This is a genomic window from Neisseria sp. HMSC067G12, from assembly GCF_001812725.1.
Taxonomy (GTDB): Bacteria; Pseudomonadota; Gammaproteobacteria; order Burkholderiales; family Neisseriaceae; genus Neisseria; species Neisseria perflava.
The window spans coordinates 121,386-340,080 of record NZ_KV810201.1 but is presented as its reverse complement, the minus strand read 5'-3'; the positions used below and the strand labels follow the sequence as shown (position 1 = coordinate 340,080).

The following is a 218,695-nucleotide window of genomic DNA, read 5'->3' as shown; positions in this document are numbered from 1 at the left end:
AAGGCCGTCTGAAAAGTTTTCAGACGGCCTTTTTCATACATATTAAACAGCACAGGCAATCGATACAAACGCCAAACCGCATTCCACAATACGCAATCTCGGTGTAAACCCTACCGGCACAACCGCCAAACTAGCCCTGCCGTTTCGGGAAAAACTGCACCACATTCTCCCCTTGCGGCAACACCAATTTTTTCACGGCATGGCCGTACACGGTTTCAAGCGTGATGTTCAGACGGCCTTCGTTGGCAAAAATCTTATCCACACATTCCTTGGCCGCTTGCGGATTGCTGAACTTCAACGCATTCCACAATCCCAAGGTTTCCATGTCCTGCCAAAACGTCGCAGCTTTTTTATAGCCCAACTCAAGCTTGGCCGTGTCGGTTACCGGATCGTAAAAGCCGTTGTCGGCGAGCATATCGCCCAAGTCGTGCATATCAATCAGCGTGGGCGCTTCGCATTCGATGCCTTCATGGTTCAGACGGCCTGTCAGTTCGGTCAGGCTGTCGCGGCCAAAGTGCGTGAAAAACAATAATCCGTCGGTTTTCAAAGCAGCGGCCCAGTTTTTCAATACCGGCAAAATATCGTCGGCGCGGCTGAGGCTGAGGTTGGCCCACAACATATCAGCGGATGCTTCGGGCAACGGCGCGGTCAGGGCTTGGCAATGCTGCGGGATGGTTTTGCCGGTCAGCTTCTGCCAGAAACCGCCTTTGCGCGCGGCGGCGGCGGTTTTCAAAAAATCGGCATTCGGATCGTATTCTTCAAACACGGCATCGGGATAACGCGCGGCCAGCAGGCTGCGGCTGATGTCGGCATCGGCACCAATCAGCATGATGCGTTTGGGTGCATTGCGGACCAGCTGCAGGCGCTCGTCGGTGTCTTGGGCGAGATGGCGGTGAATCTGCCAGCGTTTGTCTTGTTCGGTCATGGTGGGTCGTGTCAGCGGGCTTTGCCCGACAATGTTTTTATGGTTTAAGTCTGTTTCAGACGGCCTTTTCGACAAAATTGCGGTAGGTTTCGGCAAATTCGTCGGCATGGCTTAAAAAGGGCGCGTGTGCGGCTTTGTCTATAAGGACCAGCTCGCTGTTGCTCAAATGGCGGTGTAAATATTCGCCCATGCGCGGCGGCGTGATGGCGTCTTTTTGTCCAAACACCAGCAATGACGGCGTTTGAATCAGCGGCAACAACGGACGCGCATCGGCATGGTTGACCGCTTCAAGCGCGGCCTGTAAGGCGGAAGGCGTGCCGCAGCGCGCCAAATCGGGCAGCACCCGGTTTAAGATTTCGCCGGAATGGGGCGTGTGCAGCAGTTGCAGTTGTAGAAACTGTTTAATATGTTTGGCATAATCCTGCTGGAATGCGCCGACCATCTTGCCCAAGGCAGGTTGTGCCAAGCCTTCGGGATAATCCGTGTCGGCAATCAATCGGGCAAAACTTGCCGTCAGGCAGAGCGATTGGATTTTGTCGGGATAAAGCGCAGTCAGATACAGGGCAACCAGTCCGCCCAGCGACCAGCCGAGAATGTGTGCCGGCGTATCGATTTGTCCGGCGAAGGCTTCGGCAACGGCGGCAATATCAAACGGCTCGGTAAAAGGCGCATCGCCGTGTCCGGGTAAATCAAGCGCGCGGACGTCCCAATCGGCAGGCAGGCGCGGTATTAAATCGTCGAATACATGGCGGTTCGCCGCCCAACCGTGTATCAGATAAACTTTTTTGGCGGAGTGTGGCATGAATGTTCTTTCTTGGTGGCGCAGTTTGAAACAGCTCAATGCGCGACGTTGCGTATTATGCCACGATTCCGTTTCAGACGGCCTTTGCAAAGGCTGCGCAAACGATTTGACGGAATATTTTATCGACGCGGCACAAAGCTGCCCTTTGTGTTTCCGCCATGTCGCGGGCGGGGCGGTGTGCGGCAGTTGCCAGAAAAAGCCGCCCGCATTTGATAGAATGTGGGCCTCGCTGTATTACGAACCGCCCGTCAGCAGCATGATACGCGAGCTGAAACACTTGGCCGACTTGGGCATGAGCCGTCCGTTGGCGGATTTGATGTGCCAAAACGCACCCGGCTGGCTGGCGACGGAACACTTCGATTTCGTCCTGCCCATGCCTTTGAGCAAAGAGCGGCGGCTCAAGCGCGGATTCAACCAAAGCGAGGCGTTGACGGATATTTTGGCAAAACGCTACGGCTGGACGCTGCTGCCGCGCCACGCAGTTTTCAGACGGCATGGCGAGCCGCAAAGTACGCTAAAAAGCGACGAACGTCGGCGAAATATCAAGAATGCATTTAAAATCAAAGCCGAATTGCCGAAGGCGTGTAATATTCTGTTAATTGACGATGTCTTCACCACCGGTTCGACTTTGGACGAATTGGCGAAAACGCTGAAAAAATCAGGCGCAGGTAAGATTTTTTGCTGGAGCTTGGCGCGGCCGCCAATGAAAAAATAGCTTAAAGTTTTTGACACCCATGGAACATTTCGGCATTATGCCACTCTATAAGTGATTGATTTATATGTTTACCATAGTTTTGTACCAACCCGAAATCCCGCCCAATACGGGCAATATCATCCGCCTGTGCGCCAATACCAGTGCCGATTTGCACTTGGTCAAGCCGCTTGGTTTTCCGCTGGATTCGTCCAAAATGAAACGCGCGGGTTTGGATTATCACGAGTTTGCCAAACTGACGGTACATGAGAATTTCGAAGACTGCCTCAAGGCACTCGAAGGCCGCCGCATTTTCGCGCTGACCACCAAAGGCTCTACCCGCCCCGACGAAGTTTCCTTCCGCGAAGGCGACGTGTTGCTGTTTGGTCCCGAAACGCGTGGCCTGCCTGCCGAAATTCTCGATAGCCTGCCTGCCGGACAAAAAATCCGCCTGCCGATGATGCCCGGCAGCAGGAGCATGAATCTTTCCAATACTGTCGCCGTGATTCTGTTTGAAGCATGGCGACAAAACGGTTTTGCCGGCGGCGTATAGCAGGCCGTCTGAAACCGCTGCGTTATCAACTCAAGAACGGAACCCGTTTTGACTTTTACCAAAAAAACCCTCCTTTCCTTAGCCGCCGCCACCATCGGCGTCCTTTCCATCAATGCCGCCGTTGCCGACAGCGTGGTCCGAGTCGAAAAACTGCATCCTTCTGCCAACCGCAGTTACAAAGTTGCCGGCAAACGCTACACGCCGCTGATCCAAGTTTCCTCTTTCAGCCAAACCGGCAAAGCCTCATGGTACGGCAACCAATTCCACGGCCGTAAAACTTCCAGCGGCGAGCGTTACAATATGAACGCCCTCTCCGCCGCCCACAAAACCCTCCCTATTCCCAGCTACGCACGCGTGACCAATATGCAAAACGGCAAAAGTGTCATCGTCCGCGTCAACGACCGCGGCCCTTTCCACGGCAACCGCGTCATCGATGTTTCCAAAGCCGCCGCCCAACAATTGGGTTTCATCAACCAAGGCACGGCCAACGTCAAAGTTGAGCAAATCATCCCCGACCAAACCGCCGCTCAAACCATTATTTCCCCAAACAACAAAGAATTTTTTGTTGATTTGAAATCCTTCGGTACCCAACGTGAAGCGCAGGCTTATCTGAACCAAGCCGCACAAAGCCTGCCGTCGGACAGCAAAGTCATGCTGGAAAAACGCAACTACGAATACGTTGTCAAAATGGGTCCGTTCAGCAGCCAAGAACGTGCCGCCGAAGCAGGCGAACGCGCCCGTCATCTGAATCTGGTATCCGCCATCTGATTTCGTCCGCGTTAGCGCTGAAGTTTGATACAATACAAGGCCGTCTGAAACCCGATTGCAAGGTTTCAGACGGCCTTTTTTAATCACAGGGGAACACCATGATCAGCAGGCTCACAGGTAAATTGATTGAGAAAAATCCGCCGCAGGTCGTTATCGACGTCAACGGCGTCGGTTATGAAGCCGACGTTTCCATGCAGACTTTCTACAACCTGCCCCCCGTTGGCGAAACCGTCCATCTCTACATCCAGCTTGTCGTCCGCGAAGACGCGCATTTGCTGTTTGGATTCGCCTCGGCCGAGGAGCGCGCCACCTTCCGCCAACTGGTCAAAGTCAGCGGCATCGGTGCCAAAACTGCATTGGGCATCTTGTCGGCCATGAATGCCGACGAGCTGGCGCAAGCCGTCGCCGAAGAAGACGTCAAACGCCTCTCCTCCGCCCCCGGCATCGGCAAAAAAACCGCCGAACGCATGGTGTTGGAACTGCGCGGCAAACTCGTGTCCCATACCGTTTCAGACGGCCTGTTTGCCCCTGATGCCGTTGCCGACGAAAGCCAAGACATCATCAACACCCTGCTTGCCCTCGGCTACAACGAACGCGAAGCCAAAGCCGCCACCAAAGGCATTCCCAAAGGCACGGAAGTCGGCGAAGGCGTGCGCCTGGCCTTAAAAAACCTGCTCAAATAAGGCCGTCTGAAACATGAAAACCGCCGTCCTGAGTGCCGCCTTGCTTCTAAGCGCGTGCGTTTATACCGAGACTCCGTACGGGCGCACCGCCGTCTTAGACCTGCCCGTCCACGCGCAAACCACCGTCAACAAAACCGTGACCATCAACGCCCCGCCCGGGACGACCGTCATCTATCAAGACAGCGAACCCGTCCGCAATTACCCGGCCTATCCCGTTTATCCCCGCCGGGTTTATCGTTATCGATAAACAATGCTGACCGTTTGAAACCATAGGTTCAGACGGCCTGTTGAGAGACCAACCATGAAATACATCCTTCCCCTGCTTTTACTCCTGAGCGCCTGCACACCGGACGCCAAGACCACGGATGCCGCATCCGCCCCCAAAACACACGGCTTCGCACACCGCCTGACCGAAGGCGAAAAACTGTTGACCCAAGCCCTCATCAAACAAGACCTCGCCGCCTACTTCAAACACGAAACCGGCGGCGCATTTGCCGAACAAGCCCCCTTATTCTCGGCCCAGCAACTTGCCGAACAGAAAAACATCCCCCAAAACGATGCCATCGGCGTTTACGGCAAAATCATCAAAACCCAAGGCCGCACCGCCTGGCTGCAAACCGACAAGCAAACCCTCAAACTCGATTTGGCCGAACCGCTGCAAGAAGCAGAAGGCGAAGTTACCCTCGTCTGCCAACACGAAAACACCGCCTTCCAAGACTGCCAAACAGAAGCAAACTTCGTCCGACGCTTTACCGAACAAATCTTCTCGGCGGTCGAGTCCGGACGCGTATCCGCCCAAACAGACGCACCGGCCGAAGAAATCATGGCCGGCCGCCTCATCCCGTTTTTAAGTGCCGCCAGCGACTTTACCGGCAACTTCAAAGCCTGCGCCACCACCATGACCGAATACTGCACCAGCCGCCTGGCACGCGAAATGCCCGAATCCGCAGTCCGCAAAAAAGCACAGGAATTGGGTTTGACCGAAATAGCATTTAAAAAGAAAAAATAAATATTTAGGCCGTCTGAACCTTATAGCGGCTGTGTTATAATCCGCACCTCATACAGGTCGGACAGACAGTCGCCGCGTATCGCGTAAGGCATACGGGGAGGAAAGTCCGGGCTCCACAGAGCAGAATGCCGGCTAACGGCCGGGCGCGGCAACGCGACGGAAAGTGGAACAGAAAGCAATACCGCCGATGATTGCCTTCGGGCAAAACAGGTAAGGGTGAAAAGGTGCGGTAAGAGCGCACCGTGCATTTGGTAACAAAGCGCAGCAGGCTAAACCCCATTCGGAGCAAGACCAAACAGAACGCGATGACGCTGCTCGCCGAGCGTTCGGGTAGGTTGCTTGAGCACACCAGCAATGATGTGCCTAGAGGAATGACTGTCCGCGACAGAACCCGGCTTACCGTCCGAGCTGTATGTCCCCATACCGCGGCAGGTTTTTAAAACCTGCCGCATTTTTATAGAAATAAAAAGGCCGTCTGAAACCTGAATCTTGGTTTCAGACGGCCTTTTTTAAACCGCTGTTTATGGACGGTATTCCGGTTTCATGCCGTTGGGCAGGAGCTGCCATACATAGCCGGTGGTTTTCATTTTACCGGCCACTTCGCCTGCTTCGTCGCCATAGCCCCAGAAATAATCCACACGGACTGCGCCTTTAATCGCGCTGCCGGTATCTTGCGCCATAATTAAGCGGTTGAGGGCTTTTTTGGTGATCGGATGGGCAGTGGCGACGAATAACGGTGCGCCAAGCGTGATGTAGTGGCGGTCGATGGCACCGGCGTATTCGCCCATCAACGGCGTACCCAATGCGCCCACCGGGCCGGAATCGCCGCTGCCGGTCAGCTCGCGGAAGAAGACGTAGCTTGGGTTTTGTCCCAAAACTTCGGCAAGGCGGCCGGGGTTTTGCTTCATATAGGCCTTGATGCCCTGCATGCTGGTCTGACCCAGCGGCAGATAGCCTTTGTCCGCCATATAGCGGCCGATGGAAACATACGGATGTTCGTTTTTATCGGCAAATCCGACACGGATGTATTTGCCGGACGGCGTTTTCAGACGGCCTGAACCTTGAATGTGCATAAAGAAAAGTTCGACCGGATCATCTGCGTAACCCAAAATCGGCGCTTTGCCGTTAAGCGCGCCGCCGTTGATTTGGCTGCGGGTGTAGTAAGGAACGAAACGGCTGCCTTCAAAACGGCCTTTCAGCGCGGTGCTGCGTGCTGTAATCGGGAATCTGGACAAGTCGGCCGTGTATGCGCCGCTGTTGTCGATGACGCCGCTGTTTGGGCCGGTTTGGCGGATGCGGACGGTGGCTTTGCTGCCCCTCAAGTTTGCAGCCAGCGGAACGGAAACAAAATCGTTCGGAATGCCGTAAATAGGGAAACGGGATTGGCTCGTGGATTTGTCGTCGCCGCGCAGGACCGGTTCGTAATAACCGGTAATGGTGCCGGCAGGATTGCCGCCGTTATCGACGCGCCATGCGGTGAAATAGCGCTCGAAAAAGTGCTTGGCTTGGAAATGGTGCACCGGTGTTTGCATGGCCTGGATACAAACGTCCTGCCAGCCTTGGCGGTTTTTAAGTTTTTCACAGCCTAAACGGAAAGATTGCAGGCTTTTGGTAAAGTGTTGGAGGTCCCAGTGCGGCAATTCGTTGTAGGAAACTACGGTGTAGTTTGCTCCTCCCCCGCTCACTGTCGTACCGACGGGATCGGGCGTACCGGTGGGGCGGTCAGGGCCTTTGATAACGCTGGTGTCGGTTTCGGGGAGGTTTTTAATGCTTTTGCTCGGACAGGCGGCAAGAATGGCCGCGGCAATGCTGACGAGCGTAATGCGGTACAAATGTTTTTTCATGAAATCAATAGCGTGTCGAAAGGCCGTCTGAAAGCGATTTTTCAGACGGCCTATGTTGGAAAGTGCTGATTTTACATAAACATAAAATACACTAAGTTATTTTATTGAACATATATCGTACTTTATCTATCCGACTATTTGGACGACGGGGCTGGCAAACAGGTTCACCGGTAGTAACATGGTACCCTTTTAACTCTGTTAAACAAACACTACGTCCATTTGTAAAGAAAGTTAAATCACTACGATATTCTTGAATACACCGAGCAGGGATTTCTCCACTAAGAATGACCTCATTATTTTTCAATTGAGTGTCTACGATGTTCGCACAATATTTAGGAGCATCGTTGTATGCTCGTGAAAGATATTCCTGTGGCGCATAAATTTTAAAACTAAGATATGGCTCTAACAATTCTGTTCCAGCTTTTTTTAAGACTTGTTCCAATACAATAGGAGCAAGCATCCGAAAATCTGCTGGGGTACTAACAGGGCTATAGTATAAGCCATACTTAAAACAGATTTTACAATCCGTCACATTCCAACCATATAATCCTTGTTCGCAACCATAGCGTATCCCTTCCATAACTGCATTTTGAAATGATTGATTTAAGTATCCAAGAGAAACCGAGCTCTCATACTGCATTCCACTTCCCAACGGAAGCGGTGATACAGATAAACCAATGGAAGCCCAGAAAGGATTTGGCGGCACTTCGATGTGAATGGTATATTCTGCATTTTTTAACGGTCTCTCCATATAAATGACTGTAGGCTCTTTTAGTTCTATCTCCACATGATACTTTTCTTGCAACAGTGCACTAATCACTTCCATTTGTACTTTCCCTAAGAAAGAAAGTATGATTTCATGTGTCGCAGAATCCACATAATATCGCAGAAGCGGGTCACTGTCGGAGATTTCTAAAAGTGCATCAAGTAACATTTCCCTTTGTTGAGGTTTGCTCGGTTCAACAGTCGTTTGCAGCAGAGGGAGGGGATTTTCAATTCTCTCTCTCTGTGGCAATAGCTTTGTATCTCCAAGAACACTATTTAACTTCAAAAACTCATTCTGCAAAATAACAATTTCCCCGGAATAAGCCTTATCGATTTTACATAATTCACCATTTATTGAAGTATACATTTCTGTAATTTTTATTTTTTCCTTTTCCGATATTCTAACCGAATCTCGCAAATGCAGTACGCCACTATAAAGACGTATATATGCAAGACGCTGTCTTTTTTCCGAATACTCAATTTTGAAAACTTTTCCGCAAAGTTCAGACTGACCTCGATGTGTTGATGAATAAAATTTATTCGTAATCACTTCTATAAGGTTATCAATCCCTATATTGTTTTTTGCACTTCCGTGATAAACAGGGAACAGGGAACAATTATGAAATCTTATGCTTTCCTCTTGTTCGAGTTCTAATGCTTCCAATAATTTCCCAGACGTATATTTCTCCAAAAGGTAATCATTTCCTTCTATTACCATATCCCATTGTTCAGATTCGGTAAAGTTCATTACACGCATATTAGGATGCAGTTCTACCTTCTGTTTGATTACAATTTCGGCAGAAAGTTTCTCTTTAATATCCTGATAAACCGTTGATAAATCAATTCCATTTTGGTCAATCTTATTGATAAAAAAGATTGTGGGAATCCCCATTTTCCTAAGTGCATGAAATAATATACGAGTTTGTGCTTGTACGCCATCTTTTGCAGAAATCAGTAGAATTGCCCCATCTAAAACTGATAATGAACGATATACTTCTGCTAAGAAATCCATATGTCCTGGCGTGTCTATGATGTTCACCTTCGTATTTTCCCACTGAAAAGAGGTTATTCCTGTCTGAATTGTAATTCCTCTCTGACGTTCTAAAAGCGTATTATCCGTCCTCGTTGTACCTTTGTCCACGCTTCCTAATTCTGTAATCGCTCCACTGTTATATAATAAGCTTTCTGTTAAGGTAGTTTTTCCTGCATCAACATGAGCTAAAACTCCAATATTAATAATTTTCATGTGATTTTCCTCCATTCAAAAACCCAAAAGGGCATAAAAATCCCAGTGATAAATACTTTTATCACTGGGATTTTTATGCATAACCATAGGTATACAAAGCATACAGATATTCTCTGGATACTTTAGAATCACATGATAAAGGTATTCTTAAACTGGGTACAAAAAACTAAGCCCTCCTAAAAAAGGACATCTAATTATTTGTTCCCGCTATCAAATTGACAGTTTATTTAAGAATACCTTGCCGCATATTTATTAACTCCTTTTAAATAGTCACTTAAATAATAGCACGTAAGAGCATATTTGTAAAGGAATCTCCAATTTTTTATCAAAAAAAGCGATTTATCGGCGCGGCGGCAATTTGACGACAACCGTATCGGCCAGCATATCGTAGAGCGTGCGGCGGTCGCGTTTGACGGAAAAGAGCATGATGAAGTTGATGAAGGCTATAAGCAGAGAAATCAGGTTTCCACCCGTGTCACTTATTGCCAACGATACAATAGTTACCACAACACCAACAGCAAGCGCCCAGACAACTTCGCGGATTAAAACCGTTCCTTCAAAGCCCGGATTGCTTCCGTCATTTTTTAACACCCGGATGCCCATAATTTTTTTACCTAAAGACTGACCGTCCCGGCTCATGTAATACAGTTGGAAGATACCGAAAACCAAATAGACAGCCAAAGAAATAAAAAATGTTATGGCAAAATATTCAGGGGTATTAAAAAGAGAAGATTCCGAAACTAATTTTTTGCTTTCATCTAAAGTAAAAACTACCATCACAATAAATGGCAACCATATCAAAAAAGTAAACAGATTATTCAACAAATATGCCGCAACCCTCGCCCCCGGCGAAGCAATATGGACATCTACTATTTCTGTTTGGGGCAAATCCGACAAATTGATTTTGCTCATTTAATCTTCCTCTGTACCATTAATGAAATGCAATTTCATTGCCATCTTAACCTATTTTCCTATCATTCTAAAAATTTTCGATAAAAACCTTTACATTTTCCGCAGACGGCGTTAAAACGTTTGTTTTCCCCTTTTTTATAGTGGGTTAACAAAAATCTGAACAAAGCGGCAGGCGATGCCGTTCCGATTTTTGTTAATGCACTATAAACTTATCCGGATTTTCTTTGTAAGGAGTAACACATGAAAGTAGGTTTTGTCGGCTGGCGCGGTATGGTCGGCTCTGTTTTGATGCAGCGTATGAAAGAAGAAAACGACTTCGCCCATATTCCCGAAGCGTTTTTCTTTACCACTTCCAACGTCGGCGGTGCTGCCCCTGATTTCGGTCAGGCGGCCAAAACATTGTTGGATGCCAACGATGTTGCCAAATTGGCAAAAATGGACATCATCGTTACCTGTCAGGGCGGCGATTACACCAAATCCGTGTTCCAACCCCTGCGCGACAGCGGCTGGAACGGATACTGGGTTGACGCGGCTTCTTCCCTGCGCATGAAAGACGACGCGATTATCGTCCTCGACCCGGTCAACCGCAACGTCATCGACAACGGCCTCAAAAACGGCGTGAAAAACTACATCGGCGGCAACTGCACCGTTTCCCTGATGCTGATGGCTTTGGGCGGCCTGTTCCAAAACGATTTGGTCGAATGGGCAACCAGCATGACCTACCAAGCCGCTTCCGGCGCGGGTGCGAAAAACATGCGCGAACTCATCAGCGGCATGGGCGCGATTCACGCCCAAGTGGCAGACGAGCTTGCCGACCCTTCCAGCGCGATCCTCGACATCGACCGCAAAGTGTCCGATTTCCTGCGCAGCGAAGACTATCCGAAAGCCAACTTCGGCGTACCGCTCGCCGGCAGCCTGATTCCTTGGATTGACGTGGATTTGGGTAATGGCCAGTCCAAAGAAGAATGGAAGGGCGGCGTGGAAACCAACAAAATCCTCGGCCGCAGCGACAATCCGACCGTAATCGACGGCTTGTGCGTGCGCATCGGTTCTATGCGCTGCCACAGCCAAGCCATTACCCTGAAGCTGAAAAAAGACCTGCCTGTTTCTGAAATCGAAGCGATTTTGGCAGGCGCGAACGACTGGGTGAAAGTCATCCCCAACGAAAAAGAAGCCAGCATCCACGAGCTGACGCCCGCCAAAGTAACCGGCACGCTGTCTGTTCCCGTCGGCCGTATCCGCAAACTGGAAATGGGCGGCGAATACATCAGCGCGTTCACTGTCGGCGACCAACTCTTGTGGGGCGCTGCCGAGCCGTTGCGCCGCGTATTGCGCATTATCTTGGGCAGCCTGTAATTTAGGTTGGCATGAAAAAAGCAACGGTTTGAGCCGTTGCTTTTTTGTCACAAAAAGGCCGTCTGAACCTTTCAGACGGCCTTGTTTCCTATTCTTTTTTACCGGCCAAACCGATTTCTTTGGTGGAATCGCCAACTTTGATTTGCGCCTTACCGGCAATTTCTTCAGCCTGCGGGCCGAAGAGTTTCAAATCGTAACGGCCGTTTTCGATACCGTTCAAACTGGTTTTACCGCTGATGGCGGCTTTTCCGTTGTTATTGGCAATGCCTGCGGCAAGCAGGTCGACATTATTGTGGGAAGCCATGCTGCTGATTTTGCCGTAACCTTGTTTTTTATCGAAATCGACAGTGTATTTCAGACGGCCGCTGCGGTCGTCGCCGTTAAACGCGATCCCCGAATACTGATAGCTGCCTTGTTTGGGTAAATTGCGATACGCTGTTTCATCGCCTTGGACTTCGCCGACGGTAAATATGTATGTATCGAGGTTTTGCAGCTTGCCTGCGTCATCGGCTTTTTGTTTGGCGTAACGCGCGGCAACAGTGGAATAATTTTGTTTATACACTTGGAAGTCGCCTGTTTCCAAAGTGATGACTTGGCCGTTTACCTTGATTTTTTGGGCGTAGTCGTAAGAGGATACTTTATCGGTTTTCAAAAAGCCGGTATCGAGTTTGTCACCTTTTTGCAGGGTTTGCGTTTTACCGTTGGCTGTCAGCTCCAACGTACCGTTTTCAGGGACGGATTCGTTCAATTCAACGGATAACACGCCTTTCGGATGCGGATTGAGCGGCTCGGTAACGGCATTTGACAAGCCGCTTGTTGCGCCGCCGCAGGCAGCCAACATCAAAGACAGGGAAGCCGTCAAAGCAGAAATACGGAGGGTTCTCATCATTTTTTCCTTTCCTTTTTTATTTGGTATGATATTTATCATATACCTAAAAAAATGAACAATAAATGATTTTTATCAAAATTAAGTATTTTGAATATTGATTTTATAAATATTGAAACATTTTTAAAATATCGGGTATTCAGTCTATTCAAAGTCCCTTCCGCTATAATCATTTTATTTTACAAACGGATTTCATCATGCCGAAAATCACCCTTATCGCCGCCTACGCCGCCCGCCGCTGTATCGGCATCAACAACACCATGCCTTGGCATTTGCCCGAAGATTTTGCCTTTTTCAAATCCTACACCACCGGCAAACCCGTCATTATGGGCCGCAAAACATGGGAATCGCTGCCGCGCAAGCCGCTGCCCGGCCGTCAAAATATCGTCATCACCCGCCAAGCTTATCAGGCCGAAGGCGCACAAACGGCGGCTTCTTTGGAAGATGCGCTGGCTTTGTGTCAGGGGGTTGAAGAAGTCATCATCATGGGCGGCGCGCAAATTTATGCACAAGCCCTGCCGATTGCCACCGATTTGCGCTTGACCGAAGTCGGTTTGGATGTGGACGGCGATGCGTTTTTTCCTGAGTTTTCCACAGAAACATGGCAAGAAGCCTCTCGGGAAAACCATGTTTCCGCCAAAGGCATCGAATACGCGTTTGTGCATTATGTGAAGGCATAATCCGACAACGCAAAGGCCGTCTGAAACCCTGTTTTTCAGGTTTCAGACGGCCTTTTTATTTCGTTTGTTTACGGCATGCCGTTTAAGCCGTTTTGTTTTTCAAAGGCAGTTTGATATGCGGTTTGGCAGGCTTGGGCGCTTCTTTCAGTCCAAGTTCGATTTGCTGCTCTTCGCTCAACAAATTGCTCCAGTCGCCTTTTTTATACCAGTCGCGACCATCCAACTCGATAGGGTGCTGAATACGCTCGCAACCGTTGCCGCATTGCAAATCGTCCTCTTTACAGTATTTGTCGCAACCCCAGCAGATACGCTCGGGATTTTTCGGGAAAATGGGAAATTTCTTGGCCATGGTGTGCTTCTTTTGTTTGTGTGCGGTATGGGCAGAATTATAAGTGATTTGAATGGGGCTGGCGGCGGGTTTATCCTGTTTTACGCTGATTTTTTAAGATGTGTTAACCTTTCAGACGGCCTATACTGTAAAAACTATCCCTATGCGGTATAACAAGAGGAGCCAATATGAACATATGCCGTCTGAAGCCTGAATTTGTCGAGCCTTTAGCCCTCACGCTGTTTGAGGAATGGCACGATTTTGCGCCATGGTCGTCTCTGGATAAAATCCGTGCGTATTACGCGCAGTGTCTTAATGGGGATGATTTGCCGCTGGCGTTTGCGGCTGTGGATAACGAAGGGCGGCTGATGGGTTCGGCGGCATTGAAGCGGTTTGATATGGCGTGTTTTCCCGAATACGAATATTGGCTGGGCGATGTATTCGTTTTGCCGCAGTTTCGCGGTTTGGGCGTAGGCAGGCAGCTGGTTTCGTTTTGCCTGGATAAAGCACGCGAATTGGATTTGCCGCATCTGTTTCTCTATACGCCGGATGTGCAAGCCGTGTATGAAAAGTTCGGCTGGAAAGAAATCACGCAGACTTGGCACAACGGGGAAACCGTATCCGTCATGAAATTGGATTTATAGCTTGAAATGAATAAAAGGCCGTCTGAATATTTGGTTTCAGACGGCCTTTGTTTTTTTAAATTATCCACAACTACCCTATCCGTTTAAACGGCGGCAGACAGGCCAATAATTGTTGGCCGTAGCGTTGCGTTTTGACTCGGTTGTCGAGGATGGTCACACGGCCGTAATCCTGTTCGGTACGGATAAGGCGGCCGACGGCTTGAATCAGTTTAATACTGGCTTCAGGCACCGTAATTTCGATAAAAGGATTGCCGCCGCGTTGTTCAATCCAACGGTTTTGGGTTTTCTCAATGGGATTGTCCGGCATCGCAAACGGGAGCTTGGCAATAATGACTTGCACGCAGGCCGTGCCGGGCAGGTCGAGGCCTTCGGCAAAACTATCGAGGCCGAAAATAATGCTGGCTTTGCCTTCGGCAATGGCTTGATGGTGCCTTTGCAACAGGACAGCCTTGGGCAACTCGCCTTGTACAAGCAGAAGCGGCAAGTATTCGTCAGGCAGGCGCAAGGCGACATCCTGCATTTGCTTGCGCGAGGAAAACAACACCAGCGTGCCGATGGCTTCAACCGGCGAAACCAGCTTCGGCAACCATTCGACAATAGCGGCCGTATGCGCATCAGGGTCTTTGGGGCTGGCTTGAACCGGCGGAATATACAGCTCGCCTTGCGTATCGAAATTAAACGGGCTTTCCAAAGCAAGTGTGGTGGTTTCGGGCAGCCATAATAGGCCGGTTTGGCGCAAAATCAGGTTGAAGCTGCCGAGCGATTGCAGGGTGGCCGAAGTCAACACTGCGCCTGCCGCGTGCCGCCACAGGCTGTTGGCAAGGTGGGATGCGCTGCTGATGGGGCTGGCGTTGAAAATGTAGTCGTTTTTGTCGTCGGCACGGCGGGTTATCCATTTCGCCAACGGCTCTTCGCCTTCAATGGGAACGGTGGAGAGCAAATCCCAAACCGCGCTGATTTGTTCGATACGGGCGATAAAAAGGCCGAACTCGCTGGTCAGACGGTCGAGGAGCGCGCCGTCCTGCTCTTTTTCGCGGCGCGCGGCGGAAAGCGCATCGTTCAGGCCGATAACGTGTTTGAGCAGGCTGCGCGCAGCAATGGCCGTATTGGAAACTGTGGTTTCCAGGCCTTCGGGGATTTTGCCGTCTTCCCACAGCCAAGTCGGTTCGTTGTGTTTCCGCCTGTCGTTTTCAGACGACCCCAGACTTAAAGACGGCTCTTCCGCCAAATGGAACTGCCATTCATGCAGGCTATCGAGCAAGGATGTGGCAGCTTCGTCAGCAAGGTTGGCAAGTTCGGCTTTATCGGTCAGCGCGGCAATTTTGCCGGTAAGCTGCGGCAGTTTTTCCAGCGTCCAAACGGCAATATTCCATGAATGTTCGGCGGCAAAGCGGCTGAGGGCTTTTTTGGACAGGTGGTGCGCTTCGTCTATGCAATAGAAACTGTTTTCAGGCGCAGGCAGAATCACGCCGCCGCCCATACTGATGTCGGCAAGCAGAAGATCGTGATTGGCAACGACGACATCGACGGTTTCCAAGACATCGCGTGCCAGGTAAAACGGGCATTCCGGACGGTTGGGACAGGCGGATTTCAGGCAGCCGTGGCGGTCGTTGGTCACTTTGAGCCAAATCGTGTCATCGATTTTTTCCGGCCAAGTGTCGCGGTCGCCATTAAAGCGGCGGGCGGAAAATTCATCGGCAATGTCGCGCAGCAGGTTCAATTCTTCAGGCTTGGGTTTGCTGTCCCACAACACTTCCGGCGCTTCAAAACCAAGCAGGTTTTGCTGGGCATTGTTTTGCGTCAGTTGATAGAGTTTGTAGGGGCAAAGATAACGGCCGCGTCCCTTGGCAAGCGCAAAGGTCAGCTCCAAACCGCTTTTTTCGACCAGAAACGGCAAATCGCGGTCAACCAACTGCTCCTGCAAAGCCACCGTCGCACTGCTGACGATCAACCATTTGCCGCGCGTTTGCGCCATGATGCCGCCGGCCAAAAGGTAGGCCAACGATTTACCCACACCGGTCGGCCCTTCGATCACGGCAATGCTCTCACCCTCGCGTTTGGGCGCTTCTTCGCCTTCTTCACGCGTCAACGTCCGCGAAAAAGCGTTGGCAATCGCCGCAATCATTTCCCGCTGCGAAGCGCGCGGACGGAAACCGGGCAGGTTTTTGCCAATGTTTTGGTAATGGTCGCGGATGGCGTTTTTTTCTAAATCGGTGAGCATTGAGGCCGTCTGAATGGGTTTGCAAGAATAGCGTATTTTAGCATTTTTACCTTAATGAAGCCTTCGTAAAGTCTTACTCTATTTTAGGGTTTGGCATTTTGATGGCAATGGACGAACCGAAAAACCATAATCGGTTTTAACCAAGCAAAAGGCCGTCTGAAACTTTAGCCGCACTGATGCAGAGGCACCCACAATTTTTGCTTTTCGGATTTGTTTTTCTCGTAGCGGTTCCACGCTTTTTCATGAAAATAAAAGACGACGGTATTGACGATGGGTTCGACCAAAGCCACCGCGCTGGAAACGCCGATACTGCCGGTCAGAATATAGGCGACACTAAATGCGACGCTGAAATGCAAAATAGCAAATGTAATGGTTTTAATCATGCTGTTTTCCTGATACATTGATGTTTTAATAGCTACATAATAATTATTATCAACTAACACGTATATTTTAAATCCTTTATCCTGATTTAGATTTTATAAATCGATATTTTATTTTTGATAGGAATTTTATGAATCCGCTCCAAATTGTCGTCCTCGACCGCGATACCCTCGTCAATCGCCCGTTTGAATTTGATTTTCCACACACATTAAGCAGCTACGGCACAACCGAAGCGCACGAAACGCTGGCGCGCATACGGGGTGCGGACATCATCATTACCAACAAAGTCGTGATTTCCGCCGAACACATCGCCGCCAACCCGCAGCTCAAACTGATTGCGCTAGCCGCGACGGGCGTCAACAATGTGGACGTTGAGGCCGCCAAACAAAATGGTACGGCAGTGTGCAATATCCGCGCTTACGGCAATGAATCCGTGGCGGAACACGCGTTTATGATGATGATTACCCTGATGCGCAACCTGCCTGCCTACCAGCGCGACGTTGCGGCAGGCTTGTGGGAAAACTCGCCGTTTTTCTGCTACCTCGGCGCACCGATGCGCGATTTGAACGGCAAAACGCTGGCGATTTTCGGTCGCGGCAATATCGGTAAAACACTGGCAACTTATGCTCAGGCTTTCAAAATGAATGTCGTGTTCGCCGAACATAAAAATGCCCAAAGCGTCCGCGACGGCTATGTTTCCTTTGACGAAGCCATCCGCTCCGCCGATGTCGTGTCGCTTAATTGTCCACTCACACCGCAAACGGCAAACATGATAGGCGAAGCCGAATTGCAACAAATGAAACCCGGCGCCATCCTCATCAACTGCGGGCGCGGCGGCTTGGTCGATGAAGCCGCTTTGGTTGCGGCGTTGAAATACGGCCAAATCGGCGGTGCAGGTTTTGACGTGTTGACACAAGAGCCGCCGCGCGACGGCAACCCTCTGCTGAAAGCCCGACTGCCCAACCTCATCGTCACGCCACACATTGCATGGGCAAGCCAAGAAGCCGCAAACCGCCTGTTTGACATCCTTTTGGATAACATCAACCGCTTCGTGGCCGGCAATCCGCAAAATCTGGTTTAATCTATGGAAAACCTGTTGATAAGGTTGTGAACAATTTTAAAGGCCGTCTGAAATATTCAGACGGCCTTTATTTATCTTTATTTATTTCATAAAGTTATCTATCAAGTAGATTAAATCATTTCATTCTTCATTGTGGATAACCCTATAAAAAGGCCGTCTGAAATACTCAGACGGCCTTTTGTTTGCCCGGGCAAATTAAATATCGTATGTGGTTGAAGCGGTATCGCCGCCCTTGCCTGTCCAGTTGGTATGGAAAAACTCGCCGCGCGGTTTGTCGGTACGCTCGTAAGTGTGCGCGCCGAAGTAGTCGCGTTGGGCTTGCAGCAGGTTGGCGGGCAGACGCTCGGAAGTGTAGCCGTCAAGGAAGGTAATTGCGGAAGCCATGCAAGGCATCGGAATACCGCACTCAATCGCTTTGGCCACCACTTTACGCCATGCAGGCAGACAAATTTCCAATACGCCTTTGAAATAAGGATCGGAACCCAAGAAGACCAAATCAGGATTGGCCTCGTATGCGTCGCGGATGTTGCCCAAGAACGCGCTGCGGATAATGCAGCCTTCGCGCCACAAGAGGGCAGTATTGCCGTAATTCAATGCCCAATCGTTGTTTTCGCTGGCTTCGCGGATCAGCATAAAGCCTTGTGCATAAGAAATGATTTTGGATGCCAACAGGGCTTGGCGTAGGGCTTCGACCCATGCGGCTTTGTCGCCTTCAATCGGGGTAATGGTTTTGCCAAACAGGCTGTTTGCTTGGGTGCGTTGGTCTTTAAACGCGGACACGCAACGTGCAAATACGGCTTCGGAAATCAGGGTCAACGGGATACCCAAATCGAGGGCATTGATGCCGGTCCATTTACCTGTACCTTTTTGACCTGCGGTATCGAGGATTTTTTCGACCAAAGGTTCGCCGTTTTCATCTCTGTAACCCAAAATCGCGGCGGTAATTTCGACCAGATAAGAATCCAGTTCGGTTTTGTTCCACTCGTTGAAGATTTGGTGCATTTCGTCATAAGACAGGCCCAAACCGTCTTTCATGAATTGGTACGCTTCGCAAATCAACTGCATGTCGCCGTATTCGATGCCGTTGTGCACCATTTTGACGAAGTGGCCCGCACCGTCACGGCCGACCCAGTCGCAGCAAGGTTCGCCTTGAGGCGTTTTGGCGGAGATGGCTTGGAAAATCGGTTTGACGGCAGGCCATGCGGCTTCATCGCCGCCGGGCATGATAGAAGGACCGTGACGCGCGCCTTCTTCACCGCCGGATACACCGGCACCGATAAAGCGGATACCTTTTGCCGCCAGCTCGTGGGTGCGGCGGGTGGAATCGGGATAGTTGGCGTTGCCGCCGTCAATAATAATGTCGCCTTGGTCCAAAAGCGGGACAAGTTGCTCGATAAAGTCGTCCACAACAGAACCAGCGCGTACCATCATCATGATTTTGCGTGGTTTTTCTAATTTATTAACCAGATCTTGCAGTGAATATGCACCGATAATATTGGTATTTTTGGCTGCGCCGTTTAAAAAATCATCTACTTTGCTAGTCGTCCGGTTGTATGCGACAACTTTAAAGCCGTTGTCGTTCATGTTGAGAATCAGGTTTTGCCCCATTACGGCAAGGCCGATTACGCCAATGTCGCCTTTCATTTTGTGAAACTCCGTTATTGATTAATTTTATCTAGCGTAACTCTAGCTGATTTACACGTTTTTAACAATCCTTAACTTTTTAATTTTTTGAAAAGATGCCTTTACGTTTCAGACGGCCTTTGCCTTTAGGAAAATAAACTATAATTTAGATTTTAAATAATAAATAGAAGATGATATTGAGTGCTGCTACAGATTGTTGATAACTTTGATTACAAAAAATTTTCAAATACTTAGCTAATATTTTTTGATGAGGATAAAGTAAGGTCGGCCTTGTTTGCAGATGTGGATAAAATTTTCCTGCCGCTCCATTCTGTGGGTAACTTTTTGCCTGTGCACAATCTTAGCTTGTTTTATACTTCTCCAATTGGAACTGATTGACTAGAGAAATAGTCAAATGGTTTTTTATTTCAAGCTATTTTCATATTTCCTTTTATTTAAGCTGGGAAAAGGCCGTCTGAAAATATGTCAATAAGGGTGTGCATATGAAGTTTTCCTTTAGTATTAAACTGTTATCCGTTTTGATTTTGGCCGCTTGTGCGCAACAGCCGGTTCAAAAGCCCCAAGTTTCCCTGCCCTCTGTATCTGTGGACAACCATGCGCCGGAGCAAGGAACAGGTCTGACGGAGCAGAAATTAATCCGCGCCAAACATTATATGGCGGCGTCTGCCAATCCGCTGGCAACTGAAGCCGGTTATGAAATTTTGAAGCGCGACGGCAGTGCGATAGATGCGATGATTGCCATGCAGACAACTTTGGGACTGGTTGAGCCGCAGTCTTCCGGATTGGGCGGCGGTGCGTTTTTGGTGTATTGGGACAATAAGGCGAAAAAGCTGACGACGTTTGATGCCCGTGAAACGGCGCCGAAAGCGGCAACGCCGGGGCTTTTCTTGGACGAAAACGGCAAACCGATGGGCTTTATGAAAGCAGTGGTCGGCGGCCGTTCGGTCGGTGTGCCGGGGATTCCAAAGCTGCTCGAAGATGTCCACAAGCGTTACGGCAAATTACCGTGGGCAAGTTTGTTTGAGAAACCGATTACTTTGGCGGAACAAGGTTTTGCTGTTTCTCCGCGTATGGCGAAATCCATCGAGCAAAATTTGGAACCCTTGCAACGTTATCCGCAAACCGCCGCTTACTTCCTGCCTGACGGCAAACCTTTGGCTGCGGGAACGGTGTTGAAAAACCCTGAATTTGCGCGTTCCGTACGTCTATTGGCGGAAAAAGGCAGTGCGCCGTTTTATCAGGGAATGCAGGCGCAGAATATTGTTCGTGCCGTTACCAGTGCTGTGGATAATCCTGGCAAAATCAGCATGGCGGATTTGAAAAACTATCAAGTTATCGAGCGTAAGCCGGTTTGTGCGCCGTATCGTGAATATGAAGTTTGCGGCATGGGCGCGCCAAGTTCCGGCGCAATCGCTTTGGGGCAGATTTTGGGCGTATTGCAGAATCAGGATATGAAAGCGTTGGGATCGGAAAATATCCACAGTTGGCGCTGGATAGGCGATGCGTCGCGGATTGCTTTTGCCGACCGTGATTATTATGTCGGCGATCCCAAGTTTGTAAACGTTCCGACCCGTGCCATGATTTCTCAAGCTTATTTGAAACCGCGTGCCGAAGAAATCCGCAAGGCTGACAAGGCATTGGAAACTATTCAGGCAGGCAAGTTTGGCAAAGCATACGCGCAGGGCATGGCGGTCGAGCTGCCGTCCACCAGCCATTTGGTGGTTGTGGATAAAGACGGTAACGTTGTATCGATGACGACTTCGATTGAAAACGCGTTCGGTTCGGGGCTGATGGCAAACGGTTATCTGCTCAACAACGAATTAACCGATTTTGCCTTCAATCCTGTCGGAGAGGATGGTAAAACGGTGGCAAATAGCGTTGCTGGTGGAAAACGTCCGCGTTCTTCGATGGCGCCGACCATTGTGATGAAAGACGGAAAACCTTATATGGCAGTCGGTTCGCCGGGTGGCAGCCGCATCATCGGTTTCGTTGCCAAAACGCTGGTGGCGCATATCGACTGGGGCATGGACATTCAGGCGGCAATCTCTCTGCCGAATATGCTTAATCGCGGCAGCCAGTATGAGATCGAGGATAAAACCGCTGCGGCGGATAAAGCAGCTGCGTTGGAAAAATTGGGCTATAAAGTTCAAATCCGCGATTTGAATTCCGGCGTGCAAGGCATTGTGATCGGCAAAGAAGGTTTACTCGGCGGCGCCGACCCGCGCCGTGAAGGCAAAGTCATGGGCGATTGATTTTGTCGGTTGACATGAAAAAGGCCGTCTGAACAGCTTCGTTTCAGACGGCCTTTTTAGTTTGGGAAAATATATGGATAAGATGTGTATAAGAATAACATTAAATTTTAATATTTCTATTTTTCAATAAGATAAAAGGGATGAATATGTGGATAATTACTTGTGGAAAACAACATGATTTAGGCCGTCTGAAAGGTTCAGACGGTCTTTTCATTGGACTGCTTTATCTATTTTCTATCAGGCTGCCGGCAGCTCGTGAAAAGCGCTGGGCAAGTCTTCGTCATTGGCAAACTCAACCCATTCGTAAGCGCTTTCATCTGCCAAAACGGCACGCAACAGTGCATTATTGATGGCATGACCTGATTTGTAACCTTCAAATGCGCCGATAATCGGATGGCCGACAATGTACAAATCGCCAATTGCATCCAGGATTTTGTGGCGGACAAATTCATTGGGATAGCGCAAACCTTCCGGATTCAAAACGTCCATGTCGTCAATCACGATGGCGTTGTTCAAATTGCCGCCCAGTCCGAGATTATGGGCGCGCATCATTTCCACTTCGTGCATAAAGCCGAAGGTACGGGCGCGGGCAATCTCATTGATATAGGATTTTCCTGCAAAATCAATCTCGAAAGTAGGTGCGCTGCGGTTGAATACGGGATGGTCAAATTCGATGGTTAAAGTAACTTTAAAACCGTCATAAGGCGTAAAGCGTACCCATTTTCCGGTTTCTTTGATTTCAACAGGTTTGAGGATTCTCAAAAAACGTTTTTGGGCTTTTTGATCCACCACGCCTGCATCTTGTAAAAGGTAAATAAACGGCAGGCTGGAGCCGTCCATAATCGGAATTTCAGGCGCGTTCAATTCAATCAAGGCATTGTCAATGCCGTAGGCAGACAATGCCGACATAATGTGTTCAATCGTGCCGATGCGTACGCCTTTATCGGTAACGATGGTTGAAGAGAGGCGGGTATCGTTGATCAAATAAGGATTCAATTTGATTACTTCGCCCATTTCCCCACTTAAATCAGTACGGCGGAACGAAATACCGCTGTTTTCTTCGGCAGGATGCAAAGTCAGAGCGACCCTTTCGCCCGAATGCAGGCCGACGCCGGTAACGCTTACTGATTTGGCTAAAGTCCGTTGCAACATAATTGCTTCCTTTTAAAAAGTCTGATGGGCAAATGATACGTTAAAAAGGAAAAAACAAGCCATCATTTTTAATAGTATTTGCCAATATGGATGTTTTGCGGGTGTGAATTTCAAAATTTTAATTATCCACAATAGCATGTGAAATTGAAGTGGGTAATTTGGGTTTTATCCACAGAAAAATAGAAGAACTAAGATTCTATCCTTTTTTATTCCGGCATTCAGTTGGGGTTGGCTTCAAAGATAAAAATGAATTATCAAATTATTTTTAAAGAAAGTTATCCTGTTATCCACAGATAGTTTGGTTCTTCATCAAAATCATCATTTTAAGAATTAAAATATTATAATTTGAAGAAAACACTGAATTATCAACACAAAAATGGCAAAATAAGGAGGAAATAGAACTAAGTTTATGATTTCCATAAACTTATGAAACTTTTAAGATTGGAAAATGGTTTTTATGAAATAAAATATCAAAATTCAGGACTGATTCGATTTACCTGATATTTTCCTACAAACAAGAATTTCATGTTTTCTTTATTTAAATCAAACAACTTAAAAGTAATTATCTTTAATCCTAGAAAGTAATTTTATTTCAGGATACAATGGCCTTACTGAAAAATTTTTCCCATTCCATCTAATTAGGAGTAGCAAAATGAGTATTAAAGTAGCGATTAATGGTTTTGGCCGTATCGGTCGTCTGGCATTACGTCAAATTGAAAAAGCCCAAGGTATCGAAGTCGTTGCTGTTAACGACTTGACTCCTGCCGATATGCTGCTGCACCTCTTTAAATACGACAGTACTCAAGGCCGCTTTGAAGGCTCTGCCGAATTGAAAGATGATGCGATTGTTGTGAACGGCAAAGAAATCAAAGTATTTGCCAATCCTAATCCTGAAGAATTGCCTTGGGGCGAGCTGGGTGTGGACGTTGTCCTTGAATGTACTGGTTTCTTTACCAATAAAACCAAAGCGGAAGCCCATATCCGTGCTGGTGCGCGCAAAGTTGTAATTTCGGCTCCTGGCGGCAATGATGTGAAAACTGTCGTATACGGCGTAAACCAAGATATTTTGGATGGCAGCGAAACCGTCATCTCCGCCGCTTCTTGTACGACTAACTGTCTGGCCCCTATGGCTGCGGTATTGCAAAAAGAATTCGGTATTGTTGAAGGCCTGATGACCACTATCCACGCTTATACCGGCGACCAAAACACCCTTGACGCGCCACACCGCAAAGGCGACTTCCGCCGCGCCCGTGCCGCTGCCTTGAATATCGTACCGAACAGCACCGGTGCCGCTAAAGCCATCGGCTTGGTTATCCCTGAATTGAACGGCAAACTTGATGGTTCTGCCCAACGCGTTCCTGTAGCCACCGGCTCTTTGACTGAACTGGTTTCTGTTCTCGAACGCCCTGTTACCAAAGAAGAAATCAATGCAGCCATGAAAGCTGCCGCCAACGATGCTTTAGGCTACACTGAAGATCAAATCGTATCTTCCGACGTTATCGGTATTGAATACGGCTCACTCTTCGATGCCACTCAAACCCGTGTGATGACAGTTGGCGACAAACAATTGGTGAAAACCGTTGCTTGGTACGACAATGAAATGTCTTACACTTGCCAATTGGTTCGTACCTTGGAATTTTTTGCCAGCAAAATCTAAAGGATAACAGGCTGAATCAATCAGTCTGTGGATAATTAAAAGGCCGTCTGAATATTTCAGACGGCCTTTTGTTTGTAGATAGATTCAATTTGCAATCAGATTGTGGATAGTTTAATCACAGTGGCACATTTGTTTTCTATCCTAAACTGTACTTCATAATCCGCAATATTCATTACATAAATCCGTTCAGGAATATCTTGATAGGCAGGACGAGGATCTTGGGCGATGCTTTGCTCAATGAGATGTTTTTCTTCTGTGGATAAATGTTCTGCAAGCGTACTTTCTGCCCAGACAACGTTCAATTCTTCAGGTTTGCCGCTGACAAAGCCTGATGATGCGTCAGGTTTGGATTCGATAAACGGGATGTAGGGTTTGATATCCACTACCGGAGTACCGTCTAATAGGTCTGCGCCGCTGCAATAGATGCGGACAGGTTTGCCTGTTTCGATGCGTTTGAGTTTCAGCAGGGATAAACCGAGATGATTGGGGCGGTGCGGGCTGCGCGTGGCAAATACGCCCATTTTTTGTTTGCCTCCAAGCCGTGGCGGACGCACCATTTGCGCCCAACCTTCATCCAATACGCCGTGGAAAATAAAACTTATCCACACATAGTCAAAATCTTCCAAGCCCCGAACGCTGTCTGCGGTAAATTCAGGAGTGAGTTCAATGCAAATTTCTGCTGCAGGAACCAAACCGGGTTGGCGGGCAATGCCGAATTTTTGTTTGTAGGGGGAATGAACGGTTGCAATAGGCGTAATAGAATAGGACATAATTTGTGGATAAATATTCTGTGCAAACTGTCATCATATCACAGATGTTTTCCCACATTTTGTAGTAGTAATTTGTTATAATACAAAGCATTTATTCCAAATGTCCGTATATGGGCAATAAATGAATAATTTAAATTATTTAAAATAAAATCAATAGGTTATATTAATACATGATTGTTTCTATCGATGTAGATGCACAAAAAACGTTTACGCCTTTGTGTCCGAAAGAATTGCCCGTTGCCGAAGGTCACCTGATTGCGGATGAACTCAATGCCCAAGCTGCATTGGCGGATTTACGCGTAATGACGAAAGATGCGCATCATGCCGCGGCAAAATGGCTTGTGGATAATCCTGTTGATATGTTGAAACCGACGGGTTTACCCGATGCGGATTTGACTTGGGTATCGCATGCGATGGTTGGAACATATGGCTATGATTTGTTGGATGGCCTGCCTTCAGCCAAAGAATACGATTATTGCGTTTGGAAAGGCGTCGATCCTGAGTTACATCCTTACGGCGCATGTTTTCACGATATTGAAGAAAAGCTCAGTACAGGTTTGATCGAATGGTTGCGCTGTCAAAATGCAGATACAGTCATTGTCGGCGGTTTGGCAACGGATTATTGTGTGAAAACGACAGTTTTACAGTTGCTTAAAGGCGGGGCTTGGAAAGTCATCGTCAATCAGGCTGCTTGTCGCGGCATTGCTCCGGAAACGGTTGAATCAGCATGGCAGGAAATGTATTCTGCCGGGGCTATTATTTTAGAAAACGCCAAAGAAATAAAAAAATACATTAATAATCAATAAATTATATTTAAAATTCTGTTGTTTCACGTGAAACATTTTCCAAAATATGAAGATTTTACTTGTCCGCTTGTCCAGTATGGGCGATTTAATTCATACGTTGCCCGCAGTTGAAGATTTGGCGCGACAATGTCCTGAGGTAGAGCTCCATTGGCTGTGTGAGGCAGGGTTTGCAGATATTGCCCGCTTACATCCTTTTGTCAAAAAGGTTCATGTAATGAAATGGCGGCAGTGGCGCAAACACCTTTTTCAGGCTGAAACATGGCGTGAAATAGGCCGTCTGAAAACGGATTTACAGGCTGAATCTTTTGATTTTGTTTTAGATAGTCAAGGACTGATTAAAAGCGCATGCTTTGCCAAAATGGCGAAATCCCCTATTTACGGTTTGGATAAACACAGCGCGCGTGAAAGTTTGGCTGCCTTTGCATACAGTAAAACATTTGCCGTACCGAAAGGTAAAAATGCGGTCTGGCGAAACCGTGAATTATTCGCCCAAGCATTTGGTTATACAATGCCTGAAACGCAGGTATTTGGTTTGTTGGTTCCTGAATCAGGCCGTCTGAAAAATTTGCAATCCCCCTATTACGTTGCTTTGCATGCAACCAGTCGCGACAGTAAATTATGGCCGGTAGAACACTGGTATGCATTATTGAAAAAGTTGAATGAAGAACAACAATGCAATGTGTATCTGCCATGGGGAAATGAAACCGAAAAAATGCGTGCCGAACAGATTGCAAGCGATTTACCGTTTGCTTCGGTTTGCGACAAAATGAATTTATTACAGGCTGCATTTTTATTGAAAAACGCAGAGGGTATTATTGGCGTAGATACCGGATTGTTGCATCTTGCCAATGCGTTGGAAAAGCCTGTTGTAGGAATTTATACAGATACAGATCCGGCCAAGACCGGCGTTCAAGTTTCGGCTTATGCAAAAAATTTAGGTGGTATTGCTCAAATTCCCAATGTTGACGAGGTTTATCAAACCTTGATGGATTGTATTGCAGCGTACGGTAAATAATTGCTGGAGGGGGTGGATTTATTTTCTGAGTAAATGCTTTAGAAATGATATAATTCCGCTCTATTTGCCAAGATTTATACAAATTTGGTTTTATCATGTTGGTGAAAGATCGAATTGGATTTTATATAAAGAATGTATCAAAAGCAGTATGCTTGATTTGATGGACATTCTTTTTAGGAGAATTGAATGAAAGCACTGGTCGCAGTAAAGCGCGTAGTGGACTACAACGTCAAAGTTCGTGTGAAAGCCGATGGTTCCGATGTGGATATCGGTAATGTTAAAATGTCGATGAACCCGTTTGATGAAATCGCAGTAGAAGAAGCTGTCCGTCTGAAAGAAGCCGGAAAAGTAAGCGAGATTGTTGCTGTTTCTCTTGGCGAGAAAAAATGTGAAGAGACGTTGCGTACTGCTTTGGCGATGGGTGCCGACCGTGCGGTTCACGTTGAGACTGATGCGAAGTTGGAGCCTTTGGCTGTTGCTAAATTGCTGAAAGCTGTTGCGGATAAAGAAAATCCGCAAATTTTACTGTTGGGCAAACAGGCAATTGACGATGACGCCAACCAAGTTGCCCAAATGCTGGCTGCGTTGTTGAATGCGGCTCAAGGTACTTTTGCATCAAAAGTGCAAATTGAAGGCGAAGAAGCATTGGTAACCCGTGAAATTGACGGCGGCGAAGAGACTGTTGCATTGAAGCTGCCTGCGGTCATCAGTGCAGATTTGCGTTTGAACGAACCACGTTTTGTCAAACTTCCTAATATCATGGCGGCAAAGAAAAAGCCTTTGGAAAAATTAAGTCCTGCCGATTTGGCTGTGGATATTTCTCCACGTTTGAATACCGTGAAATTTGCCGAACCTAAAGCACGTCAAGCCGGTGTAAAAGTGGCTGATGTTGCCGAATTGGTTGAAAAGCTGAAAAACGAAGCCAAAGTGATCTAAGGAGTATGAAATGAGCGTATTGATTATTGCGGAACATAATAACCAACATTTGAATCCTGCCACTTTGCATGCGGTAACGGCTGCTACTAAATTTGGTAATGTAGATTTATTGGTTGCCGGCAGTAATGCTGCTGCGGTGGTTGAAGAGGCAAAACAGGTTGCAGGCGTAGTGAAAGTTTTGGTAGCCGATGCGCCCTATTACGCTGAAGGTTTGGCAGAAGAATTAGCGCCTTTGGTTGTTAAACTGGCTGCGGATTACCGCTATGTGGCTGCGACTGCAACTGCGTTTGGTAAAAATCTGTTGCCCCGGGTTGCTGCCCTGTTGGATGTACCACAAGTTTCCGATTTAACCGAAGTTGTGGATAACTCGACATTTGTCCGTCCGATTTATGCCGGTAATGCATTTGAAACCGTTCAATCCAATTCTGAAAAACTGGTGCTGACTTTCCGTGCAACCGCATTTGATGCTGCCGGACAAGGCGGTAATGCAGAAGTGGTCAATGTTGAGGCAACGCCTGCTCAAAACCTGAGCCGTTTCGTAAACCGTCAACTTTCCCAGTCTGACCGCCCTGAATTGACTCAGGCAAAAGTGATTGTTTCCGGTGGCCGTGCATTGGGTAGTGCGGAAAAATTCAATGAAGTGTTGACTCCTTTAGCGGATGTTTTGGGTGCCGCGATTGGTGCTTCCCGTGCGGCAGTGGATGCCGAGTATGCGCCAAACGATGCTCAAGTCGGTCAAACCGGTAAAGTGGTTGCGCCGCAACTGTACTTTGCTATCGGTATTTCCGGTGCCATCCAACACGTTGCCGGTATGCAGGACAGTAAAGTGATTGTCGCCATTAATAAAGATGCTGACGCTCCGATTTTCAATGTAGCAGATTACGGCTTGGTTGGTGATTTGTTTGAAGTTGTGCCTCAACTGACTGAAGCACTGAAAAACTGATGTTTCACGTGAAACGTTCAGACGGCCTTTTACAACAAAGGCCGTCTGAAAATATTTTGGCATGATTACGACCTATAAAACCATTATCACACCGACACAGGCTGAATTTAAAGATAAAGGCAGCCGCTTCATCGCATACGCCTATCCGATCCGCACTTTGGCCGATGTGAAGAAATATCTCGACCCATTAAAGGAAGGGCATCACAAGGCACGACATTGGTGCTACGCCTATCGATTGGGTGTGGATGGAATGCAGTTTCGCGCAAACGATGATGGAGAACCGTCCGGAAGTGCAGGCCGCCCTATTCTGGGACAGATTGATTCTGTCGGCGTAACGGATGTGTTGGTTGTGGTTGTGCGCTATTTTGGCGGTACGCTATTGGGTGTTCCCGGTTTGATTCATGCTTATAAGGAATCAACAGCTCAGGCATTGGCGATAGCTGAAGTTGTTGAAAAGAATGTCGAAAAGACAGTTTGGTTGAAGTGTGAATATCCTGTTTTGAATGAGGCTATACGGATTGCCAAACAATATCAGGCCGATATTGTGGAACAGGATTTGCAGCTGAATTGTAAGTTAACAGTGAAAATAGCATTGGCTGATTATGAAGCCTGTATTGCTGCTTGGAAAAATACGCGCCAAATTGAAGTAGATATTGAGAAGCCGTTTGAATAAAAGGTCGTCTGAACATATTTGAGAAATCAAAAGTTTCAGACGGCCTTTGATGTTTTAGCCTTGGTATCTGTCTAGAGCATTTACGCTTGAGCGCAGGTGTTCCCAAGCCAGTTGATGAAATTCCCCCAGTGCGTTCCATAGGGCATCTTCGCTCATAATGCTGTATTCGCCCTGTGTGCGCAAATCAACATCTGCCCCTTCTTCAATGGCCTGATGGCATGCTTGGTATTCGTTGGTATAGAAGTCATCCATGTCTTGCATGAGGCTTGCGGCATGTTTCCAGCGGGCGATATCTGCTTCCAGTTGCGGCAGTAATTCGCACCATTCGCGGTATTTGCTTTGAATTTCGTCAATACGTTTTTGCATGATTTTCCTTTCGTTGTTTGAAATTAGAGTATGGTTGTCTTGGTGCGATATTATTCTTAATTTGAAACAGCTATGCAAGATGGAATAATATTCCATCGATTGAATTTTATTTACAACATTTATTCTTCAAGGAGACGGTATGAAATTGCTCGTTATTGGTAATGGTGGACGTGAACATGCACTGGCTTGGAAATTGGCGCAGTCGTCTAAAGTAGAAACTGTCTTTGTTGCACCTGGTAATGCCGGAACGGCAATTGAGCCTAAACTGCAGAATATAGCGTTGACGGCGCATCAAGATTTGATTGATTTTTGCCGTAATGAAAATATTGCCTTTACCGTAGTCGGCCCTGAAGCTCCTTTGGCTGCCGGTGTGGTGAATGACTTCCGTGCTGCCGGATTGAAGATTTTTGGCCCGACTCAATACGCAGCCCAGCTGGAGAGTTCAAAAGATTTTGCTAAAGCATTTATGGCAAAATATAAGATTCCAACCGCGCAATACCAAACCTTTGAAAATGCCGATGCGGCACATGATTACGTCAATCGAAAAGGTGCACCGATTGTTATTAAAGCGGATGGTTTGGCTGCCGGTAAAGGCGTGATTGTCGCCATGACTTTGGATGAGGCCCATGCCGCTATTGATGATATGTTGTTGGGCAACAAAATGGGCAATGCAGGCGCGCGTGTTGTGATTGAAGATTTCCTGCAAGGCGAGGAAGCGAGCTTTATCGTTATGGTGGACGGCAATCATGTTTTGCCGATGGCAACCAGTCAAGACCATAAACGCCTGCTGGATGACGACAAAGGCCCTAATACCGGCGGTATGGGCGCATATAGCCCTGCTCCGGCGGTAACGCCTGATGTTTACGAGCGCGCGATGAATGAAATTATTTTGCCGACTGTGGCCGGTATGAAAGCAGAAGGTCATGAATTTACCGGCTTTTTATACGCGGGCTTGATGATTGATAAAACAGGTGCGCCTTATACCATCGAATTCAACTGCCGTTTCGGCGACCCTGAAACCCAGCCGATTATGAGCCGTTTGGATAGCGATTTAGTGGACTTGGTTGAAGCGGCAATCGACGGCAAACTGGATAGTGTTACCGCCGAATGGAATCCGCAGCCTGCGGTAGGTGTAGTGTTAGCCGCACAAAATTATCCTGACTCTCCGAAAAAAGGCGATGTGATCTTCGGCTTGGATCAGGCTAATCAAATCGGTAAAGTTTTCCATGCCGGTACTGCAACGAATGAAAAAGGCGAAGTTGTAACCAACGGCGGCCGTGTGTTGTGTGTAGTCGGTTTGGGCGATGATGTTGCACAAGCTAAGAGTAAGGCTTATGAGGCATTGGAAACAATCCGTTTTGACGGTATGCAATACCGTAAAGACATTGCCGATAAAGCCATCAACCGTTAATAATGAATAGAAATAGGCCGTCTGAACACAGATTGTCCGACAATCTCAGTTTCAGACGGCCTTGGTATGATGATGATGTTTCCCAGAATTTTATCGGCTGCAGCCCAACGCAGGCTGCAGGCGCATCTTAAAAAAGGTGGTTTGGTCGCCTATCCCACCGAGTCTTGCTATGGCTTGGGCTGTGTCCCTACTTTGCCTAAAGCACTCAATCAACTGATCCATCTGAAAAAACGACCGCAACACAAAGGCATGATTGTCATTGGGCATAGCTTGGAACAGTTGCAACCTTTGCTGCAAAGGCCGTCTGAAAATATCCAAACCATGCTGCATGAAGCATGGCCTGCTCCGAAAACTTTTTTATTGCCGGCCGGCAAAAAAGTATTGCCCTCATTGCGGGGAAAAAGACGTAGTAAATTGGCTGTCAGAGTTCCTGCGCACGCAGGTGCAAGACGTTTGTGTCAGGTTTTGGAAATGCCTTTAGTCTCTACTTCATGCAATCGTGCAGGCAAACGAGCGTGCAAAACGGAAAGGGAAGTCAGAAGACAGTTTGGCAGGAAAGTCTGGGTTGTAGGCGGATTGATAGGTAAGCAGAAAACGCCCAGCCAGATTATTGACGGAGAAACAGGGGCAAGGCTGCGTTAAAGAAGAATTGTATTTTCAAAGGAAAGGTATTTATTTGGAGAAGCAAATTTTTTCCAAAAGATTGGAATACCTGTGTGAAAAGCATTTAGCGCAGATCCAGTTTGATGCATAGCAGTCTAGAGGATAAAGCAGTATTTTGTGAAAGAATGAAGCAAATTTTGAGCGTAAATGAATCGCTTTAATAAATTATTTTTGAATAAACAAATTTTGTGGATAAATTTGAAGATAAATTTCCATAAAAACATAAAAATGCCGTCTGAAACTTGATATTCAAAGCATTCAGACGGCCTTTTAAATATTTAAACTGTGGATAACTTTGTGAATAAGTGTGGATTAAAGCTTATGTCCGCACACAGTTTCGTATTGTTTTTCAGTAATCGTACCGCTCATGACGCTCATTGGGCGGATGCTGGTCGGAGTATAGCTTTGGTTGGAAATTACCCGGCCGTGTTCGTCCATCAGTTGCAGCGCTGCCAGGCGATAGGTTTTGTTTGAGCAATGAATTTCCCAGCTGCCGATGGCTGTTTTATAGGCCGGCGTGTTGACGAAACGTTCCTCTTTCAGTTTGGAAACGGTTTTTTTATCGCGGAAAGTAACCAGTGCGCCATTTCTTTTAATGCTGCTTCTATCAATAGCCACTTTGATATTGCCTTCAGAGATGGTGCCGATGTTGGTCCAGCTGCCGCCGCCGCTCGATGTGGTGGTTGTTTCACAGGCACTCAACATCAAAGCCGCAAATACGGTTGCAGCTAGGGAAAAACGTTTGATATTCATAAAACCTCATTATTTACAGAAAGTCAGCCGATATTATCCGTGAAGATGGCATATATCGTAAATCGATTTTGCAAAGTTGAACCTCTGAAAAGAATTTTATGAAAAATACGCTGAAAAGGCCGTCTGAAACCTGTCTTTCAGACGGCCTTGGAGTGTAAAATCATGTATAATTGCAAACAATTTGGTTTTCATCCCATAGGAAGATCCGACATGATTAACCCTATCGCTGCACTTTCCCCATTAGATGGCCGCTACGCCAAATCCGTTGAAGCATTGCGTCCGATTTTCTCCGAATACGGCCTGATGCGTGCGCGTGTCAAAGTTGAATTAAACTGGCTCAAAGTCCTTGCCGCCGAACCTAAGATTGTAGAAGTTCCTGCTTTCAGCGATTTTACGCTTGCCGAAATCGACAAAGTGATCGAAAACTTCTCGCTTGAAGATGCTGCCGCCGTCAAAGCTATTGAGGCGACCACCAATCATGATGTCAAAGCCATCGAATATTGGCTTAAAGAACGCTTCTCCGGCGTGCCTGAAGTGGCTGCTGCCAGCGAGTTCATCCACTTTGCCTGCACCAGCGAAGACATCAATAACCTGTCCCACGCTTTAATGCTGCAAGAAGCGCGTGAGACTGTTTTGCTGCCGAAACTGGCCGAAATCATCAAAAAACTGACCGGCATGGCGCATGAGTTGGCTGCCGTCCCTATGATGAGCCGCACGCATGGCCAGCCTGCGACACCAAGCACATTGGGTAAAGAAATCGCCAATGTCGTGTACCGCCTGCAACGCCAGTTCAAAAACCTGCAAGCGCAAGAGTTCCTCGGCAAAATCAACGGCGCAGTCGGCAACTACAATGCCCATATGGTCGCTTATCCCGATGTGGATTGGGAAACCCATTGCCGCAACTTCGTTGAAATCAGCCTCGGCCTGACCTTCAACCCCTACACCATTCAAATCGAGCCGCATGACTATATGGCGGAATTCTTCCAAGCCATCAGCCGTGTCAACACGATTCTGATCGACTTCAACCGCGATGTTTGGGGCTATATTTCTTTGGGTTACTTCAAACAAAAAGTTAAAGCAGGCGAAGTCGGTTCTTCCACCATGCCGCACAAAGTCAATCCGATTGACTTTGAAAACTCCGAAGGCAACCTCGGTATGGCCAATGCCGTATTGGGCTTTTTGTCTGAAAAACTGCCGATTTCCCGTTGGCAGCGCGACCTGACCGACAGCACCGTATTGCGCAATATGGGCGTAGGCGTGGGCTATACCATATTGGGCTTTGCCGCCCATCTGCGCGGTCTGAACAAGCTTGAGCCGAATCCTGCCGCCCTTGCTGCCGATTTGGACGCTACTTGGGAGCTGCTGGCCGAGCCGATTCAAACCGTAATGCGTCGTTACGGCGTAGCCAATCCTTACGAGAAGCTGAAAGACCTGACACGCGGTAAAGACGGCATTACGCCTGAAGTGTTGAAACTCTTTATCGAATCGTTGGAAATTCCGGCAGAAGCCAAAGCCAAATTGCTTGAGCTGACCCCTGCGTTGTATGTGGGTAAGGCCGAAGAGTTGGCAAAACGAATTTGATTTATAAAAAAGCCATTTGAATCTTCAAATGGCTTTTTTTGAATTAAATATATAGTATGAAAATAATGAAGAAAGTTTTAGATGTTTAAATATTTTCCAAGTAAGGAAAATTTGATTATATGGTTACCAATCGGCTTGTTAGTCAGTATATTACATTTTCATGGAAAAATTCCTTTTAAAAATATATTTGATACTTTTATGGGTTTGACTCCAATATATGTATTATTGGCATATCTTCATTTTCTTAGGTTTCTACAATTATGTAATTTTCCGTATCTTGTTTCTATTCAAATAGAGGCAAGAATTATTGATGTTTTAAATAGTATTGTCTCTTTTCTAATTGGATTTTCGATATGTACAAGTTTTTTTATACCCTTTTGGAAAGAAAGTTCTAAAGGATATCTCTTTCTTTTATGTTTTAATATTGCGGTTCTAGTGTTTACGATGCTTCCTATATGCTTGCATTTATGGAAAGAAATTAGAGATAAAAAAATTAAATATATTTTGATATCAGTAATGTATTTAATACTTTCTGTTGCATCATTTTATGACATGACCAAATAAATTATAAATTTAAGGCCGTCTGAAATCTTTTTCAGACGGCCTTTTTCGATTCAATCCGTTATTTCACTTTGTCTTTCAATGCACCGTAGCCGGCTGCGTCCATTTCTTCCAAAGGAATGAATTTCAAACTTGCGCCGTTGATGCAATAGCGCAGGCCGCCTTTGTCTTTCGGGCCGTCGGGGAAGACGTGTCCCAAGTGTGAGTCGGCGGCGTGGCTGCGCACTTCGGTGCGGCGCATGTTATAGCTGAAATCGTCGTGTTCGGTAACGGCGGAGGCATTAATTGGATGGGTAAAACTCGGCCAGCCGCAGCCGGAATCAAATTTGTCGGCAGAGCTGAACAGGGGTTCGCCGCTGACGATGTCCACATAAATGCCGGGTTTGAACAAGTGGTCGTATTCGTGGCTGAAGGCGTATTCGGTCTCGCTGTTTTGGGTAACCTGGTATTGCTCTTCGGTCAGAATGCGTTTGAGTTCAGCAGCGCTGGGTTTTTTATACGTTGCCGCGTCAAAGCCTTTGCCTTGAGGGACGGCTTTGGTTTTGCTCGGCAGCGGTTCGTCGGCTTTGCGGATGTCGATGTGGCAGTAGCCGTTGGGGTTTTTAATCAGGTAGTCCTGATGGTATTCCTCGGCGTCGTAGAAGTTTTTTAGCGGCTCGTTTTCGACGACGAGGGGAAGTTTGTATTTTTGCTGCTCGCGTTTGAGTGCGGCGGCGATGACGGCTTTTTCGGCGGGGTCGGTGTAGTACACGCCGCTGCGGTATTGCGTGCCGGTGTCGTTGCCTTGTTTGTTGAGGCTGGTTGGATCAACGACGCGGAAGAAATATTGCAGGATATCGTCTAGGCTGAGTTTGTCGGCATCATAGGTGACTTTAACGGTTTCGGCATGGCCTGTATCGCGGTAGGACACGTCTTCGTAGCTTGGGTTTTCCGTTTTGCCGTTAGCGTAGCCGGATACTGCGTCAACCACGCCGTCTATGCGTTGGAAATAGGCTTCCAAGCCCCAGAAGCAGCCGCCGGCGAGGTAGATGGTGCGCGTATTCATGATTGCTGAATCCTTTTTCTGTGTGTCGGGTTTGTAAAATGTGTTTTTCAGACGGCCTATATCGGCATTCGGGTCGCGGATTAAAGCCAATGCCTGCGCTTCGTTGATGCTGCCTTTGACGATGCGCTGCACGTCGCCGTCTTTGCCGATTAATGCCCAAGAAGGGTAAACACTGATATTCAGGCTTTGGGCGATGGTGCCGCCGTTGTCGGTAACGACGGGCAGCTTAGGATAGTTCAAACCGGAATACCATTTTTGAAAGTCGCCGTCTTTTTTCTCGTGTAGAAAACCGGGCGAGGCAACGGTAATCAGGTTGGCAGAACCGAATTTTATATCTTGCGCCCATTTTTCGGTTTGTCCCAATTCGGACAAACACAAAGGACACCAACTTGCCCAAAATTTAATCAGGGTGGGTTTGTCTTTTTTTAGGAAAACACTGGCAGGGCGGTTGTCAGGGGTTTTTAATGAGGACAATGCCTGCGGTACGGTTGCGGCTTCGGTATCCATCATTTTGGATGAGCAGGCGCCAAGCGCAAGCAGGCAGCCGAACTTGGTGCAAAGTGAAAATAATGTGCGGGGATTCATCTCTATGTTTCCTGTATGGATGGTTTATCTTATTAGACGTTGGAAATGCCAAAACCTGACAACCTTGATTTTCAGACGACCTTGCCACGTAAAATACGCTACAATACTCCCTATTTCAAGTTTCTAAAATTAAAAGGAAAATTTAATGTTCAGCTTCTTCCGTCGCAAGAAAAAACAGGAAACTCCGGCTCCCGAGGAGGCTCAAGTTCAGGAAACCGCAGCAAAAATAGAATCTGAAGTTGCTCAAGTAGTTGAAAATATTAAAGAAGATGCCGAATCTTTAGCAGAAAGCGTCAAAGGGCATGTTGAATCAGTTGTCGAATCGGCTGTTGAAACTATCAGCGAAACCGTCGAGCAGGTTCGGGAAACTTTGACCGAAACGCCGTCTGAAACAGTTGAAAAAGTAGAAGAACACGTTGAAGCGGCAAAAGAAGCGGCTGTTGAAACCGCCAGCGAGACTGTTGAACAGGTAAAAGAAACCGTTGCCGAGATGCCGTCTGAAGCGGTCGAGGCTGCTGAAGAAGTGGCAGAACAGGCTGAGGCAGTCAGAGAAGAAGCTGTTGAAACCGTCAGCGAGGTTGTTGAGCAGGTAAAGGAAACCGTTGCCGAGATGCCGTCTGAAGCGGCCGAGGTTGCTGAAGAAGTAGCGGAACAAGCTGAAGCAGTCAAAGAAGAAGCTGTTGAGGCAGTTAGCGAGACTGTCGAGCAAGTTCAAGAAGCCGTTGTGGAAATACCGGTTGAAGCCCCTGCTCCGGCAGAAGAACACAAGCTCAGTTGGGCTGCGCGTTTGAAACAAGGCTTGACCAAATCACGCGACAAAATGGCAAAATCGTTGGCCGGCGTGTTCGGCGGCGGACAGATCGACGAGGACTTGTACGAAGAGCTGGAAACCGTGCTGATTACCAGCGATATGGGCATGGAAGCCACCGAATACTTGATGAAAGACGTGCGCGACCGTGTCAGCCTCAAAGGCCTCAAAGACGGCAACGAATTGCGCGGTGCGCTGAAAGATGCGCTGTACGACTTGATTAAGCCTCTGGAGAAACCTTTGGTCTTGCCGGAAACCAGGGAGCCTTTCGTGATTATGCTTGCCGGTATCAACGGCGCGGGTAAAACCACGTCTATCGGCAAACTCGCCAAATACTTCCAAGCGCAGGGTAAATCTGTGTTGCTGGCGGCAGGCGATACTTTCCGTGCCGCTGCGCGTGAGCAGCTTCAAGCTTGGGGCGAGCGCAACAATGTAACCGTGATTTCGCAAACCACAGGCGATTCCGCAGCCGTTTGCTTCGATGCCGTCCAAGCCGCGAAAGCGCGCGGGATCGACATCGTGCTGGCTGATACTGCCGGCCGTTTGCCTACGCAGCTTCATTTGATGGAAGAAATCAAAAAAGTGAAACGCGTGTTGCAAAAAGCCATGCCGGATGCGCCACATGAAATCATCGTTGTTTTGGATGCCAACATCGGTCAAAACGCCGTCAACCAAGTGAAAGCCTTCGACGAAGCGCTGGGTCTGACCGGACTTATCGTCACCAAGCTAGACGGTACGGCCAAAGGCGGTATCCTTGCCGCCCTTGCCTCCGACCGCCCTGTTCCTGTCCGCTACATCGGCGTAGGCGAAGGCATCGACGATTTGCGTCCGTTTAATGCCAAAGCGTTCGTGGATGCCCTATTGGATTAAACAGACAGGTTGAGGTTTGTAAACGCAGTTTGCGGGGGATTTCTGAGCCGTATTTTGAAAGGCTTCGCATTCGGTTGGTACAAAAGCCAAACAGGCTGTTAAAAAGGCCGTCTGAAACCTAAAATCAGGTTTCAGACGGCCTTTATTTATTTACGGGTTTAGTTTTTCCGTGCGGTAACAAACTTTGCCAGTTGGCGCAGGCGCAGGGCTTTGTCGCCGAATGGCTCGATCAGGGCAACGGCTTCTGCAATCAGCGTTTCTGCGTAAGTGCGCGCGGCCTGCAGGCCCATCAGTTTGACGTAGGTCGGTTTGTCGTTGTCCGAGTCTTTGCCGGCGGTTTTGCCCAAGGTGGCGGTATCGGCTTCGCAGTCCAATACATCGTCGATCACTTGGAAAGCCAAACCTAATTTGGCGGCGTAGCGGTCTAAGGTTTGGATTTGAGCCGGTGTTAAGTCTGGGCAGGAAAGTGCGCCTAAGGCCACGGCCGCGCGGATGAGTGCGCCGGTTTTGAGGCTGTGCATCTGTTCCAATTCGGCCTGATTCATGGCTTTGCCGACATTGGCAAGGTCGATGGCTTGTCCGCCCGCCATGCCGAGGCTGCCGGATGCCTGGGCCAGCGTGGACAACATGGCAAGCTGACGTTCGGCAGGCAGGCCTGTCGGACGGCTCAGTACATCAAAGGCTTGGGTTTGCAACGCATCGCCGACCAAAAGGGCGGTTGCTTCATCGTATTGCACATGGCAGGTCGGTTTGCCGCGGCGCAGACTGTCGTTGTCCATCGCCGGCATATCGTCGTGAACCAACGAATAGACGTGTACCATTTCGATGGCCGCCATCGCCTGCTCGACGGCATTTTGGTTTGCTTCGCCCAATTCGGACGCGGCAAGCACCAAGAGTGGACGCAGCCGTTTGCCGCCGCCGAGGGTAACGTAACGCATGGCTTCGTGCAGCGTGTGCGGAACTTGGCTTTCAGACGGCAAGAAATGCGCCAGCAGCAATTCGGTTTGCGCTTGGGCTTTTTGTTGCCATGTTTTGAGTTCATTCGCCGGGTTCAAGGTTCAACTCCTTCAGTTCGCCGGCATCCAAGACTTGCAGTTTCTGCTCGACTTCCGCCAATTTGGTTTGGCAGTATCTGACCAATTCGTTGCCTTCCTGATAGGCAGCCAGGGCGTCTTCCAGCGGCATTTCGCTGCTTTGCATGGCCTGGGTCAGGGTTTCGAGGCGGGATAAGGCTTCTTCAAAGGATTGGGGGGCGTTTTTTTTCATGGTTTGAAATGATGGGCAGAAAGGGGGAATTGTAGCATTTTTAGATGATGAAGGCCGTCTGAACAGGGATGAAAACGAAATCAAAGATTTCTGTTTCTTTGTTCAGACGGCCTTTTTTCAAACGAAATAACGTTATCAACCCGGTAAAACGGCTTTTTGATAGTTGAGCGCGATAAACTGCTTCTCGGCATCCAATTCAGTGATTTTGAACAATGCCTGCGATTTGGGCAGCGCGTCAAACGGAATACCGGTCGCGCGCGTTACCAGCGGCAGGCCTTCAATGCGGACGAGGTCTTCTTTGAGGATGGTGGCCGTCAGCTCGCTCGTGCCTTGCTGCTGCAGATAGACGAGGCTCCAGTAGGCTTCCATTTGGCGTTGGAAGTCGGCGTAGGCTGTATAGGCGGCATCAAAGTCGCGCAGCGCGGCGAAAAGCTCGGCATCGCTGTTTTGATACAGTGGCTCGGCAGAGTCGTCGATCAGGCTGATCAGCTGCTTTTGGTTGATGTAGTCGGCGGCGCGGCGCAGAGGCGAGGTAAACCAGCCGTAATGCTGCACGCCCATGCCGATGTGCGGCTCGGATTTGGTGCTCATGCGCACTTTGCCTGCCGGTTGGACGCGGAAAAGGCCGGGCAGCTCGTTTTCATCCAGCATTTGTGCCCAAGTGCTGTTGGCAAGAATCATCATCTCGCTGACCAGCGTATCAATGGGCGAACCGCGTTCGCGGCGGACAACGGATACGTTGCCTTCCTCATCCAATTCGATGCTGTAATCGTATTGCGGCGCACGGTCGGGCTCGTATTTGCCGCGCGCTTTTTGTAAGGCGATGGCAAATTGATAGAACCAAATCAGGTCTTGATGGTGGGCAAACATCATTTCGCCTGCTTCGTCCAAGCCAGTTTCGGCGTTGAAATGCGGCTCGATGGTTTGAATGCGCAGGTTTTCGGCGATGTTGACCGCTTCGATTTTGCAGGTCGGCTCGCCGACGTTGAACTCGCTATCTACATCGAAATAAATGCTGATGGAAGGGCGGTATGCGCCTGCATCAAGGCTGAACGCGGCAATCCAGTTTTCGGGCAACATAGTGATTTTGCCGCCGGGGAAATAAACCGTGCTTAAGCGTTCCATGATGTTTTTTTCCATTTTGTCGCCTTGTTTAATGGCAAGCGACGGCGCAGCGATGTGGATACCGACGTGTTTCATGCCATTGCCCAAGTCGGTCAGGCTCAAGGCGTCATCGACTTCGGTGGTCGATTCGTCATCAATGGAAAAGGCGGTAACGTCAGCTTTAGGCAAGTCAGGCATTTCAGGAAGCGGAAGGTCGGGGAAGCCTGTTCCTTTTGGGAAATATTTGATTTCAAACCCGTCTTGCAGGTATTGGGGAATGGACGTAATACCGCCCGTTTTTTTCGCCAGTTCGTAGGCCGAGGTTTTCAATGCATCGGCGGCTTTGGTAAAGGCTTTGTAGGTCAGTGACTGCTTGTCGGGCGCGTGTAAGATGGTTTTCAAATCCGCCGCGATTTCAGACGGCATCTCGCCACGTTTCAAGGCTTCCGCCCAAGCGTCGATTTGTGCGTCTTGCTGTTTTTTGCGTTCGATGGCGGCAAGCGCTTGTTTTAAGGTTTCTTCGGGCGCGGCTTTGAACACGCCTTTGGCTTTTTTGTAGAAATACATCGGCGCGGCGTAGAGTGCAATCAAAGTCGCCGCCAGCTCGGTTTTGGTCGGCGCATGGCCATAATATTCTTCGGCGATGGCTTCGGCGGTAAATTCCTCTTCGCCGCATACTTCCCACAATAAATCGGTGTCGATGTCCGCCGCCTGTGCCTGCGCGTTCTCCAAAAATGCCGCCATATCGCCGTCAAACTCAGCAAAGACATTGTTTGCCTTCACTTTGGTGCGTTTGCCGTGTTGGGTATCGACTTGGTAGGTGGCGTCGTTTTTTTGGACGATGGAGGCAACTTTGAATTGGCCGGACTCTTCGTAAAAGATATTCATTTTTTTAGGATTTTATGATTTGTAGGAAACGCGTGATTTTAGCAGATTTGCACAAGAAAGGCCGTCTGAAAAACATACTTTCAGACGGCCTGTTCAAATGGCGGATACTTAATACTGATATGTTGCCAGTTTGCGTTTGATTTCAGGCAGGGCGGCGCGTGCGGCCTGTTCGCCCAGTTGGATGGCGCGTTGTTTTTGGTCGAAACCGCCAACCGAACCCAGCTCCAAAACCTGCGGTTTGATGACCACATTGGCTTGGCCCAATTCTTGGCGCAACGCAGTTTGACTCATTACGTTGAAGGTCTGGTCAAGATAGGAGAACATACCTTGGCTGACGTTTTTGGCCGGACGGGCGGAAATATCGACGGCAATGATGAAGTTTGCGCCCATTTTTTTCGCCGCGCTGACCGGTACGGGTTGCGACAGGCCGCCGTCTACATATTTGCGGTTGCCGATGACGACAGGCTGGAACACGTTCGGAATCGAAGCAGAAGCGCGGACGGCCTGTCCGGCATTGCCTACGTTAAATACCACCGGTTTGCCGCTTTCAAAATCGGTCGCGACGGCGGCAAATTTGATGGGGAACTGCTGCATCGGACGGTTGCCGACTTTGCGGTTGATGTAGTTTTGCAGTTTTTCGCCTTTGATGAAGCCGCTGGTGGACAAGGTCAAATCTACCAAATCGGTTTTACCCAAAATTTCTGCTTCCAATTCGAGGCGGTCGGGCGACATTCCCGAAGCGTACATACTGCCGACAATCGAGCCTGCGGATGTACCGGTAACGATTTTTACCGGAATATTGTTTTCTTTCAAAACCTTAATAATCCCGATATGGGCAAAGCCTTTGGACGCGCCGCCGCCCAAAGCCAGCGCAACCGTGGCTTTCGGTTTGGGTGCAGTATGCGAAACCGTATTTTGACCCTGCGTAGAAGGTTTGGATTGCGGTGCGTTGCCGCTCGGACAGGCAGCCAATACCAATACGGACGAAGCGGCTAAAAACGTTTTGAATGTGGAAAAAAGTTTGTTCATGTTCAGACAGCCTTTAATATGTCGAAAGGGTTATTCTACTCTGAAATTAAGTCGAAAGGCCGTCTGAAATCAGGTTTCAGACGGCCTTTTAAATCAAGCTTAAGCCAATTCGAGCTGTTTTTCCAAACTTTCGACCAGTTGGTCGTCCAAATTCAAAGCTTGGGACAAACGGCTCAGGAACACGATTTCCTTGCGCGACAAGTCCGCGCAGACCAATCGGGCCGCCAAATAAGTTTCGGTTGCCAAAGCCTCGTCGCTGCCGACCGAAGCGGCAATTTGCTCGATGGAGGCCGGTTGCGCATATTCTGCCTGCAACCATGCCGCCGTTTCCGCATCACTGCCGCTTTCACGCTCGATGGCCGCGCGTTCCGCATCGTCAATCAGGCCGTCTGAAGCCGCCGCCGCAATCATTGTTTGTAAAATCACACGGCTGTGGTTTTCACCAATCAGACCGGCAGGTTGGAACGCACTTTGCGGTAATTCGTCCTGCTGGCGGTTTTGTTTCCAGTTTTGATAGCCTTTATAAGCCAGAAAACCCAAAGCAGCGACCGAGCCGGCCTTTACCAGCTTCTTCGTGTTTTTCTTTTTCAACAGCATCGATGCCAAAGCACCCGTCAGCGCACCGCCGCCGAAAGAATTGAGCGGGCTGTCCGCCACCGCTTTGCCGCCTTTTTGAGCCGCACCCAAAACCTGATTGAGCAACTGACTGAAATCCATAAAAAAATCTCCTGAAAACAAATACATTGCAAATATAGGGCAGAAACACCAAAAAACCAAGCCAAAGAAAGTTAAAAGGTGCAAACAAGTTTTCAGACGGCCATAGCCGACTTTCGGTACAATCACACCATTCCAAACAATAAACCCCATCATGACCGATACCGCCCAAATCATTACCAGCTATGGCCGCCGCTATATCGTCCGCACCCCCGACGGCCAAACATATGACGCCACCACCCGTAAAAAACGCGTCGATTTCGCCTGCGGCGACCAAGTCCGCATCAGCCCCATCAACGGCGACCAAGTCGTGATTGAAGACTACCTCCCGCGCGAAAGCCTGCTCTACCGCCAAGACGCGTGGAAAACCAAACTGATTGCCGCCAACGTTACCCAACTGCTCATCGTAACCGCCGCCAGCCCCTCACCCAGCGAAGCCCTGTTGCAACGCGCCCTCCTCGCAGCCGAAGCGGCCGGCATCGACGCCGTTATCGTCCTCAACAAAGCCGACCTCCCCGAAACCGCCCAATGGCGCGAGAAACTCAAATTCTACGAAACCCTCGGCTACTCCGTGGTCGAAACCAACGCATTGGAAAATGCCGACATCCTGCGTCCCATATTAGAAGGGCAAACCAACATCCTGCTCGGACAAAGCGGCATGGGCAAGTCCACCCTGACCAACGCCCTACTCGGCAACCAAGCCGCCCGAACCGGCGACATTTCCACTGCGCTCGACTCCGGCAAACACACCACCACCCACGCCCAACTATACGATTTAAACGCAGAAACCCGACTCATCGATTCCCCCGGCCTGCAAGAATTCGGCCTGCACCATCTCCAAGCCGCCGATTTATTGCAATACTTCCCCGACCTGCGCCACCTTATCGGCCAATGCCGTTTCCATAACTGCACCCACCGCGCCGAACCCGGCTGCGCCGTCAAAGCCGCTGCCGAATCAGGCAAAGCCAAACCCGAGCGTATCGAATTTCTGCAACGCGTTACCGATGAATTATTGAAATAAAGTTTTAACGGAAATAAGCGTTTGGATAAATAAAAAGGCCGTCTGAAAGTTTCAGACGGCCTTTTGTTGAAGCATAACCAAATTTACCTTTCAATCGGTATCGCTACCTTAGCGGGAAAGAGAAGGTGCTTTTCGTGGCGGATTGATCATGAGAAGCACGGCTTCTTCAATTTGTTTGTCCTCCCGATCATGGAGTTCTACCGGAAACTTCAGACGCAACACTGTAATAATAGCGCCAACCGATAAACCTGCATCATTAAGCAATTCGATTTCTTTAAGTACAGGAGCGGAAAGGTTTAACATGGTTTCTCCTTAAGATTTGATATAAGCCTTAGCCCACTTTATCCCCGGGCTGTGCGCCTGCGTCAACGTCGAGGAGCTTCAGTTTGCCCTCTGCCGTGGCGGCGGAGAGGATCATGCCTTCGGATACGCCGAATTTTGCCATTTTGCGCGGGGCGAAGTTGGCGACGGCGATGACCATGCGGCCGTTCAATTCGGCAGGATTTGGGTAAGACGCGGCGATGCCGGAGAAGATGATGCGTTTTTCAAAACCGAAATCGAGGTCGAATTTCAGGAGTTTGGTGCTGCCTTCGACAGCTTCGCAGTTCAATACTTTGGCGACGCGCATGTCGATTTTCATAAAGTCGTCGAAGCTGGCCTGTTCGGCGACTTTTTCGTATTTGCTCTCTTCGGCGGCAGGCGCGGCTGCGGCGGCGATGCTTTGTTTGTTGGCTTCGATTAAATCGTCCACTTGTTTTTGCTCCACTCGTTGCATGAGGTGTTCGTATTTGTTGATGGCGTGTTCGCCCAAGGTTTCGCGGGTATTTGCCCAAGTGATGGCTTCCAAATTCAGGAATTTGGCGGCATTTTCGGCCACTTTCGGCAATACGGGGGCGAGGTAGGCGGTCAACATGGTAAAGGCGTTGATGAGCTCGCTGCATACTTCGTGCAGGCGTGCGTCTTGGCCTTCTTGTTTCGCCAGTTCCCAAGGTTTGTTGGCATCAACGTATTCGTTGACAATGTCCGCCAATGCCATGATGTCGCGCAGGGCTTTGGCGTATTCGCGGCTTTCGTAGCATTCGGCAATAGCTTCGCTTTGCGCAGTCAATTTTGCCAGCAATGCGCTGTCGGCAACGTCTTTCAGACGGCCTTCAAAGCGTTTGGCGATGAAACCTGACGCGCGGGCGGCGATGTTGACGTATTTGCCGACGAGGTCGCTGTTGACGCGGCTGATAAAGTCTTGCAGGTTCAAATCGATGTCTTCGATTTTACTGTTGAGTTTGGCGGCGATGTAGTAGCGCATCCACTCGGGGTTCAGGCCTTGTTCCAAATAGGATTTGGCGGTGATGAAGGTGCCGCGCGATTTGGACATTTTTTGTCCGTCCACAGTCAAAAAGCCGTGTGCGTACACTCCGGTCGGGGCGCGGTGGCCGGAGAAATGCAGCATGGCAGGCCAGAACAGGGCGTGGAAATAGAGGATGTCTTTGCCGATGAAGTGGTACATCTCGGTTTGGCTGTCGGCTTTGAAGTATTCGTCGAAATCGACGCCGATGCGGTCGCACAGGTTTTTAAACGACGCCATGTAGCCGACGGGCGCGTCCAGCCAGACGTAGAAATATTTGCCCGGCGCGTCGGGGATTTCGAAACCGAAATACGGCGCGTCGCGGGAGATGTCCCAGTCGGACAGGGTGGTTTCTTCGCCTTCGCCCAGCCATTCTTTCATTTTGTTGAGGGCTTCGGCTTGCAGATGGGGCTTGCCGTCGTGCGGGTTGTTGCCGGAAGTCCATGCTTTGAGGAAGTCGGCGCATTCGCCCAGTTTGAAGAAGAAGTGTTCGGATTCGCGCAATTCGGGTTTGGCACCGGATACGGCGGAATACGGGTTGATCAGTTCGGTCGGGGAATAGGTCGTGCCGCAGACTTCGCAGTTGTCGCCGTATTGGTCTTGGGCGTGGCATTTCGGGCATTCGCCTTTGACAAAGCGGTCGGGCAGGAACATTTGTTTTTCGGGGTCGAAAAGCTGCTCGATGACGCGGCTCTCAATCTTGCCGTTGGCTTTCAGCGCGCGGTAAATGTCTTGGGAAAACTGTTTGTTTTCAGGGGAATGGGTGCTGTAATAATTGTCGTAGCCGATGTTGAAGCCGGTAAAGTCGGCGAGGTGCTCTTCGCGCACTTTGGCGATCATATCTTCAGGCGCAATGCCTTGTTTTTGCGCGGCAAGCATCACGGGCGTGCCGTGGGTGTCGTCGGCGCAGCAGTAGTAGCATTCGTGGCCGCGCAGTTTTTGGAAACGTACCCAAACGTCGGTTTGGATGTGTTCGACCATGTGGCCGAGGTGGATGCTGCCGTTGGCATACGGCAGCGCGGAAGTGACAAGGATTTTGCGTGTCATGGTTTGTGCTTTTAAAAACAATGGATAAAGATGTCGGGAATTATACCGCAAAACAATACGCAAAGGCCGTCTGAAACCCGATTGCCGGTGTTTCAGACGGCCTTTTATTTATCGGCTGCGTATGGGATCAACCGTGTACGCGTTCGATTTTTGCGCCTACGCCGCCAAGTTTTTTCTCGATGTATTCATAGCCGCGGTCGAGGTGGTAGATGCGTTCGACGATGGTTTCGCCTTCTGCGACCAAGCCTGCCATGACGAGGCTGGCAGAGGCGCGCAGGTCGGTTGCCATCACGACGGCGCCGGAGAGTTTTTCTACTCCTTTGATGTAGGCGGTGTTGCCTTCGGTGGTGATGTCTGCGCCCATGCGGTTGAGTTCAGGAACGTGCATGAAGCGGTTTTCAAAAATGGTTTCCACCACGCGGCTGCTGCCTTCGGCAATGGCGTTCATGGCCATAAACTGCGCCTGCATGTCGGTTGGGAAGCCTGGGTGGACGACGGTACGGATGTCCACGGCTTTGGGGCGTTGTTGCATGTCGATGGAAATCCAGTTGTCGCCTGCTTCGATGATGGCGCCGGCTTCTGTCAGTTTGTTTAACACAACTTCCATGGTTTTCGGTGCGGCATTGCGCAGGACAACTTTGCCGCCGGTCATGGCGACGGCGCAGAGGAAGGTACCGGCTTCGATACGGTCGGGAACGACGCTGTGTTCGCAGCCGTGCAGCTCTTTTACGCCTTCGATGGTCATGGTTGCTGTACCGATGCCGCTGATTTTTGCGCCCATTTTGACGAGGCATTCGGCCAAATCGACGACTTCGGGCTCGATGGCGCAGTTTTCGAGGATGGTGGTGCCTTCGGCGAGCGTGGCCGCCATCAGCAGGTTTTCGGTACCGCCTACGGTCACGACGTCCATGGTGACACGCGTGCCTTTCAGACGGCCTTTGGCTTTGACGTAACCGTGTTCGATGGTGATTTCCGCACCCATGGTTTCGAGGCCTTTGAGGTGTTGGTCAACCGGACGCGAACCGATGGCGCAACCGCCGGGCAGGCTGACTTGGGCTTCGCCGAAGCGGGCGAGGGTCGGGCCTAAAACCAAGATGGATGCGCGCATGGTTTTTACCAGCTCATAAGGTGCGCAGGTGTTGTTGACGGTGCCGCCGTTGATTTCAAATTCGGAGATGTTGTCGGTCAAAACGCGTGCGCCCATGCCTTGCAGCAGTTTTTGGGTGGTTTTGACGTCGGCGAGCATGGGTACGTTTTTCAAGCGTAAAGTGCCAGAAGTCAGCAGACCGGCACACATCAGCGGCAGGGCGGCGTTTTTCGCGCCGGATACGATGATTTCGCCGTTGAGGGGGCCGTTGGCAGAGATTTTGAGTTTGTCCACAGGATGTCTTTCGTTATTTGTCTATACGGCTTATGCCGCACAAATGAAATGAGATGGATAATAAACCATCAATTATAAGGGATTATGACCTTGCTGTTAGATGTGGCAGTATTAAATTTTCACAAGGTTTGTTTAAGTTGCGAAAGGATAAGATTTCAGGCCGTCTGAATGGTTCAGACGGCCTGTTTGCCAAGGCTTATTTTTTGGCTTTGAAGCCTAAGAGGTGTTGCGTGGTGGCCAGCCATGCGCCGAATACGCCCAGCGCGATGACGAAGCCGAATACCAGCGACACTTCGCTAAATGTGAAGAAACGCCAGCCGATGTTCAGACCGTAGGGTTTGAAAATCGCGTCCACCAGCGGCCGTACTTCGGCCAGCAGCCAGGCCGACAAGCCCAGGCTGACGGCGGCGGAGAAAATACTCTGCCACATTGCCTGATAAAGGAAAGGGCGGCGGATGAAGGAAGCAGGAGCACCCAACAGCTTGGTGATCTCCAACTCTTCCTTGCGGCTGAGGATTTGCAGGCGGATGGTGTTGTGTGCCACCAAGACAAAGGCCATGCCCAAAGTCAGCGAGAGGAACCATAAAATCTTGCGGATAAATTCGTTGATACGATAAAGGGTTTGTACCCATTCGGTATCCATGGTTGCCGATTCGACACGCGGCAGTTTGGTAATGTCTTTATAGATGGCCTGCATCTGATCCGGAGAAGTGGCAGGGTCGGGCGTAACGATAAAGACGTCGGGCAACGGGTTGCCATCGAGCATGGAAACGAGGTTTTGGTCGAGATTGGTTTGCAATTCTTCCAAACCTTCCTGCTTGCTGATAAAGCGGACTTTATCGATACGGCTGTCGCGTTGGAGCAGATTTTTCACCGTATCGGCATCAGAACTTGCCGCATCGGTGTCCATATAAACCGTAATCTGCGGCGACTCGTTGAGTTTGCCCAACACGCTTTGTCCGCTTTGGATGCCCAAATACATGAACAGCGGCAAGGTCATGGCAACGGCAAGCATGAGCAGGGTCAGCAGTGTGCCGATGGGTTGGCGCAGAAGCTCTTTGAGCGCGGCGCGCGCCGATTCGACGTGTAACGAGATGTAGTGAATCATGCTCATGCGAGGCGTCCTTTCTGCAGGCGCAAGACGCGGTGGCCGTAATCCGCCATCAGCGTTTCATCGTGCGCCGCAACAATCACGGTCGTGCCTGCTTCATGGAAGGTTTTGAACAATTCCATAATATCCAGCGCATAGGCGCGGTCGAGGCTGGCGGACGGCTCGTCGGCAATCAGCAGGCTGGGTTGGTGAACCACTGCACGCGCGATGCACAAACGTTGTTGTTCGCCGCCGGACAAAGTGATGGGCATATCGTTTTCGCGGCCTTTCAAGCCGACTTTCTCAATCGCAATACGCGCGCGCTCTTCAGCTTTGCGCGGCTGATAGCCACTAATCCGCAAAGGCAGGATAACGTTTTGCAAGACATTGCGGTCGTAGAGGATTTTGTGGTCTTGGAAGACAATGCCGATATGTTGGCGCATAAAGCCGATCTGATTGTCGCTCAAGGTGCCGAGGTCTTGATTGTTAAACCAAACCTTGCCTTTGGTGGGCTTGGTAATGCCTGAAATCAGCTTCAAAATGGTGGATTTGCCCGAACCCGAATGGCCGGCGATAAAAATCATCTCACCTTTGTTAATCTGGAAACTGACATTTTTCAGGGCTTCGAAACCGCCGGGATAGGTTTTGGAAACTTGTTCGAAACGGATCATGGGTTTTCCTGAAAATAGGGATTCAGACGGCCGGCGTCATCGATAGGGCAACATGCCGTCTGAAAAAATGGGGTTATTCACAGATTATAAATATTTCGGCTGCTTTTTGATAGTGAAACCCCGGTTCTGCCTGTGGATACACTGCCGGTTTGCAACACAAAGTATGGTTTGAAAAAAGGCCGTCTGAACGATTGGGTTTCAGACGGCCTCAGTATCAGCGTAGGTTAAGCACCCTATCCGCTGTTTTATTTACATTTGGTTTTGGCCAAATTCACGGCGGCGGTCAGGCTTTTTTCGTTGACTTCGCCGGTGATGGTTTGTTTGTAGCCGCATTTCGGCGCTTCGACGACTGTGAAGGGCAATACGCCGACATTGTTGCCGTGGGCTTTCATGAAGTTGCGGCTGTTGGCGCCGGTGTAACGCCAAATCGGGTAGCTGACCGGCGTTTGTTTCAGGAACTTGCCGATGTTGTCGGTCGTATCCAGCGCGATGCCGACCATATCGACGCTGCCTTTTTTCTGCGCTTTGTACCATGCCGACATGGCGGGCATTTCTTTACGGCAGGGGCCGCACCAGGTTGCCCAAAGGTTAACCACGCGCACGGGGGCTTTGAGTGACTCCAGGCTTTGCGGTTTGTTGTCCTGCCAACCTGCTGTTTCGTCGGCGGCAAAGGCCGGCGCAGCGGTAAAAACGGCAGCGGACAAGAGAAGGGCGGTTAAGGCTTTCATGGTTGTATCCTTGAGGTTGCCAATCGAAATAGTGTTTATTGTAAAACGGTTTGGTGGGTATGCCTACCGATTCATATCAAGATATCAGGTAAAAAGTTTGAGTAAAAATCAGTTGCAGACGATAATAACCGCCATCATTGAATGATTTTGCAATAATACGGAGACTTTCATGCCGTCTGAATTCACACTTTATCACAATCCGCGTTGCAGCAAATCGCGTGCCGCGCTGGCTTTGCTCGAAGAAAAAGGCGTTGCCGCCGACGTAGTCAAATATCTGGATACCGCGCCTGATTTGGCGACTTTGCAGGATATGTTTGCCAAACTCGGTATCGAATCGGTGCGCGGCATGATGCGTACGAAAGACGATTTGTACAAAGAATTGGGTTTGGACAACCCCGATTTGGACAATGCCGCCCTGCTTCAGGCAATCGCCGAATACCCTGCCCTGCTCGAGCGTCCCGTTTTGGTAACGTCTACGCGCGCAGCCATTGGCCGTCCGTTGGAAAACATTGCCGCTCTACTCGGCTGATGGGGTTGGAGAAGGCCGTCTGAAGATGATTTCCCTGCTTAAAAGCCGCAATGGCCTGCGATATTACCTGTTTCGCGGCCTTGCTTTGAGCGTTTTGCTGGTATGCGGTATTTTTTTGACCGGCACATGGCAGATTTACCGGACAGGTTTGCAAACCTTGCCGAAAGACGTTCATGCCGATGCGGCGGTAGTGTTGGGTGCGGCGGCGTGGGACAAACGCCCGTCGCCGGTGTTCCGTGAGCGCATCAACCACGCCATCACGCTCTACCAAAGCCATCGGGTCGGCAAAATCATTTTCACCGGCGGTACGCCCAAAAAAGGATTCATGACCGAAGCCGAAGTGGGGCGCCGATACGCGCTCAAGCAGGGCATACCGGCGCACAATATCCTGTTTGAAAACACGTCGCGCAACACTTACGAAAACCTGCGCAATATCGTCCCCATCATGCACGCCAACGGAGTCGGCAGCATTATCGTTGTCAGCGACCCGTATCATTTGGCGCGCGCCGAAGAAATGGCCGCCGATTTAGGCTTGTCAGACGCGCAGTTCTCCGCCACACCGACCACGCGCTTTGATGAGCGCAGCAAGAAAGCCAAGTTCCTGATGCAGGAGAGCTATTCTTTGTTTCTCTACCGTATCGGCAAATGGAGCGATGCGGTTTGGAATTGGATAGGTGGTTGAGCTGATGGGAATAAAAGGCCGTCTGAATCCTTTTAGGTTTCAGACGGCCTAAATGTATGCTTACTTATTGATATTGATTTGCAGCTACACTGCCAAAAAAGACTACAGCCAGTACCAGATAAATTGCCATTACGATGGCAAACAGAATCAAGGAAGCCTTGAAATAATTAGCTTTATTCGGATTGGTGTTTGAGCTGAATGCCCATACAAGCATCATAACTATATTGACCAGCGGAATCATCAAAATCAAGTTTGTTATCAACCATTCTTTGACGCTTACAATCGGAGCCTGTTGATGGCCGATTTGGTTTTGTTCAGTCATATCTTGTCCAATACATTAAATAAAAAGAATAATAATTATACATAATAAAGCCTTATTAGTATAGCATACATATTCAGACGGCCTGAGCCTATGATTTTTGCAGCCGCTATTTCAATCGGATGTAAAACGTACCGTCCGGCACGACGGGCAGGTATTTGCGGTAGAAGTCCAGATAGGTCTTGTTTGGGTCTATGTCGGCAAACTGCTGCGGATACAGGGTTTTGGCGATAAATTGCGCACTGGCCAAATCGGTGAGCGAGCGGGAGGCGGTGTGGTAGATGCCGTAAACGCGTTTGTTTTTGACGGCAGGAATGTCTGCCCAGCCTTTGCGTTTGACAAATCCGGCCAGGCGGCGTTGCGCATCGGCCTGGCTGATGCCTATGCCCATCGCCATAATGCCAGGCTTGTCTTTATGGCCGTTTTCCGTCCCCGAAATGACGATGACGTCGGGTTTGGCCGTCAGGAATTTTTCAGGGTTTATCGGTCCCCAGTTTTTAACGTAAGGCGCGGCGATATTGTTGCCGCCTGCTGTGTCGGCAATCGCGCCCCACATATCTTTGCCGAAGGTGTAGCTGTATTCAGACGGGCCTTTGTCGCCGAACTCGATATAGATTTTCGGTTTGGACTGCTTGGCGCGCGCGACGCGTTTTTGGATGTCGGCAATGCCTCGGGCGTATTCGGCGGCAATTTTTTGGGCGCGCGCCTGTGTACCGTTGAGTTCGCCGAAAATTTCCGCACTGCGCGTGTGCCGCGCGACGGTTTCGGCGTTGAAATCGACCACGACGACGGGTATGCCTGCCGCTTTAATGCGCGGCAGATGGGTGGCGATGGCCTTATACTGCCAGTCGGCCAGAATCAATACGTCCGGCTTGAGCGCGAGCGTTTTCTCCAGTGAAAACGTGCCGGTACTGATGTTGCCGATGTCCGCAATGTTTTGCAGCGTAGGCAGCTTCTGTTTGAACATCGCCCAGCTGCCAGGATTGAATTTCTCCCAAAACTCACGCGAAATGCCGATGACGTTTTTAAATTTGTCCGCGCCCGTTACCGCGATATAGTCGGGATAGTAAAACGCCAAAACCGCGCGTTTGACAGGGACATCGACTTTGACTTCGCGTCCCAATACGTCTTTGATAGTTTTGATTTCGGCTTGGGCAAAAAGGGGCAGGAGGGCGAGGGCGGTAAATAAAGCGCGTTTGTTCATGAGCGGATACTTTCAAAGAAATAATTATCATTTGTCTTGTTTTCAGTAGAAAAGTTCCCAGACGGTCCTTCTGCGCTGACATTATTTTCAGACGGCCGTACATTGTTTAAACTTTGCCGAAAAAGTAAAATACCTGTTTTAAAAGACTTTGGAGCCATCATGACCGTCAAAACCCGTTTCGCCCCCAGCCCCACCGGCTACCTGCACATCGGCGGCGTACGCACCGCCTTGTTTTCATGGGCGTTTGCCCGCCATCATAAAGGCGAGTTCCTATTGCGTATCGAAGATACCGACTTGGCGCGCTCTACTGCCGAATCCGTCAACATCATCCTCGACGGCATGAAATGGGTCGGCCTGAACTACGACAACGCCGACAACGTCGTGTACCAAACCCGCCGTTTCGACCGCTATAAAGAAGTCATCGCCGAACTTTTAGAAAAAGGCCATGCCTACTACTGCTATTGCAGCAAAGAAGAGCTGGAAGCCATGCGCGAGAAAGCAGAAAAAGAAGGCACGGCGACGTACGATCGCCGTTGGCGTCCGGAAGAAGGCAAAACTCTGCCCGAAATCCCTGCCGACGTTCAACCCGTCGTCCGCTTCAAAACGCCTTTGGACGGCGTTACGAAATGGACGGATTTGGTCAAAGGCGAAATCTCCATCCCCAACGAAGCACTCGACGACCTGATTATCGCCCGCGCCGACGGCACGCCGACCTACAATTTCTGCGTTGTCGTGGACGACTACGACATGGGCATTACCCACGTTATCCGTGGTGACGACCATGTGAACAACACCCCGAAACAAATCAACATCTTAAAAGCCATCGGTGCAAATCTGCCCGAATACGGCCACCTGCCCATGATTCTTAACGAACAAGGCAAAAAAATCTCCAAACGCAGCGGCGATACCGTTGCCATTACCGATTTCGGCGCGATGGGTATCCTGCCCGAAGCCATGCTCAACTATCTGGCACGTTTAGGCTGGGCGCATGGCGACGATGAATTCTTCACAATGGAACAATTCATCGAATGGTTTGATTTGAAAGACGTTTCCCCGTCTCCAAGCCGTATGGACTTGAAAAAACTCTACTGGATCAACGGCGAACACATCAAAATCACCGCCAACGAAAAACTGGCCGAAATGGTGAAACCGCGCCTCGCCCTGCGCGATATCCATGAAACAAGCAAGCCTGCTTTGGAAGACGTGTTGGCATTGGTCAAAGACCGTGCCCAAGACCTGAACACGCTTGCCGACGAGTGCCTCTACTTCTACGTCAAACAAACGCCGGCCGAAGCAGACATGCAGAAACACTGGGACGACGAAGCCGCCGCCCGTATGCTGCGCTTTGCTGAACGCCTCGAAGGGCTGGAAGACTGGACCGCCGAAGCCATCCACGACCTCTTCAAACCTTTCTGCGACGAAGAAGGCATCAAAATGGGCAAACTCGGTATGCCTTTGCGCCTCGCAGTCTGTGGTACGGCGAAAACCCCAAGCGTCGATGCCGTATTGGCTTTGATCGGCAAAGAAGAAGTGTTGAAACGGATCCGTTCGTAAGGCATGAATGATAAAAGGCCGTCTGAAAACTGGGAATGCCAAGTTTTCAGACGGCCTTTTTATTTTGAACAGGATTTATTTATTCTTCTTCGCTCGGTTTGTTTTTATCTTTTTTGCGCCATAGGCCTTTAAACAATGCACCTGCTGCAACAGCACCAAAAATAATCAGTTTGCCGAATTTAGCCAGTAATGCGCCGGCCAAAGCTAATAATCCCAGTTTTTTTGCAGCGATACCGCCAACCAAGGCAGCCAGTCCGTATTCGGCCACTTTGTCGGTTGCCGCATTGAAATCGCTGTAGCGCTTGCCTTCATTGAATTCGATATTGCCCAACAATTCTTGCACAATAGGTTTGTATTGATCTATGCTTTTCAAATCGGTGATCATAGTCAATTCAATATAGCCTTCGCGTCCCAGCTGGAAAGTATTGTAGTTGATGGCAGGATTGGGATCGGGTTCGTTTTTATTCAGAACGTCAATCGACCAAATCAGACGATGGGTCTTTGCATCATATTGCGGTTTTTCTACCCAGCCGCGTGTTTCCAATTCCGGCAGGTTGCGGGAGGCACGCTCTTTATTTTGTTCCTCGGTACCTTCTTTCAGCTGCTCGAGCATGGCCTCAACATCCCATTCTTTGGCATCATCGTCTTTGATATAGCCGGAATCGGTAAAGGTTAGGTCTACCATCCAATTAGTATCACCGTCCTCGTTTTCCGACTCGGGGAGAATCAGGCCGTAGCGGTTGGGATCTGTAGCGTTGCCTGCTTCTCTCATCATGGCATTGGCGCGATTTTTTTTCACAAAGACCATTTTTGCAGGTAGTTTCAGTTTGGCCTGATTGCCCAAATCAACGGTTGCTGGGCCTTGGACGATCTGGTCGTCAACGTAGTTTGCGATAGAGTCTGAGGCTTGTTGCGCTTCTTGCCCGGATGCCTCGACGGCAGAAGCAGTATCAGATTTGGCTGCAGAAGCCGGCAGGGTTTGGATAGATAGTAGGGCTGCCAAAACGGCATAGGCGAGATGGTTGCTTTTCATCATAGGGTTCTCATGGAAGAAGAATTAAAAAAGATGCAGACAGCCGCAACACCATATGCTCCGGCATGACTAAAGGATAAATTTTACAATAAATAAATCATATTTACATATTTAAATATGACTGTAATTTAAAAATACAGGAAAGCTTTTTGACGAGAGGCAGAGCCATCATTGTGAAACTCAAAAAGGCCGTCTGAAAATTTTTCAGACGGCCTTTTATAATAAAACCAGAAAATAATGGAATAAGGCGGAGAATATGAGAAAATAATAGCCGCCTGCCTGTTACAACTGCCGATTGAATTAACTTTTATCGGCAGCCTGAATGTCCGGATTGGATAAAATAAGCCATCAAGAACAAAGACCAACAAGCATATTATGTAAACTTGGCGGCGGAAAAATCGGCTCTGCGCTTTACTTTACAAATCAAACAACTTTAAAGGAAAACCCATGAAAAAAACCTTACTTGCCCTGATGATGTTATCCGCCGCTGCCGCGTATGCCGGTGAGGCGGAAGACCGTTTGCTGTCCGTCCAATCGGTTTACCGTGCCGCTTTGCATGAGCAAAACAGCAACGACAGCAAAATCATTTCCCTGCAAAGTGATTTGGAAAGCGCGCAGCGCCGTTTGCAGGCCGCACAATCCGATATTGACCGTTTGAAAGGCGAAATTCAGACGGCTTTGGCTCAGAAAGAGCAGCAAAATGCCAAGCTGCAACAAGCCGGCCAAATGTTGGACGCGGCTTGGAATGCCGTTTACGGCGTAGGCGGCAGCAAGGCGAATCAATAATTTAGACATTGTATTATTTGCGTTTTACGCTTCTTTTATCATATTTATAAGGAAACCTCATGTCCCTACCTTCCTGCCCGAAATGCCACTCCGAATACACTTACGAAGACGGTGCCCAATACGTTTGCCCTGAGTGCGCCCATGAGTGGAACGAGGCCGATGCTGCGGCTGCAAGCGATGATGCCTTGGAAGTCAAAGATGCCAACGGCGCGGTATTGCAAGATGGTGATACGGTTGTCTTGATTAAAGATCTGAAAGTCAAAGGCAGCTCTATGGTCATCAAGCAAGGCACCAAAGTCAAAGGCATCCGCCTGCAAGAGGGCGACCACAATATCGGTTGCAAAATCGATGGCAGCGCGATGAACTTGAAATCTGAGTTCGTCAAAAAAGCCTAAAGATTTTATTTTTGAAAGGCCGTCTGAAATCCGAAGATTAGGATTCAGACGGCCTTTGTGCATTTCATTTAAAACAAAATAAATCTTTATTTAAAATTAAATAACTTTAATAGAGTTGAATTTCAGGCCGTCTGAAAAAGCGGCGGCAAAATGTTCCGCACATACGCGGGTGTAAAACCGTTAAAATAACGCTTTCCCCTATTCTACGGAACCATTATGCTTCAGCCGACCTCCAAACAGATTTTGCACGAAGTATTCGGTTATCCCGAATTTCGTGGCAAGCAGGAGGCTATCGTCAATGCTTTGGCCGGCGGCGAGAGTTTGATGGTGCTGATGCCGACGGGCGGGGGCAAGTCTTTGTGTTACCAGATTCCGGCGCTGATGCGCGAAGGCGTGGCGGTTGTCGTATCGCCGCTGATTGCGCTGATGAACGACCAAGTAGCCAGCCTGCATGTGGCCGGGATTGAAGCGGCGGCAGTCAACAGCAGCACATCGGCAGATGAGGCGCGCGAGATTGCCGACAAGCTTGCCCAAGGCCGTCTGAAACTGCTTTATGTCGCACCAGAACGCTTGGTTACCGACCGCTTTTTGCGTTTTCTCGACCAACAAACCGTCAGCCTGTTTGCCATTGATGAGGCGCATTGCGTCAGCCAATGGGGACACGATTTCCGCCCCGAATATCAACAGCTCGGCATGCTTGCCGAACGCTATCCGAACGTCCCGCGCATCGCCCTGACCGCTACCGCCGATGCGGCCACGCGCGCCGACATCAAGCATTATCTACACTTGGACAATGCGCCCGAATTTATTTCCAGCTTTGACCGCCCGAATATTTATTATCAGGTTATCGAAAAAAATAATGGTAAAAAACAATTACTGGATTTCATCCGCAAGCAGATGCATGGGCAAAGCGGCATTGTGTATTGTTTAAGTCGCAAAAAAGTCGAGGATGTGGCGCAGTTTTTGTGTGAAAATGGCTTGGAGGCGATTCCGTATCATGCCGGTTTGAGCATGGACGTGCGCGAGGAAAACCAACGCCGCTTTACGCATGAAGACAATATTATCGTGGTGGCGACCGTGGCGTTCGGCATGGGCATAGACAAACCCGACGTGCGCTTTGTCGCCCATCTCGATATGCCCCAAAGTGTCGAACATTTCTATCAGGAATCGGGGCGCGCCGGCCGGGACGGTCTGCCTGCCGTGAGCTGGCTGTGTTACGGCTTGAACGATTGGGTGTTGCTGCGCGAACGGATTGCCGAAGGCAACAGCGACGAGGTGCAAAAGCAAATCGAAATGCAAAAACTCGATGCCATGCTTTCCGTCTGCGAAACCGCCGCCTGCCGCCGCGTACTGCTGCTCAAACATTTCGGCGAAGAATCCGAACCCTGCGGCCATTGCGACAACTGCCTGCATCCGCCCGTGCGGTTTGACGGCACGGTGTTGGTGCAAAAATTACTCAGCTGCGTGTACCGCGCCGGACAACGCTTTGCCGCCGGTTACATCACCAACCTTTTACGCGGTAAAAGCGACGATTGGATACTGCGCAACGGCCATGACAAGTTATCCACATTCGGCATCGGCAGCGAACAGACTGACAAGGAATGGCGCAGTGTCATCCGCCAGTGCATCAGCTTGGGCTATCTCACCGTCAACGTCGAGCAGCATCAAGCCTTGCAGCTGACCGAAGCGGCCAAAAAAGTCCTCAAGGGCGAAACCGAAGTCATGTTGCGTCCCCTGCGCCGCGAAAAAACGGCCACCCAAAAGCCGAAAGACGATTGGTTGCGCACCGAGCGCGAAGAGCGTTTGTGGCAGGCATTGCGCCAATGGCGTCAACAACGCGCCCAGGCGGAGGAAGTACCGGCCTATGTGGTTTGCGGCGACAAAACCCTGCGCGATATTGTCGAAAAAATGCCCCGAAGTTTGGAAGATTTACATCAAATCTACGGCCTGGGTGAGGCGAAAATCAATAAATTCGGTTTGGAGATACTCGACGTTTGCGAAACGGCCGAAGCCGGTACAGTTTCCACAGATAATATACAAGTTATCCACAGCTTGGGCGAGCGCGAACAGGCCTTAAAACAGGTTTTGGAAACTTGGCGCGAGCAGCAGGCAAGTGCCGATCAAGTGACGCTGGGAACGGTATTCTCCAACGAAAGCATGGACGATTTGCTGACCAATACGCCTGCCGAACCCATCGACCTTTTAGGCGTGTATAAACTCGGCGAAAAACGTATCGAGCAATACGGCGAGGGCATTTTAAACATCTGCCGCCCGTTTTCAGACGGCCTGAGCGAAGAGGATAAACGCAAACGCCGTTTGATGCGCCGTCTGCTTCAGTGGAACATCGATACTGCCCGCCATGAAGGCCTCGAAGCCTATCAGATATGCAGCAAAGTTACCCTGCGCGCGATTGCCGCCCGACGGCCGCAAGATTTGGCGGAGTTGGCGGAAATCCACGGCATGAATGAGGAGAAAATCGACAAATACGGCGCAGAAATTGTCGAATTGTGTAAACAAGCGGATTGATTGACCGCGTTCATCATTAAAGGCCGTCTGAAACCCAATCAAGCATGGTGTTTCAGACGGCCTTTTGAATTTTTAATCTTTATAAAACAATGAATAAGAAAATAACTTTATTTATTTCGTCAGTTTTTTAAAGCTGCCGCGTCTAAACAGGCATGAAATATGGGATGGTGCCGATTGATTTTTCGTCCCATCCCATTCAACACACATTGATTAGGAAAATAAATGAACACCTCATCCAACCCCTCTTGGCAGGCTGCTTTCGGTTTGTTGACGCTCAGGCTTTTTGCCGCGTATGAATTTCTTGAGTCCGGTTTGGAAAAATGGAACGGGGAAAACTGGTTTGCAGAAATAAACAGTCAATTTCCCTTTCCGTTCAATTTGTTGTCGGATACGGTCAACTGGAATTTGGCCATGTGGGCGGAACTGGTTTTGCCTGCGCTGCTCATCGTCGGCTTGGCAACGCGGCTGTCCGCGCTGGGATTGATGGTCGTAACGGCTGTCGCATGGTCTGCGGTACATGCCGGCTTGGGTTACAATGTGTGCGACAACGGTTATAAAATAGCACTGATTTATTTGGTGGTTTTATTTCCTGTCCTATTGCAGGGCGCAGGCCGTCTGTCTTTGGATGCCCTGCTGAAGAAACGCTGTTGTCGTATCAAGCATTTTCTTTAAGGATTAACGGTCGCGGGCCGACTTTAAATGCCCGATATTATCCCTTGATTTATTTAAACTCGTATTCTAAAAAGGAAGTTAAAATGAAAAAAAATGTAGCTGCTGCTTTGGCCGGTGCGCTGTCCCTGTCTCTGGCTGCCGGCGTTGTTGCCGCTGATAAACCGTTAAGCAGCAAAGCAGGTGTTCAGAAATCTGCTCAAGGCTCTTGCGGTGCGGTTAAAGCCGGTGAAGGTTCATGCGGTGCAAGCGCTGTTTCTAAAGCAAGCGAAGGCAAATGTGGCGAAGGCAAATGCGGTTCAACCGTGGAAAAAACTCACGCTAAAAAAGGCAAAGCATCTAAAGCCAAAGCTGCCAAAGTAGTAGAAGGCAAATGCGGCGAAGGTAAATGCGGTTCTAAATAATCCTGCAACATACCTTTAACAAAGTCGCATTTTATAAACGAAAATGCGACTTTGTCGTTCATACGGCACCATAACAGGACATCACCATGATTCAACACGCAGGCTTGGGCTACCGCCGCGACTTGGCGGAAGACTTCCTCTCGCTTTCAGACGACAGCCCGATACGCTTTATCGAAGCCGCTCCCGAAAACTGGCTGAAAATGGGTGGCAGGGCGCGCAAACAGTTTGACCGCGTGGCGGAACGGCTGCCGCTGGCGTTGCACGGATTATCCATGTCGTTGGGCGGACAAGCCCCGTTGGATACCGATTTGATAGACGGAATCAAAGAAATGATGCGCCGTTACGATTGCACGTTTTTCTCCGACCATTTGAGCTACTGCCACGACGGCGGTCATCTTTACGATTTGTTGCCGCTGCCTTTCACTGAAGAAATGGTACAACATACCGCGCGCCGTATCCGCGAAGTGCAGGATCGGTTGGGCTGCCGTATTGCCGTGGAAAACACCTCCTACTACCTGCATTCTCCGCTTGCCGAGATGAACGAAGTCGAGTTCCTCAACGCGGTTGCCCGTGAAGCCGACTGCGGCATTCATTTGGACGTGAACAATATTTACGTTAACGCCGTCAATCACGGCCTGTTGTCGCCTGAAGCCTTTTTAGAAAATGTGGACGCAGAGCGCGTGTGCTATATCCATATTGCCGGACATGACGTGGAAACGCCCGAATTGTTGATTGATACCCACGGCGCCGCAGTATTGCCGACTGTTTGGGATTTGCTCGAACTGGCCTATGCCAAACTGCCGACGATTCCGCCCACCCTGTTGGAACGCGATTTCAATTTTCCGCCTTTTGCCGAACTCGAAGCCGAAGTCGCTAAAATCGCCGACTATCAAATGCGTGCCGGAAAGGAATACCGTCATGCAGCCTGAAACCTCCGCCCAATACCAACACCGCTTTGCCCAAGCCATACGCGAAGGCAAAGCCGCAGACGGATTGCCGCAAGAGCGGTTGAATGTCTATATCCGCCTGATACGCAACAATATTCACAGCTTTATCGACCGCTGCTATACCGAAACGCTGCAATACTTTGACAGCGAAGAATGGGGCCGTCTGAAAGAAGGTTTCGTCCGCAACGCGCGCGCTCAAACGCCCTATTTTCAAGAAATCCCCGGCGAGTTCCTCCAATATTGCCAAAGCCTGCCGCTTTCAGATGACCTCTTGGCATTGATGGACTTTGAACACACCCAGCTGCTCGCCGAAACCGCTCAGACCGATAGCCAAACAACCCATGCCGATTCAGACGATTTGGCTTACACCCTTTCTCCCGCCGCCTTTGTGCGCCGTTATCAGTATGACGTGACGGACGAATTGCAGGAGGCGGAAACTGCTGTTTTGGTGTGGCGCGATAAGGAAGATGACGTGATGTACCAAACGCTCGACGATTTCGATGCCTTATTGCTGGAAACGCTGGCAGAAACGCCCACTTCCCTAAACGGCCTGCAGACCATGCTGGCAGAGTTCATGCCGTCTGAAAACGCTTGGCAGGACGCATTAAGGCAAAAATGGACGGAATGGTTGGAACAGGGCATTTTGGTTGCGGCATAAATCAAGGCCGTCTGAAACGGGTGCAGTCGGTTTCGGCGAAACAAAAATACTACTGAAATCGTTTATAGATTCAATCGCATGCTCTTGCCGTATCAGCGTAAAATCAAAAGTATATTGATCATTCATTTCATACTGATACATTATGGCCCTACCCGAACTGACCGATGCCGAGCTTGCCGAATCCCGCAAACTGCTGCTGCGCTTTGCCCATATCCAGCTGCCCGACCGCCCCGATTTGGCGGAAGACCTCGTACAGGAAACCATGCTTTCTGCCTACCGTGCGGCCGAGGGTTTCAAAGGCGACGCCCAAGTGAGCAGCTGGCTGTTTGCAATCTTAAAAAACAAAATTACCGACTGCCTGCGCCAAATCGGACGGCAACGCCAAGTTTTCATCACGCGCGACGAGGAAGCCTTGGATGAAGCCTTTGAAGGACATTTTGCCGCCGACGGGCATTGGACGGACGAAGGACAGCCTCAGGGTTGGGACTCGCCCGAAGCCAGTTTGAACAATAAAGAGTTCTACCAAGTTTTGCAGACCTGCCTCTACCATCTGCCGGAAAACACCGCCCGCGTGTTTACCATGAAAGAGATTCTCGGCTTTTCAAGCGATGAAATCCGCGAACAATGCGGCATCAGCCATGCCAACTATTACACCATCATGCACCGTGCGCGCGAAACCTTGCGCCAGTGCCTGCAAATCAAATGGTTCTCCCATGCCTGACAGGAAAACGCCATGAAAAAATGCCGCAAAATAACCGATCTGATTTCCAAACAGCAAGACCAAGTGCATCTCAGTCTTTTTAACCGCATTGCCCTTGCCGTCCACCTGTCGCTCTGCCCCCGTTGCCGCGAATATAAGAAACAGCTCGAATTAATTAGCAATGCCATGCATAAGTTGTTTCGATGATTCAAAAAAAGCCGTCTGAAACCTACCCCTGTCAGTTTCAGACGGCCTTTTTGCATCTGCTTTATTTATTGCTAACTTGGAATAAGCCATGGTTTGCCGTTCACTTTTTTAGCTGCATTTATTTTTAAACTTGCGCCGTTGGCCTTTGTTTTTTGAGGCATGGCTGAAGATTCTAATACGGTAGAACAAGATAAAGGCCGTCTGAAAGATGAATTTCAGACGGCCTTTTTCACGGCTTTTAGTGTTGTTCTTCCGGCTCGGGTTCGTCTTTGCCGAACCAGTTGTCAAAGCGGATGGTGTATTTCAACTCGCCGCCGGAGGAGCGCGTGCCGATGCGGGCAACGGCTTGGATGGCGCGGGTCAGTTGGTACACGAGTTTGACGGATTGTTCGGCGCTGGAAATGCCATATTCGTAACCTGCGTAGAGGTTGTTGGTGAGCTGTTTGCCGACGGTCAGGACTTGTTCGGCAGGGTTGAGCTCGCCTGTTTGGGCGTTGCGGCTGCGTTTGCTGGTAAAGCCCAAATCATCCACAAGGCCGATGCGGTCGTTGACTTGGCCGGCAAGCAGTGCGCTGGCGGCCGCGGAGAGCGTGGCGTTATCGCCGTCGCTGCCGCTGCTGGCACGGTTGAGGATGAGCCAGGAGAGTTTGTCTTTTTCGCTCATGGCTTCCTTGGCAACCAAGGTCACGCGCGGATTGTTGAGGCTGCCGAGGACTTCGACGCCAGCGCCGACCGGGGAGAGGCGGCGTTCGGCACGGATGTTGAGGTTTGGATTGGTCAGCGGGCCAACAAAGGAAACCGATCCTTTGGTGATGTCGAGGTCTTGGCCGTAGGCTTTGTAGCGGCCTTTGACAACGCGAACGGTACCGACGCCTTGGACGGCTTCGCCCGGACGTGATGTGATGGCCAGTTTGCCGCCGATGGTAACGTCTGCGCCGTAGCCGACAAAACGGACATTGTCGTTGATGTTCAAGACAAGGTTCATATTAATCGGCGTGGTGGCCGTTGCTTCTTTTTTGGTTTCGCCCAGTACAACCACGTCGTCATCGAGGGTCGGCATGGAGGATTTTTGCGAACCAAATCTGCCGTAGTCGGTGTTGAGCGTGCCGTTGAGCGATACGCCTTTTTCCGGATTGTAGAGGACTTTGGCCGCGCCGGAGAGCTGCAGTTGGCGGTTTGGACGCGAGAGGGTGCGGTATTTGTCGAAGACGATGTCCACGTCGACATCGGGGTTGGCGTTGGCAAGGTTGACCGCACCTTTGAGCTCAATCGTGCCGCCACGGTGGAATTTGAGGCTGTCGATCACCCATTTTTGACCCTGCAGGCGCGAACGCAATACGCCGTTGTCGAGAATCAGGCCTTGGGTTTGATGGCGGTAGTAGAGGTTGTCGCCGTTAATCAGGCCGCTTAGTTGCGGATCGTTCAGACGGCCTGCCAAGTTGACGGCGGCGTTCAGACGGCCTTTGAGGGTTTGGCCGACGGGCAGGAAGTTGCGGAAGACTTCGAGGTTGGCAACGTTCAGGTTGAGTTTGCCGCTCAGGGGGGCGGTGTCGAAGCTGGTACCCTGACCGATGTTGACAGTACCGTCGGCACGGCCGTAATTGGTTTGGAGGTCGAGGTTGCTGTTGACGGTAGGCGAACCGAGTCGGCCGCCGATGGTGGCGGTCGCGTTCAGACGGCCTGCAATGCCTTGGGCTGTCGCCGGCATAAAGGATTTGAGCGAGCCTAAATCGGGAACGCTGATATTGACTTTGCCGCTGACGGGGGCGTTGTTGATGTTGTTGCCGAACTGTTGGGCGATGCCGAGCGTGCCGTCAACTTTACCGAAGCGGGTGTTGCCTTCCAGCGTGCTGTCGATGCGGCCGTTTTGGAAACGGGTGCGCAGGGCGAGCGCGGAAAGTCCCAAAGGCTGTTTGTTTTTCGGGTCTTTGACCGGCAGGATGATGTCGCCGCTTTGACGGTTGATGTTGAGGAAGCCGCGCGCGTTTTGACTGTACGCCAAATCCCAGTCGCCGCCCAAGACGAGGTTGTGTTCGATGGGCGGGGTGTAGAAATTGTGCAATTCGGTAATGTGCAGGTTTTGTGCGCTGCCTTTACTGGTAATGCCGGCTTTCTTGTCCCAAACGAAATTTTGCAGGTTGAGGCTGCCGCCCATGGCCGCCCAGCGCGCGCTGCTGAGGGAAACGCGTTCGCTGCCGGCTTCGAGGTTGAGGCGGTTTTGCAGTTTGAGGTTGAACGCGCCGTTGATGTCGAGCGTGTCGACAGTGCCTTTCCATTGGGTTTGGTCTTTGTTGAGGCCGCCGGTGGCGTCGAGGTCGAGCTTGTAGCGTTTGTTGTCCACCGCCATGCTGCTGTTGCCGCGGATGTGGTGGTGCGAGCCTGTGCCGCTGATGAGCAGGTTGACGTTGTCGATCATGGCCGCGCCGCCGGAGACGGCGATGTGTTCGCCTTTAATATCGGCACTCAACGGACGGTTGGTATCTGGCGAACCTTTAAGCTTGAAGTCGAGGGTGCGGATATTGACGGTATCGGCGACTTTGAAGTTGCGCGCTTCGCCGTTCAAATCGGCTTCAAGGGTTTTGAGGCCGTCTGAAAAACTGCCGGAGATGTAGCCGCGCGCGTTGAGCAGGCCGCCCAAGCCGAAGCCGAAACGCGACAAATCGGGGGCGGTAATATTGAGGTTGAGGCGGTCGCCTTTTTTGCCGAAGCTGCCGTTGGTTTTGACGATGTTGCTGCCGAGGGTCAGGTCGGTCAGGGCGCGCGAGAGGTGTTTGTTTTCATAGGCGACGTCAGCTTTGCCGCTGAGAGGAACGCCGTTGAGCGTACTCGGTGCGAACTGCATTTTGCCGGCGAATTTCTCTTGCGCCAGTATGCCGGTTAAGTTGATGTTGCCGTTGACGTTGCCTTGCGGAAGCTGCGGATCGATACGCGCAGGGTTGAAGGCTTTGCTGACGATGTCCAGCTGCAGTTTGCGGTCTTTGAAGAGTTCGAGCGAGCCTTTGGCGTTGAGTTCGCCGCCGTTTTGCGGAACCAGGCGGACTTTGTCGAGCTTGAGTGTGCGTTGGCCGAGCTGTTTGTCGGTTTGGAAAAACAGCATGCCGTCTGTACGCGCAAATCCGCTGTCGAGATTCCAGTTGATGACAGGGGAGGAGGTTTCGCCTTTGACGTCGATACTGCCGTTCAGACGGCCTGCGATGTTTTGACGGACGAAGTCGTCTGCGCCGGTATTGTTGATGCCCAGTGCGAGTTTGAGCTGGTCTTGGGCGGTGTCGATAGTGCCGGATACGTCGATGCTGCCGTCTTTGAGCAGGCCGACGCCGATGTCTTCGATTTTGACCGTGCCTTTGTCGTCGACAATGAATTCGCCGAGGATGCGTTTGATGGGGATATAGTTTTCATCGGCAAAACCGGCTTGGTCGTTTTCCAAGTCTATCGAGCCTTCCAGCGCAACGCCTTCTGTAAAGGACGGAATAGTGGTGGCGTCGAAATTCAGACGTGCTTTGGGCAGGCTGGGCAGGAAGGCCTGCGGATTGATGTTGGAACCTTTAACCAGGATTTCGCCGACGGTTTCGTTGAGGCTGTCGGCGAATGGGTGGATGGTGGATTTGGCAGACAAATGAACGTTGTCGCCGTCGAGCAGCAGGTCGGTGTACACGTCTTGCAGGCTGCCCCACAGGCGCATCGTGCCGTGTATGGTTTCGCCCTCAAGCTGGCCTTTGGTGTAGATGGCGGTATTGAGGACGTAGGGTTTGTTCAAACCGAGCACCACCGCGCCTGTCGAGCTGCTCCAGGGCGTGTCGGCGGTTTTGATGTGGAGGCGGTGTTCTTTTTTGTCGTAATGATAGGCCGCGTGCAGATGGTCGAGATAGACGGTCTGCTTGTCAAAACGCTTGCCCACGCTGATTTTGCCGGTTTCCAAACGGTCGAGATAGGCGGTAACGGGTAGGTCTATACTGTCGGGCAGGCCTTTTGAAGGCTCTTCTTCTTTGGGCGGCGTGCGCTTGGTCACGATGGCGATGTCGCCGGCCACGACTTCGGTAATATGTAAAGACGGACGGAACAGCTCGGACGGTTTCCAATCAAAGCGGAAGTTGCTGATTTTGATGTCCGCACCTTCTGTTTCAATCAACCATTTATCGCCTTCAAAACCTTCAATCAGCGTGCCTTTCAGTGTATCCGAAGAGATTTTGACGCCGAACCATGACGGGATTTTGTACAAACCGAAACGCAAACCCGATTCCGTACCGACCAGCCAGCCGATCGTGCCGGCGGAAACGGTCAATACGCCCAAGGCGGACAGGACAAAGCCGCGCAACAGGCGTTTTTTGCGCTTTGGCGGGGCGGGCTGTTGTTCAGACGGCGTGGAAGTGTTTGCAGTATCGGTCATGATATTTTTCTGTTTGTCTGTTGTTCAGACGGCCTGGAATGGCTGAGGCCGTCTGAAAGAATGGATGGTGTATGTTTGTTAAAACCTTGTGCCCAAGCTGATGTGCCAGCGGATTTTTTTGTCGTGGTGGCCGTAGGCAATGTCGAAGGAGAACGGCGCAACCGGGCTGAACCAGCGCACACCCAAGCCGGTACCGTGTTTTAAGGTCATGTGTTTGAAGTTGCTTGCCGCGTCGCCGACATCGTGGAAGATGGCGCCGGAGAAGCTTTTGGTAACCGGGAATTGATATTCGAGGCTGCCGACCACCAAGGCGCGTTGCGGCAGGACAGAGCCGTTGGGGCCTGCCAAGCCGATGCTGTCGAGTTCGTAACCGCGTACGGAAGTCGCGCCGCCGGTGCGGAACATCAGGCTGGAAGGCACTTCTTCGCCTTCGCGGGCGTAAACGTAGCCGGCCTGTCCGCGTACGATGAATGTACCGATTTTTTTGTTTTCAGGCGTGAAGAAATAGCCTGCGCGTGCCGTAGCGCGTGCCATTTGGGTGGAGGAGAGGAATTTGCCCAAGGTCAAGCCGATTTTGCCGTCGAGGTAATAGCCGTTTTGAGGATGCAGCTCGGTTTCGATGCTTTGCCGTTTCCATGAGGCGGTCAGCATGGTGGCATGGCTTCGGCCCAAATCGTAGCTGGTGTCGGGGACTTTGCGGTCTTCGGTAATGAATTCGAGGCCGAAGCGGGCATCGATATTGTTGCGGTCGCGGACATACCAAATGCCGCTGGACAGGGCGCGTTTTTCAAGGTTTTGCGTGGTCGAGCGGTTGTAGGAAACGTTGCTGGTCCAGTAGTTGCCGCGGTTGTTGCGCGGTTGGCTGATACCGGCGGCCAGCGTGGTTTCGTATTTGTCCATGTCCCAAACGATGGAACCGATGTAGCCCTTGTTAAAGAGGTTGTAATAGTCGTAGGCGATGCGGCCGCCGATTCCGTATTCGGAGTCGTAGCGGATACCGGTTTCCAGTTTGTGGCGTTTGACTTCGGTCACGTTGATTTTGACGGGAACGCGGTCGCCTTGCAGTTGGTCGAAGTCGGCCTGTACGGACGCACCGGAGTAGTGGCCGTTTTGCTCGAGCGCCTGTTGCAGGTCGAGGATTTTGTCCAAGTCGTAAGGCGAACCGGGTTGGAAGCGCGCCATGCCGGAAACCACGCTCTCAGGGTAGCGGCGCGTGCCGGTGATTTGGAACTCGCCAAAGTAAATGGGGCGGTTGCTCTCCAGGATGACGTTCAAGTCGGCTTTTTGGGTATTGGGATTGATGGTGGCTTGGGTGGTGGTGAGTTTCGCCAAAGGGTATTTCTTGCGTGTTACAGCGCTGAGGACGGAGGTTTTACTTGCACTCCAGCCGTCTTGGTCGAAGTTTTCACCAACGGGCTGCTGCCAGTTTTCCATCGCATTTTGGTAGTACTCGGCCAAGTTGTCGTCATTCAATACGTCGCCGAGGATGGCCACGCTGACGTTGTCGACTTTGGTGCGCGGGCCGGGGGTGACGTTGACGGTGTAGCTCTCGCCGTGGTCTTGAATATTGACATTGCTGTTGAAGTAGCCTTTGGTTCGGAGCATGGTTTTGACGTTGTCGGGTGCCTCTTCGGCGAGGAAGCCGACCTGCTCTTTGTCCAGCTCTTCTTCCTGCTGCTGGGTAATCAGCGGCAGGTATTCTTCAAGCATTTCTTTGACTTCGCTGTCTTGGGTGTCGATTTTGACGGGGAATTTGGGCTTGAGTTTGCCTGTTTGGTCGTCTTTGGGCTGCTTGGGCATTTCGGATTCGGGAACGGCCTCGTAGTCTTCCGCTTTGGGAACGGAAGTATCTACTGCCAACGCGTGTCCGTAGGCGAGCGCCAATGATGCAAATAAAACAGGGTAGGTCAGTTTGGTCATGATGTGTGTTCGACAGCGACAATTCTTCAGTTTGGGGATTTTAACATTATTTCTGCAAGCTTTCAGGCTATGGTTATAAACGGAAATTTAGCGCGATAACGTTGCAAAATGCGACGTAAGGGCGGATTTTGGTTTGTTTCTATCTGATTGTAATATTTATGTTTTTGTGTTTTGACTGATGAAGTTGCCTTTATATTCGGCCTTATGGCGCAGATTTCAGGCCGTCTGAAATCAAGATACAGAGGGATAAGGCAACGGTATGGGCATACTTTGAAAGTAGGGTTTGAGCGGGTTTGACCATATTTTTGGCATAAAGTGCCAACTGTGTCATAAATGCTAAACTTTAATGCTGTTTTTGTGAGGTGTGCATGAAAACCTCGCCGACAAATGATTTTTTATTTTAGAATGTAAGACTTTTTTAACATATCTTTAAATTGAAGGAACGGATATGGCAAGTGGCAATCCGCTTTTAAACGCGATCAACACCGTCAGCCTGGTGGTACAAATCGCCATCGGCTTGGTTTTAGGTATTCTTGTGGGCGCAGTTGCGCCGCAAGTCGGTATCAGCGCAGGACTGCTGGGCAGCCTGTTTGTCGGTGCGCTTAAGGCTATCGCGCCGATTTTGGTATTCGTTTTGGTGACTGCCGCCATTGCGCAACACCAAAAAGGCAATCAGGCCCACATCAAACCGATTTTGATTTTGTATATTTTTGGTACGTTTGCAGCCGCTGTGGTGGCGGTTGTCGCCAGCATGGCATTCCCGACCACGCTGATTCTGCGTACGGCCGGCGATGTGTCCGTTGCGCCGCCTTCCGGCATTATCGAAGTGTTGAAAACGCTGCTGATGAATTTGGTGGCCAACCCGATTAATGCGCTGGCCAATGCCAACTATATCGGCATTTTGGCTTGGGCCCTGATATTGGGTGCGGCTTTGCGCCATCACGGTTCGGATACGACCCGCCAAGTGGCGGCCGATTTGGCCGATACCGTTTCGACCGTTGTGAAATGGATTATCCGTTTTGCGCCACTGGGTATTTTCGGCTTGGTGTCCTCTACCATTGCGGAAACCGGTTTTGAAGCGCTTGCCGGCTATATGCAGCTGTTGGCCGTATTGCTCGGCTGTATGCTGTTTATTGCGTTGGTGGTCAATCCGATTATTGTGTGGACGCAAATCCGCAGCAATCCTTTCCCGCTGGTGTTTACCTGCCTGCGCGAAAGCGGCGTGTATGCCTTCTTCACCCGTTCTTCCGCCGCCAATATCCCTGTGAACATGGCATTGGCGAAAAAACTGGGTCTGCACGAAGACACTTACTCTATCTCCATTCCATTGGGTGCAACCATCAATATGGCCGGTGCGGCAATCACCATTACCGTTTTGGCGATGGCTGCGGCGCACACGCAAGGCATTACGGTTGACTTCGCCACTGCCCTGCTGTTGAGCCTGGTCGCTACCGTCAGCGCGTGCGGTGCATCCGGTGTGGCCGGTGGCTCGTTGCTGCTGATTCCTTTGGCGTGCAGCCTGTTCGGTATCGATAACGATGTGGCCATGCAGGTGGTTGCCGTCGGCTTCATTATCGGCGTGATTCAAGACTCTGCAGAAACTGCGTTGAACTCTTCCACCGACGTTTTGTTTACTGCCGCTGCCAATTTGGGTCGTCAACGTAAAGAGTGATTTTTAAGGGCAACCTAAATCCTGCAAAGGCCGTCTGAAAACTTTCAGACGGCCTTTGTTTTATGCAAAGCAAAGGGATTTTTAGATGGTCAAGCCGATAGATTGGTTTGGTCGGACTGACGGTATTCGCTGTCATCAGTTGGATTTTTCCCGTAAAATACAGTCTTGAATGTATTTGAACACCTCTTTTCAGACGGCCTGACCGTCTTATCAAATTTGCAAAAACAATGATTAAAAAAATATTCTCATGGTTCGAGTCACGTATCGACCCTTATCCAGAAGCTGCTCCGAAAACGCCAGAAAAAGGGTTGTGGCGGTTTATTTGGAGCAACATTGAAGGTGTGCGCAAATGGATTGCCGTGTTGGCCGTATTTACGGTCGGCGTCGGCATCATGGAAGCCTTGATGTTCCAGTTTATGGGCAAGGTGGTCGACTGGCTCGGTGCTTATACGCCGCAAACGCTTTTTGTTGAAAAAGGCCATGCATTAATCGGCATGATGGCCATGGTGGCATTTTTTGCCGTTTGGACCTTTTTTGCTTCCAATGTGCGCCTGCAAACCCTGCAAGGCGTGTTCCCCATGCGCCTGCGCTGGAATTTCCACCGCCTGATGCTGGGTCAGAGCCTGGGCTTTTATCAGGACGAGTTTGCCGGCCGCGTGTCCGCCAAAGTCATGCAAACCGCGCTGGCGCTGCGTGATGTCGTGATGACCGTTGCCGATATGGTTGTGTATGTGTTGGTGTACTTCATCACTTCCGGCGTGATTCTGTCCTCATTCGATGCCTGGCTTATCGTGCCGTTTGTTTGCTGGATGATTGGATTCGCGATGATTATGCGTTTCCTGATTCCCAAGCTCGGCAGAACCGCTGCGCGTCAGGCCGATGCGCGCTCGCTGATGACCGGCCGCATTACCGACGCCTACTCCAATATCGCCACCGTCAAACTCTTCTCCCACGGCGCACGCGAGGCCGCTTATGCCAAGCAGTCGATGGAAGAATTTATGGTAACCGTCCATGCCCAAATGCGTTTGGCAACGCTGCTGCACACCTGCAGCTTTATCGTCAACAGTTCGCTGACCGTCGGCACGACCGCCTTGGGCATTTGGCTTTGGTATCACGGCCAAGTCGGCGTAGGCGCGGTAGCCACCGCTACGGCCATGGCATTGCGTGTGAACGGTTTGTCGCAATACATCATGTGGGAATCCGCCCGATTGTTTGAAAACATCGGTACCGTCAACGACGGCATGGCCACCCTGTCCAAACCCCACACCATCCTCGACAAACCGCAAGCCCTGCCGCTGAAAGTTACCCGGGGCGAAATCAAGTTTGAACACGTCGATTTCTCCTACGAAGCCGGCAAACCGCTCCTCAACGGCTTTAATCTGAACATCAAACCCGGCGAAAAAGTCGGCTTGATCGGCCGCAGCGGCGCGGGCAAATCCACCATCGTCAACCTACTCCTGCGCTTTTACGAACCGCAAAGCGGCACGATTTCGATCGACGGCCAAAACGTGGACAGCGTGACCCAAGAAAGCCTGCGCGCCCAAATCGGTCTGGTAACGCAAGATACCTCGCTGCTGCACCGCTCCGTACGCGACAACATTATCTACGGCCGCCCCGATGCCACAGACGCCGAAATGATTTCCGCCGCCGAACGCGCCGAAGCCGCCGACTTCATCCCCAACCTTTCCGACGCCAAAGGCCGGCGCGGTTATGACGCACACGTCGGCGAACGCGGCGTGAAACTTTCCGGCGGCCAGCGCCAACGCATCGCCATCGCCCGCGTCATGCTTAAAGACGCGCCGATTCTGTTGCTTGACGAAGCCACCAGCGCGCTCGACTCCGAAGTCGAAGCCGCCATTCAAGAAAGCCTCGACAAAATGATGGAAGGCAAAACCGTGATTGCCATCGCCCACCGCCTCTCCACCATCGCCGCGATGGACCGCCTCATCGTCTTGGACAAAGGCCGCATCATCGAAGAAGGCAGCCACACCGAGTTGCTCGCGAAACAAGGCCTGTACGCCAAACTTTGGGCGCACCAAAGCGGCGGCTTCTTGAGTGAGCATGTCGAGTGGGAAAACAATTAAACGCTTTGAAAGAAGATAACAGGCCGTCTGAAAACATTTTCAGACGGCCTTTATTCATGAAGCAAAGGGCAGGCGGGATAACTGCTTTTTCAGTTGAAACCTTAGTTTTTTACAGCCCCAGCGACCAAGCATTTTGGTGTTCGGACAAGTCTTCCAAGCGGTTTTCGTAATGGGCGAAGATTTCTTCGATGATTTCGTCTTCGTCGTCGATGACGCGGATCAGGTTCAAATCCTCTTCCAAAATCAGGTTTCTGCCCAGCAACTGCTCGCGTATCCAGTCCAACAGTCCCGCCCAAAATGCTTTGCCCACTAAGATAATCGGGCGGTCGGGCGTTTTGCCGGTTTGCACCAAAGTCAGGCTTTCAAACAATTCGTCCAACGTGCCGAAACCGCCGGGCATGACGACATACGCCACGGCGTGTTTGACGAACATGACTTTGCGCGGGAAGAAGTGTTGGAATTTAATCGACAAATCCTGATACGGATTGGCTTTTTGCTCGTGCGGCAACACGATATTCAGCCCCACCGCCGGACTTGCGCCTGCAAACGCGCCTTTGTTGGCCGCTTCCATAATGCCCGGCCCGCCGCCGGAAATTACCGAAAATCCGGCATCCGACAGTTTGCGCGCCAAGCGCAATGTGAACGCGTAGTCGGGATGGTTTTCAGGCGTGCGCGCGCTGCCGTAAATGCTGACGGCCGGCTGAATAGCGCGTAATTCTTCGCCGGCTTCGACAAATTCGGAAATAATCTTCAATACATGATACGACTCGCGCGCCTGAATATCGCGGCGGGTTTCGTCGGGCAGCATGGGTTTGGGCAGTTTTTTGAGCAGGCTCACGGCTTTTCCTTCGAGTTTTTGTGTGCCGTATTGTAACCCGAAAGGGGCAGGCCGTCTGAAAGTCGGGTTTCGGCGGCAAGTGTACCTGCCACATTTTCAAAAGCCCGTTACAATATCTGCTTTTATTCCGACTGTTCCGCCATGCTCGATATTATCCACCGCGACAGCCGCACCATCGCCGTCAACAAACCTGCCGGAATGCTGGTGCACCGAAGCTGGTTAGACAAACATGAAACCCGTTTTGCCGTGCAGACCTTGCGCGACCAAATCGGGCAGCACGTCTATCCCGTCCACCGCCTCGACCGCCCAACTTCCGGCGTCTTGCTGTTTGCCCTCGATACGGAAGCCGCACGGTTATTGACGCAGCAGTTTGAAAACAAAAACATCGAAAAAACCTATTGGGCGATTGTTCGCGGTCATCTGCCTTCAGACGGCCTGATTGATTACGCCCTCAAATATATGCCCGACAAAATCGCCGAAGCGCAGACCGAAGCCACATTGCAGGAAGCGCAAACCGCCTACCGCTGTCTGGCGCAAACCGAGTTGCCGTTCCAATCCGCGTTGCGTTACCCGACCTCTCGTTATTCGTGGGCCGAACTCACGCCGCACACCGGCCGCAAACACCAACTCCGCCGCCATATGAAACACATTTTCCACCCCATCGTCGGCGACACCAACTACGGCGATTTGCGCCAAAACCATGCCGTTGCCGAACATATCGGCACGCAACGCCTGATGTTGCACGCGCGAAGCCTCAGTTTTCAAAGCATAGAAGACGGCAGCCGGATGACCGTGCAAGCGCCGATAGACAACGACTGGCGGCTTTGGTTGGAAAAATTCAAAACCGAGGCTGTCTGAAAACCCAAACCGCACATTTTCAGACGGCCCGGTCATGGAAAAAAACAGGCAAATCCCTTACAATACGCCCCTAAAATTTTGAAAGAACACAAGAATCATGGAAGCCGAATTAATCAACCAGCTTAACAACACCCTAAACGACCTGGAGAAGCGCAGCGAAGACATCCGCGTCTATATGGACTATCAGGGCAAGAAAGACCGATTGGAAGAAGTCATCGGCCTTTCCGAAGACCCGGAACTCTGGAACGACCCCAAACGCGCCCAAGAAATCGGCAAAGAGCGCAAAATCCTCGAAGGCATCGTGTTGACGCTCGACAATATCGCGTCGGGCATCGAAGACAACCGAATGCTGATTGAAATGACCGTCGAAGAAAACGACGAAGAAGGTTTCGCCGCCGTGCAAGAAGACGTGGCGGGACTGGAAAAACAGATGGCGGATTTGGAGTTCAAACGGATGTTCAACCAGCCTGCCGACCCGAACAACTGCTTTATCGACATTACCGCAGGCGCGGGCGGTACCGAAGCCGAAGACTGGGCGGGCATGCTGTTCCGCATGTACAGCCGCTACGCCGAGCGCAAAGGCTTCAAAATCGAAATCCTTGAAGAAGACGACGGCGAAATCGCGGGCATCAACCGCGCCACCATCCGCGTGGAAGGCGAATACGCCTACGGCCTGCTGCGCACCGAAACCGGCGTTCACCGCTTGGTGCGCTATTCGCCGTTTGACTCGAACAACAAACGCCATACATCGTTCTCATCCGTGTTCGTGTACCCCGAAATCGACGATTCCATCGAAATCGAAATCAACCCCGCCGATTTGCGTATCGACACTTATCGCGCATCGGGCGCAGGCGGTCAGCACATCAACAAAACCGACTCTGCCGTGCGTATTACCCACGAGCCGACGGGGATTGTGGTGCAATGTCAAAACGACCGCTCGCAACACGCCAACAAAGCCGCCGCGATGGAAATGTTGAAATCCAAACTGTACGAATTGGAAATGCGCAAACGCAACGAAGAGAAACAGGCCTTGGAAGACGGCAAGTCCGATGTGGGTTGGGGCAGCCAAATCCGTTCGTACGTTTTGGACTCCTCGCGCATTAAAGACTTGCGCACAGGCTACGAAGTCGGCAATACCAAAGCCGTATTGGACGGCGACTTGGACGGCTTCATCGAAGCCAGCCTGAAACAAGGTGTGTAAACCGTAAGAGATAAACAGGCCGTCTGAAAGGTTTCAGACGGCCTGTTTGTTGTTGAATATGGCAGTAACTATATCCACTCCGATGATTTATATTTCCAGCGGGTAAAAGGTTTTATCTATTTGAATAAGCTAAAGTCTTATCAGTCTAAATGGAATGCCGAACGCCGTAAATATATCCGTTTTCGGCCGCATGAAAAATACAATATAGCAAATCTAAAAATTAATAGGTTTTTGAATATGTAGGGCATGACGGAGATGGCCGCGATATGCTTGTTATGTAGCTATTGAGTTCTTTTTTAAATGCGAATATTAATCTTTCTGTAAGAATATGCTTTTTAATGTTTTGCAAATGCAAAGATTGACGGTAATATATGGCTTCCATAAAAATGATTGGTAGGTATAACAGGCCGTCTGAAGCCTGAGCCTGTCTAATATATAGGAGAACTCATAATGTCCGGTCAAAAGCCATCTTCTGCCGAGAAAACTTTCTTCGGCCATCCTTTGCAATTATCCACCCTATTCCACATTGAGCTGTGGGAACGTTTTTCCTTCTACGGTATGCAGGGCATCCTGCTGATTTATCTGTATTACGCCGCGAATCAAGGCGGTTTGGGTATGGATAAGGCTTTGGCCGGTGGCATTGTCGGCGCGTACGGCGGCAGCGTTTACCTGTCCACCATTCTCGGTGCATGGTTGGCCGACCGCATTTGGGGTGCGGAGCGTACCCTGTTTATCGCCGGTATCGTCGTGATGACCGGCCATATTTTATTGGCGATTGTGCCGGGCTTAATGGGATTGCTGCTGGGCTTGGTGTTTATCGCGCTGGGCAGCGGCGGCGTGAAATCGTCTGCCGGTTCGATGGTCGGTTCTTTGTATGAACGGGAAGACCTGCGCGAATTGCGCGATGCCGGTTTCTCTATTTTCTATATTTCCATTAATATCGGCGGTTTCTTAGGCCCTTTGTTGACCGGTATTTTGCAAGACAGAATGGGATTCCATTACGGTTTCGCCGCGGCGGCCGTCGGTATGGCATTTGGCCTGCTGTGGTATTCGCGCGGCCGTAAAAACCTGCCGCATACGCCGGCTCCCAATCCGTTGCGCCCTGAAAAGGTACAGACTGCAATAGCTGTCGGTGTGTTGCTGGTTTTGGTGTTGAGCAGCGTGATTGCTTCCGGCGCGCTCAATCTTGAGAACTTTTCACGCTGGCTTTTAGGCGTGGTCATTATTACCGTTATCGCTTATTTTGCACGCCTGCTGGGCAGCAGCCAGGTTGAAGCGGCCAATAAACGCTATATTGTGGCCTATATTCCGCTGTTTTTGACCATTTGTATGTTCTGGGCGGTTTGGTTTCAGGTGTACACCGTTGCAACGGTTTATTTTGACGAAACGGTGGACCGTACTTTCTTCGGCTTTACCGTGCCTGTTTCATGGAAAGATTCGATACAGGCCATGTGGGTGGTCCTCTTTTCCGGCGTGATGGCGGCGGTGTGGACGAAAATGGGCAAACGCCAACCTAAAACGCCGTTGAAGTTTGCACTGGCCATGTTGGTAACCGGCGTCTCTTATTTGAGTTTTATTCCGTATATTTCATCCGGAACCCCGATGCCGATTATCGTGTTTATGCTGGTGTTGCTGGCGATTACGATAGGCGAGCTGATGCTGTCGCCGATTTCGCTGTCGTTTTCTACCAAAATCGCACCGAGCATGTTCAAAACACAAATGGTTGCTTTGAATTTCTTGGCATTGTCCATCGGCTTTACCTTGGGCGGAGTGTTGTTTAAAGACTACTACAATGCTCAGTCGCCATTGGATTTCTACTGGATGCTGGCCACCATCGGCGCGGTAACCTGCGGTATCCTGTTGGTACTCGCCCCGGTATTGAACCGCATGCTCAAAGGTGTCGATTGATTTTTCCATTTAAATGGATGTGATGTACGCAGGCCGTCTGAAAATAATCTATTTCAGACGGCCTCATGTTTTATTGGGAATCGGAAAGAGGGAGGATTCGGGGCATAAATTGAATAGGCGGAAAATTTAAATTAAATGATACATAATTAAACCGAAATTAAAATTTGGAAATATTAAATACAAATAAGAATTGTTCTCATAACTTTATTGAATTTATTGAGGTTTTTTTGCTGATTTGCTGATATTTACCTTTAAATGGCTTTTGAAATTCGATAAAATGGTAATCTATTTTTAAGATTTGTCTGTCAACCAGTTAGGTACGACCATGTTGGCCAGTTACTTTCCCGTCCTCGTATTCATCCTCGTCGGCCTTGCGGCCGGCGTGCTGTTTATTTTGCTCGGCACAATTTTAGGCCCGAAACGTCACTATGCCGAAAAAGACGCGGCTTACGAATGCGGTTTTGAAGCCTTTGAGAACGCAAGGATGAAGTTCGACGTGCGCTATTACCTCGTCGCCATCCTCTTCATCCTGTTTGATTTGGAGGTCGCGTTCATGTTGCCATGGGCAGTTGTGTTCAAAGATTTGGGCGCGTACGGCTTTTGGTCTATGCTAGTGTTTATCGTCGTTCTGACGGTAGGCTTTATTTACGAATGGAAAAAAGGTGCGCTGGAATGGGAATAGAAGGCGTTTTGAAAAAAGGTTTCATCACCACCAGCGCGGATACGGTGTTGAACTATATGCGTACCGGTTCATTGTGGCCGGTTACTTTCGGCTTGGCCTGCTGCGCCGTGGAAATGATGCATGCGGGTATGGCGCGTTATGACCTTGACCGTTTCGGCATCATTTTCCGTCCGTCCCCACGTCAGGCCGACCTGATGATTGTGGCAGGTACGTTGACCAACAAAATGGCACCTGCACTGCGCCGCGTGTATGACCAGCTCGCCGAGCCGCGCTGGGTATTGTCTATGGGCTCGTGTGCCAACGGCGGCGGCTATTACCACTATTCTTATTCCGTTGTGCGCGGTGCCGACCGCGTCGTGCCGGTAGACGTTTATGTGCCGGGTTGTCCGCCGACTGCGGAAGCCCTGATTTACGGCCTGATTCAGCTCCAACAAAAAATCAAGCGCACTTCCACCATTGCGCGTGACGAGTAAGGAGAGGACGATATGGCAAGCATTCAAAACTTATACGAGACCGTCGTCGGCGTGCTTGGCGATCAGGCAAGCAAAGTCATTTCAGCTTTGGGCGAGATTACCGTCGAGTGTCTGCCCGAACACTATATTTCAGTCATGACCGCATTGCGCGACCATGAAGAGCTGCATTTCGAGCTTCTGGTTGACTTGTGCGGTGTCGATTACAGCACTTACAAAAACGAAGTATGGCAGGGCAAACGCTTTGCCGTCGTCAGTCAGCTGCTTTCCGTTAAAAACAATCAACGCATCCGCGTACGCGTCTGGGTTTCAGACGACGACTTCCCAGTAGTCGAATCCGTCGTCGATATTTACAACAGCGCGGATTGGTACGAACGCGAAGCCTTCGATATGTACGGCATCATGTTCAACAACCACCCGGACTTGCGCCGCATCCTGACCGATTACGGTTTTGTCGGACATCCGTTCCGCAAAGACTTCCCGATTTCCGGCTATGTGGAAATGCGTTACGATGAAGAGCAAAAACGCGTGATTTACCAACCTGTTACCATTGAGCCGCGCGAGATCACGCCGCGTATCGTCCGTGAGGAGAACTACGGTGGCCAATAAATTAAGAAACTACACCATCAACTTCGGCCCGCAACACCCTGCGGCGCACGGCGTATTGCGTATGATTTTGGAGTTGGAGGGCGAAACCATCGTCCGTGCCGATCCGCACATCGGCCTCCTGCACCGCGGTACTGAAAAACTGGCTGAAACCAAAACCTATCTGCAAGCCCTGCCCTATATGGACCGTTTGGACTACGTTTCCATGATGGTCAACGAGCAGGCGTATTGCTTGGCGGTAGAAAAACTTGCCGGTATCGATGTACCTATCCGCGCCCAGTATATTCGCGTGATGTTTGCCGAAGTAACGCGCATCCTCAATCACTTAATGGGCATCGGTTCGCACGCTTTCGACATCGGCGCGATGACCGCCATTCTTTACGCCTTCCGCGATCGCGAAGAGCTGATGGACTTGTACGAAGCCGTTTCCGGCGCGCGTATGCACGCGGCCTACTTCCGTCCCGGCGGCGTTTACCGCGACCTGCCCGACTTCATGCCTAAATACGAGAGCAGCAAATTCCGCAACGCCAAAGTATTGAAGCAGCTCAACGAATCCCGCGAAGGTACCATGCTCGACTTTATCGACGCCTTCTGCGAGCGTTTCCCGAAAAACATCGACACACTCGAAACCCTCCTGACCGACAACCGTATTTGGAAACAGCGTACCGTCGGCATCGGTGTTGTCACTCCTGAGCGCGCCATGCAAAAAGGCTTTACCGGCGTTATGTTGCGCGGTTCCGGCGTAGAATGGGACGTGCGTAAGACACAGCCTTACGAAGTGTACGACAAAATGGATTTCGACATCCCAGTCGGCGTCAACGGCGACTGTTACGACCGTTACCTCTGCCGTATGGAAGAAATGCGTCAATCCGTACGCATCATCAAACAATGTTCCGAGTGGTTGCGTGTCAATCCGGGTCCGGTCATTACCACAAACCACAAATTCGCTCCGCCCAAACGTACCGAAATGAAAACAGGTATGGAAGACCTGATTCACCATTTCAAACTCTTTACCGAGGGTATGCACGTTCCTGAGGGCGAGACCTACACCGCTGTCGAACATCCGAAAGGCGAGTTCGGCGTTTACATCATTTCAGACGGCGCAAACAAACCCTACCGCCTGAAAATCCGCGCACCCGGCTTCGCCCATCTGCAAGGCATGGACGAAATGGCAAAAGGCCACATGCTGGCCGACGTCGTTGCCATCATCGGTACGCAGGACATCGTATTCGGGGAGGTTGACCGATAATGTTATCCGTAGAATCCTTAAAACAAATTGATATTGAGTTGGCAAAATATCCTGCCGACCAACGTCGCTCCGCCATTATGGGCGCATTGCGTATCGCCCAAACCGAAAAAGGCTGGCTCGCTCCTGAGGCCATCGCCTTTGTCGCAGACTATATCGGCATCTCGCCTGCACAAGCCTACGAAGTCGCTACTTTCTACAATATGTACGACCTTGAGCCTGTCGGCAAATACAAACTGACCGTTTGTACCAACCTGCCCTGCGCCCTGCGCGGCGGTATGGCGACCGGCGAATACCTCAAACAAAAACTCGGTATCGGCTACGGCGAAACCACGCCTGACGGCAAATTTACCCTTGTCGAAGGCGAGTGCATGGGCGCATGTGGCGACGCACCGGTCATGCTGGTCAACAACCACAGCATGTGCAGCTTTATGACCGAAGAAGCGATTGACAAGAAACTTGCCGAACTGAAATAAAAGGCCGTCTGAAAACAACGGCTGCAACCGATACGAATACGAACAGGCACACCAAAAATGGCTATTTACCAATCAGGCGTGATTTTTGACCAAGTGGATACCGCCAATCCCGATTGCTGGACATTGGACGAATACGTCAAACGTGGCGGTTATACCGCCCTGCGTAAAATCCTGTCCGAAAACATCTCGCAAAGCGATGTGATTGACGAAGTCAAAGCCTCCGGCTTGCGCGGTCGTGGCGGTGCGGGCTTTCCGACCGGTTTGAAATGGAGCTTTATGCCCCGTTCCTTCCCGGGCGAAAAATATGTGGTTTGCAACACCGACGAAGGCGAGCCGGGTACATTTAAAGACCGCGACATCATTATGTTCAATCCTCATGCCCTGATTGAAGGCATGATTATTGCCGGTTACGCGATGGGTGCGAAAGCCGGCTACAACTACATCCACGGCGAAATTTTCGAAGGCTACCAACGCTTTGAGGCCGCTTTGGAGCAGGCTCGTGCCGCAGGCTTTTTGGGTAAAAATATTTTGGGTTCGGATTTTGAATTTGAACTCTTCGCCCACCACGGTTACGGCGCATATATTTGCGGCGAAGAAACCGCATTGCTCGAGTCGTTGGAAGGCAAAAAAGGCCAGCCGCGCTTTAAACCGCCATTCCCTGCTTCGTTCGGCCTGTACGGCAAACCGACTACCATCAACAATACAGAAACGTTCTCCTCCGTTCCATTCATTATCCGCGACGGCGGACAGGCATTTGCCGATAAAGGTATTCCGAATGCAGGCGGTACCAAATTGTTCTGTATTTCCGGTCATGTCGAGCGTCCGGGCAACTATGAAGTGCCGTTGGGCACGCCGTTTGCCGAAGTCCTGAAAATGGCGGGCGGTATGCGCGGCGGTAAAAAACTTAAAGCCGTCATTCCCGGCGGTTCGTCCGCGCCCGTGTTGCCTGCCGATATCATGATGCAGACCAATATGGACTATGACTCGATTTCCAAAGCAGGCTCGATGTTGGGTTCCGGCGCGATTATCGTCATGGACGAAGACGTGTGCATGGTGAAAGCCCTTGAACGCCTGAGCTACTTCTACTACGACGAGTCTTGCGGCCAATGTACGCCTTGTCGTGAAGGTACTGGCTGGCTTTACCGCATCGTCCACCGCATCGTAGAAGGCAAAGGCCGCATGGAAGACTTGGATTTGCTGGATTCCGTCGGCAACCAAATGGCAGGCCGCACTATCTGCGCCCTTGCCGATGCCGCCGTCTTCCCTGTCCGCAGCTTTACCAAGCATTTCCGTGATGAGTTTGTGCATTACATCGAACACGGCGGACCGATGAAACCGAATAAGTGGTGCTAAGTTTTCAGACGGCCTCTAAAAGAATTATTTATTAAATACCCGTAACTAGGAACGAACCATGTTACAAATCGAAATCGACGGCAAACAGGTATCTGTGGAGCAGGGCGCGACGGTGATTGAAGCCGCGCACAAGCTCGGTACTTATATCCCGCATTTCTGTTACCACAAAAAACTTTCCATCGCCGCCAACTGCCGTATGTGTTTGGTGGACGTGGAAAAAGCCCCCAAACCCCTGCCCGCCTGTGCCACGCCGGTTACAGACGGCATGATTGTGCGTACGCATTCGGCAAAAGCCCGAGAGGCGCAAGAAGGCGTGATGGAGTTCCTGCTCATCAACCATCCGCTTGATTGTCCGACCTGCGACCAAGGCGGCGAATGCCAGTTGCAGGATTTGGCGATGGGCTACGGCAAAACCACCAGCCGTTATACCGAAGAAAAACGTTCCGTCGTCGGCAAGGATATGGGTCCTTTGGTTTCCGCCGAGGAAATGAGCCGTTGTATCCACTGTACCCGTTGCGTTCGTTTCACTGAAGAAATCGCCGGCGTGCAAGAAATCGCCATGGCCAACCGCGGCGAACACTCCGAAATCATGCCTTTTATCGGCAAAGCGGTGGAAACCGAGCTGTCAGGCAACGTCATCGATTTGTGTCCTGTCGGCGCATTGACCAGCAAACCGTTCCGCTTCAACGCGCGTACTTGGGAATTGAACCGCCGCAAATCCGTTTCCGCCCATGACGCTTTGGGCAGCAACCTGATTGTACAAACCAAAGACCATACCGTCCGCCGCGTGCTGCCGCTAGAAAACGAAGCGATTAACGAATGCTGGTTGTCCGACCGCGACCGTTTCGCCTACGAAGGCCTGTATCATGAAAGCCGTCTGAAAAACCCGAAAATCAAACAGGGCGGCGAGTGGATGGATGTGGATTGGAAAACCGCGCTGGAATATGTCCGCAGCGCGATTGAATGTATCGCCAAAGACGGCAACCAAAACCAAGTCGGCGTTTGGGCGAATCCGATGAATACGGTTGAAGAGCTGTATCTGGCCAAAAAACTCTCCGACGGCTTAGGTGTTAAAAACTTTGCAACCCGTTTACGCCAACAAGACAAACGTCTTTCAGACGGCCTTAAAGGTGCGCAATGGTTGGGACAAAGTATCGAATCGCTGGCGGACAATGATGCCGTATTGGTAGTCGGCGCGAACTTGCGCAAAGAACAGCCGCTCCTGACCGCCCGCCTGCGCCGCGCCGCCAAAGACCGTATGGCCTTGAGCGTATTAGCCAGCAGTAAAGAAGAATTGTTTATGCCGCTTCTGTCTCAAGAAGCCGCACATCCCGACGAATGGGCAGGCCGTCTGAAAAACCTGTCTGCCAATGCGGAACATGCCGTTACCGCCAGCCTGAAAAACGCTGAAAAAGCAGCGGTTATTTTGGGCGCGGAAGTGCAAAACCATCCTGATTACGCCGCCATTTATGCCGCCGCGCAAGAGCTGGCAGACGCGACCGGCGCAGTGCTGGGCATTTTGCCGCAAGCTGCCAACAGCGTTGGTGCGGACGTATTGGGCGTGAACTCCGGCGAGAGCGTTGCCGAAATGGCAAACGCGCCGAAACAGGCAGTCTTGCTGCTCAACGTCGAGCCTGAAATCGATACGGTTGACGGTGCAAAAGCCGTGGCCGCGTTGAAACAGGCGAAAAGCGTGATGGCGTTTACGCCGTTTGTTAGCGAAACGCTGCTGGACGTGTGCGACGTATTGTTGCCGATTGCGCCGTTTACCGAAACATCAGGCAGCTTCATCAATATGGAAGGCCGTCTGCAATCCTTCCACGGCGTGGTACAAGGCTTCGGCGATTCGCGTCCTCTGTGGAAAGTGTTGCGCGTATTGGGCAACCTGTTTGACCTGAAAGGTTTTGAATATCACGATACCGCTGCGATTCTAAAAGACGCGTTGGATGCGGAAAGCCTGCCGTCCAAACTGGATAACCGCAGCACATGGGCAGGAGAGGGCGTTCAGACGGCCTCAGACCGCCTTGTCCGTGTCGGCGGCGTCGGTATTTATCACACTGATTCTATCGTACGCCGTTCCGCGCCGCTGCAAGCGACCAGCCATGCCGCCGTGCCTGCTGCGCGTGTAAATCCAAACACTTTGGCACGCTTGGGCCTGCAAGACGGACAAACCGCTGTCGCCAAACAAAACGGCGCAAGCGTATCGGTTGCAGTCAAAGCCGATGCCGGTTTGCCTGAAAACGTGGTGCATCTGCCGCTGCATACCGAAAATGCCGCGCTGGGTGCGTTGATGGACACTATTGAACTGGCGGGAGCTTGATCATGCAAGAATGGTTCCAAAACCTCTTTGCCGCAACGCTCGGTCTGGGCGATTTGGGCATCACCGTAGGCTTGGTGGTATCCGTCATCGTCAAAATCGTGATTATCCTGATTCCGCTGATTCTGACCGTTGCCTACCTGACGTATTTCGAACGTAAAGTCATCGGCTTTATGCAGCTTCGTGTCGGCCCGAACGTAACTGGCCCGTGGGGTCTGATTCAGCCGTTTGCCGACGTGTTCAAACTCTTGTTTAAAGAGGTAACCCGTCCGAAGCTGTCAAACAAAGCCCTGTTCTACATCGGCCCGATTATGTCGCTTGCTCCGTCTTTTGCAGCGTGGGCAGTGATTCCGTTCAACGAAGAATGGGTGCTGACTAACATCAATATCGGCCTTTTGTACATCCTGATGATTACCTCGCTGTCGGTTTACGGCGTGATTATCGCGGGCTGGGCTTCCAACTCCAAATATTCGTTCTTGGGTGCAATGCGTGCTTCCGCACAAAGCATTTCCTACGAGATTGCCATGAGTGCCGCGCTGGTGTGCGTCGTGATGGTATCGGGCAGCATGAACTTCTCCGACATCGTCGCTGCGCAGGCAAAAGGCATCGCGGGCGGTTCCGTGTTCTCGTGGAACTGGCTGCCGCTGTTCCCAATCTTCATCGTCTATCTGATTTCCGCCGTTGCCGAAACCAACCGCGCGCCGTTTGACGTAGCAGAGGGTGAATCTGAAATCGTTGCCGGACACCACGTCGAATACTCCGGCTTCGCATTTGCACTGTTCTTCCTTGCCGAATACATTTTCATGATTCTGATTGCCGCGCTGACCTCGCTGATGTTCCTCGGTGGCTGGTTGTCTCCGTTCCCGCAAAGCTGGGGCTTTATCGGTACGCCTTCCGCATTCTGGATGTTCGTGAAAATGGCAGCGGTTCTGTACTGGTACCTGTGGATCCGTGCAACCTTCCCACGCTACCGTTACGACCAAATCATGCGTTTGGGCTGGAAAGTGCTGATTCCGATCGGCTTCGCCTACATCGTGGTTTTGGGTGTGTGGATGATTTCACCGCTGAATTTGTGGAAATAAGTTTCAGACGGCATCTTGAGGCCGTCTGAACAAAGCGATTTTGAATACCTAACGAAATCCCTGTTTTGAGGGAACATAATATGGCTAACTTAGTAAAAACCTTTCTTTTGGGCGAGTTGGTAAAAGGCTTGGGCGTAACGCTCAAAAACTTTTTTGCCCGCAAAGACACAATTTATTTCCCCGAAGAGAAAACGCCGCAATCCGTGCGTTTCCGCGGCTTGCACGCGCAACGCCGTTATCCGAACGGCGAAGAGCGCTGTATTGCGTGCAAATTGTGTGAGGCGGTGTGTCCGGCAATGGCGATTAACATCGAATCGGAAGAACGCGAAGACGGCACCCGCCGCACCAAGCGTTACGACATCGACCTGACCAAGTGCATCTTCTGCGGTTTCTGCGAAGAAGCCTGCCCGACCGATGCGATTGTGGAAACCCATATTTTTGAATACCACGGCGAGAAAAAAGGCGACTTGCACATGACCAAGCCGATTCTTTTGGCCATTGGCGATAAATACGAAACTGAAATCGCCAAACGCAAAGCCGCTGACGCGCCGTATCGTTAAGGAGCAGACGAATGACTTTTTCCGCGATTCTGTTCTATATTCTTGCCGTCATCGTTTTATATGGTGCGGTTCGTACCGTCACCGCTAAAAACCCTGTTCATGCCGCTTTGCATCTGGTGCTGACCTTCTGCGTGAGCGCGATGATTTGGATGCTGATGCAGGCCGAATTCTTGGGCGTGACGCTGGTGGTGGTTTACGTCGGCGCTGTGATGGTGTTGTTCCTGTTCGTCGTGATGATGTTGAATATCGACATTGAAGAAATGCGCGCCGGTTTCTGGCGTCATGCGCCTGTTGCCGGCGTGGTCGGCACATTGTTGGCGGTTGCCCTGATCCTGATTCTGGTCAACCCGAAAACCGACCTGGCCGCATTTGGTCTGATGAAAGACATTCCTGCCGATTACAACAATATTCGTGATTTGGGCAGCCGTATTTATACCGACTACCTGTTGCCGTTTGAATTGGCAGCGGTATTGCTGCTGTTGGGCATGGTGGCCGCGATTGCGCTGGTTCACCGTAAAACCACCAATCCGAAACGCATGGATCCAGCCGACCAAGTTAAAGTACGCGCCGACCAAGGCCGTATGCGTTTGGTGAAAATGGAAGCGGTCAAACCGCAAGTTGAATCTGCCGAAGAAAGCGAAGTTTCAGACGGCCTCAAGCGAGAAGGGGAGGGCAAAGCATGATTACCTTGACGCATTATCTGGTATTGGGTGCGCTCCTGTTCGGTATCAGCGCAATGGGTATCTTTATGAACCGCAAAAACGTGCTGGTATTGCTGATGTCCATCGAGCTGATGCTCTTGGCGGTGAACTTCAACTTTATCGCCTTCTCGCAACATTTGGGCGATACCGCCGGACAAATTTTCGTATTCTTCGTACTGACCGTTGCTGCTGCCGAATCTGCCATCGGTTTGGCGATTATGGTGCTGGTGTACCGCAACCGACAAACAATCAACGTTGCCGATTTGGATGAGTTGAAAGGGTAATCATGAACGATATGACCTTATATTTGATAATTGCCCTTGTTCCGTTGGCAGGCTCGCTGATTGCGGGTTTGTTCGGCAATAAAATCGGCCGCGCGGGGGCGCATTCGGTAACGATACTCGGCGTGGCGGTATCTGCCGTGCTGTCGGCTTATGTGCTGTGGGGCTTTATCGACGGCAGCCGCGCCAAGTTTGACGAAAACGTCTATACCTGGCTGACAATGGGCGGCTTGGATTTCTCCGTCGGCTTCTTGGTCGATACGATGACGGCGATGATGATGGTCGTGGTTACCGGCGTATCGCTGATGGTACATATCTATACCATCGGTTATATGCATGATGAAAAAGTCGGCTACCAACGCTTCTTCAGCTACATTTCTTTGTTTACTTTCAGCATGTTGATGCTGATTATGAGCAACAACTTCATCCAGCTCTTCTTTGGCTGGGAAGCTGTGGGCTTGGTGTCGTATCTCTTGATCGGTTTCTATTTCAAACGTCCGAGCGCGATTTTTGCCAACCTGAAAGCCTTTTTGGTTAACCGTGTCGGTGACTTCGGCTTTTTGCTCGGTATCGGTTTGGTGCTTGCCTATTTCGGCGGCAGCTTGCGCTATCAAGATGTATTCGCTTATCTGCCTAATGTTCAGACGGCCACTATCCAACTGTTCCCCGGTGTGGAATGGTCTTTGATTACTGTAACCTGTTTGCTGTTGTTTGTCGGTGCGATGGGTAAATCGGCACAATTCCCGCTGCACGTCTGGCTGCCTGATTCGATGGAAGGCCCGACTCCGATTTCTGCATTGATTCACGCCGCAACCATGGTTACCGCCGGTCTGTTCATGGTATCGCGTATGTCGCCTATTTATGAGATGAGCAGCACTGCGCTGTCTGTCATCATGGTAATCGGTGCGATTACTGCTCTGTTTATGGGTTTCTTGGGCGTGATTCAAAACGACATCAAACGTGTGGTTGCGTATTCCACCCTGTCGCAACTGGGCTACATGACCGTGGCTCTGGGCGCGTCTGCCTATTCCGTAGCGATGTTCCATGTGATGACTCACGCTTTCTTTAAAGCCTTATTGTTCTTGGCCGCAGGTAGCGCGATTATCGGTATGCACCATGACCAAGACATGCGCCACATGGGTAACCTGAAAAAATACATGCCGATTACTTGGCTGACCATGCTGATCGGTAACTTGTCGCTGATTGGTACGCCGTTCTTCTCCGGCTTCTATTCCAAAGATTCGATTATCGAAGCGGCGAAATACAGCACCCTGCCGGGCAGCGGCTTTGCCTATTTTGCCGTCCTCGCCAGCGTGTTTGTTACTGCGTTCTACGCATTCCGCCAATACTTTATGGTGTTCCACGGCGAAGAGAAATGGCGCAGACTGCCTGAACATCATGACGATCATCATGGAGAAGAACATCACGGCTTAGGCAAAAACGACAATCCGCACGAAAGCCCGCTGGTTGTTACCCTGCCTTTGATTTTGCTTGCCATTCCGTCCGTCATCATCGGCTACGTTGCCATCGAGCCTATGCTTTACGGCGATTTCTTCAAAGACGTGATTTTTGTTAATGCCGACGCGCATCCGACCATGCATATCATGAAGGAAGAGTTCCACGGCGCATTGGCAATGGTGTCGCACAGCCTGCATTCGCCTGTACTCTACCTCGCTATCGCAGGTGTCTTGAGCGCATGGCTCCTGTACGTCAAACTGCCGCACCTGCCTGCGAAAATTGCACAGGTGTTCCGTCCGATTTACGTTTTGTTTGAAAACAAATACTACCTCGACGCCCTGTATTTCAATGTTTTCGCCAAAGGCACGCGCGCATTGGGTACTTTCTTCTGGAAAGTCGGCGATACCGCCATTATCGACAACGGTATCGTCAACGGCTCTGCCAAACTGGTCGGCGCGATTGCCGCGCAGGTACGCAAAGTCCAAACCGGCTTCATCTATACCTATGCCGCTGCTATGGTATTCGGCGTATTGGTACTGCTCGGCATGACCTTCTGGGGATTGTTCCGATAAAAGCGGGATTTCAGACGGCCTGTCTATAGTTTGTGTGTATAGGGGCCGTCTAAAAAAGAAAATTTGAGCAACAATAATGATTGAAGACAAATTACCGCAAACCCTGGACGAAGTCCGCGAAGCCATTGATGGTTTGGACAAGGGATTAATCGAATTACTCGCCCGCCGGCAGAAATTGGTACGGCAGGCTGGTCGTCTGAAACCTAAAAACGATGTGCGGGCGGTTTCCGCGCCTGAACGGGTGGCTCAAGTGATTACCTCGTGCCGCGCTTATGCCGAAAAGGCCGGTTTGTCGCCCGAAGTAGCAGAAGCAGTTTGGCGCAGCATGATTGATGCGTTCATTAAACTTGAGATGGACACCAACCGTACCGATGGAGCGTAGTCAAAATCTTCGGATAATGGTTTTGGCAAGAAAAATATGGAAGAGGCCGTCTGAAAAGAAGGTTTTAGGCGGTTATGGAATAAAAGAATGACGGTAGATATACGTTTTCTTGATTTTGCCATATACAAAATACACAATCTTTTTCAGACGGCCTCCTGAAATGGTGTCTGAAAACCAACCCATACAACTATATTTTTTATTTTAACCACAGGTTAACCACTATGTTTTCCAACTACCTACTCAGCTTGGCAATATGGATACCCATCGCCGCAGGTGTGCTGGTTTTGGCGACCGGTAAAGACAGCCGTGCGCCGCTGGCGCGTGTGCTTGCCTTCATGGGTGCGCTTGCCGGTTTCTTGGTAACGCTGCCCCTGTTTACCGGTTTCGACCGTTTGAGCGGCGGCTATCAGTTTACCGAGTTCCACGAGTGGATTCCGCTTCTGAAAATCAACTACGCATTGGGCGTGGATGGTATTTCAGTGCTCTTTATCATCTTGAATGCGTTTATTACGCTGTTGGTGGTATTGGCCGGTTGGGAAGTCATTCAGAAACGTCCGGCGCAGTATATGGCGGCATTCCTGATGATGTCGGGTTTGATTAACGGCGCGTTTGCCGCGCAGGATGCGATTCTGTTTTATGTGTTCTTCGAGGGTATGCTGATTCCGCTGTACCTGATTATCGGTGTATGGGGCGGTCCGCGCCGCGTCTATGCGTCGGTCAAGCTGTTCCTCTATACGCTGATGGGTTCGCTTTTGATGCTGGTTGCCATGGTTTACCTGCACTATCAAACAGGCAGCTTCTCTATTGTCGATTTCCAAAACATCAAACAGATTCCGTTGGGCGTACAACAGCTTTTGTTTGTGGCGTTCTTCCTGTCATTTGCTGTAAAAGTGCCGATGTTCCCTGTGCACACTTGGTTGCCGGATGCCCACGTTGAAGCGCCGACCGGCGGTTCGATGGTGTTGGCGGCAATTACGCTGAAACTGGGTGCGTATGGTTTCTTGCGCTTTATCCTGCCGATTATGCCGGATGCGGCACGCTATTTTGCCCCTGTAATCATCGTATTGAGCCTGATTGCCGTGATTTACATCGGTATGGTGGCTTTGGTGCAAACCGATATGAAAAAACTGGTGGCATACTCTTCCATCAGCCATATGGGTTTTGTCACTTTGGGCATGTTCCTGTTTGTGAACGGCCAATTGAATGACTGGGCATTGAAAGGCGCAATCATTCAAATGATTTCCCACGGTTTTGTGTCCGCCGCGATGTTTATGTGTATCGGCGTGATGTACGACCGCCTGCATACCCGCAATATTGCCGATTATGGCGGCGTGGTCAATGTGATGCCTAAGTTTGCGGCGTTTATGATGTTGTTCGGTATGGCCAATGCCGGTCTGCCTGCGACTTCCGGCTTCGTGGGCGAGTTTATGGTGATTATGGGCGCGGTTAAAGTGAATTTCTGGGTAGGTGCGTTGGCTGCCATGACCCTGATTTACGGTGCGTCTTATACCCTGTGGATGTACAAACGCGTTATTTTTGGTGCAATCCACAATCCGCACGTTGCCGAAATGAAAGACATCAATTGCCGTGAATTTGCGATTTTGGCGATTTTGGCGGTTGCTGTTTTGGGCATGGGTCTGTATCCGCAAGCGTTTATCGAAGTGGTGCATCAAGCGGCAAACGATTTGATTGCCCATGTGGCACAAAGCAAGATTTGAGGTGTGTAAATGAACTGGTCTGATTTGAATTTAATGCCCGCCATGCCCGAAATCGTGCTGCTTGCGCTATTGGGTGTCGTATTGCTGGCAGACTTGTGGATTTGCGATAAAAGCCGCTATCTGACCCATCTGATGAGTTTGGGAACGGTCATCATCGTGGCCGTCACCCAATTGGCGGTATGGGAGCAGGGTAGTGTCGATGCCTTTCACGGTATGTATATTGCAGATGGCATGTCCCGTTTGGCAAAACTGGTGCTGTATGCGCTGACGTTTGGTCTGTTTATTTACAGTAAACCGTACAACCAAGACCGCCAAATCTTTAAAGGCGAGTTTTACACCCTGTCATTGTTTGCCCTGTTGGGTATGAGCGTCATGGTCAGCTCGGCACATTTCTTGACTGCGTATATCGGTTTGGAATTGTTGTCTTTGTCGCTGTACGCCATGATTGCCCTGCGCCGCGACTCCGGCCGCTCTGCCGAGGCCGCGCTGAAATACTTCGTATTGGGCGCGTTGGCCTCCGGTTTGCTGCTCTATGGTATTTCTATGGTTTACGGCGCCACCGGTTCCCTTGATTTTGCTTCCGTCTTGGCTTCTGCTTTCAATGAGCAGGCCAATGAATGGTTGTTGAAATTGGGTATGGTATTTATCGTAGTCGCCATTGCATTTAAATTGGGTGCGGTTCCATTCCATATGTGGGTACCCGATGTGTACGATGGTGCGCCGACCTCTGTTACCGCCTTTGTGGGTACGGCTCCGAAAATCGCCGCCGTTGTCTTTGCGTTCCGTATCCTTGTTACCGGTATGGGTACCATACATTCAGACTGGGCGCCGATGTTGGCCATTCTTGCCGTTGCTTCTTTGGTGGTCGGTAACCTTGCCGCCATCATGCAAACCAATATCAAACGTATGCTTGCCTATTCTACCGTATCGCACATGGGCTTTATCCTGTTGGCGTTTATGGCAGGCGCAGTCGGCTTTACTGCAGGTTTGTATTACGCCATTACCTATGCTTTGATGGCGGCAGTCAGCTTCGGTGTTTTGATGGTATTGTCCACCAAAGACATTGAATGTGAAAACATCAAAGACCTCGCAGGCCTTAACCAACGCCATGCATGGTTTGCCTTCCTGATGTTGCTGTCTATGTTCTCCATGGCGGGTATTCCGCCGCTGATGGGCTTCTACGCCAAATTCGGCGTGATTATGGCTCTCTTGAAACAAGGCCATGTTTGGTTGTCCGTATTTGCCGTCATCATGTCGCTGATTGGTGCGTTCTACTACCTGCGCGTGGTCAAAGTCATCTACTTCGATGCACCTGATCATGACCAGCCGGTCGGCAGCAACTATGCCGCCAAATTTGTCCTGACGGTCAATGCCTTCCTACTGCTCCTGTGGGGTATCATGCCGCAAACCGTTATCGACTGGTGTGCCAAAGCATTGATAAATACCCTGTAAGCTTCAAACAAAACCAACGGCGGCTGTTCCAAAGCCGCCGTTTTTGTTAGGATTCGCATTCGGATGAAATATACCCAAAGTTCAGACGGCCTCAAGCCTTTGAGCAATCATCAAGCGGGCATCATCAAGATATTGAATATTCCACGGATAATAATGGGCAAGAATGCCCATTTAACATGTTAAAATCACACACAGGCCGTCTGAAAACAGAAAGACCATCATGACCGCATCCATGTACATTCTTTTGTTGTTGGCACTTATCTTTGCCAACGCACCATTTATTACCACCAAATTCTTCGGCATCGTCGCCCTGAAACGCAAACATATCGGCCATCACTTGATCGAATTGCTGGCAGGTTTCCTTCTTACCGCGATCCTCGCCTATATCCTCGAATCGCGAGCTGGTGCCGTACATGCCCAAGATTGGGAGTTTTACGCGACCGTTGTCTGCCTCTACCTGATTTTTGCTTTCCCATGCTTTGTATGGCGTTACTTTTGGAATGAGAGAAATAGAGAGTAGGATTTGAATTAGGAAAAGGCCGTCTGAAAGATTTTCAGACGGCCTTTTTATATCAAGTAAGGATTGTTTTAGGGATGAGCTTTGGAACATTGACCTGGAGTTGCCATATTCAGTTTCATAATGGCAGCTTTGGCAACATCTTCAGAAATTTCAGTTACTGCCGGTATGGGTATTGGCTGTTTCTGGTAACAAGAAACCTTTGTTTTGCAAGTCACCTAAGCAATTAACAACAATATCTTTAGTTACAGAGATAAATGCCTGATCCAGATTACTATGGGGAGTCAGCTCTTTGGGTGTGGAGGTTAAACCAATAGTAGTCACAATAGCGTGATTAAATTCGGAACGGTTTAATTCTTTTTTGCCATCTGAGTAGCTACAGTAGAATTGATAGTAATCCTGAACTGTACTGCCTGCTAATCCGAAAGTCAGACCTGTTTTTATACCGTTACCTACTGCACCACCAATATTGGCGATATTGTTGGCATGGATTTTCAGGCTGTTTTGGGCTTGCGGGTCTACTGTTACAATCTTTGTTCCGTTTAGTGCAATTTTGGCAGCTTTTGTTAGAGCCGGATTTACTTTAGGGAAAGATTTACCATTACGCTCGAACTCTCCCTCTAAACGTATAGGATAAGGTTGATTTGGTACTTTCAAATCACTTTGTTTATATTTTTGATATTCGGTTGAAGTATAGGGATGTGGTACAACACAGGCAGAAAGCGCTAATGCTGAGCATAGGATGAGTAATTTGTTCATAGATATTCTCCAGTTAATTTGCATTTATCTGTTTGTTTTCAGGTGAATTAAATAACGTATTCGAATAAAACCAATTATAACGTAATACAGTTTTTATACAAATTTTGCAAACTAAATGTGAAAATTTGCATGGGAAGGCAGGTTGTTATATTGGATCTACCTTGCGAACTTCATTACTTTAGAGAGAAGGTTTCCGATAGTGATGGTAGATGTCGAGGGCAAGTTAACTTTAATTACCAAGAGTACAACTGTGAGCTTTTGAGTTATTAAGATTAGATTTCGATTGAAAATGATAGGGAGATTTCAGTTTGGGTCAGTTGGTAAATAAATTAAGCCAAAAGGCCGAGTTGATGTAGTTGCTTGAAACAATAAAGGTCGTCTGAAAGATTTTCAGACGGCCTTTATTTTGTTTGATGTTAAATATCGGTTAGAAAACAAGGCTGTTGGGGCGTAAAGCCTTGTCGTGGGGGCGGTTTAACGGTACTATTCTCGGTTAATTCTGTTTTATTCCTATGAAATTGAAAGTATTAAGATGATTAATGATATTCAAAAGACAGCTGAAGGCAAAATGCAGCGTTCTCTGGAAGTATTGAAAGACAATTTGGCTAAAGTACGTACCGGTCGTGCGCATACCGGCCTGCTCGACCAAGTGGAAGTGGAATACTGGGGCAGCATGGTACCTGTGAGCCAAGTGGCGAACGTGACGCTTTTGGATGCGCGTACGATCGGTGTGAAACCTTTCGAGAGCAATATGGCTTCAAAAGTTGAGAAAGCGATCCGTGATTCCAACTTGGGCCTGAACCCTGCTTCTGTCGGTGATTTGATCCGTGTTCCAATGCCTATGTTGACTGAGGAACGCCGTAAGGATCTGATCAAAGTGGTACGCAGCGAGGCAGAAGAGGGTCGTGTGTCTATCCGCAATGTGCGCCGTGATGCAAACGACCACATCAAAAAACTGTTGAAAGACAAAGAGATTTCTGAAGATGAAGCACGCCGTGGCGAGGAAGCGGTTCAGAAGTTGACCGACAAATACATTGCTGAGGCAGACAAGCTCTTGGCTGCCAAAGAAGAAGATTTGATGGCGATTTAATCCTGTGTGCAAACCGTTCAGACGGCCTTTGGACGGTTTGCTCCCTGAAAGGCAGACATGAAAAGCAGTACGCAGACGATTTTGGAACACTCTGCCATCCCCCGACATATTGCTGTGATTATGGACGGCAACGGACGTTGGGCAAAGAAGCGTTTTCTTCCCCGTGTGATGGGGCATAAGCGCGGCTTGGATGCGCTGGAGAACATGGTGAAGCATTGTGCTGAATTGGGTGTGCGGTATTTGACCGTGTTTGCTTTTTCGACTGAAAACTGGCGACGCCCCGAGGAAGAGGTTTCTTTTCTGATGGGGCTGTTTTTGCAGGCTTTGCAAAAGCAGGTGCGCCGTTTGCACGATAACAATATGCGCTTGAGAGTCATCGGCAGCCGTGAGCGGTTTAATGCTGAAATCCTGAAGGGGATTGAGGCGGCAGAAGCGTTGACGGCAAACAATACCGGTTTGACTTTGAGCATTGCCGCCGATTATGGCGGCCGCTGGGATATTTTGCATGCGGCAAATCAGTTGATTGCCGAGGGTGCAACTGAGATTACGGAAGAGGCGTTGTCGCGTTATTTGATGTTGGGCGATGCACCCGAGCCGGATTTGTTTATCCGAACCGGTGGCGAGACGCGCATCAGTAATTTCCTGCTGTGGCAGATGGCGTATGCGGAATTGTATTTTACGGATACGCTGTGGCCTGATTTTAATGAGAAATCGTTGAACGAGGCGATTGTTTCGTTCCAAAAACGGGAGCGCCGCTTCGGGCGGACTTCCGAACAGCTGCCGGTTGAGCAGCAACGGGGTTGAGAACTATGTTGAAACAACGAATTTTAACGGCGCTGTGGCTTTTGCCGCTGATGCTGGGTATGCTGTTTTATGCACCTATGTGGCTGTGGGCTGCGTTTTGCGGCCTGATTGCCATGCTGACTTTGTGGGAATATGCCCGCATGAGTGGCTTGGACAAGCTGAAAATCAACCATTATTTGGCTTCAACGCTGGTGTTCGGCGTGATTGCCTATGCCGGCGGTTGGCAGTTGCCTGATTTGGTTTGGTATGTCGTATTGGCGTTTTGGCTGATTGTCATGCCTTGGTGGCTGAAAGCAAAATGGAAGTTAAACGGCGGCTGGCAGGCTTACACAGTCGGTTGGTTGTTGGTGATGCCGTTTTGGTTCGCACTGGTTTACCTGCGCCCTCAGCCTGAAGACGCGCTGTCTTTATTGGCGATTATGGGTTTGGTGTGGGTGGCCGATATTGGTGCATATTTCTGCGGCAAATCGTTTGGCAAGCGCAAAATTGCGCCGACCATCAGTCCGGGTAAAAGCTGGGAGGGTGCGATCGGCGGCGCATTATGCGTTGCCGTGTACATGACCATCGTATGGAAAGCCGGTTGGCTGGCTTTTGAAGCCGGTTGGTTCAAAACGATTTTGATCGGCTTGATTCTGACCGTTGTCAGCGTGTGCGGCGATTTGCTGGAAAGCTGGCTCAAACGTGCGACCGGTATCAAAGACAGCAGTAATCTGCTGCCGGGACACGGCGGCGTGTTCGACCGTGTGGACAGCCTGATTGCCGTTATCAGCATTTATGCCACCTTTGTATATTTGTTTTAAACCGCCTGTCTCATATGGTTGGGGGAGCTGATTATGTCCGAACAAAAACAGATTTCATCTTTATCGATCTTGGGCGTATTGTTGGCACTCGGATTGATGGCTGCAGCGTTTATTTTGGGCGTGCAGTTTAAGAATCTGCGTCAGCCGGGGACGATTACCGTAAAAGGTTTGGCGGAGAAAAACTTCCAATCCGACAGCGCAACGTGGAATACGGGCGTGAACGCGCACGGCGAGAGCTATCAGGAAGTTTTGGATTTACTGACGGCAAGACGCAAGAAGCTGTCTAAGTTTTTGGGTGAGCAAGGCTTTACGGCGGCTGAAATGAAAGTGGGTCTGCCTGAAGTGTCGCGCGTCTTCAATGAAACCCGCGACGAATTAGGCAACGTAACCCGCACGCCCAACGGCTACGATGGCGACCTCAATATTGTGGTCAACACCAAAAAATTGGACAAAATCCAAGCCGCCCAGCGTGCCATTTTGAATTTCCGTGCGCAAAACGAATTTATCCGCTTCGACAATCCGCAATATTTGTTGGGCAATTTGGAAACCATCAAACGCGATTTGATTACGCAGGCGACTGAGGATGCGCAGAAACGCGCGGCCGAATTTGCCAAAACCGGCGGCGGCAAAGTGGGTGCCATGCGTTCTGCTTCGCAAGGCTCGTTCAACATCTATGCCGACACCGGCAGCAGCGAGGACGACGAGTACGGCGGTTCTTACGATAAAAGCACCGTCGGCAAACAAGTCCGACTGGTTGTTACCATCGAATACGGCATTGAGTAATTCTTTCAGACGGCCTTTTCAGCTGGGAGGCAAAAGGCCGTCTGAAAATTGGAAACGGCAAAGAAATTTATTTCAAACACAATGAATACCGTTTGCACAGCACACAAAGAACACACCATGACACAACAAGTTCTGACCATATTAGGCAGCACCGGCAGCATAGGCGAAAGCACTTTAGACGTTGTTTCCCGCCATCCCGAAAAATTCCGCGTGTTCGCGCTGGCAGGGCATAGGCAGGTGGACAAGCTGGTGGCACAATGCAAACAGTTCCGCCCGGAATATGCCGTTGTCGGCGATGCTGACCATGCGGCCGAGTTGGAAAAGAAACTCAAACAAGAAGGCATCAATACGCAGGTTTTATATGGTTCTCAAGCCTTGATTGATGTCGCCTCTGCCGATGAAGTCAGCGGCGTGATGTGTGCCATTGTCGGCGCGGCTGGCTTGCCGTCGGCTTTGGCTGCCGCTCAAAAAGGCAAAACCATTTATCTGGCAAACAAAGAAACACTGGTGGTTTCCGGCGCATTGTTTATGGAAACCGCCCGTCAAAACGGCGCCACCGTCTTGCCGATTGACAGCGAACACAACGCCATCTTCCAAGTATTGCCAAGGGATTACACAGGCCGTCTGAATGAGCACGGTATCAATTCGATTATTCTGACCGCATCAGGCGGCCCCTTCCTTAACACCGATTTAAGTACATTTGACAGCATTACGCCCGAGCAGGCGGTCAAACATCCGAATTGGAGCATGGGTCGCAAAATTTCCGTCGATTCCGCGTCAATGATGAATAAGGGCTTGGAGTTGATTGAGGCGCATTGGCTGTTTAACTGTCCGCCGGAAAAACTGGAAGTCGTCATTCATCCGCAATCCGTGATACACAGCATGGTGCGTTATCGCGATGGTTCGGTATTGGCGCAGTTGGGTAATCCCGATATGCGTACGCCGATTGCTTATTGTTTGGGCCTGCCCGAACGTATCGACTCCGGCGTGGGCGAGCTGGATTTCGGCGCATTGTCCGCATTGACCTTCCAAAAGCCTGACTTTGACCGTTTCCCATGTCTGAAACTTGCCTATCAGGCAATGAATGCAGGCGGCGCCGCGCCTTGTGTGTTGAACGCCGCCAACGAAGTTGCCGTGGCCGCTTTTTTAGATAAACGCATCAAGTTTACCGATATTGCCAAAGTCGTTGCCCACTGCCTTGCACAAGATTTTTCAGACGGCCGTTACGATATCGAAGGCCTGCTGGCGCAAGACGCGCAAACACGCAGACAGGCAGAAGCCTTTATCGGCAAACAATAAAGTTTCAATGACAGGCCGTCTGAAACGTCAACCGCTTGGCATTTAGGCAGACAAAATGGAACAACTGCCTTTATAATCGGTTTTCAGACGGCCTTATCCGTTGATCATCACATTCCATACAGGGGATTTTTTTGCAAACCTTTTTAGCCTTTATCGTCGCCATTCTGATTTTGGTCAGCCTGCATGAGTTCGGACACTATATTGTTGCCCGCTGGTGCGGCGTTAAAGTCGTGCGCTTTTCCGTCGGCTTCGGTAAGCCCTTTTTCACCCGAAAACGCGGCGATACCGAGTGGTGTCTTGCCCCGATTCCGCTGGGCGGTTACGTTAAAATGGTCGATACGCGCGAAGGCGAGGTGGCAGAAGCAGATTTGCCCTACGCCTTTGACAAGCAGCATCCGGCCAGGCGCATCGCCATTGTCGCTGCCGGTCCTTTGACTAATTTGATTTTGGCCGTTTTGCTTTACGGTTTGAGCTTTTCCTTCGGCGTGACCGAGTTGCGCCCCTATGTTGGCATGGTCGAGCCTGCCAGTATTGCCGCCAAAGCAGGTTTTCAGGCAGGCGATAAGATTGTATCGGTCAACGGAATCTCCGTAAAAGACTGGAGCGATGCGCAAACCGAGATGGTGTTGAACCTTGAAGCCGGTCCTGTAAAAGTTGCTGTTCAGACGGCCTCAAATACCCAAGCCATCCGCATAATTGATGCCGCCGGCACGCCTGAAGCAGGTAAAGTTGCGAAAAACCAAGGCAACATAGGCCTTTTGCCTTTTAGAATTACTAACCGCATCGGCAAAGTCTTGGCCAATAGCCCGGCCGAAAAAGCAGGTTTGAAGGAAAACGACAAACTGCTGACCGCCGATGGGAAGCCCATCGAAAGCTGGCAGGCATGGACGGAACTCTTCCGCGCCAGCCCCGGCAAACGAATCGAACTGACTTACGAGCGCGACGGTAAAATACTGGCGACCGCTATCCGTCCGGACAGCGTCGAGCAGTCGGCAGGCGTGCTGGTGGGTAGAGCAGGGCTTGCCGCCCAGGCGGATAAAGAGTGGGATAAAACCATCCGCTATCGCTATACGCCTTCCGTTGCCCAAGCCTTTGAATTGGGTTGGAACAAAACCGTCAACTATTCGTGGACAACCCTCAAATTTTTCGGAAAACTGGTTACAGGTAATGCCTCTTTAAACCATATTTCCGGCCCCCTGACCATTGCCGATGTCGCCGGACAATCCGCCAAACTCGGATTGCAGAGCTACCTCGAATTTCTGGCCTTGGTCAGCATCAGCTTAGGCGTGTTGAACCTTTTGCCCGTACCCGTTTTAGACGGCGGGCATCTGGTTTTCTATACCGCCGAATGGATACGCGGAAAGCCTTTGAGCGAGCGCATACAGGCAGTCGGCCTGCGCTTCGGACTGGCAGCCATGCTTTTGATGATGGCTGTGGCTTTCTTTAATGACATCAACCGTTTGTTTGGATAATTTATGAAACTGAACCAGATTGCTTCCGCTTTAATGGTATTGAGCCTGTCGCCAATGGCATTGGCTGACTTTACCATTCAGGACATCCGCGTCGAAGGCCTGCAGCGCACCGAGCCGAGTACCGTCTTCAACTACCTGCCCGTTAAAGTCGGTGATAATTTCAATGATGCGCGCAGTGAAGAAATCATCAAAAAACTCTACGCAACCGGTTTCTTTGACGACGTACGCGTCGAAACCATGGACAATCAAGTCCTGCTGACCGTGATTGAGCGTCCAACCATCAGCTCGCTCAATATTACCGGCGCGAAAATGCTGCAAAACGATGCCATCAAGAAAAACCTTGAAGCCTTCGGTTTGGCGCAATCCCAATACTTCAACCAAGCAACGCTGAACCAAGCCGTTGCCGGTTTGAAAGAAGAGTATTTGAGCCGTGGCAAACAGTCTGTCCAAATCACTCCGACCGTAACCAAACTCGCCCGCAACCGCGTGTCTATCGATATTGCCATCGAAGAGGGCAAATCTACCAAGATTACCGATATTTCATTTGAAGGCAACGAAGTTTATTCCGACCGCCGTCTGATGAAACAAATGTCCTTGAGCGAAGGCGGCATGTGGACTTGGATCACGAAGAGCAACCAGTTCAATGAGCAAAAATTTGCTCAGGACATGGAAAAAATTACCAATTTCTATCAAAACAACGGCTACTTCAACTTCCGCATTTTGGATACCGATATCCAAACCAACGAAGACAAAACCAAGCAGACCATTAAAGTAACCGTCAGCGAAGGCGACCGCTTCCGTTGGGGCAATGTACGCATCGAAGGCGATACGCTGGAAGTGCCGAAAGAAGATTTGGAAAAACTGCTGACCATGAAGCCGGGCAAATGGTATGAGCGCGCGCAAATGTCCAATTCGCTCGAAGCCATCCAAAACCGCATGGGTCAGGCAGGTTACGCATTCAGCGAAATCAACGTCCAACCGATTCCAAATGCCGAAACACATACCGTTGATTTCGTGTTGACCGTTCAACCGGGCCGCAAAATCTATGTGAACGAAATCAACATTACCGGCAACAACAAAACCCGTGACGAAGTCATTCGCCGCGAGTTGCGCCAAATGGAATCGGCGCCTTACGACTCTGCCAAACTGCAACGTTCTAAAGAGCGCGTTGAGTTGTTGGGCTATTTCGACAACGTTCAATTTGATGCGGTTCCTGTGGCCAATACGCCTGACCAAGTTGACCTGAACATGAGCCTGACCGAACGTTCAACCGGCTCGCTCGACTTGAGCGCAGGCTGGGTTCAGGATACCGGTTTGGTAATGTCTGCCGGTGTGGCTCAAGACAACCTGTTCGGTACGGGTAAATCCGTTGCCCTGCGCGCTTCCCGCAGTAAAACCACAGTAAACGGCTCATTGTCGTTTACCGACCCATATTTCACACCTGACGGCGTAAGCTTGGGCTACGACCTTTACGGCAAGTCTTACGACCCGCGTAAAGCTTCTTCCAGCGCGAAACAATATAAAACCACGACTTTCGGCGGCGGTTTGCGTATTGGTATTCCGGTTACCGAATATGACCGTGTGAACTTCGGTTTGGCCGCAGAGCGTCTGACCGTGAACACCTACAAAGGTGCGCCTAAACGCTATGCCGACTTTATCAACCAATACGGTAAAGGCGACGGTAGCGGCGTGGGTAACTTCAAAGGCTGGTTGTACAAAGGTACCATCGGCTGGGGCCGCAACAAAACTGACAATGCCTTGTGGCCGACCCGCGGTTACCTGACCGGCGTAAACGGCGAAATCGCCTTGCCGGGCAGCGACCTGCAATACTACACCCTGACCCACAACCAAACTTGGTTCTTCCCGTTGAGCAAAGATTTCACGCTGATGCTGGGTGGCGAAGTCGGTTATGGCAACGGCTACGGCAAAACCAAAACCATGCCGTTCTTTGAAAACTTCTACGGCGGCGGCTTAGGCTCTGTCCGCGGCTTTGAAAGCGGTACGCTGGGCCCGAAAGTCTATGACGAATACGGCGAGAAGATCAGCTACGGCGGTAACAAAAAAGCCAACGTTTCCGCAGAGTTGCTCTTCCCGATGCCGGGTATTAAAGATTCGCGTACCGTCCGTCTGAGCCTGTTTGCCGATGCGGGCAGCGTGTGGGACGACAAAACCTACAACGATGGCAGCAGCAATTCTTATTACACCAATGGCGCGCTCCAAAACGTGTATGGCGTAGGCACAACGCACAAATCGACATTCAAAAACGAATTGCGTTACTCTGCCGGTGCTGCCGTGACCTGGCTCTCTCCGCTGGGTCCGATGAAGTTCAGTTATGCTTATCCGATTAAGAAAAAAGAAGGCGACGAAATCCAACGCTTCCAATTCCAACTCGGTACGACATTCTGATGATGTTTAGGCCGTCTGAAACCGGGTTTGTCCGTTTCAGACGGCCTCATGGCAGATTGGCGGCAAGCTTATTGCAAACCGCCCGTTTGTTTTCAAGCAAGGATTTTTATCATGAGTAAAATAGCCGACACCCTCCGTGTCCTCGCCGTAGCCCTGCCGGGTTTCGTGCTTTTGCCGCAAGCGGCGGCGGATGGCGTGCAGAAAATCGGTTTTATCAATACCGAGCGCGTTTATCAGGAATCCAAGCAGGCGCAAAGCATTCAGATGACTTTGGAAAAAGAGTTCAAAAGCCGTCAAACCGCCTTGCAAAAGTTGCAGCAGGAAGGCGAGGCTTTGGAGCGAAAACTGAGCGGCGACAAGCTCAGCGACAGCCAAAGGGAAGCGGAAACCCAAAAGTGGCGCAATCTGGTACAGAAATTCCGCAAGCAGCAGGCCGAGTTGGCAGAAGACTACAATCTGCGCCGCAATGAAGAATTCGCCGCGCTCCAGCAAAATGCCAACCGCGTCATCGTCGATTTGGCCAAACACGAAGGTTACGACTTCATCTTGCAGGACGTGATTTACGTCAACGGCCGCTACGACATTACCGACAGCGTTATTAAAGCCCTAAATGCTCACTGACCCTGCTCGGCAGCGAATGTAACCATACAGACAAACCTAAGGCCGTCTGAAACCCAAACCGGCATCTTTCAGACGGCCTGACATCTTGACGGCAGATTATCATGACTTCACAAGCATACACCCTGTCCCAAATCGTTTCCCAACTCGGCGGCGAATGGAAAGGCGAAGACATCGCCATTACCGCCGTCCGTCCGTTGGATCAGGCGCAGGCAGAACACATCAGCTTTTTGGCTAACCCGAAATACAAAGCCGAAGTACACGACAGCCAAGCAGGCGCAGTGATTGTGTCGCCGAAAGCCGCAGATGAATTTGCGGGCCGCAACCTGATTGTGGCTGCCGACCCTTATCTTTATTTTGCCAAAGTGGCACGATTGTTCTCGCCGATTGTCAAAGCACAGGGCGGCGTACATCCGACCGCCGTTGTCGAGGTAAGCGCCAAAGTGCCGGCAAGCTGCGAAATCGGCGCGAATGCCTATATCGGCGCGAATGCCGTATTGGGCGAAGGCTGCCGTATTTTGGCCAATGCCGTTGTCCAACACGATTGCACGTTGGGCGATGAAGTCGTGTTGCATCCCAACTCCGTCATCTATTACGGCTGCACTTTGGGCAACCGTGTCGAAATCCACAGCGGCGCCGTCATCGGTGCGGACGGTTTCGGCTTGGCCTTTGCCGGCGATTCATGGTTTAAAATTCCGCAAACCGGCGCAGTCACGCTGGGCGATGATGTGGAAATCGGTTCGAACACCAATATCGACCGCGGCGCAATGAGCGACACAACCGTCGGCAACGGCACCAAAATCGACAACCAAGTCCAAATCGGTCACAACTGCAAAATCGGTTCGCACACCGTTATCGCCGCCAAAACCGGCATTTCCGGCAGCGTCACCATCGGCAATTATTGTATTATCGGCGGCGGCGTCGGCACGGTCGGACACATCGAAATCGCCGATAAAACCACCATCGGCGGCGGTACATCCGTTACCCACAGCATTACCGAAAGCGGCCAGCATCTGGCCGGTATTTTCCCGATGTCGGGCTACAAAGACTGGGCACGCAATGCTGTTTATATCCACCGTTTGAGCGAAATGAACAAACGCCTCAAAATGCTGGAAAAACAGCTTGCCGACAGCGATGAAGCCTAAAGGCGGCGCAAACAGTCCGCGCCCCGCATCCGAATACGTTTAAACCCAATACAAACAAGGAAAGACGAACATCATGGACGTACAACTCCCGATCGAAGCCAAAGACATTCAAAAACTTATCCCACACCGTTATCCGTTTTTGCAACTCGACCGCATTACTGCGTTCGAACCGATGAAAACCCTGACTGCGATTAAAAACGTCACCATGAACGAGCCGCAGTTCCAAGGCCACTTTCCCGACCTGCCCGTGATGCCTGGCGTGTTGATTATCGAAGCCATGGCGCAAGCGTGTGGCACACTGGCCATCCTCAGCGAAGGCGGCCGCAAAGAAAACGAATTCTTCTTCTTCGCCGGTATCGATGACGCCCGTTTCAAGCGCCAAGTCATCCCTGGCGACCAACTGGTTTTTGAAGTCGAGCTGTTGACCAACAAACGCGGTATCGGCAAATTCAACGCCGTTGCCAAAGTCGACGGTCAAGTTGCCGTTGAAGCCGTGATTATGTGCGCCAAACGCGTGGTGTAAGAATGGGACGGGCCGTCTGAAAGTTCAGACGGCATCTTGCAGGCAATACCTGTATCAGACAGCAAGGAGACAGCATGACCCTTATCCATCCGACCGCCGTCATCGACCCTAAAGCCGAACTCGACTCCAGCGTCAAAGTCGGCCCATACAGCATCATCGGCCCCAATGTGCAAATCGGTGCGAATACCGAAATCGGCCCGCACGCCGTCATCAACGGCCATACGACCATCGGTGAAAACAACCGCATTTTCCAATTTGCCAGCCTCGGCGAAATTCCGCAGGACAAAAAATACCGCGACGAGCCGACCAAGCTGATTATCGGCAACGGCAACACCATCCGCGAATTTACGACGTTCAACCTCGGTACGGTTACCGGCATCGGCGAAACCCGTATCGGCGACGACAACTGGATTATGGCCTACTGCCACCTCGCCCATGACTGCGTGGTCGGCAACCATACCATCTTCGCCAACAACGCCTCACTCGCAGGGCATGTGACCATCGGCGACTACGTCGTCTTGGGCGGCTACACGCTGGTGTTCCAATTCTGCCAAATCGGCGACTACGCCATGACCGCGTTTGCCGCCGGCGTACACAAAGACGTACCGCCGTACTTCATGGCCGCAGGCTACCGCGCCGAACCGGCCGGCCTCAACAGCGAAGGTATGCGCCGCAACGGTTTCACCGCCGAACAGATTGCCTCTGTCAAAGATGTGTATAAAACCATTTACCATCGCGGCATTCCGTTTGAAGAGGCCAAGGCAGACATTCTGAAACGTGCCGAAACCCAAAGCGAATTGGCGGTATTTAAAGACTTTTTTGCACAATCCACACGCGGCATTATCCGTTGATGGATGGATTGAAGGCCGTCTGAAACTTTTTCAGACGGCCTTTGGATTGCAAAAATCTGCGCAGTAGGCAGGTTTCCTGTCCGTTTGCTACTGATGCCGTCTGAAAACGGGTGGACAAATGTCCACCCCCAAATCTTTTAGCTTCCGAACCTCAACAACATGAACCCCAATCCCTCCCCCCTTATCGCCATCAGCGTCGGCGAAGCTTCCGGCGACTTGCTCGGCGCACACTTAATCCGTGCCATTAAGGCGCGTTGCCCGAATGCGCGGTTTACCGGCATCGGTGGCGAGCGCATGAAGGCGGAGGGTTTCGAGAGTTTGTACGATCAGGAAAAGCTGGCGGTGCGCGGTTTTGTTGAGGTCATCAAACGCCTACCGCAGATTTTGAAAATCCGCAAAGGGCTGATGAACGATTTGCTCCGCCTCAAGCCGGATGTGTTTATCGGCATCGATGCGCCGGACTTTAATCTCGGCGTGGCGGAAAAACTCAAGCAGGCAGGTATTCATACCATTCATTACGTCAGCCCGTCGGTTTGGGCATGGAGGCGCGAGCGGGTCAATAAAATCGTGCATCAGGTCAACCGCGTGTTGTGCCTGTTTCCGATGGAGCCGCAGCTTTATATCGATGCCGGAGGCAAGGCCGAGTTTGTCGGCCATCCGATGGCGCAAACCATGCCGGTGGAAGCGGATAGGGCGGCGGCGCGGCAGAAGCTGGGCGTGCCTGCGGACGTGCCCGTGTTTGCCATCTTGCCCGGCAGCCGCGTGAGCGAAATCGATTACATGGCGGCGGTGTTTTTTCAGACGGCCTTATTGCTGCTGAAACGTTATCCGCAGGCACGGTTTTTACTGCCTGTGGCAACGGCCGCAACGCGCAAACGCATTAGCGAAATTTTGGCGCAGCCTGAATTTGCCGCTCTTCCCATTACGCTGACCGACAAGCAGTCGGATACGGTTTGCACCGCTGCCGACGTGGTATTGGTCACCAGCGGTACGGCGACTTTGGAAGTGGCCTTGTGCAAGCGGCCTATGGTCATTAGCTACAAAATTTCGCCGCTGACTTATGCGTATGTGAAAAACAAAATCAAAGTGCCGCATGTCGGTTTGCCCAATATTCTGTTGGGTAAAGCCGCCGTTCCCGAGCTGCTGCAACATGATGCCGTCCCTGAAAAACTGGCACAGGCCGTGGCAGACTGGTATGACCGCCCTGAAGCCGTGGCCGCGTTGGAACAGGATTTTCACGCCTTGCATCTGCTGTTGAAAAAAGATACGGCGGCATTGGCTGCGGCGGCAGTATTGGAAGAAGCCGGATTTTCAGACGGCCTGAAAGACAAGTAAGGAAAATACATGAATTTATTGGGAGCATTGGCCAAGGTTGGCAGCCTGACGATGGTGTCGCGCATTTTAGGCTTTGTGCGCGATACGATTATCGCCCGTGCGTTTGGTGCAGGCATGGCGACGGATGCGTTTTTTGTCGCGTTTAAACTGCCCAACCTGCTGCGGCGAGTGTTTGCAGAGGGCGCATTTGCCCAAGCCTTCGTACCGATTTTGGCGGAATACAAAGAAACCCGCTCGCCCGAAGCCACGCAGGCGTTTGTGCGTCATGTGGCCGGCATGCTGTCGTTTGTGCTGGTCATCGTTACTGCGCTGGGCATACTTGCCGCGCCGTGGGTGATTTATGTTTCTGCGCCCGGTTTTGCCAAAGAAGCCGATAAGTTTCAGCTCTCCATCGACTTGCTGCGGGTGACGTTTCCTTATATTTTTTTGATTTCTTTGTCGTCTTTTGTCGGCTCAATACTCAATTCCTATCATAAATTCGGCATTCCCGCCTTTACGCCGACTTTTTTGAACATCTCCTTTATCGTCTTTTCCCTGTTCTTCGTGCCGTATTTTGATCCGCCTGTTATGGCTTTGGCGTGGGCGGTATTTGTCGGCGGCGTGTTGCAGCTGGTGTTCCAACTGCCTTGGTTGGCGAAACTGGGTTTCTTGAAAATGCCCAAACTCAGCTTTAAAGACGCAGCGGTCAACCGCGTAATGAAACAGATGGCGCCGGCTATTTTGGGCGTGAGCGTGGCGCAGATTTCCTTGGTTATCAACACCATTTTTGCCTCGTTTTTGCAGTCCGGCAGCGTGTCATGGATGTATTACGCCGACCGACTGATGGAATTGCCAACCGGTGTTTTGGGCGTGGCACTCGGTACAATCTTATTGCCTACCTTGTCCAAACACGCTGCCAGTCAGGATACCGAGCAATTTTCCGGTCTGCTCGACTGGGGTTTGCGCCTGTGCATGCTGCTGACCCTACCTGCCGCCGTCGGCCTTGCCGTGTTGTCTTTCCCGTTGGTTACGACCTTGTTCATGTACCGTGAATTTACGCTGCACGACGCGCAAATGACCCAACACGCGCTCATTGCTTATTCCTTTGGCTTGATCGGGCTGATTATGATTAAAGTATTGGCACCCGGCTTCTACGCGCGCCAAAACATCAAAACCCCCGTTAAGGTCGCTATTTTCACGCTGATTTGCACACAGTTGATGAACCTCGCTTTCATTTCGCCGCTCAAACACGTCGGTCTGTCCCTTGCTATCGGTTTGGGCGCGTGTCTGAATGCAGGTTTGCTGTTTTTCCTTTTGCGCAAACACGGCATCTACCGCCCCGGTAAATGTTGGGCAGCGTTTTTGGTTAAAATGGTCATCTCTTTGGTCGTCATGGGCGGCGGTTTGTGGCTGGCGCAATATTATCTGCCGTTTGAATGGGTACACGTCGGCGGCTTTAAAAAAGCAGGCCAACTCTGCGTCCTGATTGCCTTGGGCGGCGGCCTCTACTTCGTTTCCCTCGTCGCGCTCGGCTTCCGTCCGCACCATTTCCGCAGGGTGGAAAAATAAGCGGCCGTAGTGCGTATTGCTTTGGCTTAAAGGCTATTCACTAAAAAGGCCGTCTGAAACATTTTCAGACGGCCTTTTCTTGCTTTACGTTTTAACTGTAAAGCTTCGCTCCTTTTTTGACGAACTCAATCGCTTTTTCTTCCATGCCCTGCCGTTGGGCTTTTTGCTTGTCGGCGTAGTCGCGCACTTCCTGCGTGATTTTCATCGAGCAGAATTTGGGACCGCACATTGAGCAGAAGTGGGCGATTTTCGCGCCTTCGGCAGGCAGGGTTTCGTCGTGGAAGCTCTCGGCGCGTTCGGGGTCGAGGCTGAGGCGGAATTGGTCGCGCCAGCGGAACTCGAAACGCGCTTTGCTTAAGGCGTTGTCGCGCAACTGTGCGCCCGGCCAGCCTTTGGCGAGGTCGGCGGCATGGGCGGCGAGCTTGTAGGTGATGATGCCGGTGCGCACGTCTTCTTTGTCGGGCAGGCCGAGATGCTCTTTCGGGGTAACGTAGCAGAGCATGGCTGTGCCGTACCAGCCGATATTGGTCGCGCCTATGCCCGAGGTGATGTGGTCGTAGCCGGGGGCGATGTCGGTAACGAGCGGGCCGAGTGTGTAGAAAGGCGCTTCAAAGCAGTGTTGCAACTCTTCGGTCATGTTTTCTTTCACGCGTTGCAACGGTACATGGCCCGGGCCTTCGATCATGACTTGTACGTCGTGTTTCCACGCTTTGGCAGTCAATTCGCCCAAAGTGTGCAGCTCGGCGAATTGGGATTCGTCGTTGGCATCGGCAATGCAGCCGGGGCGCAGACCGTCGCCGAGGCTGAATGATACGTCGTAGGCTTTCATGATTTCGCAGATTTCGTCGAAATGTGTGTAGAGGAAGTTTTCCTGATGATGGGCGAGGCACCATTTCGCCATGATAGAGCCGCCGCGCGATACGATGCCTGTGAGGCGATCGGCCGTCATTGGCACATAGCGTAGCAATACGCCTGCGTGCAGGGTGAAATAGTCCACGCCTTGTTCTGCCTGCTCGATTAAGGTGTCGCGCACCAAATCCCAAGTCAGGTCTTCGGCGATGCCGCCGGTTTTTTCCAAAGCTTGGTAAATAGGCACAGTACCGATGGGGACGGGCGCGTTGCGGATAATCCATTCGCGTGTTTCGTGGATATGTGCGCCGGTAGACAAATCCATAATCGTGTCCGCGCCCCAACGCAGCGACCACACCATTTTTTCGACTTCTTCGGTCAGGCTGGAGGTTACGGCGGAGTTGCCCAAGTTGCCGTTGATTTTGACGCGGAAGTTGCGGCCGATAATCATCGGTTCGAGTTCGGGATGGTTGATGTTGGCAGGGATGATCGCGCGTCCGGCGGCGATTTCTTGACACACGAATTCGGGCGTGATTTGGTCGGGATGGGTCGGGATATTCGCGCCGAAACTTTGCCCTGCGTGTTGTTTCAAGAGCTTGGCGTATTCAGGCCGTCTGAAAAGCTCGTCCAGCTTCATGCGTTCGCGTATGGCGACAAACTCCATTTCCGGCGTAATGATGCCTTGGCGGGCGTAGTGAAGCTGGGTTACGTTGCGGCCTGCTTTGGCGCGGCGCGGGTGGGTAATTTGGTTGAAACGCAGATGGGCGGTTTTCGGATCGTGCGCGCGTTCAGTGCCGTATTCGCTGGAAAGCTTGGGCAGGATTTCGGTATCGCCGCGTTCGTCCAGCCATGCAGTGCGGACGTGCGGCAAACCTTGTTTCAAGTCGATGTGTGCCGCCGGATCGCCGTATGCGCCGCTGGTGTCGTACACCGGAATCGGTGGATTGGTTTCCGTACCTTGTGCTGTGTAGGTGTCGTCTTGACGGATTTCGCGTAAAGGCACGCGGATGTCGGCGCGGCTGCCCGGGATATAGACGCGGTTGGAATTGGGATATTGGAAGCGGATGCCGATGTCTTCGCTCAAGTCGGAAAGACGGCGCGCCTCATCGCCGGTTTTTTTAGCGGTAGTCATAAAAAATTGCTCCTGTTTTTCGGTTATGAAATGGAAACAGGAGCATTGCTTTTTTTCAGACGGCCTTGTGGATATCTTCAATCAACCGTCTAAAAACACATTTGCCGAAACTCCCCACGCAGGTATTATCCTGTTCGGGTGTAAAGGGTATTTCTCAGCCGCTCGGTTTGAAAGCAGCACCCCTGTTTCTTTATTAACGAAAAATTAAACCATGCGGACGGTTTTTTGTAAAGCGGCGTTTTTCGCATTTTCTGTCAAAAACGCTTGACAGCGATTCCGTCTTTCCGTATAGTTACAACTTCTGACGCGGGATGGAGCAGCATGGTAGCTCGTCGGGCTCATAACCCGAAGGTCGTAGGTTCGAATCCTGCTCCCGCAACCAAATATAAAAATCCCCTGCAATCGCAGGGGATTTTGCTTTATGCGGTATTTATTGTTGCTTGGATTGATTGAAAGGCCGTCTGAACCATTGGGTTTCAGACGGCCTTTTTTATTGGCCGATGTTATCGGCGGCTAATTCGTTTTTGTCTTTTATTTTGGGTTTGCGTTTTTCAGACGGCCTATTGTTACTCCGGATCGGTATCGTTACGCAGGTATTCTTTCAGGCGTTGCAATTCTTTTTTGTCCAACCATTTATTGCGCGAACGTTGCAACAGGATCACCAATGCGGCGATTTCGTTACGCATATTGGTACTGAGCCAGAGGAAGCCTTGCCAGTCGTAATGCAGGCGGGCGGCCGGTTTGCTTAGTTCGGTATTGAGCGAAGTATCGATGCGGATGCGGCGGGCGTAGTGGCCTTTGATGAGACGTACGGTCAGGCGCAGTTCGCGTTGGAGTTGGTTGAAATGGCGGTCGAGCAGGCGGATTTCGCTTTCGTTGAGCGTGGGCGCGCGCAGTTTGGCGGCGGTGGTCAGGAGCAGCTCGGTGGTGGTGACGATTTTGCGGTGGGCATGTTGCATGGCTTCCATCATATTGTTGCTGATGTGGCTTTCGCCGGATGTTGCGGCCAGATGGCTGCGGCTTTTGACCATGCGGGCGTTGATTTTGCGCATTTTAATCATGTTTTGCTCCAAGCGCTCGCGCGTCATGCGCTTGCCGTTGCTGATTTCGGCAATCATTTTGGCGCAGTCGGTGAGGTTGTCGGCAAGCATGAAGCGCCACATCAGGGTGGAGCGCAGGGGCAGGAGTTTGGCGGCGGCAATGGCGATGGCGGCACCAATCAAAACGTTCATGGCGCGCATCAGGCCGCTGTCGAGCCAGTGGTGGCTGCTGTCGCCGATGAGCATGCACATGGTCAAACCGGCAAGCATGGCGACATAGCCGTTTTTGCCGACTGCCGACCAACCGGCCACTGCGCTGGCGGCACCGATAATCAGATAGAAGAAAACGCCGTCTTGCAAATAATGCTGGTTCAACCATAAAACGGCCAACCCGACACCCAAACCGATGGCCGTGCCGAGCATGCGTTCGACTGCTTTGGAGTAAATTGCGCCTTGGAATTGCAGCATGCCGAGGACGACAAAGACGGTCATGCCGATCCACTCGCCGTGTTGCAGGTGGAAGACTTTGGCCAACAGGGTGGAAAACACGATTGCCAAGCCGAGGCGGAAGGCGTGGATATGGCGGCGATAGCGGTAGCGTTCGTAGGCGTTGAGCCAGCGTTCGGAAAAATGGAGGCGTTCGGATTGGGCAGGCATGTTGTAAGACGTATCGGTATGTGGGGATGTAAATTATAACTGATTGGTAAAGCAGATGAAATTTGAACTGTTCCTCAACGGTTTGAACTATTGCAGAATTTCTCTGCCGCAAGCGGATATAATGGCGGCTTTGAATCAGACAGGCGGTGAAGAAATGGCGACGGTTTTAAGCGCAGGCGTGGACGAAGCGGGGCGCGGCCCTTTGGTCGGCAGCGTATTTGCGGCGGCAGTGATTTTGCCGGAACATTTTGATTTGCCGGGTTTGACCGACTCAAAAAAACTGAGCGAAAAAAAGCGCGATATGTTGGCGCAGATGATTAAGGAACAGGCGGTTGCGTGGAGCATTGCCTTTGCCGATCCCGACGAAATCCTGCAACTGAACATTCTGCACGCAACCATGGCCGCGATGAAGCGCGCAGTCGAGGGGCTGTCGGTCGTACCCGACAAAGTGTGGATAGACGGCAACCGCGTGCCGAAAGATTTGAATGTCTCTGCCGAAGCCGTGGTCAAAGGCGACAGCAAAATTATTGAAATCTCCGCCGCTTCGGTTTTGGCCAAAACCGCGCGCGACGCAGAAATGTATGAATTGGCGAAACGTTACCCGCAATATGGGTTTGACCGCCACAAAGGCTACGGCACGGCGCAACATTTGGCCGCGTTGAAACAATACGGCGTATTGCCGGAACACCGCCGCGATTTCGCACCGGTCAAAACCTTATTGGCACAAGGCAATCTGTTTGAAGAATGAAAGCCTATCAAAAGGCCGTCTGAAAGATTTCAGACGGCCTTGTTTTTGGAAAAGTATTATTTCAACGCAGCCAAACACTCTTTAATCAATTCGGGGCCGCGATAAATCAAACCGCTGTACACCTGAACCGCACTGGCGCCCAAGCGGATTTTTTCTGCCGCGTCCGCGCCGGTCATAATGCCGCCGACGCCGATAATCGGCAGCTTGCCGTCAATGCGTTCCGCCAAAAGTTTCAACACCTGATTGCTTTTCTCGCGTACGGGCAAGCCGCTCAAGCCGCCTTGTTCGCCTGCGAGCGGATGGCTGCCCAAGCTTGATTTGTCGATGGTTGTGTTGGTGGCGATGATGCCGTCCATTTCCACAGATTTGACCACATGGGCGATGTCGTCGATTTGCGCTTCATCCAAATCCGGCGCGATTTTGACCGCCAGCGGCACATATTTGCCATGCGCGGCTGCCAGTTGCGCCTGTTTGTTTTTCAAGGCTTCCAACAATGCGCTCAACTCGTCGCCGCCCTGCAAGGCACGCAGGTTTTTTGTATTGGGGGAGGAAATATTGACCGTGATGTAGCTCGCATGGGCGTAGGCTTTTTCCAAGCAAATCAGATAATCGTCGGCCGCGTTTTCAATCGGCGTAACGGCATTTTTACCGATGTTGATGCCCAAAATGCCTTTAAAGCGGCTGTTTTCAATGTTGCGGATCATCGCGTCGATGCCGTGGTTGTTGAAACCCATGCGGTTGATGATGCCTTGGTGTTCGGGAACACGGAAAAGGCGCGGCTGCGGATTGCCCGGCTGCGGCTTGGGCGTTACCGTGCCGATTTCGACAAAGCCGAAACCTAAAGCGGCAAACGCATCGATACACTCGCCGTTTTTGTCTAAACCTGCCGCCAAGCCGACCGGATTGGGCAGCTGCAAACCCATCAGCTCGGTTGGCCGGGTGTGGCTGTCCACCTTGGGCAGCAGGCCGAGTTTTTCGATAGAACGCAAACTGTTGAGCGTGAAATGATGGGCCTTTTCTGCATCGAAACGGAACAGTATGGGGCGGACGAGTGAATACATGGCGGCGGCTTTCTGAACGGTTGATGAATTTGGCGTTATTTTACCTGAAACCGTCAAACTGCCCCAAACGTCTGTATCGATATGATTTTATTGTTTGGCGTCAAATGAAAATAAATAGGGCTTTTGCGTGTAGTCGGATAGTTCATTAAAATGGTAAGAGAGAGGCTTTTCAGACGGCCTGATGGATGTATCAAAAGGCCGTCTGAAAAGTTTTGATTTGATTGTTTACCTGATACAGGAAGATTTTTATGAAACAGGCGGTTGATCCTTATGCGAGTTTCCGTGAACTGACGCTGCGGGGGATGATACTCGGCGCGTTGATTACGGTGATTTTTACGGCATCCAATGTGTATTTGGGCTTGAAGGTGGGCTTGACTTTTGCGTCTTCGATTCCGGCTGCGGTAATTTCGATGGCGGTTTTGAAGTTTTTTAAAGGCAGCAATATTCTGGAAAATAATATGGTGCAGACTCAGGCTTCAGCCGCGGGTACGCTCTCCAGTATTATTTTTATCTTGCCGGGTTTGCTGATGGCCGGTTATTGGGCGGGCTTTCCGTTTTGGCAGACTACGCTGCTGTGTATGTCCGGTGGTATTTTGGGCGTGATTTTCACTGTGCCTTTGCGTTATGCGATGGTGGTGAAGAGCGATTTGCCTTATCCGGAAGGTGTGGCGGCGGCTGAGATTTTGAAGGTCGGCGACCATGATGCGGACCAACAGGAAGGCGGCAGCGGTATCAAGGAATTGGTGTCGGGCGGCGCTCTGGCGGGTTTGATGAGCTTCTGCGCAAGCGGTTTGCGCGTGGTGGCGGACAGCGCGAGCTTTTGGTTTAAAGGCGGCGCGTCGGTGTTCCAAGTGCCGATGGGCTTTTCTTTGGCCTTGCTGGGCGCGGGTTATTTGGTCGGTCTGACCGGAGGTATCGCGATTTTGCTGGGTATTTCGATTGCTTGGGGTGTGGCCGTGCCTTATCTGTCGGCACATATTCCGCAACCTGCCGATATGGAGATGATTCCTTTTGCGATGTCTTTGTGGAAGGAAAAGGTCCGTTTTATCGGCGCGGGTACGATCGGTATTGCGGCTATTTGGACGCTGTTGACTTTGGTGAAACCGATGGCCGAGGGGATGCGCCTGTCTTTCCGCAATTTCGGCGGCGCGCAGATGACCGAGCGTACGGAACAGGATTTGTCGGCTAAGGCGATGATTGCCTGGGTGTTGGCGATGATGCTGGTGTTGGGCGTGTCTTTCTTCCACTTTATCGGCGACTCGCATATTTCCGGCGGTTTGGCTTGGTTGTTGGTGGTCGTATGTACGCTGCTGGCTTCGATTATCGGCTTTTTGGTGGCCGCGGCTTGTGGTTATATGGCCGGTTTGGTCGGTTCGTCTTCCAGCCCGATTTCGGGTGTGGGCATCGTCTCTATCGTTATCATTTCGCTGGTTTGCTGCTGGTCGGTGAATCCGGCGGCTTGATGGCTGATGAGGCAAACCGCAAATTCCTGCTGGCATTGACGCTATTTTGCGGCGCATCTGTGATTTGTGTGGCTTCGATTTCGAATGACAATCTGCAGGATTTGAAAACGGGTTATCTGGTAAAAGCAACGCCTTGGAAACAGCAGGTTGCGCTGATTATCGGCTGCGTTGTCGGTGCATTGGTGATTTCGCCTGTGTTGGAGCTTTTGTATGAAGCCTACGGCTTTACCGGTGCGATGCCGCGTGAAGGCATGGATGCGGCCCAAGCCCTTGCCGCGCCTCAGGCAACTTTGATGACCACCATCGCCCAAGGTATTTTCTCGCACAATCTGCAATGGGATTATATTTTCACCGGCGTGGCCATTGGTGTGGCGTTGATTGCGGTTGATTTCACATTGCGCAAATCTTCCGGTGGCAAGCGTGCTTTGCCGGTATTGGCTGTGGGCATGGGTATTTACCTGCCGCCGTCTGTGAATATGCCGATTGTGATCGGTGCGGTATTGGCGGCGGTGTTGAAATCCGTCATCGCCCGCCGTCAAGAAAACCGTGAAGGCCGTCTGAAAAATGCGGAGCGTATCGGTACGCTGTTCTCCGCCGGTTTGATTGTCGGCGAGAGCCTGATCGGTGTGATTATGGCGTTTATCATCGCCTTCTCCGTAACCAACGGCGGTTCGGATGCGCCTTTGGCCCTGAACTTGGAAAACTGGGATACGGCCGCCAAATGGCTGGGCTTGGCGTTTTTTGTTTTCGGTATGTTCGTGTTTGCACGCCGCGTGTTGAAAGCAGGACGTTAAGTTTGTAGGTTGAGAAAAGGCCGTCTGAAACCCAAAAAATTGGGGGTTTCAGACGGCCTTTTTATGGAAATTTGTTTGGAATGATTTTAGGAGGTTTGGGTATAATTATCGCGGGGCTGGTAGCAAAAAAGCCCCATTGCAGTGGGGCTTTGTGCTGAAACCGCCCTAGAAAGGATGGTTTCAATCATGAAACATACCACTCGCACGGGTCGTTCATGGCTGAGACTGCGGACAGTCGTTAGGATTATCTTAACCCTGTTCCTGCTCTTAGTCAATTAAACGGCTGAAAACAAAAAACTGTTTTTCAGTTTCCGCCTGTTTGTCATGAACGGGCGGTTTTTTATTGTTTAACGCTGATTCAAACAATCTGCAATCGCTTTGGCAATTTTGGCACTGGCGCCTTGGTGTTGCGAAATGAATTGCTCGGTGTGGCTGATCAGTTGTTGGCGCAGGGTTTCATCGTCGAGGTATTGGCGCGTGGTTCTGTACCAGGCTTCGGCGGTTTCGACACGGACGGCGGCTTTGGCTTCGACTGCGCCTTTGCAGGCTTGGGCGAAGTTGTAGTTGGAGTAGCCGAAGAGGGTGGGGACGCGGCAGGAGATGGGTTCGATGATGTTTTGGCAGCCGGCATCAACGAGGCTGCCGCCGACGAAGGCAATATCTGCGCTGAGGTAGTAGGCGGCCAGTTCGCCCATGCTGTCGCCTATCCAAACTTGTGTATCTGGGGAAACGGGTTGTCCGTCGCTGCGTTTTTGGACGGTATAACCAAGCGATTTGGCGGTATCATAGGCCGTCTGAAAGTTTTCAGGGTGGCGCGGTACGATGACCAGCAAGGCATTGCCGCGGTAGCCCTGCCATGCTTTGAGGAGCAGCTCGGCTTCATCCGTGCCTTTGTACACACGCGTGCTGGCGCAGACGACGACGGGGCGTGCGCCGATGCGTTCTTTAAAGGCGACGGCAAGCGGACGCAAGTCGTCGGGGGGCGCGATGTCGTATTTGGTGTTGCCGCAGACGTGGACGTTGGACGCGCCGATAAGGTGAAGGCGTTCGGCATCGGCGGCGGTTTGGGCAAAGCAGCCGGAGAGGCTCTGCATGGCAGGCTCGACCAGCTTGCGGATTTTGAGGTAGCCGCGTTGGGATTTTTCGGAGAGGCGCGCGTTGGCCAAAAAGAGGGGAATGCCTGCTTCTTGGCAGCTGTGCATCAAGTTGGGCCAGATTTCGGTTTCCATCAAAATGCCGCAGATGGGGCGGTGTTCGGCTAAAAATCGGGCTACCCATTCGGATTTGTCGTAGGGCAGGTAACGGCATTGCGCCTCGGGGAACAGGGATTGCGCGGTGGCGCGGCCGGTCGGCGTCATTTGGGTAATCAGAAACGGCGAGTCGGGAAAATGGCGGCGCAATGCCTGCACCAAAGGTTCGGCCGCACGCGTTTCGCCGACGGATACGGCGTGTATCCAAATCGGGCGTTGTACGGGATTGGGATACGCCTGCCCGAAACGCTCGCCCCAATGCTCGAGATAGGCTGGGGATTTGAGGGCGCGGCGGCGCAGGTGGCGGCGGATCAGGAAGGGGGCGAGGTGCCACAGCGTGGCGTAAAGGCGGCGTATCATGCTTACGGGTCTTGTGTCGGAATAGGCCTATTTTATCGGAAACTGAAACGGAAGATATAGCTTTGATGCGTGTTTTACGCAAAGGAAACAGGCCGTCTGAAAGGTTTCAGACGGCCTTTAATGCGGGCATAAACGCGTTTACTTCACTTGCGCCATGTATTTTTTCAGACGGCCTTTGCTTTGCATGGCGCGGTTTTCCATTTCATCGACAACGGCTTGTGCTTTGGCTTTGTTCACCGGTTTGCCGACCTGAATCACGCCGCTCATGTTCATCATGCGGTGCGGCGGGCAGGTGTAGACGTACACGCCTTCTTTGTCGAGCTTGAGGGTGAAGTCTTTACCGTCTTCGGAGAGGAAGTCGGCAACGCCCTCGGGCAGGGCTTTGCTTTGTACCCAGTGGCCACTGTTGGCGGCTTTGAAGGTAACAGTGTCGCCGACTTTGGCGTTGACGTAGCCGGGCTCGAACACCATGCTGCCGTCTTTGCCGTTGTCGAGCATTTTGATTTCGTGGTTGGTGGCGTATGCGCTCAGGGAAGCGGTCAGCATCAGGAGGAAGAGTGATTTTTTCATGGGAAAGTCCTTTTTTGTGAAGAGTATAAAATGATTGCTGGGGCTGGTTTCTTGATGGCAGATTTCCCAGCTAGGATTGCCGCATTGGGCGGATAACGGGCAGGCCTTTGCTGTCGTATAAGAGCTCGATGTCCACTTTATACAGCCTGCCGATCATGTCCGCCTGCAACACGTCCTGCGGCGCGCCCTGCGCCTGTACTTTGCCTTCGCCGAGCAGAATCACGCCGTCTGAAAACTGCGCGGCGAGGCTCAAATCGTGCAAGACCATCAGCGTAACCAGATTGTGTTCGTGCGTGTATTGCACCACGCGCTCCAAAAGATTGAGCTGATGGTGCATATCCAGCGCGCTGACCGGTTCGTCCAGCATCAGGATTTCGGGACGGCGCAGCATGACTTGGGCAAACATGACGAGCTGCCGCTGTCCGCCGGAAAGCCGCATGACGTCGCGGTGCGCCAGATGGCCGATGCCCAGCTCCGCCATGATACTTGCGGCTTCGTGCAGTAGTTCGTCGCCGACGTGCATGTGCAGCGCGTCCATGCGGCCGAGCAACACGACTTCCAGCGCGGTCAGCGAGGCTTCGGCGGCGGTGTCCTGCGGCATATAACCTATGCGTTTGCGCCAGCTTTGCAGGTGGATTTTGCTCAACACTTCGTCGCCGTAGCGGATGGTACCTTTGTGTGCTACTTCGCCGAAAATCGTTTTCATCAGCGAGGATTTTCCCGTGCCGTTGGGGCCGAGCACGGAATAGACTTTGCCTTGTTCCAGCGTCAAATCGATATTGTCGGCGACTACATAATCGCCGCGCCGGATGTGTACGTTTTCAAGTTTCAACATTTCAGACGGCCTATCGTTTCGTTAATACAATCCAGAAGAAGAACGGCACGCCGACAAACGACGTAACAATCCCCACCGGAAACAGCGCGCCCGGGATAATCACCTTGGACAACACGCTGGCGACCGACAAAAACGCCGCCCCTGCCAGCATCGCGCCGGGCAGGAAGAAACGTTGGTCTTCGCCCAAAAGAATCCGCGCCACATGCGGCGCAACCAAGCCGATAAAGCCGATCACGCCGACAAAACTGATGGCCGTCGCCGTCATTACCGCCACCAACACCAGCGTTTTCAGGCGTAAAAATTGCAGATTGATGCCCAGCCCGACGGCGCGTTCTTCGCCCAAGCGCAGCGCAGTCAGCTTCCACACATCGCGCGAAAGCAGAAACACGCATACCGCCGTAACTGCCGCCGTAACGATGACTGTTTCCCAAGTTGCCTTGTTCAAACTGCCGAACAGCCAAAACAGAATCTGCTGCGAAATCTCAGGCGCGGCGATAAACTGAATCAGCGACAAAATCGACTGAAACAGAAACAACAGCGCAATCCCCACCAGCACCAACATCGCCGAGTTGAAGCGGCGTGCCGAGGCAAACAGAAACAAGATGCCCGAAGCCAGCATGGTCATCACAAACGCACCGATGGGAACGGCGACCGTTTCAGGCAGCCCGAAACCGCCGAACGCAATCACCGCCGACGCGCCCAAACCCGCCGCCGCCGCCAAGCCCAGCGTATAAGGGCTGGCCATCGGGTTGTTCAGGAGCGTTTGAATTTCCGCACCGCCGACACCTAAAGCCGCGCCGACCACCAAGGCCATCACCGCAATCGGCAGGCGCAAATCCATCACAATCAGGCGGTTCATTTCATCGACTTCGGGTTTGCCCAGCAAAACATTGACCACTTCGCCGACGGGCAGCGTGTCCGTCATCGCAGGGCCGGTGGCGATGTCGAATAGGAAACTGACCGCCGCGATGACTAAAAACATCAACACAATCAACCAACGCTTGCCTTCCAACTTGCGCTGGTTTTTCACAATCTCGGCGACAACCGAATCATTCATGTTTCAAACCTTTAAAAAAGAGTGTTGTGAAAGGGGAGAAACAGGTTTGCCTTTTTCTTCCGCAAAAATTTCAGACGGCCTTCCGATTTAAAAGGCCGTCTGAAAATCTAAATTACCTTATTGTCCTTTCGGATAGAGGTAGAACGTGCCGTTCGGTACGACGGGCAGGTTTTGGCGGTAGAAGTCCAGATAGGTCTTCTCAGGGTTGAAATCCTTAAACAACTGCGGATAAATCGCTTTGGCCATAAACTGAATCGACGCGCTGTCGGACAGCGTGCGCGAGTTGGCGTGGTAGGCGGCGTAGAGGCGGTTGTTTTTAATCGCAGGCAGGTTGGCCCAGCCGGCGCGTTTGGCAAAGCCTGCCAAGCGTTTTTCCGCTTCGGCTTTTGGAATGCCCCAGCCCATCACCATGGCGGCAGGGTTTTTCTTCAATTCGGTTTCGCGGCCGGTAATCACGATCACGTCGGGTTTGGCGGCGAGGACTTTTTCAGGATTGATCGGGCCGTAGAATTCGACCGAAGAAGCGGCGATATTGTTGCCGCCGACCAGTGTCGCCATCGAACCCCACATGCTTTTGCCGAAGGTAACGCTGTGTTCGGCAGGGCCTTTGTTGCCGAACTCGATATAGACTTTAGGCTTGGGCAGGTTGGCTTTTTGCACGCGCGCTTGGATGGTGTCGGCAACGCGTTTGTAGTCTGCCGCCAGTTTGTCGGCTTTTTGCTGCTGGCCGGTCAGCGTGCCGATAAGCTTGGTCGATTGGACGTGTTTGGCCACCGTTTGCGCGTTGTAGTCCAACACGACGATGGGGATGCCGGCCTTGTTGATGCGGTCGAGATCGGAACCCAAAGCCTTGTATTGCCATTCGGCCAAAACCAGCAAATCGGGTTTCAGCGCCAATACTTTCTCAATCGAGAAAGTGCCGACTTCCACTTCGCCCACGTCGGTCAGCTGATTCAGTTTAGGCACGGCTTTGCTGAATGCCGCCCAGCTCGGCGGCGCCCAGTCGGCCCAAACTGCTTTGGAAAAACCAACGACGTTGTCCAGCGCGGTTTTACCGCCGATGGCCATGTAGTCTTGGTAATAGAAGCCCAACACCACACGTTTGGCAGGCAGGTCGACAGTTACCTTACGGCCAACGGTATCGGTCAGCTGAACGGGTTTGGCAAAAGCGGATACGGAGCCGACTGATAAAGCTGCGGCGGCAATCAAAGCAGAAAGTTGCGTAAATCTCATGAATCATTCCTTTAAAATATGATGATAATTACTATCTTTTTATAAATTTATAAGGTATTGAATCTTTTTTCAAGTGAATGTAGGGATAGACATATTTCGAAATAAAAAGTTTCATCATTAAAACGAAGGGATAGTGTTTATATAGGGCTTTGGTGTACTGAAGACCTAGTAAAAAGGAATGATATGGGGTACCTAAAGCCATAGTGGGCAGTAGCTGGAATGGATCGGTAAAGGGTTTTTTATTGCAAAAAAATAAAAGGTATTCGGTTGAAAACAAGGCCGTCTGAAACCTTGCAATCAGGGTTCAGACGGCCTTTGGTGTCGGCATAAAAGTTTTATTTCACTTGCGCCCTATATTTTTCAGACGGCCTGTAAGCAGTGTTTGGGAAAAGTGAAAAAGGTTGGTTTTTGAAATGGCGAAATAGGGAAGAAGAGGGCTTGAGGGAGAGTTGGGCGTAAACCCAAAATGGGGACGAATAAAAGGGCGTGTATCGAAACACGCCCTTTTTAGAGATTCAGACGGCCTGTGATTCCGCCTGTTCGCTTTGGTTAAGGATTTTAATCAGTTTTTCGGCTTTTTCCGGGTCTTCGCAGCGCAGGATTTTGGCGGCATCGTTTTCGAGATGGCCGGTGTTGCTGTGCAGGATGATGTTTTTAACCGAAAGCAGGTTGTTGGGGTTCATGGAGAAGCGGCGCAGGCCCATGCCGAGCAACAGTCGGGTGAAGACGGTATCGCCGGCCATTTCGCCGCAGATGGACACGCCTTTTTCCATGCGGTTTGCGGTGCGGATGATGTGTTGCAGCGTTTTGAGGACGGCAGGGTGGCCGGGTTGGTAGAGGTGGCTGACGCTGTCGTCGCCGCGGTCGACCGACAGGAGGTATTGAATCAGGTCGTTGGTGCCGATGGAAACGAAGTCGACGAGCTTGAGGATGCTGCCGACGGTCATGGCGGCGGACGGGATTTCGATCATGCAGCCGATGCTGACCGGGCCGAAGGTTTCGCCGCGTTCGGTCAGTTGGCGTTGGGCCGTGTCCAGATGGATAAGGCATTGGCGCACTTCGGAAATAGACGTAATCATCGGCCACATCATGCGCACGGGGCCGTGGGTGGCGGCACGGAGGATGGCACGCATTTGGGTGCGGAACATGACCGGCTCTGCAAGGCACAGGCGGATGCCGGTCAGGCCGAGTGCGGGGTTGAGGCTGCCGTTGGGTGTGCTGTTTTGGCCGAACCAGCGCGGATTTTTATCGACGCCCAAATCGACGGTGCGGATGGTGATGTTTTTGCCTTTGAGTTTTTTGACGATGCCGGCATAGACTTCGTATTGTTCGTCTTCGGTCGGCATGTTGTCGCGGTTGAGATAAAGAAATTCGCTGCGGAACAGGCCGACGCCGTCTGCGCCGAAGTTGTGTAGGGCTTTGATGTCTTCTGCGGATTCGATGTTGGCTAAAAGTTCGATGTTGATGCCGTCGGCCGTGGTGGCGGCGGTTTTTTTGATTTTGTTGAGTTCGCGCTTGTGGCTGCGGTATTCGCGGGCGAGGCGGCGGTATTCGTTGAGGACGACTTCGTCGGGATCGATGATGAGGACGCCGTTGATGCCGTCGACGATGACGATTTCGTTTTCGGTAATGAGTTTGCGGGCGTTGTGCAGGCCGATGACGGACGGGATGTCGAGGCTGCGGCCTAAGATGGCGGTGTGGCTGGTCGGGCCGCCGGCATCGGTTACGAAGGCGGTAATGTGCTGCTCTTTGAATAGTACGGTATCGGCAGGCGAGAGGTCGTGCGCGATGAGGACGGTGTCGTCAAGCAGGTTGCCGGCGAGGTTGATTTCGTTGCTTTGGCCGACAAGGTTGTTGTGGATGCGGCGGACGACTTGGAGCATGTCCTGTTTGCGTTCGCGCAGGTAGTCGTCGTCGATGCTGTCGAACTGGGCGGCGAGCTTATCGCTTTGCAGTTTCAATGCCCATTCGGCGTTGATTTTCTGCTCGCATAAAATGTCGATGGGTTCGCGCGAGAGGGTGACGTCGGTCAGCAGCATCAGGTGCAGGGAGATGAACGCGCCCAATTCGGTCGGGGCGTTTTCGGGAATTGCGCCGCGCAGCTGTTCCAATTCTTTGCGCGTGGCTTTGATGGCGTTGTCGAAACGGGCAACTTCGGCATCGAGTTTGTCGGTATCAATGTCGTATTGGGGGACTTCCGTTGTGCCGCGCGTGATGAGGTGGGCGTGGCCGATGGCAATGCCTTTGCCCGCGGCTACACCGTGTAGGACGATGCTCATTATTCGCCCTCGCCGAAGTAGTCGTTGATGAGGTCGGTCAACGCCTGCATGGCGGCGGCTTCGTCTGCGCCTTCTGTTTCCAGCTCAATCACGGTACCTTTGGCGGCGGCCAGCATCATCAGGCCCATGATGCTTTTGCCGTTGACGCGGTTGCCGTTTTTGGTGACCCAGACTTCGCTTTGGAATTGGGAGGCGGTTTGGGTGAATTTGCTGGAGGCGCGTGCGTGCAGGCCGAGTTTGTTGATGATTTCGATTTCTTGTTTGAGCATGGATGTCCCCTAAATGTAATGTTCGTAAAGTGAATGTTTTCAGACGGCCTTAGCCGTGTTCTTTGCACACCAGGTCTTCAGGTGCGGATGTAATGGCGAAAATGCCCCGGATGGCGGCTTCTTTGACGGTTTCGGTGAAGTCGGAGAGGTTTTCGGCTTGTGATGAGTATTGGATGGCTTTAATCATCATCGGGGCGTTGAGGCCGGTCAGGATGGCGGATTTGTTTTCGCGCACCAGCCGGCGTGCGGCGTTGCATGGGGTTGCGCCGAAGATGTCGGTCATGATCAGCACGCCGCGGTTGTCGGGAAATTCCTGCAATGCGGCGATGGCGTTGTTGATGATGTCGTTTTGATCCTCGTCGGGCTGTACGCCGAGGATGTGGAGATTTTCGGGGAAGCCGTTGGGAAAGAAATGGTCGGCCAAACCGCGATAGGCTTCACCTATGGTTTCATGTGTAATGATTAACAAACCTATCATGATGTGTTCCTATTATTGGGGTTGAGGCCGTCTGAAGATTTTTCAGACGGCCTTTGTTTTATTTATTGTTTAAGGCGTAGATTTCGCCGAGGTTGCGCCAGCAGCCGGCGGCATCCATGCCGTAACCGAAAACGTAGCGGTTGGGCACGTCCAAACCGACATAATCGGCTTTGGTTGGTTTTTCTTTGTCGATCAGCTTGTTGGCAAATACGGCCGCACGGCAGCTTGCTGCGCCCATTTCCAACAGTTTTTCCTGAATGGCGGCCATGGTGTGGCCTTCGTCCAGAATGTCGTCCAAAACGACTACATTACGGCCTTTGATTTGCTCGGGGTCGGGCATGCGTTTCCAGTTGAACGCGCCGCCTGCGAGCTTGTCGCCGTAGCGGGAAACGTGGACGTAGTCAAAGTCCAAAGGAAAGCGTAACAGCGGCAGCAGCTGCCCTGTAAACACCACCGCGCCACCCATGACAGGCAGGAGCAGGGGATATTTGTCGCCCAAGTCGCGGGTGATGTCATCGGCAACTTTTTGCAAGGCCGCACGGCATTGTTCTTGGCCAAACAGCAAGTCGGCATTGTCCAGCATGGCTTGGGTTTCAAGGCGTTTGGTTTCTAAGTCGGTCATGATAGGTCGTGTTGAGTGCGGTTAAAAACAAATTATATAGCGGATTCAATCAATTTTCGATACAAGGCGCGGCAATAGTGTGGTGAATGTGAAGGGAGTTTGAGCCGACCACGTTCAGACGGCTTTTTGTCCTTCCGCTTCATCCACCAGCAAAAATGCCGTTAAAGCCAAAGCGGTCAATAGCGCCGTCAACACCATCGCCCGTCCGTAATTGTCCGCACCGGCGCGTCCGAGATAATCGTAAATCAAAGTGGTCAGCGTCTGCCATTCGGGGCGCGACAGGAATAATGTGGCCGCAAATTCGCCGATACACGTTGCCGAAGCCAAAGTCAGGCCGCGCCGCAAGGCCGGTTTTAATAAAGGCGCGGTTACATAACAGGCCGTCTGAAAACCGTTTGCGCCCATGGTGCGCGCCGCCGCCGCGTAATCTTTGGGCAAGCCGTCCCATGCGGCCAGTACATCTTTGGCCACAAACGGATACGCCAACAGCGCGTAAGTCGCCGTCAGTAGCCACAGCGAAGCCGTCCACTGCGGATAAAGTAACAATACACCAAACGCGATGCACACGGGCGACACCATAAACGGCAAAAACATCAGCGCGCGCAACCACGCCATTTGCCGTGCCGCCGCCGCATACAGCACGCCCAAAACCGCCGCCGCTGCCACGGCTGCCACAGAGAAACGGACGGTGTTCCACACTGCCGCCCACGTTTGAGCTTCCAGCAAGACTGCCCACGAAGAGCCTGCCGATACCGCCTTGAGCCACACCGCCGCCAAAGGCAGCAGGCAGCATACTGCCAACATAACCAATACCGTTGCCGTCAGCCATTTTTCCCAAGCCCATATCGGCGCGCGCGGAGGCAAAGGCGAGACCGACTTATCCACAGCCACGCGCCTGCTCCAATACGCATACAAACCGCCTGCTGCCACCGTAGCCGCCAGCACCAGCCACACCAACACCGACGCACGCGCCATGTCCAACTCATACGCCACCAGCCGGTAGATTTCCACTTCCACCGTTGCAAAACGCTCGCCACCGAGCAGCAAGGCCAGTCCGAAGCCTGAAAAACAATATAAAAATACCAGGCACGCGCCGCCGGCAACCCACGCGCGCACCACCGGCCATTCGACCCAGACAAACCGCCGCCACGCATCCGCGCCCAAAGATTGCGCCGAGAGCAACCGCGCCTGCGGCACACGCACAAATCCCTGATACGCCGAGCGCACCAAAACCGGCAGGTTGAAAAACACATTACCGTAAATCAGCAGCCACGGCGTGTCCTGCCAACCTGCCACCAGCATACCGTGTGCGCCAAATAAGGCCAGCACGCCCATGCCCGCCACCAAGGTCGGCATCACAAAAGGCAGCATCAGCAGGCGTAAAACCGTGCGCCGTCCGGCAAAGTCCATCCGTGCCAGCACCCACGCCGCAGGTACGCCCAAAGCCGTGACCAAGACGCAAGTCAAAACTGCCTGCGCCACTGTCCAGCCCAAGCGCAGGCGCATATAGTCATCAGCCACCACTTCCGCCCAAGCGCCTTCGCCGTCGTAAAATGCCAGCGACAGCAAAGGCGCGGCCACCATGACCGCCAAGAAACCTAAAGGCAGAAGCAACAGCGCAAACCGCCGAATCCAAACCTGCATCGATGCGTACCCGAGAATAAAAACACCTATTTTAGCCCGAGTTCGGTATAGAAGGTGGTATTCCTGCCCTTGTTTTCAGACGGTCTGGGCAGCCTTACGGATAAAACTGACGTTTCTTCATATTTTCCAAACATTTACGAAATCCCTTCAAAAAGACAACATAATTGGTTGGGCATTTTTGTTACAATGCCGCCGATTCAAAAAACCAAACAAATCAAAAACAAGGAAACATTATGACCGCTACACGCCCACAAACCTACGATGCCGTCGCGCGCGCGTTGCACTGGCTGACCGTACTCGGTTTCATCGGCATCCTCTCCACCATTACCGTTTGGACCGTCTACGATGGCGAAGAATGGGTCAAATCGCTCTTCGGCGTGCATAAATCCATCGGTTTCATCACGCTGCTGGTGATTGCCGTGCGCATTGTTTGGGCTTTGCTCAATGCGTCCAAACGTCCTGCCGCCGACAGCTTTGCCGCCAAAGCAGGCCACCTTGCCCTTTACGTCCTCATGCTTGCCGTCCCCGTTATCGGCATGATTCGTCAATACGGCGGCGGCCGCGGCCCATTGAAAGTATTCGGTGTCGAAGTGATGCAGGGTTCACCTGAAAAAATCGAATGGATGTCCAACCTCGGCAATATGGCGCACGGCAAACTCGGCTGGCTGCTTTTTGCGCTTGTCGCCGGCCACATTGTCATGGTTGTCGTCCACCGCATTCAAGGCCACGACGTTTTGTACCGCATGATCGGCCGCCGTTCTTAAGTGTAAAACGGTAAACAGTCAAGGCCGTCTGAAAACAGTTTGACTAAGCAGAAACTGTTTTCAGACGGCCTTTTTGTATTTGTGTTAATCTGCAAAAGTAGGTCAGGCATTTTGCCTGATGTTGTCTAAATACTGCAAACCGTACCGAGAAACACCATGACTGCTCCCATCCTCGCCATCACTTCCGGCGAACCGGCCGGCATAGGCCCCGACATCTGCCTTGATTTGGCTTTCGCCGACCTTCCTTGCCGCCCCGTTGTTTTGTGCGACAAAAACCTATTGGCAAAAAGGGCCGGACAGCTCGGCAAATCCGTCATCCTGCGCGATTTTCAAGCCCAAGCGACCGATCCGTTGTCCAAGGGCGAACTCGAAGTCCTGCATATTCCTTTAGATGCCGAATGTCGGGCGGGCGAACTCAATCCTGCCAATGCCGCGTATGTGCTCCGACTGCTGGATACGGCGTATCAAGGCATTTCAGACGGCCTGTTCGCCGGTATGGTGACCGCGCCGCTGCATAAAGGCATCATCAACGATGCCCACGCAGGCAACGGCTTTTTTAGCGGCCATACCGAATACCTCGCCGAAAAAAGCCATACCGAACAAGTCGTCATGATGTTAACCGGCGGCGGCCTGCGTGTGGCATTGGTCACCACCCATCTGCCGCTGAAAGACATTTCCGCCGCCATCACGAAGCCTTTAATCGAGTCGGTTGTCCGCATTCTTGAACACGACCTGCGCCATAAGTTCGGCATAGCCAAACCGGTCATCCTCGTTACCGGTCTTAACCCCCACGCCGGCGAAGGCGGCCATTTGGGACACGAAGAAATCGACACCATTATTCCGGCGCTTCATGCCTTGCAGGCCGAAGGCATAGACGCACGCGGCCCTTATCCGGCCGATACCGTGTTCCAACCCTTCCTGCTCAAAGATACCGATGCCGTCCTTGCCATGTATCACGACCAAGGGCTGCCGGTACTCAAATACGCCGGTTTCGGCGAAGGCGTGAACATCACCCTCGGCCTGCCCTTTATCCGCACTTCCGTCGACCATGGTACTGCCTTGAACTTGGCAGGTACAGGCAAAGCCGACTCCGGCAGCCTGATGACCGCCGTCCGCGCCGCGCTCGATATGGCGCACAATATGCAGAAACAGGCCGTCTGAAGCGTGAAGGTTTAATCGTTTGCAGGCGTAATCTGTTCCTGTAACAGTATCATCAGGGGATATTTGCCTGTTGATTTGATGAGGTCGATGAGTGTTTGGACAATAATCAGCGTTTTATTTTAAAAACCATATTAAAAGGCCGTCTGAAACCCCGATATTTAGGGTTCCAGACGGCCTTTCAGTTTTTTGGTTTACCAAATTTCAGACAAAGTTTCTTTGACTTTGGCCTTCACTTCCGCACCGAAGCGACGGCTGAGCATTTTGCTGAAATCGTCTTGCGGCGTGTAGTTGACCAGCCCGGGGGCTTTGACGACATCGCGGGCAACGCTGTAAATGCTGCCGAAGTCGTCAATCAGGCCGACCTGTTTGGCTTCTTTGCCGGTATAGATGCGGCCGCTGAAAACGTCAGGATACTGTTTGTCTTTCAACCTTGCGCCACGGCCGAGTTTGACGGCTTTGATGAATTCTTGGTGGATATCGCCCAACATGCTTTCCCAAATTTGGGTTTGCGCCGGCGTTTCAGGCGTGAAAGGGTCGCCCATGCCTTTGTTGCTGCCGGCGGTTTTCAGACGGCGTTTGACACCGGCTTTGTCCATCAGGCCGGTAAAGTCGAAACCGCCGCCGATCACGCCGATGCTGCCGACAATACTGGAAGGGTCGGCGTAAATTTTGTCGGCTGCGGCAGCAATGTAGTAGCAGCCGGAAGCGCACATGTCTTCGGCAACGAGGTAGACAGGGATGTCTTTGTGTTCGGCTTTGAGGCGGCGGACTTCGTTAAAGGCCGTGTTGGACACGACAGGCGAACCGCCGGGGCTGTTGGCGCGGATGATGATGGCTTTGGCGTTGCCGTTGTTGTAGGCGGCTTCCATGCTGTCGCGCAGGATTTGGACTTGGTCGTCGATATCGTTGCCGATTTCGCCGGTCAGGTCGATAACGGCGGTGTGTTCGCTGCGGGCTTGGACCGACGTGGTTTTTCCTTCTTCTTCCGCAAGGCCGAAAATCAGGCTGAGGAAGATGAGGACGGCGATGCCGCGCCAGATATTGCGCCAAATGCGGGCGCGGCGCTGTTCTTGGTAGGCGGCGAGGAGGACTTCGCGCAGGGTGTTGCGCTCCCAGTTGTCGACGGGTGTGGAGGCTGAAGAGGGTGTGTTTTGGGCATCGCCTTCACGGTGGATTCGGTATTGCATGATGTGATGTGCTTTCTTGTAGGCCGTCTGAATGTTCAGACGGCCTTATCGGTTTTAGTTGATGGAATAGCCGCGCAGGTATTGCGTACGTTCGCGGGTCATGCGGGTTTCACACTGCAGGCGCAGGTATTCTGCTTGTGCGGCGTTGTCTGCGGACGCGGCGGCTTGTTGGCAGTTGAGTTTTTTGCTTTGAATCCAGGCGCGTTGTTCGCCGAGGATTTGTTGTTTGACATCGCTGTCTAAGCCGCCCCAGAGGTCGTTGATCTCGCCGTCTGCCTGACGGTTTTGCGCGCGCGCGTTGTCGAGTTCGCTTTGGCTGAGGCCGGGCGGCTCGTTGCGCGGAGTTTCACGGTCAGGGTGCAGGACTTCGTAGTCTGAATCGTCGTCATCATCGGTCAAACCGACGGCTTGGCTGGCGGCGTTGTTTTCAAGGATGTCTTGCGGATTGACAGTCGGCGGTTCTTCCGTGTTTTGGTTTTGCAGCAGTTTGATGGCCTGCTCTTTAGATACTGGTTTGCCATCTATCATGACGATGCTTTTCACGCCGTAGGGCAGCAGGGTGGCGGAAAGGGTTTGGGCGGTGGAACTCAGAGTATTGTCTTCGAAAACCGGTTTGCCGTCTTTGTCGGGGGTGTAGAGCAGGTTGGTGCTGAACGTGTTGTTTTCAAAAGTCAGGTTGCTGCCCATCAGTTTTTGTTCGAGCATATCGGACAACGGGGTGTTGCCGTAAATCAGCGGGCTGTTGTCTATGGCCGTTTTAAGGATGGTGTCTGGAATGCGGATTTTGAGGTTGGCACGGCAGATGGCTTTGCCGTCGTCTTCGGTTTCTTTGGGGTCTTCAAGCAGGGTTTCTAATTCGAGGCCGGCGGCGATGATTTTGTCGGCATCGACGAATTGGCGGTTGTCGTTGCGGGCAAAGGAGCGCGCTTGTTGTTTGAGGGTGTCTTCGATGGTGGTACGGATGTTTTGCAGTGTGGCCGGTTGGGCGCAATCAAGCGCGGCTTTCGGCTCTTCTTTGCTGCATGCGGCAAGAAGAATCGTGCTTAAAATCAATACGGAAGCGGTTTTTTTGTACATGGGTACTCCTGAAGATGACGGCCTTTCAGACGGCCTGACATGCTTATCATAACAAAAGCACTTGCAGCAAGTAAATGCGGCAAGTGCTTTTCTATGTCAGACGTATCAGCCTTTGATGACGCTGATGAAGCCGGAGAGGATGGCGGCGTTGAGCAAGTCAACGAAGAACGCACCCACCATAGGCACAATCAAGAAGGCTTTGTGAGACGGGCCAAAAGTTTGGGTAATGGACTGCATGTTGGCAACGGCAGTCGGGGTAGCACCCAAACCGAAACCGCAGTGACCAGCCGCCAATACGGCAGAGTCGTAATCGCGACCCATGAAGACGTAGGTAACGAAAGTGGCGTACAGAATCATCACGACGGTTTGTACGGCCAAGATGATGGTTACAGGGCCTGCCAGACCGGTCAATTCCCACAGTTTCAGGTTCAGAAGAGCCATAGACAGGAAGAGGGACAGGGAGGCGTTACCGAATACGTCGATGGCACGGTCAAACATATTGACTTTGAAGGCGGCAGTCAGGACGTTGCGGATGACCACGCCTGCAAACAGACACCATACGAATTTAGGCAAGTCGAAGAAGGCTTTGTCGTAGCTGTCCACGATTTCGGCAAAAGCCAAACATGCGGCAAACATCGCGAGCGTTTCGACAGCGGAGTCAGCCGTAATCAGGCGAGTGCGCTGTGCTTGTTCGAAGATGTCATCAGTAGCATCGTTGTCGTCGGATTTGGCAGTTTTGACGATAGGTTTACGGCCCATTTTGTTGATCAGACGGCGTGCAACAGGACCACCGATCAAACCGCCGAATACCAGGCCGAATGTTGCAGAAGCCATACCTAAGCCGGTTGCGCCGGTCAGGCCGAATTTGCTTTCAAAGTCAGGACCCCATGCACCGGCGGTACCGTGACCACCGGTCAGGGTAATCGAACCGGTAATCAGGCCAATCAGCGGATCCAAGCCCAATGCGCTCGCCAAGCCGACACCGACAAAGTTTTGGACGATGATAAATGCGCCCACCACGGCGGTAAAGATAACCAAAGGCAAACCGCCCGCTTTCAAACGGGAGAAGTCGGCGCTCAAACCGATGGATGTAAAGAAGATGAGCATGAACGCATCTTGCAGCGGTTTTTCAAATTTGAAGCTGACGCCGTAGGCTTCGTGCAGGGCGAACAGGACGATAGCGGCAACCAAACCGCCGGCGACCGGCTCGGGAATATTGAAGTCTCGTAAGAATTTGATTTTTTGAACCAGAAATTTACCAACCAGCAACACGAGTGTGGCGGCAATCAGTGTGTAATAACTGTTGAATTCCCATTCCATGTTGTTTCACCTCCTAGAAATGTTTTTCCGAGCATCCGTTTTTGTTCCGGATGTAGTGTGTTTCAACGCTTGGCGTTATCCGCCGAGTGTCATGGTATTGATGCGCGGGCAAGGTGTTTTCAGAAAGAAATGAAAACAATGACGTGTCCGTGAAAAATAACTGGCAAATATTAGGGGAATAGTTAAAGATTGTCAAAAAATGCGAGTGTAAATATTTTCAGACGGCCTTTTGACCGATGGCATGGTGCACTTCGCGGCGCCATTGTTCTAATAGGGATGTTAATGATTCGGCCGAAGTGTGGCCGTTGCTGATGGCGGCCTGCAGCCAGTAGCAGGCGGTCGGAACATGACAGCCGACACCTTGCCCGTGATAGTAAAAACAGGCGAGGTGGTATTGGGCGGAAGGGTGGTTTTGTTCGGCTGCGATTGCGTACCAGTGGGCGGCCGCCCGAGGGTCTTGCGCCGTACCGAGGCCGTAATGGTAGATGCGGCCTAAGGCTGCCGCCGCGTTTTTATGGTGGAATTCGGCTGCTTCCATGTAATTCTTGCGCGCGGCATTGTAGTCTGCGTAGCGACCGATGGCGTGGGCTTGTGCTTCCGCCAAACGGTAGATGGTTCCGATTTGTTGCTGTTGCAGGGCGGCTGTTTTGATTTGTTCGTATTGTTGCGGATGGTACAGTGCGGCGTCGCTGATGAGTTTTTGTGCCGCGGAGGCAGAACCTAACGTGGCGGCACGGTGGTAGTAATCGTGCGCGATATGGTTGTCGGCTTTGATGCCGAGGCCGTAGCGGTAGAGGTCGCCCATGATTTTCAGGGCTTCGGGATGGTTTTTTTCGGCAGCGGCTTTGGCGTAGCGTGCCGCTTGGAACGGGTCTCGTTCGGAAAGTTCGCCGGTCAGGGCGTATTGGGCCAGCTTGGCCTGTGCTTCCGCTTGTTCCTTATCGGCGGCACGACGATACCATTCTAAGGCTTCGGGTTTGCGTTGGGCGGCAAGAAGGTCGGCCAGCAGGGTTTGTGCGGCGATGTGGCCGGCTTGCGCGGCTTGTTCGAGATATTGTTCGGCTTGTGCGTGGTTGTGGCTGACGCCTGTGCCGTAGAAGTAGATTTGACCGAGTTGCCAGCAGGCAGCAGTCACACCGAGCGTGGCCGCTTTTTCGTATTGTTCGATGGCTGTTTCAACGTCGCCTTGGCGTTGATGATGGCGTGCCAGATGGTAATACGCAGGCGCAGCATATCGGGCAGCGGCAAGCTCCGCCCAGTAGAGGGATTGTGGATCATTGCGCTGTGCGTGGTAACGCATGAGGATTAATTGGGCTTCGAGGTGACCTTGCTCACCCAGCCAGGCGTATTCGTTAAGAAGCTGTCCGGTCGGGGTGCCGTTGTATTCGCGTTGTTGCAGCAGGGTGAAGAGTGCCATGGGGTGGCGTTGGGCAGCGGCGGCTTCCAACCATGAAAGTGCCTGCTCCAATTGGCCGTTTTGCAGCAGATGGTTGCCCAATGCGAAAGCAGCTTCCGCATAACCCTGCTCTGCCGCCTGTTGCAACAGGGGCAGGGCTTGGGCGGTATGGGATTGTTCCAAAAGGGCGGCGGCTTGCCGGTAGAGGATATCAGGAGCGGCGGTCATGGTTTGCGGGCGGATATAAAGTGGAAGACGGATGCTGTGGCATATGGGCGGCGATACCGGTTGAGGGCTTTGTAAAAATATTGCTCGGCATAGTTTTGCTGGCTTATCTTTAGGATGCTTAGCTTGTTATATTGTTTTGCCTAGGGGCATCCATATTTTGTGTGTTACAAAAGGCTCAGCTTGAGTCGGTATGCGCTCATGACAGCTCGGTCATTATACTGTCTTTGTAATTTATTGTTAATGATAAATGCAGGTTTTTGTGTTTGATTTACATGGAAGTAGCCAAGGTATTGATTGCTTCAGGCCGTCTGAAATATTTTCAGACGGCCTGAACTTTCCTTCGCTAAGTCAGGTTGTCGGTATGGAAGAGTCGGATGTGTCTTTGTTGGGGAAAAACACCTGACTGTAGAAGTTGCCGTTAATTTGGGTCACGTTGAGGTGGTACATACGGTAGGCATGGAACAGGTCGCTGTCAGGCGGTGTCGGATGATTCCAAAATTCTGCCAAGGTATTTTGGTCGGTTATGCCGGGAATATCATAATAGGCACGGCCGAGAACCTTAACTGGCATATTGTGAATCAGGCCGGACAGGCCGCTGGTGCTGTTGATGGTAACCATGCCGAGGCCGTGGCGCAGGAAAACGGGCAGGGGGACATCATGGACGTAAGTGATACGGCCTTTGAGTTTGGGGTGTTTTTTGATAAAGCGTTTGATGTCGCGCGAGTAGTCGATAAAGCCGCGGTCCATCGGATGATGCTTGATGATGAGGTTGGTATCGGCAGGCGCGTGCGCGGCAAAGGAGGCCAAAATATGGAGCAGGAAGCTGCGGACGCTGGAAAAGTCACAATGGATGCGGACTTGGCTGTCGTTGAATACCTGCAAGGGAACAATAAAAAATTTGCCGTATTTGCCCGCCTCCACGCGTTTGGCGATTTGGATGTCTTCAATATAGTAGTTCAAACGCTTGAGGATGGAGATCGACCACAGTTTGAGGTAATGGCCGGCATTGGATGCGCGGTGGTGGATGTAGTTCGGGTACTTGTTCGGGTTGCGGAACAATTCGATATAGTAACGGACGGCGTTTTTGGCCATGGGCATAAACCCGCCGCGTACCGGCGTCGGCGCTTTGTATTCTTGCTGTGCCAGCTTGGGGAATTGTTCCAAAAAAAAGTCGGCACGGCGCGGTAACGGGGAAAATGCGTTGACGCCGTCTTTTTCTAAGGTGATGTAGTAGGGGCGGAAATAACCTTCTTCAAACGCCCAGAAACCGACTTGGTTTTCGTTTGCAATGCGTTTTGCAATGACGTGATAAGGGCGTGTGTCGCCAAAGCAGACAACCGCCTGGATGTGATGTTGAACGATGTATTCTTGCAAAAATTCAGGAAAGGCATCGTAGTTGTCGTTAAAAACAACGGTATGAGCTTGAGTGGGCGGATAAAAATAGTCGTCGCCTGCATTAAAGTTGAATTTATGTACGGTTTTGCCGTTTTCAGTCAGCCAATTGGCAAGGCGCAGAAAAAAATCGCCGACAGGACTTTGAAGCAGCAGGATATTTTCTGCGCTTTCAAGCAGGTTTTGCAGGTTGTTTTTGAGGACGGTCTGTTTCATGTCGCAATGTGGTTTTGTTTTTTATGTAATAGTTTTGAGTTGAACTTTCAAGCATACGCCAAGCGTATTAACGATGCAAAGGCAATGATGCCGCAATTGAAGCTGGTTTATGACGCATTGTTAACTTTGATGGTGTTTATTTGAAAGATCGATATAGTTGTTTGATTTTACCTAATTTTTTAGCAAAGTACCCGCGATGTAATCCGTTGTTGTTTTTTTGCATATTTTTTTGTCGTATCAGGATTTGGGCAGCGGTTTCCGCATTAATGGCCTGATGGGTTTCGGGATGGATATAGTCGGGGTAGTGGATGAGCGTGCCGGCAATCAGCTGCCAAAGCTCAAGCCTGCGGCTGCGGCGCGGAATGGGGAGCAGATCTTGGGTAAGTCCCCAACCTGCGTAAAAAGGCAGACCGTAGCAGCTGACTTTTTTGCCGCGCAACAAGGATTCAAAACCAGTCAGCGAAGTCATGGTATGTATTTCGTCTGCGTATTGGAGACAGGTCAGGATATCGGCTTGTTCGACGGTTTGGTCGGCATATCGTGCCGTATCTTCAGGGGAAATATGGCCGATGCGGTTACCGCTGACTACATCTGGATGCGGTTTGTAGATGATATAGGCATCGGGATTGCGTTCGCGTACGGTACGGAGCAGATCCAGATTGCGATAGATTTGGGGCGAACCGTAGCGGATAGACGCATCATCTTCAACCTGGCCGGGAACGAGGATTACGGTTTTGTTGGTTGACGGGACCGTGAAGTCTGAGCTGCCGACGTTGTATTTACTGATGTGGTTTTCGGTCAGCATTTTTTGCAGCTTCAAGGCCGTCTGAAAGTCCTGGTCGTCGAAGTTTTGGTTTTGGAGGATGTGTTCAAGACGTGACGGGGTTTCGGCATTGAAATAAATGCCCATATCGTCGGTAACGAGCGACAGCGGTGGCACTAAATTAGAACCGAGTCCGACCGAGCGGATAAAGCCGTCTTCCATGCGCAGCAGGGGGATATTATGTTGTTCGGCAAAACGGACGATGGCCTCTTTGCCGTTGCCCCAAGCTAGGATGCGTGCATCGTCGGACAGTTTGACCCCTGCCAGTTTTTGGGTGGAGGAGATAAATTTCAGACGGCATGAGGGTACGTTAAAGAACGGTTTGGCAACCGCGCGTTTCCACAAAGACATGCCGACGCAATACAACTCTCCACGCAATTTGTCGTTTTTGCGTTTGACCGTTGCCAGATAGTCGATAACATCAAAGAGGCTGCCTGCTTCGCCGGTATTGGGGTTGAGGTAGCGGCTGTATTGCAGATAGGCTGCTGCGAAGAGTTGCAGCAAGTTGCGGCGGGCGCGGCGTTGGGTTTGAACAAGGCTGCCGATTTGTGGGTGGCGGTCGTCGCTTACGCCCCAGCCGGCATACCACGGCAGGCCGAAGGTGGTCAGTGGTTTGCCGCACAAAAGCGCCTCAAAACCCATTTGCGAGGTAACGCAATAAACTTTATCGACGTTTTGCAACAAAGAAATCGGATTGATGTCTTCTGCCAAAAGATGGGCGCGGTGTTGCTGCGCCAGTTGGGTCAGATAGCCTTGTTTTTTGCCGCACAAAACATCGGGATGGGTTTTTACCCAGATATCGGCTTGCGGGTTTTCATTCAAGGCCGTCTGAAACATCAGTTCAAACGTAGAGGCGTCTGCGCCGCCATATTGGATGGCCATATCGCCGAAGGTTTGGTCGATGATGAGGATGGTTTCGGGTTTGGATGGGGAGTGTAAAGGATGATCGTCTGAAAGCTCGGGCGCGTGATTGTATTTGGACAGGTGGTGTTGCAGGATGAAATCCATCGCCTGTTGCGCCTGAGCCAAGGTTTCAGACGGCATGGTATCGGCGGCGAGAATCAGTTGTTCCAAACGCGAAGGACGTGTGGTGTCGTAGTAGATGCCGATGTCGTCATAGACGATGGAATAGGGCGGATAACCGGCGACACCCAGTCCGAGCGAGCGTAAAAAACCGTCTTCCAACGCAATAAAGGGAAGCTGGTGTTCGGCGGCAAAAGCACGTGCTTTGTGTGTCGTCGGGCGCAAACCCCAGCCGACAACAGTCTCTGCACCTTTTCCGTCTTTGCAGATATGAAACTCAGGCAATAGGGTGGAGAGATGGGGGATTTTGCGGATGCCGCGAGAGGGAATGTAGGCGTTTTTCACAATGCGTTTTCGTCGATTATTGTTATTAATGGATTGTAGGCCGTCTGAAAAGAGGAACATTCTTTCAGACGGCCTGAATTATTTTTAAAACTTTTTAAAACGTGACTGCTTCGGTCAATACTTTGCCTGCCAAGTCTTTAGGCGACAGGTTCGGCTCACCTTGCAACGGCCAGTCGATACCGACGGTCGGATCATTCCAAATCAGCGAGTGTTCGGCTTTGGGGTTGTAATAGTCTGTGCATTTATAGACGAACTCGGCTTCATCGCTCAGTACATAGAAGCCGTGAGCGAAACCTTCGGGTACCCACAGTTGGCGTTTGTTTTCTGCAGACAAGATCTCGCCTACCCATTTGCCGAAAGTAGGGGAGTCTTTACGCATATCGACGGCCACGTCGAATACTTCGCCGACAACCACGCGCACGAGTTTGCCTTGTGTGTTTTCAGTTTGATAGTGCAGGCCGCGCAATACGCCTTTGCTGGATTTGGAGTGGTTTTCCTGCACGAAGGTGCGGTCGCAGACTTGGGTCTTGAACCACTCGTCGCGGAAAGTTTCCATAAAAAAGCCGCGCGCATCGCCGAAGACTTGCGGCTCAAGCAGTTTTACGTCAGGAATGGCGGTATCAATGATGTTCATTGTTTTATCTTTCATCTAAAGGCCGTCTGAAAAGTTTCAGACGGCCTCAAACATTATTTTTTCAACAGGCGCAGCAAATATTGGCCGTATTGGTTTTTCGCCATCGGGCGCGCCAGCTCTTCCAGTTTTTCATCGGAAAGCCAACCGTTGCGCCAAGCAATTTCTTCCAGGCAGGCGATTTGCAGGTCTTGGATGTTTTGTACGGTTTGGACGAATGAAGCGGCTTCGTGCAGGCTCTCGTGGGTGCCGGTGTCCAACCATGCGAAACCGCGTCCTAAAAGTTGAACCGACAATGAACCGTCTTCCAAATACATTTGGTTGAGGTCGGAAATTTCCAATTCGCCGCGGGCGGACGGTTTGATTTGTTTGGCGAACTCGACGACGCGTTGGTCGTAGAAGTACAAGCCGGTTACCGCCCAATCGGATTTGGGCTGTTGCGGTTTCTCTTCGATAGACAGGGCGTTGAAGTTTTCGTCAAATTCAACCACGCCGAAACGCTCGGGGTCTTTGACTTGATAGCCGAATACGGTTGCGCCGTGGGTCTTGGCGGCGGCCTGTTTCAATGTTTGCGTAAATGATTGGCCGTAGAAAATATTATCGCCCAAAACCAAGCAAACATTGTCGTTGCCGATAAATTCTTCGCCGATGATAAATGCCTGTGCCAAGCCGTCCGGACTGGGTTGCACGGCATAACTGATGGAAATGCCGAAATCGCTGCCGTCGCCGAGCAGGCGTTTGAAAGAGGCGTTGTCTTCAGGCGTGGTAATGACCAAAATATCGCGGATTCCTGTCAGCATCAATACGGACAGGGGATAGTAAATCATGGGCTTGTCGTACACGGGCAGCAGCTGTTTGGATACCCCGCGCGTGATGGGGTAGAGGCGAGTGCCGCTGCCGCCGGCAAGGATAATGCCTTTCATGGGTTTTCTCCTGAGTAGTGTGTGTTTGCGTGATTTTCAGACGGCCTAATATGGGAACAGGCCGTCTGAAAACTTATTTTCCGGTGCCTAAACGCTCTAAACGGTAGCTGCCGTTCAATACGTTTTGCCACCAGGTTTTGTTGTCCAAATACCATTGCACTGTTTTGCGGATGCCGGATTCGAATGTTTCTTGAGGTTTCCAGCCCAGCTCCCTGCCGATTTTGGCAGCGTCGATGGCATAGCGTACGTCATGGCCGGGACGGTCTTGTACGAAAGTAATCAAATCTTCATAACGTGCCACGCCGGCCGGTTTTTCAGGAACAAGCTCTTCCAGCAGGGTACAGATGGTTTTGACGACTTCAATATTGGCTTTTTCATTGTGGCCGCCGATATTGTAGGTCTCGCCGACAACACCTTCGGTAACAACCTGATACAGCGCGCGCGCGTGGTCTTCGACAAACAGCCAGTCGCGGATTTGCATACCGTCGCCGTAAACGGGCAGCGGTTTGCCGTCAAGCGCGTTCAGAATCATCAAAGGAATGAGTTTTTCCGGAAAATGGTAAGGGCCGTAGTTGTTGGAACAGTTGGTTACGATGGTCGGCAAACCGTAAGTACGCAGCCATGCACGGACGAGGTGGTCGCTGGACGCTTTAGAAGCAGAGTAGGGGCTGGACGGCGCGTATGGCGTGGTCTCGGTAAACAAATCGTCTGTGCCGTGCAAATCGCCATAGACTTCATCGGTAGAAATATGGTGAAAACGGAAGGCTTCGCGCTTTTCAGACGGCATTTGTTGCCAGTAGGCGCGGGCTGCTTCAAGCAGATTGAATGTACCGACGATATTGGTTTGGATAAATTCGCCTGCCGAATCGATAGAGCGGTCGACATGGCTTTCCGCAGCCAAGTGCATCACGGCATCAGGCTGGTGTTGTGCGAATACGCGGTCGAGTTCGGCGCGGTCGCAAATATCCACTTGTTCAAAAGCATAGCGAGGATTATTGGCTACCTCAGTCAAAGATTCCAAATTGCCGGCATAAGTCAGCTTATCGACATTGACGACAGAGTCTTGGGTGTTTTGGATAATATGACGGACAACGGCAGAACCGATAAAGCCCGCGCCGCCGGTAACAAGGATTTTTTTCATAAGTTTCAGAGGATAGTCAAAATAATATAAACGGATTATAGCAGACAGAAAGTGTGTTTTTCAGATAAAGAGGCCGTCTGAAAACATCTCTTTCAGACGGCCTGTATCAGGTCAACTTAATCGTCGTAGCCATTTGGATTGTTGCTGACCCAACGCCATGAGTCTTCCATCATCTGCGCCAAATCGCGTTTGGTTTCCCAACCGGTCTGCGCTTTGGTGTAGGCGGGATCGGCGTAGAAACAGGCCAAATCGCCATCACGACGCGGTTTGATTTGGAACGGAATGGTCAAACCGGAGGCTGCCTCAAAGGCACGGATGATTTCCAATACCGAATAAGCACGTCCCGAACCCAAATTAAACAGGTGTACACCCGAAACATCGCTTTTCGCCTGCATTGCCGCCACATGGCCTTCCGCCAAATCCATCACATGGATATAGTCGCGCATACCCGTACCGTCTGGGGTAGGATAGTCATCGCCGAAAACCGACAATTGCGGCAGCTTGCCTGAAGCCACTTGGCAGATATAAGGCAGCAGATTGTTTGGGATACCGTTTGGCTGCTCGCCGATCAAACCGCTTTCATGCGCACCGATAGGGTTGAAATAGCGCAACAAAATCACGCTCCAACGCGGATCGGCCTTTTGGATATCCGTCAAAATGCGCTCCACCATAGACTTAGACGTGCCGTAAGGGCTGGTCGTATCCCCCGGTTGCATATCTTCCGTATAAGGTACTTTACCCGGATCGCCGTAAACCGTAGCAGATGAGCTGAACGCAATCTTAAATACGCCGGCACGCGCCATTTCTTCAGCCAAAACCAAACTGCCCGACACATTGTTGTCATAGTATTTCATTGGTTTGGCCACGCTTTCACCGACTGCCTTCAAGCCGGCAAAATGGATGACAGCATCAATATCGTGTTCCGCAAAGATTTGACGCAACACTTCACGATTACGGATATCCCCTTGGTAAAAAGGCACAGACTTGCCGGTAATCTTTTCCAAGCGCGGGAGGATGTTGGCAGACGAATTGCACAAATTGTCCAAAATCACGGCATTAAAGCCTGATTTCAACAGGGAAACAACGGTATGAGAACCGATAAAACCGGTACCGCCGGTGATAAGAATAGTCATTGGTTTTCCTTAATTAAAATTGTGTTTGGAAGTCGTGAAATCGGTTGGCTGAAAATACAAACACGCTTTCAGATGGCCTGGTGTAAGTGTTGTCAAAGAGGGATTGCTTTATTTGGATATTGTATATTTAGTTACCTGAAAAGTAAAAAAATATGGGATAATCACAGTGTTATGCACAGAGTGCAAAGCGTTATCATTTCAATTTTAATAAAAGGATCTTACCATGTCAGTATCTAACGAAGTTTTGGCGTTGATTTCACAAGTTGCACAAAAACAAGTGTCAGCAAATGAAGAATTGTTGTCTACAGGACTTATTGATTCTGTGAGCGCAATGGATTTGGTTATGGCCATCAAACAAAAATTTGATGTTGATTTGCCGTTTGAGCAACTGGTTGATATTTTGGCAAACTCAGCCAATATCATTCAATATGTTGAAAATAATTACAAAGGCTAAATCATGAAACAATTAAATGAATTCCAAAATCTTGATGATTTTTTGGAATACCGTTTCAGCCAAACTTCGGGAAAAGCGTTAGTTAATGATACTCAAGAATGTTCTTGGGAAGAGTTGCGCGTAAAAATAGCCGCATTTATCGAGGCTTACAAAAGCATAGCAGATATTACCAAAAACATTCCTCTGGTGTTGCACGGCCATAAAGAAATTGATTTTGCAGTGGCAATTTATGCCTGCTTATTAAACAAAATCCCTTTTATTCCGGTGGATAGTATTTATCCTGAAAGCCGTCTGAACAATATCTGCCAACTGTCGAAAGCACGCTTTGTATACCGTTCGGCAACGCAAACTTTTGAAAAGCAGACTGACGAAGAAGTAGAGCTGGCTGAAAAAGATTTGGCTTACATCATGTTTACTTCAGGAACAACCGGCGCACCTAAGGGTGTGCAAATCGGTCGTGAAGCCGTGTTTAACCTGATGAAATGGATGAAAGAGCAGCTTAATTTAGCCGCACCTAATGTATTCATGAATCAGGCTCCGTTTGCGTTTGATTTGTCAATGTACGAAATCTTTGGCAACTTGGCTTACGGCGGTTGCATTGTCATGAACAGTCGTGATGCTATTTCTAATCCTGCCACCTGGATTGATTTTTTGGCCAAACAACAAATTACTACCTGGGTTTCCACGCCTTCTTTTGCCATGCAGCAGCTGCTTAACCCTAAATGTAGTCAAGCTACTTTACCGAGTTTGAAAGAATTTTTGTTCTGCGGCGAAAAACTTGGCAAACCAGTAGTAAATATGATTTTTCAAAAATTTCCCGGTGTCCGTGTTATCAATACCTATGGTCCGACTGAAGCTACTGTAGCAACAACTTACGTTGATATTACACCTGATATGCTGGCGGCAGAAGAAGAGTTGCCTGTAGGCGTTGCCGTGCTTAATTCCAAATTAGAGATTGTTGACGAAGAGATTTGGATTAGCGGTAACCATGTGATGCGTGGCTATCTGAACAACGAAACTGAAAATGCTAAACGCTTGGTAGTACACAGTGCAGATAACCGTACTTATAAAACAGGTGACTACGGTTTTGAAAAAAATGGATTGTTCTATGTACAAGGCCGTAAAGACGAGCAGATTAAGCTCAATGGCTACCGTATCGAACTTTCAGAAATTGAAGAAAAAATCCTTAACCTTAAGGAATTTGCCTTTGATAATGTGGCAGTAGTGGCTTTGAAACGCAACACAGGCGCAGTATTGCGTTTGGTGTGTTTCTATACAGCCAAGCAAAGTGCAGATACTCAGGCGATCAAAGACGCATTAGTACAAAATTTACCGTCTTACATGATGCCGTCTGAATTTATTCACATTGATGAAATTCCAGTCAGCACCAACCACAAAACCGACAAAAAAGCATTGTTGGAAAAATATCAGCAGGGTTTATAAAATGGATTTATATCAAATTCAGCAAAACATCTTACGAAAAGCCAAGATTGATCCTCAAAAGGTTAACGCTTGGATTTATAACAATCAAAGTATAGTGTTTGATTTTCTGTTGAACGACTATTTTGTCAGCGTCAGTTATACGGCAGTAGGACAAACCTTTAACTTTATTGAGCGTAATAAGAGCAAAATTTCTAAGATTTCCGGCTTCCATAAATTTCTGAAATATATTTCAGAAATTTATGGAAGTTACCCACAATCGGTTAATCAAGAAAAGACAGTATTGTCTTTTAAATTTGCTGAAACCGATTGGGCAAAAATCGAGGATAAATTTAGTGAGATTTTAGAAGTCACTTCCATTTATCTTGGCAGCGAATTATGCTACATCCTGAATGTTGAAAAAAATAAGGGCATTAATTTAGCCGAGTACTTGGATAAGCCGGAAGTTGAATACATTGGTGTTAAAGGCGACAGTAATGAGTTTTTCCTAAGCTATGCTCGGAATCATGGTCTAAGTGATTATGTTTATGAGCTAAATAATAGAGGCTTTTTAGCTGTTGAACACAAAATGGGTGTAAGTGTGTTCCGTCGCGTGAACAAGCACAGTTATAAAGATCTTTTGGCTTATTTCCCAGACTCTTTCCATGAGTTGGAAAATGTCATTTATACTGTTGAAGCACCGAAAGTATTGAGTGCCAACAAGAAAAACCTATTGGTGTTGTTCTCTTATACCAATAAGAGTAATGAGAATATGGTTGACCGTTATTATAGCCACCCATTTCCATTTATCAGCAACAGCATTATGCCAAATACTTACATCATCCGTATGGCTGATGTATCAGACGCGTTTGGCAGTCACGGGTTGAATACAAAGTTTGATGAAAATATCGAAGACAATATCCAGCGTTTCATTAAGAGCCTGATGAATATTTATGGCGTAGATAAGAAAAACGTAGTCATTTGCGGTGCATCATCAGGCGGTACAGGAGCGGTATATCACGGCTTAATTGGTGGGTACAAAACCTTTGCAATCGACCCATTTTTGGGCAATCATAAATACTATGGTGGCAAAGATCCATTGTATCTGCATTCTATCCGTACGCCGATTTTGGAGACTTTCAAAAAGCTACCAGATGTAATTGATCATAACCTTGAAAATCAAGTGGTCATTTCATCGGCTAAAGTATCAGAGTTTTATCCGGATATTAAAGAGCTGAAAGAAGCATTGCCTACAGTTGTATTATGTGAGTTTGACTTTGAAAAAATTCAAAAGCACATAGATTTTTCAGGCAACACAGTATTCTTGTCCAATACCATTATCAATAATTTGCTGTTGGACATCCATATTACTGATTCGGACATTAATCTGAACTAAATGCGAAGTAAATAGACAGTAAGTTTAAAATTTACTGTCTATTTTTTTAATATTTGAACCATATTTATCATGTTTGGGGAATGTAATGGTAGATAAAACGGCTGAAGAATTTCAGCAAGAAATTCTTAAAAATATCAAATTAAAAAATACGTCTGTTGATATTTATTATCAGCAGAATGTGTACTGCAATTTCAAATCTGACCGTGAAACACCATTTTCTGTCAGCTTAAATTTAGATTGGCAGAAGATTTTCCTGTTTTATCGTAATAAAAGTGAGATAGATAATATCGGAGAAATGTTTCCAAACTTCAGCTTATCTAAGCAGGATGGGGATAATGTATACATTTATGATGTCAGTACTTTGGATTTTGCCCAAACCTGTGCGGTCTTTATCAAATTGGCCGAGCGTGCGGAACAATATTTTTCTGAACGGCCAGTAGTTAACAGCCGCAAAAAAGAGGTGATGTCAGGTAATTATATCGACACCTCCGGAAATAAAATTACTGCACCTGATAATCTGCGAAACTGTCATTTCCAATTTCTAGGAGGAGGTGGGAATGAAGTTGTTATCCACCCTAATGCAAACTTGCGTAATGTATTTTTGGAATTTTTAGGCAAGGACAGCAAAGTCTATATTGGAGAAAATGTTTCTATGCAAGGCCAATGGTGTTTGGGAGTAGGCTGTACGATTAATATCGGCAGTAAAACTACCAGTACCAATCCGGTTTATATTACTGTTGCCGAACATACAACCTTGTCCATTGGTGAAGATTGTATGTTTGCCACTAATAATCAAATCCGTACTGATGATGCACACCCGATTTATGATGTTCATACTGGAAAACGTTTAAATATTTCTAAAGACGTTACCATTGGAGACAGAGTGTGGGTAGCCTATGGCGCAACAATTTGGGGTGGTACAAAGATTGGTAGCGGTAGTATTGTTGGTGCATTTTCGGTAGTGAAAAAACATTTTCCTAATAACTGTGTTATTGCAGGCGTGCCGGCTAAAGTCATACGCAAAGATGTATTTTGGGAACGCAATAATGTTTTATACACAGATATAGATGAAGGTAAGGATTTGGCAGAAATGAATCATGTTACCTATATCAATTCAACAGTAGAACTCGATTAGTGCATCTAATAGTAAAGGCCGTCTGAAAACATAAAAGTTTTCAGACGGCCTTTTTTAAGATAAGACAGAGATTACTCTAAACAAGCCAATTGTTTTTTCAGACACTCAGCCTGTAATGCCTTGTCACCTTTAGCTTCGGCTATTTCAGCTGCCAGTTTCCAATATGCTGCTGTGTCTTGTAGAGAGAGACTGTCAAAATAACGTTGTGCTGCCTGATGGTTTTTCAGACGGCATAAAGAAGTTGTATAAAGATACATCGTTTCCGGTGTGGTTTGTGCAAAATCAGCCAATATTTTGGTGACAGACTCCCAATCTTGGTTTTGGGCAAGTTTTTCAGCTTCATACAAGGCCAAAGACGGATTCTCAGGATATTTTTGGCGCAGTTGAGCCAATAGATATCCTTCGCCGTCAGTGTTGCCGGTAGCGTACATTTTTTTCAGATAATCGACCGTTAAATCTTCAGGAATTAAGAGCAGATTTTCTTCAAAGGCACGGTTAAGCTGGGTAAATAGTTTTTCAGAATCACCGCGTAATTTTGCCAGTCTTGCAATCGCGATACGGCAACTTGGATCATTCTTAGTATGGTTTTCAAAAGCAACCAAAAACTGATGCGCGCCTTGTAAGTTACCAAGGTTCATACAGAGGTAAGAAGCCAACAGCTCGGGTTTGAGATAGCCTTTTTCACGATCGTCCAAGCTATCAATATACGTTTTCAGTAAAGCCAATGCTACAAAATAATTTTGCTCCGATAGCTTTTGTGCTACGGCTAACAAAGGTTGATATGAGTCGGGTAAATCTGTACCTATCCGGGCAAACAGTTTTTCAGACGGCCTTTTTGCTTGGTGAAACGAGGCTGCAAGTAATGCGACAAGTAAATCATTTTGCGTTCCTATATGCTCGTTTTCAGCAAAAAATTCCGCCCCTTTAACAGCATTACCGATATATAAGTCCATTTTTGCATGCCAGTAACCTGCGGTATCGGGATAATCAGGTAACAGGTTTTGCAAAGTATCAAACTGTTTGCTCTCAAATAAAGCATTCAGATAACGATGGCGATAATCAGCTGTTTCTTCCGCATTCAGACGGCCTGTATCAAGCAGAGTTTGGATACGGCTTGCAGCCAAGTCCCATACCTGATGATTTTCTGCTTGCTCAATCATATTGATTAAAATCGGCAGATTGTCAGCGGTTTCGGCATGGTCAAGAGCAGTAATAGCTTGATACACACGTTCGCAGTTGCCACCTTCCTGGAAGGGGAAAGTATCGCGGATGCGAGCAAGATATTCGGGTTTGGCATGTCCTGATTTTAAAATGTTTTCTAATTCAGTCAGCGTTTCATGCTGATTGATGGTAATAGGGCCAAATCCGTCAGTTTCGTAAGAGAAATAGCCTTTTTGATAGGTGTGTGTACCAGAGAAAAAGGCTTCTTTATCAAATTGATAGTAAATAATTGCCTTATTCAGATAGGCCATGTCAAATGCTACTGATGAGTAGTCGGTAATCAATACGGCGCAACGTCCGAAAAGATTTTGAATACTTTCAGTTTCACGCAGTCCACTCCAGATTTTTATATAGGTAGGGACATTCATTATTTCCAAATAGGGCTCGATATTTGGGTGTGGTGCAAAAATTACTTCGTAGCCGTAGGTTTCTGCCATTTCCTTCAGGCGCTGGTCGTGAAGCAGAGCCTGCCAGTAACGGGCATAGTCAGTTTCCATAAAAGCACTGTTGAGCGTACGAGTATTGCTACCTGTACCGATATTTTGACCGACAATGTTATTGCGCCAAGTTGGCATAATCAGGATCTTGCGACTGTCGGGCTTATTTTTTGATAGTAAGGAGTCGTAGCGTGGAAATCCAGTTAGTGCTACTTCTTTTTCAGTCAGCTTGTAGGTATTGAAGTCAGCCTTAATCGAGCGGCTTTCTGGCTCAGTAGTGGTAATGAAACAGTGTAGGTTTTGTTTGCTATTTGTCCATGCAGAAAGATTGTCTTTAGTTACTCCGTGCTGAAGAAAGACAAATTTTTTGCTGTGTTCGTATAAATCCCCAAAATAATTGTTGATGTGTTTTTCCAAATGACTAGAAATGATTTTTTCAGCTTTACGCAAACGTTGTTCATATTCACTACCGCCGAATTCTACAAGTTTGAAGCCTTCCTGTTCGAGACGGTTCCAGTCTGGGGCAGTTTTGTTGAGTACGAAATAGCAAGTTTGTTCAGGGTGGTTCTGCATCATATAACGATAAAAATGCTCAGCGTTGTCATCAGCTTTAGTTTCCCTATCCATTAAAAGCCAGCTGCCGTCTGAAAGGTATTTTTCAGACGGCGTAAATAAACCGGTAAGTTCATTTAATGCGATGCCGTGCATAAAGGTTTTACCTTTAATCGAAATTCGCATTGCTTTTTTGTTAAGTAGAATATTAATTTTGGCGTTGTCTGCAACGTCACCATAGGGAATCCACAAACGTTTTTCGTAAACAAATAATTGTTCATTTAGCTTATTGACCACGCTTTTTGCATAGACAGGAATAAGATCACGCCCATCGGCTTGCACAGAATATGGCTGGTCGAAATAGGTAAAATAGCTGATAAGGAACTGTTTGCGTTCACGATCAATGTTTTCAATATAGGCGATTTGGAATGGCGGCTCGCTCTGTTTGAACATTCCAAGCATGCCAACTTTATGGAATAGCCATACTCCTGCTAAGCCAAATTCCATAATATTTTTTTGATCAATATAATCAAAAACCTGCTGCATTAGATCATAAAAATGTGATTTTTGTTTAGTATTCAACAAATCTAGACGTTCAGGTCTATTAAGCAATTGTTGAATATACCAAGCCATATCATATAATGCGGTTTTTTGTATTGAGGAGGGTACATACCCTAAGCGGTTTTTATAGTTTTTAAGCATAGGCAAGAAGCCATACTCAAAAACATTAGAAAACTTTTCTACTTTTTGCCAAGAAGTATCTAGAGTGGATGTGCCACTTTCACGTTTGCGATAGAAATAGACGGCATCTCTGTCAAACACAGCTTTTGCGTCCTGCAAATCTAATAAATAGTCTGCAATAAATTTGCCATCTTCAAAGTTTGGCTTAACATTGTGGTCAAACACCAAATTCTGTTTTTTAATATGGCTGACTCTGAAAAAGGTTGAGGCAGCAGACATATTGATAAATTTATCGAGCTTGGCAACATCAATAACGTGGGTTTTGTTAAAACGGAATCTTAGAGGATGACTATCTTTAATGATATTTTGATTTTCAAAGAAAAATTTCATATTAGTAGCTACAGTTACTGCCGACGGATGTTGGCTAATTTGAGTATCTACTGATTTGAAGTAGTCAGGGTGAAGATAATCGTCAGGGTCAGTAAATACTACCCATTCAGTTTGTGTATGTTGCAAACCCAGATTGCGTGCCGAGGCCTGGCCGCCATTTTCTTTGTAAAAATAATGGATATTTTGGGGAAACTTGGCTTGCCATCGTTTGATGATTTCTGCCGAATGGTCGGTTGATCCATCATCTACTAGAATGATTTGAATGTGTTTTTTGAAATTCAAGCTTTGTTTGACGATGCTGTCAAAGTATTCATCAAGGTATTTTTCGACGTTATAAACGGCTGAAACGATTGTAAATTGATTATTACCTTCGTATTTTAAGGGAAGGTATTTTTTGAGTTTCATTACGCGTTTGGCGTACATGTCGCGGAAAAAGAGTTTAGGGTCTCGTAAGAGCTTCCGAAATTTTTTATTGTTCATTTTTTTTAACCTTTTATTTTTATTTGGTTTTGAAGTAATTTTCCAGCATTTGAATCAGTTTGTCCTGGTAGTTTTCAATCTGTTGCTGGCTGTGAAAATCGTTGGCACAAAAAGAGTGTGGCTGCCGCCCATTTTTTTTATTTTCCAAGAGCTTGATATATTGGGCAGGCGCTTTGTTGGAGCGGATATTAAAATAATAACATATTTCATTACCTACTGTAGATTTCCTGTTTAAAAACATCAGCCAAGGTACGAGGAAGGTGGCAAGGTTGAGATCGTGGTTAGAACGGAAACGGTTGGATAAAAAGGCTTCAATCTCAGTACGGTAGTGTTGCCAAGCAAATTGAAAGCTGCTTTTATGCAGTGGAATATAGGTGTGTACTAACGGACGGTCGATGTGGCAGTCGTAGTGCTGTTGTAATAGTGTGATGCAGTTTTTTGAGGCGGAAAGAGTGGGTGTGTCGGTTCCTCTTTCGGACATTTGTTTTAGGCTTTTGTCTGCAATAAAAAGTGAAGCAATCCCGTTGGCGTGAAAAAAATGTTCCTTCGGTAATGGTCGGGCAACAAATACATCATCGTTAAAATAGATGAAGTGTTCATTTAGATTAGGAATGTTGTGCAAGTGTGCTTCGATTACATGCGAATTGAAGGTGGGCAGGTATTGCGGGTCAATGATTTGACTGTGATCTATTATGCTGACATTGGGATAGTCGGCAGGATTGAGCCAGTCGGGGCGTTGGTTGTCGGTAATGATGTAGATATGGTTGACCCACGACAGGAAGGTGCGCACGCTGTGAAGTGAATAGTAAAGTTCGTTGTGGTTGCTGAAACGGGCTTCGTCATTATTGTGGAGTGCGTTTTGTTCGGCAGTAGGGCTATGTTGGCGCCGACGTTTCTGCCATTTGGGATCTTGGTTATTTACCCATGTGAAAACGACATCAACTTTAATAGGGGGAAGGTCGATACTATTTTCAATTTCGGCTAAATACAGGCTGTTGTCGATAATGACCGGTTCGTCAGACTCTGTTGTACGCTGTTCGGCGTTTCGGACAGGGTATCTTTTGTTGAGATAGTCGCGGAAGAATACACCTGGTTGTCGAATCAGTTTTTTAAGTTTTCTCATGACGGTATTCGCTGTAATGTGATGTCTTTTGATGCTTATGTCAGGTTTTCAGACGGCCTAATATTTCATCAGGTGTTATAATGGCTGTGCGTAATTAAAAGTATAGTGAGATTTAATCAATGTTGAAAGCAGAATGTCTTACCCGCAGGGGCATGTTATTGTTGTGTGTCAGTCTGTTGGCTGCATGCTCTTCTCTTCCTACTTCCGGCCCAAGTACACGAAATGTTGTTGCTTTGGGGCAACAGTCGGCTACAGCCGAAGTGCCAGAGGTGGAGTTGATTGATGTGAATGGTGCGGTAGCTCAGTCGCTATATCAAGCGCAAGTTAATCAGTCATTTGCTCAGTTGGGCGATGGTACATCATCAATAGGGGCTATCAATATAGGTGATGTGCTGGACATTACGATTTGGGAAGCTCCTCCGGCTGTGTTGTTCGGCGGAGCTTTGTCGTCTACCGGTTCGGGTAATGCGCAGCAAACGAAGCTGCCTGAACAGATGGTCAGCTCTGCAGGTACGATTTCTGTGCCGTTTATTGGCGATGTGTCTGTCCTTGGTAAAACACCGGTTCAGGTGCAAAACATTATTAAAGGCCGTCTGAAAAAAATGGCAAACCAGCCGCAGGTAATGGTGCGCATGGTGCAAAACAATGCGGCGAATGTATCGGTTATCCGCGCGGGTAACAGTGTGCGTATGCCTTTGACGGCTGCAGGCGAGCGTGTGTTGGATGCGGTGGCTGCCGTGGGCGGTTCGACTGCGAATGTTCAGGATACGAACGTACAGCTGACACGTGGCAATGTTGTCAGAACGATTGCTTTGGAAGACTTGGTGGCGCATCCGCGTCAAAATATTTTGTTGCGCCGCGGTGATGTAGTCACAATGATTACTAATCCAAGCACGTTTACGTCTATGGGTGCGGTCGGTCATACGCAGCAGATTGGTTTCTCTGTGAAGGGCTTATCTTTGGCTGAGGCTGTGGGACGTATGGGCGGTCTGCAGGATTATAGTGCAGATGCGCGCGGCGTATTTGTATTCCGTTATGCGCCTTTGTCCGAGCTGCCTCCTGAGAAACAATCTAAATGGGTTGAAAAGGGTTATGGCGATCGTGCGGAGATTCCTGTGGTCTACCGTTTGAACCTGGCAGATGCGAATTCTATGTTTTGGATGCAGCGTTTCCCTGTGAAGGATAAGGACGTGGTGTACGTATCGAATGCACCGATGGCCGAAGTACGCAAGTTCTTGTCATTTGTGTTCTCGCCTGTGGTTAGCGGTGCGAACAGTATTAATAATTTAGTGAACTGATGGGGAAAATAATGTCTGAGCAAGTTTCTGCAAATGTGGATGTGAAACCGGAACAACCGGCTCCCGAAAAGAAAAAGGCCAAAAAGTCTTGGTTGCGTAAGATTAATCCGTTGCTTTGGGTAACGGTTATCGTGCCGACTTTGTGTTCCGGTGTGTATTACGGACTATTTGCTTCTGATCAGTTCACATCCCAGTCCAGCTTTGTGGTGCGTTCTCCTAAAAGCCAATCGTCTTTGAACGGCTTGGGCGCTATTTTGCAGGGGTCTGGTTTCTCTCGTGCGCAAGACGATATTTATACCGTGCAGGAATATATGCAGTCGCGTTCGGCTTTGGACGCGTTGCGTAAGAAAATGCCCGTTCGTGATTTTTATGAAAAAGAAGGCGACATTTTCAGCCGTTTTAATGGTTTTGGCCTGCGTGGCGAGGATGAAGCGTTTTATCAATACTACCGCGATAAGGTATCCATCCATTTTGACTCTGTCTCAGGCATTTCTAATTTGAGCGTTACATCTTTCAATGCCGGTGAATCTCAAAAGATCAATGATGCTTTGCTCAAACAGGGTGAGGTATTGATCAACCAGCTGAACGAACGTGCGCGTCAGGATACGATTCGTTATGCTCAGGAAGTGGTCAATTCGGCTGAAGAGAAAGTTAAAGAAGCTTCGGCTCAATTGACAAAATTCCGTGTGTCCAACGGTATTTTTGACTTGAAGGCGCAATCCGATGTGCAAATGGGTTTGGTATCCAAATTGCAGGACGAGTTGATTGTCATTCAAACTCAGCTTGACCAGGTAAAAGCCGTTACGCCTGAAAACCCGCAAATTCCAGGTTTGATTGCGCGTGAAAAGAGCTTGCGTAAAGAAATCTCGCAACAAATGAAAGCGATTTCCGGCGGTGGCGAGGGTTCGTTGTCCAATCAGGCGGCGGAATATCAGCGCGTGTATTTGGAAAACGAATTGGCTGAGAAACAATTGGCTGCAGCGATGACTTCTTTGGAAAGTGCGAAAGCGGAAGCAGATCGTCAGCAATTGTATTTGGAAGTGATTTCCCAGCCGAACAAACCTGACTTGGCGCATGAACCAAACCGTCTGTACAACATTGTGGCAACGTTTGTCATCGGTTTGATTGTCTATGGCATTGCCGTGTTGCTGTCTGCAAGTATCCGTGAGCATAAAAACTGATGAAAGAGCTACATAAAACATCGTTTTTGGAGTCGCTGCTTATCCAAAAAAGGGTAATCGGCGCGCTCTTAATGCGTGAAATTATTACTCGCTACGGTCGTAATAACATTGGTTTTTTGTGGTTATTTGTCGAACCTTTGCTGCTGACTTTGGTTATGGTGTTGATGTGGAAGTTTTTCCGCATGCACAACGTGTCGGCTTTGAATATCGTGGCTTTCACGCTGACAGGCTATCCGATGATGATGATGTGGCGTAATGCCTCTAATCGCGCCATCGGTTCGATTGCGGCCAACACAAGCCTGCTGTATCACCGAAATGTACGTGTTTTAGATACCATTTTTGCGCGTATGTTGTTGGAGATTGCCGGTGCCACCATTGCGCAGGTTGTGATTATGGCTGCATTGGTCGTCATCGGCTGGATTGATGTACCGGCAGATATTTTCTATATGTTGTTGGCTTGGCTTTTGATGGCAATGTTTGCCGTTGGATTGGGGCTGGTCATCTGTTCGGTGGCGTTTCACTTTGAGCCGTTTGGCAAAGTTTGGAGTACCATCAGTTTTGTGATGATGCCTTTGTCCGGCGTGTTTTTCTTCGTACACAACCTGCCTCAGCAGTTGCAACACTATGTGCTGATGCTTCCGATGGTGCATGGTACAGAAATGTTCCGTGCCGGATATTTTGGTAACAGCGTTACGACTTACGAAAATCCTTGGTATATTTTGTTGTGTAATTTAGTTTTGCTGCTGCTTGGTTTGGCGATGGTGGCGAGATTCAGCAAAGGGGTTGAGCCGCAATGATTTCAGTTGAACACGTTTCCAAACGCTATCTGACCCGCCAAGGTTGGCGGACAGTCTTGCACGATATCAACTTCAAAATGGAGAAGGGCGAGAAAATCGGTATTCTCGGCCGCAACGGTGCAGGTAAATCGACGCTCATCCGTTTGATCAGTGGCGTTGAGCCGCCGACCACGGGTGAAATCAAGCGGACGATGAGTATTTCTTGGCCTTTGGCATTCTCCGGTGCGTTTCAAGGCAGCCTGACCGGTATGGACAATTTGCGTTTCATCTGCCGGATTTACAATGTCGATATCGATTATGTGAAGAACTTTACCGAAGAGTTTTCCGAGCTAGGGCAATATCTTTACGAGCCGGTTAAGCGTTATTCTTCAGGTATGAAGGCGCGTTTGGCATTTGCTTTGTCGTTGGCGGTAGAGTTTGATTGCTATCTGATTGACGAAGTGATTGCGGTTGGCGACTCGCGCTTTGCCGATAAATGTAAGTACGAGTTGTTTGAAAAGCGCAAAGACCGTTCCATCATTTTGGTGTCGCACAGCCACAGCGCCATGAAGCAATATTGCGATAATGCGATGGTGCTGGAAAAAGGGCATATGCACCAGTTTGAAGATATGGACAAAGCCTACGAATATTATAATTCGCTGCCTTAAAGCGATTGTTTTTTAAATCAGGCCGTCTGAAATTTCAGACGGCCTGTCCGTTGGAATTCTATTGATGAACATTACTCAAATCCTCTCCCAAGAACTCTCCGCCACTGCCGCGCAAATCAATGCTGCGATTGAGCTTTTAGATGATGGCGCAACCGTACCTTTTATCGCGCGTTACCGTAAAGAAGCTACAGGCGGGCTAGATGATACGCAGCTGCGCCAGCTTGCCGAGCGGTTGCAATATCTGCGCGAATTGGAAGAGCGCAAAACCGTTGTTTTAAAAAGCATTGAAGAGCAAGGCAAGCTTTCAGACGACCTCAGGGCGCAAATTGAAGCCGTCGACAACAAAACCGCGCTGGAAGACCTGTATCTGCCCTACAAACCCAAACGCCGCACCAAAGCGCAAATCGCACGCGAACACGGTTTGCAGCCGCTGGCGGACGTGTTGCTTGCTGAGCAGCCGCAGGATGTTGAAGCCGCCGCACAGGACTACCTGAACGAAAACGTCCCTGACGTAAAAGCCGCGTTGGACGGCGCGCGCGCGATTCTGATGGAGCAGTTTGCCGAAGACGCAGAACTCATCGGCACGCTGCGCGATAAGTTGTGGAACGAAGCCGAAATCCACGCGCAAGTCGTTGAAGGCAAAGAAACCGAAGGCGAAAAATTCAGTGATTATTTCAACCACCGCGAACCCGTCCGCACCATGCCCAGCCACCGCGCGCTGGCGGTTTTGCGCGGCCGCAACGAAGGCATTTTGAACATCGCGCTCAAATACCAGCCCGACGACACGCCGATTACGCAGCGAAGCGAATACGAGCAAATCATCGCCCGCCGTTTCAAGGTTTCAGACGGCCACAAATGGCTGCGTGATACCGTGCGCCTGACTTGGCGCGCAAAAATCTTTTTGTCGTTGGAACTTGAAGCCCTAGGCCGTCTGAAAGAAGCCGCCGACACCGACGCGATTACCGTGTTCGCCCGCAATCTCAAAGACTTGCTGCTCGCCGCGCCCGCCGGACGGCTGACCACGCTGGGTCTCGACCCCGGCTACCGCAACGGCGTGAAATGCGCCGTAGTGGACGACACGGGCAAGCTGTTGGATACCGTCATCGTCTATTTGCATCAAGAAAACAATATGTTGGCAACGTTGTCGCGCCTGATTAAACAACACGGCGTGAAACTTATCGCCATCGGCAACGGCACCGCCAGCCGCGAAACCGACAAAATCGCGGGCGAACTGGTGGGCGGAATGCCGGAAATGGGGCTGCACAAAATCGTCGTTTCCGAAGCCGGCGCGTCGATTTATTCCGCGTCCGAACTGGCGGCGCGCGAGTTCCCCGACTTGGACGTTTCCCTGCGCGGCGCGGTGTCCATCGCCCGCAGGCTGCAAGACCCGCTCGCCGAGTTGGTCAAAATCGACCCCAAATCCATCGGCGTGGGGCAGTATCAGCACGACGTGAACCAAAGCCAGCTCGCCAAATCGCTGGACGCGGTGGTCGAAGACTGCGTGAACGCCGTCGGCGTGGACGTGAACACCGCCTCCGCCCCGCTCTTGGCGCGAATTTCCGGCTTAAATCAAACCCTTGCCCAAAACATCGTCGCCTACCGCGATGAAAACGGCGCGTTCGACAGCCGCAAAAAATTGCTGAAAGTACCGCGTTTGGGCGAAAAAACCTTCGAGCAGGCGGCAGGCTTTTTGCGGATTAACGGTGGCAAAGAGCCGTTGGACGCGAGCGCCGTCCACCCCGAAGCCTATCCTGTTGTCGCCAAAATGCTGGCGCAACAAGGCATTACCGCCGCCGAACTCATCGGCAACCGCGAGCGCGTGAAGCAAATCAAAGCCTCCGACTTCACCGACGAACGCTTCGGCCTGCCGACCATTCTGGACATCCTGTCCGAGCTTGAAAAACCCGGTCGCGACCCGCGCGGCGAGTTTCAGACGGCCTCATTCGCCGAAGGCATCCACGAAATCAGCGACTTGCAAGTCGGCATGATACTTGAAGGCGTGGTCTCCAACGTCGCCAACTTCGGCGCGTTCGTGGATATCGGCGTCCATCAAGACGGTTTGGTGCACATCTCCGCCCTGTCCAATAAATTTGTTCAAGACCCGCGCGAAGTCGTGAAAGCCGGAGATGTGGTGAAAGTGAAAGTGCTGGAAGTCGATGCTGCGCGTAAACGCATTGCACTCACCATGCGTTTGGATGACGAACCGGGCGGCACAGTCAAAGGCAACAGGCCGTCTGAAACCCGACATCAAGAACGCCGCGACCGCAAACCCCAACGCAACGACCGCGCCCCAACCAATTCGGCAATGGCGGATGCGTTTGCGAAGTTGAAGCGGTAAGGTAGAAAACCAATTGAAGGCCGTCTGAAAAGTGATGTTCAGACGGCCTTTATCGTATGAGGCGAATTAGATAATTAGTGGAATGGATATACTGATGCGCCCATTGAATGTTAACGATACATTTTGTAGTAGGCACATGCAAACAAGCGTATAGTTCCAAATATCACAAACCCATCATCACAACCTTAGGAGTTCAAACCATGAAACCTGTTTTGTTTGCCGTGCTGATTTCCTGTTTCTCCGTTGCTGCGTATGCAGCCTGTACCGACAGCCAGCAGCAGTGCGTGATTTATAAAAACGGCAATGTTGCGACAGAAGGCGGCTGTACGGTCAGTAAGTGCCAAAGTGCCGATGCGCAAGTGTTGAAATGGAAGCTGAAAAACGGCAAAGGCGTAACCGTGGAAATCGGAAAAAACGGTAAGGTTTTGGTGAACAAGAAACCGGGTGCGAAAGCGAACAACAGTAATGCGTCAGGCATGGGTTTGACATGCTATGCCGCCGATGCGGACAAACGCGAACAGTTCTGCTCGACCAATTATTGATTGGATTGTTGCTTTGATTAAAGGCCGTCTGAAAAGTGTTTCAGACGGCCTTGATGTTTATCTTTCCGATATTTTTTCATTGAGAAAGTCGATAAAGCTGCGTACTTTCGCACTGAGAAATGCCCTGTCGACATAGGTGGCGTTCAGTTGGTCTGTCCAGATGGTGTAATCGGGCAGAAGTTGGATCAATGTACCATCCTTCAATTCCTGCTGAACTGCCCAAAGGGGCTGATAGCCTATGCCTGCGCCTGCTTTAATCAGCTCGCGTATCATCAGTGTGTTGTCGCTGCGGATAACCGGGGAGAGATGGAGAATGGCTTTTTCTCCGGTAATGCGGTGGGTAATCTCCCAGTTTTGTTGACTGGTATAGGAAGGCAGGATGGCTTGATGCTGCATGACGGCTTCGGGCGTATCGGGTGTGCCGTGTCGGGCCAGATAGTCGGGAGCGGCAAGCAGGACGAACTCGATTTTGGCCAGCGGTTTGACGATCAGCGAAGGGGAGGGGGTTTTGGAAACGCGTAAGGCGAGGTCGAAACCTTCGGCAATGAGGTCGATATGGCGGTTGTCGAGGACGAGGTCAAGCGTGACTTTGGGATAACGCTGGCGGTATTCTGCTAGCCATGCGCTCATATTGCCACCTGCAAACCATAGGGGCATGGTAACGCGCAACATACCTTGCGGCGTGTCGGTACCGCCTGCCGCTTTTTGGGCAGCGGTGTCCAAGGTATCCAGCGCGTAGCTGCACTGGCGGTAGTATTCTTCGCCTGCTTCGGTCAGATGAAGGTTGCGGCTGTTGCGGTGTAAGAGCTTGGCTTGAATGGTGTTTTCCAGATGGCTGACGTGTTTGCTGGCCATGGCGGTGGAGATATCGAGCTGATCGGCGGCACGGGTAAAGCTGCCGCTTTGAACAACTTGGCGGAAAACTTTTAGGCTAAATAGGGTATCCATTATTTCTTATTAGGAAACGTTGTATCAATAATTCGAGTATATATCTCTTACTGGGAATTATCTATACTGCACTTATTGAAATTGCTCCATACCTCTTCAGGTAGCCATTAAAATAAGGATTATTAAGATGTCAGCCCTCAAATCATTCCAACCTGTTGTATTGTCTGTCTTGCGTATTGTTGCGGCGTATCTGTTTTTGCTGCATGGTACGGCCAAGTTTTTCAGTTTTCCGATGTCTATGGGCGGTGCGCCCGAAGGCTTGATGCTGGTGGCCGGTGTTTTGGAAATTGTCGGTGGTATCTTATTGATATTGGGCCTGTTTACGCGTCCGGCCGCGTTTGTTTTGTCCGGTCAGATGGCAGCCGCCTACTTTATGGCCCACGCGTCTTCTGGTAATGTTTTGTTCCCATTGGCCAACCATGGCGAATCTGCCGTTTTGTTCTGCTTCGTGTTCCTGTATCTGGCAGTAGTCGGTGGCGGAGCGTGGGCTTTGGATAACGCTTTTGGTAAAGATAAAGATTAATTTAAGGAAAAGATCATGACTTATTCTGTTTTGCAACAAGCTGCTGAAACCCGTCGTTCTATCTATGCATTGAGCAACACCCTGCCTCTGTCCAATGAGGAAGTAACCAAAATCATCGAACACGCCGTTTTGCATACGCCGTCTTCTTTCAATTCGCAATCTGCCCGAGTGGTCGTATTGTTTGGCGAAGAACATGCCAAAGTGTGGCATTTTGTTGAAGAAGCTTTGCGTGCAATTGTTCCTGCCGAGCAGTTTGAAGCCACTGCGCAAAAACTGAACTTGTTTAAAGCAGGCGCGGCGACAGTTTTGTTCTTTGAAGATCAAGATGTTGTCAAAGGCTTGCAAGAGCAGTTCCCATCTTATGCGGCCAACTTCCCGATCTGGGCGGATCAGGCAAATGCCATGGTTCAATATGCTGTGTGGACAACATTGGCGGCTGCCGGTATCGGCGCCAATCTACAACACTACAATCCACTGCCTGATGCGGCCATTGCCAAAGAATGGAACTTGCCGGAAAGCTGGTTGTTGCGTGCGCAAATGGTGATTGGCGGTATCGCGGCTTCAGCCGGTGAAAAAGCCTTCCAACCAATCGAAGGCCGTCTGAAAGTATTTGGCGCATAAGTGAAATGATGTGTTAAACAAAGGGCGCGATGTTTGCGCCCTTTTTGAAATAACAAAATTAAAAAGGCCGTCTGAAAACAGTTTCAGACGGCCTTTTATCTATGCCATAAAATCAACCGCGGCGCCAAGTCGTACCGCCGGCGTTGTCTTCCAGAATGATTTTGTGTTCGTTCAGAAGGTCGCGGATGCGGTCGGACTCTGCCCAGTTTTTATCCGCGCGCGCCTGTTTGCGGCGGGCGATCAAATCGTCGATTTCCTCGTTGGACAGGCCGTCTGAAACCGCGCCGCCTTGCAGAAACTCGGTCGGATCACGTTGCAGCAGGCCGATGATGCCACCCAAAGCTTTCAGGCAGCCGGCGAGGTATACATCATTGGTTTTGTTCACTTCGCCTGCCAGTTCAAACAACACGGCAACGGCTTCAACCGTACCAAAATCGTCGTTCATGGCGGCGTAGAAGCGGCGGGTGTAGTCATTGGCGTTTTCAGATAAATCAAACTCAGCCGCTGGTGTGTTTTTCAACGTGGTGTACAGACGGGTCAGCGCGCCTTTTGCGTCGTCCAAATGCGCGTCGGAGTAGTTCAACGGGCTGCGGTAGTGGGCGCGCAGGATGAAGAAACGCACGACTTCAGGGTCGTATTGTTTCAACACTTCGCGGATGGTGAAGAAGTTGCCCAACGATTTGGACATTTTTTCGCCATCCACGCGGATAAAGCCATTGTGCAGCCAGTATTTGACGTGGCTGGCGATGCTTCGACCGTGGTGGGTTTGCGCGTGGTCGTGGCCACAGGTATGACCGCTGGCACCGACGCTTTGGGCGATTTCATTTTCATGGTGCGGGAACTGCAAGTCCGCGCCGCCGCCGTGAATATCGAAAGTATCGCCGAACAGGTTTTCACTCATGGCAGAGCATTCAATATGCCAACCCGGACGGCCGTTACCCCAAGGGCTTTCCCATGCCGGTTCGCCTACTTTGGCCGCTTTCCACAACACAAAATCAAGCGGATCGCGTTTGAAACCGTCCACTTCCACGCGCTCGCCTGCACGCAGGTCGTCTAGCGATTTGCCCGATAATTGGCCGTAAGCGGAAAACTCGCGCACGGCGTAGTAAACGTCGCCGTTTGCGGCAGGATATGCCTTGCCGTTTTGAATCAGGGTTTCAATCATGGCAATCATCTGCGGAATGTTTTCTGTTGCCTTCGGCTCAATATCCGGACGCAACACACCCAAAGCATCGGCATCTTCGTGCATAGCCTGAATGAAACGCGCAGTCAGCTCGCCGATGGTTTCGCCGTTTTCAGCCGCACGGGCAATGATTTTGTCGTCGATGTCGGTAATGTTGCGCACATAAGTGAGCGGATAGCCGCACTCGCGCAGCCAGCGCGCAATCATGTCAAACACCACCATCACGCGGGCATGGCCGAGATGGCAGTAGTCGTAAACCGTCATGCCGCAAACGTACATACGCACGTTGGCAGGATCGATGGGGGTGAAGGGTTCTTTTTGACGGGTAAGGGTGTTGTAGATGGTTAGCATATTCAATAGGTTATTGTGATGATAATATATTTTGATGACGAATCAGATTAAACTGCTGGCGGACATGGCTTTCGCCATATTTGCTTTCTAAGCGTTTGACAATAAAATGTCCGCGAGCGATGTCTTGATAAAAATCAGTAAACATGACGTTTAGGGTTGCACCTGCAACTGCACCGATGCCAGGAACTAATTGCGCTGCCACTTTTTCGGTAAGCGGAACGCCCAAACGTGTGGCAACAGCCTGAATGATTTGAGCTAATGCTTTGCCGATAGTCGAAGTGTCAATCACTTTGGCAGTTGTACCCTGTGTCAAAACAAGTAGTTCTTTTGAGGTTACGTTCATGATTTGGCTCAATGCGATACGGCTGGCATAATAACCGCTTTCAGCGCTGTCATCATCTTTGTCTTCATTGACGGTAAAACCGAAGACGGCAATACATTCCAATTTGGTTTGGTAATCGTTGATGTTGAAACCTTCACTGCGTGCTACGTCCAAAATGGAACGCATCATAATGGCGGTGGAAATTGGCAACTCGGCTGCCAAAGCAGTGAAGCCGAAAAAACCACCAACCGCACCCGTTACGCCTGCCATTAATTTATGAGTTTTAGTAGAGGCTTCAGTTTTCTCACTATTCATAGTGGATGCACTGGCATCGAATACTTTATGCAATGCTGTCTGAATAATTTGATTAACTTTGTCTGCCGCACCTTTGGGTAGCTTGTCTAATAGGTACTCCACAGGCGAACCGACTATTGCCGTCATTTTGGCAGTTAATGACGGACTGGTCAGCAGGGCAACGGCTTGTTTCAATTCGTCAAAATCCTGTTGCATCATAGGTGTGTCGTTTGAAGAAGAAACAAATATATTTTCTGGATTCATCAAATTTTCCTTTGTTTTTATTTTTGGGTGGGATTTCACGCAGAAATGCCACCTGAAACTTTATTCAGCCTGTAAAACGTTAGTATTCGTTTTTGGCTGATTTGCCACAATTTCGGCTTTTGCCGCTGCCTGCTCCGCTTCGGCTTTCTCGGCTTCGATGCGTTTTTTCTCGGTCAGGTATTGGTTGATTTGGTGTACCAATTCCTGTGTGCCTTGGTGGGTCAGGGCGCTGATTTGGAAGAGGCGCGGGGTTTCCATGTCAAATTGGAAGCGGTCGTCTGGTTTCGGATAGTCCCAGCCGATGGCTTCGAGGAAGGCGGTGGTGCGTTCTTGGGCTTCTTCTTCATCGAGCATGTCGAGTTTGTTCAGCACCAGCCAGCGCGGTTTGTCGTAGAGCTCTTCGTCGTATTTGCGTAATTCGTTGATGATGGCGAGTGCTTCTTCGGCGGGGTTGACGGCTTCGTCAAAGGGCGCCAAATCGACGACGTGCAACAGCAGGCCGGTGCGCGATAAGTGTTTGAGGAAGCGGTGGCCTAGGCCTGCGCCTTCTGCCGCGCCTTCAATCAGGCCGGGGATGTCGGCCATGACGAAGCTGTGGTTTTCGTCGATGCGCACGACGCCTAAATTCGGATGCAGGGTGGTGAAGGGGTAGTTGGCGATTTTGGGGCGTGCGGCGGATACGGCGGTAATCAGGGTGGATTTACCGGCGTTGGGCATGCCTAACAAGCCGACATCGGCGAGGACTTTAAGCTCGAGTTGCAGGGAACGGGTTTCGCCTTCTTCGCCGGGCGTGGATTGTTTGGGCGCGCGGTTGACGGAGGATTTGAAGTGGATGTTGCCCAAGCCGCCTTTGCCGCCTTTGGCGAGGCAGACGCGCTGGCCGTGGTGAGTGAGGTCGGCAACGATTTCGTCTGTATCGAGGTCGCGGATAAGGGTGCCGACGGGCATTTTGAGGACGATGTCGTCCGCACCTGCGCCATAGCGGTCGGAGCCGTGGCCTTTTTCGCCGTTTTTGGCTTGGTAGCGTTTGACGAAGCGGTATTCGACGAGGGTGTTGGTGTTTTCATCGGCTTCTGCCCAAACGCTGCCGCCTTTGCCACCGTCGCCGCCGTCAGGGCCGCCTCGGGGTACGAATTTTTCGCGGCGGAAACTGGTTGCGCCATTACCGCCTTTGCCTGCGGCGACTTCGATTTTTGCTTCGTCGATAAATTTCATGATGTTCTCTTATGGGTATTCGGTTGTTTCAGACGGCCTTCGTTGATAGAGGAGCTTGGTGTCTGAACGGATAAAATGTTGCTTATTATAAAGGATATTTCGGTTTTAGGCCGTCTGAAATATGGTTTCAGACGGCCTTGGATTTATTGGGCGAGGGCTTGGTCGATTTCTTGATAGAGTTGGGAGAAATTGGGTTCGCCAACGTAGGTTTTGAGGATGTTGCCGTTTTTGTCGATCAGGACGGAAGTCGGGTAAACCTGTGTACCAAAGGCTTTTGCGGCAGTTTTGTCGGCATCGTATATGACGGTGAAAGGCAGGCCGTATTCTTTGACGTACTGATGGACGCTCTCAATAGGGTCGATGGGCTGGGCGATGCCGAGGACTTGGAAGTTTTTGCCTTGATAATCTTGGGCGGTTTTGATGATTTTAGGCATCTCGCTCACGCAGCCAGGGCAGGAGGGAAACCAGAAGTTGATGAGGGTGACTTTGCCTTTCAAGTCGGCGTTGGTAATGGTTTTGCCTTGCAGGTCAGGCAGGGCGAAATCAGGGGCGGCTTTGTTGCTGGGGATAAGGACGAAGGCAAGAAGCGCGCCAATCGTGGCAACGACAAGGAGTGTGAGTATTTTTTTCATGATTCGAGGTTTTGAATTGCGTGAGCTAAGGTTTGGGGAACGCTGATGCTGCGGCCGCTTTCGCTGCTGACGGGCATAAGGGTAACTTCGGCTTCGATGGCGGCTTTGCCGTTGGGTAGGGTCGCGGTTTGGCTGAGGATGATGTGGCGTGTGCCGATGTCTTTCAGACGGCCTGTAAAGGTCAAAACATCGCCTTCAAGCGACGGGCGGCGGTAGCGGATATCGATACGTGCAACAACGAGCATGATGCCTTCGAGTTCGGACAGAAGGTCATGCTCTTGAAAAAACGTCCAGCGCGCTTCTTCGAGAAATTCGAGATAGCGCGCATTGTTGACGTGGCCGTAGCCGTCGAGGTGGTAGTTGCGGACGGTCAGTTTCATCAGTTGAGATTGATGGGTTGGAACTCTTCGCGTGCGATGGGTTCGTGTTCGAGGTCGGTAATCACGGTGGAGAGTTGGATATCGAACCATTCGTTGAAAATGTCGGCGTCCAAATCAGGCCATTCGCTTTCGTCTTCGCACCAGTCGGCCAATTCGGCAGCAAAAATGTCTTCAAAGCGTGCTTCGATTTCGTCCCATACTTCGTCGGCGGTTTCGCACGGGCGAACGAGGTAGGAATTGGCATCGGCTTGGATATCTTCAAGCGTCAGGCCATCCAAGTGATTGCCGGGCAGGGATTTCAGCCAGTTCCAAAATGGATCGAGGGGGATAAGCAGGAAGACGCTGCGGTTGACTTCGTACATGGTGTTTTCCTTGGTTTCTGTATAGTTGAATGATATAGCAAAGGTGGTGGACTGGCTATCTTTTGGGGGATAAAGGCCGTCTGAATTTCAGACGGCCTTTATTTTTGGGAATAATCAGGGATTTTCTGATGGTGTTTGATACAGGGTTTGGGGATTGGCTGTATCGGGGATTTCTGCCGGAGCAGTTTGGGGTGCTGCTACCGGCTCGGAAGTGGCATTGCTGTCCACTAAGTCATCAATGTCGATGTTGTCGTCTTCGCTTTGAGGGAGCGTGCCGCCGGTTTGTTGGCTGCGGACTTTCATGTAAAGGTCGCGTGTGTAGCTGTATTTGTCGATGGCTGCGCCTTCGAGGCTGTCGGTCAGGTCGAGGAGCTCTTCGCGGGTGTTGATGGCTTGCTGGCCGGTTGTACCCCAGCGTCCTGCGCTGGTGTGGAAGATGGCATTTTTAACCGGATAGACGGTGGTAATGGCGTTGCCGACGGTATCGCGTACGGTAGACGGGCCGAGCAGGGGGACGACGAAGTAGTTGCTGTTTTTCCAGCCCCATGAGGCGAAGGTGTCGCCGAGGGTGTTTTTATTGCTGGGTACGCCGCCTGCACCGGCTACGTCGATTAAACCGCCAAGGCCGAAGGTGGTGTTGATGCCGACGCGGACGAGGTCTTCGCTAGCGCGTTTGATGTCAAGGCGCAGAACGTTGCTGCCGAAGCTGACAACATCGCGCAGGTTGTTGAAGAAGTTGCTCACGCCGGTACGCACCGGTTTGGGCGTTACTTTGCGATAGCCGCGTGCTACAGGGGAAAGGACGTATTTGTCTGCTTTGTCGTTGAACTTGGAAACGGTGCGATTGTAGCCTTCGTAAGGGTCGGCCGGATTGCGTTCGGCAAGTGCGGGAGCGGAGGCAAGGCTGATGATGAGGCAGAGGGAAGCGGTGGTTTTTTTCATGATTGCAACCAGTCTTTGATTTCGTAAAGTTCGGCCAGTGCGCGGACGGAATCGGGAATGTTTTGAATGGTCGGTTTTTTGTCTGTCCGGCGCAGAGCGTTGAGCAGCAGGGAAACGCAGGCGGAATCTGCTTTGCCTACTTGGCTGAAGTCTATGCTGTCTGTTTCTTTCAGACGGCATTGTTGTTCGTAGCGCGCAAAGGCGGAGGCAGTCAGGGTTTTGACGGTAACGTCGCCGCTGATGTAGAGCGTGCCGTTGCGGATTTCTGTTTGCATGGTGTCTTTATGATGTAAGGCACCATGCCGTCTGAACATCAGGCGGCATGGTGCGGGGGTGGATTATTTACCGCCGTTTTTGGCTTTCAAGTCGGCAATCAGACCATCAATACCTTTGGCTTTGATGGTTTCGCCGAATTGGTTGCGGTATACGGTAACCAAGCTTGCGCCTTCGACTGCGACATTGTATGCGCGGTATCTGCTGCCGCTTTGGTAGGTGGTGAAGTCCATGTTGACCGGTTTTTGGCCGGAAACGTTGATTTCGGCGCGGACAACGATTTCTTTACCGCCTTTGTTTACGACCGGGTTGTCTTTGATGTTGACCTTGGCGTTTTTGAATTTCAGCATGGTGCCGGAGTAGGTGCGGATCAGCAGGGTTTGGAACTCTTTGGTCAACGCTTGTTTTTGTGCGTCAGTCGCAGTGCGCCACGGATTGCCGACGGCCAAAGCGGTCATGCGTTGGAAGTCGAAGTAAGGGATGGCGTAGGCTTCAGCTTTTTGGCGTGCAGTGTTGGCGTCGCCGCTGTTGAGGATTTTCAGCACTTGAACGGAGTTTTCACGGACTTGGTTGACTGCGTCGGCAGGAGAGGCAAAGGCCATGCTGATGCTCAATACGCCGATGCTCAATGCGCTGATGAAGGAAGTTTTTTTCATGGGAGTGTCCTGAATATTGAGTGGATATGTGTTTATTGTTTGTTTTGACCGGCAGATTCACCATCTGCGTTTTTCTCGGCAAAGCTGGTCATGAATTTGCCGATAAGGTTTTCCAAAACCATGGCGGAGCTGGTGACGGTAATGGTGTCGCCTGCCGCCAAAGAATCGGTATCGCCACCTTGTTGCAGGCCGATGTATTGTTCGCCCAACAGGCCTGAAGTCAGGATTTGTGCGGAAACGTCGCTGCTGAACTGATATTGGCTGTCCAGATTGAGGGCGACTTTTGCCTGATAGGATTTAGGGTCGAGCTGAATGGAGGCAACGCGGCCGACCAGTACGCCTGCGGATTTGACCGGAGCGTTGGTTTTCAAGCCGCCGATGTCGCTGAAATCGGCATAGACGGTGTAGGTTTGAGAGGATTTGCCGAACGATTGTCCGCCGGCGGCGCGGAAGGCGAGAAAGCCGATAGCGGCCGCGCCCAGTAAGACAAACAGTCCTACCCAAAATTCCAAAGCATTTTTTTTCATGTGCTATTGTCCTTGTTTCATTCTTTTTAAGTGTCGTTTCAGACGGCCTTTAGTCGGTAAACATCCATGCGGTCAAGATGAAGTCGACGGCGAGGATGGTCAGGGCGGAAGACACTACCGTGCGTGTACTGGCGCGCAAAATACCTTCGGAGGTCGGTACGCAGTGGAAACCCTGATGTACGGCGATCAGCGTAACGGCTACGCCGAAAGCGGCGGATTTGATTAAGCCGTTGAGTACGTCGTAATGGAAGGTAATGTTGTTTTGCATTTGCGACCAGAAAATACCGCCGTCCAAACCCAGCCATTCGACGCCGACCAAATACGCGCCGTAAATACCGGCAACGTTGAAAATCGAAGCCAGCAAAGGCATGGAAAACACGCCCGCCCAAAAGCGCGGCGCAACTACGCGTGCCACGGGGTCGACCGCCATCACGTTCATTGCTTCAAGCTGCTCGGTGGTTTTCATCAAGCCGATTTCGCTGGTCATGGCACCGCCCGCGCTGCTGGCAAACAGGATGGCCGCCAATACGGGACCTAATTCGCGCAACAGGGAAGCGGCAACCATATAGCCCAAAATATCGGCGGATTTGAATTTTGCCAGCTGCGTATAGCCCTGCAAGCCCAATACCATGCCGACAAACAGGCCGGACACAGCAACAATCAGGACAGACAACACGCCTGCAAAGTAAACCTGGCGGATGCTCAGGCGAGGACGGGTAAACGCCGTACCTGATTTGGCCAGGATATGCAGGAAAAACAGCGTAATGCTGCCCAGCGATTGGATGAAGCCGAGGGTTTTTGCCCCGACGGAACGGATAAAATTCATAGGTTCCAGTTGATTGGTTAAATGGTTTTCAGACGGCCTTGTTTAAGTTTCAGGCCGTCTGAACATCAGCCCAGCAAGTCTTGTTTTAAAGTCGTTTGCGCCGGATAGCGGTAGGCGACGGGGCCGTCTGCCAAGCCGCCGACAAACTGGCGCACCCAAGGCGAGTCGAGTTCGCGCATTTCTTCGGGCGAGCCGGAGAACATGATTTCGCCGTGTGCCAAGAAAATGACTTGATCGACAATTTCCAGTGACCTTTCAATATCATGTGTTACCATGACGCTGGTCGAGCGCAGGGCTTTGTTGGCACGGCTGATGAGGTGGGCGATAACGCCCAGCGAAATCGGATCGAGGCCGGTGAAAGGCTCGTCATACAACATGATTTCAGGGTCGAGCGCAATCGTACGCGCAAGGGCGACGCGGCGCGACATACCGCCGGAAAGCTCGGAAGGCATCAGGTTTTCAACACCGCGCAAACCGACTGCATTCAGTTTCAACACCACCAAATCGCGGATGACTGCTTCGGGCAAATCCGTCAGCTCGCGCATGGGGAAGGCGATGTTGTCGAAGACGGATAAGTCGGTGAACAATGCGCCGTGTTGGAACAAAACGCCCATGCGGCGGCGGTGTTCGTACAGCTCCTGCGCCGAAAATGCGGCCAAATCTCGCCCTTCAATCAGCACTTTTCCCGATTGTGGGTGAATTTGACCCGTAATCAGGCGCATCAGCGTGGTTTTACCGCTGCCCGAACCACCCATTACGGCGGCGAAATTGCCTTGTGGAATGCTGAAGTTGATGTTGTTCAGAATAGGACGGTCGCCATATGCGAAGGCAACGTCTTTCATTTCGATGAAGGGTGTGGAACTCATGCAGGAGAGGGGTGTCGAAAAATGTATTTTAATTACGGGTATTGTAAAGGGTATTGGATATTCGGGCAATTTTCAGACGGCCTGTGCTTAAGAATAACGGGTAAAAACGTGTGAAAGAATGCAGAAGCGTTGGTGGTACGGTCGTTTTGCAGCGTGTTGTGTCAAACATACAGACAGCTGTGTAGGTATATAAAGAGGCGGGCAAACATGCCCGCCTTGTTTTTAATATTTTTGCAAACCTTCTACCTTGATTTCTTTGGCATTGGCATTTATGAAGGCTTGGGTCGCCTTCATCGTGGCTTGGATGCGCGGATCGTTCCAGCGCACGATTTGGTTGTTTTCATCGCGCTTGTCCGACCAAATAATCACGCCGTCGGTGTATTTTTTGCTGATTTCGAGCATTTTGCGCCAGCGGGCGGGGTCGATGAATTGCTTGAAATAAGGGCTGTTGGTGGCCGAATAATATTGCGGCCAAATGTAGCCGATGATTTTTTTGTTGGGAAAGCGTTGGTGGATGTCGTCAACGGCGGTTTTCACGTCTTTTTCCCATTGCACCAAATCGGGGGAAGTGATGTAGAACACGGGATTGGCATAGTCGCTGATGGCGGCGGTGGGTGCACGGCGTTTACTGACTTGCCGCCATTTGGCCAAGATGGTTTCGTTGTCAACGTTGGGGCGGTAGTGGCGGATGCCGTGCAGGTGTTCGGAAGGCATGCCGTAGTTGCTGATGACGGCGCGCGGGTTTTCTTCTCTGAAGATTTGGTACATTCGCGCGAAGTCGGTTTTCAATTCGTCGGGGGTCAGCAGTTGGCCGTCTTTTTCGGCAAACCAGCTTTCGATGTCGGTGGAAATGGTGCGGTAGCCTTCGCGGCGCGATTGTTTGGCCAATTCACGGATGCGCGCTTCGTTGAGTACGCCGTGTTTGAGTTTGCCCGTCGGATCGGGTTTGACCAGCTCGCTTTCGTAAACCAAGAACACTTTGGAGAGTTTGTCGGCAGTAAGGTCGGGTTTGCCGACATAGTCCATGCGGTCGTAGATAATGAAATCTTTGGCATGGGCGGAGAGGGCAGTCAATAAGAGGACGAAGGGCAAAAGGCGGTTGGGTTTCATATTTTTAGGCAGATAAGGGAAAAGGGCCATTGTACGGGAAGCGGTGTTAAAGTAAGTCAAAGGCCGTCTGAAAGGATAAAAGTTCTTTCAGACGGCCTTTTATTTGAATGTAGCAGGAATATTCAGCTTTATGGCTAGTGTCACGGATTTATTGCGCTGAAGTTTTCTCTAAGAATAGGAAAGTCTCGGCTTTGTTGCGCGGTCTTGCGCCTTGCCACAAGGTCTGCCAACCCGAAGGTGCGCCGATGTTGGCGGCTTGACGGATGAGGCGGTAGCGGCAGGAGGCGTTGTCGGTCGTGGTTTTAATATGGCTGTATTGTGTCCACGCGATGCGTGTGCGCTGGTCTTGGCCGTCGATGCTGATACATTCGAGGCCGTCTGAAAGTTTCTGTTTCAATTCGAAAGAAAGCGCGGCTTCCATTTGGTGTACCACCGGCGCATGGCTTTTGGCGGCGTTGAGCCACGGTAAAAACAGGGTCATCAGCAAAGCCCAAGCCAAGGTCACGCCGGCCGCCCAGTTGGTGACGGCTTGGCGGCCGCGGATGTTTTTACGCGTAATCGCCCAAAGCCACAATGGGGTAAACAGCAGGGCGACTGCCATCGGAATCGGGTCGATGTCGGGGATGTAATACGGGCTAAAATAGGCGGCGCGTTCGGCCAGTTTGGTAGGCCAGCCGTAGTTCATGGCGAAGAAGCCCAGCCACAGGAAGACGGCAATCAGACCAAATGCCATGATGCCGAACCAGTTGATAAATGCCACTGCACCGCGACGCAGGCCGTCCAGTTGTGCCGCGCCGAGCAGGGCAAGCGGCGGCAACAGCCAAACGAGGTTGTCTTGCAGGCGTTGAGGATTGATGGCGAGCAGGGCTGTCATGATAACCAGCCACGACAGGCTCAGAATGCCCCAATTTTTATCGTGGATACGCGTGCGGCTGAGCGTCCATGCTGCCAGCGGCCAGGCAGGCAGGGCAAACCACAGCAGGTTTTTCAGATAATAGGGCAGGTTGAAGGCCGTCTGAATCTGATGGAAGCCGCCGAATACGCCTAAGGAATAATGGTTGAACCAAATATCAAACCATTCGGGATTGGTTTTTGATAAAACCAGCGGATACAGAATCAGTAGGGGCAGGGAAACGACGATGGCGCCAATCAGGGTCAGCAGATAGCGTTTGCTTTGCCAAGTAGAATGGAACGATAGGGCAAGTGCCAAAAACATCATGGCCGCGGTCAGCAGATAGCCTGAGGAAAGGGAGAGTAAAACCCAACCGCCGCACAACAACAAAATGGCGATAATGACGCGGCGGTGTGCCAGTGAAAAGCCGCACAGAATCAATCCAAACGCGGCAAAAGCGGCCGACATGGGATTGAGGAAGTGGGCGATGGGCAGCAAACCGATGCTGCCGATAAGGATTAAGACAACGCTGCGGCCGTGATGTCTGCCGAGAAAGTTGAAACCAGCAAATCCGCAGGCCGTCAGTCCGATGGTGGTGAATACCACGCCGGCAAAACGCGCGGCATCATAGGCATCGGCCGCCCAAGGCGAAAACAGGGTTTGGAATGCGGTTGCCACCCACAAAAAAGCAGGGGAGATGGTGAAGTCGGGTTGGCCGAAGATTTGTGCAACCAACAGGCTGCCGCCGTTTTTCATGGATTCGGAGGCGGTAAAGAGGGAGGGTTCGGCAGGGTTCCACAAGTCATGCGAGAACACGCCCGGCCACAGCCAGGCAAAGGCCATCAGCAGCAGAAGCCATGGTTTTTCATGGGTTTTTTGGGGGCGGCGCGGATCGGGCGGTGTGTAAGTCAGCATGGAAGGTCAAAAAACGGTTAGTTTGAATAGTAATGGTACAGGGTTTGACAGGTTTGCGCGATATGCCGGACCGGAGAGCTTTGTAAAATAATGCTTATGGCTCGTTTTTATCGGGTGTTTGGAATGATATGGTATTCGGTTGACGACAAAAAGCTCAGGCCGTCTGAAAGAAATATTTCAGACGGCCTGAATGCAAAAAAGACTGCACGAAGCAGTCTTTTTGACAAAGCGGCAATTAGCGTTTGAACAGGTTGCCGAATTTGTTGTTGAATTTGTCCACACGACCGGTAGTGTCGACGATTTTTTGAGTACCGGTGTAGAAAGGGTGGCACAGGGAGCAAACCTCAACGTTGAAGCTGTCTTTTTCCATTGCGGATTTGGTCACGAATTTGTTGCCGCAAGAGCAGGTAACGTTGATTTCGTGGTAGTTCGGGTGAATACCTTGTTTCATTTGATTTCCTTTCGATTAAGCGGGCACAGGGGTTTTGCCTGTACTTCAGTTAAGCGTGGGATTTTCGCTATTTTTGGCTGTTTCGTCAAGCGGATATTTTGCGTAGCGGGCAGTTTCGCAACAGGCGAGAACAGTTTAGAATAGAGTTTCAAACCAAATATTGTGTAATCGGGCTGTAATTCAACTGAAAAGAGGATGTAAAACCTCTTCTAGATGTGAAACTTTAAGAAAAATAATAGTCTGATTAATATTTACGCTTTTACGAACAGGAGACGGAATCCATGCAAAAAAGGATATTGACGCGTATTTTGCGTGTCTGGGGAGGAATGTTGCCTCCGTCTTATTGCAAACCATTCGGCAGAATTGCGCAAAAATTCCGCGCCGCTTTGGCTGCGTGCATTTCCCCAAACATCGGAAGAAACGTCAATATTGAAAAAGGCGGATATGTTTTTCCGGATACGGTAATCGGCGACAATTCGGGTATCGGCGTCAATTGCGAAATCTGCCACGGCCTGACCCTCGGCAAGAACGTGATGATGGGACCGGAATGCCTGTTTTATTCAACCAACCACAAATTCAACCCTGAAACCCGCCGCTTTGAAGGCTATACGGACATTCGCCCGATTGTGATTGAAGACGATGTTTGGATTGGTAGACGTGCGATTATCATGGGCGGCGTTACCATCGGTAAGGGTGCGGTAATCGGCGCAGGTTCGGTGGTTACTAAAGATGTGCCGCCTTATTGCGTGGCAGCGGGCAATCCTGCGATTGTTCGGAAAAATCTGCTTGATGAGCAAGAGCTTGCAGCCGAATAGCGTAAACAAAATAGCAAAATAAAAGGCCGTCTGAAATTCAGCCGGCCTTTTTTAATATTGATTAAGCAGCAATTTTTTCGCATTCTTTAATGCAAGCCAAGCAAGATTCGTAGCAGGCTTTGCATTCAGCGTGGTGGCCGGCGTGTTCTTTGCAGGCGGCAGAACATTGTTTGCAGGCTTCGATGCACACTTTTGCCAAAGACGGAGTCAGGCGTGAATTTTGGGCGGCGAGGTTTTGCAAGGTGCCGCACAGTGCCAGCATTTGGTTAACGCCGGCTGCGCAGTCTTTCATGGAGGTATCGCCTTCGCTCAACAGGGCAATGCAGTGCGCCAAACAGATTTGACCGGCTTCAACGCAATGTGCGGCCGCTTTGCGCGCAGCTTCGTAGGCGCGCGGTGCAGAGTGCGCGTGACCAGCATGACCGGCGTGGTGTGCATGGTCGTGAGCACGGGCAAAAGAAGCGGCGGCGGTGAGAGAGACAGCAGCGGCGCTGCCGATAAATTGACGACGGTTCATCATAGTTTCCTTTTTGCTTTGTAGAAATATCGGACGAATTATTTCATCCGTTATTAAAAGGTTATCATGTTATTCGTTTTTAAACAATGGGCCGTCTGAAGGTATCGATAACACGTTCAGACGGCCTGTTGTTGGATATGATATTTGTTTAAATTAATCACAAATCGGATAGCTGAAATACGGCCAAGTGACTTTTTGCCGAGAAAATAGTCGGTTTATTCCGCCAACAATTCTTCCGGTTTGACTTTCTCGCCATACACGGGTAAGAGGGTTTTTTCATAGGCGGCTTTCAGACGGCCGTCTTTTTTCATGGCGGCGATTTCGCCGTTGACCCAGTTCAGGAGGTCGGTGTTGCCTTTTTGAACAGCCGGGGCGATGAATTCGGCAGGGCCGAGGTTGCCGATGGCGACTTCAAAATTCGGGTTTTCTTTTGCCCATGCCCACAGCAGGGCGTTGTCGTGGGCGAGTGCTACGCCGCGGCCGTCTTTCAGCGCGTCGAAGGTTTCGGTATTTTGGTCGAATTTCAGCAGTTTGACTTCAGGATGGCTTTTGGTGAAGAAGGCGTCGGCGGTGGTGCCTTTGTTGACCAGAAGGGTTTGGTCTTTCAATTGTGCAACGTCGGTAATCGGTTTGTCTTTGGGGGAAACTACGCCCAAGGCCACTTTCATGTAAGGATCGGCGAAATCGACGGCTTCGGCGCGTTCGGGTGTTTTGGTGAAGTTGGCGAGGATGAGGTCGACTTTGCCGGAACGGACGTATTCGACGCGGTTTGCGGCCTCGGTCAGGACGAATTCGACTTTGTCGGGGCTGCCGAGCAGGTCTTTGGCCAGGTCTTTGGCGATTTCAACGTCAAAGCCTTGGTTTTTGCCGTTGGCGTCAACATAGCCGAACGGAGGCTTGTCGCCGAATACGCCGATACGGATGACGCCTTTTTCTTTGATGGCGGCAACGGTTGCTGCGCCGCTGCTTTGTGAAGATTGGGCATCGCCGGAGCCGCCTCCGCAAGCAGTCAGGCCGACGGCGATGGCGGCGGAGGCGAGGAGGGCTTTGAATTTGGCGTTCAATTGCATGAGTGTTTCCTTTTCAAATGTTTGGTTGAAAGTGGAGGCCGTCTGAAAAAGGGTTGGACGGCCTGAAAATAAAATCAGTAGTCCATGCCTGCCAAGAATTGGCGGGCGCGTTCGCTTTTCGGGGCGGAGAAGAAGGTTTCGGGGTCGGTCGATTCGACGATGCCGCCTTTGTCCATGAAGACGATGCGGTCGGCAACTTTGCGGGCAAACCCCATTTCATGGGTTACGATGAGCATGCTCATGCCTTCGCGGGCGAGTTCTAAAACCACTTCCAAAACCTCGCGCACCATTTCGGGGTCGAGTGCGGCGGTGATTTCGTCCAGCAGGATGACTTCCGGATTCAGGCACAGGGCGCGGACAATGGCGATGCGTTGTTTCTGGCCGCCGGAGAGTTCGCGCGGATAGGCGTTTTTGCGGTCGATCAGGCCGACGCGTTCCAACAGTTTGTCGGCTTGTGCCTCTGCTTCGGCGCGGTTGCGGTTTTGTACTTTCACCGGGCCTAAGAGGATGTTTTCGATGACGGTCATGTGGGCAAACAGTTCATAGCTTTGAAAGACCATGCCGACTTTTTGCCGGGCGGTTTGCCAGGAAACGTCTTTGCCGAATTCGCCGACCCCGTCCATCACGATGCTGCCGCCTTGGTGCGGCTCCAAACCGTTGACGCAGCGCAGGAGGGTGGATTTGCCGCAGCCGGACGGGCCCAGCAGTACGATGACTTCGCCTTTTTCCAAGTCCAAGTCTAAGGATTGAATGGCGGTTACGTTGCCGTATTGTTTGTGCAGGTTGCGGATGCTCAGTAAAGCCATGTCAGTGTTCCCATTTTTGTTCAAGTTTTGCCGCCAGCAGCGACAGCGGCCAGCAACAGAAGAAATACAGCATAAAAATCAGGCCGTAAACCCAAAATGAAGCATTGGGTTGCGTCAGCAGCGAGTTTTCGATGATTTGCTGGCCGACTTTGACGACTTCGATGACGCCGATAAGGGAGGCGAGCGAGCTGGTTTTGATCATGCGCGTAAACAGATTGACGGCGCCGGGCAATACGCGGCGGATGCTTTGCGGCAGCTCGATGTAGCGGAATACCTGCCCGCGGCTCAAGCCGAGTGCCAGGCCTGATTCGACCTGGTGTTTTTCAATCGATTCCAATGCGCCGCGGACCAAATCGCCCATTTCGGCGATACCCCACATGGTAAATACCCAGACACAGACCCAAAATCCGTCGATGTGGATGCCTGTCCAGACGGATAGGCCGAAATACAGGCCGAACAGCCACACCAAAATCGGCACGATTCGGATGGTTTCGAGATAAAACCGTCCGATAAAGCGGATGAGCCGGTTGCGCGAACGCAAAACCAAGCCGAACAGCGTACCCAATACGCAGGAAGCGGCAACGGAGGCCAGGGAAATCTGCGCCGTTAACAACAGGCCTTCGCCCAAGCGTGCCGCGTTTTGTCCTTCAAACAGCCAGTCAAACACCATATTTTGCACTCCGTACGCGGTTTTCGGCCCAGCGCGCCAGAAGCGAAACGGGCAGAAGGATGATCAGGTAGCTGGCAAACAGCAGGAACAAGGCTTCGTTGGTTTTGTAGTCCATGCCGATGATGTCTTTGGTAACGAACAACAATTCTGCAATGCCGACCGCGCTGACGATAGATGTTTCTTTCATCAAAAACAATACGTTTGCGCCGATGGCGGGAACGGCGACCGCCCATGCCTGAGGCAATTCGACATAGCGGAACACTTGAAAGCGGCTCAAACCGATGGCCTTGCCCGCTTCGATCTGTCCTTTGGGGACGGCCAAAATACCGGCGCGGATGGCTTCCGCCATATAGCTTGCGCCTAAGAAAACCAGTGCGATCACGCCGCAGGTGAAACCGTCCCATTTAATGCCCATTTTCGGCAGGCCGTAATACAGGAAAAACAATTGGATCAGCAGGGGCGTATTGCGCGACAGCTCGATATAGGCGCGTGCCAATGCGTAGAAGGGGCGGATGCGGTATGCCGTAACCACGGCAACGGGCAGGCCGAACAGCAACGACAAAACGACGCCATATACCGACAATTCCAGCGTCAGCTTTGCCGCATCGACAAATTTAGGGATGGCATCGATCAGATAAGACCAGTTCATCAGAGTCAGACAATCAGCATGATAAAGGCAGTATTTTAACGGGTTTGTAAGAGAGTGTTAAATAATGGATAGGAATATCGATTGTGGATAAAACATAAAAAATGGAATAAGGCAAAGGCCGTCTGAAACGTTTCAGACGGCCTTAGAATGTCAAGGTTTCCGCGTCAGGCGGCAGCCGCTTTCCGTTCATGAATCAGTAAATTCAACAGGGCGGCCGTGCCTGCCAAGACTGCGTCGGCGTACCACATCCAGCCGTAATCGTTGAAGCGCGTGATGACGATGCCGCCGATGTACGAACCCAAAAAGCCGCCGATTTGGTGGCTCAACATGGTCAACCCGAAGAGGGTGGCCAAGTAGCGCGTACCGAAAAGTTTGCCGGTAATGGCGGCGGTGGGGGCGACGGTTGCCAGCCAAGTGAAACCGAGTCCGGCGGCGAAAAGATAGAAGTTCAAATCGGTTTTAGGGGCGGCCAGATAAATCAATATCATGGCGACACGCGAAGCATATAAACCGAAGAGGACGTATTTGCCCAAAAATCTGCCGGTACACCAGCCTGAAAAAATACAGCCAGCGATGTTTGCCAAACCAATAATGGCAATGGAGGTCGAAGCGACCGTAGCAGGGAGGCCGCAAAGTGAAATTTCGGTTGGCAGGTGGGTAACCAAAAAGGCGATGTGGAAACCGCAGGTAAAGAAACCCAAATGCAGCAAGATATAGCTGCGGTTGGCGAAAGCCTTGCAGACGGCCTGCTTCAGGGTTTGGCCGTCGTCGGTATGGACGGTATGAGCAGCATGTTTGCCGCCGGCCAGCCACCAAGAAATCGGCAAAATCAAGATGGCAATGACTGCCCAAACGTAAAATGTCCCCGTCCAGCCGACGTGGGGGAGGGCAATCAAACCTTGAACCAGCGGCGCGAACAAAAATTGCCCTGCGGACCCGCCTGCATTGACCAGGCCGGAAGCCAAGCCGCGCCGATGAGGCGGCGTTTTGGCGGCGACCTGTCCCATAATGATGGAAAATCCGCCCGAACCCGTACCGAATGCCAACAATAAACCGATACCCAGCATCAGCCCCCAATAAGTCGGCATTTGCGGCACCATCAGACAGGCGGCAATCAATAGAACCGTCCCGCCGGCTAAAACCTTAAACGCGCCGAAACGGTCGGCCAACGCGCCGGACAAGGGTTGCGATATGCCCCACATCAATTGGAAAACGGCAATAATCAGGCTGAACTGGGTCATGCTCAATTCGGTCGAGTTGACGACGGGCAGGACAAAAAGCCCTAAAGTCATCCTCATGCCGATGGTAATCAGCAGGATGGAGGCGGCAGCGGCGATCAGCAGCCACAAATTGGGTAATTTGGCAGAAGAATCGGTCATGATGTTTGTGTATGTAAGGGGCAGGGAATAAAAGCTATTCCTGCCACTATATTATTTATTTGATTTCTCGGCGAGCCGATATATAAACGCGCGATTCTAGCATTGGGCGGGAAACGGCATAAATAACCGTTGGTTCTTTGGATATGGTAAAAAGTGATATGGTTTGAGGATGAATTGAGGATGAAGCGGTCAAATATTCTTCGTTTGGTACTGACGGAGCAAGCAAATTGCCGTTGAATTTTCGTTTGAGAAGAAAGGCCGTCTGAAAAGTTTCAGACGGCCTTTGTTTGACTGACTTACATCAGATGATTTCCAGAATGAAATACTGACGCAGTTTTTCGTACACATTATTTTGTACGTTGATACAACCATTGGTTATGATGCGGTCGGCCACATGAGGAGAAGCGATGCGTTCCATGCGTCTTTCCTGCGGCTTGAGCGTCCATACCCTGTGTAACGCAAACAGAAAGTCATTTTCTTCTTTGAAGCCGATAACCTCGCCACCGTAACCCGGTTTGCTGGTCATCATCGGCGTCATATTGAATTTGCCTTTCGGCGTGGTCTTGCCAATCAGTACCGGATGGCACTGACCGTCATCGGCAAAGCAAAGCTCCGCCTTAGCTGTATTGACCACAACTTTTTTACGCTGGATATAGTCACTGACAGCATCGGCAGCAGCCAAAGAATTCAGACCTGCTGCCAAGGCTATACCCAATAGGATCCGTTTCAAATTTGTCCTTATTGACGGATGCGTTTAGGAGCTTCTTTAATGATCTCGCGGATGATCACTTGAGGCTCTTGTTTAGGTGTAGGTGCTGGAGGAGGACATACAGCATCTTTAGGGAATACTGGATTCCAGAAGAAGCTGCGTGCAAATTTGTCTTTGTCGAAGATCACTTTGTATTGACAAGTAGTGATGCCTTCAACGCCGGAAGTGTTTTCAGGGTCAACTCCTACGCCTGGGGTGTAGAAGTGGAACAGGTAGTCCCATTCACGCACGCCAACCATGCCTTCGTCGTAGTGAGGACGGCCGAGGATTTTGTAGATGTCGTCTTTGGTCAGACCAGGACGCATTTGATCCAACTCGTCAAAAGTCGGGAATGTACCACGGTCTTTGTTGAAGGTCAGAGAGTAAGGTTTAGGGAAGCGTGGCTCGTCGGTAGTGCCTTCAGGAGTGATTTTGCTCTTAGTAGCACAGGCGGCCAGCAGGCCGGTAGCCAGCAGGACGAAGCCCACTTTTGCGATTTTTTTCATTTGATAATCCTTTTATTGATTTTACCAGCCGAACTTTTCAGACGGCCTGTTAGTGCCGGCAGCGAGTTTGCCGGTTTACCCAAATAATGTTGTGCTTCTTAAAGATGTACCCGACGGTTTGACAAACAGAACATCGGCACATTCCGGCAGGGCATTGCGCCTCATCTCCGTTGTATCCGCCTGAATCGGCAGAACCGTTCAGACGGCCTGACTGACATTTATTGTCACTTTGTAACAATTTCACTGCGAGTAAGGCTTGGGGTTTAGAGATGTCCAGTTTTCGATAAATCAGGTTGTATTGCGTAATACCTTGTTATCTTTGTGCTTTAGTTCATTTTGGCATTTGCCGGAGATTAGGTACTTAATCTTTCGGGTGTTATCCCTGCAAATTGTATGCCAGTTTTCCTTTATGCGCATAATCTGAGTATGCCAAAATGTTGGCTTTATACAACATTCATATTAGCGAACCAGAAACGGATTGTACCTTTTCTCATGCTCGATACTGGTCATGCGACCGTGCCCGGCTATAACTTGCGTGGTTTCGGGCAGGGTTAATAGTTTAGCGCGGATATTGTTTATGAGGTCATCATGATTGCCGCGCGGAAAATCTGTGCGACCAACGGTCTCATAAAATAAAACATCGCCTGCGACTAAAAGCCCGTTTTCGGCGTTGTAAAAAACGACTTGTCCGGGAGTGTGGCCGGGAATGTGGAGGATTTGGAAGCTATGGTTGCCGACCTTGAGCGTTTCCCCTTCTTCCAGCCAGCGTGTCGGCGTGAATGACGGAGAAACAGGGAAACCGTATTGCGCCGTTGTTTGCGGAAGGGCTTGGAGCAGGAATTCGTCGTCTTTGTGCGGGCCGAGAACAGGTACGTCGCAGGTTTTCAAAAGCTCAACCACGCCGCCTGCATGGTCAAGATGGCCGTGGGTCAGCCAAATGGCGGTCAGCTTGAGGCCTTTGTTTTGGACTTGTTGCAATAAATAGGGTACATCGCCGCCGACATCGGTCAAAACGGCTTCTTTGGTTTCATCATCCCAAATCAACGTGCAGTTTTGACGGAAGGGGGTAACGGCATTGATTTCAAATTGGAGTGCCATGGGTGTTCCTAGGGAATGCTTATTTAATGTTGTTTACATTTCAGACGGCCTTTTGTTATTATGCATATATAATAAAAAAGCAAGTCTGGAAAAGTGTCTTATGAATAATGTAATGCGAACCATATTACGCTAATGTTAGAGCGTTTTGGGCTAGTTGCTAAATAAAAGAGCTAGAAAAGCGTCTAACCACTTGCAAATGTAGTAGGCGAATACATTTACCATGACGGCTAGCCAAAACAAATAAAATAGCTGCCACAAATACGAAATAGACATCGTAATTTATGACAGCTATTTGGCAGTACCTGGTCGATCTTATAGTGTAATTATTTAGTTATATTCTATTTTTTAAAAGCCTCACCGATGGAATAAATTCCGTCAAATAAGAAACCGAAAGCGATAAAGTAGATAAATACCTTACCGGAAGCAATCGGCTGGAATATGAGTAATAGGCCTAATAGTAAAAGAATTAGTGCAAGCCATTTTGCATTACGTCCCATGAGTGATACCATGCTGTCGGACTTTCTTGATTTAATGAAAATGATGATAGCATCGATTACCATCCAGATGCCGATTGTGATCGGGAATACTAACGGTAGGAATGCAAATCCGCCGCATACGAGAAAGATACCGAATAGAGCATTGATAATACCGCTGATGAGATACCAGCCGCTACGCAATTCAGGGGGTAACATAAAATAATTTATAATGGAGCTGACTGCACTGACAAAAAAGATAATAGAAAATAGCCAGGCAAAAGCCATGAGATTAATAACGGGATTTAAGAGTAAGAATATCCCCAGGATAATGCTTAAAATACCCGATAAAATAAAGAAAAATTTGCTTGAACCACTCATAATAATTCCTCCAATCTTTGGTACTGCTTATTTACAGTATTCATGAAATCATGGGGGATGTCAAATTGTAACGATAAAGACGAGGGCGGTTTGAGCAAATTTCCGCGATGGTGCGTTCTGCCTCGGGAAATTGGGACGGCATCCGTTTGCATGTTTTTGATGTGCCGCAGGCGCAGGGTAATCTGTATCAGCGGCTGGAAACGGCTTCGAAATGGCTGAAATCACACCCGTCGGCACGGTTTACGGTTATTCCGCAAGTCAAGGTGCGCGACAAACAGCATGCTTTGGATTTTTTGAAACAAGTTGAAGCGCTGGGTGGGGAAGGGGTGATGCTGCGTCAACCTGAAGCCCGTTATGCAAGCGGTAGAAATGGGCAGCTGTTGAAGCTGAAAAGTGAATATGATGATGAATGTACGGTAACGCGTCATTATGAGGGCAAAGGGCGCAATGTCGGGCGTTTGGGTGCGGTAGGGTGTAAAAACCGATATGGCGAGTTTCGTATCGGCAGCGGTTTTAAGGATAAAGACCGCGACCATCCGCCGAAAATCGGTGCGCTGATTACTTACCGTTATCGTGGTTTTACGCAAAAGGGAACGCCGAAATTTGCAACATTTGTCAGGGTGCGCTCGGATCGATAAAACAAATTAAAGGCCGTCTGAACATAGGTTTCAGACGGCCTTTAATATAGATGTTGCATAGCCTTTTATAAGGTTTCCAATACATCAGGCAATTCGGCCAAGCTGTTGAGCATGGCGACATGGGGCATGGAGGAAAGCTGTTTGGCAGTGTGCGCGCCGGTGGTGACTGCGATGGCGCGGATTTTGGCATTGGCGGCCATTTCTAGGTCGTGGGTGGTGTCGCCGACGACGACGGCCTCTTTCGGCTCAACACCCAGTCGGTCGCAGAGGGCGAGTACCATATCGGGTGCGGGTTTGGACGGATATTCGCCGGCGCAGGCGGTTTCCAGCCAAAAGGCTTGGGTGTCGGTTTGTGCGATGGCTTTGTCTAAGCCGCTCCGCCCTTTGCCGGTCGCTACGGCAAGCCAATAGCCTTGTTGCTTCAAGCGTTGCAGGCAGGGCAGGGCTTCGGGGAACAGGGTCATGTTGTGATTGTTGGGATTGAGGTAGTGCGCGGCATAGGTCTCAATCAGGGTTTCTTGAACGTGTTCGCTGACGTTGTGGGCAAGGCGGCGGATGATGCCGGAGAGGCTGTATCCGATGAGCGGACGGATTTGGTCGGCTTCGGGAACGGGCAGGCCGCAATCGGCAAAGCTTTGCTGAAAGGTGTGGATGATGGGGTTGGTGGTGTCGGCAAGCGTGCCGTCCCAGTCGAAAATGATGAGTTTGGGTTTCATGGGTTTCCTTTTAGACGGCCTTTTCCTGATTTTCCAGCATTAAAACAAATTGCGCCAATTCTTGCGGCAGGGGGGCTTTCAGGATCAGTTTTTCGCCGGTCAGCGGATGGGCAAGGTGCAGCTCGGAGGCGTGCAGGAACATTCTTTTCAAACCGAGTTTCTGCAGGCGTTTGTTGGCTTGATAGTCGCCGTAGCGTTCGTCGCCGGCAATGGGGCAGTCTTGCGATTGCAGGTGGACGCGGATTTGGTGGGTGCGGCCGGTTTTCAGGGTGGCTTCGACAAAGGTTAGGTCGGACAGGCCGACTTGGTGCAAAAGGCCGTCTGAAAAACGGTTTAACACGCGGAAGATGGTGTGGGCGGATTGGCCGTCTTCGCTGACGCGCACCATTTTTTCGCCTTGTGCGCCGGTGTATTTGAACAGGGGGAGCTTGACGTGGAAGCGGTCGTTCGGCAGCCTGCCGACACACAGCGCGAGATAGATTTTTTTCGGATGGTCGTTGCGGATGGCTTCGTGCAGTTTCACCAAGGCGCTGCGTTTTTTGGCTATCATCAAAAGGCCGCTGGTGTCTTTGTCGAGGCGGTGGACGAGTTCGAGATAACGCGCTTCGGGACGGGCGCGGCGGATTTGTTCGATGACGCCGAAGCTCACGCCGCTGCCGCCGTGGACGGCAACGCCGGACGGTTTGTTGATGACCAAAAGCGCATCGTCTTCGTAAACGATGTCAAATTCGCGTGCCGGCGCGGCCTGGCTTTCAGACGGCCTTTGTTTTTCAGCGGTGCGTATCGGCGGAATGCGGACGGTATCGCCTGCCTGAATGCGGTTGTCGGGTTTGCAGCGTTTTTTGTTCAGCCGCACTTCGCCGGCGCGGATGATGCGGTGGATATGGCTTTTCGGGACGCCTTTGAGGATTTTTATCAGATAGTTATCAAGGCGTTGGCCTTCCTCGTGTTCGGCAACGGCAATCAGGCTGACTGAATCTTTGCGTATTGCGTGCATTTTCTCTATAATCCCAAACGTCCGTTTCGGGACTCGAACCTGCCGTCGCAGGCCGTCTGAAACGGATTTATTGTTAAAACGAGATTTTATATTAAAAACGCACTCCGCAAAGCATTTCCTTGTGTTTGTTCAAAGCCGGCAAACGCAATCCCGTAATTAAGTTTGAATTGAACCTGCCGTCCGGCCGGGCGTAAGACGCAGTCCGCGCAGCACCGTCCGAAATTACCGGCGCTACGATAATAAGAAGATGTAGGCTGCCTTAATTTTGTCCGAAGCATCAGCATTCGGACGGCAGCGGAACCATCAACCTTTCCGCCGCATTGTTCTTTATTTCCTTCTTTATCCGAATCCGTCCGCACATGGCTTGAGTTCAAGCATGCAACCTTGCGGATTTCAAATCAAATACTGGTTACACGGGGATTTTCCCATCTTGCCTTTGAAGAGTGCCAACCGGACAGACAGGCCGTCTGAAAAAGATATTCACAAATCAAACGGCCGCTGTTCACGAGGTGACTATGAAAAGAATGTTATTCAACGCAACGCAGGCCGAAGAGCTGCGCGTTGCCATTGTCGATGGCCAAAACCTTTTGGACTTGGACATCGAAACGCTGGGCAAAGAACAGCGTAAAGGCAATATCTACAAAGGTATCATTACCCGCATCGAGCCGTCGCTGGAAGCGTGTTTCGTCGATTACGGAACCGACCGCCACGGCTTTTTGCCGTTTAAGGAAGTATCGCGTTCATATTTCCGCGACTACGAAGGCGGCAGGGCGCGTATTCAGGACGTGCTCAAAGAGGGCATGGAAGTTATCGTCCAAGTCGAAAAAGATGAGCGCGGCAACAAAGGCGCGGCACTGACCACCTTCATCAGCCTGGCCGGCCGCTATTTGGTATTGATGCCGAACAACCCGCGCGGCGGCGGCGTATCCCGCCGTATTGAAGGCGAAGAGCGCCAAGAGTTGAAAGCCGCCATGGCCGAACTCGACATTCCGAACGGTATGAGCATCATCGCCCGCACCGCCGGCATCGGCCGCAGCGCGGAAGAGTTGGAATGGGACTTGAACTACCTCAAACAGCTCTGGCAAGCCATTGAAGAAGCAGGCAAAGCACACCATGACCCTTACCTGCTCTTTATGGAAAGCTCGCTGCTGATTCGTGCGATTCGCGACTATTTCCGTCCCGATATCGGCGAGATTTTGGTGGACAATCAAGAAGTTTACGACCAAGTTGCCGAATTCATGAGCTACGTCATGCCGAGCAATGTAGGCCGTCTGAAACTCTATCAAGACCACACGCCGCTGTTCTCCCGTTTCCAAATCGAACACCAAATCGAAAGTGCGTTCTCACGCAGCGTCAGCCTGCCTTCCGGCGGCGCGATTGTGATCGACCATACCGAAGCCCTGGTTTCCATCGACGTCAACTCTGCGCGTGCCACACGCGGCTCGGATATTGAAGACACCGCGTTCAAAACCAATATGGAAGCCGCCGAAGAGGTCGCCCGTCAAATGCGCCTGCGCGACTTGGGCGGTTTGGTCGTCATCGACTTCATCGACATGGAAAATCCGAAACACCAACGCGATGTTGAAAACGTCCTGCGCGACGCGCTCAAAAAAGACCGCGCACGCGTGCAAATGGGCAAACTTTCGCGTTTCGGCCTTTTGGAGTTGAGCCGCCAACGTTTGAAACCGGCTCTGGGAGAAAGCAGCCATGTTGCGTGTCCGCGCTGTGCCGGTACAGGCGTCATCCGCGGCATCGAATCCACCGCCCTGCACGTTTTGCGCATCATTCAAGAAGAAGCAATGAAAGACAACACCGGCGAAGTACACGCACAAGTGCCTGTCGATGTTGCCACCTTCCTGTTGAACGAAAAACGCGCCGAGCTGTTTGCGATGGAAGAGCGCTTGGATGTGAACGTCGTCCTGATTCCAAACATCCACTTGGAAAATCCGCACTACGAAATCAACCGCATCCGCATTGATGACGTAGAAGAAGACGGCGAACCGAGCTACAAACGCGTTGCCGAGCCGGAAGAAGACGAATCCGCCAAACCTTTCGGCAGCGAAAAAGCCAAAGCTTCCCGTCCTGAGCCAGCTGTCAAAGGCGTACGCCATACCCAGCCTGCACCGACTGTCGCCCCTGAGAAAAAAGCCTCTTGGTGGGACAGCTTCAAAGCTTGGTTGAAACGCATTTTCGGCGGCGAGCCTGCACCTGTCGCAGTTGCTCAAGAGCCTGCCGAAAAACGCACTACAAACAACCGCAGCCAAAACAGTAACCGCCGTTCAAACAGCCGCCGTCAAAATCCACGCCGCAACAACAAAAACGACGGCAGCAAAGTCGAAGTGCGCGAAGTGAATGCCGAAGCTGTCGACAGTAAGTTTGAAGAAAACAAATCAAACGAAAGCCGCAACGACGAGCGTAAAGACACCCGCCGCAACCGCAACCGTAACAACCGCCGCGATGATCGCAACAACGAGCGCAATCGTGTTGAGGAAGTGGTTGAAGACGTAAACGTTCAGGAAGTGGCTGCACTGGCTGAGATGCCGTCTGAAAACCAAGCGGAACAAAACGGCAATAAACGCCGCCGCAACAACAGTCGCAACGAGCGCAACCGTCATCAACCTGCGGAAAACCGTGTTGAGGACGTGAACGTTCAAGCCGATGGCGAACAGGCGCAAGTCGAAGCGGACGACAACGCCCGCAGCGAAGAGGGTGTGAAAAACAACGGCCGTCAAGGACGCGACTGCAACAACCGTCAGCGCAACAACCGTCAGCGCAACAACCGCAACGACCGCCGTTCTAACAGCAAAAAACGCAATATTCCGTCTTCAGCAAAAATCGAGCAATACCTGAACATTACCGATACCGCCGACAAAGTTCTCTTTGCTGTGGCGCATGTTTTGGGTTTGAACGAAACGGTTGAAGCTGCAAATGCGACATTGTCTTCTGAAAGCGATCAAGCCGAGCCGCTGGTGATTGTAGTATCCGAGCCTGAAGTGACCAGCGCAGAGCCATTCGTATTTGCGATTGAAAGCGAAGACGAGCCTGCCGTAGCGCAAACTGAAGGCGCTGATGCCGAACAAGCCCTGCTTGCTTCTGCAGTCAGCAATGTCAAAGAAGCCATTGCTGCGGTATTGTCTCCAAATGCAACGGCTACTGTTGCATCGGTTGAAGCACCAGCCGAAACTGTTGTCACACAAACTGAAGCCGTAGCTGAAGCAGCGCCTGTCGCAATCGTTGTGCCTGAGAGCTTGGGCGATTTGATCTTCGTTGAAACCGATCCGCAAGCCGTTGCCGCTTTTGCCGCGCAGCCACAACCTGAACCGGTTGCTAAAACACGCCGTTCGGATGTGCCTAAAGTAGAAGTGGAAGACACAGCAGTCGAAATGATTTTGGTGGAAACACGCAAAGACTAAGATTGGTTTTCCAGTTAAAAGCCCGATGTTGAACGCATCGGGCTTTTTTACAGGAGAAGTGCTACGACTATAGGGAATAGTTAAGAAAAGGAAATTTCTTTTGAGGAGAGTGAGAAGTATGAAGCATCAAGAAGTTGGAGTTATCGATATTTAAAGGTCAGAATCATTGCTACCTTGAAAGACTTAGCCTTTACATAGGGTTGGTCCTGTATAAAAAATAAGATCATGGAAGTATGAATATGAAGTTAAGATATTTTGAATTAGATAGACCTTATGTGGAAAATCGCCAAAGGATCGAGGAGTTGATGGACTCAGCTTCATTAAGATACGAGGAGGCCAGGATAGAGGACTACAATCAAAATTGGAAATGCCGTAGAAAAGCGTTTGTATATGAATCGAAGTGTATGACATCTATGTTGGAGCGACTCTTCAAGCCTGTTCCAACTAAGGATTGTTGGAAAATCATCATAGAATGCATGGATAAGGTCTGCAATCCTTGTATCATAAACTTACTTGGTGTCTATACTGTTCAGGTTCCATTTGATTTTTGTACCTATGAAGCTTTAGATCCTGTTGATAAGAAAAAGATGCTCTTGGCTGCCTTAGTCGAAGGGGCAAACCGTGTATTTCATAAGCTTTCTATTCCATTCTGCTTACTTGGGGATGTAGTGAATGAAATAGAGAGAAACCATTATGAAAATAGTTGGGTATGGAAAAAGAAGAAGATTCAATCCACCACTTTTTCCATTCAAGTGGAACATCAGATCGATAAAGTTGACTTGTTTTGGAATATTGAAAATAAAGACAAGAGTATTCGTCATTTGATTAAAACCTGTCCTGCTCATGAAATGGATTATGGCGTTTACCTTGGTAAATTAGAGGTAAATGATAATTTCCTTTATCTATTGGGTAAAAATAATGAGGTCGTAAGCAAGGTTTCTATAAATAAATGAAGGATAGCTGCTTGTAGTTTTTCTTAAACAGCCAACTATGTCAGAGCGATGGAGTTAGAAAAGGCCGTCTGAAATGGTTTCAGACGGCCTTGGTTTGTGTGTGTATGTTTAGGTATTGTGATTATTTTTTGTTCAGAGAGTCACGGATTTCGCGCAACAACAGAACTTCTTCGCTAGGCTCTGCCGGTGCTTCTTCAGCAGGAGCGTCGGTTTTTTTCAAGGAGTTGATGGCTTTAACCACGCAGAAGATGGCAGCGGCGATGATCAGGAAGCTGATTACAGTGTTGATGAACAGACCGATGTTCAGGGTAACGGCACCGGCTGCTTGAGCGGCTGCCAGGTTGGCGTAACCTTCTGCAGGAGCGGCTTGTGCGCCGTCTTTCAGGGTAATGAACAGGTTGGAGAAATCAACGCCGCCGATCAGCAGACCGATAGGAGGCATGATTACATCGTCAACCAATGATTTGACGATGCCGCTGAATGCTGTACCGACAACCATACCGACTGCGAGGTCGACAACGTTGCCACGCATAATAAATTCTTTAAATTCTGAAGCGATTGACATAATTAATCTCCTGTATGTGTTTGAGTCAAAATCAGATGTGATTCAATAAATCGGCAGGCATATTAACGCTTTATCGGTTAAGAAAAATTCAATAGTGTTAAATTTTGTATTTTATGCTAAAAATGCCCTGCTTCTATGCCTTCTGTATGAAAAATAGGCCGTCTGAATTTTTTTTGTTACTTTTTTGCACCACTTTTTATCCGTGGCTAAGTATCAGATAATATGAATGTTATCTTTAGAATCAATGCTCTATCGAAATTTCAAATCGAGGTAGAATGATAATATAATAATGTTGAAAACATAATCATTGAAAGCCTGTAAAGGTAATGTTTCGTATCCGTATTTGACTTTCAGACGGCCTTTTTTGTCATGCAGTTATTCAAACCATAATGTAACGGCCATAAAAAACGCACTTTCAGCATGAAAGTGCGTTTGGCGTGAAAACTGTTTAGTTCTCTTCGTCGTTCAGCGCATTGATGCTGTAACCGCCGTCAACGTAGGTAATCTCGCCGGTAATGCCGGAAGCGAGGTTGGACAAGAGGAAGGCGGCGGTGTTGCCGACTTCTTCGGTGGTCACGTTGCGGCCCAATGGGTTGTGGGAAGCGACGTGGCCTAAGAGTTTGCTTAAATCGGCGATGCCGGAAGCAGCCAGGGTTTTGATCGGGCCTGCGGAGATGCCGTTGCAGCGGATGCCTTCTTTGCCCAGGCAGGCGGCAGTGAAGCGGATGCCGGCTTCGAGGCTGGCTTTGGCCATGCCCATAACGTTGTAGTTAGGAATGGCACGAACGGCGCCTAAGTAGCTCAGGGCAACGATTGCGGCGTTGCGGCCCTGCATCATCGGACGGGCGGCTTTTGCCAGCGCAGGCAGGCTGTATGCGGAGATTTCGTGAGCAGTGTTGAACGCTTCGCGGCTGATGCTGTCGAGGAAGTCGCCGCTCAAAGCTTCTTTCGGGGCAAACGCGATGGCGTGCACCAAACCGTCGAGGCCGTCCCAGTGTTTGCCCAAGTCAACGAAAACTTGGTTGATTTCGTCGTCGCTGGCAACGTCGCAGCGGAACACGAGTTCGGAGCCGAGTTCGGCCGCCATTTTACGGACGCGCTCTTCCAGTTTGTCGACAACATAAGTAAATGCCAATTCCGCGCCTTGTTCGCGGCAGGCTTTGGCGATGCCGTAAGCGATGGAACGCTCGGAGATCATGCCGGTAATCAGAATTTTTTTGCCTTGCAAAAAGCCCATTTTCTTATCCTTTAGCAGTGGTATTGCGGTTGCATTAAACTGCGCATTATAGCAAAAACCGCTGTTTCGGCATAGAAAAAAACGGATAACCCTTTGTCTTGCCTCAAATAGGGATAAGGTTTTCTGTCAAGGCCGTCTGAAACCTGACGGAACAGCGTCAAAACGTTATACTTGATAGTCTTAATGACCGATGTTTCAGGAGTGAACTATGCCCGAGCAAAACCGCATTCTCTGCCGAGAACTCAGCCTGTTGGCGTTTAACCGCCGTGTACTGGCTCAGGTGCAGGATACGAAAGTTCCTTTGTTGGAGCGTTTGCGTTTTTTGTGCATCGTGTCTTCCAATTTGGACGAATTTTTTGAAGTGCGCATGGCGTGGTTGAAACGCGAAAACAAATTGCGCCCGCATCAGCCGCTCGACAACGGCAAAACCGCGGCCGAAACCATCGAAGCGGTGGCAAAAGAGGCACAGGCCTTGATTCGCGAGCAGTACGATCTGTTTAACAAAGTATTGCAGCCTGCACTCAGTCGCGCCGGTATTCATTTTTATCGCCGCCACAAATGGACGGCCGCGCAGAAAAAATGGATTGAAAATTATTTTGACAACGAGCTGTTGCCCATTCTCACGCCCATCGGCCTTGATCCGTCACACCCGTTCCCTCGCCCGTTAAACAAATCGCTTAATTTCGCCGTCGAACTCGAAGGCACGGATGCGTTCGGCCGTCCGTCCGGGATGGCGATTGTGCAGGCTCCGCGCATTTTGCCGCGCGTCGTCCCCATGCCGTCTGAAATTTGCGGCGGCGATGCAGGCTTTGTGTTCTTGTCTTCGATTTTGCACGCCCATGTCGGCAAACTTTTCCCCGGCATGAAGGTTAAAGACTGCCATCAGTTCCGCCTCACGCGCGATAGTGATTTGACGGTTGATGAAGAAGATTTGAAAAACCTGCGTGCCGCGATTCAAAACGAATTGCACGACCGCGAATACGGCGACGGCGTGCGCTTGGAAGTGGCGGATACTTGTCCGGCGCATATTCACGACTTCCTGCTTGCCCAGTTCAAGCTGACTTCTGCCGAGCTGTATCAGGTCAAAGGGCCGGTCAATTTGGTGCGTCTCAATGCCGTTCCCGATTTGGTGGACAGGCCGGATTTGAAGTTTCCGCCGCGCAACGCAGGCCGTCTGAAAGCCTTGCGCAAAAACGGTTCCGTGTTCAAACTGGTTAAACAGTCGCCGATTTTGTTGCACCACCCGTATCAGTCGTTTGATCCGGTTGTCCAAATGATACGCGAGGCCGCAGCCGATCCGGATGTGTTGGCCGTCAAAATGACCATTTATCGTACCGGCAGCAATTCCGAGCTTGTGCGCGCATTGATGAAGGCCGCACTGGCGGGTAAGCAAGTTACCGTCGTGGTCGAACTGATGGCGCGTTTTGACGAGGCCAACAACGTCAACTGGGCGAAACAGCTCGAAGAGGCGGGCGCGCACGTCGTGTACGGCGTATTCGGCTACAAAGTCCACGCCAAAATGGCTTTGGTTATCCGTCGCGAAGACGGCGTGCTCAAGCGTTATGCCCACCTCGGTACCGGTAACTACCACCAAGGCACATCGCGCATCTACACCGACTTCGGCATCATCACCGCCGACGAACAAATCACTGCCGATGTGAATACTTTGTTTATGGAAATCACAGGCTTGGGCAAGCCAGGTCGTCTGAACAAGCTCTATCAAAGCCCGTTTACCCTGCACAAAATGGTTATCGACCGCATCAAGCAGGAAACTGAACACGCCAAAGCAGGCAAACCGGCGCGGATTACCGCCAAGATGAACTCCCTCATCGAGCCGAGCGTGATTGATGCGCTGTATCAAGCCAGCGCGGCAGGCGTGCAAATCGACCTGATTGTGCGCGGTATGTGTACTTTGCGCCCGGGTGTAAAAGGCTTGTCCGAAAACATCCGCGTCCGCTCCATCATCGGCCGCCAACTCGAACACTCGCGCGTGTATTGCTTCCATAACAATGGTGCAGACGATACCTTTATCTCCAGCGCCGACTGGATGGGTCGCAACTTCTTCCGCCGCATTGAAGTCGCCACGCCGATTACTACGCCCGAACTCAAAGAACGCGTGATCCGCGAAGGTTTGGAAATGGCTTTGGAAGACAATACCCAGGCTTGGCTGATGCAGCCTGACGGCAGCTATGTCCGTACCCAGCCGCAAGACGGCGAGCCTGCATTTGGTTTGCAGGAAGGTTTGTGGAAAATATACGGACGTTAAATTGAATAATGTCTCAGGCCGTCTGAAATGCAGGTTTCAGACGGCCTTTTTTGATTTTGCCGTTATAATTCCGTTTCCCAATCTTTCAGCCGGCCTTTTCCTATGAAATCTTACCCCGATTCCTATCTCCATTTTGAAAACCTCGAATCTCCCGAAACGCAAGATTTTGCCGCCGCGGCGCATGTCGAAACGCGTGCCCGTTTTTTAGAAAACGACAAAGCGCGCGCATTGTCCGACGGGATTTTGGTGCAGTTGCAGGACACGCGGCAGATTCCGTTTTGTCAGGAACACCGTGCGCGGATGTACCATTTCCATCAGGATGCAGAATATCCGAAGGGCGTGTACCGCGTGTGTACCGCAGCGACTTACCGTTCCGGCTATCCCGAGTGGAAAATCCTGTTTTCAGTGGCGGATTTCGATGAATTGCTCGGCGACAATGTATATCTAGGCGGCGTGTCGCACTTGGTGGAAAAGCCCAACCGCGCGCTGTTAACACTGAGTAAATCGGGTGGCGATACGGCGTACACGCTGGAAGTGGATTTGGAAGCAGGGGAGTTGGTAGAAGGCGGTTTTCACTTTCCGGCAGGCAAAAACCATGTGTCGTGGCGCGATGAAAACAGCGTGTGGGTGTGTCCGGCTTGGGATGAACGCCAGTTGACCGAATCGGGCTATCCGCGCGAAGTATGGCTGGTGGAACGCGGCAAGAGTTTCGAGGAAAGCCTGCCTGTGTATCAAATTGCCGAAGACGGCATGATGGTGAACGCGTGGCGTTATCTCGATCCGCAAGGTTCGCCGATTGATTTGATTGAAGCGTCGGACGGTTTTTACACCAAAACCTATTTGCAGGTGTCGGCCGAAGGCGAGGCAAAACCGTTAAACCTGCCCAACGATTGCGACGTGGTCGGCTATCTGGCCGGACATCTTTTGCTGACGCTGCGCAAAGACTGGAATCGCGCGAACCAAAGCTATCCGAGCGGCGCATTGGTGGCAGTAAAATTAAACCGTGGCGAATTGGGCGCGGCGCAGCTTTTGTTTGCGCCCGATGAAACGCAGGCATTGGAAAGCGTGGAAACGACCAAGCGTTTTGTCGTGGCGAGCCTGCTGGAGAACGTACAAGGCCGTCTGAAAGCATGGCGCTTTAGCGACGGTAAATGGCAGGAAGTCGAACTGCCGCGCCTGCCCTCGGGCGCGTTGGAAATGACCGACCAACCGTGGGGCGGCGACGTGGTTTACCTTGCTGCCAGCGATTTCACCACGCCGCTGACGCTGTTTGCATTGGATTTGAACGTGATGGAACTGACCGTCATGCGCCGTCAGCCGCAGCAGTTCGATTCAGACGGCATCAACGTGCAGCAGTTTTGGACGACTTCGGCCGATGGCGAGCGCATTCCTTATTTCCACGTCGGTAAAAACACCACGCCCGACACGCCGACTTTGGTTTATGCCTACGGCGGTTTCGGCATTCCCGAATTGCCGCATTATCTCGGCAGTGTCGGCAAATATTGGCTGGAAGAGGGCAATGCCTTTGTGTTGGCGAACATCCGCGGCGGTGGCGAATTTGGCCCGCGCTGGCATCAGGCGGCGCAGGGAATCAGCAAACATAAAAGCGTTGATGATTTATTGGCAGTCGTACGCGATTTGTCCGAACGCGGCATGAGTTCACCCAAACACATCGGTTTGCAGGGCGGCAGCAACGGCGGCCTGATTACCGCCGCCGCCTTCGTGCGCGAACCGCAAAGCATCGGAGCGCTGGTGTGCGAAGTGCCGCTGACCGACATGATCCGTTATCCGCTTCTATCCGCCGGTTCAAGCTGGACGGACGAATACGGCAATCCGCAGAAATACGAAGTCTGCAAACGCTGGCTGGGCGAATTGTCACCGTATCACAATCTTTCAGACGGCATCGATTATCCGCCTGCGCTCATTACCACCAGCCTCAGCGACGACCGCGTCCACCCCGCCCACGCGCTCAAGTTCTACGCCAAACTGCGCGAAACCTCGCCGCAATCTTGGCTCTACTCGCCCGACGGCGGCGGTCATACCGGTAACGGCACGCAACGCGAATCCGCCGACGAACTTACCTGCGTATTGCTGTTTTTGAAAGAGTTTTTAGGGTAGAAGCAAGCAGCAGGACTGACTGTTTTGTAAAGTTGAGAAACAAAATACTCTTGTTTCGGCAAGTGAAAAGAAGGCCGTCTGAAAACGAATATTAAAGTTTTTCAGACGGCCTTCTTTTCTTTTAACTTTCAACATATCCCGATAAAATGGACACTTTGTAAGTGATCATTGATGGAAGACGCAATTATGGCAACCGAACCGAAAAATTATACACGATTTAGAAAATAATTCCAAACAAAACAATATATTAAAACTCAAACAAATCTTTCCCGAAGTCTTTTGCGAAGACCAAATCGACTTTGAGAAACTCAAACTCGTCCTTGGATGCAGAAAACCTTGCCGGTGTGGGCGAACGTTATCAACTCGATGCTGTAGAAACTAGTAGCGTTGTTTACAGTATTTCCAGGAGAATACTGAAACATGAACATGCACAAAAACACCCGTCTCACCCCGTCTCTGGATTTGGATATCCTCAACGGCATCATGCGCCAAGCCGTGTTGCAGCAGCTGCAAACTTACTTGGGCGCGGACACCATCATCGAAACACACATCACCCGCGACATGCTCGAACGCGCAGAAAAAATCCGCCTCTCCAACGCCTTGAGAGGCGTGTTTGAGGCGGATTTGGTGTACTAGGAACAATCAATGATTTCTCGGAAATGGATAAAGCCTGAAGGCGATTATTCGTTAGACGGTTTATCTGTCTGAGACGGTTTATCTGTCTGAGACTTGTGCGTTTGCAATATGCTCACTACCTTACCCTCATAACGCTGGCGTAACCACGCCTGTATCCGCTCGTAATCTTTGGCAGGTAGTGGCTGCTCCAATTCGAGAGAGACAACGACGATATCGTCATATGTATCTGTCTTCGGTTCTGCGTTTTTTTGGCTTTCAGACTGTTCGGAAACAGGCGTTGTTTGCGCTTTATCCCAAGCCAAGCCGCGTCCGACAACGATTTTTTCCGCTTCCGGATATTGGGCTTTTAATTCCTTAAGTACCGCTGCATCGTCGATATCGGAGGCTTTGCCTGCCAGTACGGTATCGATATAGGCCTGTTGCTCTTTCAGCTCATTTTGCTGCTGAACCGGGTTGTTTTGGCTTGCCAGCAATTCTTCGATTTTGGCATTGTCCCCTCCCGCATAGACCACGTTGACCTTCGGCTCTTTCACACCTGACGCTTCAAGGCTTTTCACGAGCAAGGCGGAAATTTTCTCGGCATTGCCCGTTCCATTGACAACCAGACTGACTTTATTTTCTCTATGGTTCAACATCTTACGCAGCACGAAAAAACCTTCCTGTTGCTTCGCAGTGGCAATGGCAGCATTGGCTCTGGTGTTGAAGATCTCCTGACGCACCAGTCCTGATGCCATATAGCCGCTCGGAATCATCACAGCCAACACGACGGCAGTAATAATGATGCTTTGCAACCGGCGTTTGGATTCCGTTACCAACCCCCTGCGCGGCAGCTTGAGCAGCTTGGAAAACAACAAGGTCGAAAAAGCGATGAACACGCAGTTGATGGCAAAAAGATATGAAGCACCGAGAAAGTAGTGCCAGTTGCCATGTGCCAGTCCGTAGCCCGCAGTACACAGGGGCGGCATCAATGCGGTAGCAATCGCCACACCCGGTATGGCATTGCCTCCTTCTTTTCGAGTCAGCGCCACAATACCCGCACTACCGCCGAAGAAGGCAATCAACACATCCCAAAGGGTCGGCTGAGTACGCGCCAAAAGCTCGCTTTGCGCCTCTTTAAGCGGGGTTAACAGGAAATACAACGTAGCGGTAATCAAGCTGATGACGACGAATATAATAATATTGCGCACGGCTTGACGGATCAGCGCAGTATCCCCTACCGCCAAACCGTAACCCATACCTACAATCGGCCCCATCAACGGCGAAATCAACATCGCGCCGATCACTACCGCCGTGCTGTTTACATTTAGACCGATACTCGCCACGGCAATGGCAAACATCAATACCCACATATTGGTTCCGGACACCCGAGTATTGGCGCGGATGACGGCATCAATTTTATCGGGATGGGCCTGGTCATGCGCAAGATTGAACACATCTTGCAACTTGGTCATGGCACCATTGTCTTCTTTTGGCTGATTTTCTTGTTCTTCTTGGTTTTTAATGTTTTCTTGGTCTTGCATTTTCATCCTTAAATCAATCTTAACGATTGTCTCTGAATATTTAATTAACTGGAATTTCGGATACTGATAATTATGCTTTAATACTGATTTCAAATATGATTAAGCAGATACCTTGCAGAAGGTTAGCATACACATGAAAACGCTGACAACGCTGATCCTGCGTAGGCCTTCACGAAACCAGCATATGCAAAAACCTTCTCTCAAATCCAATTTCTACTTTTTCAGCAGCAACCGCCATCAAAATTTTTTAAGGGGCTGTACTAGTAGATTAGCCCTAAATTTCACACCATTTTTGCAGGATTTTTAGCTGCCGGGACGGTGTGCCGAAGTTAAATCGAAATTCGCATTCTTTCAAGAACAACGGGAAAGATTTGCGATCGATTCCGTTGTATTTTCGCAAGACACGTTTTGCCTGATTCCAAAAATTCTCAATGCCGTTAATGTGGTTCTGACGGTCGGCAAATTCCTTGGAATGGTTGATGCGGTAATGGATGAAACCGCTCACGTCCAACTTGTCGTAGCTACTCAGACTATCGGTATAAACAATACTGTCCGGCATGATTTTCTTTTTGATGACAGGGAGTAACGTTTCAGACTTGGCATTATCCACCACAACGGTATAGACCCGTCCGTTGCGTTTCAGAATGCCGAAGACAACCACTTTTCCTGCCGCACCGCGACCACGTCTGCCTTTACGCCGTCCGCCGAAATAGCTTTCGTCCAGTTCGACAGAGCCCTCAAAAACCTCATCGGCAGCCAAGGCCAAATGATAGTTGATAACCATGCGGATTTTACGGTAGAACAGTGCTGCCGAATTGGGATGGATACCCAAAATATCGGCGGCAGAACGGGCGGTAACTTCGAGTACAAAAAAACGAAGCAGTTCTTTCTGTACTTTTTTTCTTTAATTTGCAGTGAGTTATCTTCATATTTCGAGGGTAACATATCTGCTAATCTAGTACAGCCCCTTGTTTTTAATAATGTTAATGTTAATACGTAACAAAAACAAATTCCTGCTTGTAGGTTAAAATCAGCATATGCTAATATGCGCAACAACAGGTTTTTCCAGAATAATCTGTGCTAAAATGCAGGATTAGATGGAAAACTCTATCCGAATTCGGTACAATACCGACGAATTATTTCCCTTAAACAACCTGCCGCAAGGCGAAAAGGAACGACTGACATGTCAAACATCGAACAACAAGTTAAAAAAATTGTTGCTGAACAACTGGGCGTAAACGAAGCCGAAGTGAAAAACGAATCTTCTTTCCAAGACGATTTGGGTGCTGACTCTCTGGACACCGTAGAACTGGTGATGGCTTTGGAAGAAGCTTTCGGCTGCGAAATCCCTGACGAAGACGCTGAAAAAATCACTACCGTACAATTGGCTATCGACTACATCAACGCCCACCAAGGCTAATCGGTCGCACCAAACATCCAGCCTCTGCTGCGCCATCGCAATAGAGGCTTTTACCTTATTATTAAACCCCTGAAATTTCAGACGGCATGAGTTTTGCCCGTTTTCACGAAGAAAAAGAGCAAGGCTGCCGCGAAAATCCCGACAACCAACAGCGAGATTATCATGAGTCAGAGAAGAGTAGTCATCACAGGTCTTGGCCAAGTATCACCGGTCGGCAACGACGTCGCCACCGCATGGAGCAATCTGCTCGCAGGCAAAAGCGGCATCGGACGGATTACCCGCTTTGACGCATCCGACATCAACAGCCAAATCGCCGGCGAAGTGCGCGATTTCGACATCGGCCAATACATCAGCGCGAAAGAAGCGCGCCGTATGGACGTGTTCATCCACTACGGTATTGCCGCCGCCCTGCAGGCCATTAATGATTCAGGCTTGGACGATTTGGAAACCCTCGACAAAGACCGCGTCGGTGTCAATATCGGCTCCGGTATCGGCGGCCTACCGAGCATTGAAGCGACCGGTAAAGCCGTCATCGAAGGCGGCGCGCGCAAAATCAATCCTTTCTTTATCCCAGGCTCGCTGATTAACCTGATTTCCGGCCATGTCACCATTCTCAAAGGCTACCGCGGCCCGAGTTACGGCATGGTTTCTGCCTGTACAACCGGCGCACACTCCATCGGCGACTCTGCACGATTGATTAAATACGGCGACGCAGACGTTATGATTGCCGGTGGCGCAGAAGGCGCGATCAGCACTTTGGGCGTCGGCGGTTTTGCCGCCATGAAGGCACTTTCCACCCGCAACGACGACCCTGCTACCGCTTCCCGTCCGTGGGACAAAGGCCGTGACGGTTTCGTTATTGGCGAAGGCGCTGGCGTGCTGGTGTTGGAAGAATTGGAACACGCGAAAAAACGCGGTGCGAAAATTTACGCCGAAATCGTCGGCTTCGGTATGAGCTCCGATGCTTACCACATTACCGCGCCTAACGAAGAAGGCCCTGCATTGGCCGTTACCCGCGCCCTGAAAGATGCCGGCCTGAATCCTGAAGACGTTGATTACGTCAACGCACACGGTACATCGACTCCTTTGGGCGATGCCAACGAAACCAAAGCCATTAAACGCGCTTTGGGCGATCATGCGCGCAAAGTCATCGTTAACTCCACCAAATCCATGACCGGCCACTTGCTCGGCGCGGCCGGCGGCGTGGAAGCGTTGTATAGCGTGTTGGCGGTACACGAGCAGAAATCTCCACCGACCATCAACATCTTTGAACAAGACGTTGAAGCCGGTTGCGATTTGGACTACTGCGCCAACGAAGCACGCGATGCGAAAATCGACGTTGCCATCTCCAATTCCTTCGGCTTTGGCGGTACCAACGGCACATTGGTATTCAAACGCTTTACAGGCTGATAGAAGGTTTAAGTAGATTGAAAAGGCCGTCTGAAACTGGATTTCAGACGGCCTTTTTTTATTTTGAAAACTAAATACTCTTGATAATCTGTATCATTTGTATAAAAATACTGATTCCTATCAATATCGCCCGGATTTTATCGGGTAATCAACCCAATTACATTTTTATCAGGAGTCTGCAATGAAAACCATCCGTATTCTGGCATTGGCCGCCGCGCTAGCCGCCGTGCCTGCATTTGCATCTGATTTTGGCCATGAACAGGCATTGACTATAGACGGTAAGCCTGCCCATTTGGCAGAAACTTCAGCCCGTATTTTGGCAAACGAAACCCTGACTGCGCCGCAACTGGTCGAAGATATCACTGATGGATTCGGTTCGAAAAAAATTCCAGGTTATAAATTGATGATTATGGGCCGCACTTATTCGGTGGCGGCAGAAACCAAACCGCCGAAAGAGGGCCAAACTCAGTGGCGGGACAATACGTTCATTCATCGCGGCGTAAAACTGTTTGTCGGTATTCCGGTCAAAAACGGCAAGATGGATTTGGCGTCTGCCAGATTGATTAATATCGGCGTGGTTGACGACAACGGTGGTGCCGCGCCTCATGATGAGGGTGAAAAAATCCGTCCGGTCGGTAAGCAGCTGATGTCCCCCGATACCAAAGTGGGAAATGTGAAACTCAATATTGCCAAACTGACGTTGCCAAATATGAAATTAGGCGAAACCAGTGGCGGTGGTGTGAAATTGGAAGCATCGGCAACATTGGACGGTAAGCCGATACAGACCAAAATCGACAGCACGTTCTCCCGCTTCTATTCCGCTAAACCAGCCGCTACACGGCCGTTTATGGCAGATGCACGGTTTGTGAAATAATCGTAAAGGCCGTCTGAAATCCTGCTTCAGACGGCCTTTTATATAACGAAACTGCATAAGTTTAGTTTTTCATAGATTAAAGGTAAGGAGTTAAAAAAGCGTAGAATGGCGATTTTAAAAATTCATCATTGGAGGTCGATCATGACGGTAACGATTTTAGACGGCGGAATGGGGCGTGAACTGCATCGGCGTGGCGCACCGTTTCGTCAGCCGGAATGGTCTGCTTTGGCTTTGATGGAAACACCGGAGATTGTACGCGAAACGCATTTGGACTTTCTTCGCGCAGGCGCACAGGTGATTACGACCAACAGTTATGCGCTTGTTCCGTTTCATATCGGGCAGGAGCGCTTTGATGCTCAAGCTGCCGAATGGGCAAGGCTTTCCGGCCGTTTAGCGCGTGAAGCGGTGGAACAAAGCGGGACTACTGCAAAAGTAGCCGCAAGCCTGCCGCCGTTATTCGGTTCTTACCGCCCTGACTTGTTTGACAAACAAGTCGCACCTGCTTTGGCGCGCCCTTTAATATCGGGTTTGATGCCGTTTGCTGATATTTGGTTGGCAGAAACCGTATCCAGCTTGGAAGAAGCGCGTTTCTGGCGCAGCAGTCTGCCTGATGACGGTAAGCCGTTTTGGGTATCGTTTACTTTGGAAGATACGATGCCGCATGATGTACCGGTGTTGCGTTCGGGAGAAACCGTGCACGAGGCGGCGGATTTCGCGGTAGAAATAGGTGCGGCGGCAATGTTGTTCAATTGCAGTCAGCCTGAAGTAATGGCAGAAGCTTTGAAAGTGGCACATGAAGCCCAAGGCCGTCTGAAACTGGGTGTGTACGCCAATGCATTTGAACCGGTACAAGGTCAGATGAACGAGGCCAACGACGGTTTGGATCCGATTCGCTCCGATGCCACGCCGAAAAATTATTTGGCATGGGCGAGACAATGGGCGGATTTGGGTGCTGAAATCATCGGCGGGTGCTGCGGTATCGCACCTGAACATATCCGTGCGTTGGCGCAAGGATTTAAGGCCGTCTGAAAGCAGCTGCATAATATTTTGATACGGTTAGAACAGGCTAAAAAAGCCGGTAATGCCGTCGCTTCACAAACACATAATGATAAAAATCAGGAATAAATATGTCGCAAAAATCTCAAATCGGCTTGGCCGCGCTGACGGCCTTGGTTATCAGTTCCATGATTGGTTCGGGTATTTTCAGCCTGCCGCAGAATATGGCTGCCGTTGCAGGTTCGCAGGCTTTGCTGTTGGGTTGGCTGATTACCGGTGTGGGCATTATCTTCCTCGGCCTGTCATTTTCGGCCTTGTCCAAACTTAAGCCCGAATTGGATGGCGGTATTTATACGTACGCCCGCGACGGCTTCGGCGATTTGATGGGTTTTTTCTCGGCGTGGGGCTATTGGCTTTGCACCACGGTCGGTATTGTCGGCTATTTGGTGGTTGCGTTTGAAGCAGTAGGCGGATTTGTCGATACGCCGGACAACGTGATTTTCGGCAAAGGCAACACATTTGCTGCTTTTGTTGGAGAATCAGTAATTGTGTGGCTGATTTACTGGTTGGTGGTGCGCGGTATTAAAGAAGCGGCAGGAGTGAACCTGATTGCGATGGCAGTCAAAGTATTTCCGCTGATTTTATTTATTGGTATGGCAGCCTATTTCTTTCAAACCGAAGTGTTTATGTCCGATTGGACAGGGGCGAGCCTTGCTACGCCTGAAAATCCTGATGTCAGCCTGATGACGCAGGTGAAAAACACAATGCTGATTACGCTGTGGGTGTTTACCGGTATTGAGGGTGCGGCGGTTTTGTCCAAGCATGCGCGAAGTCGTGCTGATGTCGGTCGAGCAACCATTATCGGCGTCAGCTTGACGCTGGCCATGTATGTGGCAATTACCGTCTTGGCTCAAGGCATTTTGCCTCGTGCGGATATTGCAGCAATGGCTAATCCGTCTATGGCGGGCGTGTTGGCGCACATGGTCGGCTCTTGGGGTAAAGTGTTGATTTCTTCCTGCCTGATTGTGTCTGTGCTGTCGTCTTATTTAAGCTGGACGCTGTATGCGACCGAGATTCCGCACATGGGTGCGAGAAACGGCGCATTTCCAAAATCGTTTATCCCGTTGAATAAAAACGAAGTGCCGCAGGGTTCATTGATGTTTACCACCTTGACCGTGCAGTTTTGCCTATTGCTGGTGTGGTTAAAAGGCGAGGATTATTCTGCCTTGCTGATGGTATCGACTTCCATGATTTTGATACCATATTTGTTAATTGGTGCATATCTGCTCAAATTATCGCTGACACAAAAGGCCGCGGCGAAATACCGTCTTATCGGCGCGGCAGCAACGCTTTATGCGGCTTGGATTGTCTATGCGGCAGGCACGGAATATTTGCTGCTTTCAGTCTTGCTCTATTTGCCCGGCGTATTACTGTTTTTCTATTCGCAAAAGAAACACTACGGAAATTGTCAGTTCAACCGTATGGAAAAAGCCGTATTGGTATTGCTGTTGATTTTGGCTGTGCCGGCCGTACAGCAGTTTGTCGCTAGCTTACAAGTGTAAGCAGAAAGGTTTGAAAAAGGCCGTCTGAAATCCAGTTTCAGACGGCCTTTTATTGATAAAACCGATTCAATATCGCATCATTTTGCTGTCAACCTGCATTGCCCAAGCATCAATACCGCCTTGCAGGTTGTAGAGGTTTTCAAATCCGGCGTCTTCCAAATACATTGCTGTGTGCAGGCTGCGGATGCCGTGGTGGCAGTAAACGACGATGGGCAAATCGTCGTCGGGCAGCTCGTTTTGGCGCAGGGGGATGAGGTTCATCGGGATGTGAATGGCAGCGGGCAGGGTGCAGATGGCGCGTTCTTCATCGGTGCGGACGTCGAGCAGATGAAATGCGCGGCCTTCGTCCTGCCATTGTTTCAATTCGGTGGGCGAGAGTTGGATGATGTCGGTCATAGGGTCGGGTATGAAAGTATGAGGCCGTCTGAACTTTCAGACGGCCTATTGTTTAAAAATCGAAATCGCCGAACGGATTGGCCGATTTGTCTTCCAAGTGTGCCACGACGGTGTCGAACAATACCTTTTCGGAAAACTCATTGCCGTTGCGCGTCAGCAAAAGCGCGCGTTGTACCGGTTTGCGGCCAACGATGACCACCATGCGGCCGCCGTCTTTCAGTTGCTCTTTCAGAATTTCAGGTACGCTGTCTACTGCGCCGCCCACATAAATCGCATCAAAAGGAGCGCCTTGTGATGCTTCGGTCAGGCCGTTGTTTTGCACATAATCGACGTTGGCAAAGCCTAATTCGTCCAAAACTTTTTTGGCGTGTTGCTGCTGCTCGGCATCGATGTCGTCAGTGACGACTTTGCCGGCCAGTTTGGACAGCAGGGCGGTTGCATAGCCTGAGCCTGTACCGATTTCTAAGACGGTTTCGTCTTTTTTCAGTTTCAAACCTTGAGCCAGGCGGGCAACGACTTTGGGTTCCAACATCTTATGGCCGTTGGTTAACGGCAGCTCCATATCCGCATAGGCCAAACCTTGAAAAGCCTCGCCGACAAAATGTTCGCGCCCGATCTCCTCCAAAGCATCCAAAATGTCGAAGTCCAAGACATCCCACGGACGAATCTGCTGTTCAACCATATTGAAACGCGCTTTTTCAAAGTCCATATTTGTGCTCCGTTTAATTCTTAATTTTATCGAAGCATACATTATAAATCCTTGTTGGAGAGTGTGCCATCTTTCAGACGGCCCAGAGGCTTGTTAATAATTGCCAAGCGCACATATATCCACTAAACTTTCACATTACACGACGCTACAACAAGCAACAACCAACACACGGAGCAATAAAGATGTATCACCAAATCGGAATGTGGGACCAAAAATGGGTTATCGGCAACTGGAAAATGAACGGCCGACTCCAAAACAACAATGCGCTTATGCACCGCTTCCGTGTCATGCCAACCGCAGAACGCGTGTTAATCGGCCTGGCCGCTCCGACCGTTTATCTGTTGCAACTGCACAACGCCATGCAGATTGTTTTGAACAACCGCATCTTGACCTGTGCGCAAGACGTGAGCCGTTTCCCGAATAACGGCGCGTACACCGGCGAAGTATCCGCCGAAATGCTTGCCGACATCGGTACAGACATCGTCCTCATCGGCCACTCCGAGCGCAGCCTTTATTTCGGCGAGAAAAACGAAATTCAACGCCGCAAAATGGAAAACGTCCTCAACGTCGGCCTGATTCCATTGTTGTGCGTCGGCGAAAGTCTGGAAGAGCGCGAAGCCGGTAAAGAACACGAAGTCATTGCCCACCAGCTTTCCATCCTGCAAGGTTTGGACACCAAAAACATCGCCGTTGCCTACGAGCCGGTTTGGGCGATTGGTACAGGCAAAGTCGCTACCGTCGAACAAATCGCCGACATGCACGCATTTATTTACAAAGAAATCTTGTCTTTGTGCGGAAGCGATGTTAAAATCCGCGTTCTTTACGGCGGAAGTGTGAAAGCGGATAACGCAGCCGACATCTTCGCAGTACCTCATGTAGACGGCGCATTGGTTGGTGGCGCGTCATTATCCTATGACTCCTTTACCGCCATCATCAACGCAGCACAAGCCTCGTAGAAAACATATGGAAGCCTTTAAAACCCTTATCTGGATTATTAATATTATTTCCGCTCTATTCGTAATCGTGTTAGTATTGCTGCAACACGGTAAAGGTGCGGATGCCGGTGCAACATTTGGTTCCGGCAGCGGTAGCGCGCAAGGCGTATTCGGTTCTGCCGGTAACGCCAACTTCCTCAGCCGCTCGACTGCCATTGCCGCAACATTTTTCTTTGCGACCTGCATGGCGATGGTGTATATTCACACCCACTCCAATAAGCACGGTTTAGACTTCAGCGATGTGAAGCAGACCCAGCAAGCTCCTAAGCCTGCAACGCCTGCACAAAACAATACAACTCCTGTTGCACCGAATCCTCAGCAGCAGTAAGACAATTTGATTTATGCCGACATGGTGGAATTGGTAGACACGCTATCTTGAGGGGGTAGTGGCCGTAGGCTGTGCGAGTTCAAATCTCGCTGTCGGCACCACATTAGAAAATCTAACCGCTTTTTAGCGGTTATTTTTTCGTCTTGAGAATCTGCCTTTCATTTATAGTGGATTAAATTTAAATCAGGACAAGGCGACGAAGCCGCAGACAGTACAGATAGTACGGCAAGGCGAGGCAACGCCGTACTGGTTTAAATTTAATCTACTATATCTTTAGGCTGAGACAGGGAAATACAATGAAGCGTTTGGTTGTCGGCATCAGCGGTGCCAGCGGTTTTCAGTATGGCGTGAAAGCTTTGCAGCTTTTGCGTGAGCATCAGGTAGAAACGCATTTGGTGGTTTCGCAAGGGGCGGAGATGACCCGCGCTTTGGAAACGGATTACACCAAAGAAGATGTTTATGCTTTGGCGGATGTCGTGCATTCCGTCCGTAATGTCGGGGCAAGTATTGCCAGTGGATCGTTTTTGACAGATGGAATGTTGATTGCGCCGTGTTCAATGAAAACCTTGGCTTCGGTTGCTCATGGATTTGCCGATAATTTGCTCAGCCGTGCGGCGGATGTAACGTTGAAAGAGCGGCGCAAGCTGGTGTTGATGGTGCGTGAAGCGCCGTTAAACTTGGCGCACATTGAAAATATGCGCCGCGTGACAGAGATGGGCGGCATTGTGTTTCCTCCCGTTCCGGCTTTATATCAGAAGCCCGAATCCATTGAAGATATGATTACACACAGTGTCTCCCATGCTTTGGACTTGTTCGGCATCATTCAAAACGATGTGCCGCGCTGGCAGGGCTGATGTTTCAGACGGCCTGAGTATAAGTTACGACTGAGAATGAAGATAAAAACCATGCAAACGATTCCTGCCAATATAGTGAAGTTTTTGAGCAATCATCATGTCGTCAGTATTGCTGCTGCGGAAGAGGGCGAAGTTTGGGCGGCTTGCTGTTTTTATGTATTTGATGAGGCAAATGCCCGATTGATTGTGCTGACATCTTTGAAAACGAAACATGGCGGAATGATGAGCCGGTCAGCCAAAGTAGCCGGTACTATTGCCGGACAGCCTGACAGCATCACGAAAATCAGCGGCATTCAGTTTGCGGCGACTGCCGCTTTGATTGAGGATGAAGCGGATTTGAAAGCGGCGCAGTCTTTGTATTACAAAGCGCATCCTGCTGCTCGAGTGATAAAAAGCGATGTTTGGGCATTGAATTTGGACAGCGTGAAATTCACTGACAATAAATTGGTATTCGCACAAAAAACGTACTGGAATCGCGAGGATTAAGAAAAGGCCGTCTGAAAGATGAAATTTCAGACGGCCTTTGGTAATGTTACAAATTAATCGTGTCCGAGATCGACAGTTTTTTCTTTATGACGTGTATCGGGAACCAAAACAATTTTTTCGTCCACTTTACCGATGGCTTTCACGTCTTTGCCCGGATAGTCCAGCTGATGCAGGAAGTAGCGGATACAGTTCAAACGTGCACGTTTTTTGTCGTCGGAACGGATGATGACCCAAGGCGCGTCGCCGGTGTGGGTGTGGAAGAACATGGCGTTTTTGGCTTCGGTGTAGTCGTCCCAGCGGTCGAGCGACTGGATATCCACTGGAGACAGTTTCCAGTGTTTCAGCGGGTCATCACGACGGGAGATGAAGCGACGGAGTTGTTCTTCACGGGATACGGAGAACCAGAATTTGAACAGATGGATGCCGCTGGCAACAAGCATACGTTCCAATTCAGGGGTTTGACGCATGAAAAGCAGGTATTCGTTAGGTTCGCAGAAGCCCATTACGCGTTCTACGCCGGCACGGTTGTACCATGAGCGGTCGAAGAATACCATTTCGCCTGCGGTCGGCAGGTTTTGGATGTAGCGTTGGAAATACCATTGGCCGCGTTCGGTAGTGGTTGGTTTCTCCAAAGCAACCACGCGCGCGCCACGCGGATTCAGGTGTTCCATGAAGCGTTTGATGGTACCGCCTTTACCGGCTGCGTCGCGGCCTTCAAACAGGCTGACGATACGCTGACCGGAATCTTTAACCCAGCTTTGTACTTTCAATAATTCGATTTGCAGCTTCTGTTTTTCTTTTTCGTAAACAGAGCGACGCATACGTTGTTTGTACGGGTAGTTGGCAGGAAGCGGTGCGCTGCCGGAATCTTCGTCAGTGCCGCGTCCTTCGTGTTCCAAAACAGCCTTTTCGAATACTTGCAGCTGGTCTTGTTTCTCGCCCAGTTCAACATTCTCGAACGGTTCTAATTGGTGGTCTGCCATAAAGTCTCCTTATCGATTAAGTTTTAAATGATATAGTGTGGTATGGTTTGATTCTACCCTTTTATGCCTCGTTCGACTACATAAAATTACATTTGAGTGCTTTTTTTGAATTTGTCTGCTAACTTATGTAAAAGCAGCGTATAATCAGCCTATTTGTACAGCAATCATGCCTTATTTCGCCCTGTTTGACGATGCCGTGAGCGGCCGAGCAAAACTCTATCAAAATCATGTAGAAAGCCATCGGTTTTATCATAACGAACTGGATTCGTTAACAAGTATTTTGCAAGCCGGCTGGAAAAAGGGTTTGCATGCAGTGTTGTTTGCAGACTACGAATTCGGGTTGCCGCTGATGGATATTCCGTCTGGCCGCAGTGGCAGTCTGCGTTTGCATTGGTTTGCCGATTATTCCGAAATCGATGCCGAAAACTGGCTGGCCAATCATTCAGACGGCCTTGAGGCAGGTATTTCCACTCCCCGATTCTCCGTATCCGAAGCCGATTATCTCGAGCATATCCGTCAAATCCACGAAGCCATCCGCCGCGGCGACACCTATCAAATCAATTACACCGCACGTCTGCACCTGCAAACTTACGGCAATCCGATTCAACTTTACAGCCGCTTGCGCCAGCCTGTGCCGTATGCCGTTTTGTCTTGTCTGCCCGACGGGGCAGGGCAGGAAGCGTGGACTTTGTGTTTCTCTCCCGAACTTTTCCTCAAAATTGATTCAGACGGCCTGATTACAACTGAGCCGATGAAGGGCACTGCGCCGATTCTTTACGATGGACAAGATGAACGCCGTGCGGTTGAGTTGCAAAACGACCCGAAAAACCGCGCCGAAAATGTGATGATTGTCGATTTGTTGCGCAATGACCTCGGCAAAATCGCGCAAACGGGCAAAGTACGTGTACCTGAACCGTTTAAAGTTTCCCGTTTCGGCAGTGTTTGGCAGATGACCAGTGCCATCGAAGCGCAGGCGCTGGCTGATGTTTCGGTTGCCGATATTCTCCGCGCAGCCTTCCCGTGCGGCAGTATCACCGGCGCACCCAAACGCATGAGTATGCAGATTATTGAGTCCCTTGAATCCGAACCGCGCGGTTTGTACACAGGCAGCATCGGCTTTTTGCATCCGTGTGATACGGGTTTGGGGTTTGAAGGCGTGTTTAATGTCGTGATCCGCACTTTATCTCTGAAGCCGGTTTCAGACGGCCTTTATCAAGGTGTTTATGGTGTGGGTTCGGGGATTGTGATTGATAGCGATCCGGAGGCCGAATATCGCGAGTGCGGTTGGAAGGCGCGTTTTCTCAATGAATTACGGCCTGATTTTGGTATTTTTGAAACCATGCGCGTGGAAGACAAACAATGCCGTTTGCTTGATTTGCATTTGGGCCGTCTGAACAGCTCGGCGCAAGCGCTTAACCTGCCTTGGCCTCAAAATGCAATAGAGCAAATCCAACATTATATAGATGCGTTGCCAAAAGGGTTGTTTAGAGTCAAAGCCGCCTTGTTTTCAGATGGCCTTGCATTGAGCCATGCGGCTGTTTCTGAATTGAGTGAACAACAATACGTCATCTTGAGTGAGCACACATTAAGCCAACGCGATTATCTGCGCCGTTTCAAAACCACGCGCCGTGAAATTTTTGACCAGGCGTGGAAAACGGCAGAAGGGCAGGGCGCATTTGACACCTTGTTTTTCAATTCAGACGGCCTGTTGTTGGAGGGCGGAAGAAGCAATGTGTTTATCAAATATCAGGGACAATGGCTTACGCCGTCTTTGGATTTGGATATTTTGAACGGAGTGATGCGCCAAGCGGTATTGAAGCAGCCTCAGCTTTTAGGTGCGGATACAATCAAAGAAACCCGCATCACGCGTTCTATGTTGGAAAATGCGGAAGAAATCCGCTTAAGTAATGCTTTAAGGGGCGTGTTTGCAGTTTCGCTCCGTAAATAAATGGCAAGGGTCAAATCATCGTGATTCAAATTGTCGTAAAGCGGCAATATCCGATAGAATACGTCATTTCAACAATGAGGCCGTCTGAAAGGGAAAACAATATGGCAAAAGCAAAAGGTGGATTGGGACGCGGTTTGGATTCGCTGATTTCCAATGCAGTGGACAGCAGCAGTAGCGACCGCCTGACAACGGTTGCCATCGCCGATATTCAGCCCGGCCGCTATCAGGCGCGTGTGCAAATGGATGACGAAGCCTTGCAGGAATTGGCCGACTCCATTAAAGCGCAAGGCATTATCCAGCCGGTTATCGTACGTGAACGTGGTTTGTCTCAATATGAATTGATTGCCGGCGAACGCCGTTGGCGCGCTTCCCAGTTGGCCGGTTTGACTGAAATTCCCGTCGTCATCAAAACCATCAGTGACGAAACCGCGTTGGCCATGGGTTTGATTGAAAACCTGCAACGTGAAAACCTCAATCCGATTGAAGAAGCGCAAGGTTTGAAACGCCTTGCCGACGAATTCGGCCTGACTCATGAAACCATCGCAAAAGCCGTCGGTAAAAGCCGCAGCGCCATTTCCAACAGCCTGCGCCTGTTGAGTCTGCCTGAGCCGGTTCAAGAAATGCTTTACCAACGCCGTCTGGAAATGGGTCATGCCCGTGCGTTGCTGACCTTGCATGTGGTCGATCAATTGGAGTTGGCGCAAAAAGCCGTCAAAAACGGCTGGTCGGTGCGCGAAGTAGAACGCCGCAGCCAATTGGCGCATCAAAAAGCCAAGCCCGAAGCAGCCAAAACCATCAGCCCGGATATCCGCCGCATCAATGATGCATTGACCGAGCATTTGGGCGTTAATGCCGAAGTCAAAACCAGCAATCAGAAAAAAGGCAAAATCGTGCTGCATTTTGATACACCGGAAACATTCGAATATTTGCTGAAGCAGTTAGGCATCAATCAAGCGTTCTAACGGCTTTATAAGCAGAACAGGCCGTCTGAAAAAAGCTTTTCAGACGGCCTCAATTTTTGAAAAAGCGTAGAGCGTATAAATGTTTACAATACAAATCAAAATCTTCTGTAAAATCTATGTAACAACATGTAATTTGTGTTAAACTCCGTTCCAGCAAAGATTTGTTTTATATGTGTTAATCATTTATTTGTGAAAAGTTCACAAAGATTAACATATTGCTTGACGTTAACAAACTTCTTGATTATATTAGCCTGCCTTGCTTTTTGGGGTACAAAGTACAATGAATCAGATAGTCCCATTGCAAGTGATTGTATTATTAATAATTTCAGTTGTTTGTGCATTATTTTCCGGATTGCCCGGCTTCCTCTCTGCTTTGGCGGGAGGATTTTCGTACATTGTGCCTACCCTGGTTGCAGTTTTACTTTTAAAGTTTTCCCGACGAAATCCCGAGTTGCAAAGCTCGATGTTTGTCGGCGGAGAGGTTTTAAAAGTAGTGCTGTCGCTGGTATCCATGTCGGTCGTTTTCGCGATATGGCATCGATCACTGGTATTTTACCCATTTTTATTGGCGTTTCTTGGCGTCAGTCATTTGGTTTTTTTAGTATTGTTGAGAGTAAAACACTATGGCAGGTGAAACTATGACCGCTGCCGACTACATCAAGCACCACTTGCAAAGCTTGACCAGTATGTCGGATGTTACTCAGGGTCAAGGACTGAAAAACATTGCTGATTTTTCGTTCATTAACCTTGATGCAATCTTTTTTGCCGTTCTGTTGGGCGTAATCGGCAGCTTCCTTTTGTGGCGCGGCGCTAAAAAAGCGACGGCTGGTGTTCCCGGTCGTTTCCAAGCGGCTGTTGAAATTCTGTTCGAATTCGTGGATGACATGTGTAAAAGCATTATCCATAACGAACAATCGCGTAAAGCCGTTGCCCCATTGGGTCTGACCTTGTTTGTCTGGATTCTCTTGATGAACGCCATGGATATGCTGCCGGTTGATTTGCTGCCGATGGCATGGCAAGGCATTACCGGTAATCATCATGCCCTGTTGCGCGTCGTGCCGACTGCTGACTTGAATACGACTTTGGCTCTGGCGATTGGCGTATTGCTGATCTGTATTTACTACAATGTCAAAATCAAAGGCCTTGGCGGTTGGATTCACGAGTTGTTCTGCGCGCCTTTCGGTCCGTGGCTTGCTCCGGCCAACTTCCTGCTGAACTTGGTAGAGTTTTTGTCCAAAACCGTATCCCACGGTATGCGGTTGTTTGGTAATATGTATGCTGGCGAGCTGGTGTTCCTGTTGATCGCTCTGTTGGGCGGTGCATGGGCGTCAACCGGCAGTGTCGAAACTTTGGATCCGATTTTATTTGTGTTCCACCTGATTGCCGGTTTGGCTTGGGCGATTTTCCACATTTTGGTCATCACCTTGCAGGCATTTATTTTCATGGCGTTGGCGTTCGTATATATCGGACAGGCGCATGATGCACACTAATCAAGTAGTTTTTTCGTAGTTTATTTTTTGTAGTTTAACCTTTACTATTTTAAGGAGTTTAAAAATGGGTTTGATTGCTATCGCATGTGGTTTGATCGTTGCCTTGGGCGCATTGGGTGCCTCTATCGGTATCGCAATGGTTGGTTCTAAATACTTGGAATCTTCTGCTCGCCAACCTGAGCTGATCGGTCCTCTGCAAACCAAACTGTTCTTGATCGCTGGTCTGATCGACGCGGCTTTCTTGATCGGTGTGGCTATTGCCCTGTTGTTCGCCTTCGTTAACCCGTTTGGTGGTGCGTAATCAAGACGGAGCGATCCGTTCAGATACAGGCTTGCCGTCTGTTTGATTAACCCAGATACGAAGGTTAAGTAACGTGAATATTAATGCAACCTTATTTGCGCAAATCCTAGTTTTCTTTGGCTTGGTTTGGTTTACGATGAAATTCGTATGGCCTCCGATTGCCAAAGCATTGGATGAGCGTGCCGCAAAAATCGCCGAGGGCTTGGCTGCCGCCGAGCGCGGTAAGAGCGATTTTGAGCAGGCAGAGAAAAAAGTTGCAGAACTTATGGCCGAAGGGCGTAATCAGGTAACCGAAATGGTTGCCAACGCCGAAAAACGTGCTGCGAAAATTGTAGAAGAAGCCAAAGAGCAAGCTTCTCATGAAGCAGCACGCATTGCAGCCCAAGCAAAAGCTGATGTAGAGCAAGAAGTTAACCGTGCACGCGAAGTGTTGCGCGAACAGGTCGCTTCATTGGCTGTTAAAGGTGCGGAATCTATCCTGCGTAAAGAAGTCGATGCTTCCAAACATGCAGATCTGCTCAGTGCCTTAAAACAGGAGCTGTAATCTTATGGCAGAGTTCGCAACGATTGCCAGACCTTATGCGAAAGCATTGTTTAGTCTGGCTCAGGAAAAAAACCAAATCGAGTCTTGGTTGGGCGAACTGAAAGAACTCGCAGCGGTTGTTCAGGATGAGAAAGTCATTGCTTTCATCGAGCAGCCGGAAACGGGAGCTTCCGAAAAGGCAGAAACGCTCAAAGGTCTTGTCGGTATCAAAAATGTCGAATTGGCAAATTTTATTACCGTTTTGGCCGAGCAAAAGCGTTTGCTGGTATTGCCGGAAATTTATGCCCAATATCAAGATTTGACCTTGATACACAACAATACGAAATCGGCAGTAATTTACAGCGCGTATGAGCTCAGTTCTCAGCAGCTGGCCGATGTTACCGATATCCTGACAAAACGCTTCAACAGCAAATTGGATGTGGTAGCTAAAGTTGCCCCTGAATTAATCGGCGGCATCAAAGTAGAAGTGGGTGATCAGGTCTTGGATTTGTCCGTACAAGGCAAACTGAATGCTTTGTATGCGACTATGACAAATTAGGAGAGTTTTCATGCAGCTTAATCCTGCTGAAATTAGCGATTTGATTAAAGCTAAAATCGAAAATCTGTCCGTCAATGCAGAAGTGCGTACCCGTGGTACCGTTGTTTCTGTTACAGACGGCATTGTGCGCATTCATGGCTTGTCAGACGCGATGCAAGGTGAGATGCTCGAATTCCCCGGTAACACTTTCGGTCTGGCCATGAACTTGGAGCGTGACTCCGTCGGTGCCGTAGTGTTGGGTGAGTACGAACACATTAAAGAAGGCGATACAGTTACCTGTACCGGCCGTATTTTGGAAGTGCCGATCGGTCGCGAACTGGTTGGCCGTGTGGTTGATGCATTGGGTCGTCCTATCGATGGTAAAGGTCCAATCAACACAACATTGACTGCTCCAATCGAGAAAATTGCACCGGGTGTGATTGCGCGTAAATCGGTTGACCAACCAATGCAAACCGGCCTGAAAGCCATTGACTCTATGGTTCCGGTTGGTCGTGGTCAACGTGAGTTGATCATTGGTGACCGTCAAACCGGTAAAACTGCCGTGGCACTGGATGCCATCGTTAACCAAAAAGGTACAGGCGTTATCTGTATTTATGTGGCTATCGGTCAAAAAGCATCTTCTATTGCCAACGTAGTACGCAAATTGGAAGAGCATGGCGCGATGGAGCATACCATCGTGGTTGCTGCAACTGCTTCTGAAGCCGCTGCACTGCAATACATCGCTCCTTACTCCGGTTGTACCATGGGTGAATTCTTCCGTGACCGTGGTGAAGATGCGTTGATCGTATACGATGACTTGTCTAAACAAGCCGTTGCATACCGTCAAATTTCTCTGCTGTTACGCCGTCCTCCTGGCCGTGAAGCATATCCTGGCGACGTATTCTATCTGCACTCCCGTCTGTTGGAACGTGCAGCCCGTGTCAGCGAAAACGAAGTTGAAAAACTGACCAATGGCGAAGTAAAAGGCAAAACCGGTTCTCTGACTGCGTTGCCAATTATTGAAACCCAAGCCGGTGACGTATCAGCATTCGTACCAACCAACGTAATCTCGATTACAGACGGCCAAATCTTCTTGGAGACCGACTTGTTCAACGCCGGTATCCGTCCTGCAATCAATGCCGGTATTTCCGTATCGCGCGTAGGTGGTGCAGCACAAACCAAAGTCATCAAAAAACTGGGTGGCGGTATCCGTTTGGCGTTGGCACAGTACCGTGAATTAGCAGCGTTCTCGCAATTTGCTTCCGATTTGGACGAAGCAACGCGCAAACAGCTGCAACACGGTGAAGTAGTTACTGAATTGATGAAACAAAAACAATTCAGCACATTGAACACTGCCGAAATGGCATTGACTTTGTGGGCGATCAACAACGGTTCTTACGCAGATGTTCCGGTATCCAAAGCCTTGGCTTTCGAAGCAGAATTCTTGAGTTTCGTACGTACGCAACATCCTGAGGTTCTGGAAGCGATTAATGCATCAGGCGCAATGTCTGACGAAAGCGAAAAAGCATTGACCGAAGCCATGAAATCTTTCAAATCTTCTTACGCTTACCAAGCATAAGTATTGAGATGAAAGGAGTCTGAAATGGCAGTCGGAAAAGAGATTCTCACCAAAATCCGTAGTGTTCAAAATACCCAAAAGATCACTAAAGCGATGCAAATGGTGTCGACCTCTAAAATGCGGAAGACTCAAGACCGGATGCGCTTAGCGCGTCCGTACGCCGAAAAAGTGCGTACAGTGATGAGCCATCTTGCACAAACTAATGCCGATCATGGTATCAAATTGTTGGAGCCGCACCGCGAAGTGCGTCGTGCCGGTTTCATTTTGATTACCTCGGACAAAGGTTTGTGCGGTGGCTTGAACGCAAACGTACTGAAAAAGTTTTTGGCGCAAGTTCAAGAGTATCAGGAACAAGGCATCGAAGTCGAAGTCGTGTGCCTGGGTAGTAAAGGTTTGGCTGCATGCCAAAGCATCGGTTTGAATGTTATTGCCAGCGCAACCAATTTGGGTGATACCCCAAAAATGGAATTGCTGCTCGGCCCTCTGACCGAAATCTTCCAACGTTATGAGAAGCATGAATTAGACCGTATCCATATGGTTTACTCACGTTTCGTCAATACAATGCGCCAAGAGCCGCGTATGGAAGTTTTGCTGCCTATCGGTGAAAACGTTATTGACGACGGAACAGGTCATTCTTCATTTACTTGGGAATACCTCTACGAGCCGAGTCCTATCGCCGTATTGGAATATTTGGTTCGCCGCTATTTAGAGTCTGTGGTTTATCAGGCATTGAGCGACAACATGGCATCTGAACAAGCCGCGCGTATGGTAGCGATGAAAGCCGCAACCGATAACGCAGGTAATGCCATTAAAGAATTGCGCTTGGTGTACAACAAATCGCGTCAAGCCGCGATTACCACAGAATTGTCAGAAATTGTAGCAGGTGCAGCGGCAGTTTAATGCCGTCTGAAGCCTGAACAGGAAATTAGGATACGATAATGAGCCAAGGCAAAATCGTACAAGTTATTGGTGCGGTGGTTGACGTGGAATTTCCACGCGACGCTATCCCGCATGTTTACGATGCCCTGAAATTGGACGAGAACGGTCTGACTCTGGAAGTTCAACAGCTTCTGGGTGACGGCGTTGTCCGTACTATTGCAATGGGTAGTTCAGACGGCCTGAAACGCGGTATGTCTGTAAGCAATACTGGTGCGCCAATCACTGTACCGGTAGGTAAAGGTACATTGGGTCGTATTGTCGACGTATTGGGTACGCCTGTTGATGAAGCAGGTCCGATCGATACCGACAAGAGCCGTGCTATTCACCAAACTGCTCCGAAATTCGACGAGTTGTCTTCAACTACCGAATTGTTGGAAACCGGTATTAAAGTGATCGATTTGCTGTGTCCGTTTGCTAAGGGCGGTAAAGTAGGTCTGTTCGGTGGTGCCGGTGTGGGCAAAACCGTGAACATGATGGAATTGATCAACAACATCGCCAAAGCGCACAGCGGTCTGTCCGTGTTCGCAGGTGTGGGTGAACGTACCCGTGAAGGTAACGACTTCTACCACGAGATGAAAGATTCCAACGTATTGGATAAAGTAGCCATGGTGTATGGCCAAATGAACGAACCTCCAGGCAACCGTCTGCGCGTTGCTTTGACCGGTTTGACTATGGCCGAATACTTCCGTGACGAAAAAGACGAAAACGGTAAAGGTCGCGACGTATTGTTCTTCGTCGACAACATCTACCGTTACACTCTGGCCGGTACCGAAGTATCTGCACTGTTGGGCCGTATGCCTTCTGCAGTGGGTTACCAACCGACATTGGCTGAAGAAATGGGTCGTTTGCAAGAGCGTATTACCTCTACCCAAACAGGTTCCATCACTTCCATCCAAGCCGTATATGTACCTGCGGATGACTTGACTGACCCGTCTCCAGCGACAACTTTCGCCCACTTGGACGCGACCGTCGTATTGAGCCGTGACATTGCATCTTTGGGTATTTACCCGGCAGTTGACCCGCTTGACTCTACTTCGCGCCAATTGGATCCGATGGTATTGGGTCAAGAGCATTACGACGTAGCGCGCGGTGTACAGTCTACTCTGCAAAAATACAAAGAATTGCGCGACATTATTGCCATTCTGGGTATGGACGAATTGTCTGACGAAGACAAACTGACTGTGATGCGTGCCCGTAAAATTCAACGCTTCCTGTCTCAACCGTTCCACGTTGCAGAAGTGTTTACAGGTTCTCCAGGCAAATATGTCGCCCTGCGCGATACCATTGCCGGCTTTAAAGCCATCTTGAACGGCGAATACGACCATCTGCCTGAACAAGCGTTCTACATGGTAGGCGGCATCGAAGAAGCAGTTGAGAAAGCGAAAACCTTAAACTAAGGAGGTCGGCATGAGCGTCATGCAAGTTGAAGTGGTCAGTAGCGAGCAAAACATCTATTCGGGCGAAGCCAGCTTTGTGGTGGTTCCGACCGTTCAAGGTGAGCTTGGTATTTATCCACGACACGAGCCGATTATGAGTTTGGTACGCCCCGGCGCATTGCGTTTGACTGTTCCGGGTGAAGCTGAAGAAGTGCTGGTTGCCGTTTCCGGTGGCGTTTTAGAAGTACAGCCTGATAAGATTACCGTATTGGCAGACGTTGCCGTCCGCAGTACCGAAATGGATCAGGCGCGTGCTGAAGCAGCTAAAAAAGCAGCCGAGGCAGGTGTTTCTGCAGCCAAAGATGATAAATCTCTGGCCGAAGCGCACAAAGCATTGGCAGCAGCCATTGCCCAGCTGAAAACTTTGGATTACCTTCGTTCGCAAAAAAACAAGTAATGTGGGTTCATCAAGAAAAAGCACAACGAAATGTTGTGCTTTTTTATTTGCCTGAAGATAAGCAGCTTGGTATTGAAATGTCGATAGATGAGTAGATGGCAAACTTGAAATCGGAACGGTAGAACCGGTTTTTATGACTCAATTGTTGGCGGATCATTTTCAAAGCAGTTAGTCTTGTTATTTGGCTAAGAATAGCCTACTCAATCTTTTTTAACCACAAAAAGCAGGGTGGATAATTCCTAATTTATTGCAACCGCAACAGATCTGAATTGATCAGTATTGAAAATATTAGAATTTGCGGAAGCCCTTGTATAAACAA

The 218,695-nt window shown here is 50.3% G+C and carries 204 protein-coding genes, 2 tRNA genes, 1 other RNA gene, 4 pseudogenes and 1 riboswitch; of the genes and pseudogenes, 115 read left to right on the top strand and 96 right to left on the bottom strand.

What is annotated here, in order from left to right; genetic code table 11:
- Positions 1 to 130 precede the first annotated feature (130 nt).
- Both HMPREF2871_RS06585 and bioH read right to left on the bottom strand, forming a co-directional pair.
- Complete coding sequence (locus HMPREF2871_RS06585; RefSeq protein WP_049344917.1) at positions 131 to 925, bottom strand: class I SAM-dependent methyltransferase; 795 nt, start codon at positions 923 to 925, stop codon at positions 131 to 133.
- A gap of 55 nt (positions 926 to 980) precedes the next feature.
- Complete coding sequence (gene bioH / locus HMPREF2871_RS06580; RefSeq protein ID WP_049344918.1) at positions 981 to 1,727, bottom strand: pimeloyl-ACP methyl ester esterase BioH; 747 nt, start codon at positions 1,725 to 1,727, stop codon at positions 981 to 983.
- Between bioH and HMPREF2871_RS06575 the strand changes: the two genes are divergently transcribed.
- From HMPREF2871_RS06575 to rnpB, 7 genes are all read left to right on the top strand, one after another.
- Positions 1,726 to 2,442, top strand: coding sequence for a ComF family protein (locus tag HMPREF2871_RS06575; protein ID WP_049344919.1), 717 nt, complete (start codon positions 1,726 to 1,728; stop codon positions 2,440 to 2,442). The genes bioH and HMPREF2871_RS06575 overlap by 2 nt on opposite strands.
- A gap of 64 nt (positions 2,443 to 2,506) precedes the next feature.
- Positions 2,507 to 2,971, top strand: a complete 465-nt coding sequence (gene trmL / locus HMPREF2871_RS06570) for a tRNA (uridine(34)/cytosine(34)/5-carboxymethylaminomethyluridine(34)-2'-O)-methyltransferase TrmL (protein WP_049344920.1) — start codon at positions 2,507 to 2,509, stop codon at positions 2,969 to 2,971.
- A gap of 48 nt (positions 2,972 to 3,019) precedes the next feature.
- Positions 3,020 to 3,739, top strand: a complete 720-nt coding sequence (locus HMPREF2871_RS06565) for a septal ring lytic transglycosylase RlpA family protein (RefSeq protein WP_049344921.1) — start codon at positions 3,020 to 3,022, stop codon at positions 3,737 to 3,739.
- A gap of 98 nt (positions 3,740 to 3,837) precedes the next feature.
- On the top strand, positions 3,838 to 4,422 hold the full coding sequence (gene ruvA, locus HMPREF2871_RS06560) for a Holliday junction branch migration protein RuvA (RefSeq protein WP_049344922.1): 585 nt from the start codon (positions 3,838 to 3,840) through the stop codon (positions 4,420 to 4,422).
- Between the two features lie 13 nt (positions 4,423 to 4,435).
- Positions 4,436 to 4,669, top strand: a complete 234-nt coding sequence (locus HMPREF2871_RS06555; protein WP_049322987.1) for a hypothetical protein — start codon at positions 4,436 to 4,438, stop codon at positions 4,667 to 4,669.
- Between the two features lie 54 nt (positions 4,670 to 4,723).
- A complete protein-coding gene (locus HMPREF2871_RS06550) occupies positions 4,724 to 5,431 on the top strand; it encodes a hypothetical protein (protein WP_049344923.1) in 708 nt (235 codons plus the stop codon).
- A 53-nt stretch (positions 5,432 to 5,484) separates the two neighbouring features.
- An RNA gene (rnpB, locus tag HMPREF2871_RS06545) (RNase P RNA component class A) lies at positions 5,485 to 5,846 on the top strand.
- A gap of 106 nt (positions 5,847 to 5,952) precedes the next feature.
- Here rnpB and HMPREF2871_RS06540 read toward each other — a convergent pair.
- The 4 genes from HMPREF2871_RS06540 to HMPREF2871_RS06530 all read right to left on the bottom strand — a co-directional run bounded on the left by HMPREF2871_RS06540 (position 5,953) and on the right by HMPREF2871_RS06530 (position 10,198).
- Positions 5,953 to 7,275 carry a murein transglycosylase A gene (locus HMPREF2871_RS06540; protein ID WP_049344924.1) on the bottom strand — a complete coding sequence of 441 codons (1,323 nt, stop codon included), beginning with the start codon at positions 7,273 to 7,275 and terminating at the stop codon, positions 5,953 to 5,955.
- Positions 7,276 to 7,366: 91 nt separating this feature from the next.
- Positions 7,367 to 9,286, bottom strand: a complete 1,920-nt coding sequence (tet(M), locus tag HMPREF2871_RS06535) for a tetracycline resistance ribosomal protection protein Tet(M) (RefSeq protein WP_063856397.1) — start codon at positions 9,284 to 9,286, stop codon at positions 7,367 to 7,369.
- 15 nt (positions 9,287 to 9,301) lie between these two features.
- Positions 9,302 to 9,418: a tetracycline resistance determinant leader peptide gene (locus HMPREF2871_RS11435; protein ID WP_001791010.1), complete on the bottom strand. Its 117-nt coding sequence runs from the start codon at positions 9,416 to 9,418 to the stop codon at positions 9,302 to 9,304.
- Between the two features lie 207 nt (positions 9,419 to 9,625).
- The gene (locus tag HMPREF2871_RS06530) at positions 9,626 to 10,198 is read right to left on the bottom strand and encodes an RDD family protein (protein WP_049344925.1); all 573 of its coding nucleotides are present in this window, start codon (positions 10,196 to 10,198) and stop codon (positions 9,626 to 9,628) included.
- Positions 10,199 to 10,438: 240 nt separating this feature from the next.
- Between HMPREF2871_RS06530 and asd the strand changes: the two genes are divergently transcribed.
- The gene (asd, locus tag HMPREF2871_RS06525) at positions 10,439 to 11,554 is read left to right on the top strand and encodes an aspartate-semialdehyde dehydrogenase (RefSeq protein WP_049344926.1); all 1,116 of its coding nucleotides are present in this window, start codon (positions 10,439 to 10,441) and stop codon (positions 11,552 to 11,554) included.
- Between the two features lie 88 nt (positions 11,555 to 11,642).
- On the opposite strand, the gene HMPREF2871_RS06520 is transcribed toward asd, so the two are convergent.
- Positions 11,643 to 12,440 (bottom strand): factor H-binding protein, encoded by a 798-nt coding sequence (locus HMPREF2871_RS06520; protein WP_049344927.1) that lies wholly within the window; start codon positions 12,438 to 12,440, stop codon positions 11,643 to 11,645.
- Positions 12,441 to 12,637: 197 nt separating this feature from the next.
- Here HMPREF2871_RS06520 and HMPREF2871_RS06515 point away from each other — a divergent pair, with 197 nt between their 5' ends.
- Positions 12,638 to 13,120 carry a dihydrofolate reductase gene (locus HMPREF2871_RS06515; RefSeq protein ID WP_003747727.1) on the top strand — a complete coding sequence of 161 codons (483 nt, stop codon included), beginning with the start codon at positions 12,638 to 12,640 and terminating at the stop codon, positions 13,118 to 13,120.
- Positions 13,121 to 13,202: 82 nt separating this feature from the next.
- On the opposite strand, the gene HMPREF2871_RS06510 is transcribed toward HMPREF2871_RS06515, so the two are convergent.
- A complete protein-coding gene (locus HMPREF2871_RS06510; RefSeq protein WP_003686685.1) occupies positions 13,203 to 13,469 on the bottom strand; it encodes a DUF3079 domain-containing protein in 267 nt (88 codons plus the stop codon).
- A gap of 167 nt (positions 13,470 to 13,636) precedes the next feature.
- Here HMPREF2871_RS06510 and HMPREF2871_RS06505 point away from each other — a divergent pair, with 167 nt between their 5' ends.
- The gene (locus HMPREF2871_RS06505; RefSeq protein WP_049344928.1) at positions 13,637 to 14,092 is read left to right on the top strand and encodes a GNAT family N-acetyltransferase; all 456 of its coding nucleotides are present in this window, start codon (positions 13,637 to 13,639) and stop codon (positions 14,090 to 14,092) included.
- A gap of 70 nt (positions 14,093 to 14,162) precedes the next feature.
- On the opposite strand, the gene dinG is transcribed toward HMPREF2871_RS06505, so the two are convergent.
- Positions 14,163 to 16,313 carry an ATP-dependent DNA helicase DinG gene (dinG, locus tag HMPREF2871_RS06500; protein WP_049344929.1) on the bottom strand — a complete coding sequence of 717 codons (2,151 nt, stop codon included), beginning with the start codon at positions 16,311 to 16,313 and terminating at the stop codon, positions 14,163 to 14,165.
- 164 nt (positions 16,314 to 16,477) lie between these two features.
- On the bottom strand, positions 16,478 to 16,696 hold the full coding sequence (locus HMPREF2871_RS06495) for a DUF2061 domain-containing protein (protein ID WP_070826381.1): 219 nt from the start codon (positions 16,694 to 16,696) through the stop codon (positions 16,478 to 16,480).
- A 128-nt stretch (positions 16,697 to 16,824) separates the two neighbouring features.
- On the opposite strand from HMPREF2871_RS06495, the gene HMPREF2871_RS06490 reads away from it, so the two are divergent.
- Positions 16,825 to 17,775 carry a D-2-hydroxyacid dehydrogenase gene (locus tag HMPREF2871_RS06490; protein ID WP_004519196.1) on the top strand — a complete coding sequence of 317 codons (951 nt, stop codon included), beginning with the start codon at positions 16,825 to 16,827 and terminating at the stop codon, positions 17,773 to 17,775.
- Positions 17,776 to 17,970: 195 nt separating this feature from the next.
- On the opposite strand, the gene gnd is transcribed toward HMPREF2871_RS06490, so the two are convergent.
- Positions 17,971 to 19,419, bottom strand: coding sequence for a decarboxylating NADP(+)-dependent phosphogluconate dehydrogenase (gnd, locus tag HMPREF2871_RS06485; RefSeq protein ID WP_004519195.1), 1,449 nt, complete (start codon positions 19,417 to 19,419; stop codon positions 17,971 to 17,973).
- Positions 19,420 to 19,901: 482 nt separating this feature from the next.
- Here gnd and ggt point away from each other — a divergent pair, with 482 nt between their 5' ends.
- Positions 19,902 to 21,671 (top strand): gamma-glutamyltransferase, encoded by a 1,770-nt coding sequence (ggt, locus tag HMPREF2871_RS06480; protein WP_049335672.1) that lies wholly within the window; start codon positions 19,902 to 19,904, stop codon positions 21,669 to 21,671.
- 237 nt (positions 21,672 to 21,908) lie between these two features.
- On the opposite strand, the gene lpxC is transcribed toward ggt, so the two are convergent.
- On the bottom strand, positions 21,909 to 22,823 hold the full coding sequence (lpxC, locus tag HMPREF2871_RS06475) for a UDP-3-O-acyl-N-acetylglucosamine deacetylase (RefSeq protein WP_049335675.1): 915 nt from the start codon (positions 22,821 to 22,823) through the stop codon (positions 21,909 to 21,911).
- Positions 22,824 to 23,475: 652 nt separating this feature from the next.
- Between lpxC and gap the strand changes: the two genes are divergently transcribed.
- Positions 23,476 to 24,480, top strand: coding sequence for a type I glyceraldehyde-3-phosphate dehydrogenase (gene gap, locus HMPREF2871_RS06470; protein WP_049335677.1), 1,005 nt, complete (start codon positions 23,476 to 23,478; stop codon positions 24,478 to 24,480).
- A 95-nt stretch (positions 24,481 to 24,575) separates the two neighbouring features.
- On the opposite strand, the gene tsaA is transcribed toward gap, so the two are convergent.
- Positions 24,576 to 25,250, bottom strand: a complete 675-nt coding sequence (tsaA, locus tag HMPREF2871_RS06465; RefSeq protein WP_049335679.1) for a tRNA (N6-threonylcarbamoyladenosine(37)-N6)-methyltransferase TrmO — start codon at positions 25,248 to 25,250, stop codon at positions 24,576 to 24,578.
- A 170-nt stretch (positions 25,251 to 25,420) separates the two neighbouring features.
- Here tsaA and HMPREF2871_RS06460 point away from each other — a divergent pair, with 170 nt between their 5' ends.
- The 5 genes from HMPREF2871_RS06460 (at position 25,421) to HMPREF2871_RS06440 (ending at position 29,623) form a co-directional block, all read left to right on the top strand.
- The gene (locus HMPREF2871_RS06460) at positions 25,421 to 26,056 is read left to right on the top strand and encodes a nicotinamidase (protein WP_049335681.1); all 636 of its coding nucleotides are present in this window, start codon (positions 25,421 to 25,423) and stop codon (positions 26,054 to 26,056) included.
- 46 nt (positions 26,057 to 26,102) lie between these two features.
- Positions 26,103 to 27,071, top strand: coding sequence for a lipopolysaccharide heptosyltransferase I (waaC, locus tag HMPREF2871_RS06455; RefSeq protein WP_049335684.1), 969 nt, complete (start codon positions 26,103 to 26,105; stop codon positions 27,069 to 27,071).
- 186 nt (positions 27,072 to 27,257) lie between these two features.
- On the top strand, positions 27,258 to 28,007 hold the full coding sequence (locus HMPREF2871_RS06450; protein WP_003686610.1) for an electron transfer flavoprotein subunit beta/FixA family protein: 750 nt from the start codon (positions 27,258 to 27,260) through the stop codon (positions 28,005 to 28,007).
- A gap of 10 nt (positions 28,008 to 28,017) precedes the next feature.
- Positions 28,018 to 28,950: an electron transfer flavoprotein subunit alpha/FixB family protein gene (locus HMPREF2871_RS06445; protein ID WP_049335686.1), complete on the top strand. Its 933-nt coding sequence runs from the start codon at positions 28,018 to 28,020 to the stop codon at positions 28,948 to 28,950.
- A gap of 61 nt (positions 28,951 to 29,011) precedes the next feature.
- Positions 29,012 to 29,623: an IMPACT family protein gene (locus HMPREF2871_RS06440; protein WP_049335688.1), complete on the top strand. Its 612-nt coding sequence runs from the start codon at positions 29,012 to 29,014 to the stop codon at positions 29,621 to 29,623.
- Between the two features lie 54 nt (positions 29,624 to 29,677).
- Here the strand turns inward: HMPREF2871_RS06440 and HMPREF2871_RS06435 are convergent, their stop codons facing one another.
- On the bottom strand, positions 29,678 to 29,989 hold the full coding sequence (locus tag HMPREF2871_RS06435) for a DUF4298 domain-containing protein (RefSeq protein WP_003747758.1): 312 nt from the start codon (positions 29,987 to 29,989) through the stop codon (positions 29,678 to 29,680).
- Between the two features lie 139 nt (positions 29,990 to 30,128).
- Here HMPREF2871_RS06435 and purD point away from each other — a divergent pair, with 139 nt between their 5' ends.
- Together purD and HMPREF2871_RS06425 are read left to right on the top strand one after the other, a co-directional pair.
- Positions 30,129 to 31,400, top strand: a complete 1,272-nt coding sequence (gene purD, locus HMPREF2871_RS06430; protein WP_004519185.1) for a phosphoribosylamine--glycine ligase — start codon at positions 30,129 to 30,131, stop codon at positions 31,398 to 31,400.
- A 72-nt stretch (positions 31,401 to 31,472) separates the two neighbouring features.
- Complete coding sequence (locus HMPREF2871_RS06425; RefSeq protein ID WP_039861929.1) at positions 31,473 to 32,042, top strand: L-threonylcarbamoyladenylate synthase; 570 nt, start codon at positions 31,473 to 31,475, stop codon at positions 32,040 to 32,042.
- Positions 32,043 to 32,375: 333 nt separating this feature from the next.
- Here the strand turns inward: HMPREF2871_RS06425 and HMPREF2871_RS06420 are convergent, their stop codons facing one another.
- Positions 32,376 to 32,816, bottom strand: coding sequence for a surface-adhesin E family protein (locus HMPREF2871_RS06420; protein ID WP_004519182.1), 441 nt, complete (start codon positions 32,814 to 32,816; stop codon positions 32,376 to 32,378).
- A 210-nt stretch (positions 32,817 to 33,026) separates the two neighbouring features.
- Here HMPREF2871_RS06420 and purB point away from each other — a divergent pair, with 210 nt between their 5' ends.
- The gene (gene purB, locus HMPREF2871_RS06415) at positions 33,027 to 34,397 is read left to right on the top strand and encodes an adenylosuccinate lyase (RefSeq protein WP_004519181.1); all 1,371 of its coding nucleotides are present in this window, start codon (positions 33,027 to 33,029) and stop codon (positions 34,395 to 34,397) included.
- Between the two features lie 622 nt (positions 34,398 to 35,019).
- Here purB and msrAB read toward each other — a convergent pair.
- Positions 35,020 to 36,588, bottom strand: a complete 1,569-nt coding sequence (gene msrAB, locus HMPREF2871_RS06405; protein WP_039861899.1) for a bifunctional peptide-methionine (S)-S-oxide reductase MsrA/peptide-methionine (R)-S-oxide reductase MsrB — start codon at positions 36,586 to 36,588, stop codon at positions 35,020 to 35,022.
- Positions 36,589 to 36,733: 145 nt separating this feature from the next.
- Here msrAB and ftsY point away from each other — a divergent pair, with 145 nt between their 5' ends.
- Entirely contained in the window at positions 36,734 to 38,266 is a 1,533-nt protein-coding gene (ftsY, locus tag HMPREF2871_RS06400; RefSeq protein WP_004519177.1) for a signal recognition particle-docking protein FtsY, read from the top strand.
- Between the two features lie 158 nt (positions 38,267 to 38,424).
- Here ftsY and HMPREF2871_RS06395 read toward each other — a convergent pair whose 3' ends face one another.
- The 5 genes from HMPREF2871_RS06395 to HMPREF2871_RS06375 all read right to left on the bottom strand — a co-directional run bounded on the left by HMPREF2871_RS06395 (position 38,425) and on the right by HMPREF2871_RS06375 (position 43,270).
- Positions 38,425 to 39,321 (bottom strand): polyprenyl synthetase family protein, encoded by an 897-nt coding sequence (locus HMPREF2871_RS06395; RefSeq protein WP_004519176.1) that lies wholly within the window; start codon positions 39,319 to 39,321, stop codon positions 38,425 to 38,427.
- Positions 39,305 to 39,532, bottom strand: coding sequence for an exodeoxyribonuclease VII small subunit (locus HMPREF2871_RS06390; RefSeq protein WP_003681131.1), 228 nt, complete (start codon positions 39,530 to 39,532; stop codon positions 39,305 to 39,307). The genes HMPREF2871_RS06395 and HMPREF2871_RS06390 overlap by 17 nt, the downstream gene beginning before the upstream one ends.
- Positions 39,533 to 39,667: 135 nt before the next feature.
- Positions 39,668 to 41,524: a ribonuclease catalytic domain-containing protein gene (locus HMPREF2871_RS06385; protein ID WP_049335695.1), complete on the bottom strand. Its 1,857-nt coding sequence runs from the start codon at positions 41,522 to 41,524 to the stop codon at positions 39,668 to 39,670.
- A gap of 108 nt (positions 41,525 to 41,632) precedes the next feature.
- Positions 41,633 to 42,553 carry a patatin-like phospholipase family protein gene (locus HMPREF2871_RS06380; protein ID WP_049335697.1) on the bottom strand — a complete coding sequence of 307 codons (921 nt, stop codon included), beginning with the start codon at positions 42,551 to 42,553 and terminating at the stop codon, positions 41,633 to 41,635.
- A 99-nt stretch (positions 42,554 to 42,652) separates the two neighbouring features.
- Complete coding sequence (locus tag HMPREF2871_RS06375) at positions 42,653 to 43,270, bottom strand: tellurite resistance TerB family protein (RefSeq protein WP_049335840.1); 618 nt, start codon at positions 43,268 to 43,270, stop codon at positions 42,653 to 42,655.
- A gap of 151 nt (positions 43,271 to 43,421) precedes the next feature.
- Between HMPREF2871_RS06375 and rsgA the strand changes: the two genes are divergently transcribed.
- A complete protein-coding gene (gene rsgA, locus HMPREF2871_RS06370; protein WP_004519172.1) occupies positions 43,422 to 44,288 on the top strand; it encodes a ribosome small subunit-dependent GTPase A in 867 nt (288 codons plus the stop codon).
- Between the two features lie 108 nt (positions 44,289 to 44,396).
- On the opposite strand, the gene HMPREF2871_RS06365 is transcribed toward rsgA, so the two are convergent.
- The 6 genes from HMPREF2871_RS06365 to HMPREF2871_RS06340 form a co-directional block, all read right to left on the bottom strand.
- Positions 44,397 to 44,591, bottom strand: coding sequence for a hypothetical protein (locus tag HMPREF2871_RS06365; protein WP_003747785.1), 195 nt, complete (start codon positions 44,589 to 44,591; stop codon positions 44,397 to 44,399).
- A 28-nt stretch (positions 44,592 to 44,619) separates the two neighbouring features.
- Positions 44,620 to 46,677: a methionine--tRNA ligase gene (metG, locus tag HMPREF2871_RS06360; protein WP_049335699.1), complete on the bottom strand. Its 2,058-nt coding sequence runs from the start codon at positions 46,675 to 46,677 to the stop codon at positions 44,620 to 44,622.
- A gap of 127 nt (positions 46,678 to 46,804) precedes the next feature.
- Positions 46,805 to 48,058, bottom strand: coding sequence for a UDP-N-acetylglucosamine 1-carboxyvinyltransferase (murA, locus tag HMPREF2871_RS06355; RefSeq protein ID WP_049335701.1), 1,254 nt, complete (start codon positions 48,056 to 48,058; stop codon positions 46,805 to 46,807).
- 196 nt (positions 48,059 to 48,254) lie between these two features.
- A complete protein-coding gene (gene ftsX, locus HMPREF2871_RS06350) occupies positions 48,255 to 49,172 on the bottom strand; it encodes a permease-like cell division protein FtsX (RefSeq protein WP_003747810.1) in 918 nt (305 codons plus the stop codon).
- The gene (ftsE, locus tag HMPREF2871_RS06345; protein ID WP_003681151.1) at positions 49,169 to 49,819 is read right to left on the bottom strand and encodes a cell division ATP-binding protein FtsE; all 651 of its coding nucleotides are present in this window, start codon (positions 49,817 to 49,819) and stop codon (positions 49,169 to 49,171) included. The genes ftsX and ftsE overlap by 4 nt, the downstream gene beginning before the upstream one ends.
- Before the next feature lie 245 nt (positions 49,820 to 50,064).
- Entirely contained in the window at positions 50,065 to 50,547 is a 483-nt protein-coding gene (locus HMPREF2871_RS06340; RefSeq protein ID WP_003747814.1) for a TlpA disulfide reductase family protein, read from the bottom strand.
- Positions 50,548 to 50,716: 169 nt separating this feature from the next.
- Between HMPREF2871_RS06340 and arsC the strand changes: the two genes are divergently transcribed.
- Together arsC and HMPREF2871_RS06330 are read left to right on the top strand one after the other, a co-directional pair.
- The gene (arsC, locus tag HMPREF2871_RS06335; protein WP_049344930.1) at positions 50,717 to 51,076 is read left to right on the top strand and encodes an arsenate reductase (glutaredoxin); all 360 of its coding nucleotides are present in this window, start codon (positions 50,717 to 50,719) and stop codon (positions 51,074 to 51,076) included.
- A gap of 25 nt (positions 51,077 to 51,101) precedes the next feature.
- Entirely contained in the window at positions 51,102 to 51,758 is a 657-nt protein-coding gene (locus HMPREF2871_RS06330; protein WP_049344931.1) for a YdcF family protein, read from the top strand.
- Positions 51,759 to 51,822: 64 nt separating this feature from the next.
- Here HMPREF2871_RS06330 and HMPREF2871_RS06325 read toward each other — a convergent pair whose 3' ends face one another.
- Both HMPREF2871_RS06325 and HMPREF2871_RS06320 read right to left on the bottom strand, forming a co-directional pair.
- A complete protein-coding gene (locus tag HMPREF2871_RS06325; protein ID WP_049344932.1) occupies positions 51,823 to 52,080 on the bottom strand; it encodes a hypothetical protein in 258 nt (85 codons plus the stop codon).
- Between the two features lie 106 nt (positions 52,081 to 52,186).
- Entirely contained in the window at positions 52,187 to 53,281 is a 1,095-nt protein-coding gene (locus HMPREF2871_RS06320; RefSeq protein ID WP_049344933.1) for an ABC transporter substrate-binding protein, read from the bottom strand.
- Between the two features lie 159 nt (positions 53,282 to 53,440).
- Here HMPREF2871_RS06320 and gltX point away from each other — a divergent pair, with 159 nt between their 5' ends.
- A complete protein-coding gene (gene gltX, locus HMPREF2871_RS06315) occupies positions 53,441 to 54,835 on the top strand; it encodes a glutamate--tRNA ligase (protein ID WP_004519161.1) in 1,395 nt (464 codons plus the stop codon).
- Positions 54,836 to 54,914: 79 nt separating this feature from the next.
- Here the strand turns inward: gltX and HMPREF2871_RS06310 are convergent, their stop codons facing one another.
- A complete protein-coding gene (locus HMPREF2871_RS06310; RefSeq protein WP_004519160.1) occupies positions 54,915 to 55,871 on the bottom strand; it encodes a DUF2167 domain-containing protein in 957 nt (318 codons plus the stop codon).
- Positions 55,872 to 56,315: 444 nt separating this feature from the next.
- Here HMPREF2871_RS06310 and HMPREF2871_RS06305 point away from each other — a divergent pair, with 444 nt between their 5' ends.
- From HMPREF2871_RS06305 to HMPREF2871_RS11750, 9 genes are all read left to right on the top strand, one after another.
- A complete protein-coding gene (locus HMPREF2871_RS06305) occupies positions 56,316 to 56,654 on the top strand; it encodes a hypothetical protein (protein ID WP_004519158.1) in 339 nt (112 codons plus the stop codon).
- Between the two features lie 59 nt (positions 56,655 to 56,713).
- On the top strand, positions 56,714 to 57,049 hold the full coding sequence (locus tag HMPREF2871_RS06300; RefSeq protein WP_004519157.1) for a zinc ribbon domain-containing protein YjdM: 336 nt from the start codon (positions 56,714 to 56,716) through the stop codon (positions 57,047 to 57,049).
- A 216-nt stretch (positions 57,050 to 57,265) separates the two neighbouring features.
- Positions 57,266 to 59,575, top strand: a complete 2,310-nt coding sequence (recQ, locus tag HMPREF2871_RS06295; protein WP_004519156.1) for a DNA helicase RecQ — start codon at positions 57,266 to 57,268, stop codon at positions 59,573 to 59,575.
- Between the two features lie 222 nt (positions 59,576 to 59,797).
- Positions 59,798 to 60,247 (top strand): HvfX family Cu-binding RiPP maturation protein, encoded by a 450-nt coding sequence (locus HMPREF2871_RS06290; RefSeq protein WP_004519155.1) that lies wholly within the window; start codon positions 59,798 to 59,800, stop codon positions 60,245 to 60,247.
- Between the two features lie 83 nt (positions 60,248 to 60,330).
- Positions 60,331 to 60,648 (top strand): HvfA family oxazolone/thioamide-modified RiPP metallophore, encoded by a 318-nt coding sequence (locus tag HMPREF2871_RS06285; RefSeq protein WP_003686668.1) that lies wholly within the window; start codon positions 60,331 to 60,333, stop codon positions 60,646 to 60,648.
- 86 nt (positions 60,649 to 60,734) lie between these two features.
- Positions 60,735 to 61,577, top strand: coding sequence for an HvfB family MNIO-type RiPP peptide maturase (locus HMPREF2871_RS06280; RefSeq protein WP_004519154.1), 843 nt, complete (start codon positions 60,735 to 60,737; stop codon positions 61,575 to 61,577).
- Positions 61,567 to 62,253, top strand: coding sequence for an HvfC family RiPP maturation protein (locus tag HMPREF2871_RS06275; protein WP_004519153.1), 687 nt, complete (start codon positions 61,567 to 61,569; stop codon positions 62,251 to 62,253). The genes HMPREF2871_RS06280 and HMPREF2871_RS06275 overlap by 11 nt, the downstream gene beginning before the upstream one ends.
- A gap of 142 nt (positions 62,254 to 62,395) precedes the next feature.
- On the top strand, positions 62,396 to 62,974 hold the full coding sequence (locus HMPREF2871_RS06270; protein ID WP_004519152.1) for a sigma-70 family RNA polymerase sigma factor: 579 nt from the start codon (positions 62,396 to 62,398) through the stop codon (positions 62,972 to 62,974).
- A gap of 12 nt (positions 62,975 to 62,986) precedes the next feature.
- Positions 62,987 to 63,160 carry an anti-sigma factor family protein gene (locus tag HMPREF2871_RS11750; RefSeq protein WP_004519151.1) on the top strand — a complete coding sequence of 58 codons (174 nt, stop codon included), beginning with the start codon at positions 62,987 to 62,989 and terminating at the stop codon, positions 63,158 to 63,160.
- 238 nt (positions 63,161 to 63,398) lie between these two features.
- Here the strand turns inward: HMPREF2871_RS11750 and HMPREF2871_RS06265 are convergent, their stop codons facing one another.
- The 3 genes from HMPREF2871_RS06265 to HMPREF2871_RS12110 form a co-directional block, all read right to left on the bottom strand.
- Positions 63,399 to 67,547: a translocation/assembly module TamB domain-containing protein gene (locus HMPREF2871_RS06265; RefSeq protein WP_049344934.1), complete on the bottom strand. Its 4,149-nt coding sequence runs from the start codon at positions 67,545 to 67,547 to the stop codon at positions 63,399 to 63,401.
- A gap of 78 nt (positions 67,548 to 67,625) precedes the next feature.
- Positions 67,626 to 69,467 carry an autotransporter assembly complex protein TamA gene (locus HMPREF2871_RS06260; protein ID WP_039861895.1) on the bottom strand — a complete coding sequence of 614 codons (1,842 nt, stop codon included), beginning with the start codon at positions 69,465 to 69,467 and terminating at the stop codon, positions 67,626 to 67,628.
- 202 nt (positions 69,468 to 69,669) lie between these two features.
- Positions 69,670 to 69,798 (bottom strand): hypothetical protein, encoded by a 129-nt coding sequence (locus HMPREF2871_RS12110; RefSeq protein ID WP_283126915.1) that lies wholly within the window; start codon positions 69,796 to 69,798, stop codon positions 69,670 to 69,672.
- A 117-nt stretch (positions 69,799 to 69,915) separates the two neighbouring features.
- On the opposite strand from HMPREF2871_RS12110, the gene sstT reads away from it, so the two are divergent.
- Positions 69,916 to 71,139, top strand: coding sequence for a serine/threonine transporter SstT (gene sstT / locus HMPREF2871_RS06255; RefSeq protein WP_070629712.1), 1,224 nt, complete (start codon positions 69,916 to 69,918; stop codon positions 71,137 to 71,139).
- Between the two features lie 227 nt (positions 71,140 to 71,366).
- On the top strand, positions 71,367 to 73,223 hold the full coding sequence (locus HMPREF2871_RS06250) for an ABC transporter ATP-binding protein (protein WP_049344936.1): 1,857 nt from the start codon (positions 71,367 to 71,369) through the stop codon (positions 73,221 to 73,223).
- Positions 73,224 to 73,332: 109 nt separating this feature from the next.
- Here HMPREF2871_RS06250 and HMPREF2871_RS06245 read toward each other — a convergent pair whose 3' ends face one another.
- Positions 73,333 to 74,061 carry an LOG family protein gene (locus HMPREF2871_RS06245; RefSeq protein WP_003747857.1) on the bottom strand — a complete coding sequence of 243 codons (729 nt, stop codon included), beginning with the start codon at positions 74,059 to 74,061 and terminating at the stop codon, positions 73,333 to 73,335.
- Between the two features lie 141 nt (positions 74,062 to 74,202).
- On the opposite strand from HMPREF2871_RS06245, the gene truC reads away from it, so the two are divergent.
- The 19 genes from truC (at position 74,203) to HMPREF2871_RS06150 (ending at position 93,904) form a co-directional block, all read left to right on the top strand.
- The gene (gene truC, locus HMPREF2871_RS06240) at positions 74,203 to 74,919 is read left to right on the top strand and encodes a tRNA pseudouridine(65) synthase TruC (RefSeq protein ID WP_049344937.1); all 717 of its coding nucleotides are present in this window, start codon (positions 74,203 to 74,205) and stop codon (positions 74,917 to 74,919) included.
- A 97-nt stretch (positions 74,920 to 75,016) separates the two neighbouring features.
- Complete coding sequence (prfB, locus tag HMPREF2871_RS06235) at positions 75,017 to 76,120, top strand: peptide chain release factor 2 (RefSeq protein ID WP_049344938.1); 1,104 nt, start codon at positions 75,017 to 75,019, stop codon at positions 76,118 to 76,120.
- 450 nt (positions 76,121 to 76,570) lie between these two features.
- Positions 76,571 to 78,028, top strand: coding sequence for an oligopeptide:H+ symporter (locus HMPREF2871_RS06230; protein ID WP_049344939.1), 1,458 nt, complete (start codon positions 76,571 to 76,573; stop codon positions 78,026 to 78,028).
- Positions 78,029 to 78,353: 325 nt separating this feature from the next.
- Entirely contained in the window at positions 78,354 to 78,710 is a 357-nt protein-coding gene (locus tag HMPREF2871_RS06225) for an NADH-quinone oxidoreductase subunit A (protein ID WP_003686600.1), read from the top strand.
- Entirely contained in the window at positions 78,701 to 79,183 is a 483-nt protein-coding gene (locus HMPREF2871_RS06220; RefSeq protein WP_002215610.1) for a NuoB/complex I 20 kDa subunit family protein, read from the top strand. The genes HMPREF2871_RS06225 and HMPREF2871_RS06220 overlap by 10 nt, the downstream gene beginning before the upstream one ends.
- A 12-nt stretch (positions 79,184 to 79,195) precedes the next feature.
- Entirely contained in the window at positions 79,196 to 79,789 is a 594-nt protein-coding gene (locus HMPREF2871_RS06215) for an NADH-quinone oxidoreductase subunit C (protein ID WP_002216335.1), read from the top strand.
- Positions 79,779 to 81,035: an NADH dehydrogenase (quinone) subunit D gene (gene nuoD / locus HMPREF2871_RS06210; RefSeq protein WP_049332998.1), complete on the top strand. Its 1,257-nt coding sequence runs from the start codon at positions 79,779 to 79,781 to the stop codon at positions 81,033 to 81,035. The genes HMPREF2871_RS06215 and nuoD overlap by 11 nt, the downstream gene beginning before the upstream one ends.
- A complete protein-coding gene (nuoE, locus tag HMPREF2871_RS06205) occupies positions 81,035 to 81,508 on the top strand; it encodes an NADH-quinone oxidoreductase subunit NuoE (RefSeq protein ID WP_049344940.1) in 474 nt (157 codons plus the stop codon). The genes nuoD and nuoE overlap by 1 nt, the downstream gene beginning before the upstream one ends.
- A gap of 57 nt (positions 81,509 to 81,565) precedes the next feature.
- Entirely contained in the window at positions 81,566 to 82,861 is a 1,296-nt protein-coding gene (gene nuoF, locus HMPREF2871_RS06200) for an NADH-quinone oxidoreductase subunit NuoF (RefSeq protein WP_049323666.1), read from the top strand.
- 58 nt (positions 82,862 to 82,919) lie between these two features.
- The gene (gene nuoG / locus HMPREF2871_RS06195; protein ID WP_049344941.1) at positions 82,920 to 85,181 is read left to right on the top strand and encodes an NADH-quinone oxidoreductase subunit NuoG; all 2,262 of its coding nucleotides are present in this window, start codon (positions 82,920 to 82,922) and stop codon (positions 85,179 to 85,181) included.
- A 2-nt stretch (positions 85,182 to 85,183) separates the two neighbouring features.
- A complete protein-coding gene (nuoH, locus tag HMPREF2871_RS06190; protein ID WP_002228932.1) occupies positions 85,184 to 86,260 on the top strand; it encodes an NADH-quinone oxidoreductase subunit NuoH in 1,077 nt (358 codons plus the stop codon).
- An 80-nt stretch (positions 86,261 to 86,340) separates the two neighbouring features.
- Positions 86,341 to 86,820: an NADH-quinone oxidoreductase subunit NuoI gene (gene nuoI / locus HMPREF2871_RS06185; protein ID WP_019272040.1), complete on the top strand. Its 480-nt coding sequence runs from the start codon at positions 86,341 to 86,343 to the stop codon at positions 86,818 to 86,820.
- Positions 86,821 to 86,831: 11 nt separating this feature from the next.
- Positions 86,832 to 87,503: an NADH-quinone oxidoreductase subunit J gene (locus HMPREF2871_RS06180; RefSeq protein WP_049344942.1), complete on the top strand. Its 672-nt coding sequence runs from the start codon at positions 86,832 to 86,834 to the stop codon at positions 87,501 to 87,503.
- Positions 87,500 to 87,805: an NADH-quinone oxidoreductase subunit NuoK gene (gene nuoK, locus HMPREF2871_RS06175; RefSeq protein ID WP_002215628.1), complete on the top strand. Its 306-nt coding sequence runs from the start codon at positions 87,500 to 87,502 to the stop codon at positions 87,803 to 87,805. The genes HMPREF2871_RS06180 and nuoK overlap by 4 nt, the downstream gene beginning before the upstream one ends.
- Before the next feature lie 2 nt (positions 87,806 to 87,807).
- Positions 87,808 to 89,832: an NADH-quinone oxidoreductase subunit L gene (gene nuoL / locus HMPREF2871_RS06170; protein ID WP_049344943.1), complete on the top strand. Its 2,025-nt coding sequence runs from the start codon at positions 87,808 to 87,810 to the stop codon at positions 89,830 to 89,832.
- A gap of 76 nt (positions 89,833 to 89,908) precedes the next feature.
- Positions 89,909 to 90,214 (top strand): chorismate mutase, encoded by a 306-nt coding sequence (locus HMPREF2871_RS06165; RefSeq protein WP_004519132.1) that lies wholly within the window; start codon positions 89,909 to 89,911, stop codon positions 90,212 to 90,214.
- Between the two features lie 221 nt (positions 90,215 to 90,435).
- Entirely contained in the window at positions 90,436 to 91,932 is a 1,497-nt protein-coding gene (locus HMPREF2871_RS06160; protein ID WP_004519131.1) for an NADH-quinone oxidoreductase subunit M, read from the top strand.
- 9 nt (positions 91,933 to 91,941) lie between these two features.
- On the top strand, positions 91,942 to 93,384 hold the full coding sequence (nuoN, locus tag HMPREF2871_RS06155) for an NADH-quinone oxidoreductase subunit NuoN (RefSeq protein ID WP_004519130.1): 1,443 nt from the start codon (positions 91,942 to 91,944) through the stop codon (positions 93,382 to 93,384).
- A gap of 220 nt (positions 93,385 to 93,604) precedes the next feature.
- Positions 93,605 to 93,904, top strand: a complete 300-nt coding sequence (locus HMPREF2871_RS06150; RefSeq protein ID WP_039861891.1) for a DUF2818 family protein — start codon at positions 93,605 to 93,607, stop codon at positions 93,902 to 93,904.
- A 150-nt stretch (positions 93,905 to 94,054) separates the two neighbouring features.
- On the opposite strand, the gene HMPREF2871_RS06145 is transcribed toward HMPREF2871_RS06150, so the two are convergent.
- The gene (locus tag HMPREF2871_RS06145) at positions 94,055 to 94,660 is read right to left on the bottom strand and encodes a hypothetical protein (RefSeq protein ID WP_224783379.1); all 606 of its coding nucleotides are present in this window, start codon (positions 94,658 to 94,660) and stop codon (positions 94,055 to 94,057) included.
- 532 nt (positions 94,661 to 95,192) lie between these two features.
- Between HMPREF2871_RS06145 and frr the strand changes: the two genes are divergently transcribed.
- The 11 genes from frr to lpxA all read left to right on the top strand — a co-directional run bounded on the left by frr (position 95,193) and on the right by lpxA (position 106,451).
- Entirely contained in the window at positions 95,193 to 95,750 is a 558-nt protein-coding gene (gene frr / locus HMPREF2871_RS06140; protein ID WP_004519127.1) for a ribosome recycling factor, read from the top strand.
- A 57-nt stretch (positions 95,751 to 95,807) separates the two neighbouring features.
- On the top strand, positions 95,808 to 96,554 hold the full coding sequence (locus HMPREF2871_RS06135) for an isoprenyl transferase (RefSeq protein WP_004519126.1): 747 nt from the start codon (positions 95,808 to 95,810) through the stop codon (positions 96,552 to 96,554).
- 5 nt (positions 96,555 to 96,559) lie between these two features.
- Positions 96,560 to 97,354, top strand: a complete 795-nt coding sequence (locus HMPREF2871_RS06130; protein WP_049335758.1) for a phosphatidate cytidylyltransferase — start codon at positions 96,560 to 96,562, stop codon at positions 97,352 to 97,354.
- Between the two features lie 33 nt (positions 97,355 to 97,387).
- Entirely contained in the window at positions 97,388 to 98,137 is a 750-nt protein-coding gene (locus tag HMPREF2871_RS06125; RefSeq protein ID WP_003747899.1) for an SIMPL domain-containing protein, read from the top strand.
- Positions 98,138 to 98,254: 117 nt separating this feature from the next.
- Entirely contained in the window at positions 98,255 to 99,436 is a 1,182-nt protein-coding gene (gene ispC / locus HMPREF2871_RS06120) for a 1-deoxy-D-xylulose-5-phosphate reductoisomerase (protein ID WP_049335842.1), read from the top strand.
- 131 nt (positions 99,437 to 99,567) lie between these two features.
- Positions 99,568 to 100,908, top strand: coding sequence for an RIP metalloprotease RseP (gene rseP, locus HMPREF2871_RS06115; RefSeq protein WP_049344944.1), 1,341 nt, complete (start codon positions 99,568 to 99,570; stop codon positions 100,906 to 100,908).
- Between the two features lie 3 nt (positions 100,909 to 100,911).
- Positions 100,912 to 103,314: an outer membrane protein assembly factor BamA gene (gene bamA / locus HMPREF2871_RS06110; protein ID WP_049344945.1), complete on the top strand. Its 2,403-nt coding sequence runs from the start codon at positions 100,912 to 100,914 to the stop codon at positions 103,312 to 103,314.
- 111 nt (positions 103,315 to 103,425) lie between these two features.
- Positions 103,426 to 103,935, top strand: a complete 510-nt coding sequence (locus HMPREF2871_RS06105) for an OmpH/Skp family outer membrane protein (RefSeq protein ID WP_049344946.1) — start codon at positions 103,426 to 103,428, stop codon at positions 103,933 to 103,935.
- Between the two features lie 101 nt (positions 103,936 to 104,036).
- Positions 104,037 to 105,077 (top strand): UDP-3-O-(3-hydroxymyristoyl)glucosamine N-acyltransferase, encoded by a 1,041-nt coding sequence (gene lpxD, locus HMPREF2871_RS06100; protein ID WP_049344947.1) that lies wholly within the window; start codon positions 104,037 to 104,039, stop codon positions 105,075 to 105,077.
- Positions 105,078 to 105,150: 73 nt separating this feature from the next.
- On the top strand, positions 105,151 to 105,600 hold the full coding sequence (fabZ, locus tag HMPREF2871_RS06095) for a 3-hydroxyacyl-ACP dehydratase FabZ (RefSeq protein ID WP_003681704.1): 450 nt from the start codon (positions 105,151 to 105,153) through the stop codon (positions 105,598 to 105,600).
- 74 nt (positions 105,601 to 105,674) lie between these two features.
- Positions 105,675 to 106,451 (top strand): acyl-ACP--UDP-N-acetylglucosamine O-acyltransferase, encoded by a 777-nt coding sequence (gene lpxA, locus HMPREF2871_RS06090; protein WP_049344948.1) that lies wholly within the window; start codon positions 105,675 to 105,677, stop codon positions 106,449 to 106,451.
- Here lpxA and HMPREF2871_RS12105 read toward each other — a convergent pair.
- Positions 106,441 to 106,569 (bottom strand): hypothetical protein, encoded by a 129-nt coding sequence (locus HMPREF2871_RS12105; RefSeq protein WP_283123671.1) that lies wholly within the window; start codon positions 106,567 to 106,569, stop codon positions 106,441 to 106,443. The two genes, lpxA and HMPREF2871_RS12105, sit on opposite strands and share 11 nt — an antisense overlap.
- A 41-nt stretch (positions 106,570 to 106,610) precedes the next feature.
- On the opposite strand from HMPREF2871_RS12105, the gene lpxB reads away from it, so the two are divergent.
- Positions 106,611 to 107,786: a lipid-A-disaccharide synthase gene (gene lpxB, locus HMPREF2871_RS11745; RefSeq protein WP_049344949.1), complete on the top strand. Its 1,176-nt coding sequence runs from the start codon at positions 106,611 to 106,613 to the stop codon at positions 107,784 to 107,786.
- A gap of 9 nt (positions 107,787 to 107,795) precedes the next feature.
- Entirely contained in the window at positions 107,796 to 109,334 is a 1,539-nt protein-coding gene (gene murJ, locus HMPREF2871_RS11740) for a murein biosynthesis integral membrane protein MurJ (protein ID WP_004519114.1), read from the top strand.
- A gap of 91 nt (positions 109,335 to 109,425) precedes the next feature.
- Here the strand turns inward: murJ and thiC are convergent, their stop codons facing one another.
- Positions 109,426 to 111,315 (bottom strand): phosphomethylpyrimidine synthase ThiC, encoded by a 1,890-nt coding sequence (thiC, locus tag HMPREF2871_RS06075; protein WP_049344950.1) that lies wholly within the window; start codon positions 111,313 to 111,315, stop codon positions 109,426 to 109,428.
- 94 nt (positions 111,316 to 111,409) lie between these two features.
- Positions 111,410 to 111,509, bottom strand: a riboswitch (TPP riboswitch).
- 111 nt (positions 111,510 to 111,620) lie between these two features.
- On the opposite strand from thiC, the gene HMPREF2871_RS06070 reads away from it, so the two are divergent.
- Positions 111,621 to 111,697, top strand: a tRNA-Met gene (locus HMPREF2871_RS06070).
- Between the two features lie 184 nt (positions 111,698 to 111,881).
- Here the strand turns inward: HMPREF2871_RS06070 and HMPREF2871_RS06065 are convergent.
- Positions 111,882 to 113,012: an FUSC family protein gene (locus tag HMPREF2871_RS06065; RefSeq protein WP_049335767.1), complete on the bottom strand. Its 1,131-nt coding sequence runs from the start codon at positions 113,010 to 113,012 to the stop codon at positions 111,882 to 111,884.
- Positions 113,013 to 113,166: 154 nt separating this feature from the next.
- Here HMPREF2871_RS06065 and rnhB point away from each other — a divergent pair, with 154 nt between their 5' ends.
- On the top strand, positions 113,167 to 113,760 hold the full coding sequence (gene rnhB, locus HMPREF2871_RS06060) for a ribonuclease HII (protein ID WP_049335844.1): 594 nt from the start codon (positions 113,167 to 113,169) through the stop codon (positions 113,758 to 113,760).
- Between the two features lie 56 nt (positions 113,761 to 113,816).
- Here the strand turns inward: rnhB and HMPREF2871_RS06055 are convergent, their stop codons facing one another.
- Complete coding sequence (locus HMPREF2871_RS06055; protein WP_049335769.1) at positions 113,817 to 114,821, bottom strand: quinone-dependent dihydroorotate dehydrogenase; 1,005 nt, start codon at positions 114,819 to 114,821, stop codon at positions 113,817 to 113,819.
- 248 nt (positions 114,822 to 115,069) lie between these two features.
- On the opposite strand from HMPREF2871_RS06055, the pseudogene HMPREF2871_RS06050 reads away from it, so the two are divergent.
- Positions 115,070 to 117,078: pseudogene (locus HMPREF2871_RS06050) on the top strand (oligopeptide transporter, OPT family).
- 347 nt (positions 117,079 to 117,425) lie between these two features.
- On the opposite strand, the gene waaA reads toward HMPREF2871_RS06050, so the two are convergent.
- From waaA to HMPREF2871_RS06000, 10 genes are all read right to left on the bottom strand, one after another.
- On the bottom strand, positions 117,426 to 118,688 hold the full coding sequence (gene waaA, locus HMPREF2871_RS06045; RefSeq protein ID WP_004519105.1) for a lipid IV(A) 3-deoxy-D-manno-octulosonic acid transferase: 1,263 nt from the start codon (positions 118,686 to 118,688) through the stop codon (positions 117,426 to 117,428).
- A 138-nt stretch (positions 118,689 to 118,826) separates the two neighbouring features.
- Positions 118,827 to 119,258 carry a plastocyanin/azurin family copper-binding protein gene (locus HMPREF2871_RS06040; RefSeq protein WP_004519104.1) on the bottom strand — a complete coding sequence of 144 codons (432 nt, stop codon included), beginning with the start codon at positions 119,256 to 119,258 and terminating at the stop codon, positions 118,827 to 118,829.
- 70 nt (positions 119,259 to 119,328) lie between these two features.
- Positions 119,329 to 120,093, bottom strand: coding sequence for an ABC transporter ATP-binding protein (locus HMPREF2871_RS06035; protein ID WP_004519103.1), 765 nt, complete (start codon positions 120,091 to 120,093; stop codon positions 119,329 to 119,331).
- A 10-nt stretch (positions 120,094 to 120,103) separates the two neighbouring features.
- The gene (locus HMPREF2871_RS06030; RefSeq protein WP_004519102.1) at positions 120,104 to 121,150 is read right to left on the bottom strand and encodes a FecCD family ABC transporter permease; all 1,047 of its coding nucleotides are present in this window, start codon (positions 121,148 to 121,150) and stop codon (positions 120,104 to 120,106) included.
- 117 nt (positions 121,151 to 121,267) lie between these two features.
- Complete coding sequence (locus HMPREF2871_RS06025) at positions 121,268 to 122,383, bottom strand: ABC transporter substrate-binding protein (RefSeq protein ID WP_004519101.1); 1,116 nt, start codon at positions 122,381 to 122,383, stop codon at positions 121,268 to 121,270.
- A 515-nt stretch (positions 122,384 to 122,898) separates the two neighbouring features.
- Complete coding sequence (gene ptsP, locus HMPREF2871_RS06020; protein ID WP_049344951.1) at positions 122,899 to 124,662, bottom strand: phosphoenolpyruvate--protein phosphotransferase; 1,764 nt, start codon at positions 124,660 to 124,662, stop codon at positions 122,899 to 122,901.
- Entirely contained in the window at positions 124,662 to 124,931 is a 270-nt protein-coding gene (locus tag HMPREF2871_RS06015) for an HPr family phosphocarrier protein (protein ID WP_003683718.1), read from the bottom strand. The genes ptsP and HMPREF2871_RS06015 overlap by 1 nt, the downstream gene beginning before the upstream one ends.
- A 49-nt stretch (positions 124,932 to 124,980) precedes the next feature.
- Positions 124,981 to 125,409, bottom strand: coding sequence for a PTS sugar transporter subunit IIA (locus tag HMPREF2871_RS06010; RefSeq protein WP_049344952.1), 429 nt, complete (start codon positions 125,407 to 125,409; stop codon positions 124,981 to 124,983).
- 58 nt (positions 125,410 to 125,467) lie between these two features.
- Entirely contained in the window at positions 125,468 to 126,031 is a 564-nt protein-coding gene (locus tag HMPREF2871_RS06005; RefSeq protein ID WP_049344953.1) for a hypoxanthine-guanine phosphoribosyltransferase, read from the bottom strand.
- 114 nt (positions 126,032 to 126,145) lie between these two features.
- A complete protein-coding gene (locus HMPREF2871_RS06000) occupies positions 126,146 to 127,675 on the bottom strand; it encodes an ABC transporter permease (RefSeq protein WP_049344954.1) in 1,530 nt (509 codons plus the stop codon).
- 233 nt (positions 127,676 to 127,908) lie between these two features.
- Here HMPREF2871_RS06000 and HMPREF2871_RS05990 point away from each other — a divergent pair, with 233 nt between their 5' ends.
- Together HMPREF2871_RS05990 and pdxA are read left to right on the top strand one after the other, a co-directional pair.
- Complete coding sequence (locus tag HMPREF2871_RS05990; protein ID WP_079454010.1) at positions 127,909 to 128,439, top strand: cytochrome b; 531 nt, start codon at positions 127,909 to 127,911, stop codon at positions 128,437 to 128,439.
- Positions 128,440 to 128,595: 156 nt separating this feature from the next.
- Positions 128,596 to 129,600: a 4-hydroxythreonine-4-phosphate dehydrogenase PdxA gene (gene pdxA / locus HMPREF2871_RS05985; protein ID WP_049344956.1), complete on the top strand. Its 1,005-nt coding sequence runs from the start codon at positions 128,596 to 128,598 to the stop codon at positions 129,598 to 129,600.
- A 191-nt stretch (positions 129,601 to 129,791) separates the two neighbouring features.
- On the opposite strand, the gene HMPREF2871_RS05980 is transcribed toward pdxA, so the two are convergent.
- The 10 genes from HMPREF2871_RS05980 to galE all read right to left on the bottom strand — a co-directional run bounded on the left by HMPREF2871_RS05980 (position 129,792) and on the right by galE (position 142,435).
- The gene (locus HMPREF2871_RS05980; protein WP_049344957.1) at positions 129,792 to 130,787 is read right to left on the bottom strand and encodes a S49 family peptidase; all 996 of its coding nucleotides are present in this window, start codon (positions 130,785 to 130,787) and stop codon (positions 129,792 to 129,794) included.
- 54 nt (positions 130,788 to 130,841) lie between these two features.
- On the bottom strand, positions 130,842 to 131,864 hold the full coding sequence (locus HMPREF2871_RS05975) for a lysozyme inhibitor LprI family protein (RefSeq protein WP_049344958.1): 1,023 nt from the start codon (positions 131,862 to 131,864) through the stop codon (positions 130,842 to 130,844).
- Between the two features lie 105 nt (positions 131,865 to 131,969).
- Positions 131,970 to 133,184: a sodium/glutamate symporter gene (gene gltS, locus HMPREF2871_RS05970; RefSeq protein WP_004519089.1), complete on the bottom strand. Its 1,215-nt coding sequence runs from the start codon at positions 133,182 to 133,184 to the stop codon at positions 131,970 to 131,972.
- A gap of 217 nt (positions 133,185 to 133,401) precedes the next feature.
- Complete coding sequence (locus HMPREF2871_RS05965; protein WP_004519087.1) at positions 133,402 to 134,808, bottom strand: SEL1-like repeat protein; 1,407 nt, start codon at positions 134,806 to 134,808, stop codon at positions 133,402 to 133,404.
- Positions 134,809 to 135,156: 348 nt separating this feature from the next.
- Positions 135,157 to 136,416 (bottom strand): capsule biosynthesis protein, encoded by a 1,260-nt coding sequence (locus tag HMPREF2871_RS05960; RefSeq protein WP_049335783.1) that lies wholly within the window; start codon positions 136,414 to 136,416, stop codon positions 135,157 to 135,159.
- A gap of 136 nt (positions 136,417 to 136,552) precedes the next feature.
- Positions 136,553 to 138,667 carry a capsular polysaccharide biosynthesis protein gene (locus HMPREF2871_RS05955; RefSeq protein WP_004519084.1) on the bottom strand — a complete coding sequence of 705 codons (2,115 nt, stop codon included), beginning with the start codon at positions 138,665 to 138,667 and terminating at the stop codon, positions 136,553 to 136,555.
- Between the two features lie 34 nt (positions 138,668 to 138,701).
- Entirely contained in the window at positions 138,702 to 139,241 is a 540-nt protein-coding gene (gene rfbC, locus HMPREF2871_RS05950; protein WP_039861926.1) for a dTDP-4-dehydrorhamnose 3,5-epimerase, read from the bottom strand.
- 53 nt (positions 139,242 to 139,294) lie between these two features.
- Positions 139,295 to 140,161, bottom strand: a complete 867-nt coding sequence (rfbA, locus tag HMPREF2871_RS05945; protein ID WP_004519082.1) for a glucose-1-phosphate thymidylyltransferase RfbA — start codon at positions 140,159 to 140,161, stop codon at positions 139,295 to 139,297.
- Between the two features lie 73 nt (positions 140,162 to 140,234).
- Complete coding sequence (gene rffG / locus HMPREF2871_RS05940; protein WP_049335785.1) at positions 140,235 to 141,302, bottom strand: dTDP-glucose 4,6-dehydratase; 1,068 nt, start codon at positions 141,300 to 141,302, stop codon at positions 140,235 to 140,237.
- 116 nt (positions 141,303 to 141,418) lie between these two features.
- Positions 141,419 to 142,435: a UDP-glucose 4-epimerase GalE gene (gene galE / locus HMPREF2871_RS05935; RefSeq protein WP_004519079.1), complete on the bottom strand. Its 1,017-nt coding sequence runs from the start codon at positions 142,433 to 142,435 to the stop codon at positions 141,419 to 141,421.
- Between the two features lie 223 nt (positions 142,436 to 142,658).
- On the opposite strand from galE, the gene HMPREF2871_RS05930 reads away from it, so the two are divergent.
- From HMPREF2871_RS05930 to HMPREF2871_RS05915, 4 genes are all read left to right on the top strand, one after another.
- Positions 142,659 to 142,889, top strand: a complete 231-nt coding sequence (locus HMPREF2871_RS05930) for an acyl carrier protein (protein WP_003747973.1) — start codon at positions 142,659 to 142,661, stop codon at positions 142,887 to 142,889.
- A 3-nt stretch (positions 142,890 to 142,892) separates the two neighbouring features.
- Positions 142,893 to 144,332 carry an AMP-binding protein gene (locus HMPREF2871_RS05925; RefSeq protein WP_004519078.1) on the top strand — a complete coding sequence of 480 codons (1,440 nt, stop codon included), beginning with the start codon at positions 142,893 to 142,895 and terminating at the stop codon, positions 144,330 to 144,332.
- Positions 144,259 to 145,704, top strand: a complete 1,446-nt coding sequence (locus tag HMPREF2871_RS05920; protein WP_283126914.1) for an XcbB/CpsF family capsular polysaccharide biosynthesis protein — start codon at positions 144,259 to 144,261, stop codon at positions 145,702 to 145,704. Before HMPREF2871_RS05925 ends, HMPREF2871_RS05920 begins: the two co-directional genes overlap by 74 nt.
- Positions 145,705 to 145,789: 85 nt before the next feature.
- The gene (locus HMPREF2871_RS05915; protein ID WP_049335787.1) at positions 145,790 to 146,839 is read left to right on the top strand and encodes an acyltransferase; all 1,050 of its coding nucleotides are present in this window, start codon (positions 145,790 to 145,792) and stop codon (positions 146,837 to 146,839) included.
- Between the two features lie 71 nt (positions 146,840 to 146,910).
- Here HMPREF2871_RS05915 and HMPREF2871_RS05910 read toward each other — a convergent pair whose 3' ends face one another.
- Both HMPREF2871_RS05910 and HMPREF2871_RS05905 read right to left on the bottom strand, forming a co-directional pair.
- Positions 146,911 to 150,600, bottom strand: coding sequence for a CDP-glycerol glycerophosphotransferase family protein (locus tag HMPREF2871_RS05910; protein ID WP_049335789.1), 3,690 nt, complete (start codon positions 150,598 to 150,600; stop codon positions 146,911 to 146,913).
- Positions 150,601 to 150,619: 19 nt separating this feature from the next.
- The gene (locus tag HMPREF2871_RS05905) at positions 150,620 to 151,723 is read right to left on the bottom strand and encodes a stealth family protein (RefSeq protein WP_049335791.1); all 1,104 of its coding nucleotides are present in this window, start codon (positions 151,721 to 151,723) and stop codon (positions 150,620 to 150,622) included.
- 119 nt (positions 151,724 to 151,842) lie between these two features.
- Between HMPREF2871_RS05905 and HMPREF2871_RS05900 the strand changes: the two genes are divergently transcribed.
- The 6 genes from HMPREF2871_RS05900 (at position 151,843) to HMPREF2871_RS05875 (ending at position 158,526) form a co-directional block, all read left to right on the top strand.
- Entirely contained in the window at positions 151,843 to 153,021 is a 1,179-nt protein-coding gene (locus HMPREF2871_RS05900) for a polysaccharide biosynthesis/export family protein (protein WP_049335793.1), read from the top strand.
- Positions 153,022 to 153,032: 11 nt separating this feature from the next.
- Positions 153,033 to 154,202 (top strand): capsule biosynthesis protein, encoded by a 1,170-nt coding sequence (locus HMPREF2871_RS05895; RefSeq protein WP_036492193.1) that lies wholly within the window; start codon positions 153,033 to 153,035, stop codon positions 154,200 to 154,202.
- The gene (locus tag HMPREF2871_RS05890; RefSeq protein ID WP_004519071.1) at positions 154,202 to 154,999 is read left to right on the top strand and encodes an ABC transporter permease; all 798 of its coding nucleotides are present in this window, start codon (positions 154,202 to 154,204) and stop codon (positions 154,997 to 154,999) included. The genes HMPREF2871_RS05895 and HMPREF2871_RS05890 overlap by 1 nt, the downstream gene beginning before the upstream one ends.
- Positions 154,996 to 155,646, top strand: coding sequence for an ABC transporter ATP-binding protein (locus HMPREF2871_RS05885; RefSeq protein WP_036492188.1), 651 nt, complete (start codon positions 154,996 to 154,998; stop codon positions 155,644 to 155,646). Before HMPREF2871_RS05890 ends, HMPREF2871_RS05885 begins: the two co-directional genes overlap by 4 nt.
- Positions 155,647 to 155,710: 64 nt before the next feature.
- Positions 155,711 to 157,984 (top strand): Tex family protein, encoded by a 2,274-nt coding sequence (locus HMPREF2871_RS05880; RefSeq protein WP_049335794.1) that lies wholly within the window; start codon positions 155,711 to 155,713, stop codon positions 157,982 to 157,984.
- 200 nt (positions 157,985 to 158,184) lie between these two features.
- Entirely contained in the window at positions 158,185 to 158,526 is a 342-nt protein-coding gene (locus HMPREF2871_RS05875) for a hypothetical protein (protein WP_049335795.1), read from the top strand.
- Between the two features lie 57 nt (positions 158,527 to 158,583).
- Here the strand turns inward: HMPREF2871_RS05875 and HMPREF2871_RS05870 are convergent, their stop codons facing one another.
- Positions 158,584 to 159,474 (bottom strand): LysR family transcriptional regulator, encoded by an 891-nt coding sequence (locus HMPREF2871_RS05870; RefSeq protein ID WP_049335797.1) that lies wholly within the window; start codon positions 159,472 to 159,474, stop codon positions 158,584 to 158,586.
- 127 nt (positions 159,475 to 159,601) lie between these two features.
- Here HMPREF2871_RS05870 and HMPREF2871_RS05865 point away from each other — a divergent pair, with 127 nt between their 5' ends.
- Both HMPREF2871_RS05865 and HMPREF2871_RS05860 read left to right on the top strand, forming a co-directional pair.
- Positions 159,602 to 159,997, top strand: a complete 396-nt coding sequence (locus tag HMPREF2871_RS05865) for a DoxX family protein (protein WP_049335799.1) — start codon at positions 159,602 to 159,604, stop codon at positions 159,995 to 159,997.
- A 15-nt stretch (positions 159,998 to 160,012) separates the two neighbouring features.
- Positions 160,013 to 160,618: a nitroreductase family protein gene (locus HMPREF2871_RS05860; RefSeq protein ID WP_049335801.1), complete on the top strand. Its 606-nt coding sequence runs from the start codon at positions 160,013 to 160,015 to the stop codon at positions 160,616 to 160,618.
- 112 nt (positions 160,619 to 160,730) lie between these two features.
- Here HMPREF2871_RS05860 and cysS read toward each other — a convergent pair whose 3' ends face one another.
- The 15 genes from cysS to rpmE all read right to left on the bottom strand — a co-directional run bounded on the left by cysS (position 160,731) and on the right by rpmE (position 173,079).
- The gene (gene cysS / locus HMPREF2871_RS05855; protein ID WP_070629711.1) at positions 160,731 to 162,152 is read right to left on the bottom strand and encodes a cysteine--tRNA ligase; all 1,422 of its coding nucleotides are present in this window, start codon (positions 162,150 to 162,152) and stop codon (positions 160,731 to 160,733) included.
- A gap of 10 nt (positions 162,153 to 162,162) precedes the next feature.
- Positions 162,163 to 163,032, bottom strand: coding sequence for an EcsC family protein (locus HMPREF2871_RS05850; RefSeq protein WP_070629708.1), 870 nt, complete (start codon positions 163,030 to 163,032; stop codon positions 162,163 to 162,165).
- Between the two features lie 60 nt (positions 163,033 to 163,092).
- A complete protein-coding gene (gene obgE, locus HMPREF2871_RS05845; protein ID WP_070629706.1) occupies positions 163,093 to 164,247 on the bottom strand; it encodes a GTPase ObgE in 1,155 nt (384 codons plus the stop codon).
- A 143-nt stretch (positions 164,248 to 164,390) separates the two neighbouring features.
- Positions 164,391 to 164,879 (bottom strand): peroxiredoxin family protein, encoded by a 489-nt coding sequence (locus HMPREF2871_RS05840; RefSeq protein ID WP_070629704.1) that lies wholly within the window; start codon positions 164,877 to 164,879, stop codon positions 164,391 to 164,393.
- Positions 164,876 to 165,259 (bottom strand): acyl-CoA thioesterase, encoded by a 384-nt coding sequence (locus HMPREF2871_RS05835; RefSeq protein WP_070629702.1) that lies wholly within the window; start codon positions 165,257 to 165,259, stop codon positions 164,876 to 164,878. The genes HMPREF2871_RS05840 and HMPREF2871_RS05835 overlap by 4 nt, the downstream gene beginning before the upstream one ends.
- Positions 165,259 to 165,621 carry a hypothetical protein gene (locus tag HMPREF2871_RS05830; RefSeq protein ID WP_003681812.1) on the bottom strand — a complete coding sequence of 121 codons (363 nt, stop codon included), beginning with the start codon at positions 165,619 to 165,621 and terminating at the stop codon, positions 165,259 to 165,261. The genes HMPREF2871_RS05835 and HMPREF2871_RS05830 overlap by 1 nt, the downstream gene beginning before the upstream one ends.
- 114 nt (positions 165,622 to 165,735) lie before the next feature.
- Positions 165,736 to 166,563 (bottom strand): MlaA family lipoprotein, encoded by an 828-nt coding sequence (locus HMPREF2871_RS05825; protein ID WP_070629700.1) that lies wholly within the window; start codon positions 166,561 to 166,563, stop codon positions 165,736 to 165,738.
- Complete coding sequence (locus HMPREF2871_RS05820; protein ID WP_036493932.1) at positions 166,560 to 166,838, bottom strand: STAS domain-containing protein; 279 nt, start codon at positions 166,836 to 166,838, stop codon at positions 166,560 to 166,562. Before HMPREF2871_RS05820 ends, HMPREF2871_RS05825 begins: the two co-directional genes overlap by 4 nt.
- Before the next feature lie 63 nt (positions 166,839 to 166,901).
- Positions 166,902 to 167,492, bottom strand: coding sequence for an MlaC/ttg2D family ABC transporter substrate-binding protein (locus tag HMPREF2871_RS05815; protein ID WP_049332874.1), 591 nt, complete (start codon positions 167,490 to 167,492; stop codon positions 166,902 to 166,904).
- A gap of 32 nt (positions 167,493 to 167,524) precedes the next feature.
- Positions 167,525 to 168,019 (bottom strand): outer membrane lipid asymmetry maintenance protein MlaD, encoded by a 495-nt coding sequence (gene mlaD, locus HMPREF2871_RS05810; RefSeq protein WP_003748012.1) that lies wholly within the window; start codon positions 168,017 to 168,019, stop codon positions 167,525 to 167,527.
- Positions 168,020 to 168,068: 49 nt separating this feature from the next.
- Positions 168,069 to 168,845 (bottom strand): lipid asymmetry maintenance ABC transporter permease subunit MlaE, encoded by a 777-nt coding sequence (gene mlaE / locus HMPREF2871_RS05805; protein WP_049344968.1) that lies wholly within the window; start codon positions 168,843 to 168,845, stop codon positions 168,069 to 168,071.
- 65 nt (positions 168,846 to 168,910) lie between these two features.
- Positions 168,911 to 169,711, bottom strand: a complete 801-nt coding sequence (locus tag HMPREF2871_RS05800) for an ABC transporter ATP-binding protein (RefSeq protein WP_049344969.1) — start codon at positions 169,709 to 169,711, stop codon at positions 168,911 to 168,913.
- A gap of 222 nt (positions 169,712 to 169,933) precedes the next feature.
- Positions 169,934 to 170,821 (bottom strand): hypothetical protein, encoded by an 888-nt coding sequence (locus HMPREF2871_RS05795; RefSeq protein WP_224783382.1) that lies wholly within the window; start codon positions 170,819 to 170,821, stop codon positions 169,934 to 169,936.
- Positions 170,822 to 170,969: 148 nt separating this feature from the next.
- Entirely contained in the window at positions 170,970 to 172,628 is a 1,659-nt protein-coding gene (locus HMPREF2871_RS05790) for an ArnT family glycosyltransferase (RefSeq protein ID WP_049335814.1), read from the bottom strand.
- Between the two features lie 235 nt (positions 172,629 to 172,863).
- A complete protein-coding gene (gene rpmE / locus HMPREF2871_RS05785; RefSeq protein ID WP_003681847.1) occupies positions 172,864 to 173,079 on the bottom strand; it encodes a 50S ribosomal protein L31 in 216 nt (71 codons plus the stop codon).
- Between the two features lie 281 nt (positions 173,080 to 173,360).
- On the opposite strand from rpmE, the gene HMPREF2871_RS05780 reads away from it, so the two are divergent.
- A complete protein-coding gene (locus HMPREF2871_RS05780) occupies positions 173,361 to 173,894 on the top strand; it encodes an acyltransferase (RefSeq protein WP_049335816.1) in 534 nt (177 codons plus the stop codon).
- Between the two features lie 61 nt (positions 173,895 to 173,955).
- On the opposite strand, the gene HMPREF2871_RS05775 is transcribed toward HMPREF2871_RS05780, so the two are convergent.
- The 10 genes from HMPREF2871_RS05775 to HMPREF2871_RS05730 all read right to left on the bottom strand — a co-directional run bounded on the left by HMPREF2871_RS05775 (position 173,956) and on the right by HMPREF2871_RS05730 (position 182,191).
- The gene (locus HMPREF2871_RS05775; protein ID WP_049335818.1) at positions 173,956 to 174,411 is read right to left on the bottom strand and encodes a four-helix bundle copper-binding protein; all 456 of its coding nucleotides are present in this window, start codon (positions 174,409 to 174,411) and stop codon (positions 173,956 to 173,958) included.
- A gap of 215 nt (positions 174,412 to 174,626) precedes the next feature.
- The gene (locus HMPREF2871_RS05770; RefSeq protein WP_036492138.1) at positions 174,627 to 175,481 is read right to left on the bottom strand and encodes an amino acid ABC transporter substrate-binding protein; all 855 of its coding nucleotides are present in this window, start codon (positions 175,479 to 175,481) and stop codon (positions 174,627 to 174,629) included.
- A 74-nt stretch (positions 175,482 to 175,555) separates the two neighbouring features.
- Entirely contained in the window at positions 175,556 to 176,287 is a 732-nt protein-coding gene (locus tag HMPREF2871_RS05765; RefSeq protein WP_049344970.1) for an amino acid ABC transporter ATP-binding protein, read from the bottom strand.
- A gap of 1 nt (position 176,288) precedes the next feature.
- Positions 176,289 to 176,957 (bottom strand): amino acid ABC transporter permease, encoded by a 669-nt coding sequence (locus tag HMPREF2871_RS05760; protein WP_049344971.1) that lies wholly within the window; start codon positions 176,955 to 176,957, stop codon positions 176,289 to 176,291.
- On the bottom strand, positions 176,947 to 177,606 hold the full coding sequence (locus HMPREF2871_RS05755; protein WP_003748035.1) for an amino acid ABC transporter permease: 660 nt from the start codon (positions 177,604 to 177,606) through the stop codon (positions 176,947 to 176,949). The genes HMPREF2871_RS05760 and HMPREF2871_RS05755 overlap by 11 nt, the downstream gene beginning before the upstream one ends.
- Positions 177,607 to 177,770: 164 nt before the next feature.
- A complete protein-coding gene (locus tag HMPREF2871_RS05750) occupies positions 177,771 to 178,985 on the bottom strand; it encodes an MFS transporter (protein ID WP_049344972.1) in 1,215 nt (404 codons plus the stop codon).
- Between the two features lie 301 nt (positions 178,986 to 179,286).
- The gene (locus HMPREF2871_RS05745; protein ID WP_049332858.1) at positions 179,287 to 179,715 is read right to left on the bottom strand and encodes a hypothetical protein; all 429 of its coding nucleotides are present in this window, start codon (positions 179,713 to 179,715) and stop codon (positions 179,287 to 179,289) included.
- An 8-nt stretch (positions 179,716 to 179,723) separates the two neighbouring features.
- Complete coding sequence (locus HMPREF2871_RS05740; protein WP_049332857.1) at positions 179,724 to 180,239, bottom strand: outer membrane protein assembly factor BamE; 516 nt, start codon at positions 180,237 to 180,239, stop codon at positions 179,724 to 179,726.
- A 459-nt stretch (positions 180,240 to 180,698) separates the two neighbouring features.
- On the bottom strand, positions 180,699 to 181,337 hold the full coding sequence (locus HMPREF2871_RS05735) for an MBL fold metallo-hydrolase (protein WP_070629698.1): 639 nt from the start codon (positions 181,335 to 181,337) through the stop codon (positions 180,699 to 180,701).
- Positions 181,338 to 181,675: 338 nt separating this feature from the next.
- Positions 181,676 to 182,191 carry a DUF308 domain-containing protein gene (locus HMPREF2871_RS05730; protein ID WP_070629697.1) on the bottom strand — a complete coding sequence of 172 codons (516 nt, stop codon included), beginning with the start codon at positions 182,189 to 182,191 and terminating at the stop codon, positions 181,676 to 181,678.
- A gap of 80 nt (positions 182,192 to 182,271) precedes the next feature.
- On the opposite strand from HMPREF2871_RS05730, the pseudogene HMPREF2871_RS05725 reads away from it, so the two are divergent.
- A pseudogene (locus tag HMPREF2871_RS05725) lies at positions 182,272 to 182,829 on the top strand (DNA ligase); the annotation flags it as partial.
- Positions 182,830 to 182,894: 65 nt separating this feature from the next.
- Here the strand turns inward: HMPREF2871_RS05725 and HMPREF2871_RS05720 are convergent.
- On the bottom strand, positions 182,895 to 183,545 hold the full coding sequence (locus tag HMPREF2871_RS05720) for an HAD-IA family hydrolase (protein WP_070629695.1): 651 nt from the start codon (positions 183,543 to 183,545) through the stop codon (positions 182,895 to 182,897).
- A gap of 10 nt (positions 183,546 to 183,555) precedes the next feature.
- Complete coding sequence (locus HMPREF2871_RS05715; RefSeq protein ID WP_070629693.1) at positions 183,556 to 184,542, bottom strand: RluA family pseudouridine synthase; 987 nt, start codon at positions 184,540 to 184,542, stop codon at positions 183,556 to 183,558.
- Between the two features lie 515 nt (positions 184,543 to 185,057).
- Here HMPREF2871_RS05715 and HMPREF2871_RS05710 point away from each other — a divergent pair.
- Entirely contained in the window at positions 185,058 to 187,955 is a 2,898-nt protein-coding gene (locus HMPREF2871_RS05710; RefSeq protein WP_039861875.1) for an Rne/Rng family ribonuclease, read from the top strand.
- 233 nt (positions 187,956 to 188,188) lie between these two features.
- Entirely contained in the window at positions 188,189 to 188,908 is a 720-nt protein-coding gene (locus HMPREF2871_RS05705; RefSeq protein WP_199900426.1) for a hypothetical protein, read from the top strand.
- Between the two features lie 121 nt (positions 188,909 to 189,029).
- Here the strand turns inward: HMPREF2871_RS05705 and mscL are convergent, their stop codons facing one another.
- A complete protein-coding gene (gene mscL, locus HMPREF2871_RS05700; RefSeq protein WP_049335827.1) occupies positions 189,030 to 189,473 on the bottom strand; it encodes a large conductance mechanosensitive channel protein MscL in 444 nt (147 codons plus the stop codon).
- A gap of 448 nt (positions 189,474 to 189,921) precedes the next feature.
- Positions 189,922 to 190,710, bottom strand: a complete 789-nt coding sequence (fabI, locus tag HMPREF2871_RS05695) for an enoyl-ACP reductase FabI (protein WP_049344977.1) — start codon at positions 190,708 to 190,710, stop codon at positions 189,922 to 189,924.
- A 208-nt stretch (positions 190,711 to 190,918) separates the two neighbouring features.
- Between fabI and ppk1 the strand changes: the two genes are divergently transcribed.
- The 3 genes from ppk1 to HMPREF2871_RS05680 all read left to right on the top strand — a co-directional run bounded on the left by ppk1 (position 190,919) and on the right by HMPREF2871_RS05680 (position 195,730).
- Positions 190,919 to 192,976, top strand: coding sequence for a polyphosphate kinase 1 (gene ppk1, locus HMPREF2871_RS05690; protein ID WP_070629691.1), 2,058 nt, complete (start codon positions 190,919 to 190,921; stop codon positions 192,974 to 192,976).
- Between the two features lie 102 nt (positions 192,977 to 193,078).
- Positions 193,079 to 195,094, top strand: coding sequence for a prolyl oligopeptidase family serine peptidase (locus tag HMPREF2871_RS05685; protein ID WP_070629690.1), 2,016 nt, complete (start codon positions 193,079 to 193,081; stop codon positions 195,092 to 195,094).
- A gap of 420 nt (positions 195,095 to 195,514) precedes the next feature.
- Entirely contained in the window at positions 195,515 to 195,730 is a 216-nt protein-coding gene (locus HMPREF2871_RS05680) for an aminotransferase class IV (protein WP_207798647.1), read from the top strand.
- A gap of 44 nt (positions 195,731 to 195,774) precedes the next feature.
- On the opposite strand, the gene HMPREF2871_RS05675 is transcribed toward HMPREF2871_RS05680, so the two are convergent.
- On the bottom strand, positions 195,775 to 197,250 hold the full coding sequence (locus HMPREF2871_RS05675) for a DUF389 domain-containing protein (protein ID WP_049344980.1): 1,476 nt from the start codon (positions 197,248 to 197,250) through the stop codon (positions 195,775 to 195,777).
- Positions 197,251 to 197,524: 274 nt separating this feature from the next.
- Positions 197,525 to 198,179 (bottom strand): annotated as a pseudogene (locus HMPREF2871_RS05670) (IS1595 family transposase).
- A 254-nt stretch (positions 198,180 to 198,433) separates the two neighbouring features.
- Between HMPREF2871_RS05670 and acpP the strand changes: the two are divergent.
- From acpP to HMPREF2871_RS05645, 5 genes are all read left to right on the top strand, one after another.
- Complete coding sequence (gene acpP, locus HMPREF2871_RS05665; RefSeq protein ID WP_003679644.1) at positions 198,434 to 198,670, top strand: acyl carrier protein; 237 nt, start codon at positions 198,434 to 198,436, stop codon at positions 198,668 to 198,670.
- Between the two features lie 162 nt (positions 198,671 to 198,832).
- Positions 198,833 to 200,080, top strand: coding sequence for a beta-ketoacyl-ACP synthase II (fabF, locus tag HMPREF2871_RS05660; protein ID WP_049336023.1), 1,248 nt, complete (start codon positions 198,833 to 198,835; stop codon positions 200,078 to 200,080).
- 181 nt (positions 200,081 to 200,261) lie between these two features.
- Positions 200,262 to 200,954 (top strand): hypothetical protein, encoded by a 693-nt coding sequence (locus HMPREF2871_RS05655; protein ID WP_039861873.1) that lies wholly within the window; start codon positions 200,262 to 200,264, stop codon positions 200,952 to 200,954.
- 141 nt (positions 200,955 to 201,095) lie between these two features.
- A complete protein-coding gene (locus HMPREF2871_RS05650) occupies positions 201,096 to 201,983 on the top strand; it encodes a homocysteine S-methyltransferase family protein (RefSeq protein ID WP_039861922.1) in 888 nt (295 codons plus the stop codon).
- A 98-nt stretch (positions 201,984 to 202,081) separates the two neighbouring features.
- The gene (locus tag HMPREF2871_RS05645; RefSeq protein WP_049336020.1) at positions 202,082 to 203,512 is read left to right on the top strand and encodes a basic amino acid/polyamine antiporter; all 1,431 of its coding nucleotides are present in this window, start codon (positions 202,082 to 202,084) and stop codon (positions 203,510 to 203,512) included.
- 66 nt (positions 203,513 to 203,578) lie between these two features.
- Here HMPREF2871_RS05645 and HMPREF2871_RS05640 read toward each other — a convergent pair whose 3' ends face one another.
- Positions 203,579 to 203,908, bottom strand: coding sequence for a rhodanese-like domain-containing protein (locus HMPREF2871_RS05640; RefSeq protein WP_003679997.1), 330 nt, complete (start codon positions 203,906 to 203,908; stop codon positions 203,579 to 203,581).
- Positions 203,909 to 203,960: 52 nt separating this feature from the next.
- Positions 203,961 to 204,617 (bottom strand): protein-L-isoaspartate O-methyltransferase family protein, encoded by a 657-nt coding sequence (locus HMPREF2871_RS05635; RefSeq protein ID WP_049344982.1) that lies wholly within the window; start codon positions 204,615 to 204,617, stop codon positions 203,961 to 203,963.
- Between the two features lie 182 nt (positions 204,618 to 204,799).
- On the opposite strand from HMPREF2871_RS05635, the gene tpiA reads away from it, so the two are divergent.
- From tpiA to HMPREF2871_RS05610, 6 genes and pseudogenes are all read left to right on the top strand, one after another.
- Entirely contained in the window at positions 204,800 to 205,573 is a 774-nt protein-coding gene (gene tpiA, locus HMPREF2871_RS05630; RefSeq protein ID WP_049331716.1) for a triose-phosphate isomerase, read from the top strand.
- 7 nt (positions 205,574 to 205,580) lie between these two features.
- Positions 205,581 to 205,940 (top strand): preprotein translocase subunit SecG, encoded by a 360-nt coding sequence (gene secG, locus HMPREF2871_RS05625; protein WP_049344983.1) that lies wholly within the window; start codon positions 205,581 to 205,583, stop codon positions 205,938 to 205,940.
- A gap of 15 nt (positions 205,941 to 205,955) precedes the next feature.
- A tRNA-Leu gene (locus tag HMPREF2871_RS05620) sits at positions 205,956 to 206,041 on the top strand.
- 62 nt (positions 206,042 to 206,103) lie between these two features.
- Positions 206,104 to 206,214, top strand: a pseudogene (locus HMPREF2871_RS11960) (IS5/IS1182 family transposase); the annotation flags it as partial.
- 22 nt (positions 206,215 to 206,236) lie between these two features.
- Positions 206,237 to 206,794, top strand: a complete 558-nt coding sequence (locus HMPREF2871_RS05615; protein ID WP_004464450.1) for a UbiX family flavin prenyltransferase — start codon at positions 206,237 to 206,239, stop codon at positions 206,792 to 206,794.
- Between the two features lie 51 nt (positions 206,795 to 206,845).
- Entirely contained in the window at positions 206,846 to 207,280 is a 435-nt protein-coding gene (locus HMPREF2871_RS05610; protein WP_049345016.1) for a PNPOx family protein, read from the top strand.
- Between the two features lie 53 nt (positions 207,281 to 207,333).
- Here HMPREF2871_RS05610 and ppk2 read toward each other — a convergent pair whose 3' ends face one another.
- Positions 207,334 to 208,263, bottom strand: a complete 930-nt coding sequence (ppk2, locus tag HMPREF2871_RS05605; RefSeq protein WP_049344984.1) for a polyphosphate kinase 2 — start codon at positions 208,261 to 208,263, stop codon at positions 207,334 to 207,336.
- Between the two features lie 166 nt (positions 208,264 to 208,429).
- Here ppk2 and HMPREF2871_RS05600 point away from each other — a divergent pair, with 166 nt between their 5' ends.
- From HMPREF2871_RS05600 to HMPREF2871_RS05555, 11 genes are all read left to right on the top strand, one after another.
- Positions 208,430 to 210,211: a bifunctional chorismate-binding protein/class IV aminotransferase gene (locus HMPREF2871_RS05600; RefSeq protein WP_049344985.1), complete on the top strand. Its 1,782-nt coding sequence runs from the start codon at positions 208,430 to 208,432 to the stop codon at positions 210,209 to 210,211.
- Between the two features lie 101 nt (positions 210,212 to 210,312).
- The gene (locus HMPREF2871_RS05595) at positions 210,313 to 211,173 is read left to right on the top strand and encodes a ParB/RepB/Spo0J family partition protein (RefSeq protein ID WP_049323106.1); all 861 of its coding nucleotides are present in this window, start codon (positions 210,313 to 210,315) and stop codon (positions 211,171 to 211,173) included.
- Between the two features lie 280 nt (positions 211,174 to 211,453).
- Positions 211,454 to 211,807 (top strand): ATP synthase subunit I, encoded by a 354-nt coding sequence (locus HMPREF2871_RS11405; protein WP_049344986.1) that lies wholly within the window; start codon positions 211,454 to 211,456, stop codon positions 211,805 to 211,807.
- Positions 211,797 to 212,663 (top strand): F0F1 ATP synthase subunit A, encoded by an 867-nt coding sequence (atpB, locus tag HMPREF2871_RS05590; RefSeq protein ID WP_003748099.1) that lies wholly within the window; start codon positions 211,797 to 211,799, stop codon positions 212,661 to 212,663. The genes HMPREF2871_RS11405 and atpB overlap by 11 nt, the downstream gene beginning before the upstream one ends.
- A gap of 64 nt (positions 212,664 to 212,727) precedes the next feature.
- Positions 212,728 to 212,964 carry a F0F1 ATP synthase subunit C gene (gene atpE, locus HMPREF2871_RS05585; protein ID WP_003748101.1) on the top strand — a complete coding sequence of 79 codons (237 nt, stop codon included), beginning with the start codon at positions 212,728 to 212,730 and terminating at the stop codon, positions 212,962 to 212,964.
- 73 nt (positions 212,965 to 213,037) lie between these two features.
- A complete protein-coding gene (locus HMPREF2871_RS05580; RefSeq protein ID WP_003708446.1) occupies positions 213,038 to 213,508 on the top strand; it encodes a F0F1 ATP synthase subunit B in 471 nt (156 codons plus the stop codon).
- 4 nt (positions 213,509 to 213,512) lie between these two features.
- Positions 213,513 to 214,046, top strand: a complete 534-nt coding sequence (locus HMPREF2871_RS05575) for a F0F1 ATP synthase subunit delta (RefSeq protein WP_004519004.1) — start codon at positions 213,513 to 213,515, stop codon at positions 214,044 to 214,046.
- 10 nt (positions 214,047 to 214,056) lie between these two features.
- Positions 214,057 to 215,604, top strand: a complete 1,548-nt coding sequence (gene atpA, locus HMPREF2871_RS05570; protein ID WP_003676111.1) for a F0F1 ATP synthase subunit alpha — start codon at positions 214,057 to 214,059, stop codon at positions 215,602 to 215,604.
- Between the two features lie 24 nt (positions 215,605 to 215,628).
- On the top strand, positions 215,629 to 216,504 hold the full coding sequence (atpG, locus tag HMPREF2871_RS05565; protein WP_004519003.1) for a F0F1 ATP synthase subunit gamma: 876 nt from the start codon (positions 215,629 to 215,631) through the stop codon (positions 216,502 to 216,504).
- Between the two features lie 38 nt (positions 216,505 to 216,542).
- Complete coding sequence (gene atpD / locus HMPREF2871_RS05560) at positions 216,543 to 217,940, top strand: F0F1 ATP synthase subunit beta (RefSeq protein ID WP_003748111.1); 1,398 nt, start codon at positions 216,543 to 216,545, stop codon at positions 217,938 to 217,940.
- A 10-nt stretch (positions 217,941 to 217,950) separates the two neighbouring features.
- A complete protein-coding gene (locus HMPREF2871_RS05555) occupies positions 217,951 to 218,376 on the top strand; it encodes a F0F1 ATP synthase subunit epsilon (protein ID WP_004519002.1) in 426 nt (141 codons plus the stop codon).
- Positions 218,377 to 218,695 lie beyond the last annotated feature (319 nt).

Bases quoted from the DNA above. Each gene is read 5' to 3' on its own strand.
- acpP (WP_003679644.1), top strand. From the start codon at position 198,434: ATGTCAAACATCGAACAACAAGTTAAAAAAATTGTTGCTGAACAACTG.
- HMPREF2871_RS06575 (WP_049344919.1), top strand. From the start codon at position 1,726: ATGAATGTTCTTTCTTGGTGGCGCAGTTTGAAACAGCTCAATGCGCGA.
- cysS (WP_070629711.1), bottom strand. From the start codon at position 162,152: ATGCTAACCATCTACAACACCCTTACCCGTCAAAAAGAACCCTTCACC.
- HMPREF2871_RS05860 (WP_049335801.1), top strand. From the start codon at position 160,013: ATGACTTATTCTGTTTTGCAACAAGCTGCTGAAACCCGTCGTTCTATC.
- HMPREF2871_RS05610 (WP_049345016.1), top strand. From the start codon at position 206,846: ATGCAAACGATTCCTGCCAATATAGTGAAGTTTTTGAGCAATCATCAT.
- ispC (WP_049335842.1), top strand. From the start codon at position 98,255: ATGACACAACAAGTTCTGACCATATTAGGCAGCACCGGCAGCATAGGC.
- purB (WP_004519181.1), top strand. From the start codon at position 33,027: ATGATTAACCCTATCGCTGCACTTTCCCCATTAGATGGCCGCTACGCC.
- HMPREF2871_RS05865 (WP_049335799.1), top strand. From the start codon at position 159,602: ATGTCAGCCCTCAAATCATTCCAACCTGTTGTATTGTCTGTCTTGCGT.
- HMPREF2871_RS06215 (WP_002216335.1), top strand. From the start codon at position 79,196: ATGGCAAGCATTCAAAACTTATACGAGACCGTCGTCGGCGTGCTTGGC.
- HMPREF2871_RS06160 (WP_004519131.1), top strand. From the start codon at position 90,436: ATGTTTTCCAACTACCTACTCAGCTTGGCAATATGGATACCCATCGCC.
- HMPREF2871_RS05715 (WP_070629693.1), bottom strand. From the start codon at position 184,542: ATGCACGCAATACGCAAAGATTCAGTCAGCCTGATTGCCGTTGCCGAA.
- HMPREF2871_RS05910 (WP_049335789.1), bottom strand. From the start codon at position 150,600: ATGAACAATAAAAAATTTCGGAAGCTCTTACGAGACCCTAAACTCTTT.
- HMPREF2871_RS06040 (WP_004519104.1), bottom strand. From the start codon at position 119,258: ATGAAAAAATCACTCTTCCTCCTGATGCTGACCGCTTCCCTGAGCGCA.
- atpE (WP_003748101.1), top strand. From the start codon at position 212,728: ATGGGTTTGATTGCTATCGCATGTGGTTTGATCGTTGCCTTGGGCGCA.
- HMPREF2871_RS06375 (WP_049335840.1), bottom strand. From the start codon at position 43,270: ATGGATTTCAGTCAGTTGCTCAATCAGGTTTTGGGTGCGGCTCAAAAA.
- HMPREF2871_RS06550 (WP_049344923.1), top strand. From the start codon at position 4,724: ATGAAATACATCCTTCCCCTGCTTTTACTCCTGAGCGCCTGCACACCG.
- nuoL (WP_049344943.1), top strand. From the start codon at position 87,808: ATGAACGATATGACCTTATATTTGATAATTGCCCTTGTTCCGTTGGCA.
- HMPREF2871_RS06165 (WP_004519132.1), top strand. From the start codon at position 89,909: ATGATTGAAGACAAATTACCGCAAACCCTGGACGAAGTCCGCGAAGCC.
- HMPREF2871_RS06225 (WP_003686600.1), top strand. From the start codon at position 78,354: ATGTTGGCCAGTTACTTTCCCGTCCTCGTATTCATCCTCGTCGGCCTT.
- mlaD (WP_003748012.1), bottom strand. From the start codon at position 168,019: ATGAAAAAAAATGCTTTGGAATTTTGGGTAGGACTGTTTGTCTTACTG.
- mscL (WP_049335827.1), bottom strand. From the start codon at position 189,473: ATGTCAATCGCTTCAGAATTTAAAGAATTTATTATGCGTGGCAACGTT.
- HMPREF2871_RS06230 (WP_049344939.1), top strand. From the start codon at position 76,571: ATGTCCGGTCAAAAGCCATCTTCTGCCGAGAAAACTTTCTTCGGCCAT.
- HMPREF2871_RS05875 (WP_049335795.1), top strand. From the start codon at position 158,185: ATGAAACCTGTTTTGTTTGCCGTGCTGATTTCCTGTTTCTCCGTTGCT.
- HMPREF2871_RS06505 (WP_049344928.1), top strand. From the start codon at position 13,637: ATGAACATATGCCGTCTGAAGCCTGAATTTGTCGAGCCTTTAGCCCTC.
- HMPREF2871_RS05965 (WP_004519087.1), bottom strand. From the start codon at position 134,808: ATGACCGCCGCTCCTGATATCCTCTACCGGCAAGCCGCCGCCCTTTTG.
- lpxD (WP_049344947.1), top strand. From the start codon at position 104,037: ATGACTTCACAAGCATACACCCTGTCCCAAATCGTTTCCCAACTCGGC.
- HMPREF2871_RS05650 (WP_039861922.1), top strand. From the start codon at position 201,096: ATGACGGTAACGATTTTAGACGGCGGAATGGGGCGTGAACTGCATCGG.
- ftsE (WP_003681151.1), bottom strand. From the start codon at position 49,819: ATGATCCGTTTCGAACAAGTTTCCAAAACCTATCCCGGCGGTTTCGAA.
- HMPREF2871_RS05780 (WP_049335816.1), top strand. From the start codon at position 173,361: ATGCAAAAAAGGATATTGACGCGTATTTTGCGTGTCTGGGGAGGAATG.
- HMPREF2871_RS06180 (WP_049344942.1), top strand. From the start codon at position 86,832: ATGACTTTTTCCGCGATTCTGTTCTATATTCTTGCCGTCATCGTTTTA.
- ptsP (WP_049344951.1), bottom strand. From the start codon at position 124,662: ATGAGCATCGTCCTACACGGTGTAGCCGCGGGCAAAGGCATTGCCATC.
- HMPREF2871_RS05615 (WP_004464450.1), top strand. From the start codon at position 206,237: ATGAAGCGTTTGGTTGTCGGCATCAGCGGTGCCAGCGGTTTTCAGTAT.
- HMPREF2871_RS05980 (WP_049344957.1), bottom strand. From the start codon at position 130,787: ATGCAATACCGAATCCACCGTGAAGGCGATGCCCAAAACACACCCTCT.
- HMPREF2871_RS05675 (WP_049344980.1), bottom strand. From the start codon at position 197,250: ATGCAAGACCAAGAAAACATTAAAAACCAAGAAGAACAAGAAAATCAG.
- HMPREF2871_RS05895 (WP_036492193.1), top strand. From the start codon at position 153,033: ATGTCTGAGCAAGTTTCTGCAAATGTGGATGTGAAACCGGAACAACCG.
- fabF (WP_049336023.1), top strand. From the start codon at position 198,833: ATGAGTCAGAGAAGAGTAGTCATCACAGGTCTTGGCCAAGTATCACCG.
- HMPREF2871_RS06330 (WP_049344931.1), top strand. From the start codon at position 51,102: ATGATTTCCCTGCTTAAAAGCCGCAATGGCCTGCGATATTACCTGTTT.
- atpG (WP_004519003.1), top strand. From the start codon at position 215,629: ATGGCAGTCGGAAAAGAGATTCTCACCAAAATCCGTAGTGTTCAAAAT.
- HMPREF2871_RS05840 (WP_070629704.1), bottom strand. From the start codon at position 164,879: ATGAAAAAAATACTCACACTCCTTGTCGTTGCCACGATTGGCGCGCTT.
- HMPREF2871_RS05635 (WP_049344982.1), bottom strand. From the start codon at position 204,617: ATGGACTTTGAAAAAGCGCGTTTCAATATGGTTGAACAGCAGATTCGT.
- HMPREF2871_RS06340 (WP_003747814.1), bottom strand. From the start codon at position 50,547: ATGAAAGCCTTAACCGCCCTTCTCTTGTCCGCTGCCGTTTTTACCGCT.
- tsaA (WP_049335679.1), bottom strand. From the start codon at position 25,250: ATGTCCTATTCTATTACGCCTATTGCAACCGTTCATTCCCCCTACAAA.
- ftsX (WP_003747810.1), bottom strand. From the start codon at position 49,172: ATGAGCATGATTCACTACATCTCGTTACACGTCGAATCGGCGCGCGCC.
- HMPREF2871_RS05790 (WP_049335814.1), bottom strand. From the start codon at position 172,628: ATGCTGACTTACACACCGCCCGATCCGCGCCGCCCCCAAAAAACCCAT.
- HMPREF2871_RS06015 (WP_003683718.1), bottom strand. From the start codon at position 124,931: ATGCTCAAACAAGAAATCGAAATCATCAACAAACTCGGCCTGCACGCA.
- HMPREF2871_RS06055 (WP_049335769.1), bottom strand. From the start codon at position 114,821: ATGTATTCACTCGTCCGCCCCATACTGTTCCGTTTCGATGCAGAAAAG.
- lpxB (WP_049344949.1), top strand. From the start codon at position 106,611: ATGAACCCCAATCCCTCCCCCCTTATCGCCATCAGCGTCGGCGAAGCT.
- HMPREF2871_RS06280 (WP_004519154.1), top strand. From the start codon at position 60,735: ATGATTCAACACGCAGGCTTGGGCTACCGCCGCGACTTGGCGGAAGAC.
- obgE (WP_070629706.1), bottom strand. From the start codon at position 164,247: ATGAAATTTATCGACGAAGCAAAAATCGAAGTCGCCGCAGGCAAAGGC.
- HMPREF2871_RS05880 (WP_049335794.1), top strand. From the start codon at position 155,711: ATGAACATTACTCAAATCCTCTCCCAAGAACTCTCCGCCACTGCCGCG.
- thiC (WP_049344950.1), bottom strand. From the start codon at position 111,315: ATGACTACCGCTAAAAAAACCGGCGATGAGGCGCGCCGTCTTTCCGAC.
- HMPREF2871_RS06325 (WP_049344932.1), bottom strand. From the start codon at position 52,080: ATGACTGAACAAAACCAAATCGGCCATCAACAGGCTCCGATTGTAAGC.
- HMPREF2871_RS06290 (WP_004519155.1), top strand. From the start codon at position 59,798: ATGAACACCTCATCCAACCCCTCTTGGCAGGCTGCTTTCGGTTTGTTG.
- HMPREF2871_RS05705 (WP_199900426.1), top strand. From the start codon at position 188,189: ATGAATATGAAGTTAAGATATTTTGAATTAGATAGACCTTATGTGGAA.
- metG (WP_049335699.1), bottom strand. From the start codon at position 46,677: ATGACACGCAAAATCCTTGTCACTTCCGCGCTGCCGTATGCCAACGGC.
- arsC (WP_049344930.1), top strand. From the start codon at position 50,717: ATGCCGTCTGAATTCACACTTTATCACAATCCGCGTTGCAGCAAATCG.
- galE (WP_004519079.1), bottom strand. From the start codon at position 142,435: ATGACTATTCTTATCACCGGCGGTACCGGTTTTATCGGTTCTCATACC.
- HMPREF2871_RS06440 (WP_049335688.1), top strand. From the start codon at position 29,012: ATGATTACGACCTATAAAACCATTATCACACCGACACAGGCTGAATTT.
- HMPREF2871_RS06385 (WP_049335695.1), bottom strand. From the start codon at position 41,524: ATGAATATCTTTTACGAAGAGTCCGGCCAATTCAAAGTTGCCTCCATC.
- HMPREF2871_RS05990 (WP_079454010.1), top strand. From the start codon at position 127,909: ATGACCGCTACACGCCCACAAACCTACGATGCCGTCGCGCGCGCGTTG.
- HMPREF2871_RS05680 (WP_207798647.1), top strand. From the start codon at position 195,515: ATGAACATGCACAAAAACACCCGTCTCACCCCGTCTCTGGATTTGGAT.
- HMPREF2871_RS06145 (WP_224783379.1), bottom strand. From the start codon at position 94,660: ATGAACAAATTACTCATCCTATGCTCAGCATTAGCGCTTTCTGCCTGT.
- HMPREF2871_RS06035 (WP_004519103.1), bottom strand. From the start codon at position 120,093: ATGTTGAAACTTGAAAACGTACACATCCGGCGCGGCGATTATGTAGTC.
- HMPREF2871_RS06065 (WP_049335767.1), bottom strand. From the start codon at position 113,012: ATGCCTGCCCAATCCGAACGCCTCCATTTTTCCGAACGCTGGCTCAAC.
- gnd (WP_004519195.1), bottom strand. From the start codon at position 19,419: ATGAAAGGCGACATTGGCGTAATCGGCCTTGCCGTAATGGGGCAAAAC.
- ggt (WP_049335672.1), top strand. From the start codon at position 19,902: ATGAAGTTTTCCTTTAGTATTAAACTGTTATCCGTTTTGATTTTGGCC.
- HMPREF2871_RS06000 (WP_049344954.1), bottom strand. From the start codon at position 127,675: ATGCAGGTTTGGATTCGGCGGTTTGCGCTGTTGCTTCTGCCTTTAGGT.
- HMPREF2871_RS06435 (WP_003747758.1), bottom strand. From the start codon at position 29,989: ATGCAAAAACGTATTGACGAAATTCAAAGCAAATACCGCGAATGGTGC.
- bamA (WP_049344945.1), top strand. From the start codon at position 100,912: ATGAAACTGAACCAGATTGCTTCCGCTTTAATGGTATTGAGCCTGTCG.
- HMPREF2871_RS05600 (WP_049344985.1), top strand. From the start codon at position 208,430: ATGCCTTATTTCGCCCTGTTTGACGATGCCGTGAGCGGCCGAGCAAAA.
- HMPREF2871_RS06425 (WP_039861929.1), top strand. From the start codon at position 31,473: ATGATGTTTCCCAGAATTTTATCGGCTGCAGCCCAACGCAGGCTGCAG.
- rpmE (WP_003681847.1), bottom strand. From the start codon at position 173,079: ATGAAACAAGGTATTCACCCGAACTACCACGAAATCAACGTTACCTGC.
- HMPREF2871_RS05730 (WP_070629697.1), bottom strand. From the start codon at position 182,191: ATGAGTGGTTCAAGCAAATTTTTCTTTATTTTATCGGGTATTTTAAGC.
- HMPREF2871_RS05885 (WP_036492188.1), top strand. From the start codon at position 154,996: ATGATTTCAGTTGAACACGTTTCCAAACGCTATCTGACCCGCCAAGGT.
- HMPREF2871_RS06135 (WP_004519126.1), top strand. From the start codon at position 95,808: ATGAAAAGCAGTACGCAGACGATTTTGGAACACTCTGCCATCCCCCGA.
- gap (WP_049335677.1), top strand. From the start codon at position 23,476: ATGAGTATTAAAGTAGCGATTAATGGTTTTGGCCGTATCGGTCGTCTG.
- HMPREF2871_RS06450 (WP_003686610.1), top strand. From the start codon at position 27,258: ATGAAAGCACTGGTCGCAGTAAAGCGCGTAGTGGACTACAACGTCAAA.
- HMPREF2871_RS11750 (WP_004519151.1), top strand. From the start codon at position 62,987: ATGAAAAAATGCCGCAAAATAACCGATCTGATTTCCAAACAGCAAGAC.
- rsgA (WP_004519172.1), top strand. From the start codon at position 43,422: ATGACCGATACCGCCCAAATCATTACCAGCTATGGCCGCCGCTATATC.
- HMPREF2871_RS06275 (WP_004519153.1), top strand. From the start codon at position 61,567: ATGCAGCCTGAAACCTCCGCCCAATACCAACACCGCTTTGCCCAAGCC.
- nuoK (WP_002215628.1), top strand. From the start codon at position 87,500: ATGATTACCTTGACGCATTATCTGGTATTGGGTGCGCTCCTGTTCGGT.
- asd (WP_049344926.1), top strand. From the start codon at position 10,439: ATGAAAGTAGGTTTTGTCGGCTGGCGCGGTATGGTCGGCTCTGTTTTG.
- HMPREF2871_RS05655 (WP_039861873.1), top strand. From the start codon at position 200,262: ATGAAAACCATCCGTATTCTGGCATTGGCCGCCGCGCTAGCCGCCGTG.
- waaC (WP_049335684.1), top strand. From the start codon at position 26,103: ATGAAGATTTTACTTGTCCGCTTGTCCAGTATGGGCGATTTAATTCAT.
- HMPREF2871_RS05825 (WP_070629700.1), bottom strand. From the start codon at position 166,563: ATGAAAAAAACCACCGCTTCCCTCTGCCTCATCATCAGCCTTGCCTCC.
- HMPREF2871_RS05640 (WP_003679997.1), bottom strand. From the start codon at position 203,908: ATGACCGACATCATCCAACTCTCGCCCACCGAATTGAAACAATGGCAG.
- HMPREF2871_RS05815 (WP_049332874.1), bottom strand. From the start codon at position 167,492: ATGAAAAAAACTTCCTTCATCAGCGCATTGAGCATCGGCGTATTGAGC.
- HMPREF2871_RS05595 (WP_049323106.1), top strand. From the start codon at position 210,313: ATGGCAAAAGCAAAAGGTGGATTGGGACGCGGTTTGGATTCGCTGATT.
- fabI (WP_049344977.1), bottom strand. From the start codon at position 190,710: ATGGGCTTTTTGCAAGGCAAAAAAATTCTGATTACCGGCATGATCTCC.
- waaA (WP_004519105.1), bottom strand. From the start codon at position 118,688: ATGATACGCCGCCTTTACGCCACGCTGTGGCACCTCGCCCCCTTCCTG.
- HMPREF2871_RS06005 (WP_049344953.1), bottom strand. From the start codon at position 126,031: ATGACCGACTTAGAAACCAAACGCCTTGAAACCCAAGCCATGCTGGAC.
- prfB (WP_049344938.1), top strand. From the start codon at position 75,017: ATGGAAGCCGAATTAATCAACCAGCTTAACAACACCCTAAACGACCTG.
- pdxA (WP_049344956.1), top strand. From the start codon at position 128,596: ATGACTGCTCCCATCCTCGCCATCACTTCCGGCGAACCGGCCGGCATA.
- HMPREF2871_RS06495 (WP_070826381.1), bottom strand. From the start codon at position 16,696: ATGATTAAAACCATTACATTTGCTATTTTGCATTTCAGCGTCGCATTT.
- HMPREF2871_RS06380 (WP_049335697.1), bottom strand. From the start codon at position 42,553: ATGAACAAACTTTTTTCCACATTCAAAACGTTTTTAGCCGCTTCGTCC.
- HMPREF2871_RS05925 (WP_004519078.1), top strand. From the start codon at position 142,893: ATGAAACAATTAAATGAATTCCAAAATCTTGATGATTTTTTGGAATAC.
- ppk2 (WP_049344984.1), bottom strand. From the start codon at position 208,263: ATGGCAGACCACCAATTAGAACCGTTCGAGAATGTTGAACTGGGCGAG.
- HMPREF2871_RS05795 (WP_224783382.1), bottom strand. From the start codon at position 170,821: ATGAAACCCAACCGCCTTTTGCCCTTCGTCCTCTTATTGACTGCCCTC.
- bioH (WP_049344918.1), bottom strand. From the start codon at position 1,727: ATGCCACACTCCGCCAAAAAAGTTTATCTGATACACGGTTGGGCGGCG.
- trmL (WP_049344920.1), top strand. From the start codon at position 2,507: ATGTTTACCATAGTTTTGTACCAACCCGAAATCCCGCCCAATACGGGC.
- recQ (WP_004519156.1), top strand. From the start codon at position 57,266: ATGCTTCAGCCGACCTCCAAACAGATTTTGCACGAAGTATTCGGTTAT.
- rfbC (WP_039861926.1), bottom strand. From the start codon at position 139,241: ATGAACATCATTGATACCGCCATTCCTGACGTAAAACTGCTTGAGCCG.
- HMPREF2871_RS05750 (WP_049344972.1), bottom strand. From the start codon at position 178,985: ATGACCGATTCTTCTGCCAAATTACCCAATTTGTGGCTGCTGATCGCC.
- nuoE (WP_049344940.1), top strand. From the start codon at position 81,035: ATGTTATCCGTAGAATCCTTAAAACAAATTGATATTGAGTTGGCAAAA.
- HMPREF2871_RS05735 (WP_070629698.1), bottom strand. From the start codon at position 181,337: ATGGCACTCCAATTTGAAATCAATGCCGTTACCCCCTTCCGTCAAAAC.
- tpiA (WP_049331716.1), top strand. From the start codon at position 204,800: ATGTATCACCAAATCGGAATGTGGGACCAAAAATGGGTTATCGGCAAC.
- HMPREF2871_RS06540 (WP_049344924.1), bottom strand. From the start codon at position 7,275: ATGAAAAAACATTTGTACCGCATTACGCTCGTCAGCATTGCCGCGGCC.
- HMPREF2871_RS06555 (WP_049322987.1), top strand. From the start codon at position 4,436: ATGAAAACCGCCGTCCTGAGTGCCGCCTTGCTTCTAAGCGCGTGCGTT.
- HMPREF2871_RS06420 (WP_004519182.1), bottom strand. From the start codon at position 32,816: ATGAATATCAAACGTTTTTCCCTAGCTGCAACCGTATTTGCGGCTTTG.
- HMPREF2871_RS05930 (WP_003747973.1), top strand. From the start codon at position 142,659: ATGTCAGTATCTAACGAAGTTTTGGCGTTGATTTCACAAGTTGCACAA.
- nuoN (WP_004519130.1), top strand. From the start codon at position 91,942: ATGAACTGGTCTGATTTGAATTTAATGCCCGCCATGCCCGAAATCGTG.
- HMPREF2871_RS06025 (WP_004519101.1), bottom strand. From the start codon at position 122,383: ATGAGATTTACGCAACTTTCTGCTTTGATTGCCGCCGCAGCTTTATCA.
- ftsY (WP_004519177.1), top strand. From the start codon at position 36,734: ATGTTCAGCTTCTTCCGTCGCAAGAAAAAACAGGAAACTCCGGCTCCC.
- HMPREF2871_RS06250 (WP_049344936.1), top strand. From the start codon at position 71,367: ATGATTAAAAAAATATTCTCATGGTTCGAGTCACGTATCGACCCTTAT.
- fabZ (WP_003681704.1), top strand. From the start codon at position 105,151: ATGGACGTACAACTCCCGATCGAAGCCAAAGACATTCAAAAACTTATC.
- HMPREF2871_RS05555 (WP_004519002.1), top strand. From the start codon at position 217,951: ATGAGCGTCATGCAAGTTGAAGTGGTCAGTAGCGAGCAAAACATCTAT.
- HMPREF2871_RS06530 (WP_049344925.1), bottom strand. From the start codon at position 10,198: ATGAGCAAAATCAATTTGTCGGATTTGCCCCAAACAGAAATAGTAGAT.
- HMPREF2871_RS06320 (WP_049344933.1), bottom strand. From the start codon at position 53,281: ATGAACAAACGCGCTTTATTTACCGCCCTCGCCCTCCTGCCCCTTTTT.
- mlaE (WP_049344968.1), bottom strand. From the start codon at position 168,845: ATGAATTTTATCCGTTCCGTCGGGGCAAAAACCCTCGGCTTCATCCAA.
- HMPREF2871_RS05775 (WP_049335818.1), bottom strand. From the start codon at position 174,411: ATGAACCGTCGTCAATTTATCGGCAGCGCCGCTGCTGTCTCTCTCACC.
- HMPREF2871_RS05645 (WP_049336020.1), top strand. From the start codon at position 202,082: ATGTCGCAAAAATCTCAAATCGGCTTGGCCGCGCTGACGGCCTTGGTT.
- secG (WP_049344983.1), top strand. From the start codon at position 205,581: ATGGAAGCCTTTAAAACCCTTATCTGGATTATTAATATTATTTCCGCT.
- HMPREF2871_RS05920 (WP_283126914.1), top strand. From the start codon at position 144,259: ATGAAATTCCAGTCAGCACCAACCACAAAACCGACAAAAAAGCATTGT.
- HMPREF2871_RS05830 (WP_003681812.1), bottom strand. From the start codon at position 165,621: ATGTACGAAGTCAACCGCAGCGTCTTCCTGCTTATCCCCCTCGATCCA.
- HMPREF2871_RS05905 (WP_049335791.1), bottom strand. From the start codon at position 151,723: ATGAGAAAACTTAAAAAACTGATTCGACAACCAGGTGTATTCTTCCGC.
- HMPREF2871_RS06265 (WP_049344934.1), bottom strand. From the start codon at position 67,547: ATGACCGATACTGCAAACACTTCCACGCCGTCTGAACAACAGCCCGCC.
- HMPREF2871_RS05710 (WP_039861875.1), top strand. From the start codon at position 185,058: ATGAAAAGAATGTTATTCAACGCAACGCAGGCCGAAGAGCTGCGCGTT.
- HMPREF2871_RS06365 (WP_003747785.1), bottom strand. From the start codon at position 44,591: ATGTTAAACCTTTCCGCTCCTGTACTTAAAGAAATCGAATTGCTTAAT.
- HMPREF2871_RS05835 (WP_070629702.1), bottom strand. From the start codon at position 165,259: ATGAAACTGACCGTCCGCAACTACCACCTCGACGGCTACGGCCACGTC.
- rffG (WP_049335785.1), bottom strand. From the start codon at position 141,302: ATGAAAAAAATCCTTGTTACCGGCGGCGCGGGCTTTATCGGTTCTGCC.
- HMPREF2871_RS05960 (WP_049335783.1), bottom strand. From the start codon at position 136,416: ATGAAACAGACCGTCCTCAAAAACAACCTGCAAAACCTGCTTGAAAGC.
- HMPREF2871_RS05900 (WP_049335793.1), top strand. From the start codon at position 151,843: ATGTTGAAAGCAGAATGTCTTACCCGCAGGGGCATGTTATTGTTGTGT.
- dinG (WP_049344929.1), bottom strand. From the start codon at position 16,313: ATGCTCACCGATTTAGAAAAAAACGCCATCCGCGACCATTACCAAAAC.
- HMPREF2871_RS05820 (WP_036493932.1), bottom strand. From the start codon at position 166,838: ATGCAAACAGAAATCCGCAACGGCACGCTCTACATCAGCGGCGACGTT.
- murJ (WP_004519114.1), top strand. From the start codon at position 107,796: ATGAATTTATTGGGAGCATTGGCCAAGGTTGGCAGCCTGACGATGGTG.
- HMPREF2871_RS05755 (WP_003748035.1), bottom strand. From the start codon at position 177,606: ATGAACTGGTCTTATCTGATCGATGCCATCCCTAAATTTGTCGATGCG.
- nuoI (WP_019272040.1), top strand. From the start codon at position 86,341: ATGGCTAACTTAGTAAAAACCTTTCTTTTGGGCGAGTTGGTAAAAGGC.
- HMPREF2871_RS06300 (WP_004519157.1), top strand. From the start codon at position 56,714: ATGTCCCTACCTTCCTGCCCGAAATGCCACTCCGAATACACTTACGAA.
- HMPREF2871_RS06585 (WP_049344917.1), bottom strand. From the start codon at position 925: ATGACCGAACAAGACAAACGCTGGCAGATTCACCGCCATCTCGCCCAA.
- HMPREF2871_RS05720 (WP_070629695.1), bottom strand. From the start codon at position 183,545: ATGAAACCCAAACTCATCATTTTCGACTGGGACGGCACGCTTGCCGAC.
- rfbA (WP_004519082.1), bottom strand. From the start codon at position 140,161: ATGAAAGGCATTATCCTTGCCGGCGGCAGCGGCACTCGCCTCTACCCC.
- sstT (WP_070629712.1), top strand. From the start codon at position 69,916: ATGGCAAGTGGCAATCCGCTTTTAAACGCGATCAACACCGTCAGCCTG.
- HMPREF2871_RS06270 (WP_004519152.1), top strand. From the start codon at position 62,396: ATGGCCCTACCCGAACTGACCGATGCCGAGCTTGCCGAATCCCGCAAA.
- HMPREF2871_RS06125 (WP_003747899.1), top strand. From the start codon at position 97,388: ATGTCCGAACAAAAACAGATTTCATCTTTATCGATCTTGGGCGTATTG.
- HMPREF2871_RS12110 (WP_283126915.1), bottom strand. From the start codon at position 69,798: ATGACACAGTTGGCACTTTATGCCAAAAATATGGTCAAACCCGCTCAA.
- rnhB (WP_049335844.1), top strand. From the start codon at position 113,167: ATGGCGACGGTTTTAAGCGCAGGCGTGGACGAAGCGGGGCGCGGCCCT.
- gltX (WP_004519161.1), top strand. From the start codon at position 53,441: ATGACCGTCAAAACCCGTTTCGCCCCCAGCCCCACCGGCTACCTGCAC.
- HMPREF2871_RS06510 (WP_003686685.1), bottom strand. From the start codon at position 13,469: ATGGCCAAGAAATTTCCCATTTTCCCGAAAAATCCCGAGCGTATCTGC.
- HMPREF2871_RS06260 (WP_039861895.1), bottom strand. From the start codon at position 69,467: ATGACCAAACTGACCTACCCTGTTTTATTTGCATCATTGGCGCTCGCC.
- HMPREF2871_RS06105 (WP_049344946.1), top strand. From the start codon at position 103,426: ATGAGTAAAATAGCCGACACCCTCCGTGTCCTCGCCGTAGCCCTGCCG.
- HMPREF2871_RS05760 (WP_049344971.1), bottom strand. From the start codon at position 176,957: ATGGTGTTTGACTGGCTGTTTGAAGGACAAAACGCGGCACGCTTGGGC.
- ruvA (WP_049344922.1), top strand. From the start codon at position 3,838: ATGATCAGCAGGCTCACAGGTAAATTGATTGAGAAAAATCCGCCGCAG.
- nuoG (WP_049344941.1), top strand. From the start codon at position 82,920: ATGTTACAAATCGAAATCGACGGCAAACAGGTATCTGTGGAGCAGGGC.
- HMPREF2871_RS06285 (WP_003686668.1), top strand. From the start codon at position 60,331: ATGAAAAAAAATGTAGCTGCTGCTTTGGCCGGTGCGCTGTCCCTGTCT.
- msrAB (WP_039861899.1), bottom strand. From the start codon at position 36,588: ATGAATCCCCGCACATTATTTTCACTTTGCACCAAGTTCGGCTGCCTG.
- HMPREF2871_RS06130 (WP_049335758.1), top strand. From the start codon at position 96,560: ATGTTGAAACAACGAATTTTAACGGCGCTGTGGCTTTTGCCGCTGATG.
- HMPREF2871_RS05740 (WP_049332857.1), bottom strand. From the start codon at position 180,239: ATGAAAAAAATCGCAAAAGTGGGCTTCGTCCTGCTGGCTACCGGCCTG.
- HMPREF2871_RS06305 (WP_004519158.1), top strand. From the start codon at position 56,316: ATGAAAAAAACCTTACTTGCCCTGATGATGTTATCCGCCGCTGCCGCG.
- HMPREF2871_RS06390 (WP_003681131.1), bottom strand. From the start codon at position 39,532: ATGAAAAAAAACGCCCCCCAATCCTTTGAAGAAGCCTTATCCCGCCTC.
- HMPREF2871_RS05850 (WP_070629708.1), bottom strand. From the start codon at position 163,032: ATGAATCCAGAAAATATATTTGTTTCTTCTTCAAACGACACACCTATG.
- atpD (WP_003748111.1), top strand. From the start codon at position 216,543: ATGAGCCAAGGCAAAATCGTACAAGTTATTGGTGCGGTGGTTGACGTG.
- frr (WP_004519127.1), top strand. From the start codon at position 95,193: ATGATTAATGATATTCAAAAGACAGCTGAAGGCAAAATGCAGCGTTCT.
- HMPREF2871_RS06490 (WP_004519196.1), top strand. From the start codon at position 16,825: ATGAATCCGCTCCAAATTGTCGTCCTCGACCGCGATACCCTCGTCAAT.
- nuoH (WP_002228932.1), top strand. From the start codon at position 85,184: ATGCAAGAATGGTTCCAAAACCTCTTTGCCGCAACGCTCGGTCTGGGC.
- HMPREF2871_RS06520 (WP_049344927.1), bottom strand. From the start codon at position 12,440: ATGAGAACCCTCCGTATTTCTGCTTTGACGGCTTCCCTGTCTTTGATG.
- HMPREF2871_RS05800 (WP_049344969.1), bottom strand. From the start codon at position 169,711: ATGAGTTCCACACCCTTCATCGAAATGAAAGACGTTGCCTTCGCATAT.
- HMPREF2871_RS05770 (WP_036492138.1), bottom strand. From the start codon at position 175,481: ATGCAATTGAACGCCAAATTCAAAGCCCTCCTCGCCTCCGCCGCCATC.
- atpA (WP_003676111.1), top strand. From the start codon at position 214,057: ATGCAGCTTAATCCTGCTGAAATTAGCGATTTGATTAAAGCTAAAATC.
- HMPREF2871_RS06445 (WP_049335686.1), top strand. From the start codon at position 28,018: ATGAGCGTATTGATTATTGCGGAACATAATAACCAACATTTGAATCCT.
- atpB (WP_003748099.1), top strand. From the start codon at position 211,797: ATGGCAGGTGAAACTATGACCGCTGCCGACTACATCAAGCACCACTTG.
- HMPREF2871_RS06310 (WP_004519160.1), bottom strand. From the start codon at position 55,871: ATGATGAAAAGCAACCATCTCGCCTATGCCGTTTTGGCAGCCCTACTA.
- ppk1 (WP_070629691.1), top strand. From the start codon at position 190,919: ATGCCCGAGCAAAACCGCATTCTCTGCCGAGAACTCAGCCTGTTGGCG.
- HMPREF2871_RS06010 (WP_049344952.1), bottom strand. From the start codon at position 125,409: ATGATAGGTTTGTTAATCATTACACATGAAACCATAGGTGAAGCCTAT.
- HMPREF2871_RS05890 (WP_004519071.1), top strand. From the start codon at position 154,202: ATGAAAGAGCTACATAAAACATCGTTTTTGGAGTCGCTGCTTATCCAA.
- HMPREF2871_RS11405 (WP_049344986.1), top strand. From the start codon at position 211,454: ATGAATCAGATAGTCCCATTGCAAGTGATTGTATTATTAATAATTTCA.
- HMPREF2871_RS05685 (WP_070629690.1), top strand. From the start codon at position 193,079: ATGAAATCTTACCCCGATTCCTATCTCCATTTTGAAAACCTCGAATCT.
- HMPREF2871_RS05975 (WP_049344958.1), bottom strand. From the start codon at position 131,864: ATGTACAAAAAAACCGCTTCCGTATTGATTTTAAGCACGATTCTTCTT.
- HMPREF2871_RS06220 (WP_002215610.1), top strand. From the start codon at position 78,701: ATGGGAATAGAAGGCGTTTTGAAAAAAGGTTTCATCACCACCAGCGCG.
- HMPREF2871_RS05955 (WP_004519084.1), bottom strand. From the start codon at position 138,667: ATGTTCCTCTTTTCAGACGGCCTACAATCCATTAATAACAATAATCGA.
- purD (WP_004519185.1), top strand. From the start codon at position 30,129: ATGAAATTGCTCGTTATTGGTAATGGTGGACGTGAACATGCACTGGCT.
- HMPREF2871_RS05870 (WP_049335797.1), bottom strand. From the start codon at position 159,474: ATGGATACCCTATTTAGCCTAAAAGTTTTCCGCCAAGTTGTTCAAAGC.
- HMPREF2871_RS06030 (WP_004519102.1), bottom strand. From the start codon at position 121,150: ATGAATGATTCGGTTGTCGCCGAGATTGTGAAAAACCAGCGCAAGTTG.
- HMPREF2871_RS05575 (WP_004519004.1), top strand. From the start codon at position 213,513: ATGGCAGAGTTCGCAACGATTGCCAGACCTTATGCGAAAGCATTGTTT.
- HMPREF2871_RS06460 (WP_049335681.1), top strand. From the start codon at position 25,421: ATGATTGTTTCTATCGATGTAGATGCACAAAAAACGTTTACGCCTTTG.
- gltS (WP_004519089.1), bottom strand. From the start codon at position 133,184: ATGGAATGGGAATTCAACAGTTATTACACACTGATTGCCGCCACACTC.
- nuoF (WP_049323666.1), top strand. From the start codon at position 81,566: ATGGCTATTTACCAATCAGGCGTGATTTTTGACCAAGTGGATACCGCC.
- truC (WP_049344937.1), top strand. From the start codon at position 74,203: ATGCTCGATATTATCCACCGCGACAGCCGCACCATCGCCGTCAACAAA.
- HMPREF2871_RS06150 (WP_039861891.1), top strand. From the start codon at position 93,605: ATGACCGCATCCATGTACATTCTTTTGTTGTTGGCACTTATCTTTGCC.
- HMPREF2871_RS05915 (WP_049335787.1), top strand. From the start codon at position 145,790: ATGGTAGATAAAACGGCTGAAGAATTTCAGCAAGAAATTCTTAAAAAT.
- lpxC (WP_049335675.1), bottom strand. From the start codon at position 22,823: ATGTTGCAACGGACTTTAGCCAAATCAGTAAGCGTTACCGGCGTCGGC.
- HMPREF2871_RS05765 (WP_049344970.1), bottom strand. From the start codon at position 176,287: ATGGCTTTACTGAGCATCCGCAACCTGCACAAACAATACGGCAACGTA.
- HMPREF2871_RS06515 (WP_003747727.1), top strand. From the start codon at position 12,638: ATGCCGAAAATCACCCTTATCGCCGCCTACGCCGCCCGCCGCTGTATC.
- lpxA (WP_049344948.1), top strand. From the start codon at position 105,675: ATGACCCTTATCCATCCGACCGCCGTCATCGACCCTAAAGCCGAACTC.